General features: G+C 69.9%; 171 protein-coding genes and 10 pseudogenes (1 of these 181 running past the window's edge). 72 read left to right on the top strand and 109 right to left on the bottom strand.

Going from position 1 to position 184,909, the window contains the following annotated elements; genetic code table 11:
• Positions 1-352, bottom strand: the start of a protein-coding gene (locus ACWD4J_RS12750; RefSeq protein WP_451395351.1) for a maleylpyruvate isomerase family mycothiol-dependent enzyme. It extends 440 nt beyond the left edge of the window; the window shows 352 of its 792 coding nt (coding positions 1-352); the start codon lies at positions 350-352; its stop codon lies beyond the left edge, outside the window.
• A gap of 193 nt (positions 353-545) precedes the next feature.
• Here ACWD4J_RS12750 and htpX point away from each other — a divergent pair, with 193 nt between their 5' ends.
• The gene (gene htpX / locus ACWD4J_RS12755; RefSeq protein ID WP_451395519.1) at positions 546-1,445 is read left to right on the top strand and encodes a zinc metalloprotease HtpX; all 900 of its coding nucleotides are present in this window, start codon (positions 546-548) and stop codon (positions 1,443-1,445) included.
• 53 nt (positions 1,446-1,498) lie between these two features.
• Entirely contained in the window at positions 1,499-2,077 is a 579-nt protein-coding gene (gene pspAB / locus ACWD4J_RS12760) for a PspA-associated protein PspAB (RefSeq protein WP_451395352.1), read from the top strand.
• A 7-nt stretch (positions 2,078-2,084) separates the two neighbouring features.
• On the opposite strand, the gene ACWD4J_RS12765 is transcribed toward pspAB, so the two are convergent.
• On the bottom strand, positions 2,085-2,324 hold the full coding sequence (locus ACWD4J_RS12765) for a hypothetical protein (protein ID WP_451395353.1): 240 nt from the start codon (positions 2,322-2,324) through the stop codon (positions 2,085-2,087).
• Positions 2,325-2,650: 326 nt separating this feature from the next.
• Here ACWD4J_RS12765 and ACWD4J_RS12770 point away from each other — a divergent pair, with 326 nt between their 5' ends.
• The 3 genes from ACWD4J_RS12770 to ACWD4J_RS12780 all read left to right on the top strand — a co-directional run bounded on the left by ACWD4J_RS12770 (position 2,651) and on the right by ACWD4J_RS12780 (position 4,103).
• Complete coding sequence (locus ACWD4J_RS12770) at positions 2,651-3,130, top strand: hypothetical protein (protein ID WP_451395354.1); 480 nt, start codon at positions 2,651-2,653, stop codon at positions 3,128-3,130.
• A 65-nt stretch (positions 3,131-3,195) separates the two neighbouring features.
• The gene (locus ACWD4J_RS12775) at positions 3,196-3,468 is read left to right on the top strand and encodes a hypothetical protein (protein WP_451395355.1); all 273 of its coding nucleotides are present in this window, start codon (positions 3,196-3,198) and stop codon (positions 3,466-3,468) included.
• Positions 3,450-4,103, top strand: a complete 654-nt coding sequence (locus ACWD4J_RS12780) for a ricin-type beta-trefoil lectin domain protein (protein ID WP_451395356.1) — start codon at positions 3,450-3,452, stop codon at positions 4,101-4,103. Before ACWD4J_RS12775 ends, ACWD4J_RS12780 begins: the two co-directional genes overlap by 19 nt.
• On the opposite strand, the gene ACWD4J_RS12785 is transcribed toward ACWD4J_RS12780, so the two are convergent.
• Positions 4,100-4,345, bottom strand: coding sequence for a hypothetical protein (locus ACWD4J_RS12785; protein ID WP_451395357.1), 246 nt, complete (start codon positions 4,343-4,345; stop codon positions 4,100-4,102). The two genes, ACWD4J_RS12780 and ACWD4J_RS12785, sit on opposite strands and share 4 nt — an antisense overlap.
• A 249-nt stretch (positions 4,346-4,594) precedes the next feature.
• Here ACWD4J_RS12785 and ACWD4J_RS12790 point away from each other — a divergent pair, with 249 nt between their 5' ends.
• Positions 4,595-5,323, top strand: a complete 729-nt coding sequence (locus ACWD4J_RS12790) for a hypothetical protein (protein ID WP_451395358.1) — start codon at positions 4,595-4,597, stop codon at positions 5,321-5,323.
• Positions 5,324-5,458: 135 nt separating this feature from the next.
• Here ACWD4J_RS12790 and ACWD4J_RS12795 read toward each other — a convergent pair whose 3' ends face one another.
• A complete protein-coding gene (locus ACWD4J_RS12795; RefSeq protein WP_451395359.1) occupies positions 5,459-6,028 on the bottom strand; it encodes an SRPBCC family protein in 570 nt (189 codons plus the stop codon).
• A gap of 146 nt (positions 6,029-6,174) precedes the next feature.
• Between ACWD4J_RS12795 and ACWD4J_RS12800 the strand changes: the two genes are divergently transcribed.
• On the top strand, positions 6,175-6,969 hold the full coding sequence (locus tag ACWD4J_RS12800) for a class I SAM-dependent methyltransferase (protein WP_451395360.1): 795 nt from the start codon (positions 6,175-6,177) through the stop codon (positions 6,967-6,969).
• A gap of 38 nt (positions 6,970-7,007) precedes the next feature.
• On the opposite strand, the gene ACWD4J_RS12805 is transcribed toward ACWD4J_RS12800, so the two are convergent.
• The 5 genes from ACWD4J_RS12805 to ACWD4J_RS12825 form a co-directional block, all read right to left on the bottom strand.
• Positions 7,008-7,784 carry an alpha/beta fold hydrolase gene (locus ACWD4J_RS12805; protein WP_451395361.1) on the bottom strand — a complete coding sequence of 259 codons (777 nt, stop codon included), beginning with the start codon at positions 7,782-7,784 and terminating at the stop codon, positions 7,008-7,010.
• Positions 7,785-8,000: 216 nt separating this feature from the next.
• Positions 8,001-8,915, bottom strand: coding sequence for a YceI family protein (locus tag ACWD4J_RS12810; protein WP_451395362.1), 915 nt, complete (start codon positions 8,913-8,915; stop codon positions 8,001-8,003).
• 535 nt (positions 8,916-9,450) lie between these two features.
• Positions 9,451-10,434, bottom strand: a complete 984-nt coding sequence (locus ACWD4J_RS12815; protein ID WP_451395363.1) for an aldo/keto reductase — start codon at positions 10,432-10,434, stop codon at positions 9,451-9,453.
• Positions 10,435-10,602: 168 nt separating this feature from the next.
• The gene (locus ACWD4J_RS12820; protein WP_451395364.1) at positions 10,603-11,400 is read right to left on the bottom strand and encodes a VOC family protein; all 798 of its coding nucleotides are present in this window, start codon (positions 11,398-11,400) and stop codon (positions 10,603-10,605) included.
• Positions 11,401-11,631: 231 nt separating this feature from the next.
• Entirely contained in the window at positions 11,632-12,618 is a 987-nt protein-coding gene (locus ACWD4J_RS12825) for a chaplin family protein (RefSeq protein ID WP_451395520.1), read from the bottom strand.
• Between the two features lie 100 nt (positions 12,619-12,718).
• On the opposite strand from ACWD4J_RS12825, the gene ACWD4J_RS12830 reads away from it, so the two are divergent.
• Positions 12,719-13,129 carry an ArsR/SmtB family transcription factor gene (locus ACWD4J_RS12830; RefSeq protein WP_451395365.1) on the top strand — a complete coding sequence of 137 codons (411 nt, stop codon included), beginning with the start codon at positions 12,719-12,721 and terminating at the stop codon, positions 13,127-13,129.
• 111 nt (positions 13,130-13,240) lie between these two features.
• Entirely contained in the window at positions 13,241-14,767 is a 1,527-nt protein-coding gene (locus ACWD4J_RS12835; protein WP_451395366.1) for an MFS transporter, read from the top strand.
• Between the two features lie 281 nt (positions 14,768-15,048).
• Here the strand turns inward: ACWD4J_RS12835 and ACWD4J_RS12840 are convergent, their stop codons facing one another.
• On the bottom strand, positions 15,049-15,519 hold the full coding sequence (locus ACWD4J_RS12840; protein ID WP_451395367.1) for a DUF5709 domain-containing protein: 471 nt from the start codon (positions 15,517-15,519) through the stop codon (positions 15,049-15,051).
• 261 nt (positions 15,520-15,780) lie between these two features.
• Between ACWD4J_RS12840 and ACWD4J_RS12845 the strand changes: the two genes are divergently transcribed.
• Complete coding sequence (locus ACWD4J_RS12845) at positions 15,781-17,055, top strand: DUF4032 domain-containing protein (protein WP_451395368.1); 1,275 nt, start codon at positions 15,781-15,783, stop codon at positions 17,053-17,055.
• Between the two features lie 132 nt (positions 17,056-17,187).
• On the opposite strand, the gene rocD is transcribed toward ACWD4J_RS12845, so the two are convergent.
• The 4 genes and pseudogenes from rocD to ACWD4J_RS12865 all read right to left on the bottom strand — a co-directional run bounded on the left by rocD (position 17,188) and on the right by ACWD4J_RS12865 (position 21,021).
• Positions 17,188-18,435, bottom strand: coding sequence for an ornithine--oxo-acid transaminase (gene rocD, locus ACWD4J_RS12850; protein ID WP_451395369.1), 1,248 nt, complete (start codon positions 18,433-18,435; stop codon positions 17,188-17,190).
• The gene (gene ddaH / locus ACWD4J_RS12855; protein ID WP_451395370.1) at positions 18,432-19,277 is read right to left on the bottom strand and encodes a dimethylargininase; all 846 of its coding nucleotides are present in this window, start codon (positions 19,275-19,277) and stop codon (positions 18,432-18,434) included. Before ddaH ends, rocD begins: the two co-directional genes overlap by 4 nt.
• Before the next feature lie 293 nt (positions 19,278-19,570).
• Positions 19,571-20,053: pseudogene (locus tag ACWD4J_RS12860) on the bottom strand (Lrp/AsnC family transcriptional regulator); the annotation flags it as partial.
• A 62-nt stretch (positions 20,054-20,115) separates the two neighbouring features.
• Positions 20,116-21,021, bottom strand: coding sequence for a LysR family transcriptional regulator (locus tag ACWD4J_RS12865; RefSeq protein WP_451395521.1), 906 nt, complete (start codon positions 21,019-21,021; stop codon positions 20,116-20,118).
• Between the two features lie 152 nt (positions 21,022-21,173).
• On the opposite strand from ACWD4J_RS12865, the gene ACWD4J_RS12870 reads away from it, so the two are divergent.
• A complete protein-coding gene (locus ACWD4J_RS12870) occupies positions 21,174-21,413 on the top strand; it encodes a hypothetical protein (protein WP_451395371.1) in 240 nt (79 codons plus the stop codon).
• Between the two features lie 63 nt (positions 21,414-21,476).
• Here the strand turns inward: ACWD4J_RS12870 and ACWD4J_RS12875 are convergent, their stop codons facing one another.
• Positions 21,477-21,896, bottom strand: a complete 420-nt coding sequence (locus tag ACWD4J_RS12875; protein ID WP_451395372.1) for a TOBE domain-containing protein — start codon at positions 21,894-21,896, stop codon at positions 21,477-21,479.
• Between the two features lie 271 nt (positions 21,897-22,167).
• On the opposite strand from ACWD4J_RS12875, the gene ACWD4J_RS12880 reads away from it, so the two are divergent.
• From ACWD4J_RS12880 to ACWD4J_RS12890, 3 genes are all read left to right on the top strand, one after another.
• A complete protein-coding gene (locus tag ACWD4J_RS12880; RefSeq protein ID WP_451395373.1) occupies positions 22,168-22,434 on the top strand; it encodes a nuclear transport factor 2 family protein in 267 nt (88 codons plus the stop codon).
• Positions 22,435-22,443: 9 nt separating this feature from the next.
• Positions 22,444-22,632 (top strand): hypothetical protein, encoded by a 189-nt coding sequence (locus ACWD4J_RS12885; RefSeq protein WP_451395374.1) that lies wholly within the window; start codon positions 22,444-22,446, stop codon positions 22,630-22,632.
• A gap of 193 nt (positions 22,633-22,825) precedes the next feature.
• The gene (locus tag ACWD4J_RS12890; protein ID WP_451395375.1) at positions 22,826-24,250 is read left to right on the top strand and encodes a PP2C family protein-serine/threonine phosphatase; all 1,425 of its coding nucleotides are present in this window, start codon (positions 22,826-22,828) and stop codon (positions 24,248-24,250) included.
• Between the two features lie 156 nt (positions 24,251-24,406).
• Here ACWD4J_RS12890 and ACWD4J_RS12895 read toward each other — a convergent pair whose 3' ends face one another.
• Positions 24,407-25,906, bottom strand: coding sequence for a DNA-binding protein NsdB (locus ACWD4J_RS12895; RefSeq protein WP_451395376.1), 1,500 nt, complete (start codon positions 25,904-25,906; stop codon positions 24,407-24,409).
• A 235-nt stretch (positions 25,907-26,141) separates the two neighbouring features.
• On the opposite strand from ACWD4J_RS12895, the gene ACWD4J_RS12900 reads away from it, so the two are divergent.
• Both ACWD4J_RS12900 and ACWD4J_RS12905 read left to right on the top strand, forming a co-directional pair.
• Positions 26,142-27,314 carry an aminoglycoside phosphotransferase family protein gene (locus ACWD4J_RS12900; RefSeq protein WP_451395377.1) on the top strand — a complete coding sequence of 391 codons (1,173 nt, stop codon included), beginning with the start codon at positions 26,142-26,144 and terminating at the stop codon, positions 27,312-27,314.
• A gap of 287 nt (positions 27,315-27,601) precedes the next feature.
• A complete protein-coding gene (locus ACWD4J_RS12905; protein WP_451395378.1) occupies positions 27,602-29,590 on the top strand; it encodes an N-acetylmuramoyl-L-alanine amidase in 1,989 nt (662 codons plus the stop codon).
• A 69-nt stretch (positions 29,591-29,659) separates the two neighbouring features.
• On the opposite strand, the gene ACWD4J_RS12910 is transcribed toward ACWD4J_RS12905, so the two are convergent.
• Positions 29,660-30,160 (bottom strand): hypothetical protein, encoded by a 501-nt coding sequence (locus ACWD4J_RS12910; RefSeq protein ID WP_451395379.1) that lies wholly within the window; start codon positions 30,158-30,160, stop codon positions 29,660-29,662.
• A 158-nt stretch (positions 30,161-30,318) separates the two neighbouring features.
• Between ACWD4J_RS12910 and ACWD4J_RS12915 the strand changes: the two genes are divergently transcribed.
• Positions 30,319-31,068 carry a leucine-rich repeat domain-containing protein gene (locus ACWD4J_RS12915; protein WP_451395380.1) on the top strand — a complete coding sequence of 250 codons (750 nt, stop codon included), beginning with the start codon at positions 30,319-30,321 and terminating at the stop codon, positions 31,066-31,068.
• A gap of 52 nt (positions 31,069-31,120) precedes the next feature.
• Here ACWD4J_RS12915 and ACWD4J_RS12920 read toward each other — a convergent pair whose 3' ends face one another.
• The 6 genes from ACWD4J_RS12920 to ACWD4J_RS12945 all read right to left on the bottom strand — a co-directional run bounded on the left by ACWD4J_RS12920 (position 31,121) and on the right by ACWD4J_RS12945 (position 36,603).
• The gene (locus ACWD4J_RS12920) at positions 31,121-32,035 is read right to left on the bottom strand and encodes a universal stress protein (RefSeq protein ID WP_451395381.1); all 915 of its coding nucleotides are present in this window, start codon (positions 32,033-32,035) and stop codon (positions 31,121-31,123) included.
• 173 nt (positions 32,036-32,208) lie between these two features.
• Positions 32,209-32,454, bottom strand: a complete 246-nt coding sequence (locus tag ACWD4J_RS12925) for a DUF397 domain-containing protein (RefSeq protein ID WP_451395382.1) — start codon at positions 32,452-32,454, stop codon at positions 32,209-32,211.
• Positions 32,455-32,559: 105 nt separating this feature from the next.
• The gene (locus ACWD4J_RS12930; RefSeq protein ID WP_451395383.1) at positions 32,560-33,759 is read right to left on the bottom strand and encodes a thiolase domain-containing protein; all 1,200 of its coding nucleotides are present in this window, start codon (positions 33,757-33,759) and stop codon (positions 32,560-32,562) included.
• Positions 33,756-34,820: a thiolase domain-containing protein gene (locus ACWD4J_RS12935; RefSeq protein WP_451395384.1), complete on the bottom strand. Its 1,065-nt coding sequence runs from the start codon at positions 34,818-34,820 to the stop codon at positions 33,756-33,758. The genes ACWD4J_RS12930 and ACWD4J_RS12935 overlap by 4 nt, the downstream gene beginning before the upstream one ends.
• Complete coding sequence (locus tag ACWD4J_RS12940) at positions 34,821-35,762, bottom strand: Zn-ribbon domain-containing OB-fold protein (protein ID WP_451395385.1); 942 nt, start codon at positions 35,760-35,762, stop codon at positions 34,821-34,823. It abuts the gene before it with no gap.
• Positions 35,763-35,802: 40 nt separating this feature from the next.
• Complete coding sequence (locus tag ACWD4J_RS12945; protein ID WP_451395386.1) at positions 35,803-36,603, bottom strand: crotonase/enoyl-CoA hydratase family protein; 801 nt, start codon at positions 36,601-36,603, stop codon at positions 35,803-35,805.
• Positions 36,604-36,803: 200 nt separating this feature from the next.
• Between ACWD4J_RS12945 and ACWD4J_RS12950 the strand changes: the two genes are divergently transcribed.
• Entirely contained in the window at positions 36,804-38,438 is a 1,635-nt protein-coding gene (locus ACWD4J_RS12950) for an acyl-CoA synthetase (RefSeq protein WP_451395387.1), read from the top strand.
• Between the two features lie 86 nt (positions 38,439-38,524).
• Here the strand turns inward: ACWD4J_RS12950 and ACWD4J_RS12955 are convergent, their stop codons facing one another.
• From ACWD4J_RS12955 to ACWD4J_RS12990, 8 genes are all read right to left on the bottom strand, one after another.
• On the bottom strand, positions 38,525-39,229 hold the full coding sequence (locus ACWD4J_RS12955; RefSeq protein ID WP_451395388.1) for an alpha/beta fold hydrolase: 705 nt from the start codon (positions 39,227-39,229) through the stop codon (positions 38,525-38,527).
• 147 nt (positions 39,230-39,376) lie between these two features.
• Positions 39,377-40,873 (bottom strand): acyl-CoA synthetase, encoded by a 1,497-nt coding sequence (locus tag ACWD4J_RS12960; RefSeq protein ID WP_451395389.1) that lies wholly within the window; start codon positions 40,871-40,873, stop codon positions 39,377-39,379.
• Between the two features lie 114 nt (positions 40,874-40,987).
• A complete protein-coding gene (locus tag ACWD4J_RS12965; RefSeq protein ID WP_451395390.1) occupies positions 40,988-42,268 on the bottom strand; it encodes a TerD family protein in 1,281 nt (426 codons plus the stop codon).
• A 307-nt stretch (positions 42,269-42,575) separates the two neighbouring features.
• Entirely contained in the window at positions 42,576-44,126 is a 1,551-nt protein-coding gene (locus tag ACWD4J_RS12970) for an acyl-CoA synthetase (protein WP_451395522.1), read from the bottom strand.
• A gap of 17 nt (positions 44,127-44,143) precedes the next feature.
• Complete coding sequence (locus ACWD4J_RS12975; protein ID WP_451395391.1) at positions 44,144-45,268, bottom strand: NAD(P)H-dependent flavin oxidoreductase; 1,125 nt, start codon at positions 45,266-45,268, stop codon at positions 44,144-44,146.
• 123 nt (positions 45,269-45,391) lie between these two features.
• A complete protein-coding gene (locus ACWD4J_RS12980; RefSeq protein WP_451395392.1) occupies positions 45,392-46,966 on the bottom strand; it encodes a phytoene desaturase family protein in 1,575 nt (524 codons plus the stop codon).
• A gap of 153 nt (positions 46,967-47,119) precedes the next feature.
• Positions 47,120-49,417, bottom strand: coding sequence for a tetratricopeptide repeat protein (locus ACWD4J_RS12985; RefSeq protein WP_451395393.1), 2,298 nt, complete (start codon positions 49,415-49,417; stop codon positions 47,120-47,122).
• A 51-nt stretch (positions 49,418-49,468) separates the two neighbouring features.
• The gene (locus ACWD4J_RS12990; protein WP_451395523.1) at positions 49,469-50,368 is read right to left on the bottom strand and encodes an oxygenase MpaB family protein; all 900 of its coding nucleotides are present in this window, start codon (positions 50,366-50,368) and stop codon (positions 49,469-49,471) included.
• 300 nt (positions 50,369-50,668) lie between these two features.
• Here ACWD4J_RS12990 and ACWD4J_RS12995 point away from each other — a divergent pair, with 300 nt between their 5' ends.
• The 4 genes from ACWD4J_RS12995 to ACWD4J_RS13010 all read left to right on the top strand — a co-directional run bounded on the left by ACWD4J_RS12995 (position 50,669) and on the right by ACWD4J_RS13010 (position 54,369).
• Positions 50,669-50,857 (top strand): twin-arginine translocase TatA/TatE family subunit, encoded by a 189-nt coding sequence (locus ACWD4J_RS12995; RefSeq protein ID WP_451395394.1) that lies wholly within the window; start codon positions 50,669-50,671, stop codon positions 50,855-50,857.
• A 247-nt stretch (positions 50,858-51,104) separates the two neighbouring features.
• The gene (locus tag ACWD4J_RS13000) at positions 51,105-51,815 is read left to right on the top strand and encodes a response regulator (protein ID WP_451395524.1); all 711 of its coding nucleotides are present in this window, start codon (positions 51,105-51,107) and stop codon (positions 51,813-51,815) included.
• Positions 51,816-52,031: 216 nt separating this feature from the next.
• Positions 52,032-53,777 (top strand): sensor histidine kinase, encoded by a 1,746-nt coding sequence (locus ACWD4J_RS13005; RefSeq protein WP_451395395.1) that lies wholly within the window; start codon positions 52,032-52,034, stop codon positions 53,775-53,777.
• A gap of 136 nt (positions 53,778-53,913) precedes the next feature.
• A complete protein-coding gene (locus ACWD4J_RS13010; RefSeq protein ID WP_451395396.1) occupies positions 53,914-54,369 on the top strand; it encodes a pyridoxamine 5'-phosphate oxidase family protein in 456 nt (151 codons plus the stop codon).
• Positions 54,370-54,380: 11 nt separating this feature from the next.
• Here the strand turns inward: ACWD4J_RS13010 and ACWD4J_RS13015 are convergent, their stop codons facing one another.
• Positions 54,381-55,262 (bottom strand): potassium channel family protein, encoded by an 882-nt coding sequence (locus tag ACWD4J_RS13015; protein WP_451395397.1) that lies wholly within the window; start codon positions 55,260-55,262, stop codon positions 54,381-54,383.
• 282 nt (positions 55,263-55,544) lie between these two features.
• Positions 55,545-55,808, bottom strand: coding sequence for an SHOCT domain-containing protein (locus ACWD4J_RS13020; protein ID WP_451395525.1), 264 nt, complete (start codon positions 55,806-55,808; stop codon positions 55,545-55,547).
• A gap of 271 nt (positions 55,809-56,079) precedes the next feature.
• Here ACWD4J_RS13020 and ACWD4J_RS13025 point away from each other — a divergent pair, with 271 nt between their 5' ends.
• Positions 56,080-56,697, top strand: a complete 618-nt coding sequence (locus ACWD4J_RS13025) for an Rv1733c family protein (RefSeq protein ID WP_451395398.1) — start codon at positions 56,080-56,082, stop codon at positions 56,695-56,697.
• A 103-nt stretch (positions 56,698-56,800) separates the two neighbouring features.
• Here the strand turns inward: ACWD4J_RS13025 and ACWD4J_RS13030 are convergent, their stop codons facing one another.
• On the bottom strand, positions 56,801-57,670 hold the full coding sequence (locus tag ACWD4J_RS13030; protein ID WP_451395399.1) for a universal stress protein: 870 nt from the start codon (positions 57,668-57,670) through the stop codon (positions 56,801-56,803).
• A gap of 304 nt (positions 57,671-57,974) precedes the next feature.
• Between ACWD4J_RS13030 and ACWD4J_RS13035 the strand changes: the two genes are divergently transcribed.
• Positions 57,975-58,265: a DUF1876 domain-containing protein gene (locus ACWD4J_RS13035; RefSeq protein ID WP_451395400.1), complete on the top strand. Its 291-nt coding sequence runs from the start codon at positions 57,975-57,977 to the stop codon at positions 58,263-58,265.
• 119 nt (positions 58,266-58,384) lie between these two features.
• Positions 58,385-59,332 carry a pyridoxamine 5'-phosphate oxidase family protein gene (locus ACWD4J_RS13040; protein WP_451395401.1) on the top strand — a complete coding sequence of 316 codons (948 nt, stop codon included), beginning with the start codon at positions 58,385-58,387 and terminating at the stop codon, positions 59,330-59,332.
• 61 nt (positions 59,333-59,393) lie between these two features.
• On the opposite strand, the gene ACWD4J_RS13045 is transcribed toward ACWD4J_RS13040, so the two are convergent.
• Complete coding sequence (locus ACWD4J_RS13045; protein ID WP_451395526.1) at positions 59,394-60,272, bottom strand: universal stress protein; 879 nt, start codon at positions 60,270-60,272, stop codon at positions 59,394-59,396.
• A 311-nt stretch (positions 60,273-60,583) separates the two neighbouring features.
• On the opposite strand from ACWD4J_RS13045, the gene ACWD4J_RS13050 reads away from it, so the two are divergent.
• From ACWD4J_RS13050 to ACWD4J_RS13065, 4 genes and pseudogenes are all read left to right on the top strand, one after another.
• A complete protein-coding gene (locus ACWD4J_RS13050) occupies positions 60,584-61,039 on the top strand; it encodes a cyclic nucleotide-binding domain-containing protein (protein WP_451395527.1) in 456 nt (151 codons plus the stop codon).
• Between the two features lie 38 nt (positions 61,040-61,077).
• Positions 61,078-61,755, top strand: a complete 678-nt coding sequence (locus tag ACWD4J_RS13055; protein ID WP_451395402.1) for a CBS domain-containing protein — start codon at positions 61,078-61,080, stop codon at positions 61,753-61,755.
• 327 nt (positions 61,756-62,082) lie between these two features.
• Positions 62,083-63,105 (top strand): annotated as a pseudogene (locus ACWD4J_RS13060) (serine hydrolase domain-containing protein).
• A gap of 57 nt (positions 63,106-63,162) precedes the next feature.
• The gene (locus ACWD4J_RS13065; protein ID WP_451395533.1) at positions 63,163-63,366 is read left to right on the top strand and encodes a hypothetical protein; all 204 of its coding nucleotides are present in this window, start codon (positions 63,163-63,165) and stop codon (positions 63,364-63,366) included.
• A gap of 245 nt (positions 63,367-63,611) precedes the next feature.
• On the opposite strand, the gene ACWD4J_RS13070 is transcribed toward ACWD4J_RS13065, so the two are convergent.
• Positions 63,612-64,397, bottom strand: a complete 786-nt coding sequence (locus ACWD4J_RS13070) for a methyltransferase domain-containing protein (RefSeq protein ID WP_451395403.1) — start codon at positions 64,395-64,397, stop codon at positions 63,612-63,614.
• 28 nt (positions 64,398-64,425) lie between these two features.
• On the opposite strand from ACWD4J_RS13070, the gene ACWD4J_RS13075 reads away from it, so the two are divergent.
• On the top strand, positions 64,426-64,857 hold the full coding sequence (locus ACWD4J_RS13075) for a MerR family transcriptional regulator (RefSeq protein ID WP_451395404.1): 432 nt from the start codon (positions 64,426-64,428) through the stop codon (positions 64,855-64,857).
• 68 nt (positions 64,858-64,925) lie between these two features.
• Positions 64,926-65,261, top strand: a pseudogene (locus tag ACWD4J_RS13080) (methyltransferase domain-containing protein); the annotation flags it as partial.
• A 121-nt stretch (positions 65,262-65,382) separates the two neighbouring features.
• Here ACWD4J_RS13080 and ACWD4J_RS13085 read toward each other — a convergent pair.
• The 5 genes from ACWD4J_RS13085 to ACWD4J_RS13105 all read right to left on the bottom strand — a co-directional run bounded on the left by ACWD4J_RS13085 (position 65,383) and on the right by ACWD4J_RS13105 (position 70,790).
• Complete coding sequence (locus ACWD4J_RS13085; RefSeq protein WP_451395405.1) at positions 65,383-66,993, bottom strand: multicopper oxidase family protein; 1,611 nt, start codon at positions 66,991-66,993, stop codon at positions 65,383-65,385.
• 75 nt (positions 66,994-67,068) lie between these two features.
• Positions 67,069-67,485, bottom strand: coding sequence for a DUF6153 family protein (locus tag ACWD4J_RS13090; protein ID WP_451395406.1), 417 nt, complete (start codon positions 67,483-67,485; stop codon positions 67,069-67,071).
• 474 nt (positions 67,486-67,959) lie between these two features.
• Entirely contained in the window at positions 67,960-68,223 is a 264-nt protein-coding gene (locus ACWD4J_RS13095) for a helix-turn-helix transcriptional regulator (RefSeq protein WP_451395407.1), read from the bottom strand.
• 309 nt (positions 68,224-68,532) lie between these two features.
• Positions 68,533-69,723, bottom strand: coding sequence for an acyl-CoA dehydrogenase family protein (locus ACWD4J_RS13100; RefSeq protein WP_451395408.1), 1,191 nt, complete (start codon positions 69,721-69,723; stop codon positions 68,533-68,535).
• 149 nt (positions 69,724-69,872) lie between these two features.
• Positions 69,873-70,790, bottom strand: a complete 918-nt coding sequence (locus ACWD4J_RS13105; RefSeq protein ID WP_451395409.1) for a four-helix bundle copper-binding protein — start codon at positions 70,788-70,790, stop codon at positions 69,873-69,875.
• Positions 70,791-71,007: 217 nt separating this feature from the next.
• Here ACWD4J_RS13105 and ACWD4J_RS13110 point away from each other — a divergent pair, with 217 nt between their 5' ends.
• Together ACWD4J_RS13110 and ACWD4J_RS13115 are read left to right on the top strand one after the other, a co-directional pair.
• On the top strand, positions 71,008-71,697 hold the full coding sequence (locus ACWD4J_RS13110; RefSeq protein ID WP_451395410.1) for a dienelactone hydrolase family protein: 690 nt from the start codon (positions 71,008-71,010) through the stop codon (positions 71,695-71,697).
• A 21-nt stretch (positions 71,698-71,718) separates the two neighbouring features.
• Positions 71,719-72,360: a phosphoribosyltransferase gene (locus tag ACWD4J_RS13115; RefSeq protein WP_451395411.1), complete on the top strand. Its 642-nt coding sequence runs from the start codon at positions 71,719-71,721 to the stop codon at positions 72,358-72,360.
• 163 nt (positions 72,361-72,523) lie between these two features.
• On the opposite strand, the gene ACWD4J_RS13120 is transcribed toward ACWD4J_RS13115, so the two are convergent.
• The 7 genes and pseudogenes from ACWD4J_RS13120 to ACWD4J_RS13150 all read right to left on the bottom strand — a co-directional run bounded on the left by ACWD4J_RS13120 (position 72,524) and on the right by ACWD4J_RS13150 (position 77,687).
• Positions 72,524-72,976 (bottom strand): YbhB/YbcL family Raf kinase inhibitor-like protein, encoded by a 453-nt coding sequence (locus ACWD4J_RS13120; protein ID WP_451395412.1) that lies wholly within the window; start codon positions 72,974-72,976, stop codon positions 72,524-72,526.
• A gap of 40 nt (positions 72,977-73,016) precedes the next feature.
• The gene (locus ACWD4J_RS13125) at positions 73,017-73,340 is read right to left on the bottom strand and encodes a DUF6479 family protein (RefSeq protein WP_451395413.1); all 324 of its coding nucleotides are present in this window, start codon (positions 73,338-73,340) and stop codon (positions 73,017-73,019) included.
• A gap of 143 nt (positions 73,341-73,483) precedes the next feature.
• Positions 73,484-74,533 (bottom strand): NrfD/PsrC family molybdoenzyme membrane anchor subunit, encoded by a 1,050-nt coding sequence (gene nrfD / locus ACWD4J_RS13130; protein WP_451395414.1) that lies wholly within the window; start codon positions 74,531-74,533, stop codon positions 73,484-73,486.
• Positions 74,533-74,781, bottom strand: a pseudogene (locus tag ACWD4J_RS13135) (4Fe-4S dicluster domain-containing protein); the annotation flags it as partial. The pseudogene ACWD4J_RS13135 and the gene nrfD, both read right to left, overlap by 1 nt.
• Positions 74,782-74,881: 100 nt before the next feature.
• On the bottom strand, positions 74,882-75,649 hold the full coding sequence (locus ACWD4J_RS13140; protein WP_451395415.1) for a cupin: 768 nt from the start codon (positions 75,647-75,649) through the stop codon (positions 74,882-74,884).
• The gene (locus tag ACWD4J_RS13145; RefSeq protein WP_451395416.1) at positions 75,643-76,581 is read right to left on the bottom strand and encodes a DUF6807 domain-containing protein; all 939 of its coding nucleotides are present in this window, start codon (positions 76,579-76,581) and stop codon (positions 75,643-75,645) included. Before ACWD4J_RS13145 ends, ACWD4J_RS13140 begins: the two co-directional genes overlap by 7 nt.
• Positions 76,578-77,687, bottom strand: a complete 1,110-nt coding sequence (locus ACWD4J_RS13150) for a Gfo/Idh/MocA family protein (protein WP_451395417.1) — start codon at positions 77,685-77,687, stop codon at positions 76,578-76,580. Before ACWD4J_RS13150 ends, ACWD4J_RS13145 begins: the two co-directional genes overlap by 4 nt.
• A 474-nt stretch (positions 77,688-78,161) precedes the next feature.
• On the opposite strand from ACWD4J_RS13150, the gene ACWD4J_RS13155 reads away from it, so the two are divergent.
• Positions 78,162-79,505 (top strand): amidase, encoded by a 1,344-nt coding sequence (locus tag ACWD4J_RS13155; RefSeq protein ID WP_451395418.1) that lies wholly within the window; start codon positions 78,162-78,164, stop codon positions 79,503-79,505.
• A 49-nt stretch (positions 79,506-79,554) separates the two neighbouring features.
• Here the strand turns inward: ACWD4J_RS13155 and ACWD4J_RS13160 are convergent, their stop codons facing one another.
• Together ACWD4J_RS13160 and ACWD4J_RS13165 are read right to left on the bottom strand one after the other, a co-directional pair.
• Entirely contained in the window at positions 79,555-80,079 is a 525-nt protein-coding gene (locus tag ACWD4J_RS13160) for an N-acetyltransferase family protein (protein WP_451395419.1), read from the bottom strand.
• A 148-nt stretch (positions 80,080-80,227) separates the two neighbouring features.
• Positions 80,228-80,401, bottom strand: coding sequence for a hypothetical protein (locus ACWD4J_RS13165; protein ID WP_451395420.1), 174 nt, complete (start codon positions 80,399-80,401; stop codon positions 80,228-80,230).
• A gap of 513 nt (positions 80,402-80,914) precedes the next feature.
• Here ACWD4J_RS13165 and ACWD4J_RS13170 point away from each other — a divergent pair.
• Positions 80,915-81,511 (top strand): HD domain-containing protein, encoded by a 597-nt coding sequence (locus ACWD4J_RS13170; RefSeq protein ID WP_451395528.1) that lies wholly within the window; start codon positions 80,915-80,917, stop codon positions 81,509-81,511.
• 57 nt (positions 81,512-81,568) lie between these two features.
• On the opposite strand, the gene ACWD4J_RS13175 is transcribed toward ACWD4J_RS13170, so the two are convergent.
• The 4 genes from ACWD4J_RS13175 to glgA form a co-directional block, all read right to left on the bottom strand.
• The gene (locus ACWD4J_RS13175) at positions 81,569-83,038 is read right to left on the bottom strand and encodes an SDR family NAD(P)-dependent oxidoreductase (protein ID WP_451395421.1); all 1,470 of its coding nucleotides are present in this window, start codon (positions 83,036-83,038) and stop codon (positions 81,569-81,571) included.
• Positions 83,039-83,120: 82 nt separating this feature from the next.
• Complete coding sequence (locus ACWD4J_RS13180; protein ID WP_451395422.1) at positions 83,121-84,503, bottom strand: wax ester/triacylglycerol synthase family O-acyltransferase; 1,383 nt, start codon at positions 84,501-84,503, stop codon at positions 83,121-83,123.
• Positions 84,504-84,718: 215 nt separating this feature from the next.
• A complete protein-coding gene (glgC, locus tag ACWD4J_RS13185) occupies positions 84,719-85,936 on the bottom strand; it encodes a glucose-1-phosphate adenylyltransferase (RefSeq protein WP_451395423.1) in 1,218 nt (405 codons plus the stop codon).
• 35 nt (positions 85,937-85,971) lie between these two features.
• On the bottom strand, positions 85,972-87,126 hold the full coding sequence (glgA, locus tag ACWD4J_RS13190; RefSeq protein WP_451395529.1) for a glycogen synthase: 1,155 nt from the start codon (positions 87,124-87,126) through the stop codon (positions 85,972-85,974).
• 398 nt (positions 87,127-87,524) lie between these two features.
• On the opposite strand from glgA, the gene ACWD4J_RS13195 reads away from it, so the two are divergent.
• The gene (locus ACWD4J_RS13195) at positions 87,525-88,628 is read left to right on the top strand and encodes a DMT family transporter (RefSeq protein ID WP_451395424.1); all 1,104 of its coding nucleotides are present in this window, start codon (positions 87,525-87,527) and stop codon (positions 88,626-88,628) included.
• Here the strand turns inward: ACWD4J_RS13195 and ACWD4J_RS13200 are convergent.
• Entirely contained in the window at positions 88,618-89,823 is a 1,206-nt protein-coding gene (locus tag ACWD4J_RS13200) for a transglycosylase family protein (protein WP_451395425.1), read from the bottom strand. The genes ACWD4J_RS13195 and ACWD4J_RS13200 overlap by 11 nt on opposite strands.
• A 332-nt stretch (positions 89,824-90,155) precedes the next feature.
• On the opposite strand from ACWD4J_RS13200, the gene gndA reads away from it, so the two are divergent.
• Complete coding sequence (gene gndA, locus ACWD4J_RS13205; RefSeq protein ID WP_451395426.1) at positions 90,156-91,595, top strand: NADP-dependent phosphogluconate dehydrogenase; 1,440 nt, start codon at positions 90,156-90,158, stop codon at positions 91,593-91,595.
• A 485-nt stretch (positions 91,596-92,080) separates the two neighbouring features.
• Here gndA and ACWD4J_RS13210 read toward each other — a convergent pair whose 3' ends face one another.
• Together ACWD4J_RS13210 and panD are read right to left on the bottom strand one after the other, a co-directional pair.
• Entirely contained in the window at positions 92,081-92,425 is a 345-nt protein-coding gene (locus ACWD4J_RS13210) for a GNAT family N-acetyltransferase (RefSeq protein WP_451395427.1), read from the bottom strand.
• Positions 92,426-92,470: 45 nt separating this feature from the next.
• A complete protein-coding gene (gene panD, locus ACWD4J_RS13215; RefSeq protein ID WP_451395428.1) occupies positions 92,471-92,896 on the bottom strand; it encodes an aspartate 1-decarboxylase in 426 nt (141 codons plus the stop codon).
• Positions 92,897-93,364: 468 nt separating this feature from the next.
• Here panD and ACWD4J_RS13220 point away from each other — a divergent pair, with 468 nt between their 5' ends.
• From ACWD4J_RS13220 to ACWD4J_RS13230, 3 genes and pseudogenes are all read left to right on the top strand, one after another.
• Positions 93,365-93,487 (top strand): hypothetical protein, encoded by a 123-nt coding sequence (locus ACWD4J_RS13220; RefSeq protein ID WP_451395429.1) that lies wholly within the window; start codon positions 93,365-93,367, stop codon positions 93,485-93,487.
• Positions 93,445-94,237 (top strand): annotated as a pseudogene (locus ACWD4J_RS13225) (IS256 family transposase); the annotation flags it as partial. The gene ACWD4J_RS13220 and the pseudogene ACWD4J_RS13225, both read left to right, overlap by 43 nt.
• Positions 94,238-94,261: 24 nt before the next feature.
• Positions 94,262-95,119 (top strand): annotated as a pseudogene (locus tag ACWD4J_RS13230) (thiamine pyrophosphate-dependent enzyme); the annotation flags it as partial.
• Positions 95,120-95,392: 273 nt separating this feature from the next.
• Here the strand turns inward: ACWD4J_RS13230 and ACWD4J_RS13235 are convergent.
• The gene (locus tag ACWD4J_RS13235) at positions 95,393-96,577 is read right to left on the bottom strand and encodes a cytochrome P450 (protein ID WP_451395430.1); all 1,185 of its coding nucleotides are present in this window, start codon (positions 96,575-96,577) and stop codon (positions 95,393-95,395) included.
• A gap of 206 nt (positions 96,578-96,783) precedes the next feature.
• Between ACWD4J_RS13235 and ACWD4J_RS13240 the strand changes: the two genes are divergently transcribed.
• Positions 96,784-97,434 (top strand): TetR/AcrR family transcriptional regulator, encoded by a 651-nt coding sequence (locus ACWD4J_RS13240; protein WP_451395431.1) that lies wholly within the window; start codon positions 96,784-96,786, stop codon positions 97,432-97,434.
• Positions 97,435-97,444: 10 nt separating this feature from the next.
• Here the strand turns inward: ACWD4J_RS13240 and ACWD4J_RS13245 are convergent, their stop codons facing one another.
• Both ACWD4J_RS13245 and ACWD4J_RS13250 read right to left on the bottom strand, forming a co-directional pair.
• Complete coding sequence (locus tag ACWD4J_RS13245) at positions 97,445-98,017, bottom strand: GMC oxidoreductase (RefSeq protein ID WP_451395432.1); 573 nt, start codon at positions 98,015-98,017, stop codon at positions 97,445-97,447.
• Positions 98,007-98,297, bottom strand: coding sequence for a GMC family oxidoreductase N-terminal domain-containing protein (locus ACWD4J_RS13250; protein WP_451395433.1), 291 nt, complete (start codon positions 98,295-98,297; stop codon positions 98,007-98,009). The genes ACWD4J_RS13245 and ACWD4J_RS13250 overlap by 11 nt, the downstream gene beginning before the upstream one ends.
• Here ACWD4J_RS13250 and ACWD4J_RS13255 point away from each other — a divergent pair.
• Complete coding sequence (locus tag ACWD4J_RS13255) at positions 98,296-98,475, top strand: hypothetical protein (protein ID WP_451395434.1); 180 nt, start codon at positions 98,296-98,298, stop codon at positions 98,473-98,475. The genes ACWD4J_RS13250 and ACWD4J_RS13255 overlap by 2 nt on opposite strands.
• 315 nt (positions 98,476-98,790) lie before the next feature.
• Positions 98,791-99,135, top strand: coding sequence for a cupin domain-containing protein (locus ACWD4J_RS13260; RefSeq protein ID WP_451395435.1), 345 nt, complete (start codon positions 98,791-98,793; stop codon positions 99,133-99,135).
• Between the two features lie 263 nt (positions 99,136-99,398).
• Here ACWD4J_RS13260 and ACWD4J_RS13265 read toward each other — a convergent pair whose 3' ends face one another.
• The 4 genes from ACWD4J_RS13265 to ACWD4J_RS13280 form a co-directional block, all read right to left on the bottom strand.
• Positions 99,399-100,820, bottom strand: coding sequence for an aldehyde dehydrogenase family protein (locus ACWD4J_RS13265; protein ID WP_451395436.1), 1,422 nt, complete (start codon positions 100,818-100,820; stop codon positions 99,399-99,401).
• Positions 100,817-101,695 (bottom strand): SDR family NAD(P)-dependent oxidoreductase, encoded by an 879-nt coding sequence (locus ACWD4J_RS13270; RefSeq protein WP_451395437.1) that lies wholly within the window; start codon positions 101,693-101,695, stop codon positions 100,817-100,819. The genes ACWD4J_RS13265 and ACWD4J_RS13270 overlap by 4 nt, the downstream gene beginning before the upstream one ends.
• Positions 101,692-103,038 carry a flavin-containing monooxygenase gene (locus tag ACWD4J_RS13275; protein ID WP_451395438.1) on the bottom strand — a complete coding sequence of 449 codons (1,347 nt, stop codon included), beginning with the start codon at positions 103,036-103,038 and terminating at the stop codon, positions 101,692-101,694. The genes ACWD4J_RS13270 and ACWD4J_RS13275 overlap by 4 nt, the downstream gene beginning before the upstream one ends.
• A gap of 237 nt (positions 103,039-103,275) precedes the next feature.
• Positions 103,276-104,490, bottom strand: coding sequence for an MFS transporter (locus ACWD4J_RS13280; protein ID WP_451395439.1), 1,215 nt, complete (start codon positions 104,488-104,490; stop codon positions 103,276-103,278).
• A 230-nt stretch (positions 104,491-104,720) separates the two neighbouring features.
• Between ACWD4J_RS13280 and ACWD4J_RS13285 the strand changes: the two genes are divergently transcribed.
• The gene (locus ACWD4J_RS13285; protein ID WP_451395440.1) at positions 104,721-105,809 is read left to right on the top strand and encodes an AraC family transcriptional regulator; all 1,089 of its coding nucleotides are present in this window, start codon (positions 104,721-104,723) and stop codon (positions 105,807-105,809) included.
• Positions 105,810-105,921: 112 nt separating this feature from the next.
• Here ACWD4J_RS13285 and ACWD4J_RS13290 read toward each other — a convergent pair whose 3' ends face one another.
• The 6 genes from ACWD4J_RS13290 to ACWD4J_RS13315 form a co-directional block, all read right to left on the bottom strand.
• The gene (locus ACWD4J_RS13290) at positions 105,922-107,250 is read right to left on the bottom strand and encodes an LLM class flavin-dependent oxidoreductase (RefSeq protein WP_451395441.1); all 1,329 of its coding nucleotides are present in this window, start codon (positions 107,248-107,250) and stop codon (positions 105,922-105,924) included.
• Positions 107,247-108,302: an aliphatic sulfonate ABC transporter substrate-binding protein gene (locus tag ACWD4J_RS13295; RefSeq protein ID WP_451395442.1), complete on the bottom strand. Its 1,056-nt coding sequence runs from the start codon at positions 108,300-108,302 to the stop codon at positions 107,247-107,249. Before ACWD4J_RS13295 ends, ACWD4J_RS13290 begins: the two co-directional genes overlap by 4 nt.
• A gap of 45 nt (positions 108,303-108,347) precedes the next feature.
• The gene (locus ACWD4J_RS13300; protein WP_451395443.1) at positions 108,348-109,079 is read right to left on the bottom strand and encodes an ABC transporter ATP-binding protein; all 732 of its coding nucleotides are present in this window, start codon (positions 109,077-109,079) and stop codon (positions 108,348-108,350) included.
• Positions 109,076-109,969, bottom strand: coding sequence for an ABC transporter permease (locus ACWD4J_RS13305; RefSeq protein ID WP_451395444.1), 894 nt, complete (start codon positions 109,967-109,969; stop codon positions 109,076-109,078). Before ACWD4J_RS13305 ends, ACWD4J_RS13300 begins: the two co-directional genes overlap by 4 nt.
• Positions 109,966-110,862 carry a TauD/TfdA dioxygenase family protein gene (locus ACWD4J_RS13310; protein WP_451395445.1) on the bottom strand — a complete coding sequence of 299 codons (897 nt, stop codon included), beginning with the start codon at positions 110,860-110,862 and terminating at the stop codon, positions 109,966-109,968. Before ACWD4J_RS13310 ends, ACWD4J_RS13305 begins: the two co-directional genes overlap by 4 nt.
• A 769-nt stretch (positions 110,863-111,631) precedes the next feature.
• On the bottom strand, positions 111,632-111,826 hold the full coding sequence (locus ACWD4J_RS13315) for a hypothetical protein (RefSeq protein WP_451395446.1): 195 nt from the start codon (positions 111,824-111,826) through the stop codon (positions 111,632-111,634).
• A gap of 135 nt (positions 111,827-111,961) precedes the next feature.
• Between ACWD4J_RS13315 and ACWD4J_RS13320 the strand changes: the two genes are divergently transcribed.
• Positions 111,962-113,656 (top strand): sensor histidine kinase, encoded by a 1,695-nt coding sequence (locus ACWD4J_RS13320; RefSeq protein WP_451395447.1) that lies wholly within the window; start codon positions 111,962-111,964, stop codon positions 113,654-113,656.
• 28 nt (positions 113,657-113,684) lie between these two features.
• Here the strand turns inward: ACWD4J_RS13320 and ACWD4J_RS13325 are convergent, their stop codons facing one another.
• From ACWD4J_RS13325 to ACWD4J_RS13345, 5 genes and pseudogenes are all read right to left on the bottom strand, one after another.
• Positions 113,685-114,236, bottom strand: a complete 552-nt coding sequence (locus tag ACWD4J_RS13325) for a DUF1003 domain-containing protein (RefSeq protein WP_451395530.1) — start codon at positions 114,234-114,236, stop codon at positions 113,685-113,687.
• Positions 114,237-114,563: pseudogene (locus ACWD4J_RS13330) on the bottom strand (phosphoketolase family protein); the annotation flags it as partial.
• A gap of 173 nt (positions 114,564-114,736) precedes the next feature.
• Entirely contained in the window at positions 114,737-115,759 is a 1,023-nt protein-coding gene (locus tag ACWD4J_RS13335) for a zinc-dependent alcohol dehydrogenase (RefSeq protein ID WP_451395448.1), read from the bottom strand.
• A 39-nt stretch (positions 115,760-115,798) separates the two neighbouring features.
• Complete coding sequence (locus ACWD4J_RS13340; protein WP_451395449.1) at positions 115,799-116,704, bottom strand: universal stress protein; 906 nt, start codon at positions 116,702-116,704, stop codon at positions 115,799-115,801.
• Positions 116,705-116,861: 157 nt separating this feature from the next.
• Positions 116,862-117,485 (bottom strand): hypothetical protein, encoded by a 624-nt coding sequence (locus ACWD4J_RS13345; RefSeq protein ID WP_451395450.1) that lies wholly within the window; start codon positions 117,483-117,485, stop codon positions 116,862-116,864.
• Positions 117,486-117,795: 310 nt separating this feature from the next.
• Here ACWD4J_RS13345 and ACWD4J_RS13350 point away from each other — a divergent pair, with 310 nt between their 5' ends.
• Entirely contained in the window at positions 117,796-118,251 is a 456-nt protein-coding gene (locus tag ACWD4J_RS13350) for a Crp/Fnr family transcriptional regulator (protein WP_451395451.1), read from the top strand.
• 15 nt (positions 118,252-118,266) lie between these two features.
• Here ACWD4J_RS13350 and ACWD4J_RS13355 read toward each other — a convergent pair whose 3' ends face one another.
• Positions 118,267-118,950: a response regulator gene (locus ACWD4J_RS13355; protein ID WP_451395452.1), complete on the bottom strand. Its 684-nt coding sequence runs from the start codon at positions 118,948-118,950 to the stop codon at positions 118,267-118,269.
• A 457-nt stretch (positions 118,951-119,407) separates the two neighbouring features.
• Here ACWD4J_RS13355 and ACWD4J_RS13360 point away from each other — a divergent pair, with 457 nt between their 5' ends.
• Complete coding sequence (locus ACWD4J_RS13360; RefSeq protein ID WP_451395453.1) at positions 119,408-119,875, top strand: pyridoxamine 5'-phosphate oxidase family protein; 468 nt, start codon at positions 119,408-119,410, stop codon at positions 119,873-119,875.
• On the opposite strand, the gene ACWD4J_RS13365 is transcribed toward ACWD4J_RS13360, so the two are convergent.
• From ACWD4J_RS13365 to ACWD4J_RS13450, 18 genes and pseudogenes are all read right to left on the bottom strand, one after another.
• Positions 119,862-120,518 (bottom strand): TOPRIM nucleotidyl transferase/hydrolase domain-containing protein, encoded by a 657-nt coding sequence (locus tag ACWD4J_RS13365; protein ID WP_451395454.1) that lies wholly within the window; start codon positions 120,516-120,518, stop codon positions 119,862-119,864. The genes ACWD4J_RS13360 and ACWD4J_RS13365 overlap by 14 nt on opposite strands.
• Positions 120,519-121,101: 583 nt before the next feature.
• Positions 121,102-122,901, bottom strand: a pseudogene (locus tag ACWD4J_RS13370) (RICIN domain-containing protein); the annotation flags it as partial.
• 78 nt (positions 122,902-122,979) lie between these two features.
• The gene (locus ACWD4J_RS13375) at positions 122,980-125,136 is read right to left on the bottom strand and encodes a beta-galactosidase (protein ID WP_451395455.1); all 2,157 of its coding nucleotides are present in this window, start codon (positions 125,134-125,136) and stop codon (positions 122,980-122,982) included.
• 51 nt (positions 125,137-125,187) lie between these two features.
• A complete protein-coding gene (locus tag ACWD4J_RS13380) occupies positions 125,188-126,138 on the bottom strand; it encodes a carbohydrate ABC transporter permease (RefSeq protein WP_451395456.1) in 951 nt (316 codons plus the stop codon).
• Positions 126,135-127,061 carry a carbohydrate ABC transporter permease gene (locus ACWD4J_RS13385; RefSeq protein ID WP_451395457.1) on the bottom strand — a complete coding sequence of 309 codons (927 nt, stop codon included), beginning with the start codon at positions 127,059-127,061 and terminating at the stop codon, positions 126,135-126,137. The genes ACWD4J_RS13380 and ACWD4J_RS13385 overlap by 4 nt, the downstream gene beginning before the upstream one ends.
• A gap of 2 nt (positions 127,062-127,063) precedes the next feature.
• Positions 127,064-128,452 (bottom strand): ABC transporter substrate-binding protein, encoded by a 1,389-nt coding sequence (locus ACWD4J_RS13390; RefSeq protein ID WP_451395458.1) that lies wholly within the window; start codon positions 128,450-128,452, stop codon positions 127,064-127,066.
• A gap of 342 nt (positions 128,453-128,794) precedes the next feature.
• On the bottom strand, positions 128,795-129,871 hold the full coding sequence (locus ACWD4J_RS13395; protein WP_451395459.1) for a LacI family DNA-binding transcriptional regulator: 1,077 nt from the start codon (positions 129,869-129,871) through the stop codon (positions 128,795-128,797).
• 228 nt (positions 129,872-130,099) lie between these two features.
• Complete coding sequence (locus ACWD4J_RS13400) at positions 130,100-130,387, bottom strand: hypothetical protein (protein ID WP_451395460.1); 288 nt, start codon at positions 130,385-130,387, stop codon at positions 130,100-130,102.
• Between the two features lie 352 nt (positions 130,388-130,739).
• Positions 130,740-133,283, bottom strand: coding sequence for an ATP-binding protein (locus ACWD4J_RS13405; protein ID WP_451395461.1), 2,544 nt, complete (start codon positions 133,281-133,283; stop codon positions 130,740-130,742).
• Between the two features lies 1 nt (position 133,284).
• Positions 133,285-133,968 carry a response regulator gene (locus ACWD4J_RS13410; protein ID WP_451395462.1) on the bottom strand — a complete coding sequence of 228 codons (684 nt, stop codon included), beginning with the start codon at positions 133,966-133,968 and terminating at the stop codon, positions 133,285-133,287.
• 124 nt (positions 133,969-134,092) lie between these two features.
• Positions 134,093-134,761 (bottom strand): potassium-transporting ATPase subunit C, encoded by a 669-nt coding sequence (locus ACWD4J_RS13415; RefSeq protein ID WP_451395463.1) that lies wholly within the window; start codon positions 134,759-134,761, stop codon positions 134,093-134,095.
• A 25-nt stretch (positions 134,762-134,786) separates the two neighbouring features.
• On the bottom strand, positions 134,787-136,916 hold the full coding sequence (kdpB, locus tag ACWD4J_RS13420; RefSeq protein ID WP_451395464.1) for a potassium-transporting ATPase subunit KdpB: 2,130 nt from the start codon (positions 136,914-136,916) through the stop codon (positions 134,787-134,789).
• Positions 136,916-138,577, bottom strand: a complete 1,662-nt coding sequence (gene kdpA, locus ACWD4J_RS13425) for a potassium-transporting ATPase subunit KdpA (RefSeq protein WP_451395465.1) — start codon at positions 138,575-138,577, stop codon at positions 136,916-136,918. The genes kdpB and kdpA overlap by 1 nt, the downstream gene beginning before the upstream one ends.
• Positions 138,578-138,585: 8 nt before the next feature.
• Positions 138,586-138,675 carry a K(+)-transporting ATPase subunit F gene (kdpF, locus tag ACWD4J_RS13430; RefSeq protein WP_037770757.1) on the bottom strand — a complete coding sequence of 30 codons (90 nt, stop codon included), beginning with the start codon at positions 138,673-138,675 and terminating at the stop codon, positions 138,586-138,588.
• Positions 138,672-138,857: a hypothetical protein gene (locus ACWD4J_RS13435; RefSeq protein WP_451395466.1), complete on the bottom strand. Its 186-nt coding sequence runs from the start codon at positions 138,855-138,857 to the stop codon at positions 138,672-138,674. Before ACWD4J_RS13435 ends, kdpF begins: the two co-directional genes overlap by 4 nt.
• Positions 138,858-138,969: 112 nt before the next feature.
• Positions 138,970-139,167, bottom strand: a pseudogene (locus ACWD4J_RS13440) (amino acid permease); the annotation flags it as partial.
• 73 nt (positions 139,168-139,240) lie between these two features.
• Positions 139,241-139,387 (bottom strand): annotated as a pseudogene (locus ACWD4J_RS13445) (SecDF P1 head subdomain-containing protein); the annotation flags it as partial.
• Between the two features lie 220 nt (positions 139,388-139,607).
• Positions 139,608-141,020, bottom strand: coding sequence for a hypothetical protein (locus ACWD4J_RS13450; protein ID WP_451395467.1), 1,413 nt, complete (start codon positions 141,018-141,020; stop codon positions 139,608-139,610).
• 572 nt (positions 141,021-141,592) lie between these two features.
• On the opposite strand from ACWD4J_RS13450, the gene ACWD4J_RS13455 reads away from it, so the two are divergent.
• Positions 141,593-142,111, top strand: coding sequence for a hypothetical protein (locus tag ACWD4J_RS13455; RefSeq protein WP_451395468.1), 519 nt, complete (start codon positions 141,593-141,595; stop codon positions 142,109-142,111).
• A gap of 172 nt (positions 142,112-142,283) precedes the next feature.
• Entirely contained in the window at positions 142,284-142,958 is a 675-nt protein-coding gene (locus ACWD4J_RS13460; protein WP_451395469.1) for a class I SAM-dependent methyltransferase, read from the top strand.
• 21 nt (positions 142,959-142,979) lie between these two features.
• Here ACWD4J_RS13460 and ACWD4J_RS13465 read toward each other — a convergent pair whose 3' ends face one another.
• Complete coding sequence (locus tag ACWD4J_RS13465; protein ID WP_451395470.1) at positions 142,980-143,555, bottom strand: TetR/AcrR family transcriptional regulator; 576 nt, start codon at positions 143,553-143,555, stop codon at positions 142,980-142,982.
• A 137-nt stretch (positions 143,556-143,692) separates the two neighbouring features.
• On the opposite strand from ACWD4J_RS13465, the gene ACWD4J_RS13470 reads away from it, so the two are divergent.
• The 3 genes from ACWD4J_RS13470 (at position 143,693) to argG (ending at position 146,561) form a co-directional block, all read left to right on the top strand.
• Positions 143,693-144,310 carry a class I SAM-dependent methyltransferase gene (locus ACWD4J_RS13470; RefSeq protein ID WP_451395471.1) on the top strand — a complete coding sequence of 206 codons (618 nt, stop codon included), beginning with the start codon at positions 143,693-143,695 and terminating at the stop codon, positions 144,308-144,310.
• 48 nt (positions 144,311-144,358) lie between these two features.
• Positions 144,359-145,000, top strand: coding sequence for a DUF2218 domain-containing protein (locus ACWD4J_RS13475; protein WP_451395472.1), 642 nt, complete (start codon positions 144,359-144,361; stop codon positions 144,998-145,000).
• Between the two features lie 115 nt (positions 145,001-145,115).
• A complete protein-coding gene (argG, locus tag ACWD4J_RS13480; protein WP_451395473.1) occupies positions 145,116-146,561 on the top strand; it encodes an argininosuccinate synthase in 1,446 nt (481 codons plus the stop codon).
• Between the two features lie 183 nt (positions 146,562-146,744).
• On the opposite strand, the gene ACWD4J_RS13485 is transcribed toward argG, so the two are convergent.
• Positions 146,745-147,305 (bottom strand): NAD(P)H-dependent oxidoreductase, encoded by a 561-nt coding sequence (locus tag ACWD4J_RS13485; protein WP_451395474.1) that lies wholly within the window; start codon positions 147,303-147,305, stop codon positions 146,745-146,747.
• 112 nt (positions 147,306-147,417) lie between these two features.
• Here ACWD4J_RS13485 and ACWD4J_RS13490 point away from each other — a divergent pair, with 112 nt between their 5' ends.
• Positions 147,418-148,083 (top strand): TetR/AcrR family transcriptional regulator, encoded by a 666-nt coding sequence (locus tag ACWD4J_RS13490; protein WP_451395475.1) that lies wholly within the window; start codon positions 147,418-147,420, stop codon positions 148,081-148,083.
• Positions 148,084-148,105: 22 nt separating this feature from the next.
• Here ACWD4J_RS13490 and ACWD4J_RS13495 read toward each other — a convergent pair whose 3' ends face one another.
• The 7 genes from ACWD4J_RS13495 to ACWD4J_RS13525 form a co-directional block, all read right to left on the bottom strand.
• Positions 148,106-149,179, bottom strand: coding sequence for a lactonase family protein (locus ACWD4J_RS13495; protein WP_451395476.1), 1,074 nt, complete (start codon positions 149,177-149,179; stop codon positions 148,106-148,108).
• Positions 149,180-149,223: 44 nt separating this feature from the next.
• Positions 149,224-150,183 carry a sugar kinase gene (locus tag ACWD4J_RS13500; RefSeq protein ID WP_451395477.1) on the bottom strand — a complete coding sequence of 320 codons (960 nt, stop codon included), beginning with the start codon at positions 150,181-150,183 and terminating at the stop codon, positions 149,224-149,226.
• Complete coding sequence (locus ACWD4J_RS13505; protein ID WP_451395478.1) at positions 150,180-150,851, bottom strand: bifunctional 4-hydroxy-2-oxoglutarate aldolase/2-dehydro-3-deoxy-phosphogluconate aldolase; 672 nt, start codon at positions 150,849-150,851, stop codon at positions 150,180-150,182. The genes ACWD4J_RS13500 and ACWD4J_RS13505 overlap by 4 nt, the downstream gene beginning before the upstream one ends.
• A 213-nt stretch (positions 150,852-151,064) precedes the next feature.
• A complete protein-coding gene (locus ACWD4J_RS13510) occupies positions 151,065-151,886 on the bottom strand; it encodes a carbohydrate ABC transporter permease (protein ID WP_451395531.1) in 822 nt (273 codons plus the stop codon).
• Complete coding sequence (locus ACWD4J_RS13515; protein WP_451395479.1) at positions 151,886-152,914, bottom strand: carbohydrate ABC transporter permease; 1,029 nt, start codon at positions 152,912-152,914, stop codon at positions 151,886-151,888. The genes ACWD4J_RS13510 and ACWD4J_RS13515 overlap by 1 nt, the downstream gene beginning before the upstream one ends.
• A complete protein-coding gene (locus ACWD4J_RS13520; protein WP_451395480.1) occupies positions 152,911-154,269 on the bottom strand; it encodes an extracellular solute-binding protein in 1,359 nt (452 codons plus the stop codon). The genes ACWD4J_RS13515 and ACWD4J_RS13520 overlap by 4 nt, the downstream gene beginning before the upstream one ends.
• A 148-nt stretch (positions 154,270-154,417) precedes the next feature.
• Positions 154,418-154,606 (bottom strand): hypothetical protein, encoded by a 189-nt coding sequence (locus ACWD4J_RS13525; RefSeq protein ID WP_451395481.1) that lies wholly within the window; start codon positions 154,604-154,606, stop codon positions 154,418-154,420.
• A 502-nt stretch (positions 154,607-155,108) separates the two neighbouring features.
• Here ACWD4J_RS13525 and ACWD4J_RS13530 point away from each other — a divergent pair.
• The 9 genes from ACWD4J_RS13530 (at position 155,109) to yjfF (ending at position 166,332) form a co-directional block, all read left to right on the top strand.
• On the top strand, positions 155,109-156,149 hold the full coding sequence (locus ACWD4J_RS13530; protein WP_451395482.1) for a LacI family DNA-binding transcriptional regulator: 1,041 nt from the start codon (positions 155,109-155,111) through the stop codon (positions 156,147-156,149).
• The gene (locus tag ACWD4J_RS13535; protein ID WP_451395483.1) at positions 156,146-156,910 is read left to right on the top strand and encodes an SDR family NAD(P)-dependent oxidoreductase; all 765 of its coding nucleotides are present in this window, start codon (positions 156,146-156,148) and stop codon (positions 156,908-156,910) included. The genes ACWD4J_RS13530 and ACWD4J_RS13535 overlap by 4 nt, the downstream gene beginning before the upstream one ends.
• A 188-nt stretch (positions 156,911-157,098) precedes the next feature.
• Complete coding sequence (gene dgoD, locus ACWD4J_RS13540; protein ID WP_451395484.1) at positions 157,099-158,244, top strand: galactonate dehydratase; 1,146 nt, start codon at positions 157,099-157,101, stop codon at positions 158,242-158,244.
• 315 nt (positions 158,245-158,559) lie between these two features.
• A complete protein-coding gene (locus ACWD4J_RS13545) occupies positions 158,560-159,603 on the top strand; it encodes a zinc-dependent alcohol dehydrogenase (RefSeq protein WP_451395485.1) in 1,044 nt (347 codons plus the stop codon).
• 681 nt (positions 159,604-160,284) lie between these two features.
• Positions 160,285-161,304: a LacI family DNA-binding transcriptional regulator gene (locus ACWD4J_RS13550; protein ID WP_451395486.1), complete on the top strand. Its 1,020-nt coding sequence runs from the start codon at positions 160,285-160,287 to the stop codon at positions 161,302-161,304.
• A gap of 158 nt (positions 161,305-161,462) precedes the next feature.
• Positions 161,463-162,476, top strand: coding sequence for an ABC transporter substrate-binding protein (locus ACWD4J_RS13555; RefSeq protein WP_451395487.1), 1,014 nt, complete (start codon positions 161,463-161,465; stop codon positions 162,474-162,476).
• Between the two features lie 210 nt (positions 162,477-162,686).
• Positions 162,687-164,225, top strand: a complete 1,539-nt coding sequence (locus ACWD4J_RS13560) for a sugar ABC transporter ATP-binding protein (RefSeq protein WP_451395488.1) — start codon at positions 162,687-162,689, stop codon at positions 164,223-164,225.
• Entirely contained in the window at positions 164,222-165,310 is a 1,089-nt protein-coding gene (locus ACWD4J_RS13565) for an ABC transporter permease (RefSeq protein WP_451395489.1), read from the top strand. Before ACWD4J_RS13560 ends, ACWD4J_RS13565 begins: the two co-directional genes overlap by 4 nt.
• Positions 165,307-166,332, top strand: a complete 1,026-nt coding sequence (gene yjfF / locus ACWD4J_RS13570) for a galactofuranose ABC transporter, permease protein YjfF (protein WP_451395490.1) — start codon at positions 165,307-165,309, stop codon at positions 166,330-166,332. Before ACWD4J_RS13565 ends, yjfF begins: the two co-directional genes overlap by 4 nt.
• Positions 166,333-166,426: 94 nt before the next feature.
• Here the strand turns inward: yjfF and ACWD4J_RS13575 are convergent, their stop codons facing one another.
• A complete protein-coding gene (locus tag ACWD4J_RS13575) occupies positions 166,427-166,969 on the bottom strand; it encodes an MOSC domain-containing protein (protein ID WP_451395491.1) in 543 nt (180 codons plus the stop codon).
• Between the two features lie 230 nt (positions 166,970-167,199).
• On the opposite strand from ACWD4J_RS13575, the gene ACWD4J_RS13580 reads away from it, so the two are divergent.
• The 5 genes from ACWD4J_RS13580 to ACWD4J_RS13600 all read left to right on the top strand — a co-directional run bounded on the left by ACWD4J_RS13580 (position 167,200) and on the right by ACWD4J_RS13600 (position 173,775).
• The gene (locus ACWD4J_RS13580; protein WP_451395492.1) at positions 167,200-168,684 is read left to right on the top strand and encodes a family 43 glycosylhydrolase; all 1,485 of its coding nucleotides are present in this window, start codon (positions 167,200-167,202) and stop codon (positions 168,682-168,684) included.
• Positions 168,685-168,728: 44 nt separating this feature from the next.
• On the top strand, positions 168,729-170,174 hold the full coding sequence (locus ACWD4J_RS13585) for a family 43 glycosylhydrolase (protein WP_451395493.1): 1,446 nt from the start codon (positions 168,729-168,731) through the stop codon (positions 170,172-170,174).
• 49 nt (positions 170,175-170,223) lie between these two features.
• Positions 170,224-171,588, top strand: coding sequence for a glycoside hydrolase family 43 protein (locus ACWD4J_RS13590; RefSeq protein WP_451395494.1), 1,365 nt, complete (start codon positions 170,224-170,226; stop codon positions 171,586-171,588).
• Between the two features lie 295 nt (positions 171,589-171,883).
• Positions 171,884-173,095: a sensor histidine kinase gene (locus ACWD4J_RS13595; RefSeq protein ID WP_451395495.1), complete on the top strand. Its 1,212-nt coding sequence runs from the start codon at positions 171,884-171,886 to the stop codon at positions 173,093-173,095.
• Positions 173,092-173,775, top strand: coding sequence for a response regulator transcription factor (locus ACWD4J_RS13600; protein WP_451395496.1), 684 nt, complete (start codon positions 173,092-173,094; stop codon positions 173,773-173,775). Before ACWD4J_RS13595 ends, ACWD4J_RS13600 begins: the two co-directional genes overlap by 4 nt.
• 25 nt (positions 173,776-173,800) lie before the next feature.
• On the opposite strand, the gene ACWD4J_RS13605 is transcribed toward ACWD4J_RS13600, so the two are convergent.
• From ACWD4J_RS13605 to ACWD4J_RS13615, 3 genes are all read right to left on the bottom strand, one after another.
• A complete protein-coding gene (locus ACWD4J_RS13605) occupies positions 173,801-175,462 on the bottom strand; it encodes an AMP-binding protein (RefSeq protein ID WP_451395497.1) in 1,662 nt (553 codons plus the stop codon).
• 136 nt (positions 175,463-175,598) lie between these two features.
• On the bottom strand, positions 175,599-176,051 hold the full coding sequence (paaI, locus tag ACWD4J_RS13610) for a hydroxyphenylacetyl-CoA thioesterase PaaI (RefSeq protein ID WP_451395498.1): 453 nt from the start codon (positions 176,049-176,051) through the stop codon (positions 175,599-175,601).
• Positions 176,052-176,304: 253 nt separating this feature from the next.
• Positions 176,305-178,269 carry an ABC transporter ATP-binding protein gene (locus ACWD4J_RS13615; protein WP_451395532.1) on the bottom strand — a complete coding sequence of 655 codons (1,965 nt, stop codon included), beginning with the start codon at positions 178,267-178,269 and terminating at the stop codon, positions 176,305-176,307.
• 155 nt (positions 178,270-178,424) lie between these two features.
• Between ACWD4J_RS13615 and ACWD4J_RS13620 the strand changes: the two genes are divergently transcribed.
• From ACWD4J_RS13620 to ACWD4J_RS13635, 4 genes are all read left to right on the top strand, one after another.
• Entirely contained in the window at positions 178,425-179,411 is a 987-nt protein-coding gene (locus tag ACWD4J_RS13620; protein ID WP_451395499.1) for a lysylphosphatidylglycerol synthase transmembrane domain-containing protein, read from the top strand.
• Positions 179,412-179,461: 50 nt separating this feature from the next.
• Positions 179,462-179,905: an RrF2 family transcriptional regulator gene (locus ACWD4J_RS13625; RefSeq protein ID WP_451395500.1), complete on the top strand. Its 444-nt coding sequence runs from the start codon at positions 179,462-179,464 to the stop codon at positions 179,903-179,905.
• Between the two features lie 137 nt (positions 179,906-180,042).
• Positions 180,043-181,239, top strand: a complete 1,197-nt coding sequence (locus ACWD4J_RS13630) for a globin domain-containing protein (RefSeq protein ID WP_451395501.1) — start codon at positions 180,043-180,045, stop codon at positions 181,237-181,239.
• 129 nt (positions 181,240-181,368) lie between these two features.
• Positions 181,369-182,250 carry a universal stress protein gene (locus ACWD4J_RS13635; protein WP_451395502.1) on the top strand — a complete coding sequence of 294 codons (882 nt, stop codon included), beginning with the start codon at positions 181,369-181,371 and terminating at the stop codon, positions 182,248-182,250.
• A gap of 67 nt (positions 182,251-182,317) precedes the next feature.
• Here ACWD4J_RS13635 and ACWD4J_RS13640 read toward each other — a convergent pair whose 3' ends face one another.
• A complete protein-coding gene (locus ACWD4J_RS13640; RefSeq protein WP_451395503.1) occupies positions 182,318-183,004 on the bottom strand; it encodes a helix-turn-helix domain-containing protein in 687 nt (228 codons plus the stop codon).
• A gap of 6 nt (positions 183,005-183,010) precedes the next feature.
• A complete protein-coding gene (locus ACWD4J_RS13645; protein WP_451395504.1) occupies positions 183,011-184,090 on the bottom strand; it encodes a zinc-dependent alcohol dehydrogenase family protein in 1,080 nt (359 codons plus the stop codon).
• Between the two features lie 291 nt (positions 184,091-184,381).
• On the opposite strand from ACWD4J_RS13645, the gene ACWD4J_RS13650 reads away from it, so the two are divergent.
• On the top strand, positions 184,382-184,819 hold the full coding sequence (locus ACWD4J_RS13650; RefSeq protein ID WP_451395505.1) for a DUF7144 family membrane protein: 438 nt from the start codon (positions 184,382-184,384) through the stop codon (positions 184,817-184,819).
• The last annotated feature ends 90 nt before the right edge of the window (positions 184,820-184,909 follow it).

Genomic DNA, 184,909 nt, shown 5'->3' on the forward strand with positions numbered 1-184,909 from the left:
TCCGGATCGCCAGCGGCGTCCACATCTGCGCGTCGGGCCCGGCGGCCCGCAGCGTGTCCACCAGCTGCGCGGCGCCCTTCACCAGCCAGGGGCCGAGCACGGCTGGGTCCTCGTCGGTGTATCCGGAGAGGTCGCGGAAGTGCTCGTCGGAAGGCGGCTCCGTCGCGCGCGTTCGTACGATCTCCTCGGCCCAGCGCTGAGCGCCGCCGAGATGCCGCAGGAGCTGACCGACGTTCCAGCCGGGGCACGAGGGCACGGCGACGGTCAGATCCGCGTCGTCGACACGGGATCTCAACAGCTCCGTCTGCCTGACGATTTCGGCACAGTGACGCTCGTAGCTCAGGGCGCGCATGGGGCCACGATAGCCCCGGCCACCGACAAGCCGACCACCCAAAGCAACAAGTCGCGCACCGAGTGCGACGCGGCCGACAGAAGCACCTCCGCACAGGAACCGCTTCGCGGCGAATGCGCGATGATGGAGTGGACGCCGCGAAGCCGCCGCAACCCGGCGGCCGTTTCACGGGGTGACTGGGGTGATGACGACAATGCGCTCCCGATTCGAGCCCGACCGGCAGCTGACCGCCCGCATGGGGCTGACGCTGTTCCTGCTCGGCCTGCTGTACGTGGCCTTCATGGCCGCCCTGATCGTGCTCCTCAAGTCCTGGGTGCTGGTGGTCGTCATCGCGGCGGCGATGCTCGGCGCCCAGTACTGGTACTCGGACCGCATCGCGATGTACGCGATGCGAGGACGCCTGGTGAGCCGCGAGGAGCAGCCGCAACTGCACGGCATCCTCGACCGGTTGTGCGCGAGCGCGGACATGCCCAAACCGCGGCTCGCCGTCTCGGACATGGACATGCCGAACGCGTTCGCCACCGGCCGCAACGCCGATCACGCAGTGCTCTGCGTGACGACGGGGCTGCAGCGCCGCCTGGAGCCGGAGGAGCTGGAGGGTGTGCTTGCCCATGAGCTCTCGCATGTGGCCCACCGGGACGTCGCGGTGATCACCATCGCCTCGTTCCTGGGTGTCATCGCCGGACTGATCGTGCGCTTCGCGTTCTACTCCCAGATGTTCGGGGGACGCCGCGACCAGAACACCGCCGTCGTGTTCCTGGGCGTCATGGGGGTCTCCGCTCTCGTCTACGCGATCAGCTTCGTCCTCATCCGGGCACTGTCGCGCTACCGCGAGCTTGCCGCGGACCGGGCCGCCGCCCTGCTCACGGGCCGCCCGTCCGCCCTGGCCTCGGCGCTGACCCGGCTCGAGAGCGACATCGCCCGGATTCCGACGAAGGACCTGCGCACCGCACAGGCGTTCAACGCCTTCTACTTCATCCCCGCGCTCGGAGCCGGGGCCGTGGTGGGACGCCTGTTCTCCACGCATCCGACCCTGGAGCAGCGCCTGGACCAGCTGGCGAAGATCTCCGAGCAGCTGAGCCGCCCGGCCTGATACAGCGCGTACGCACTGATCTCACCCGGACGCACCGAGGAGTTGACGACACCGTGGGTCTCCTGGACGTACTGCTGGGCCGCAGCAAACCGGCGCTGCCTGATCTCGACCGGCTCTTCGGGCTGCCATCGGCGGCGATCACCTTGCAGGCCGCCGTCGGCTTCACACCCACCGGACGCGGTTCGGTGTGCTTCGCCACCGCCGAGGGCGCGGCCTTCGAGCAGATCCGGCAGGATGCCCGGGAACTGCTCGACGCGGACAGCGGCCGGGGCGGCATTCCCGTGGAGTTCAGCCGCGACGAGTACGGCTACACATGGCTGCTCTCCCAGCGGGACCCCGAGGACCTGACCGGCCTGGTCGGGGATCTGCACGCGGTCAACAGCACCCTCCAGGACAGCGGTTTCGCCACCGGGCTGCTGTGCTCGCTGGTGGGGTTCCGCAACGCGGAGCGACGGACGCTCGCGCTCGTCTATCTCTACAAGCGGGGTACGTTCTACCCCTTCGCGCCACTGCCCGGCGAGCGCCGCGACCACGCCCTGGAACTGCAGGTCAGGGCGGCGGTCGCGGACGATCTGCGGATCGAACAGGATCTGACGCGCTGGTTCCCGGTCTGGGGCGCTCCCGGACTGTGAGGACTGCTCAGTCGGCGGCGTGTACCGCGGTGCGGTGTAGCTCCAGATGCGGGCTGTGGTGCGGCTCTTCTTCCCTGTCTGCCCCCTCCTCCGCGCGCGCCGCGTCTTCCTCGGCCACATCCACGGCGTACCGGCTGTGGATGTATATCGGCGGCTCAAGCCAGTAGGCGTCGGTGAGTTCGGCGTAGGTCGCGTGATGGTGCGTGTGTCCTGGCAGGCACCCAGGGGTGGCGGATGTACTGTCCATGGCCCTCATCCAACGCGCTGTGGGAGCCGGTGGTGCGACGGCTTCGCACCGCTCCACCGGAAGCAGTGAATCCACTGAATGTTACCCCGATCGTGTTGCGCGCCCCCTTCCGCGCCCCGCGCACGCGAGTGTTGCGCGGTGACGCTGACGCTCCTCTTACAGGCAACTCACAGGTGCATCACAGAAAACGCCACGTTGCGCCACCCCTTCCGGGCCGGAGAAGGATGGATCACCCCGGAAATCCACGTCGGGCCTGACGACACCCGGCGTGCGCTCTCGAAGGGGTGCGTCCGTCATGTTCAGGGGCACGGTCAGACGGGAGAACAATGAAGCGAACAGCCTCGAAGAGAGCGGTGGAGTGGCTCGCAGCCGCCGCGCCCGACCCGAGGAAGTGCAAACGCGACTGGGAACACGGGGAGTCCGGCACCACACTCCTTGCAGCCGGGCGGCTCTGGGACGTGCTGGTCGTCCCGGAAGACCTCGGCCTGTTCACCCTCGACGTGCTGCTTCGCCTGCCCCTTTTCGACCCCGGCCCGGTACTTGCCGACTTCGACGCGCACCGGATCGGCTTCTTCCTTCCGCCGGACACCTCAAGCCTCTGGGCCGGCACAGGCGTTCGCTATGCCCGGAAGGGGGCGTGGATCGTCACTCCCGCCCCCATACGGACCACCGGGGCCATCCGCTGGCTGGAGCCGCCCGATGGCAGCGGCCTGCTCAACTCCCCGGACATCCTGGAGCTCGCACTCCGCAGGGCCTCTGCGCAGCTGGCGACCACGCTGGAGGGATCCGACACGGGCGTGCGCTGACCGCCACTCGGGTGACGAAGGGGCACGGTGAGCCCCGATGCCGTTGCCCGGCCGGCGGGAAGCCGTTGGCCAAAGGTATGGACGGCTTCGACAGAGACGACGACATCCAGGCTCCGGGCATCCGTCCGCCACGCGCACGCACCGAGGTCGCATCGCCGGTACACGGGGCGGACGAATGCATCTGGTGCATCCAGCTCCGCGAGGCGACGTACACGCGCGACTTCCCCCACGAAGCACCGCTTCGCGGCGGATCCGCGGTCTTCTGGGTGCACGCGGGGATGGCGGGCGTCGCGACCGTCGCGATCACCGCGGCCGTCGTGTGGATGATGCTCTGCTGAGAGCCGTACAGCCGGGCCACCGAGCGCGCCGGCGGACCCACGACCGCGCCCACCGCCGCCCTCCGTCCGCAACTCCGAAGCCGGCGCCATGCTCGTCCGCGACCACCCAGCAGTGGTCGTACGAGAGTGACGGACTGCTGCGCAGCATGGCCGAGTCCGATCTGTGCCTGGATTCCCAGGCGGACGACGGGGCGGTCACCCTGGGCGGGTGTGCGGGACCGAAGACACCGGATGCCGCCGATGTGCGCTACGACCTCACCGTGCAGGGCCGGCTGATCCCCCGCTGGCGCGCGGAGCCGGCAGTGGCTCCGGCATCCCCGACCGCGGGCTCCGAGATCGCGGTCAGGGTCCGCGACGAGTCCGCGGAGCAGGTGTGGTCGACCGACTCCGCTACGACCTCACCGGCGTCACGGACGGTCGCAGAGGCCACCTCACCACCGGTCCGGAGCACCGCCGCCCGGCCGCGCGCAGGCAGTGACTACTGCACCCCTCCGGTGTGCATGCCTCGTCCGCCCCGGGCCGGGAGCGGCAGTGCACTGCCGGCACCGCTGTTCCCGGCCGAGGCGGGTACGCAGGGCGCATACACCACCTGGCGGACGGAGGCAGCCGGTGCTCACGGACCGTATGAGGTCTAGCGCACCTTGTGCACCCGCCAGGTGTACTTGTCACCGCCCACCCAGCGCACCGCGTCCGGATCGTCGAGGTCATGGACGGTGATGCCGGCGACCGCTGCGTGGAAGAGCACGTCCGTGATGCCCGTCGCCTGGCCGACCACGTCTCCGTCGATCTCGACGATGCGGAAGGGGGGATCACCGGGCTGTACCGCCAGCACGACGATCCGAGGATGCGAAATGTGGGGGCTCGCACTTTCGGTCATGCATACACCGGTTCCACGCAGGTGGCACCAGTATTCACGGCAGTGGACATCGTCATCGCACGAGTCCGCCCGTCCATGGGTGAGTGGGTGTGTGCGGTGTGTCCCGGGTCCCGAGCGGCGTCGCGGAAGGCCACGGTGACACACTCGGGCGGGTGGGTATCGCCTACACCGTCCCCTTCGCGCGCCGTAGGTGAGTACCATCCCCCACTAACACCACATCATGTCGCCACACCAGGGAAGCAGGCAGTTATGCCAGAAGACACGTTGGACACCACGAACCTCAAGTCCCAGTACGTCACCCAGGTTGCCGGGGACCTCGAGCGCAACGCCAAGGAGCAGGAACGTATCAGCGGCGAACTGACCGCTCTCGAGGGCCAGTTGCAGGCACTGCGACGTGACCATGCGCTGCTCGAGACCGTGCAACAGGCTCTCACGGACGGGAAGTCCGCGCCCCTGTCCGACGCCGAGGCGAGCACTGCGTCACCGGAGCCGGCGGTGGCCCCGAAGCCTGCCGCGGTGCCGACGGCACGCAAACCGAAGGACGGTGGGAAGACCGCCGGCAACAAGACGACCGGGCGCAAGGCGGCCGCGGACAAGGCCACCGCGGACAAGGCGGCCGGAGACAAGGCGGCCACGAAGGGCAGGAAGAAGGCCCAGCCCGCGGCGGTCCCCGCCAAGCAGCCGCAGCCGAAGGCCGCCGGGTCTCCCACACTCCGTGACCTCGTGCTCGGGCACATCGGCGGGCAGAGCGAACCCCGCTCATCCGCCGAAGTCACCACGGGCCTGGCCGAGGCGCACCCGGACCGCACCTTCCAGGGCACCGTGGTGCGCAACACGCTGGAGGCTCTCGTGGCCAAGGGTCACGTCCAGCGGAACAAGCAGCAGAAGTCCGTCTTCTACTTCGCCGCCGGCAACACACCGGCCCCGGCTGCGGAGACGGACGACACGGCTCAGAAGGACGACGGCTCCAGCTCCTGACGTGACACGCCGGATCACCCTCGGCAACGGAACACTCTGAGAGACGGAGCGACCTCGAGGACGCAGCAGGAGGACGGACCAGGCACCGCCCGGCGAGGCCATCGGACCTCGGCACACACCAGGACCGGGCGGCGCTCAGGAATCGTCCTCCGGCATGCCCTCGGGCCAGCCGGTGCTGGGGATGCCGAGCGTCTCCGCGTACGCGTCGTTCAGCTCCAGCCAGCCGTACTCACCGGCTGCCGCGCCCCGGATCGGCTGGATGGGCTGCCCGTCGAGCAGGCGCTCGGCGACGTCGAGGCACAGGTGCCAGCCGGCCGCGACCCTGGGCACCCACGCGCGGTCCTGGAGCGAGTGCCGGAGCGTCAGCCGCGTGCCGATGCCGCTCGTTTCCAGTTCCCACCGCAGCTGGTCGGTGCCCCAGGTGTACTCCAGCAGGGTCGGCGGCTCGGCGCGGAGCACCTCGGCCGCCATGTCCTGCGGCGACACGTCGTCGATCATCGTGAGGGTGAGGGGGCCGGTGCCGGTGAGGTTCCGGTCCGCGGTGTAGGGCGCCCATGCGGCGAGCTGTGCCGGCTCGGTCAGGGCGTCCCACACCGTCCGGGGCGGGTGGCGCAGTCCGCGGGTGAAGACGAGGATCCAGCGGCCCTGGCCGGCCTGGCACTCGACCTCGGCGGGCGGGCTGGGGGTGAACGATGCCGGATCCATAACCACTCCTGGTTGTCTTGGTGGCACCTGTGGGCTGTCGGGACGCCCCTCAGGCCGGAGAGCGCTTCCGTCGTGCGTACAGGGGCATACACAAGGCCCTCTCGCGCGTCTCGTCCGGGATACCACGCATGACTACGCTGAAACAGATGTTCACACCACAGGGCCCCACCTTCCTCGAGCTCGCCGTGCAGGCGTTGTCGTCCACCGAGCGCGGTTACGACCTGCTCGCGCCGAAGTTCGACCAGACGCCGTTCAGGACGCCGGACCGGCTGCTGGACGCGGTGGCAAACGCTCTCCGGCCGCTCGGCCCCTTCCACAAGGGCCTCGACGTCTGCTGCGGTACGGGCGCCGGTGTAGACGTGCTGCGGGAGCTGTGCGAGGAGCGGGTCACCGGGGTCGATTTCAGTGCCGGCATGCTGGCCACCGCACGGTCTGCCGTTTCCCACGGCCAGGACGGTACGGATGATCACGATGGTGGTGGCGGGCCGGGCAGTCCGGGCGCTCAGAGGCGCCCGGGCTTCGGCCCCGTGGTGGACTGGGTCCGTGCCGACGCGCGGGCGCTGCCCTTCCGGCCGGTGTTCGATCTGGCGGTGAGCTTCGGAGCGTTCGGGCACTTCCTGCCTCGCGAGCAGAGTGTGCTGTTCGCGCAGGTGCACGCCGCGCTGCGGCCGGGCGGCCGGTTCGCCTTCCCCATCGTGGCACCGCCCCGGGTGGGCTCACGGTTCTACTGGGCTCTGTGGTCCTTCGACGTCGCCATGCGCGTGCGCAACGCCCTGTGGCGGCCGCGTTTCGTCATGTACTACCGCACGTTCCGGCTGCCCCACGTATGCCAGGAGCTCAAGACCGCCGGGTTCGAGGTGGAGCTGCTGCCCCTGCCGGACTTCGGCCGACAGCCGGACGGAAGCCCGCGCTGCCGGCTGGTCGTGGCGCGCCGCGTGTGAACAGGCGGTCGCGAAGACCGAGAACGATCACTGGCGGTTCACTGGGACTGGACCCAGTCACTGATGAGCCGGGACGTGCGCTTGGGACGCTCCTCGTGCAGATAGTGCCCGGTGGCCGTCCAGTGCTCGACGCGGGACTCGGGTAGGTGCAACGTGGTGCGCTCCCAGGCGGCCATGGCCTCGGACGTCCAGACGGTCAGCGACGGGCAGGAGCGCATGCGCAGATACTGCTCCGAGTACGGGCGGATGCCCACGGCACCGGCGTCCACGTACATGCCGGCGTAGGCCTGCGCGATGACATGGCCGGGCGTGCCGAGAATCGTCCGCACGTGGGCTGCGCGCAGGCCGGGCGGTGCGGTCTTGGCCAACGCTGCCTCGATGAAGTCGGCCGCTTCCTCGGAGCCGCCCTTCTCGTACGCGGCGAGGTTCGGCCGGATGAAGGCGAGGTCGGATTCCGGGGCACCATGGGCAGGGTCAAGGGCGATCACGGAATGCACCACGTCGGGGTGGTGAACGGCCATCAGATTGACCACCTGCCCGCCCATCGAGTGACCGACGGCGACGATGGGCCCGCAGCCCAGGCGTGCCACGAGCACCGCCAGGTCGTGCGCCATGTCGAGGGGCGTGTTGTGTTTTTCGAGCACGGGCGAGCGGCCGTGGCCTCGCAGATCCGGCACGATCACACGGAAGTCGTCCTCGAGTGCTTCCGAGTGCCACGACCACTCCCGGCCGTCGCTGCCCCAGCCGTGCACCAGGAGCACGGCGGGCGCGTCTTCGGGGCCCAGGTCGGTGTGGAAAAGGTCGACGGTCGTCATGGCTGCCCGCTCCGGTATGTGATCAGCGCGAAGTCTGTGTGACGTGATGGCTCACATCACGTACGGCGCATACGAGTTGCACCCGACACCGGCGGCACAGTACCCGAGTGCGGGCCGCCCGGGAGGGTCCGTTGCGAGAGCCGCTGGGCTCGTGGTATGGACCGAGACCCCGCCAACTGCCCGGCGGGGCCTCGTGGTTCGCTGGGAAGCGGATGCCTACTCCGGCGGGGTCGGGGTGTCGTGGCTGCGGTACATGGCCTGAATGTCCAGCTCCAGCTTGATGGTCGGGCCGACGACGGCGATCCCGCGGGCGAGCATGCTCCGCCAGTTGAGGGTGTAGTCCTCGCGGTGCAGTTCGGCCTTGGCCAGGGCGGCACAGCGCAGCTCCTCGCCGTATCCGCCGTTGACCGCCCCCAGATACGTGGTGTCGAGCGCCACCGTGCGGCTCACGCCGTGCATGGTCAGTGAGCCCTGCACCGTCCACTTCGTTCCGCCGCGGTAGATGAAGCGGTTGCTCGCGAAGTGGAGGTACGGGAAGTTCTCCACGTCGAGGAAGTCGGCCGACCGCAGATGGTTGTCACGGGTCTTGTTGCCGGTGTCGATGCTGGAGGCGTCGATCCTCACCTCGACCGAGGAGCGCTCCATCTCGTGCTCGACGCGTATGCCGCCGTCGAAGCGAGTGAAGCGGCCGTGCACGTTCGCCATGCCGACGTGCTTGGCGATGAACCGGATCGCGGTGTGCGGGGGGTCGAAGAGCCAGCTGCCGGGCGGCGGCAGTTCGACCTGAGGGGCTGTCGTCATCTGCACGCTGTCCATCGGCAGCATCGCGCCGGGCACGATGTCCACACTCTCGCGGTGCGGCTGCAGACCCTCCGCCGCGATCCGCACGCTGTACTCGCCCGGCGGCAGCATCGCGCTGAACACCCCGTACGGGTCGGTCGTGCCCTGCGCGGCGACACGCTGCGATTCCGTGGAGGTCACCGTGACGTCGGCGCCGCCCAGCGGATGGCCCAGCGGGTCGACCACCGTCCGGCTGAAGCCACCTGCTCCCGCCGGAAGGGGAAGCACAAGCCCCGCTCCGCCGAGAGATCCGCCCCGAAGGCGCCTTCGTCGGAACAGTGCCAGTGCCATGTCGTTCACCTTTCTTCGTGCTGCATGCGCTGCGTACTACGCGCGCGGAGGGCTGGTCCGGGACGGCCTGCCTCGTGTGCGGCCCGCAGCAGTGCGAACACCGTCCCGTGCCCCTCCCGCGAGTTGGCGTACGGCGACGCCACGGACAGGCCGAGCCGCGGGGGTCGGTCCGCGGTCCGCGCGCGGGGCGCCTGTCCGGCTCCCCACTGCGCTCCTCGGGGCGTCGCCGGTGTCGAGCGCCCAGGCGAGCTCCCGCGAAGGCACGGGGCGCGCCGGGCGCGTGCGCTCGAGTGTGTACGGCGGCGCCACTGATGGACCTCGGCGTGCGACAGACCGAACAACCAGCCGAGTACATGTCACATCTTAGGGTGCCGTCCCGCGGTGGCCGCACCCGGGCGGGTTGGCGCGACCGGACACCGCAGCGCTCCGCCCGAAGCGGCGCGGCCGACCGACCTTACGGGAGGGCCCTGAGGGCCACCGCGGCCGGCCGCCGACCATCAGGGCCGGCCAGCGGCGGCCCGGCGCCTCCTGGCGCCTACCAGCGGTGGTGTACCTGAGGCCGGATCCGCGTGTCGTAGAGCTCCCGCACCGCCGCCAGTGTGGCCTCGGAGAGCGGGGGCAGCTGTGCCGCCTCCGCGTTGGCGCTGGCCTGGGCCACCGAACGGGCACCCGGGATCACGCTGGTCACACCGGGCTGCTGGATGATCCACCGCAGCGCCGTCTGCGCCGGCGTGGCGCCCTCGGGAGCCAGGGCCGAGAACTCGGCGGCCGCCTCCAGACCGCTCTCGTACTCGACTCCGGAGAAGGTCTCGCCCTGGTCGAAGGACTCGCCGTGCCGGTTGTACGTCCGGTGGTCGTCGGGGGCGAACACGGTGTCCTTGGTGTACTTGCCGGACAGCAGTCCGGACGCGAGCGGCACGCGCGCGATGATGCCGACCCCGGCCCCGGCGGCGGCCGGCAGCACCTCCTCGAGCGGCTTGAGCCGGAACGGGTTCAGGATGATCTGGACACTCGCCGTGCCCGGCCGGGCGATCGCGGTGAGCGCCTCGGCGCACGTCTCGACACTCACGCCGTACGCGGCGATGCGCTTTTCGGCGACGAGGGTGTCGAGCGCGTCGAACACGGCGTCCGACGAGTACACCGCCGTGGGCGGGCAGTGCAGCTGTACGAGATCGAGCGTGTCGACGCCGAGGTTCTTGCGCGAACGGTCGTTCCAGGCACGGAAGTTGTCGAGCACGTAGTTCTCGGGGATCTGCTCGACGCGGCGGCCCATCTTCGTCGCGACGAACACCCCGGCGTCCGGCCGCTCCCGCAGGTAACGTCCGATCAGCTGCTCGCTGCGGCCGTCGCCGTACACGTCTGCCGTGTCGAAGAACGTGACGCCGGTGTCGACGGCCGCGTCGAGGACGGCCAGCGCGTCCTCCTCCCGCACGTCGCCCCAGTCGGCGCCGAGCTGCCACGTGCCAAGCCCGACCACGGAAACGTTCCGGCCCGTCCTGCCCAGTACTCGCTGTTCCATGAGGTGATCGTACGTGGCAGGCCTGGGACGTACGTCGTCCGGCCCAGGCGTGGCGAGAGCGCTCTCACGGAACACAGGACCGGCGCGGGCACGCGCTGGCGAATCCGCGCGGGCCGCACTACCGGGTCCGGGGTCAGGAGTGAGGGCTCAGGGTTCCGGAGTCGGGGCTCAGGACGCGTCTGACATCTGGGGCCTGTCGCCCTTGGTGGTGCCGATGTCGATCACGGAGAACGACGCCCCCTGCGGGTCGCTGAGCGCCGCGAACCGGCCGAAGGGGCTGTCCATCGGCCCGAACCTGAGCACTCCGCCACGCTCGGTGGCCTTGGCCACGGCCGTGTCGCAGTCGTCGACGGCGAAGTAGACGTTGATGTAGGGCGGCACTTCGGGAGGGAACTCCTCCGTCATCTTCATGCGCCCCAGGACCGTTTCGTCACCGACGTTGAAGAGCTTGAAGTCCACCGCGTCGTCCTCCAGGCGCTGCACGCTGTACGGGAAGACGGCGGGGAAGAAGGCGTCCGACTTCTCGGGCTCCCGCGTGAAGACCTCAGCCCAGCAGTACGCGCCGGGTTCGCCCTTGGCCTCGAAGCCTTCATGGGTTCCCCCCTGCCACACGCCGAAGGCCACCCCGCTGGGGTCGCGGGCCAGGAGCATCGAACCGAACTCCCCGACCTGCATCGGCTCCATCAGCACCTCGCCGCCGGCCTCACGGATCTTCCCGGCGGTGGTGGCGACATCCGGTGACGCCAGATACAGGCACCAGGCCGACTGGCCTTCCTGGCCCGGCATCGGCGGTACGACAGCGGCCACCGCCTTGCCGCCCGAGTAGGCCTGCGTGTAGTTGCCGTACTCCGACGACGACTCGCCGAACGTCCAGCCCAGCACGTCACCGTAGAAACTCTTCGCTCCCTCGAGATCACTGAACATCGCGTCGGCCCAGCACGGTGTGCCCTCAGGTTCTACGGCCATGGTTCTGCACTCCCCTGGTCGGCGATCAGTCATCGGCTGTCGGTCCTGCGCGACGGCGGCTCCCCTTCGCCCGTTCGGCGGGCTCCCTCTGCCACGCTAGCCAGTCTCCCGGCGCCCCGCGCGTCGAACGCGCAGCCCAGCCAGGACCGGGAGGAACGCGGGCCCCACCACCATGCGGCGACCGGTGGGGCCCGACCCCTACGGCGCTGTGCCGTCGGGTGCTACGGAGTACTACGCCAGGGCAGCGGACCTGAAGCGCCGGTACAGAATGGTTCCGCCGAGCAGAGCCAGACCGGCCGGGAACGCCAGGATCAGCGAGTCAGCGCCGGTGTGCGCCAGCGTCGCGGCCGAGTCCCCCAGGGGGTGGCCCGCCGAGGTCAGCTGCGTGTCGTCGCCGCCGTCGGGCGACCCCCCGACCGTCTCCGGCGTGCCGTCCTCATTCGGCACCGAGACCGGCGACTGCGGCTGCGTCGCCGGCGTGCCGTTCTCATTTGGCACCGACACCGGCGACTGCGGCTGCGGCTGCGACACCGGCGACTGCGGCTGCGACACCGGCTGGTCGTTACCGCAGCCGCACGACACCGGCGGCATGTCGGGCAGCGACACCGACGGCACGTCCGGCAGCGACACCGGCGGCGTGTCCGGCAGCAGCACCGGCGGCATGTCGGGCAGCGACACCGGCTGGTCGTTACCGCAGCCGCACGACACCGGCGGCATGTCGGGCAGCGACACCGGCGGCATGTCGGGCAGCGACACCGGCGGCGTGTCCGGCAGCAGCACCGGCCCGGAGACGGTGCCGGAGCCGGAGCCGTTCGAGGACTCGTTGCCGGTGGCGGCGTTCCCGATGCCGATGACGTTCACCGAGTTACCGGTCGCGTTGACCGGCACATCGATCGGCACCTGCACATCGTTGCCGGACACCACCCCCGGCGAATCCTGCGCCTGACCCACTGCGGAAGCGCCGCCCCCGCTCTGACCCGCCCCGTTCGTGCAGGTGTTGTTTGCAGCAGGGTTCAACGCCCCCACGACATTGACCGTGTTGCCGCACACATTGATCGGCACGTGCACGGGGATCTGGACCGTGTTGCCGGAGAGCACGCCCGGTGAGCCCGCCGTGCCGCCGCTCGCCCCGGCGTCGGCGTATGCCACCCCCACTGAGGCCATGGCGCCTCCGGCGACGGCTACGGCGATCAGTCCATTACGGGCAACCCGTTTCATCGGTTCCCTGCCTTCCAGACATCGTCGCGAGCACTCGCTCGCACCGGAGAAAACGCCCAAGGGCCAACAGAGTTATGGCCAAGGGCCCTCACTCCATCGAGTGGCCCATTTGTCGAACCGGATATGGGCGCAGGGCGAGCAGTCGTCGGGCGCGGAAAGCGCCCTGATCCGCGCGGAGTTCGGCATCTCGCAGCCGGCCGTCTCGCAGCATCTTCGGGCGCTGCGGGAGACCCGCTGCGCGTCCGTACGTGCCGAGGGCACACGGCGCCTGTACGCGGTCGATGCCCAGCCACTGCGCGAGGTCGACGTGTGGCTGGAGCGGTCCCGCGGCTTCTGGGAGCAGCGGCTGGACGCGCTCGGCACGCAGCCGACCCGGGGCAGGCACGAGCGCCGCCGGCTGAACGACGAACAGGCGCGAATGGGCCGGGCTACGAGAGCGACGAACGACAGTGGCGACGGCGGTGCGGGGGACCACCCGCTTCTACGTGCCCGAGAAATGGCCTGGCCCTAGCCTGTGTGGTGAGTGGCCGCAACGCGCCCCGCCCGAGGGGCGCCGGTACCCGGACAGGACAGTGACCCCGATGGAGCACCTGGAGCGCGGCAGGCGCCAGGCAGGCAGGTCATGAGCGCCGCGGAGGAGCTGGGTGGCGCGGGCGGCGTCAGGCTGTCCTCGGCGCGCGGGCGGTGGGTCCTGGGATGCGTGGTACTGGCGTCCGGGATGGCGATGCTGGACGGCACGGTCGTCAATGTCGCCCTCCCGAGGATGGGCCGGGACCTCGACGCGTCGCTGTCGGCACTGCAGTGGGTCGTGAACGCGTACATGCTCACGCTGTCGGCCCTGCTGCTGTGGGGCGGTGCCCTGGGCGACCGTATGGGACGCCGTCGCACGCTGGTGCTCGGCGTCGCGTGGTTCGCCGTGGCATCCGTGCTGTGCGGGCTGGCGCCCGAGGAGGGCACGCTCATCGCGGCACGTGCGTTGCAGGGTGTGGGCGGTGCCCTGCTGACCCCGGGATCGCTCGCGATCGTGCGATCCGTCTTCCATCCCGACGACCAGTCGCGCGCCGTCGGCGCCTGGTCGGGCTTCACAGGCATCGCCGGGGCGCTCGGGCCGTTCCTGGGCGGCTGGCTGATCGACGGCCCCGGCTGGCGGTGGATCTTCCTGATCAACGTTCCGCTGGCCGCGGTGGTACTGGCCGTCGCGCTGCGCCACGTACCCGAGAGCCGGGACACCGAGGCCGCTGCGAAGCCCTTCGACGTCCTGGGCGCCTGTCTCGGCGCACTGTGCCTCGCGGGGATCAGCTTCGCGCTCATCGGTGCCTCGGGACACAGCTCCCTCATCGGCATCGTGCTGTCGGGACTGCTCGGCACCGCAGCAGGCGTCGCCTTCGTCATCGTGGAGCGCCGGCGCCCGGACCCCATGCTGCCGCTGACACTGTTCCGGTCCCGGCTGTTCAGCGCCACCAACGCGATGACGCTGGGGCTCTACGCCGGCATCGGCGGCATGTTCTTCTTCCTGCCCGTGCAGTTGCAGACGGCTTTGGGATACGACGCCCTGCAGGCGGGCGTCGCGACGCTTCCGGTGACGGTGCTGATGCTGCTGCTGTCCGCGCGGGCCGGTGATCTCGCCCGGCGGGTGGGGCCCGCGCTGCCGCTGACGGCGGGGCCGCTGATCGCGGCGGCCGGCGTCCTGCTGATGCTGCGAGTGCGGCCCGGATCCCCGTACGCCACGGACGTGCTCCCTGCCGTCGTCACCCTGGGACTCGGCATGAGCATCTTCGTGGCGCCGCTGACGGCCACCGTGCTGGCATCCGTCGAGGCCGACCGGGCCGGAGTCGCCAGCGGGGTGAACAACACCGCCGCACGCATCGCCCAGCTGCTCGCCGTGGCCGGGCTGCCGCTCGTGGTCGGTCTGTCGGGTGACGCCTACCAGGACGCCGCGGCCGTGAACACGTCGTTCCACCGGGCTGCGATCGGCTGTGCACTGCTGTTCGTGCTCAGCTCGGCCGTGGCGGCGCTCTTCATCCGGCCGCACGGGCGGAAGTGCCTGCATGGTGCGCCGAAACCCATGTGCCGCTCCCCTCTCGGGGTGAACGCCCCGGCACTGGAGCCGGGATCCGCTGCGCCACGGCCGGCTGGCGGGGCGGACTGAGCGGGTGTGCGGATGCGCTTGCCTCCGCGCGCGTGGCACGTATGTGTGCAGCGCCGCGGGCGTGGTGTTCGGGTGTTTCGGCGCCGATACGCGCGTACGTCACGGGGCTCCGCGCCCTCGGCCCGGTCGCGGGATCCCTGCCGCTCGTCGGCGTCGGTAGATATGTCACCGATGTCCCCGGCCGTTCATCCCCACACGCGCGTGCCGCCCCATCCCGTCCCGTCCCTGCTCACAGGTGTCGGCGGTCCGGTGCCCGGCCCACGTATGCCGCACGTGGACGGTCACTCGGTCTCGACGGTCTCCTCCACGACATGCATGGCGGCCTCCTCTGCCGACGCGGCCGCCCCGTCGATGCCCACGTCGAACGCGATGAGGTGGCTCTCGTCGTCCTCGCGAACCCCTTCGTCGGGTGCCACGAGACGGCCGGCTCGTGCTCCCCCGACCTCGTTGTCGAGCACTTCGCCGTCGGTGTCCCAGGTGTCACCGATGTCGTCGCCCTCCGGCGGGGCGACGTCGGGGAGCTCCTTGGCGAGGCGTTCATCGAGCGTTTCGCCGTGCTGCTGCTCCGCGGCGGTGACGCCGGTGCTCTCGACGGCGCGTGGGCGTTCGGGCGGTGAGTAGCCCTCGTCGAAGGGGTCACGCACGCCCTCGTCGATCAGCGTGTCCTCGGCGTCGAGCAGGCCCTCGTCGTCCTGCACCTCGGACCCGTCGGGCTGATAGACGTCGTCTCCCCATCCTGCGTCGGTCTCCATGCGCACCTCCTCCGGAGCGTCGGGCCGGGCCGGAGCAGAACCGTTCGGCAGGGCCTCTGCCCGCTTCACCGTCCACCGCCCGTGGCCGCGGCGACCATGGCGTCGTCTACGACCATTGTGGAGCGTCCGGGGCCGCAATGGCCTGCCGGCGCGGCCAGCGCCCGCGACCTGCGCGTATGGCATACCGGGACCCCCGTCGCAACAGCGGCGGGCCGCCGGGCCACACTGGTGGTCTCTGCCCCCGAGCGACGCGAGGCATGGATGGCTTTGCAGATCAGCGCCACGAATCCCGAACACCCGGCGCTCCTCCTGGAGCTGCCGTGGCATGTGCCGCTGGAGGAGTGGCCGGAGGAGTACCTGGTACCGCTCCCGCGCGGCATCTCCCGGCATGTCGTGCGCTACGCGCGCGCGGGGGCCGAGGTCGTGGCCGTGAAGGAGCTCGCGGAGCGGCCCGCCGTGCGCGAGTACGAGCTGCTGCGCACCCTCGACCGGCTGGGCATCCCCGCCGTGGATCCCCTGGCGGTCGTCACGGGCCGGACCGACCAGGACGGCGAGCCGCTGGAACCCGTGCTGATCACCCGCCATCTGGGCGGCTCGATGCCCTACCGCTCGATGTTCGAGACGACCATGCGTCCGGCCACGGTGCACCGGCTCATGGACGCACTCGCCGTGCTCCTCGTCAGGCTCCATCTGGCGGGCTTCGCCTGGGGTGACTGTTCGCTGTCCAACACGCTCTTCCGGCGTGACGCCGGCGCCTACGCCGCGTATCTGGTCGACGCGGAGACCGGCGATCTGCACCCGAGCCTCAGCCGGGGACAGCGCGAGTACGACATCGACCTCGCGCGCGTGAACATCAGCGGCGAGATGCTGGACCTGGAGGCGGCCGGTGCGCTCCACCCCTCCGTGGACCCGATCTCCTTCGGGCACGAGATATGCGAGCGCTACAACGCTCTCTGGGACGAGCTGACCCGCACATCCGTCTATCCGGCGGGCAAGCACCACTACATGGAACGCCGGATCCGCCGCCTGAACGATCTCGGCTTCGACGTCGCCGAGATGCAGATCGAGCACTCCTCGAACGGCGACACCGTCACCTTCGTCCCCAAGGTCGTCGACGCCGGCCACCACCAGCGCCAACTGCTCCGTCTGACCGGCATGGACGCCGAGGAGAACCAGGCCCGCCGGCTCCTCAACGACCTGGAGAGCTGGATGGCCACCCAGGACGACTACGCCCCCGGCGATCCTCTCGGCGCCCGCCCGGAGGTGCTCGCCCACCGCTGGGTCCGCGACGTCTTCCGGCCCACGGTACGCACAGTCCCGCAGGAGCTGCGGGGCTCCGTGGACCCGGCCGAGCTCTACCACGAACTGCTCGAGCACCGCTGGTACCTGTCGGAGCGCGCCCAGCACGACATCGGGCTCGACGCGGCCGTCGAGGACTACGTCACCAACGTCCTACCGCGGCGGCCGGACATCCTCTCGCGCGCCTCGGACGACGCATCGGACGATGCGCCCGACGGAGCGCCGACGCCGGCGTGACGGCATGGTCGTCGACGCCGGCCTGGCCGGGCGGGGCAGTCCACCAGGTGACCGCCGGGACCGGCGGGTCCAGCGGCTCCGGCGGGGCGGCCCCCGTCAGCGAAGGAGAGCCGCGCCCGTGGGAGTGTCCGCTCAGGCGCCGAGCACCTTCCCCAACGCCGCGAGGGCCGACTCCAGTTCCTCCCGGGTGATGGTCAGCGGCGGTGCGATGCGGATAGTCGAGCCGTGGGTGTCCTTGACCAGGATGCCCTCGGCGAGCAGGCGTTCGCTGATCTCGCGTCCGGTGCCGATCGACGGGTCCACGTCCACGCCCGCCCACAGGCCGCGCGACCGGTAGCGGAACACTCCGCGGCCGACGAGACCCGCCAGACCCTCCGCCAGGACGGCGCCGAGGGTCCGGGCACGCTCCTGGAACTCGCCGGTGCGCAGCAGGTCGATGACCGCTGAGCCGACGGCCGCGGCCAGTGGGTTGCCGCCGAAGGTGGATCCGTGCTCCCCGGGGTGCAGCACGCTCATGACGTCACGGCGGCCCACGACCGCGGACACCGGGACGATGCCGCCGCCCAGGGCCTTGCCGAGAAGCAGCAGGTCGGGCAGTACGTCCTCGTGCGCGACGGCCAGGGTGGTGCCGGTGCGCCCGAGACCGGACTGGATCTCGTCGGCGATGAACAGCGCTCCCTTGCGGTTGGTCACTTCGCGTACGCCGGCGAGATAGCCGTGGGCCGGGATGAGGACGCCGGCCTCGCCCTGGATCGGCTCGATGAGCACGGCCGCCGTGGTGTCGTCGACCGCCGCTTCGAGGGCGGCGAGATCGTCGTACGGCACCGTGCGGAAGCCGGGCGTGAAGGGGCCGAAGCCGGTGCGCGCGACGGGGTCGTCGGAGAAGCTGACGATGGTGGTGGTGCGGCCGTGGAAGTTGCCCGCAGCGACGACGATCGTGGCCTGGTCGGGGGCCACGCCCTTCACCTCGTACGCCCACTTCCGAGCGATCTTGAGAGCGCTCTCCACCGCCTCGGCGCCGGTGTTCATGGGCAGGGTCATGTCGAGCCCTGTGAGGTCGCAGAGCGCTTCCGCGAAGCCCGCGAGGCGGTCGTTGTGGAACGCGCGCGACGTCAGGGTGACCTGCTCCAGCTGGTCGTGTGCCGCCGCGATGAGCGCCGGGTGGCGGTGGCCGAAGTTGAGAGCCGAGTAACCGGCGAGCATGTCGAGGTAGCGGCGCCCTTCGACGTCCTCGACCCAGGTGCCCTCGGCACGCGCGACGACCACGGGCAGCGGGTGGTAGTTGTGCGCGACGGTCGCGGCCTCCGCCCGGATGAGTTCGGCCGACGAACGCGGGGCGGTGGACAGCGGTGCGCCGGTGGTGTGCGTGGTCGCGGTCATGCGGTACGTACCTCCTGGGTGCAGCACTTGACGCCTCCGCCTGCCTTGTGCAGTTCGGACAGGTCGACGGGGACGGGGATGTATCCGCGGTCGGCGAGCTGGGCGATGAGTCCGGTGGCCCGGGGCGCGATGACGACGTGCCTGCCGTCGGACACGGAGTTCAGTCCGAACGCCATGGCGTCGTCGCGGGTGGCGACGACCGCGTCCGGGAACAGCCTGCGGAGCACGTCCAGGCTGCCGGGCGTGAACGCGCCCGGATAGTAGGCGATGTTGTCGTCGTCCAGTGCGAACAGCGCGGTGTCGAGGTGGTAGAAGTACGGGTCGGTCAGCCGCAGTGTCACCGTCGGCGTGCCGAAGTACTCCTGGGCCTGCTGATGTGCCGCGGGTGTCGTACGGAAGCCGGTCCCCGCCAGCAGAAACGGGCCGACCGGGACGAGGTCGCCCTCGCCCTCGCAGACGGCGTCCGGTTCGCGGACGTCGAAACCGGCGGACTGGAACCACTCCTGGTACGCGGCGGCCTCCGGCTGTCGCTGCGCGGCGTGGAACCGCGAGCCGAGGACGCGGCCGCCGACGACGAGCGCGCCGTTGGCGGCGAACACCATGTCGGGCAGGCCCGGCACCGGATCGATGGTCTCGACGATGTGACCGAGGCCCCGATAGGTGTCGACCAGGCACTGCCACTGTGTCAGGGCCTTCGCCGGATCGACTTCGGTGGCGTCCTGCATCCAGGGGTTGATGGCGTACTCGACGGCGAAATACCTGGGCTGGCACAGGAGATAGCGGCGTGTGCGCGCGCGGCGCGTCGGGGTGGGACGCGCGGGCGCGGGACGGGTGAGCGGCACCAGTGCTTCCTTTCCGCGAAGAAGTGCTGACACCGGGTGATCCGGGGGTTGCAACAAACGGTAGAAAACCCGGGAAACACCGCACAACCAGCGGCGATTGCGTGTACGCGCAGGAGTTTTGCGTTCTCGGCGGTTCAGCGGCGGTTCTTTTCGCCGGGTGGTCCGCCCGGGGCTCTGTTGGACGGTTCGGCCGGGGTCGAGTCCGACGGCCGGGGCACGGCGGTGTCGGACGGCTCGGCCGAGAAGCCGTCGGCAGGCCGGGCCGAGGCGCCGCCGGCCAGTGTGGCGGAGACGTCGGCGGACGGTTCGGTCGAGGCGGCCTCCGGGCTGCCCGGCAGCAGATGGCTGAGGACGATGACGCTGTTGGTGCGCTGAACGAAGGATTCGGCCCGGATACGTTCGAGCACCTCCTCGAAGTGCTCGATGTCGGCCGCACGGATGTGCAACAACGCGTCGGCGTCGCCGGTGACGGTCATGGCCGCCACGACCTCGGGATAGGTGCGGGCGACCTCGGCCAGCCGCCGCGGCGGAGCGGCGCTGTCGCAGTACACCTCGACGTATGCCTCCGTGCGCCAGCCCAGCACGCTGGGGCGGACGAGGGTGGTGAACCCCGTGATGATCTCGGCCTCCCGCATCCGGTCGACACGCCGCTTGACGGCTGCCGGGGACAGGCCGATGTCGTGACCGATCTCCACGAAACTCGTCCTGGCGTTGGCCACGAGAGCCGCGAGGATCTTCCGGTCGAGGTCGTCGAGCGAGAGGGGCTGGTGCGCCATGGGGTTCGGGTCCCTTTCTTGCTCTGCGAGGCCGCCTTGTGCTGTCAGGTCACCTTGCTCTGTCAGGCCACGGCGATGGGCGCACTCGCACGCAGTTCCTCCAGGGCGGCCGCGACCGCGGGACGCTGCCGCGCACCGCTGCGCGTGCACGTGAGGAGTTTCCTGTGCGGTGTGCCCGCGCAGGCCACACGGGTGACGGGCAGGTGGGGCGGGATGAGGGCCAGGCGGGGTACGAGGGCCACGCCGAGGCCGTGGGCGACCAGATGAGCGGTGGCGTTCCACTCCTCCGCGCGATGGGCGACGTTCGGTGTGAACCCCGCGGCGCTGCAGGCGGCCACGACGTGCGGCCAGCACGGGCAGGTGGGCAGCGGCACGATCCACTCCTCGGCCACGCATTCGGCGAGCTGGACGCTGTCGCGTGCGGCCAAGGGATGGTCGTCAGGGACGACGAGGTCGAACGGGTCGTCCATCAGCGGCTGCTGGTCGAAGCGGCCGTCGCTGCGCGGTGGATTCTCGGGTGTGGCCTCGATGATCGCGAGATCGACCTCCCCTTCGAACAACAGGTTGAAGCTCTCGGGGACCTCGGCCTCCTGGATACGCACGGTCAGGCGCGGGTGGCGAGCACGCAGGGTGGCCGCGAGCGGAGCCAGCAGGTTGGAGATCGCCACAGGGAACCCGCTCAGCCGCAGCAGTCCGGCAGGTTGGTCGTCACCGGCGCGCAGTTCGTGCTCGGCCTGCTCCCAGCGCGCCTCGATGGCGTCGGCGTGCGCGAGCAGGCTCCGCGCGGCGGGCGTGAGACGGACCCCTCGGCCCTGCGGTTCGAGGAGTACGACGTCCAGTTCGCGGGCCAGCTGGCGTATCTGCTGGGAGGCGGCGGACGGGGTGAAGTGCAGGGCCTGTGCGGCGGCGGTGACCGTGCCGTAGTGGTCGACCGCGCGCAGCACGTGCAGACGGCGCAGATCAATCATGTAGTCCACGCTTCAAGGTCCGCTCCAGAAAGTCAACCTGGACGCACAGAGAGTGAGACGACCAGGCTTGTTGTAGCGGATCCGAAGCGCCAGTCGATCCGAGCACCTGTCGACCCCAACCAGCAATCGCAATGACGAAGGAGAACCAAGCCATGACGAATCACTGCCCGCACTGCGGATGGCCGGAGACTCAGCCGTACGAGGTGGTGTCCCGGCACGCGACCACCCAGGGACTGACGGTGTGGACGCGTTGCGCCTGCGGCTCCCTGCAGGTACGCGTCGTGCGTCACCCGGACCGAGCAGGGCACACCGACGCACGGATCGTGGCACGCGGCCGTCCCGCAATGGACCGCCCCGTCTGCGAACCGCCCCAGTCGCCCTGCGGGCTGTGAACCGTGGGCCGGCACCCCGGCACGTCAGAGGTGACCGGGAACCGGCCGCGCGGGGTCTGGAGGTCAGGCGGCAGCGAGTGCGATCTCCGTCGACTTGATCAGCGCGACGACGGAAGAGCCGCTGGTCAGGCCGAGTTCGTCGACGGCCTCCCGGGTGATCGCGGCGGTGAGCTCACCGCCCTCGACGCTCACCCTGACGGAGGCCATGGCGCCGCCGACGCGAACGGCGGCCACCGTGCCCGGGATCTGGTTGCGGATGCTGATCCCCGTGACAGGTCCCGTGGCCAGCGCGACCTCCGTCGCCTTGAAGAGCGCGCGGACCGCCGAGCCCTCGTCGAGGTCGAGCTCCCGGACGGCGTCCTGAGTGATGGCAGCGGTGATGTGCCCGCCATTGGCGAGACCCACCCGCACGGTGGCCATGGCCTGCCCGGAGGTGATGGAGACGACGATGCCGGGGATCTGGTTGCGAATGCTCAAGCTCACGGCTGCTGGCCTCGTCTGACGCTCGGAAGAGGACGGGCGGGACGATCGTCTCTCGTCCGCTCTTGCGCGGCACTGTACGCATACTCCCCACCGGGGCGCGAGAACGGCGCCGCAAGGGCCCACACGTGTCGCGGATGACTCCGTGACACGTGCAGCGCGCGCCGCCAGGCAGTCGGAGGCAGGGCCGGTACGGGACGGCATCCGGCATACCCGCCGTCCGCCACAAGGTGCGGCTTGACCTCAAGTCCACTTGACGTCACAGGCTCTCATCATGACCACGCACGCGGATCACGCAGAGATCAGCACGCTTGACCACCGGCTCTTCCGTGCCCTGGACGAGCGGAAGTCCACATCGGGCTGGGCCCGTGACCTCCTGACCGACGACGTGCACATGGAGACGCCGTTGGGGACATCCCAGGGGCCCGATGCCGTCCGCGCCACCGAGGAGGCGCTGGGCCGCTACGACCGCACCCAGCACATCGCCTCCGGGGCCATCGTCGACGCGGGCACCGAGGCGGCGACGGCGACGGCCTCATGAAATGCCTTGATGATCCACGTACATCATGACGCCACGCTCCGCGAGAACGGCACCATCACCGACGCCCTGTTCACCGTGGGGGGCCGCTTCGAGGCCGACCTGCGCCGCACACCCGACGGCTGGCGCTTCAGCCGAGTCGCGGTCCGGCCCATCTGGACGGAGGGGCAGCCGCCGGGCGTCGCCACCGAGCGCGCATAGCCCGGATCGCCCCAACTCCTTTTTCACGGCGGCTCGTTCAGAAGGACGCTGTCAACCAGGGACTTTGACATATGCCAGAAGCATCACCGAATCGTGTGTTGCCAAATCCCTTACATGAGGTCCCAGCCTGTGCGACAGTCAGAACCGGTCCTTCTTCCCGCGTTGGTCGTACCGTCCTGCATCGGAGTACGTCATGCCGTCCCATGTCTCTGCGGACCGCTCAGCCGGCCAGTCGCCGCAGCGCGGCTCGGTCGACGCGTTGATCTCGCAGACCCGTAGGCTCCTTGGCGACGTCGACGCCGTTCGGCGCGATGGGCTGACCGACGACCGCGACCCCGAAGGCCGCTGGCAGCGGGCGCTGTGCGATCTGGCGGTGCATCAGCTCAACGATCTGGACGAGCACCTCGGGCAACTGCGGGACGGCCTTCAGCAGGCGGTAGCCGAGACGGCACCGTCCCCCGCCGGCACCGCACCCGGCGATCCCCGGCATGACTCGCTGCTGAGCCGGGTGGGCAGCGCGGAGTGGAATCTGCTGACGGACGAGGCGACTTGGTCCGGAGAGCTGTTCCAGATCCTGGGCCGTGACCCTGCCGCTCCCCCGCTCACGCTCGACGAGCTTCCGGCGCTGGTGCACGAGGACGACCAGGCTCGGCTGACCGCGATGGTGACGGACTGCCTGATCGACGGGAAGCCCATCGATGGGGAGTTCCGCATCGTGCGCCCCGACGGGAGTATCCGGACCGTGCACATGATGGGCGAGCCGGTGCTCGACGCCGACGGCACGACCGCCTCGATGTGGGCGGTCCTGCGTGACGTCAGCGAGCTGCGCCGCAGCCAACGGGCGGTGAGCGAGACCCGTGACTCGCTGCAACGCCAGCGGCACATCGCGCAGACCGAACACCGGCTTGCGGTCGAACTGCAGGAAGCCGTGCTGCCGCCGTGGCGCGGCGCCCTGCGGTTCCCGCACGGCGGTCCCGAGACCCTGGACCTCGCCGCGCACTATCTGCCGTCCTCCGAGAGCGAACTGATCGGCGGAGACTGGTACGACGCACTGGAACTGTCCGACGGCCGGTCGCTGTTAAGCGTCGGCGATCTCACCGGACAGGGCGTCACCGTCACCTCCGGCATGGCCATGCTCCTGGGCGCCCTGCGCGGCATGGCGGTCGCCGGAGCACAGCCGGCCCAGCTGATGGGCTGGCTGAACCAGCTGCTGGACGCCTCCGTCCAGCCCACTCTCGCCAGTGCCGTCTGCTGCCGCTACACGCCCGGGACCCGCACTCTCGTCTGGGCCCAAGCCGGCCACCCCGCCCCGCTGCTGTTCCGCAGCGGAACGGGGTGTGCGTTGACGCCACCGGCCGGCGTCCTGCTGGGGGCCACCTCCGGCGCCTCATACGAGCAGGCCGAAGAGACGCTCGAGCCCGGCGATCTGCTCCTGCTGCACACCGACGGACTTGTCCCGCGGCACACCGGCGCCGCCGCTCAGCACAGACTGCTCGCACTCGCACCTCGCTTCGCCGAGGCCCGTACCGCCCAGGACTGTGTGCGGACGGTGGTCGAGGAGTTCGGCGAGACCGAGCGCGAGGACGACGCCTGCGTACTGATCGCAAGGATCTACTGAGAGTCGTGCGCGCCTGAGAGCCCGAGCGACTCGGACGACCTGAGCCCCATTGACCGGCTGCGCCCAAAGCTGCACTGATGCCGTGGACTTGATCGGTCCCGTTTCGTGAACTTGGTGCTCCGTCCCGCCCCGAGGCTTGCTCCTCGGCCCTCTCCCTCAGGCCTGCGCCCGACGTCCGCCCTTGGGCTTGAGAGAGCCCTTGGGCAGAGCGAGCTGGATCTCCTCGCGAAGGTCCTCGATCTTCGGATAGCCGGCGTAGTGAGCCGTCAGACGGTACATCTCGCGCAGCCGGTCCCAGGTGCGGTGGGAGGAGTTCGCTCCCATCGACACGAGTGCCAGCCGCGCGTACCGGTCCGCCTGCTCCGGGTCGTCCGCGATGAAGCAGGCCGACGCCAGCGAGATGAAGTCGAAGATCTGCGACCGCTGCCGTCCGTTCGCCCGAAGTTCCAGGGCCTCCTTGGCATGGCGCTGGGCCGTGCCGGCCGCGGACGGTTCGTGGTCGGCGAGGGTACGGTAGGCGAGGGCCTGCATACCGTGCAGGTCCGCCTCGTCGAACATCTGCATCCAGCTCGGCGGCGGTACGTCGCCCTTGTCCGAGACGAAGAGTTCCTCCGCCTGACCGAGGGTGCGCCGCATGGCCTGGCCGCGTCCCATCGACGCCTGAGCCCAGGCCTCGATGGTGTACAGCATGGCTCTGGTGCGCGGCAGGGTCTGCTCGCCCGAGCCGGACTTGGCGAGCTTCATCAGGTCGAGGGCATCGTCGGGCCGGCCGAGGTGCACCATCTGACGGGCGGCGCGGGAGAGCGCCTCCCCGGCGCGTGGCCGGTCACCGCCCTCACGAGCCGCGTGGGCGGCGATGACGAAGTACTTCTGGGCGGTGGGTTCGAGGCCGACGTCGTGGGACATCCAGCCCGCGAGGACCGCGAGATTGGCGGCGACGCCCCACAGGCGCCGCTGCAGATGGTCGGGGTGGCGGTAGGCGAGCATGCCGCCCACCTCGTTGAGCTGCCCCACCACGGCCTTGCGCTGCAGCCCGCCGCCGCGGGCAGCGTCCCAGGCCCGGAACACCTCGACCGAGCGCTCCAGCTCCTCGATCTCCTGGGACCCGATGGGGGCGGCCTCGTAGCGGTCCAGACCAGCGGGTTCGGCGTGCAGGGGATCGGTGAAGTCGGGAGAGTCGGCCGCGAGGGCCGGATCGGTGTGCAGCCAGTCGTGCATGGCGCTGCTGAGTGCGGATCCTGCGGCAAGCGCGGCGCCCGCGCCCACCAAGCCGCGTCGGTTGAGCATGAGGTCCATTCCCGTGAATTCGGTGAGGACCAGAGCGGTCCGCTCGGGCGCCCACGGCACTCCGTCGGGATGTTCCGCACTCCCGTCATCACGCCGCTTCCCCGTGCGCCCGTGCCGGACCAGACCGAGGTCCTCGATGGTCACGACACGGCCGAGTCGCTCGGTGAACAGCGCCGCCAGCACCCGCGGCACCGGATCGCGCGGGATCTCTCCCATGTCGATCCAACGCCGCACCCGCGAGGTGTCGGTGGCCAGCTGGGGGTGGCCCATGGCCGCCGCCTGCCGGTTCACCAGTCTCGCGAGCTCGCCCTTCGACCAGCCGGCGAGGCCGAACAGATCCGAAAGACGGGTGTTGGGTTGTCCGCTCACGTCAAGCCCCCAGGTTCTCGGCTGAACTGACAGTAACCCCAGGCAAGTTGCCGGGCGACTATTCGCCACGGTTCGCCAGGGCACGCCAGATGGTCTGCCAGTGGCCATCGGGTGTCAGGTAGATATGCGCCACCCCGACCCGGCGGCCCCAGGGACATTCCCCAGGGTGCACCGAGGCGGCCGGGTAAGGGCGGCGTCGGCTACTCGCAGGCACACGAAGGGATCTGTATCGCCCATGTACACAGCATCGTCCTCCGTGTCCGCGCCCCCTCGACCGCTGCACAACTACCCTCCCGCGCCGAGAACGCGGGAGATGCCTCCCCAGCAGGGCAGCGGCCCGTATCTCGACCCCGCACGCACGGCGGCCGGAACGCTCGGTGCCGGCCTCGCGAGGCGCGCTCCGGGGTTCGGTACGCAACCGCTCAGCGGGAGACTCGACTTGTCCGGCCCTCAGGGCGCGCAGCTGCGCACCGCCATCGCGTCGGTGCACCGGATCTGCCCGGAGTTCAGCCCCGTGCAGGTACTGCGGCGCAGCGGACGCTCCGTGCTGCTCATCGGGACGACGGGGCGCAGCACCGCTGTCGCCAAGTGCTTAATCGACCACGCGCCGGCGTGGGAGGAGCGGATCCGCCATGAGATAGCGACATACCGCTCGTTCGTCCGGCAGCGGCCGCCGGTGCGGGTGCCCCGGCTGATCGCCGCAGATCCGGACAGCTGCACGCTGGTGCTCGAGCGGATGCCTGGCCGGGTTGCGGCACTGCAGCGCCACCCCCTGGAAGCGCCTCCGCGCGCGGACATCCGTGCGGCGCTCGGTGCGATCTGCCGGCTGAACCAGTGGCAGCCGCCCGAGCCGACGTTCGGCAGGCCCCTCGACTACGGACGGCAGATCTCCCGCTATCACGACCTGGGGCTGCTCACCGACCGGGACATGGGCGATCTGCAGAAGTTGCTGCACGCGGTGGCGAAGTCGGCCGGCAAGCAGGGGATGTGGCAGTTCTGTCACGGCGACGCACTGCTGTCGAACATCCTGCTGTCGCCTCCGGGTCCGGTGCTGGTCGACTGGGAGCACGCGGGCTGGTATCTGCCGGGGTACGACCTGGCGACCCTGTGGACGGTGCTCGGTGACGCATCGGTGGCACGGCGGCAGATCAGTCAGCTGGCGCAGTCCGCCGGTCCCGCGTCACGCGACGCGTTCCTGGTCAATCTGATGCTCATCCTGACGCGTGAGATCAGGACGTACGAGACGGCCGTGCATCGTTCGATGCACGATTCGACCCCGGCGGCACCGGGTCCTGCCCACCCGGGTGCCGTGTCGTCCGGTGAGGAACAGCGGCTGCTGCTCAGGCGGTTGCACGACGACTGCCAGTTGGCCCGGCGGGCCGTGCGTGCGGCGGTCGGCACTCGCTGACGGGGATGTAGGTCCGCGGTGCGCCCTGTGGCGGCGCACCGCGGACCTTCGTATATCCGGGGGCGGTCGGCGGCGCCACTCCGCAACAACGGTCGGGCTGCTCATTGGTCCACTCCACTGACGCGCCGCTGGCCGTGGCACCCTCCCGCGCGAAAACCCCACCGACCGGCGCTGACTTGGGAAAACACTTGTCCTGGGCATGATTGACGGATCGTCGGAGAGCCGATACCACTGACGCACGTCCGGCCCCGCACGCACCAGAACGTTCGATTGCCCGGGAGGCTGCATTGCGAGGATCCGCCCCTGTCCGCACCCTGGCCGCACACAGAGGTGCGCGTCGCACGGCGGTAGCCGTCGCGTCAGTCGCCCTGTTACTGCCCCTGCTGGGTGCCGCACCGTCCGGTACCGCCGAACAGGCCGGCAGCGAGCGCCTGCAGGACGCCTTCGCCGCGGCGGCCGCCGAGTACCACGTGCCGCAGAGCGTGCTGCTCGGTGTCTCGTATCTGCAGTCGCGCTGGGACACCCACAGCGGGGCTCCCAGTGTGGCCGGCGGCTACGGTCCCATGCACCTCACCGACGTCCGTACCGCGCTCGCCGATGCCACGCAGCACCACAGTGAGGGCGACGAGGACGCCCGTGGCGACTCCTCGCGCCCCGCCGACGTCCCGGAGGCATCCGCCGCGGCTGTGCCGGAGGACTCCCAACTCCCCGCTCGTCTCAAGACGTTGTCCAAGGCGGCCGAGCTCACCGGGCTCTCCGCCGAGGAGCTGCGCACGGATGAGGCCGCGAACGTACGGGGTGGCGCCGCCCTGCTCGCGGCCGCTCAGGAGCAGTTGGGCCGGCCGCTCAGCGACGACGCGGCCGACTGGTACGGGGCGGTGGCGCGTTTCTCGGGCGCGGACGACAGTGCGACCGCGGCGACGTACGCCAACGATGTGTTCGCTGTGATCCGCGACGGCGAGCAGCGCACCAACGACGAGGGCCAGCGCGTGGAACTCGCGCCCTCCCCCGGGCTGTCGACGGACGCGGCCCAGGTCGAACGGATGGGGCTGCGCAAGGCGGACGAGGGCGACACGGAGTGCCCGGCAACCGTGGCGTGCGAGTGGATCCCGGCCCCGTACGAGGAGTTCGGCGACGGGGACTACGGCAACCACGACCTGTCCGACCGGCCTGCGTCCCAGAGCATCGACTACATCGTCATCCACGACACCGAGGCCAGTTGGGCCACCACCCTGAAGCTGGTGCAGGACCCGACCTATGTGTCCTGGAACTACACGCTGCGGTCGACGGATGGGCACATCGCCCAGCACGTGAAGGCCAAGGACGTCGCGTGGCACGCGGGCAACTGGTACGTCAACGCCAAGTCGATCGGCCTGGAACACGAGGGATTCCTCACGGATCCCGACGCCTGGTACACCGAGGCGATGTACCGCGCGTCGGCGCGGCTCGTGAAGTACCTGGCCAAGAAGTACGACATCCCGCTGGACCGGCAGCACATCCTCGGCCACGACACCGTCCCCGGACCGACCACGTCCACCATCCGGTCGATGCACACCGACCCGGGCCCGTACTGGGACTGGCAGCACTACTTCACGCTGCTGGGGAAGCCGTTCCACGCCACGGCTGGGCCGAACGGCGGGCTCGTGACCGTACTGCCGGAATTCACCGAGAACCAGCCGGAGTTCACGGGCTGCACCGCGAAGGGCGAGCCCTGCGCGACGCACGGGTCCAGTGCCGTGCGGCTCCACACCCAGCCCAGCGAGGACGCTCCGCTGGTCAAGGACATCGGCCTGCGGCCGGGCGGTGAGGACTCCACGATCGATGTGAACGACATGGCGTCGCGTGTCTCCACCGGTCAGCAGTACGCGGTCGCCGGACGTGACGGGGACTGGACGGCGATCTGGTACCTGGGGCAGAAGGCCTGGTTCAGGAACCCGAAGCAGCAGCCGACCGCCGTCGACGCGGCCGGGCTGGTGGTGACGCCGAAGGCCGGTGCCGCGGACATCCCTGTCTACGGGCGGGCGTACCCGGAGAAGGAGGCGTACCCGGCAGGCGTGCCCGCTCAGGCGGTCTCCCCCCTGCCGTACAAGCTGCTCGCCGGGCAGAGGTATGTGGTGGGTGACAAGGTGCCCGGTGAGTACTACTACTCGACGACGTTCGACACGGCGGCGCACAAGGTGGTGCGGGGCGCGGACGAGTACTACGAGATCCAGTTCGGGCACCGGGTGGCGTTCGTGCGGGCGGCCGACGTGGATGTGGTGCCGTCGGGTTCGTAGGGCTGCTGTCCACCGCACGACAGGTGTGGCCGGGTCCGCCTGGCGGACCCGGCCACAGCGCTCCGGGGGTCAGCCCTGCTGGAACAGCTCGGCAGGGAGGGGCTTGAGCAGCGCGTACAGGTCCTCGGTGATCGGCCTGTCCCAGGCGGCGATGGTCACGAGGACGCCGTCGCTGCGGTCGAACTGGACGCAGGAGATGCGGCTCTCGGAGAGCTTGAGGCGACGGACGATCAAGAGGTTGTCGCCCTGCATCACCGGCATGTCCTCGGTGTCGAGGACGGTGACCTCTTCGTCGTTCTCCAGCGCCAGCAGCAGTTGCGCGACCTCGAACGGGATCTGCCCCTCAGCGGTCTCGCGGGCCGGGGAGCCCTCGGGCAGATTGCCGATGATCATCGCGGGGCCGCGGCCGCCGAACAGGTCGTAGCGCAGGAAGACTCCCTGGCAGCTGCCGTCCGGTGCGGGCAGCAGGCCCGCGCCGAGATTGCCCGGCCAGTCGCCCGGGTCCATGGCCAGGACGTCGAAATCCGGGCCCGCGGGTGTGGCGGCGCTGCGGCGGCGGAGGAAGGACATGCGGCCATGGTACGTGGCCGTGGCGGCTTTGCGGCGGCGGGGGCGGGCCGGATCCACGTGGCTCCGCCGCGGTGGGCCGGGCGCGGGCGACGTGCATCTGCCACGGTGAGGGGTGTTCGTGTACATGACCCATGGGCCGGTGGAACGGAGCCATTCGCGTGACCGTGAATGATCATGAGGACAGGGCCGTTGAGAGGGTGCTCAACTACTGGAGGGCGGGGCTCCACGCGGTACCCGAGGAGGTCTGGCGCCATCCGGATCTCACGGTCCTGCTGCTGCCCGACAACGCGCTCACCCAGGTCCCCGCGCAGATCGGCACGCTCAAGGCGCTGCACACCTTGGACCTGGGGCACAACAAGCTCACCCGTGTGCCGGACGAGCTCGGCGAGCTCGAGGGACTCGACCAATTCCTGTATCTGCACGACAACGAACTCGTCTCGCTCCCGGAGTCCTTGGGCCGGCTGAGCCGGCTGGGTTATCTGAACGTCGGCGAGAACGCTCTCACCCGGCTGCCCGAGTCGCTGGGCTCCATGACGGGTCTGGTGGAGCTGCGCGCCCAGGGCAACCGGCTGACCGCGCTCCCGTCCTCCATCGGGGGCCTGGCGGCGCTGCGTGAACTGTGGCTGCGCGGCAATGGACTCACCGGCCTCCCCGGCTCCGTACGGAATCTTGAGCAGTTGCGGGAACTGGAACTGCGCGAGAACGAGTTCACGGCAGTTCCGGAGGAGCTGCGCGGGCTGCCTCGGCTGCGGCGGCTCGATCTGCGCAGCAACCGACTGCGTGTCCTGCCCGGCTGGGTCGCCGAGCTGCCCGCGCTGGAGAAGCTGGATCTTCGGTGGAACGACGTCGAGGTCCCGCGCGATGTGCTGCGGGACCTCGGAAGAAGGGGCTGCGTGGTGCTGCGCTGAGCGTTGACGTCGCTGTCAGCGCTCAGCGCTCATGCCGCGCGTGCCGGGGACTTCAGTCGTCGTCCTCCGGTGCGGGTGGCACCACCGCCACGGGGCTCGCCGCGTGCAGCAGTACCGCATGCGTGACCGAGCCGAGCATCCGGGCGGGCTGGAGCAGCCGCCTGCGGTGGCGGCCGACCACCACGAGGTCGGCGTCCTTGGACGCGGCGACGACATAGCCGGCCGCGTCACCGCCCAGCACGGACACATCCACCCGCACGTCCGGGTATTCCTTCCGGTGGGGGGTCAGGAGGTCGTCCAGCTGTCGCCTGATGTCGGCGACCACCGCGTCCTGATCGACGACGGCCAGCGCGGCGAAGTCGCTGGGCACCGACCACGCGTAGAAGGGCCAGGGGTAGGCGGAGACCACGTGGAGGCGGGCGCCGCGGCGGGCGGCCGTCTCGAACGCGAAAGCCAGGGCGTGGCGGTCGGGCGATTCCGCGGAGACGCCGATCACGATGCGTGGTCCGGGCTCGGCCGGACCGTCTCCTTCCACCTCGCGTCCGGGCCGCGGCACCACCACGACCGGGCAGGTGGCGTCACGTGCCGTGGCGATGCTGTTCGAGCCGAGCAGCAGGCTCTTGAATCCGCCACGGCCTCGCGAGCCGAGCACGATCAGCTGGGCGTCGGAGCCCATGCCCGGCAGGAGCGCGGCGGGCTCGCCGTCGGCCGTCCGGTAATCGATCTCAGGCAGGCCGTCACGGCCGGCCAGTGAGGCGCGGACCTGGTCCAGCACCTCGTCGTGCGCGGGGAACGGGGGCTCAGGGATCACCACCAGCGCCCCTGGACGTGTCCACTCGGTGTACTGCCGGACGTGCACGACCCGTAGCGGCGCGTCCCGCAGCCGTGCTTCCGTCAGGGCCCATTCCAGGGCTCGCAGGCTGTCTTCAGATCCGTCGACTGCCGTGATGACCGGCAGGGTGCTCATGGTTCCTCGTCTCCGGCTTGTGCCACGATCGACCAGTTCCTCGAGCCAGACTCACTCAGACGAACACTCGAGAAAAAGGGGCGAAAGTCACACATTCGGATGATTCGAGGAATCGCAGGCACCCTGCTACGGTCCGCGCCTCCCGCGTGAGCTGCGCAAAGTCACCCCGACGCTCAGGTGAGGTCGAACTCCCCTTCGCGTGCCCCGAGCACGAAAGCCCCCCATTCGGCCGGGGTGAAGATCAGGGACGGGCTCTCCGGGAGGCCGCTGTTGCGCATCGCGATGAACCCCTCCACGAAGGCGATCTCGACGTCCCCCACCCCTCGGCTGCTGGAGCGCCACTCGGCGGCGCTCAGGTCCAGATGCTCCGGCTTCTCCCAGCCCGCACGCGGATGCTGCGTGATGGTGCTCTCGGCCACGTCCCTGCTCCTCCCGGTTCGTCGTCCGCGGCCAGACTAGCGAGCGGTACGTGCGCCGGACAGGTCACCGGCGGGGACGCGGCCGCGTCGCATACGCCGGTCCGCTCAGACGGTCGGCGGCTCCGCTCCGACCAGCCACATCGAGAAGAACTGCGAGCCGCCGCCATAGGCGTGTCCGAGGACCCTGCGGGCGCCGTCGACCTGGTGTTCTCCCGCCTGTCCGCGCACCTGGAGCGCCGCCTCGGCGAACCGGAGCATGCCGGAGGCACCGATGGGGTTGGTGGACAGGACCCCACCCGACATGTTCACCGGAAGGTGGCCGTCCAGTTCCGTGACCCCGGACTCGGTGAGCTTCCAGCCCTCGCCCTCGTCGGCGAAGCCGAGGTTCTCCAGCCACATCGGCTCGTACCAGGAGAACGGCACGTACATCTCGACGGCGTCGATCTCCCGCCGGGGATCGGCGATGCCCGCCTGCCGGTACACGTCCGCCGCGCAGTCCGTGCCGGCCTTGGGCGACACGAACTGCTTGCCGGCGAAGAGCGTCGGTTCGCTGCGCATCGCGCCGCCCAGCACCCAGGCCGGGGACCGCGGTGAACGGGCTGCGCCCGAGCGGTCGGTGAGGATCATGGCGCACGCACCGTCGGACGACGGGCAGGTCTCCGAGTAGCGGATCGGATCCCACAGCATCGGGGACGCCTGGACCTTCTCCAGCGTGATGTCGTGCTCGTGGAGGTGTGCGTAGGGGTTTTTGAGAGCGTTCCGCCGGTCCTTGTACGCGACGAGGGAGCCGACCGTGTCCGGAGCGCCGCTGCGCCGCATGTACGCGCGCACGTGCGGGGCGAAGAAGCCGCCGGCACCGGCGAGCAGCGGCTGCTGGAAGGGGACGGGCAGGGACAGGCCCCACATGGCGTTGGACTCGGACTGTTTTTCGAAGGCGAGCGCCAGGACGGTGCCGTGGACGCGGGCCGCGATCAGGTTGGCGGCCACGAGTGCGGTGGAGCCGCCGACCGACCCCGCCGTGTGCACCCGGAGCATGGGTTTCCCGACGGCTCCCAGCGCGTCGGCGAGGTACAGCTCGGGCATCATGACGCCCTCGAAGAAGTCTGGGGCCTTGCCGATCACCACGGCGTCGACGTCCGCCCAGGTCAGCTCGGCGTCTTCGAGAGCGCGCCCGGCGGCCTCGCGGACCAGGCCCGCGATGGACACGTCGCGGCGCGCGGCGACGTGCTTGGTCTGGCCGATGCCGACGACGGCCACGGGCTCCTTGCCCGCCCTGCCCGCCGGCGCGGGTCGCACTGTGCTCATCGCGGGTCTCCCTCCAGTACGGCGACCAGGTTCTGCTGCAGGCACGGGCCGGATGTGGCGTGACCGAGGGCGCGGTCCGATTCACCGCGGTGGATGCGCCCGGCGGCCTCGCCGATCCGGATGAGGCCCGCGACCATCACGGGGTTGGCCGAGAGCGCGCCGCCGGACGGGTTGACGTTCACCGTGTCGTCGAGCCTGAGCGCCTTGCGCAGCACCACCTCCTGAGAGGAGAAGGGCGCGTGCAACTCCACCGTGTCCACCGGCCGTTCGAAGGCGCCTGCCCGCTCCGCGGCCAGCCGCGTCGACGGCGAATCCGTGAGGTCGCGTACGCCCAGGCTGTGCGCCTCGATGCGATGGTCGATCCCGCGGATCCAGGCCGGCCGCTCGCACAGGTCGCGGGCCCGCTCGCCCGCGGCGAGGATCACGGCCGCCGCCCCGTCGCCCACGGGGGGACAGTCCCCGGTGCGCAGGGGGCATACGACGTACTCGCCCTGGCGACGCGCGCCGGGCACCTGGGCGTGCGGGTTGTCCGCGGCGGCCGCGCGGCTGCGTGCGGCGACGCCCGCAAGGGCGCGCTCATCCGTGTCCCCTGCATCGATCAGTGCCTGGGCCTGCAGGGCCGCGAGCGCCACCGAGTCGGGCCACAGCGGTGCCACGTAGTACGGGTCGAGCTGGCGGGTCAGCACGTCCCGCACGGAGCCCGGCGAGGACTTGCCGTGCGCGTACACGAGTGCCGTGTCGGCCTCGCCGGTCAGCAGTGTGATCCACGCCTCGTACAGCGCCCAGGCGCCGTCCATCTCGACGTGCGACTCGGAGATGGGCGGCCAGGCGCCGACTCCGTCCAGCGCCATGGTGAAGGAGAAGGGGCGGCCGGCGAGGTAGTCGCTGGAGCCTGAGCAGGTGAAGTCGATGTCGCCGGCCCTGAGGCCGGTGCGGCCCAGGACCTCGTGCAGCACCGGCATGAGCATCTCGACCTCGGAGAGCTCGTCGGTGGCGCGCCGGTGGTCGGTCTGCCCGAAGGAGACGACAGCGATCTCGCGCCCCGGTGGTGTGCCTGGCATTTAGACCAGCTCCTTGTACGTCTCGTAGTCCGCGTCGGGTTCGCCGGTGGGCCGGTAGTGGTCCGGGTAGCGGCCGCCCTCGCTCCACACCGGCTCCACGCGCAGGCCCATCCGCACCTGGTCGTAGGGGATGCCGGCGATACGTCCGTGCAGGGCGAGGTCGGCGCCGTCGAGGGCGATGTGCGCGTAGACGTACGGGACCTCGATGTCGAGGTTCTTCGCCTTGATGTTGACGATGCAGTAGGTGGTGACGGTGCCGCGGGGGCCGACCTCGGCCTGTTCCGATGTGGCGACACCGCAGGTCGGGCATGCGCCCCGCGGCGGTACGTACACCTTGCGGCAGGACGGGCAGCGCTCTCCGACCGTCTTCTGCTCCGCGAGGGCACTGATGTAGCCGGACTGGGCGCGGCCCGGCGTATAGGTGTAGTCGAGGCGGGCGGGCGCGACGATGCCGGTCACCATCTCCTCGAAGCGGCCGTCATGCCCGCCGGGCCCGCGTCCCGCACCGTCGTACGGCTCGAAGCAGGCGATGTCCGTGATGGCGCCGGAGCGTTCGCCGGCCCAGCGGATGCGGACGCGCATGCCCGTGTGCACGGCATCGGGTCCCGGTGCGTCGAGGGCGTGCAGGAGGGCGGTGTCGGCGCCGTCGAGTTTCACGAGGACCCAGGCGAACGGCCGATCGAGGGGCTGGCCGCGGCGGGGCTCGTGGTTCCAGGCCCAGGTGGTGACGGTGCCGGTGGGGGCGACCTCGACGAGGTCGCGTATGTCCTCGGCGGTCACGGGGTCGTACTCGACGGGAGGCACCAGGGTCCTGCCGTCGGCGGTCTGCACGCCGAGAACGACGCGTTCGCGCAGACCGGTGAGGAAGGCGCTCTGCACGGGGCCGAGGGAACGCGTGAAGGGGAACTCGACGACGAGGGGGGCTTTGAGGACTTCGGGCACGGGATCTCCTCGTGGGAGGGTCGGGATGCGTCGGTCTGCGTCAGGCGCGCCGGTAGACGGGCGGGCGTTTCTCGGCGAAGGCGCGGGCGCCTTCCTTGGCGTCGGCGGTGTCGAAGATCGGCCAGCCGCGTTCGAGTTCGGACTTCAGCGCGTCCGCCTCGGTCATCTCGGCGGTCTCGTAGACGGACGCCTTGACCGCCTCGACGGCGAGCGGGCCGCAGGCGTTGATCTGCTCGGCGATGGCGAGCGCGCGCTCCAGCGCGGTGCCATCGGGGACGACGTGTCCGACCAGCCCGATGCGCGCGGCCTCGTCGGCGGTGTACGAGCGGCCGGTGAGCAGCATCTCCAGAGCGTGCGTACGAGGGATCTGCCGCTGCAGGCGGACCGTGGATCCGCCGATGGGGAACAGGCCGCGCCTGACCTCGAAGAGCCCGAAGGTGGCGGACTCCCCTGCGACCCGGATGTCGGTGCCCTGGAGGATCTCCGTGCCGCCCGCGACACAGTGGCCCTCGACGGCGGCGATGACCGGCTTGCGCGGGCGGTGGTGGCGCAGCATCGCCTTCCAGTGCAGATCGGGGTCGGCCTTGAGCCGGTCCCGGTACTGCCGGCCCTCCATCCCCTTGCCCGCGAGCGCTTTCAGATCCATGCCGGCGCAGAACGCGCCGCCGGCGCCGGTGAGTACGACGGAGCGGACCGTGTCGTCCTCGTCGGCCTCGATCCATCCGTCGTACAGGCCGACCAGCATCGGCAGTGAGAGTGCGTTCTTGGCCTCCGGCCTGTTGAGCGTGAGCACCAGTGTGGCGCCTTCGCGCTGCACGGTGAGGTGTTCCGTCCCACCCATTGCCGTCCTCCCGTCTTCAGACTGGAACAGGTTGCAGGAGGCGCGTGCCCAGTTCAATAGTTTTCTGACTGACAGTCAGATTTCTTGTGCGGGGGGCCTTCCCAGTTGTGGGCACCTCTGCTCTGATGACCGCCGGGTCACTTGGAGAGGTCAGCTGGACGGTCTGGGTCACGAGCTTTGACGCCCGGTCAGGAGGAGCGGTGGAGTACAACCTTGCCGATCTGTTCGAATCGGTCGTCGATGTGGTGCCCCACCGCGAGGCGCTCGTGTACATCGACCACCCCGGCACGGGGACGGAGCGCAGACTCACCTACGCCGAACTGGACGCGGCCGCCAACCGCATCGCTCACCATCTGATCGACAGCGGCATCCGGCCGGGCGAACACCTGGGCCTCCATCTGTACAACGGCATCGAGTACCTGCAGACGGTCCTCGGGTGTCTCAAAGCGCGCATCGTGCCGGTGAACGTCAACTACCGGTATGTGGAGGACGAGCTGGCCTACCTCTACCGGGACGCAGACCTGGCGGCTCTCGTCTTCGACGCGGAGTTCACCGGGCGGGTGGCGGCGGCCCTGCCCCACACGGACAAACTGCGGCATCTGGTGCGCGTCGGCGCCCCACCGGAGGGCGGCGACGATGTGCCGGCCGTGCCCTTCGCGGAGGCCCAGGCGGCCGGCTCCCCCGAGCGCGGGTTCCCGGCCCGCTCCGCCGACGACCTGTTCATCATCTACACCGGCGGCACGACCGGCATGCCCAAGGGCGTGATGTGGCGCCAGGAAGATCTCTTCTTCTCGGGTCTCGGCGGCGGCGCACCGACCGGCGAGCCCGTCAAAAGGCCGGAGGAGCTGGCCGAACGCGTCGCGGCGGGCGGCGACGGCATCACCTTCTTCCCCACTCCCCCGCTGATGCACGGCACCTCGACGCTCACCGCGTTCATCGGCTTCAACTTCGGCCAACGCGTCGTCGTGCACCGCAGGTTCGTACCCGAGGAAGTGCTGCGCACGATCGAGAAGGAGAGGGTCACCAGCATGGCGCTGGTGGGCGACGCGATGCTGCGCCCGCTGATCGACGCCCTGGGCGGCCCACTGAAGGACACCGACTGCTCCTCTCTGTTCAGCGTGTCGTCCTCGGGCGCCGTTCTGTCGGAGACGGTGCGGGAGCAGTTCCTCGCGCTCGTCCCGAACGTGATGCTGCTGAACAACTTCGGGTCGTCCGAATCCGGTTTCAACGGCACGGCGACGGCCGACTCCGGTCCGGACGCCGGCTTCCGGGTCCGCGTCAACGCCCGTACGCAGGTGGTGGACCCCGCCACGCACGAGCCCGTGGCACCCGGCGAGGTGGGACGCATCGCGCAGCGCGGCCACGTGCCGCTCGGCTACTACAACGACCCGCGCAAGACCGCCGAGACGTTCTTCCGGAAGGGCGACGAGCGGTGGGTGCTGCTCGGCGACATGGCGACGGTCGACGAGGACGGCATCGTCATCGTCCTCGGCCGGGGCTCGCAGTGCATCAACACCGGCGGCGAGAAGGTCTATCCGGAGGAGGTCGAGGAGACTCTCAAGGCCCATCCGGACGTGTACGACGCACTGGTGGCCGGCGTGCCGGACGCGCAGTGGGGCAACCACGTGGCGGCCGTGGTACAGCTGCGCGAGGGCGCGGCGCGGCCCTCCCTGCACGCCATCCAGGCCCACTGCCGTACTCGTCTCGCGGGCTACAAGATCCCGCGCCAGCTCGTCGTCACGGACCGGATCCAGCGCTCGCCGAGCGGCAAGGCGGACTACCGGTGGGCGAGGGCGGTGGCGAGGGCCGCGGACGGAGCGGCAGGGGGCGAGTAGGGCGGTCGGAGGCGGGCACCTGGTCCGTCGGCGCAGCCGTCCGCTCGGGGAGATCCTCCGCGCTCGGGCTCCCGCCCGAGCGCTTGTCACTCGCTGAGGAACGCCTCCACGGCCGCCAGGAACTCCTTCGGCCGGGTCTCGTGCACGAGATGGCCCGCATCGATCGTGACCAGCCGGGCGTCGGTAAGGAGGCCGGCGAGGACGGTGATCTGGTCCTGCGGGATGAGGCTCGACGGGCCGCCGCCGATGAGCAGCGTGGGCATGATGATCTTTCCCATGTGGTCCCACCACACAGGATCGGGCGCGTTGCGCTGCTCATCGGTCTGGAGCACCATCTCCCAGTCAAAGGGCAGATCGCCGTCGGGGCGTTCCGCCGGCGGGCGTGGGGGGTCCAGCGGGAAGGGGGCGGGCACGTCCTCCAGTACGAGACGGCGTACGCGCTCCGGATGCTGCTGCGCAAGGAGATACGCGGCAGCTCCGCCGAGGGAGTGCCCGACGACATCGGCGCGCTCGATCCCGAGGGCGGTGAGGAAGCCGAACGCGTCGTCGCGCATCGACTCATACCTGTAGGTGCCGGGCCAGTCGCTGCGGCCGTGCCCGCGCAGATCCAGGGCGAGGACACGGCGGGCAGCGGACAACGGACCGGCGATCCGGTCCCAGTCCGTGCTGTCGGCGCCGCGACAGTGGAGCAGCACGACGGGCGGGGTGTCCGCCGCCGCGTCATCGGGTCCCCACGTGCGGTAGGCCAGCGTGATCCCGTTCGCCTTGACTGTCCTGAGAGCGTTCTCCATCCGGTCAACGTAGGCCGTTCGGCGGAGGAGTTCGGGCGAGTACGCCGTGAGCGGAGCAGTTCCGCGTCCCGCTGAAAGGACCACGGTACGCCTCACGGCACGGCCGTCACGCGACGCGCCCCTTCACGAGTCCCCTCACGGACCCCTTCACGAGCTGAAGCGGTCCCGCAGCTCCCTCTTGAGGATCTTTCCGCTGGCGTTGCGCGGCAGTTCGTCCACGAACAGGACGCGCTTGGGCGCCTTGAAATGGGCGAGCTTCTCGCGTGCGTGGGCGATGAGTTCGGCCTCGGAGACCTCGCCGCGTGGCACGACCACCGCGGTGACGGCCTCGATCCACCGCTCGTCCGGGAGGCCGATCACGGCCGTCTCGGCGACCGCGGGGTGTTCGTACAACACATCCTCCACCTGACGGGACGCGACCAGGACGCCACCGGAGTTGATGACGTCCTTCACGCGGTCGACGACGGTGAAGTAGCCCTCGGCGTCCCGGACGACGAGGTCGCCGGAGTGGAACCAGCCGTCCCGGAACGCTTCGGCGGTCTCCTCCGGCTTGTCCCAGTAGCCCTCGCACAGCTGCGGGGAGCGGTAACAGACCTCGCCCGGTGTGCCGTCCGGGACCTCCTTGCCCGACTCGTCGACGACCCGTGCCTCGACGAACAGCACCGGGCGGCCGCACGAGTCCATGCGGCCCTCGTGCTCGTGGGGTCCGAGCACGGTGGCCAGCGGCCCGATCTCGCTCTGCCCGAAGCAGTTGTAGAAGGCGAGCCGGGGCAGTCGTCCGCGCAGCCGTTCGAGGACGGGGACAGGCATGATCGATGCCCCGTAGTAGGCCTTTCTGAGAGCGCTCAGATCCCGTGTGGCGAATTCGGGGTGGTTGGACAGCCCGATCCACACGGTGGGCGGCGCGAACAGGCTGTCCGCACGGCCCGCCTCGACCAGATCGAAGATCCGGCCCGCGTCGGGCGCGTCGAGGATGGTGTTCTCGGCGCCCACGGCGAGATACGGCAGCAGGAACACGTGCATCTGCGCCGAGTGGTAGAGCGGCAGCGAGTGGACGGGCCGGTCGCCGGCGTCGAGGTCCAGCGCGTGGATGGCGCTGACGTACTCGTGGACGAGGGCGCGGTGCGTCATCATCGCGCCCTTCGGGAGTGCGGTGGTGCCGGAGGTGTAGAGCAGCTGCACGAGGTCCTCGGCCGCCGGCTCCGGCCCGTCGTACGGTGCCGTGGACGCGAGCCGGGCGAGCAGCGAGTCGTCCGTGTCGCGCAGGGTCAGGGTGCGTACGCCGGTGGGGAGCCGGTCCGCGAGATCGGGATCGGCCAGTACGAGAGCGCTCCCGGACTGGCCCACGATGTACGCCAGGTCGTCGCCGGTGAGGTTCTGGTTGACGGGGACGTGCACGAGTCCGGCCCGGGAACAGGCGAGGAAACCGATCAGATACGCGTCCGAGTTGTGCGCGTAGGCGCCGACCCGGTCTCCGGGCGCGAGGCCCGACTCACGCAGCACGCCCGCAGCGCGGGAGATCGCCTCGTCGAGTTCGGCGTACGTCCAACTCCGGTCGCGGTACCGGACGGCGGTCCGGTCCGGCGTACGCCGTGCGCTGCGCCGGACCACGCCGTCGACCGTGCTGCTGTGTCCACCTGCCATGGCGTGATCCTCTGGGCCACCGTGCGGCAGGTCAAGACGTCTGCACGGACGGCACGGCACATGGCAGTGGACGGACTCAGTGCCTGAGTTGCGGCTCAGTCCTGGATCTGCGGCTCAGTCCTTGAACTCGACGGGGCCGCGGTCCATCTTGAACTGCCCGTCGCTGTAGAGCATGGGCCGGGACTCGGAGTGGCGCTTGCTGTACTTCTCGACCTGGGAGATCTTCACACCCTCGGGAGCCGTGAAGTCGACGAGGGCGATGGCCACCCAGTAGGCGTTGTTGTTCTCGGAGTACAGCGGGACGGTGACGGTGGAGCCGGCTCCGTCGCTGACCACGGCCTTGGCGCCGAAGCTCTTGAAGCTGCCGGTGCCGTTGGAGATCGCGCTGTAGGCACAGATCAGCAGGTAGCCCTGCTGGTCGGGGCGCTTGATGCGCACCGTCTCGCGCCCGGGCTGCTTGGCGTCCTGGTCGAGTGCGATGTACGGGGCCCCCTCCAGGGAGCCGCGGTTGTTCCAGTAGACCCCGCCGGCGGTCGGGTCGTCATTGGCATCGTCCTCCTCGTCCCGCCTGTCGTCGCGCCCCAGCCCGTCCTTGACCCTGGAGGCGGGGACGAAGAGCGCGTACAGATCGAGGTCCGCACCACGGCTGCCGCGCGTGCCGCCGTCCCATTCGAGGGACGCCGTGACGACGATCGCCGGATCCGCCTTGTTGAGGCTGATCGTCGCGGCTCCCGACTTGGTCAGCTCGATCTTGCCCAGGGGCACCTTGGACAGGGCGGGCTGGGACGCCGACACAGGCGGTGCTGCCGCCGGGCCCGGCTGAGAGGAGGGCTGAGGGACCGGCGAAGGAAGCGCCTGCTGCGCGGCCGGTGCGGCGAGGGGCTCCGGGGCGGATTCCTCGGCGACCATGATCCCGAAGTCGGCGGCGACTCCGGCAAGCCCGTTCGCGTACCCCTGCCCGACCGCGCGGACCTTCCACCCGTCGCCGCGCCGGTACAACTCGGCGAGGAGCAGGACGGTCTCACCCGACGTCAGGGGCGGCGGCGCGAAGGAGAGCCGGTCGTGAGCGCTCTCGATCTCCACTCGCGGCGTCGAGGATGCCTCGAAGGTCGTCCCGGGCCTGTCGACATCGATGCTCGCGGTGAGGGCGACGGTCTGTATCTCCCCCGGTATCCGGGCGAGGTCCGCGGTCATCGTCAGGCCGTCGACCGTGATGCCGTCCTGTTCCGGATGGTTGAAGAAGACCAGGTCGTCGTCGCCCCGGACCTTGCCCTCGCCCGTGAGCAGCATCGCGGACACGTCGACCGGCACGGTGGTGTGCACGGTGAGCACCGCCTGAGGGCCCGGCAGAGGCGCATTGCCACCCTTGAGCAGCTCGTTGAGAGCACTGTCCATGAATCCTCCCCCTTTTCTTCACAGCAGGTGAGGGGCAGCGTAACTGAGCGGATGCACCGTCAGCCGCCGAACGCGCAGTTCACGTAGGGGCGTCGAAGGGGCGGGAGCGCAGAGGGCGGATCACGACGGCACATACATCAGCTTGTCCGGGTTGAGTACCCCGTACACGGCGTCGATGCGACCGTTCCTGACCGCGATGGTGAGGAAGCGGGCGAGGACCCTCGCGTGTTCCTCCTCGGAAAGCGGGAACTTGTCGGGAGAACGCCGCGAGTCAGGGCCCCGTGAGAGCTCAGAAGCACGTCCTGCGTCACACTGCGCGAGTGTGGCCCTCCCAGTAGGGATCGCGCAGCCGCCGCTTGTACAGCTTGCCGTTCGGGTCGCGCGGCATCGAGGCGATGAAGTCCACGCTCTTGGGGCGCTTGTACCCGGCGAGCTGCTGCTCGCAGTGGGCGAGGATGTCGGCGGCCAGCGCATCGCCCGGCTCGTGGCCTTCGGCGGCTTGGACGACGGCCTTGACCTCCTCGCCCCAGTCGTCGTGCGGAATGCCGAAGGCGGCGGCGTCGGCGACAGCGGGATGGGTCAGGAGAGCGGCCTCGATCTCGGCCGGGTAGATATTGACGCCACCCGAGATGATCATGTCGATCTTGCGGTCGCGGAGGTAGAGGTACCCGTCCTCGTCGAGGTAACCGAGATCGCCGACGGTGAAGAATTCGCCGATGCGGTTCTTCTTCGTCTTGGACTCGTCCTTGTGGTAGCTGAAGCCGCCGGTGGACATCGTCATGTAGACCGTGCCGAGTTCGCCGGGCGCCAGCTGGTTGCCGTCGTCGTCGAAGATCGCGAGTCGGCTGATCGGCCAGGCCTTGCCGACCGTGCCGGGCTTCTTCAGCCAGTCCTCGGCGGTGGCGAAGGCTCCGCCGCCCTCGCTGGCCGCGTAGTACTCCTCCACACAGTTCCCCCACCAGTCGATCATCGCCCGCTTCACATGGTCGGGGCAGGGCGCGGCACCGTGGATGGCATGCCGCATCGACGACACGTCGTAGCCGGCCCGCACCTCCTCCGGCAGCGCGAGCAGGCGGTGGAACTGGGTGGGGACCATGTGCGTGTGGGTACACCGGTACCGGTCGATGAGGCGGAGCATCTCCTCGGGCGTCCACTTGTCCATCAGCACCAGCTGGTGCCCGATGTGCAGTGACGACCCGGCGAACTGGAGCACCGCCGTGTGATAGAGCGGCGAGCACACGAGGTGCACATTGCCGTCGAACGGTTTGATTCCGAAGAAGCCGAGGAAGCCGCCGAGATGCGCCTCCTCGGGGAGCTTGCCGGGCAGTGGCCTGCGGATGCCGCGCGGGCGGCCGGTGGTGCCCGAGGTGTAGTTCATGACCCAGCCCAGGGTGCGGTCGGCCGGCTCGGACCCGGGCTGTCCGTCGAGGAGTTCGGCGTAGGGACGGAAGCCTTCGACGGCGCCGACGGCGTACCGCCGGCCGACCGGGAGCTTCGCCTCGTCTGCGGCCTGACGTGCGGCGTCGGCGAACCGTTCGTGTGCGATGAGCACCTTGGCGCCGGAGTCGGCGACGATCCAGGCGATCTCGGGCCCGACGAGGTGGTGGTTGACGGGCACAAGGTAGAAACCGGCCTGCTGGGCGGCCAGATACGCCGTGAAGAACTCGACGCCGTTGGGCAGCACGACAGCGAACGCGTCGCCCCGCTCGAGTCCGTCCGCGCGCAGCCCGTGCACCAGGCGGTTGGCAGCGGCGAGCAGGCGCCCCGCCATCCACTCCTCGCCGTCGGGCGCGATCAGGATCGTACGGTCCGGGTTCGCGGCCGCCTGCGCCCAGAAACCGTTCGGACGCGCGCTCATGGCCGCCTCGCGCGCACTCATGGCCGTCCCCTTCCCGCGATGCGGTCGAGGCGGTCGACAGCGCGTTCGAAGCCGCTGGTCAGGTCGTCGAAGACGGCCTGGACGCTGCGTTCGCTGTTCATACGGCCGACGATCTGCCCCACGGGCGTGCCGAGCAGCGGCCCGACCTCGTACTTCTGGATACGCGAGACGGCCTCCGCGACGAGCAGGCCCTGGAGGGGCATGGGAAGCGGGCCGGGTCCTGCCGGATCGTCCCAGGCGTCGGTCCACTCGGTGCGCAGCTGCCGCGCGGGCTTGCCGGTGAGGGCGCGGGAGCGGACCGTGTCGCCCGATCCGGCGGCAAGGAGCTTCCGCGTCAGCGCCCGTGAGTGGAGGTCTGCCTCCGTGGTGGTCAGCCACACAGAGCCGAGCCACACACCTTGGGCGCCGAGAGTGAGCGCGGCCGCCACCTGCTCGCCGCTGCCGATGCCGCCCGCGGCCAGCACGGGCAACGGCGCGACGGCCTCGGCGACTTCGGGGGTGAGCACCATGGAGGCGATCTCGCCGGTGTGCCCGCCCGCTTCGTACCCCTGCGCGACCACGATATCGATGCCGGCTTCGGCATGTTTGCGCGCGTGACGCGCGCTGCCGGCGAGGGCCGCCACGAGCACGCCCTGGCCGTGAGCGCGCGCGACGACGTCGGCGGGCGGCGAGCCGAGCGCGTTGGCGAGGAGTCTGATCGGATAGTCGAATGCGACGTCGAGCTGCGTGCGCGCGACCTGTTCCATCCAGCCGGTGATGCGCCACCCGGAGGCCTCACCCTCGGCGAGCTCGGGCACGCCGTGTTTGGCGAGGGTGTCCTTGACGAACTGCCGGTGCCCTTCCGGGATCATCGCCTCGACATCGGCCTCCGTCAGTGTTTGATGGTTCGGGGCGTCGACCTTCTTGGCGGGCATGACGACGTCGAGACCGTAGGGCTTGCCGTCGACGTGGGCCTCGATCCAGTCGAGGTCGCGTTTCAGCTCGTCAGGGGCCGTGTAGCGGACCGCGCCGAGCACCCCGAATCCGCCCGCCCTGCTGATGGCGGCGGCCACCGCCGGGAACGGCGTGAAGCCGAAGATGGCGTGCTCGATCCCCAGTTTCTTGCTCAGCTCCGTCTCCATGGGCGCAGGATGCCGCAGCCGCCCGGACGACGGAAGAGATTTTCTGATGCAGTGTCAGATTCTTTGCGTCCGGCCGGATCCTTTGCGTCTGGTCGTTGCGTCTTCGGATGTGAGTGGTGTGCGCTACTGCGGCTCCAGTACGGCCATCGCCGCGTTGTGCCCCGGGATTCCGCTGACGCCGCCGCCGCGCACGGCGCCCGCACCGCACAGCAGGACGTTCGCGTGCCGGGTCTCCACGCCCCAGCGTCCCGTGCCCTCCTGGGCGTACGGGAAGGCGAGATCGCGGTGGAAGATGTTGCCGCCGGGCAGCCGCAGGTCCCGTTCCAGGTCGAGTGGCGTCTTGGCCTCGATGCAGGGACGACCGTCCGCGTCGGTGGCCAGGCAGTCCACGAGGGGTTCGGCGAGGTGGGCGTCCAGCTGCGCCAGCGTCGACTTCAGCAGGTCCTCGCGGGCGGCGTCGTTGTCGCGTTCGAAGAGCCTCGCCGGGCTGTGCAGACCGAAGAGGGTGAGGGTCTGGTACCCGCGCTCCACCAGGTCCGGGCCGAGGATGGTCGGGTCCGTGAGCGAGTGGCAGTAGATCTCGGAGGGCGGGGCGGAGGGCAGTCTTCCGTCCGCGGCCTCCGCGTACGCGCTCGCCAGCTGTTCATAGCCCTCGGCGATGTGGAAGGTCCCGGAGAACGCCTCGCGCGGGTCCACAGCGGTGTCCCGCAGCCGTGGCAGCCGCTTCAGAAGCATGTTGACCTTGAGCTGGGCGCCTTCGGCTGGGGCGGGCGGCTCGTCGCCGAGCAGAGTTGCCAGAGCCTGGGGTGAGGCGCCCACCAGGACGTGCCGGGCGGCGACGGTGCCGTGCACGGCTTCCGCCTCCTTCCCGTCCCCGGTCCGGTACGTCACTTCGGCGTGCTGCCGTCCGTCGGTCTCGACGCGGGTCACCTCGTGGCCGGTGAGGATCTCGGCGCCGGCCGTACGCGCGGCCGAGGCGAGGGCGTCGGTCAGGGCTCCCATGCCGCCGACGGGCACGTCCCAGTCGCCTGTGCCGCCGCCGATGACGTGGTAGAGGAAGCAGCGGTTCTGCTTCAGGGACGGGTCGTGGGCGTCGGCAAAGGTGCCGATGAGGGCGTCGGTGAGGACGACGCCGCGGACCAGGTCGTCGGTGAAGCGGGCCTCGATCGCGGCGCCGATGGGCTCTTCGAAGAGCATGCGCCAGGCCGCTTCGTCGTCGATGCGGCGGCGCAGCTCGTCGCGGCCGGGCAGCGGCTCCGTGAGCGTGGGGAAGACCCGTTCGGCGACGCGGCGGGTCATGCCATAGAAGTCGAGCCATGACGCGTACTCGGTGGTGCCCCCGGTCAGGCGCTCGAAGGACTCCCGTGTACGGTCCGGGCCGCCCCCGACGAGCAGTCCCGTCGCACGGCCGCCCCGCTCGACGGGCGTGTACGAGGAGACGGTGCGCTTCCGGGTCGTGAAGGTCAGCTCCAGGTCGCGGACGATCTTCTGCGGGAGCAGGCTCACCAGGTAGGAGTAGCGGGAGAGGCGGGCGTCGACACCGGCGAAGGGCCTGGTCGACACGGCGGCGCCGCCCGTGGTGCCGAGGCGCTCCAACAGCAGCACGGAGCGGCCGGCCCGGGCGAGGTAGGCGGCGGCGACGAGACCGTTGTGGCCACCGCCGACGATGACGACGTCGTAGTGCTGGTGTGCGGGCATGGTTCTTCGTAACACGTGGGTGCGGGGCGTGGGCAGTCGCAGGCGTGCCGCCACCGTTCCGGTCCGCTGTGCCCACCCGTTCCGCCTCTGGCGGAACGACTGCCCACAGCGGGGCTGGGCGGGGCGGCGGCCCGGCACGCCGGGGGCCGCACCCTAGCCGCGCCCGCCCGACCTCTGCCGCAGCGCCGCCACTCGCCGATACAGCTCCACCGCCTCCGTGGAGCGCCCGAGCTGCTCCAGGCAGTGGGCCTCGTCGTTGCGGCTGGCGAGGGCGTCGGGGTGGTCGGCGCCGAGGACACGCTCGCGGGCCGCCGCGACCCGGCGGTACTCGGTGAGCGCGTCGGCCCACCGGCCGAGCCAGCCGAGCCCGACGGCCACCTCGCGGTGGCTGACGAGCGTGTCCGGGTGGTCTGGCCCCAGCACGCGCTCGCGGATCGCGCTCACGTCCCGGGCCTCGGCGAGCGCCTCCTCCCAGCGCCCGAGCCGCCCGAGGTTGACGCCCAGGCCGTGCCGGGCGCGCAGCGTCTCGGGATGGGCGGGTCCGTGCACGCGCGTGCGGTCGTCGACGAGGTCCCGGTAGAGCGTCAGGGCCTCCGCGCTGCGGCCGAGGCGGCCGAGGCTGATACCCACCTCGTAGCGAGCCGCGAGGGTGTCCGGATGGTCGGGCCCGAGCGCCTGCGTTCGGGCGTCGGCGACCTCCCGGTAGGTCTGGAGCGCCTCCGTCCAGCGGCCCAGCTGGCCGAGCGCGTAGGCGACCTCGTAGCGGGTGACGAGCGTGTCGGGGTGGTTGGCGCCGAGCACGCGCGCGCGGCCCGCGGCGACCTGGTGCGCCATGCGGTACGAGTCCTCGAGCCTGCCGAGCCGGCCGAGGTTGAAGGCGAGGTTGTGGCGGCAGCGAAGGGTGTCGGGGTGGTCGGGCCCCATGCTGCGCTCCCGCTGGGCGAGCACCGCGGTGTACACCTGGTGCGCCTCGAAGTGCCGGCCGAGCTGGCCGAGGACGTACGCCGTCTCCTGGCGGGCGGCGAGGGTGTCCGGGTGGTCCTCGCCCAGGGTGCGCGCACGGCCCTGGGCGACGCGCTCGTACTGCTGCAGTGCTTCGGCGGCCCGGCCGGTGCGGCTGAAGGTGAATCCGACCTCGTAGAGGCTGGCGAGGGTGTCGGGGTGTTCGGCCCCGAGCAGGTGTTCGCGATCCGCGGCGACGGCGCGGTGCACCTCGCCGGCCTCGTCCCAGCGGCCGAGCCGCCCGAGGCTCAGGCCCGCGTCGTGCCGGGAGACAAGCGCGGCGAGCGCCTCGGGCGGCGGCGTGGGCCGCTCGGGCCGCACCGGTTCGGCGGGCCGGCTGGCGTCGGCACGCGGGATCCACTCACCGGTGAGGCCCGCCGCCGGGTCTGGCGGTGTCGTACGGAGCGAGGCGGCGGCGCTCGCCTTGTGGCCCGTGGTCATGCCGCGGGTCCACGACGGCAGCCGCGGCTCACGAGACACCGGCTGCGGCGGGCGCTCGGCGGGCGGCCGCAGGGGCACGTCGTCAGCCCCGGCCCGCAGGGGCTCGTCGTCCGCCCCCGTCACCGGTGGCGACACGACAGTCGGGACGTACGTGGAGCCGCTGCGGCCCGCCGCGATGCCGCGCGCCAGTTCGCGGGCGTCGCGGGGCCGTTCGCCGGGTTCCTTGGCGAGCAGGCCGAGGATGAGTTCCTCGACGAATTCGGGCAGGTCCGCGCGGTGTGTCCGGGGCGGCTCGGGCGGGGTGTCCCGGTGTCCGACGAGCACCGCCCAGGCGTCATCGAGGTCGAACGGCGGTGCCCCGGTGGCGAGTTCGTACAGCACGCAGCCGAAGGAGTACAGGTCGCTGCGCTGGTCGACGTCGGCTCCGCCGATCTGCTCCGGCGACATGTAGTGCGGCGTGCCCATCGCGATCCCGGTGCCGGTGAGCCGCGAGGTGAAGCCGATGTCGTGGCCGAGCCGCGCGATACCGAAGTCGCAGATCTTCACCGAGTCGTCGGTGAGCCGCATGATGTTGGCCGGCTTCAGATCGCGGTGGACGATGCCCTGTTCGTGCGTGTACGCGAGGGCGGCCGCGACCTGTTCGGCGATATCCAGGATGTCGGGCACCGGCAACGGGTGGTGCTTGTTGTCCTCGAGGAGCTGGCTTAAGTTGCGGCCTTCCAGCAGCTCCATCACGAGATAGAGCACACCGTCGTGTTCACCGAAGTCGTGCACCACGGTGACGCCGCGGTGCTGCAGCGCGGCCGCGACGCGCGCCTCGCGACGGAACCGCTCCCGCAGCACGCGCGAGAAGGACTGGTCCTGGCCGGGGCTCAGCGGCTTGAGGCACTTGACGGCGACTCTGCGGCCCAGGGACTCGTCTCGCGCACGCCACACCTCGCCCATGCCACCGCGACCGATCAGGTCGAGCAGCCGGTACCGGCCCTGGATCAGCCTGGTGTCCGCCATCTTTGTGCCGTCGCCCCCGTCAACTCGCCGCGCCCTCCCCTGACCCCGTCGTCAGACGGGGCCTGGCCCGTCCAGTATGACGACCCGTCTGCGGAGTTTGTATGGGGCCGGGCGGCTGCCGGGTCCGAGTCGTGCCACGGCTCGGAGGATGTGTTTGGGCGGCAGTTGCCAGCGGACGCCTGCGGGGATGCGGCGCAGCAGGGTGCCGGTGAGACGCAGGCGCCGGGTGACCGCCTCAGGTGGCGGGGCCGCCCGTCCGTACAGCTCGTGGGCGTACGGCGGCAGGGAGGCGTACGCCAGGTTCGACACGCGCCGCCAGATGATCGCGCGCGCCGGGATCATCAGTGCGGGGACCGGGGGCCGCCGCAGGAAGTTGTCCACGTCGCGCGCCTCGGGCCCGGCGGCCAGCTCGGGCCGCGTCTTCTCGAAGTACGCGGCCAGGTCGGCGGCGTTGGCCGGTACGCGGTCAGGGTCGAGGCCGACGAGCCGGGCGCTGACGCGGTGCTCGTCGACGTACCGGTCGGCCTGCGCGTCCGTGAGACGGATCCCGGAGCGGCGCACGACGTGCAGATACGAGTCGATCTCGGCGCAGTGCACCCACAGCAGCAGCTCGGGCTCGTCGACGCCGTAGCGCTCCCCCGTGTCCGGGTCCGTCGCCCCGAGCATGCTGTGGATCTTCCGCACGCGGGCACCGGCCCGTTCGGCGGCCTCGGTCGTGCCGTACGTGGTGGTGCCGACGAAGTTCGCGGTGCGCATGAGCCGGCCCCACGCGTCCTCGCGGCCCCCTTCTCGATCAAATGCAGTGGAGTTCTGCATCACTCCGCGCACCGCGCGCGGATGGAGTGCCTGCAGGTACAGCGCGCGGACGCCCGCGATCCACATCATCGGGTCGCTGTGCAGCTGCCAGGTGACGGAGGAGGGGCCGAAGAGCCCCGGATCGCCGTCCGGCATGGCGCCCACCTCCTGCTCCCTCGTACGCCTGTGCTGCTGTCGCCACGGCCAGTGTGACAAGGATTTCCACTCGGCACTGGACGATGTCGCTGACCCGATGATGCCAACTACCCTCTGGCGCGGAGCGGTGCGGCCTCGACGAGGTCGCGCTCCAGCTCGTCCAGGGCCCGGCGGGCCGGCTGGAAGGCGGGCTTGTTGAGCGATCATGCTTCAGGAGAAACTTCTACAGCACTGTAGTTTGTGGCGTGTCGCCGGTACCCCGTACGGGCCGGCATCCGTCACCGGGAGAGAGCAGATCAGATGTTCGGCTTGAGCGAACTGGCCGTGATCCTCATCGTCGTCATCGTGGTCCTAGGGATCAGGAAACTGCCCGAGCTGACGCGGTCGGCGGGCAAGGCGGCCCGGATCTTCAAGAGCGAGGCCAGGGCACTGAAGGAGCAGGACGCCGGGGCATCCCCGTCGGGCCCGGACCGTCACGTCGAGCGGTGACGCCGTCCGGACGGGCCAGTACCGGGGGTGAGGCCGGCTGCGTCGGACCGGGCGAAGGGTGTCCGCCACGAGTCGGGCTCCCGGCCGCGACGGGTAACTCATCTGAAGCGGGACATCCCGGCCCCCGGCGAGAACAGGGCCGGTCGGCCCTGGTCCTTCGGCCCTGCCGTCACGCAGGATCAGCCATGAAGGCAAGGCTGAACACATGCCGGTACCGGGCGCCGCGGCGCAGGGCAGGAGCATCCTGATGGTGGACAGCGAGCAACGCGGGACCGACAGCCCGATCCAGGTGTTCCTGCTGGACGACCATGAAGTGGTCCGGCGGGGGGTCCACGATCTGCTGGACGACGAGCCTGACATCACCGTGGTCGGCGAGGCCGCCACCGCGGAGCAGGCCTTGGTGCGCATCCCGGCCCTGCGACCGCGGGTCGCCGTGCTCGACGTGCGCCTGCCGGACGGCGACGGCGTGACCGTGTGCCGGGAACTGCGCTCCCGCATGCCCGGCCTGGCCTGTCTGATGCTGACCTCCTTCGACGACGAGGAGGCGCTGCTGGATTCGATCATGGCGGGGGCCTCGGGTTACGTGCTGAAGCAGATTCAGGGCTCGGACCTGGTCTCGGCGGTGCGTACCGTGGCCGCGGGCCAGTCTCTGCTCGATCCCAGTGCCACCGCGCTGCTGATGGCCCGGCTGCGCGCGGACCGGCACGACGATCCGCACGCCGTCGCGTTGCCGGGACTGACACCTCGTGAGCGGGAGATCCTGGCACTGATCGGCGAGGGCCTGACCAACCGGCAGATCGGCCGGCGGCTCTACCTCGCCGAGAAGACGATCAAGAACCATATCTCCCGTCTGCTGGCCAAGCTCGGTGTGGAGCGGCGCATCCAGGCAGCCGTCATCGCCACTCAGGTCCAGGACCGCCTGGAACACGAGGCGCATCACGGTTCCTCACCCGCCTGACCGCGTTCCTGGGTGCAGGCGGCATCGAGCCGTGCCGTTTGAGCACCTCGCCTGTACGTATCTCCGCCCGGCCCACGCATACCGGCCTCTGCGCGAGCCGCCTCCCGCCGAACGGCGCAACCGTGTCGTGTCGCCGCACGGCCCGCGAAGGTAGCGTGGCCGTGACCGGGAGGTCGACCGTCGGCTCGGCGATGGTGGTGGCTGGAAGGAGCGGCGGTGGCAGGCTCCGAGGGCGCCGGCGTACGGCTGCCCCACCTGAGGCAGGACGAGCTGCTCGAAGAGCTGCAGGCTCGTCTGGATGCGGCACGCGGAACCCGGGATCGCGTGCACGGCCTGCTGGAAGCGGTGCTTGCGGTCGGCCGCGAGCTGGACCTGGAGCAGGTGCTGCGGAGCATCGTGGAGGCGGCGGCAGTGCTGGTCGACGCCGGATACGCGGCGCTGGGTGTGATCGGGCCGGACGGCAGGCGGCTCTCGGAGTTCCTGACGGTGGGCGTGACCGAGGAGGAGATCGCGGCGATCGGCCCCTTCCCGGAGGGGCACGGCATCCTGGGCGAGCTGATCCGGAATCCGGAGCCGCTGCGGCTGTCGAAGCTCTCCGAGCACCCCGCGTCGTACGGGTTCCCGCCTCACCATCCGCCGATGAACGCGTTTCTCGGTGTTCCCATCCGCGTCCGCGACCAGGTCTTCGGAAACCTCTATCTGACCGAGAAGCGGGGCGGGGCGCAGTTCGACGAGGAGGACGAGTCGGTGCTGTCGACCCTGGCCGTCGCCGCCGGGGTCGCCATCGACAACGCACGGCTCTACGAGGAGTCCAGACGCCGCGAGCGGTGGCTCACGGCGACCGCCGAGATCACCCACAGTCTGCTCTCCGGCAGTCCCCGCGGCGCGGTACTGGGCCTTGTCGCCGAGCGCGCACGTGAGATCACCCATGCGGCGCTCGCCGTGGTGGCCGTGCCGTTGGAGGGCAGTGACGCGCTGACGGTCGAACTGGCCATCGGCCAGGGGGCGGCGGAGCGCCGCGGGCTGGTGCTGCCCATGGAGGGCAGCTTGATGGGCGCGGCGTTCTCCTCCGGCACCCTGGTGGCCTGCCCGGACATCTCCGGCGACGAACTCGGTACGACGGGAATGTCCCAGGGCAGGGGGAGCGACTCAGCCGAAGCGCCCCGCTTCGCCAGTGGTCCGGCGGTCGCGGTACCGATCGGCACCGGCGAAGGCGTACGCGGTGTCGTCCTGCTGGCCCGCGAGGCGGGCGCGACGATGTTCTCGGCGGACGAGACGGAGCCACTCAAGGGATTCGCCGCACAGGCGGCGGTGGCGATGGAGCTGGCGGAACGGCGCCGTGACGCCGAGCAGATCGCGCTGCTGGAAGATCGCGACCGGATCGCCCGCGACCTGCACGACCTGGCCATTCAGCGCCTCTTCGCGACAGCCATGACGCTGCAGAGCGCCGGCCGGTTCATCGACCACCCGGTGGCGTCCGAGCGGGTACTGAGGGCAGTCGACGACCTCGACGAGACCATCAAGATCATTCGTACGACGATCTTCGGGCTCCGGTCGCGCGAGGAAGCCACGGAACAGGGTCTTCGGGCGCAGATCGTGCGTGCGCTCGGCGAGGCCGCTCCCGTGCTGGGCTTCCCGCCCAGCTTGCGGATGGAGGGCCTGCTGGACACGCAGGTGCCGAGGGCGGTCGCCGACCAGGTGCTGGCCGTGCTGTCCGAGGCGCTGACCAATGTCGCCCGGCACGCCCACGCCGACCGGGTCGAGGTGGTGGTGGAGACCGACGGTAAGGAGGTGCGGTTGGCAGTCACCGACAACGGCGTGGGCGTCCCGGCCGGGGGCCGTCGCAGCGGCCTGCGCAACATCGCGGAACGGGCCGGGAAGCTGGGCGGTTCCCTGGAACTGGCCGCCCCGCCCGGCGGTGGCACCTCTGTGGTCTGGCGTGTGCCCGTACGACCTGAGTAGCCGGGCGCGGCGAGGCCTCGCTCGAGGAGAGGCAGGAGGGCCCGGCTCACTGGGGCTGTTCGGCCCTGGTCCGCATCCCCGGGGCCGGGAAGCATGGATTTGCGCGACGTACCAGATGGTGAGGACGGGCGAATCCATGTATCCCCACGACGGCTTTCGTGAACTGGACCGACAGGAATGTCTGGCCCTGCTGGGCAGGGCCCCTGTAGGGCGCATCGTCCACACCCGTCATGCGCTGCCGGCAGTGCTTCCGGTCAACTTCGGTCTGGACGCCGATTCCGCCGTGGTGCTGCGCACCTCTGCGGAATCAGAACTGGCGCGTGCGGTCGACGGTTCGGTGGTGGCGTTCGAAGCCGACGAGGTCGACGCGGTCGCGCAGTCCGGCTGGAGCGTCGTCGTCACCGGCCTGGCCACTGTCGTGAGCGACCCCGGCGAGCAACGGCGGCTGGGACGGACCGGTCCGCGCTCCTGGGCCGCCTCGCCGAAGGACGTGTTCATCCGCATCGAGGCCGACCTGGTCACCGGCCGGGAACTCGTGGCCGACCGCTCGGTCCGCGGTACGGACCCGCATCCTGAGCAGCACGCCTGGTGACGCCACGTCGGTCATACGACGTCGCCACCGTCGCCACCGTGGTCACGGGCATAGGCCTGGAAGGTCTGATGCATGGAGCCCTCCGTGTGCAGGAACCATCGGTCGAGGATGCCGGCGAGGTCCTCGAGAGCCGCGGTGAGGACGGCGGCGGATGCCCTGACGTCCGGGCGCCTGGCCCTGACCGCCACTTCGGCCAGCTCGGCGGCATAGCCGACACGGAGGGCCAGGGACGTGTCGCCGTGACCGTCGTGGAAGTAGTACGACTCGGCGTACTGGGAGAGGTCCACGCAGATGCGCGCGACATCGCCCGCGAGGCCGTCGAGAGCGATGGCTCCAGCGGGCGAGTCCAGGTGCCGCTCGGCCGAGCCGGTTCGGCGAAGGTGGGAGATCCGCAGCGCGAGTGCCCGCCTGCGCGCCAGTGCCGGGTAGATGCCGAGGATCCAGGACACCGTGGCCGTCAGCAGTGCGAAGCCGACCAGGGCTTCCAGCGGGGCGACGATCCGGAGCCAGCCGGCGACCGGTGCGATGTCGCCGAGACCGAGCGTGGCGAGTGTGACCAGCGAGGTGTACAGGGCGTCCACCGGTCCGGAGTGCCGGCCCGGTTCCAGCGCCGCGGAGTAGGAGAACGCGTTCGGCATGTGCGGCCAGTAGATCAGCGCCCACCCCAGGGCCACACTCATCGCCCACGTGGCCACCACGGTCACCATGCCGAGCGGTCCGGCCAGACCGGCCGCCCGCCGACGGGCGCTGAACCGTGAGGAGAGCCGCCACAGACCCGTCATGATGATCCGGCTCAGGCCTCCATGGCGCGTGGGATGCCACAGGGTGTGGAACACGTCCCGCAAGATCGTCATCACGACGACTGCGCCGATCAGGGTGATCAGCCACTTCATGCGCATCCTCCAGGGACGCCGTCCGCACCGGACTCGGCAACGGGCGACCGCGCCCTGCAAGGGCTTCGCCTCGCGGCCGGCCTGCCCGGTCGCAGCGCCGACCCACCCTCCGTATCGGGGTGCTCGCCCTCCGCGCCCCTGCCATCGACGACCACGCCCCGCTGTCCTCGCCCGCTTCGGCTGTCTCCAGAGTCGCCGAGCCCGTCTCCGGCCGCACACTGCGACCTCCCCTCTGAGGGGTTCGGGTCCCATGGCGGCGGCGAGCGTCGGTGCGTAGGTGAATCAGGGTTTGCCGGGAGTGCCGGGGTACAGCGCGCTGAGACGGCGCCGGTACTCCTCTTCGTCGATCTCCCCGCGGGCGAAGCGTTCACCGAGAATCTGTTCGGGCGTGGGTACGGCGGGGTTGCGGGTGTGCTCGTGGGGGCGGTTGAGGGCCCGGAAGAGCAGCACGGCCACAACGATGATCAACACCCAGAAAAGGATCACGCTGATCGACATCGCGAACCAGCCCCATCCACCGCCACCGTGGTCGTACCAGAACATCATCACCACTCCCCGGCTACTGCGCCGGGTGCCACTCACGGGCGCGGCACCCGTTCGGAACGTGCCTTCACCTGCATCATCCCTCTGCCGTGTGCGACGGGACGGGGACCGATGGTCCCGGCCCCGTGGGCCGGTGCGCCCTCCCGGCCGGAGTACTCGGGCGCAGGCTCTGCGTACGGGGACCTCCAGTCCATGGCGGGCGGAGGGCCGGAGTACGACCGTAGAGGGGTAAGGCATCAACCGCTCCGGCGTTCGGCACCGGAAGGAGCGGACCGTGGAAGCGCACCAGCCGTTCCGACAGCCAGACCCTGCGGGACACCGGGCCCCGGGCCGCGGCACCAACCCCCTGCGACGCACATCCGACCGGCTGCGGTCCTGGTGCGCGCGCATTCTGCTGGTGATCGCCGTGGTGGGAATCCCCATCGCCGGGGTCACCACGGGCCTGATGTCGTACGAGTCCCGGATGCGCGTCGCGCAGACCGAAAACGCGGCACGGCATCCGGTGGACGCGCGGCTCGTGGCAAATGCCCCGGAGGCCGTGCCGACCGGCGACGGCGCCGACCCGGCGAGAGTACCCGCGCAGGTGCGGTGGACCGGATCCGACGGAACGGAGCACAACGGCACCGCGCAGGTGAAGCCGGCTACCGCGGCAGGCACGACCATACGGCTGTGGGTCGACGGCCGTGACCGGATCACTCCGGCACCGACCACTCCCGGTCAGGCCGTCCTCAGCGGTTGTACGAGCGGGGTCACGGTCTCAGCGGCGGCCATCGTGACCGCCGTACTCGCGTGGAAGGGCTTCACGCGCCTGCTCGACCGCAGAACGTACGCCCAGTGGGACGCCGAGTGGGAGCGGGTCGAGCCCGATTGGTCCCGACGGCTCCGAGAGTGAGGAAACCGCCCGGGACGGGTGCCGGTCATCGGCGCGAATGCCTCGCTTCCGGGTGGCGGAGCCTTCCTGCTGACGCGGCCGACCGGCTCAGTCGTCGACCGGGTCAGTCATGCGGGACGACGGCGACGGGGCACGCCGCGTGGTGCACGGCGGCATGAGCCACGGGACCGAGGCGCGGCGCCAGTGCGCCCCGGTGCCTGCGTCTGCCGAGCACCAGGAGGTCGGCCCCGTACGCGCCCGCTACGGTGGCCCTGGCCGGGCTTTCGAGCCGGACCACGTCGACCACCTGCACGCCGGGGAACTTCTCGCGCCAAGGGCGCAGCGCCTCGTTCAGGTCCTTCTCCACTTCCTCCGTGATCTCTGCGGCGACCTCGGCGTCCACACCCCAGGGCGTGTACGCCTGCATGGGAAGCCCGCGCCCGTGAACCGCCCGCAGCGGCACACCGCGGGCGGCCGCGGCGGAGAAGGCGAACTCGAGCACGTCGTCACACGCGTCCTTGAGCCCCAGTCCGACCACCACGCAGCCCTCATGCCCGGGAGGCTGCACCGTCTCGTCGACACCCTCACGTACGAGCACCACCGGCCGCTCGGCCCGTGACACGACATCCATGCTGATGTCACCGAGGAAGTAGCTTTCGACCGCACCCAGCCCCCGCGATCCCAGCACCACCAGTCGGGACTCGGATGCCGCTCTCAGCAGCGCGTCCCGGGCATCCTCGGCGACCAGGTTCTCCACAATGAGCAGAGCAGGGTGACGCTTGTGGAGCTCCGTCTGCGCGTTGTGCACGATGCGCCTCGGCCAGTAGTTCGGGTCCTGCTGCGGGGGGACATCAGACGTCCCGGGCCGCAGCAGAGGCCATGCGTGGAGCAGGCGCAGCGCGAGTCCCTGCCGGTCGGCTTCGTCCGCGCCCCAGCGGGCGGCGGCCAGGCTCTCAGGTGAACCGTCCAGGCCCACGGTGACCACTGGCTCCATGGCGAGCGCCTCCGTCTCGATAGAACGTGGGGCTACGGACGGCATGTCCGGCTCGCCCCTTTTCCCGGCACAGCGCGGCGCCCGACCGGCACGCGTCCGCACCAAGCAACTTCATATTGAGAAGTACCCAGATGTGGCATTTTGCCGCGCTTCTTATGAAGGGTGACGGTACCGCCGTCGTGCCGCGGATCTGATTACAGGGACCTCCGGCCCCGTGACGGCGGGGCGCCGACGTCCGACGATGAGATCGATGGCCGAGTGACCTCTCGGTACCCAGACGAGTACGCAGATGAGGAGGAGAGCGATGCCGCATACCGTTGAGTGGAAGGTTCGCCTCTACCTTTTCGAGGACGAAGGAGCGACGACAGCACGCGTGGTGTTGAACACCGGTACCTCGACGCTCACTGGACACGGGACGGCGCACTGCAACCCCGCGGACACGGATGTGCCGGAGATCGGTGACGAGCTGGCGGCGGGCAGGGCCATGCGGGACCTCGCCCAGCAGCTGGTGGACACTGCGGAACGCGACATCGAGAGCGTCGGTGCAGCAGCTGATGGGCGCCGCGCTCGTCCCGTCGCGGGGTGGTCCATGTGACCGGCGGCGGGTCCGCCAGACACCGCGCACTGGCGCGCGGCAGGCCCGTCTCGGCAAGCAGGGTACGGGCCAGTGCCTTCCTCTCCGTAAAGCGACGTTTTCCAGGAACGGTGATGATCATGCGTGCTCACCTGGGCGACCAACTCGTCATCGAGAGCCCCACCACCGGAGCGACCAAGCGCGAGGGCGAGATCGTCGGCCTCCACCACGAAGACGGAACGCCGCCCTATGACGTTCACTGGTCGGACACGGACGAGACAACGCTCGTATTCCCTGGACCCGACGCGCACGTGCATCACCTGGAGCACGTGGCCGAAACAGTTGAACCAACTGAACCAACCGGCAAGCCCTCCAGGGCTGTTTCCGCCGAGACGGCCTCGGGAGGGTTTGCCGTATCCGACGACAGGACGCCAGCCGAGGCGTCCCTGGTGGGCGACATCGGGCGCCGCGTGGCCGCCGAACGCGAGCGGCAGGGACTCAGCCGGGCGGAAACTGCCCGCCGCGCCGCCATGGCTCCGGACTACCTCGCCTACGTCGAGGAGCAGCCGGCGGATCCGAGCCTGGCGAGTCTCATCAGACTGGCCGCCGCGCTGGGCACCAGCGTCGCGGCTCTGCGCGGCAGCGGCATCGACCTGCCGCCCGGCCAGGGCCAGGCCCTCCTCCGCCCCGAACTGCGGGACCTCGGTCCCGACCAGTGCCGGGCCCTGCTCTCCACCCACGGTGTGGGGCGCGTCGCGGTGTCGACACCTGACGGCCCGGCCGTCGTACCGGTGAACTATGAGGTCGTCGACGACGCGATCGTCTTCCGCACTGCTCCCGGTTCCACTCCCGCGGCCGCGGCGGGAAACGACGTGGCCTTCGAGGTCGATCACGTGGACGACGCCATGAGCCAGGGCTGGAGCGTGCTCGCCGTCGGCCCGGCCCGCCCGGTCACTGAGCCGGATGCCGTTCGCCGACTGACCGATCGCGCCCACAGCAAGCCGTGGGCGGGGGGCGAACGCGAGATGTGGGTCTCGATCCAGCCGAGGCGCCTTACAGGGCGGCGCATAGGTCCGGCCGAGCAGTAACCGGCCGGACGGCCGCAGGCGCGGCTCCGGGTGCGCGGCACGGCGCCCGCCATGCCGGAGTTCATGCCCCCTGTGGGACGACGGCGACCGGGCACCGCGAATGGTGCAGCACGGCGTGAGCGACCCGCCCGAGCTGGAGACCGAAGTGACCAGGGCGCCTCAGCGCCCCGACGACCAGCAGATCCGCGTCGGCCGATTCGCTCACCAGCACCCTGTGTGGGGCGCCCTCGATCGCCCGGCGGACCACTTCGACGCCGGGGTGATCCCGCTCGGCCTCGCGGAGTGCCCCGGCGAGGAGAGTGGAGGCACGCTCCTCGTGAACCTGGGCCGCATCGTCCTCGAAGAGCAGGTGGTCCACCTGTTCATGTGCCGGGCTGCGCCAGACCCGTACGGCGTGGAGCGGGCAGCCCCGCACCTCGGCCTCACGGAAGGCGAACCGCACAGCGGCCAGGTGCTCAGGCGACTCCCCGACACCGACCACCACCCGCCGGAAGGTCCCCTGCCGGTTCTGCACCTCGCCATGGACCACGATGACCGGGGACACGAAGGCGCGGGCCGCCACGGCGAGGCTCACCGATCCCAGCAGCGCCCCGGCGAACGCCCCTCGGCCGTGCGACCCGGTGACCACGGCGTACGCGTCGTGGCCCGCCTGCAGCAGGGCGGACACCGCATCCTCCGGAATGACCTCGGCCGACACCTTCAGCTCCGGGTTGCGACGCTGGGCGCGTTCCGCGCCGGACGCGGCGATGTGCTCCGCCATGATCTCTTCGGAGGGGCGGTCGGTACTGAAGGACGGGCGGCCGCCCTCGTACCGCTCCCACAGGGAGGCGTATACCAGGCGAAGCGGCAGCCCGTGGCGTGCCGCTTCGTCCACTGCCCAGTCGATCGCCTGCAGGCTGGACTCCGAACCGTCGACACCGACGACCAGCGGGAGTTCCATCGTCTCCACCGCCTTCCTTCCCAGCGGCCACTGCGCGGTCCCTGTACACACCGTCGCATCGCGCACGGCCGGCCGCGACAGGCGGACCGGCAGCCGTACGCGGCACCCCGGGACCCGGTGAGGCCACCGTCAGCTCATCAGGGCCGGTCGGCCCAAGTCCTTGGCCCTTTCAGGCCCTGGGAGACACGCGCCCCGGGACGGACGCTGGAGTCACCGAGGAAACGGGACGCACTGCCGGCTCCCGCCTCCGCCGGCCGAACAGACGGCACTTCCCGCACCGGGCCGTGCAGGCAGTAAGGAAGGCAATCATGATGACAAGGACCGGCGCTCTCTCAGCTCTGCCCAGGGGGTACCACGATCGGCTCATGGCCATCGCTCGCGAAGTGTCCTTCGACTCGGGCGAGCGCATTTTCAAGGAGGGCGACAAGGCAGACCGCTTCTGGATCATCCAGACGGGCACCGTCGATCTCGATCTTCATGTGCCAGGCAGGCGCGCGGCGGTCATCGAGTCCCTCCACGCCGGTGAACTTCTCGGCTGGTCCTCGCTCATCCCACCCCACCACCGGCACCTGGGAGCCGAGGCGTCAAGCCCGGTACGCGCATACGAGTTCGACGCCACGGTGGTGCGGGAGCTGTGCGAGCAGGACCCGGTGTTCGGCCGTGCACTGATGACCCACGTCTCCGGCTTGATCGCAAACCGGCTCAGGGCCGCCCGCCTGCGACTGCTCAATCTGTACGCGCCCTACGGCGCTGGGCCTGTTCCCTGAGTTCCATTGCCTGCGACGGCGAAAGGAGGAGGTCCCAAGTGCCTGAGACCCCGCACATCGTGAGCGACGTGATGACCATGACGGTCGTGGCGGTCGGACGTGACGCACCCTTCAAGGAGATCGTCAGGACCATGGAGCAGTGGAAGGTGAGCGCCCTGCCGGTCCTGGAGGGCGAAGGGCGCGTCATCGGGGTGGTCTCCGAAGCCGACCTGCTGCCCAAGGAGGAGTTCCGCGACAGCGACCCGAGCCTGTACGAGCAGCGTCAGCGGCTGTCCGACGTAGCCAAGGCGGGCGCGGTGACCGCCGAGGAGGTCATGAGCACTCCCGCCATCACGGTGCACCCCGACGTCACCCTGGCGCAGGCAGCCCGGATCATGGCCGTGAAACACGTCAAACGGCTTCCCGTGGTCGACGGCGAGGGCATGCTGCAAGGCATCGTCAGCCGCGGCGACCTGCTGAAGGTCTTCCTGCGGTCGGACGAGGACATCGCCGAAGAGGTCCGACGCACGGTGGTGTCCTACCTGTTCCCCGCCCTCGGCCACACCATCCACGTGAACGTGCACGACGGAGTAGTCACTCTCCACGGACAGGTCCGGGACACCTCCCCCATCTCCGTCGCCGTACGCCTCGTCCGCGCCGTGGAGGGCGTCGTGGACGTCGAACCCCGCCTCACCGGTGCGCCCGCAGCCGTGACCGCACCGGAGAGAGCGCGGTGACAGATCCGCACCCCCGGGTTCCGTGTTGTGCGGCCGGCCTCCCTGTGACCAGGATCGATAGTTGGCACCGGGAAACGTTCGTGACCTGCGCCGGTGCCAAGTAGCTCCCGTGGCTTGAAGAGCGGAATCAGAGAGATAGTTGGCAATTTGGTACAGCGCAGGTCACAAAGCGTGTCGCCGCATCTCGGCGTCCACGCACCTAGGAGCGTGGGTCAGTAATTCTGGCTCTCGGCGTCAGTGGGTGGTTCCCGGTGTTGGGTGGCGGTGACTACGAGGATGGTGCGAATTCGGTCGCAGGGTTTGGGGGTTTCGAGCACACTTGTTCCTATGGGACTGGTCACTGCGGACGCCGAGCGGTCGCTCGATGACTTGGCTTTGTGGAACGGGTTCTCCGGGGTTGTGGCGGTGCACCGTGGCGTGAAGGCCGAGTTCACGAAGGCCTACGGCGAGGCGTTCCGGGGATTCGGGGTCCTGAATACCGTGAATACGCGGTTCGCCCTGGCCAGCGGCACGAAGGGCCTGACGGCCGCGTGTGTGATCGGGCTTGTCGCGGACGGCCTGCTGGATCTGGCGACGACCGCCCGGTCGGTGCTGGGCCGCGATCTGCCGCTGATCGGCGGCGACGTCACTGTCGGGCACCTGCTGGCCCACCGGTCTGGCATCGGTGACTACTTGGACTAGGACGAGGGCTTTGACGTCACCGACCACATGCTTTCGGTGCCGGTCCACACGCTCGTCGACACCGAGGACTACCTGGCCGTGCTGGACGGCCACCCGGCGAAGTTCAGGCCGGACGACCGGTTCTGCTACTGCAACGGCGGATACGTGGTGCTCGCGCTCATCGCCTCCCGGGTCGCCGGTGTGCCATTCCATGACCTCGTCCAGGAGCGCGTCTGTGTACCGGCCGGGATGACGGACACTGCGTTCGACCGTACCGATGAACTGCCAGAGCGGACCGCTGTCGGCTATCTCAGGGCGGCTGGCGATCGGAGCAATGCACTGCACCTTCCGGTACGCGGCAGCGGCGATGGCGGGATCTTCTCGACGGCCGCGGACGTGGCGGCGTTCTGGTCGGCGCTGTTCGGCGGCCGCATCGTGCCGCAGCAGTGGGTGGAGCGCATGGTCGCGCCGGTCAGCGACGTGCCGTCGAAGAAGCGCCGCTACGGTCTGGGATTCTGGCTGGCCGGGGCGGGCGATCGCGTGCTGCTGACCGGCTACGATGCGGGCGTCTCGTTCCAGACGACTCACGATCCGGGGACCCAGCTCAGTGCGACGGTGGTGTCGAACACGACGCCGGGTGCGTGGCCCATGGCGCGGCAACTCACATACCTCGTCATGCCTGATGCCTGACAAGGTAATGCCAACCTCGCCGGTCATTCGTGATCTTCTGTATGGAAGAATCTTGGTATGTCTGGTGGGGATGGTCTGTTCGAGGTGGCGGCGACGGGGGTGAAGCCGGAGGGCGGGCCGTCGGCACCGGTGACCAAGTCGTTCCGCGTGTTCGCCCCGGATCAGACGCTGTTGCTGCCGCCGTCGCTGGATGAGTGGCTGCCGCAGGATCATCTGGCGCGGTTCGTCGCCGAGCTTGGGACTCCGCCCCGCACACCGTGACCGCCACGGAGGGCAAGGCTTTCGACACTGACAGTATCGACGACGGTGCCACCGCCACCTTCACCGCGCCGTCTACCCCTGGCAGCTACTCCTTCATCTGCGCCATCCGCCCCATGACGGGCACGCTCACCGTACGTTGATACCCAAGCGGCAAGCCCGCGCGCTGATGCGAAGCCGCGCACGGACACCCCGCCGTGCCCTTGATTCCGGGGTAGGGCGCGCCTCCACGGGGCTCCCGCCAGCGGCTAAGGACGGGTGGCAGCGGCAAGAAACAGCGGCACAGCCACGAACAAGCGGCCCGCATTGGCGCGTTGGGCCTGTTCCTCGACCCAGGCTTCGGCTTCCGCAAAGCTGATCGCACCTACGGACCGGGCCCCTTCCGCGAGACCGTCCAGCATGGGCAGCACGACTGCGTCGGTGAAGATCCCCGTATGAGCCTCGACCGTGACGTCGTCGAAACCCGCGTCGAGGAGGAGGTTGCGGTAGCGGCGGGCGGTGCGCGGCCCGGGGACCGTGTCGGCGCGGGCGTGCACGATGGTGCGGGTGAGCACAGGGTCATCGGCATCGATGACGAAGGTGTCCCAGTCCTGCCCGATGAGGACGATGCGCCCGCCGGGGGCGAGCACGCGCCGCGCCTCGTCGAGCGCGCGGGCGGGATCGTCCACGTCGTGGTACATCTTCTCGGCCCGATATGCGCCCAACACGCTGTCCTCAAAAGGGAGTTCATAAGCGTTCGCCAAGCGGAAGTCTCCGGCCGGCCAGCGTCTGCGGGCGACGGCGACCATCTGCGCGTCGATGTCGACGCCGACTGCCTGTGCACCCCGCTCGCTCATCTCCGCGACCGCGCGACCGGGCCCGCAGCCCGCGTCGACTACCACCGCGCCCGGCCTGATGCCGAGCAATTCGTAGGAGCGGGCCCGTAGTTCGACTGCACCCGGAATGTTGTCCACGTTGTCGAGCAGGGCGATTAACGCGTCCGTGCCCTCGGGGACGCGAACTGTCGTCTCGTCTTTCGTTTGATGCTTGTGCATGCTCGGTAGCCTGCGACTTAATGTCGGCATGAAGTCAAGCGAGCCATACGAGCCGATGGCTATCGGGGCGCTCGCGGAGCGTTTCGGACTTGCCACCCATGTCCTGCGCCATTGGGAGGCCATGGGCCTGCTCCGCCCCGAACGCGATGTAGCAGGCCGGCGCCGCTACGGCCCGGAGGACCTCGTCCGTGTGGCCGTCATCCTGCGCGCCAAGGAGGCCGGATTCGACCTCGACAGCATCCGCGAGATGATCGAGGAGTCCGATCCCTCTGCCCGGCGCGCCACTCTGCAGCACCGTCGCGCCGAGCTGCAGCGGCGTATCGCCGAGGCGCAGGCCTCGCTCGAGCTGATCGAATGCGCCCTCGACTGTGACCACGAGGACTTCGCCACCTGCCCCCACTTCCAGCAGATGGTGCGCGAGCGCATCGGTGTCAGCGCGCCGCCGCATGTGCGGGCTTAGCCACGGCTTCACGGCTACGGTGGAAGTGTGCCAGGCGCCGGTACGCAGCGGATGCGTAAGGAGGCCCGATGCACGGCCACAAGGCGGCACAGCCCGAGGAACCCGGGGTGCTCATCACCCATGTGCGCTTGTACAACGTCTTTCTCGCGGTGCTCTTCGCAGGGCGGCGAGGAGCACTGGACGCCGCCATGGCCGCGGCCAGCGGAGCCGCGCCCAGGGACCGGGTGCTCGACGTCGGGTGCGGCCCCGGGCACTTCGCCCGCCGGCTCGCCATGGTCGTCGGCCCGCGGGGCGAGGTCGTCGGCGTCGACCCCTCTCAGCCCATGATCGACTACGCCCGGCGCCACGCGGGCGCGGCGCCCAACTGCCGCTTCGAGGTGGCGGCGGCCCAGGCTCTGGCCAAGAACCCGGCCACGACCCTCAGGGTCTGGACAGGCAGCGCTGATCCGCACCCAGTCCTCGGCCGACGCGTCCGGGCGCGCCCACCGGTGCCGGTGAGCGCGCCTGGACGACGAAAGGAGAGGATCAGGCAATGTAGGCGACGTTCGCCATCATCCCCGCCTCGCCGTGATACGCGTTGTGGCAGTGCAGCATCCACTGCCCCGGGTTGTCAGCGTCGAAGAAGACGGACAACTTCTTCTTGGGCAGCACGATCGCGGTGTCCTTGCGCGGCCCGGAGTCGCCGAGCCGGTAGGTGTGACCGTGCAGGTGCATCGGGTGCCACATGTCGGAGTCGTTGACGAAGTCGAGCCGCACCCGCTGACCGTCCTCGATGACGATCGGGTTCGCCTCGGGATCGTTCATGTCGAACGGCATGCCGTTGATGGCCCAGTTGTACTTGTGCATGCCGCCGGTCAGCTTGATCTGGTGCGTCACGTCGGTCTTGGCGGACTTCAGTCGTACGCCGTCGGCCGCCCGGAGCTGGGAGGCGCTCATGATCATGCCGTCGAGTTCCTTCGGACGGACGGTCGCCGACGGTGCGCTCCCCGAGCCCGTACGCACGACAGCCAAGCCGTTCGCGTTCTTGCCCTCGGCCAGGGCGACGAGCGGGAAGACTCCGTCGCCGAGGGTGACGAGGACGTCGTACCGCTCACCCATGCCGATCAGCAGGGCGTCCACCTCCTGGTGCTCGACCGGGAAGCCGTCTGTGTGGGTGATGGTCAGCTTGTGTCCGCCGAGCGCGACCCGGTACGCGGTGTCACCGCCTGCGTTGATGATCCGCAGCCGCACCTTCTTGCCGGGCTTGCTCGTGTAGACGTCGGGGTCGGCGGCCACCCGGCCATTGACAAGGTGATGCGGGTACTTCACGTCCCCGGCGTCGCCGCCGAGCAGGTCACTCTGGGCACCCATGAGCATGAACTTCATCGACATGCCGTCCGAGGTGGCGGAGGACGAGGGCGAGGCGGAGTCGCCCATGTCCATCCCACCCATGTCCCCCATGTCGTGGCCCTCCATGCCGCTGGAGCTGGGGCTGCTCTTCCCCATGTCCATATGGCCCATGCCTTGCTTCAGTTCGGCGAAGACCTCATCCGGGGTGCCCGTTACGCCGTCGACCCAGTCGTCGAGGAGGACGACCCACTCGTCGTCGTACGCGAGGGTCTCCTTGGAGTCCTCGACGATCAGCGGGGCGTACAGGCCGCGATCGAGCTGGACGCCGACGTGCGGGTGGAAGAAGTACGTGCCCGGGGCGTCAGCGATGAACTTGTAGGTGAAGGTGGAGCCGGCCCGGACGGCGGTCTGGGTGGCGGACGGCATCCCGTCCATGTCGTTGCGCAGCGCGATGCCGTGCCAGTGGATGGACGTCGTCGTCTTGTTCGGGAGCTGGTTGGTCAGCTCGGCGATCAGGGTGTCCCCGGCGGACAGCCTGATCTCCTTGCCCGGGGTGCGTCCGTCGAAGGCCCAGGTCTTGGGCATGATGCCGCCGCCCAGGTCGATCTTCGCGGGCGCCGCTGTCAGGGTGACTTTCTGCTGCCGCCCAGTGCCGGCGCGCTTCTTCTCGGCGGCGGCCACGGCCGAGCCGGAGGGGTTGACAAGGGTGGGGCTGCTGCCGGAGTTGCTGCTGCAGGCGGCGAGAGCGCCGCCTCCGGCGACTCCCAGTCCGGCGAGCAGCAGGGAGCGGCGGTTGATGCTGTTCATCTCTTGGTGTCCTCTGTGTCGAAACTGCCGATGTGGTCGCGTGGGGACGGCACATCGCGCGCCGTCCGGCGCGGCCTATATGCGCAGTTGAGAGAGGACGGAGAGGTCGGGCGGAGCACGCCCGATCGCGGCGGCGGGTGTGCGTCCTCCCACCGCCTGGTACAGGTCCGCGAGCGGGTCGAACTCGCTTTGGCTGGGCATGGCGAGCTGCACGGCATCGATACTCGCCGTGGCGCAGTGCTGCATGCCCGGGGCGGCACAGCCACCAGCGTCGATGCTGTGCGTGGGGGCTCGGGAGACGAACTGTGAGGCGGTCTTCCAAGCCTCGTCCGGCATCGCGTGCGCGGCATGGGCAGAGCCCGGCATGGACGAGACAGCGGTCGCCGACGTCTCGTGGTGCACGAGCACGGCCAGCGCGACGCACAGGGTGAGGAACACCCCGTACGACCAGCGAACGGCTATGCCGCCGCTGCCTGCTGTCCGCATCCTCATCACTCCACCTGATCGACGCTTGCCCGAGTCTGCACCTTACCCCCGGGGAGTACCTAAAGGCGCAGCGGACTGATGTCGCTCTACTTGTTACTCGGCCGGACGGCTCCGTACGGTCCGCAGGTCCACCGCCTCTTCCGCACCGCCCTGCCCCCGTCGTGGTCCGGGTGCGGCGGAACGCGGTAGGTGACCCAGGTGATCAGGCCCGTTCTCTGGACGATGCTCTCCCCCCGAGGCGATGTGTCTATCGGGAAGGGGCCGGCTGAGCCAAGGGCGCCAGCAAACCCTCCTAACCAGCTTCAGTCCGCCTTCGGACGTCGGGCAGAGCCAGGGGTCCGTCCACGGCGTGTCAAAGAGCCAGAAGTCCTCTTCGGGAAGACGCAGTTCCTCGGCTGTACTCCGGGGCGGCAATCAGCCGCCGTGGCGGCCCTCGAATCGTCTGTTCGGGTGGTTGGTCTTGCTCCGTCCTGGCGGCTGTCACTCACTGGTCCGCCCAGGAGGTTCGTGACCGTGACACAGAGCGCCGAAGAGCTCGTCGAGCGGGGTACTCAAGGCATGAGCAAGGGCGTGCCACGTCTTTGGGGTGCCGATGGTGCGACCCTGCTCGATCTCGATAAGCGTCCTTCTGGCCAGGCCGCTCTGGGCCGCGAGCTCGTCGTAAGTCCACCCCCGCGCGGCCCTCAGCCGGGCGAGTTCCGGGCGCAGAGCCTCGAAATCCGGGTCGGGCGGGAAGATCGTCACCCGACTATCCGACGGTGCAGACACCTACCCTGTCAGTGCAGACCTCTGCCCTGTCTGTGCCCGCAGTCAGCGCACGGAGGGGCAGAGGTCTGTACTACCGTGTGCCGCCGACCCCAGCCCGACGGGGGCCGGCGCGGGAAACGTACCGACAGCCGCATGAACCTCGGTTCTGCCTACACCCGCGAACGATCAGACGCGGCACGACGACCTGCATCGAAGTGACGCGCCGTCACCTCTTAGAACGCATGGCGATCTTGGTGCCAACTATGAATCCTAAGTCCCAACTAAAAGTCCTCGTCACACTCCCGGTTAACGGCGGACGCGTGGCATCCCCAGACCGATCCAGGAGATGATCTCGCGCTGGATCTCGTTGTTGCCGCCGCCGAAGGTGAAGATCACGGCGGAGCGGTAGCCGCGCTCCAGTTCGCCGTGGAGGACGGCGCCCGCGGAGCCCTCCTTCAGGGCTCCGGCCGCGCCTACGACCTCCATCAGCGATGCGTACGCGTCGCGGCGCGCCTCGGAGCCGTAGACCTTGACTGCGGAGGCGTCCTGCGGGGTGAGTTTGCCCTCCTGCACGGCGTTGACCATCTGCCAGTTCATGAGTTTCATCGCGTCCAGCCTGGTGTGCGTCCGGGCGAGGCCCCGGCGCACCCAGCCGAGGTCGATCACGCGGCGGCCGTCGGCGAGCTTGGTGTCCATGGCCCAGCGCTGCACGTCGTGCAGTGCGCGGATCGCCATGGTGCCGTGTGCGGCGAGGGTGACACGCTCGTGGTTGAGCTGGTTGGTGATGAGCCGCCAGCCCTTGTTCTCGTCGCCGACGCGGCGGGAGACGGGCACTTGGATGTTCTCGTAGTAGCTGGCCGTGGTGTCGTGCGAGGCGAGGGTGTTGATGACGGTGCACGAGTAGCCGGGGTCGGTCGTCGGCACCAGGAGAATGGTGATGCCCTTGTGCGGCGGCGCGTCGCGATCGGTGCGGACGGCGAGCCAGACCCAGTCGGCGGTGTCGCCGTTGGTGGTCCAGATCTTCTGGCCGTCGACCGTGTAGTGGCCGGTGGCCTCGTCGCCCTCGCGGACGGCCCGTGTCTTCAGGGCGGCCAGGTCGGTCCCGGCTTCGGGTTCGCTGTAGCCGATCGCGAAATCGATCTCGCCCGAGAGGATCTCCGGCAGGAAGTACGCCTTCTGCTCGTCGGTGCCGAACTGCATGATCGTCGGGCCGACCGTGTTGAGCGCCATCAGGGGCAGCGGTACGCCCGCCTGAGCGGCCTCGTCGAAGAAGATGAACTGCTCCATGGGCGTGAGGCCGCGGCCGCCGTACTCCTTCGGCCAGCCGACGCCGAGCCAGCCGTCCGCGCCGAGGCGGCGGACGGTTTCGCGGTAGAACCGCTTCTGGGCCGCAGGTTCGGCGTACCGGGCATGAGCGGTGTCGGGCACCAGCCCGGTGAAGTATGCGCGCAGTTCGGCACGCAACCGCTGCTGCTCGGGCGTGTATTCGAGGTGCACGGCGCCTCCTGGACCCCTGGCTCGCCGACCCGGACCTGACGGCGCACACAGTAGAACTCGTTCCAGAAATAGGGAATGGGCGCGGCGTTCCGCAACGGAACGACCTGAGCCCGCAGGAGGCTCACGCCCGGGCGCGATGGTGTGACGGTTCAGCCGAGGGTCGTCAGGAACTCCGCGCAGGCGCGCGCACAGCGGCGGCAGGCTTCGGCGCAGTTCTCCGCCCCCGCGTGGCGGTCGAGCAGCTGGGCGCAGTCCAGGGTGACCGACCGGCACATCTCGAGCTGGAAGCGCAGCTCGTACTCGTCCTGGCGCGCGTCCTCGGAGAGCGTGCGGCAGGTCTCGTCGCACACCGTCGCGCACGACATGGCCCTGCGGCGCAGCTCGTCCGCGCCCGGGTCGTCGACGGCATCAGGTTCGGCGCCGGTCTCCGGACCCGCGCTCGTCAGGCTGGCCTGCAGCGCGCACAGGCGTGCGCATTCGGTGCAGGCCTGCGCGCAGGCGAAGCGATCCTCGAGAAAGCGGACGAGGTCCTGCCGGCTGACGGCCTGGTCCCCGCGCGGGCCTGGCCTGCCTGGACCTGCCCCGGCGGCGGCCTGGTCCCGACCCGAACCAGCACCAGCACCAGCACCGGCACCGGCACCGGCACCAGCACCAGCACCAGCACCAGCACCAGCACCAGCACCAGCACGGTCCCGGCTCCCTCCGGCAGCTTCATCCCGGCGGTCGGCCTGCTCCTGCCGAGCTGTGGCCTCGTCATGCCCGTTGGAACCCGGCCGCCGTGCGACGGCCGGGCCCTGCCGGTCAGCCGCTTCGTCGCGCCCCGGCGAGGCCCCGCCCTGCCCCACGGCGGCCGGGTTCCAACGGGCAGCGGCCTGGATCTGCGGACCCAGGTCTTCATCGGGCTCGACGGCAGCGGGATCCTGCCGGGCCGGAGCGTCAACATGGTCGACCTGCACGTGCCCGCCGTCCGTCGCGTTCCGCCCGGCAGCGTTCTCGGCCCGTCGGGCCGGAGCCTCCTCGTCCCCGATGGCGGGCCGGCTCTGCCGCTGCGTCACCTGGTCCGGCACGGCGCCCCTCCTTTCCATAGACATCTCCCCGTGCGCATCTCCATCACCCCGTAGACATCTCCGCAGACATACGCAAACGCTCCGCGGGCCCACGACGGTGCGGGCCCACGGGTCCCTGGCGGGTAGCCGTGCGCCGCGCGGCCAAACCCGCATAGCCGCCGCACTCGGGGTACTCGACTCGTGCCCGGTATCGGACCCGAGAGCACCGGGAGGTCTCATGCTGTCCACACCCGTGGCTGTGACGAGCGGCGAGGTGTCACTCGCGGGGGACCTGACCGTGCCGGACGACGCCACCGGCATCGTGCTCTTCGCCCATGGCAGCGGCAGCTCCCGCCACAGCCCGCGCAACCAGGCCGTCGCCGCCACGCTACGCGAGGCGGGCCTCGGCACGCTGCTGTTCGATCTGCTGACGCCTGACGAGGAGGCCGAGGACACCATCACCGGCATCCACCGGTTCGACATCGGCCTGCTCGGCCGGCGGCTGAGCGGCGCGGTGGACTGGCTGACGGGCCGGGCCGCCGATCTGCCGCTGGGCCTCTTCGGTGCGAGCACCGGCGCCGCGGCCGCGCTGGTCACCGCCGCCGAGCGGCCCGAATACGTCCATGCCGTGGTCTCCCGCGGCGGCCGTCCCGACCTCGCAGGAGACCGGGCGCTGGAACAGGTCCGGGCGCCCGTCCTGCTGCTCGTGGGCGGGCACGACGAGGTCGTCCTGCAGCTGAATCGCGAAGCACAGGCCAAGCTGCGCGCTCCCAGCCGGCTGCAGGTGATCGAGGGAGCGACCCATCTCTTCGAGGAGCCCGGAACGCTGGACGAGGTCGCCGTCGCCGCCGCGCGCTGGTTCAGCGACATGGGACGGGCGACGGACACGCAGGGCCCGGGTCACGACCGGGGACGCACTCAGCAGTAGCACTCGGAAGGAGTGGAGTACATGCAATTCCGTGACCGGAGGGAGGCCGGCCAGATACTGGCCGAACGACTCCGCGTACTGCAGGAGAAGGGTGCTCTGCCGGAGCCGGTCGTCCTGGCCCTGCCACGCGGCGGCGTCATCGTGGCCGACGAGGTCGCGCGGGCGCTCCAGGCCCCGCTCGATGTGCTGGTCGCCCGGAAGATCGGGGCGCCGTTCCAGCCGGAGCTGGGGGTGGGAGCCATCGCGGACGACGACGCGCCGCTCTTCGACAAGCGAACGCTGGACCAGCTCGGCCTGACCGAGGCGGAGCTGGCCCCCGTGGTCGCGCGCGAGCGCGAGGAGCTGCGCCGGCGCGAGGAGCTGTACCGCCAGGGCAGGCCCGCCCCCGAACTGGAGGGCCACACGGCTGTCGTCGTGGACGACGGGGTCGCCACCGGGGTCACGGCCCGGGCCGCGCTGCGTTCCCTGCACCAGCAGCATCCCGAGCGCATCGCGCTGGCGGTCCCGGTGTGCTCACCGGAGGCGTTCAGCCTCCTGCGCCACGAGGCCGACGACGTGGTGTGTCTGGACCGGCCCAGCCCCTTCACGGCGGTCGGGCTCTGGTACGAGGACTTCGAGCAGGTGACGGACGACGACGTACTGGCGGTGTTGCGGCGGCAGTGACCACGGGAACGGCAGGCGCGGGCCGGCGGACCGCGGCAGCGACGGGAGTGACGGGACACAGCCGTCCCGTCACTCCCGTCGCTGCGGCCGCTTGTCGCTCGGCTCGTCGGTCGGGGGCAACCGGGTGCAGCCGACGACCGGCGCGACCGAGTGCAGCCGGCAGTCAGCGCTGATAGAGGCCGACCAGCGTACCGCTGGCCAGCTGCTCCCGGTCGAGCAGGCCGTGGATGTCGTCTGCGGTCGCGTCGTCGGGGAGCGACACGGGCCCCGGAAGGGCGTACAGCCGGAAGAAGTAGCGATGCGCCTTGTCGCCCGCCGGGGGGTTCGGGCCGCCCCAGCCCCGGCCTCCGTAGCCGTTGCGATGGGCGCGGCTGCCGGGCTTCGTCTCGCCGGTGTCCAGTCCGCCGCTGTGGGGATCGATCCCGGTCACCAGCCAGTGGACGAAGGTCCCGGACGGCGCGTCGGGATCTTCGCACAGCACGGCCAGCTCCGCTGCATCGTCCGGCACTCCGGACCAGGTCAGAGGCGGCGAGACGTCGTCGCCCTCCTTCGCGTACAGCCGCGGGATCACCGCGTGATCCGTGAACGCGGCGCTCTTGAGTTCGATACCAGCCATGCGCCCGGAGTACCCCGGCAAGCGGCACACATGCAGCTGCTCATCCCGTACGGCCGATGCCGCCGCTGCCGAACCCGCCGCTGGAACCTAGGCTCCAGCGCCTGCGGTACTGGGCCGTGCTGCGCTTGTTGGGCGTGCGGCCGAGTTCGTAGGGCATGAGGCGCCCGCGGTCCGTGGGGACCTCGTCCGGCTCGCGTACCTCCCAGAGGTCGAGCGGGCCCTCGTTCTCGGCGGTCCCACGCGGGCCCGCGGCACGACGCCGGTACCTCAGGCCCATCCCGACCGCCCCGGCGACCGCCGCGGCAGTGACGACTCTGGTCGCCACGGGCGTGACCTTGCCGGACATCGGTGTACGAAACGGCATACCACGCACCCCTTTGTCTTTCTTTGTCACCTTCATGCCCAGCTAGTACCCGGCAGTTCGGTCACCACTCAGGTCATGTCCCGCGTCCGTTCCGGCACCCGCCGCGGTCACGGACGCGTCGGTCCGGCCGGGCGGGCGCCCTGTCAGCCCGCGGCCTCCTTGCCCTCCTGCCTCGCCGCCTTCGCCTCCCGCTGCGGGACGACCGTGTACGCAGGGTCCTCGGCCGAGGCGACCCCCGCGGCGCAGAACCCGAAGCGCAGGGCGGCGGAGCCGGCCGGCAGGGCGAGCCCGCCGACGGCGGCAGCGGTTCGGCTGCGGCCGCCGCGCAGCCCCGCGACCGCGGCCCCCGACGCGCTCAGCAGCTCGGCGGTCTGCAGGAGGGCGCCGGCCCGCCCGGCCCGGTACATCTCGGCGGTCAGGCCCAGGCGCCGCTCGGCCGCCCTCCGCACCGCGCTCTCGGCGGCGGCGCCCAGTACCGCCGCGCAGCGGGCCGGGGCGTTCTCCCGGGTCGGGCCGGTCACGAGGGCCATGCCGGCTGCTGCGGCGGTCGCGGACGCACCGAAGAGGTAGGGCAGTTCGCGGTGCGCGCCGTGCCAGGCGGGTACCGCCGTGTCCGCCGCCAGCACCCCGGTGTAGGTGGCGACGGCCGGCCCCAGGAGCGCCGCGGCACCGGTCGCCGCCGCGCCCGCCCGGGGCAGCCGACCGGTCGCGGCGCTGACGGCGGCCGCTCCGGCGGCGGGCCCGTACGCCGCGAGCAGCCAGGAGCCGACACTCATCGGCGAGGTCGGTTTGAACACGCGCAGCATGTTCACGAACCGCTCGGGCTTGCCCAGGTCGTGCACGAGGGCGGTCGCCGAGAGCGAGACGGCCGCGAGGGAGGAGATCTTCATGGCTGTCGCGGTGTTCGTATGGCCGGTGAGGTGGGCCCCGGCGGCCAGGACCGAACCGGCTCCGGCGAGCCCACCCCGGAAGAAGTACCCGCCGATGTCGCGCGGCGCCCAGGCGGGCGCCTTGATGACCGGCCTGCCGTAGTACGAGCCGAACTCGGCCCGGGGCACCATGAGTTCCTCTCCACGCCGACGCCGACCATCGCCCCGTCCGTCGCCCTGGCCGCCGTGCATGGCATCCGCTGCGGCCTCACGTCCGGGCCGTTCACCGCGTACGCCGCCCCGTGTGACGTCGGAACCGCTCATCAGCCCCTCCTCCTCCCCACGCGTCCCGCGAGCGCGGGCAGCGCGAAGGACGCGAGGAAACCGCCCGCGATGGACAGCGCGGCCGCGCCCGCGTACTTCCACATGGCCGGCAGATCGCGCGTGGTGACGACCGGGCCGGGTGGCAGCCCATACACCTCCGGCTCGTCGAGCAACAGGAACACAGCCGCGTCGCCGCCGACCCCGTCGTCCGGCTCGTGGCCGTAGAGCCGCGCGTCCGCCACTCCCGCCAGCGGGTACCCGGCCGAGGCAGGCTCATCCTTCGCCGCACGCGGCCGCGGCGGGTTCGTCCCCGTGCGCGTCGCCCGCGCACGGGGACCCGGCTGCCCGTTATTCGCCGCGGTACGGCAGCGTCGTACCAGGCAGTTCGTACTCGTCTCGGCGACCGCACATGCCGTAGCCGCCGTGCCGGGAGGGACCGGCTGCGTGGGCGTCCGCTTCGGCGAGGTAGGCGGGGTCGCCGGATTCCAGGGCGTCGAGCTGGGCGCCGGTGCGCTCTGCGGCGGCGAGGGCACCGGCCTGCCACAGCTCGCGCCAGGCGGGCACCTTGGCGCGTACGAGCCGGGCCGCGGCCCGCTGGAACTCCAGGTACGGGCCGTTGTCGCCCTTCTCGAGGGCCTCGCGCAGCACGAGATAGCCCTCGACGGCCAGGTCCCGGCGGCGCCGGGCGGCCTCCTCCGCCTCGGGCCCGGTCTTCGCGGGGAGCGCCGCGGCGGCCGCGTACCGCTCCGGGTCGGCGAGCACCTCGGGCGGGAACGTGAAGACCGCGTCCCCGGCCTCCGGCAGGCCGCTGTTCTGCATCAGCACGGTGATCCGCAGCCCCCCGCCCTGCACCATGCGGTGCACGGTGCCCGGCGTGAACCACGCGACGGATCCGGGCTCGAGCGGCGTCTCCCGGTACCCGGCAGGGCTGAGGGTCTGGACCGCTCCCCGGCCGCCCGTGACGACATACGCCTCGGTGCACACGAGGTGCAGATGCGGGCTCCCGCCGCACACACCGTCCGCGGCCTCCCAGTCGTACGCGCTCAGGTGCGACAGCCCCACGGCACCGGGCAACGGGTGCGGAAGCACGGGGTCCACCGGGTGCCCGGTCACCATGGCAGGGCCTCCAGATGCGCGGCGACCCGGTCGCGGTCCCACGCGCCGTCCGCGACGACCACCCGGTAGCGGTAGGTGAAGGACTCGCCGGGCGACAGCGCGAACTCCTCGAAGAACGCCCACGAGAACGCGACCGTCGGGATCGGTTCCGAGCGTACGAACCAGTGCGATTCGTGGATCGCGGTCGACGCGTCGAGGTTCTCCGGCGCATGGGCGAAGACCAGGGTCGAGTGGGCGTCGACGTCGTCGCGTTCGGCGGTGAAGACGAGCCAGGGGCCCTGGGTGCCCATCAGTTTGCCCGCGTCCAGGCCTTCCGCGTGGTGGGGGCCTTCGGGGCCGAAGACGGCGCCGCCGGTGAAGTCGCGGGGGCCTCGCCACTGCAGTCCGGTGTAGCCGGCCATCTCCCGGCCCGCGGTGGTCGGGGAGCCGAAGTGCAGCGGTTCGTCACGGATGTTGGTGAGCTCGATGCTCCAGTCGAGGGCCCAGGCGCCCGCCTGCTCGTCGACCGAGTGGACGATGATGCCGCGCTGCTCGCGGGCCCACTCCTGACCGCTGTGCGCGACCCAGGTGAGGTCCTCGGCGAGGGTGAAGCGGTCGTCCTCCAGCGTGAGGACGGAGAACCCGTCGTGGCGCATCGAGCCGACCCGCTCGTGCAGCTCCTGGTAGCCCTCGCCGTGGATGTAGCTGTTGCCGCCCCAGAAGTTCTGCTCCGACAGATGGCTGGCGGTCATCTGCAGGCCCTTGTGCCAGCGGTGGTCGCTCGGCCGGTAGCCGGTGACCTGGTGGCCGGCGAGGGTGCGCAGCGGGTGGACGTACGGCTTGCGGGACTCGAAGGCGACCGGGTCCGGCCGGTACACGTACCGCAGCAGCTCGACGCCGCCCGCCTCGACCGAGAGGTGCTCGCCCTGGGCGTGGACCAGCTTGATCGTCATCGCGCGGGGCTCCAGTCGGGGTGGTTACCGTGCATGGCCGTGTAGTACGGATCTCCGGGGACGATCTCGCCCGCGTGCACCGGCGACCCCGTGAAGGCCGCCTTGTAGAGGGCCGCGGCGAATTCGAGCGTGCCGCGTGCGTCGGTGCCGCTGCCGGGGGGCCGTACGCCCGCTTCGTAGGCGTCGAGGAAGGCGCCGAGCTGTGCGCCGTGCGAGCTCGGGACGTCCGCCGCGGGCGTGCGCCAGGACTCGGTGCGCTGGGCGGGGATGTGCGGCGCCGCGGTGTAGACCCAGTCGTCGTTGCTGTGGCCGTACAGGTGGGTGAGCTCGACCGTCGCGTTGGCGCAGTCGATACGGATACGGCTCACCTCGTCCGGGGACACGACGCTGTTGACGACGGTGGCGAGGGCGCCGTTCGCGAAACGCACCAGGGCCGTCGAGACGTCCTCGCTCTCGGTGTCGTGGACCAGCCGGGCCGCCATGGCGCGTATCTCGGTCCACTCGCCGAGCAGGTGCAGCAGCAGGTCGTACTGGTGGATGCCGTGACCCATGGTGGGGCCGCCGCCCTCGGTGGCCCAGCGGCCACGCCACGGCACCGCGTAGTACTCGCTGTCGCGGTGCCAGGTGGTCTGGCAGTGGGCGACCAGTGGGGCGCCCAGCTCGCCGCTCGTGATCAGTTCACGGGCGTGCACGGCGCCAGAGCCGTAGCGGTGCTGGAACACCACCGAGGCGTACGCCCCCGAGGCCTGCTCGGCCGCGGCGATCTCGTCGTACTCCTCGAGGGAGAGGCACAGCGGCTTCTCGCACAGCACCCAGGCGCCCGACTTCAGCGCCCCCACCGTCTGCTCGCGGTGCAGGGACGGCGGTGTGCCGATCAGGACGATGTCGGGGCGCTCGGCATCGAGCATGCCGCCGAGCTCGGTGTATCCGGCCACGTCAGCACCCGCGAGGCCGCGGAAGGCTGCAAGCCGGTCGGTGTCGATGTCGACGGCGGCGACCAGTTCGGTCCGGTCGGCGTGCGCCCGTAGCGCTGTCAGATGACTACCGCTGACGATGCCTCCGGTACCGACGACGGCAACGCGGAGGCGACGGGGCTGGGCGGACATGGAGGGGGCTCCTCGAACGGCTCGATCGAATTACGAAAGCGCTTGCTACGGAGGACCCTAGGCACTGAGTGATCGATCACACAAGACCTGTACAGCGATCAACAGGGACGGTTCCCCCTGGTTTCTCCCTGGCACTGCCAGCACGGTTGACCACTTCGATCGCGTCAGGTGACGTTCCGGGAGGTGGCAAAGCCGGCGGGGTTTCCCGCTCAGTGTCGCGCGGCCCGTACCCGACCGGGCGGTGAGTTCTGACACACCCGGGCGGGTGCCGGCTTGCCCGGTGACCAGCTCGAGCGCAGGGCGCAGCCCGCACCGCGCCGGCGCGCGCCCGCTTCCCCTCCCGCCGGCCGACGGCCGTACCGGGGTAGGCCTCTCCCACACCCTCGACGCGGCACCAGCGGCCAGGGCAAAGTGATCTCCGCACCTACGCCGGAGGCGACCCGAGGTGCCCGCCCCCACGCCCGAGGAGCCACCGTGACCACCTGGGTCGGCCGTACCGCCGCCGAGATCGCCGCTGCCGTACGCGGGGGGCGGGTCACCCCGCGCGATGTGGTCGCGGAACACCTCGCGAGGATCGAGCAGCTCGACGGGCGGATCGGCGCGTTCCGTCACGTGCGCGCCAAGGAGGCCCTCGCGGAGGCCGACGAGGTGGGGGCGCGCCCGGATCTGGCGGAACTTCCCCTTGCGGGCGTGCCCGTGGCCGTCAAGGACAACCTCGCGGTACGCGGCGAGGCCACCCGCATCGGCTCCGCCGCCACCGACGAGACACCGGCGGCGAGCGATCATCCCACCGTGGCCCGGCTCCGCGCGGCCGGCGCCGTGGTCGTGGGGCTGACCAACGTGCCGGAGCTGTGCGTCTTCGGCACCACCGAGGGGGTGCACGGCACGGCCCGCAACCCATGGGACCCCACGCGCACGGCGGGCGGTTCGTCGGGCGGCTCCGCGGCCGCCGTCGCCGCGGGCATGGTGCCGCTCGGCCTCGGCAACGACGGCATGGGCTCGCTGCGCATCCCGGCCGCCAACTGCGGCCTCATCGGCCTGAAGCCGGGCCCGGGGACGGTTCCGGCGGGTATCGGCAACGGTGACTGGTTCGGCATGTCCGAGAACGGCCCGTTGGCGACCACGGTGGAGGACGCACGGCTGCTGCTCTCCGTACTCGCGGGAGCCGACCTCACACCCGGCTCCGGGCCGTTCCCGCGCAAGATCGCCGTGTCCGTGCGCAGCCCTCTGTTCGGCGTGCCCGTCACCCGCCCGTACGCTGCCGCCGCTCGGGAGGCCGCCGAGGTGCTGTCCGGCGCGGGCCACCAGGTGCGGCGCACCGACCCGCCCTACCCCTGGTGGCTGGCCACGACCTCGCTGGCGCACTGGACGGCGGGCACCGCCGTGGACGCCCAGGATCTCGACCCTCGGAGGCTGACCCGGCGTACGCGCGTCCATGCGGCGATCGGACGCCGCTGCCTGCCCGCGGTGCTGCACGGCGATCGCCGGGAGCAGCTGCGCAGGCTGCTGGAGCCCTTCTTCGAGGAGCACGACGTGCTGCTCACCCCGGCGCTGGCCCGGCGCGGCCCGGCGGCCGCGGCCTGGCACGAGCGCGGCTGGCTGCGGAACGTGCTGGCCAACACGCGGTACTCACCGCTCACCCCGCCGTGGAACCTGACCGGGTGGCCCGCGATGTCCGTCCCGTTCGGCACGCTTCCGTCCGGCGCACCCTGCGCGGTTCAGCTGGTGGGCCCGCCCGGGTGCGAGCACGATCTGCTGGATCTGGCCGGGCAGCTGGAGGAACTGCGCCCGTGGGCGCGCACGGCACCGTCGGCGTGATCGCCTCAGCCCTGTACGCAGCGTAAGCGCCGTGCGCGCCGGGCCGGCCTCAGAGTGCCCGGTACATGATGTGCAGGCCTACCCGGCCGTACCGTGCGTGCTCGAACGCGTCGGGGACGGTGCCCAGGATGGTGAAGCCGAGGGAGGTCCACAGCCGGACTGCCGGGTTGGTCTCCACGACGGCGTTGAAGACCATGCCGGTGTACCCGTCGGCCCTGGCCTGCTCGAGGACGTGCTCGGCGAGTCGCCGTCCGATGCCCCGGCCCGCATGGTCGGGGTCGACCATGAAGCCCGCGTTGGCGATATGGGCGGCCGGGCCACCGGCGCCGTAGTTGGGTCCGACCGACGCCGACGCGACGATGACGCCGTCCGCGTCCTCGACGACGTGGACGCGCTTGCCCGCACCCATCCACAGAGCGCGGGCCTTCTCCTCGGGGGTGTCGGGGGCCCAGGAGTACGTCTCCCGGGCCTCGACGATCTTCCGCCAGAACGGCCATATCTGCGACCAGTCGCCGTCCTCGCCGCACCCGTCAGCCTCGGCGTGCTTTCCGGATCCCACGTCTCTGATCAGCATGGACACGAGTCTTGCATGGTCGCGTCCATGCTGGTCAACGGGTTTCCGGGACCGTTCCGGCGGCTTGCCGGGCAAGCGCCGAACGCCGGTCGGCGGGCTGCCCGCCGACCGGCGAGGATCGCGTGCGATCAGTGAGTGCGGATGACGCTCAGTCGACGCTCGGCAGGATGTGCGGCTCCGCGAGGTCGTCCTCGTAGCCCGCAAGCCGGATGGGGGCCGACCTGGCCCACACGTCGAGGCTGCCGAGTTCATCGGGTCGGCGGCCCGCGCGCTCCGTACGTTCGTTGGGGCGCTTGTCGCTCTTCGCCTTCTCTGGTGTCACCGCGCACTCCTTCTGTGTCGGGTAACCCCCGGACGCACCGCCGTGGCCCGCCGCTGCCGGGCGCCGACGCCGCCCGATGGGGCCGCAAATTCTGGGCAGTTCGGTCGCGGTGGCGCCGGTTCTGATGGGAATGGGCCGTGGTGGCCGGCTTGTCCCGGGACGGACCATGGGTGTTGGTGGAACCCACTGGAAAAGGCCCGTCACCTCTAGGGTAACCAAATGAGCGGGTGGCCGCTCGATGGGGCCAAAAACAGGCACGACCGTGTCTGATATGCCTGGAATTCATTCAACCACGATCTGATTCTCACCCAACTGCGCCCGATCCGCTTGCTCATCGCCGAGTCGGTGAAAACCGCCCGGATCGCTCGTGCGGCATGCTCATGCGGACATCGAGGGCGCACCGTTAAGGCGCCGTTGGCTGCCTCGACAGACGGCCGTGCTGTGCTGACCGTACCGGCAGTCCGGAACCCGTGGGAGGAATCGCGCATGGAGCGGATGAAGAGCACGGAGGACATCGAACTGCGCAGCGTCGAGGAGCTGATGGACGTCCTGTACGCCTGCCGCGGCACATGGGACGCCCCCGACCGCACCGGTGATCCGGTCGATCTCCACGACCATGCGCTGCAGACCGCCGCGCTGCTGCGCCGCTCCCACCCCAGCGACAAGGAACTCCAGGTGGCAGGCCTGGTGCACGACATCGGGTACCTGCTGCGTCCGGGCGATGAGGCCGGACACGCGGATCACGCGGCGGATGCGGTACGGCCGCTGCTCGGTCACCGAGTGTCCCGCCTCGTACGCCTCCATGTGCCGGCCAAGCGCTATCTGGCGGCCACAGACCCGTGGCACGGCCTGTCGCCGCAGAGCGCTCACACGCTGCAGCTGCAGGGCGGCGCGATGACGCCCGCCGAGGCGGAGGCGTTCGAGCGCGACCCGATGGCCGAGGACGCGGTCACGCTGCGGCAGGCGGACGACGCCGCGAAGGTCGTCGGGCTCGACGCAGGGATCATGGAGGACTGGCGGGCGGTGCTGGAACTGGTGGCGGCGGCCCAGGGCTTCCGGCCCGGAGAAGCGGCCCTTCCGGCCAACTCCGCCGCCGCTCCCTGGTGCTGACGGCCAGTCAGACTCCCTGAGCGGCCGCCGCCGCCCTGGGCGCCTCCGCGGACGTGGTCACCACTTCCCGGGCGCGTAGTCCTTCAGGAAGACGCCGTACAGGTCCTCGCCCGTCTCGCCGCGCACGATCGGGTCGTACACGCGCGCCGCACCGTCGATGAGGTCGAGCGGGGCGTGGAAGCCCGCCTCGGCGAGGCGGACCTTGTCGGGGTGCGGGCGCTCGTCGGTGATCCAGCCGGTGTCCACCGCGGTCATCAGGATGCGGTCGGTGTCGAACATCTCCTTGGCGCTGGTGCGCGTCAGCATGTTCAGCGCGGCCTTGGCCATGTTGGTGTGCGGGTGGCCCGCGCCCTTGTAGCCGCGGGCGAAGACGCCCTCCATGGCGGAGACGTTCACGATGTACGCACGGCCGCCGTTGGTGCGGGCCGCCGCTGCCATCGCCGGGCGGAGCCGGCTGATCAGGATGAACGGCGCCGTGGAGTTGCAGAGCTGGACCTCGAGCAGCTCGACCGGGGTGACCTCCTCGACGGTCTGGACCCAGCTGTTGGTGTCGTGCAGGTCGGGCACCAGGCCGCCCGCGTCGATCGCCGTGCCGGCCGCGATGCGCTCCAGGGACGCGGAGCCGGAGACGAGCGCGAGGCCGGTGACGTCCTCCGCGGTGAGCGCTCCTGCCCCGGCCGCAGGCAGCGCGGCCACGGCGCCGGAGCCGAAGGTGCCGATCACCTCGGCGGCGGGCAGGGCGCCTGCGGGCATCGGCGCGGACTCGGCGGCCACGAGTTCGCTGTAGGCCTGGGGAGAGCGGCGTACGGTTTGCGCGGCGTTGTTGATCAGGATGTCGAGCGGGCCCTCGGCGGCGACGGAGTCGGCCAGCGCGACCACCTGCGCCGGGTCTCGCAGGTCGATGCCGACGATCTTCAGCCGCTGGATCCACTCGTCGCTGTCCGGCATCGCCTTGAAGCGGCGGATCGCGTCGTTCGGGAAGCGCGTGGTGATCGTGGTGTGCGCGCCGTCGCGCAGCAGCCGCAGCGCGATGTACATGCCGATCTTGGCGCGGCCGCCGGTGAGCAGGGCCCGCTTGCCTGTGAGGTCGGCGCGGGCGTCGCGGCGGGCCCGGTTCTCGGCGGCGCACGTCTGGCAGAGCTGGTGGTAGAAGACGTCGACCTCGACGTACCGGGTCTTGCAGATGTAGCAGGACCGCGGGCGCTGGAGTATGCCCGCGATCTCGCCCTTCGCGGTGGAGGAGGGCAGGATGCCCTGCGTCTCGTCGTCGATCCGCTCCGCCGAGCCGGTCGCCGTGGCTTCCGTCACGGCCTTGTCATGTGCGGTCTTGGCAGCCCGCCGCTCCTGGCGGCGGCGCTGCTTCACCATGCGGAAGATGCCGGAGGTGGCACGCCGCACCGCGATCGCGTCGGGGTGGTCTACCTCCAGCTTGTCGAGCTCCTCGAGCACGGACAGACAGACAGCGAGACGTTCTGGGTCGATGCCGGGACCGAACTCCTGGTCCTGGCTGTCCTGTGTCACCGTCATCGCTGTCTGTCCTCGTTTTGCTCGCACCCTGACGTTCCAAGAGGCGAACTTTACGTAGGCACGCGTGTTCCCACCAAACCGGTCAGTCCACGGCGACCCTCCTGCGCGCCTCGGCCTCGGCGAGTTCGGCCAGTTCCGCCACCTCGTCCCGCAGGGCCTGGGCGAGCCGGTCCAGGTCGGGCACGGCGACCGCGTCGGCCACCAGCCCGTAGTGCACCTGGCTGCGGTACGTCGACACGGCGACCGCGAGGGACTGGCCGCGGGCCAGCGGCGCCAGCGGATAGACCTCGGCGAGCGGGCAGCCGCCGAGCTTCAGGCCGAGGCTGGGCAGCGGCACGCTGGTGACGAGGATGTCGAACCACAATCGGGCCGCCTGTCCGACGACCGGTCCGCCCAGCTTGTGGCCGAGCGCCGGCACGTGGTCGGCGAGCAGAGCGACGGCGCCCGCGCCCCGGTTCGGGCCGGCGTCCTTGTTGCGGTCCATGGCCGTACGCACGGTCCGCAGCCGCTCGAGCGGGTCCGGATCGGCGACCGGAAGCCGTATCAGGTACCCGGAGAGCCGGTTGCCCTGCGGGTACGCGGTGCGCGGCCTGCGCCGGGAGACGGGGATGAGCGCACGAGGTTCCACGCCCTCGCTGCCGTCGCCGCGCTCGTCCAGCCAGCGGCGCAGCGCTCCGGCGACGACGGCGATCAGCACGTCGTTGACGGTGCCGCCGGCCGCCTTGCGCACACGGTGCACGTCGTCGATCTCGAGGGCGACCCCGGCGGTGCGCCGGGTGCCGCTGGCACGCGAGGTGAGCGCGGGAGAGGAGCGCACGGCCAAGCCGGCGCGGGCCACCGAGGCGCCGATGTCGAGCGCCTGGGTGACATCGGCGACTGCCTCCCTCAGCAGCCCGGGCAGTCTGCGCGGGGTCAGGTCGCCGAGGGTGATCGGGCGCACGCCAGGCAGCGGCAGCCGGAGGCCGCGCGGGGGCTCCTCCGCCGGGCGCGGTCTGGCGGGTGGCAGGTCGACGGGGTCCATCACGGCCGCCGCGAGTGTCAGGGCGCGCAGCCCGTCGGCGAGGGCGTGGTGGAACTTGAACAGCACGGCGAACGACCCGCCGTCGGCGGCGGGCAGGACGTGCGCCTCCCACGGGGGCCGGGACCGGTCCAGCGGGCGCTCCATCAGGGCACCGGCGGCCGCGTGGAAGTCCCGTACGGGCCCGGTGAGGCGGACGTGGTCGAGCGGGTCGAAGCCGGGGTCGGGGACACGGGCCGCCCCGCCGACCGGCAGCAGGACGTCGCGGATTCGCATCCGCAGGCCGGGGACGGCGGCGGCACGGGTGGCCAGGAGTTCGGCCGCGTGCTGGGCGGCGGTGGGCGAGTCGGCCGTGAACACGCCGACGGCACCGAGGTGCATCGGGTGCTGCGCGGACTCGATGTTCCAGAACGCCAGGTCGAGTGGTGCAAGCAGATCAGGAGTCAAGGGCTTGCCTCGCGTGGACGACGGGGAAGCTGCAGTCAATCGCCGACAAGCGATTACAGTCAAGTACGATCAAGCTACGCTCAGTTAACGGCAGATTAAGACCCGCCGCAGCGGGAGTGGTGTGACGTATGGGACCCATGACATGCATATCGGCCGCGAGCCGTGGGATCTCCACGATTCGCGGCCGACCGGCCTACGAAGTCCCGCTCCCGGGGTTACAACACCTGCTGTCCCTTCCCCAGAGCGATGACACCTCCCTTGGAGACGGTGTACAGCTCCTGGTCGCGCTGAGCGTTGACCCCGATGGCCGCGCCTGCCGGAACGTCGACGTTCTTGTCGAGCACGGCCCCGCGTACGACAGCACCGCGCCCCACGTGGACGTTGTCGTGCAGCACCGAGCCCTGGACGACGGCGCCCTCCTCCACGACCACGCCCGGCGACAGCACGGACCGGGTCACCTGGCCGCGGATGACGCAGCCGGAGCTGACGATCGACTCGCTCGCGATGCCGCCCGCGACGAACTTGGCGGGCGCCAGCTGGCCCGAGTGCGTGTAGATGGGCCACTGCCGGTTGTCGAGGTTGAACACCGGCCGGTCGGCGATCAGGTCCATGTGCGCTTCGTAGTACGCGTCGAGGGTCCCGACGTCGCGCCAGTAACCGTGGTCGCGCGGCGTCTCGCCCGGCACGTGGTTGCCGTCGAAGTCGTAGACGTGGGCGACGCCCTGTTCGGTGAGCATCGGAATGATGGAGCCGCCCATGTCGTGCACGGAGTTCTCGTCCTCCGCGTCCTGCTGGAGCGCGTCGATGAGGGTCTTCGTGGTGAAGATGTAGTTGCCCATGGAGGCGAACACCTTGTCCGGGGCGTCCGGCAGGCCGGGCGGGTCGGCGGGCTTCTCCAGGAAGTTCTCCACGCGCAGGCCGTCCTGGGCCGGCTGGATGACCCCGAAGGCCGAGGCCTCGGAGCGCGGCACCCGGATGCCCGCGACGGTGACTCCGGCACCGCTCTCGATGTGCTGGGTCAGCATCTGCCGCGGGTCCATGCGGTACACGTGGTCGGCGCCGAAGACCACGATGTAGTCCGGCTGCTCGTCGTAGACCAGGTTCAGGGACTGCAGGATGGCGTCCGCGCTGCCCAGGTACCAGCGGGGGCCGAGCCGCTGCTGGGCGGGTACCGGGGTGACGTAGTTGCCGAGGAGGCTCGACATCCGCCAGGTCGTCGTGATGTGCCGGTCCAGCGAGTGCGACTTGTACTGCGTCAGGACGCAGATGCGCATCATTCCGCCGTTGACCAGGTTGGAGAGCACGAAGTCGACGAGTCTGTACGTACCTCCGAACGTGACCGCCGGCTTGGCACGGTCTGCGGTCAACGGCATAAGCCGTTTTCCCTCGCCGCCTGCCAGGACGATTCCCAGCACATTGGGTCCACCGCGCATCGCGCCCCCTCTGCCGCCCACGCCGTCGCCGGCGCTTATACCGTTTTCTCGTACACCTCGACCGTGCGCCGGGCCACCGTGTCCCAGCCGAACTCGCGCACGGCCCGCTCTCGCCCGGCCTCGCCCATGCGGGCCGCTTCTCCGGCATCCCCGACGAGCCGGTTCAGGGCCTCTGCTAGACCCTGTTCAAAACGTTCCTGCTCGGTCGCCGCGTACGACACAAGGAGACCGCTCGTACCGTCCGCGACGACCTCGGGTATACCCCCGACCGCCGACGCCACGACGGCCGTGCCGCACGCCATCGCCTCCAGGTTCACGATGCCCAGCGGCTCGTACACCGAGGGGCATACGAAGGCACGGGCGTGCGTGAGGAGTTGGACGACCTCGTCGCGCGGCAGCATCTCGGGGATCCAGAACACCCCGTCCCGCAGCGGCTTCAGCTCGTCCACCAGGGCGCGGAACTCCTGGCCGATCGCCGGGGTGTCGGGGGCGCCCGCGCACAGCACGAGCTGGGCGGCGGGATCGAGCCGGCGCGCGGCGCGCAGCAGATGGGGCACGCCCTTCTGGCGCGTGATGCGGCCGACGAAGAGCACGAACGGCCGGTCCGGGTCGATGCCGATCCGCTCCAGGACGTCCGTGCCGTGGTCCGGGCGGTACAGCTCGGAGTCGATGCCGTTGTGGACCACGTGGACCTTTGCCGGGTCCAGGGCCGGGTAGCAGGTGAGGATGTCCTCGCGCATGGCGCCGGAGACGGCGATCACGGCGTCCGCGGCCTCGATCGCGGTGCGTTCGGCCCAGCTCGACAGCGCGTATCCGCCGCCGAGCTGCTCGGCCTTCCAGGGGCGCAGGGGCTCCAGCGAGTGCGAGGTCACCACATGCGGAACGCCGTACAGCAGCTTGGCGAAATGTCCGGCCAGGTTGGCGTACCACGTGTGCGAGTGCACGAGGTCGCGGCCCTCGAGCGCGGCCGCCATCGACAGGTCCACCGAGAAGGTGCGCAGAGCGTCGTTGGCCGTGTCCAGGACAGGCCACGGACGGTGGCGGTGGACTCCGTCGGCGGCGCCCTCACCCCAGCAGTGCACCTGCAGGTCGGTGAGAGCCCTCAGCTCGCGGGCGAGGAACTCCACATGGACCCCGGCGCCGCCGTAGACGTCAGGCGGATACTCCCGGGTGATCAGCCCCACTTTCACGCTGAACCCCCAGTCCTCGGCCGGCTCCTCCTTCATGGTCACCCACTTGGGGCTGTTGCGGAAGAGCGCAACGGAGCCTGTTCGCCGCTGGAGCCGCCCGCAGCGGCGCCCCGGATCCGGCAGTGCCGGGCGAGGACACGAGCGTGCTGCGTCGACGCCGGGACGGACGGGGTGGTGAGGCACCACAGCAGTAGAGCAAGCGGCGACAGGCACGTCGCCTGTCACGAGCGGGCCCGCCGTCCGTGTCACCCACCCAGGGGAGGACCCGTGACCATTCGTACTCCATCGGCAGTACGACGCAATGCCTGCCCAGGGACGACGACGTGAACGATCTCGGACGGCATCGTGGATGGCATGACCGACGACCGTGTGCCGCACCCCGAGCCGAGGAGCGCCCCATGAGTGCCCTCGCGCTGTCCGTGCTCCTCTCCCTCGTCTCCGCCGTCGCCTATGCCGGCGGAGCGATCGTGCAGGAGCGGGTCGCAGCGGGCACGCCGGACCAGCCGTACGCGCCGATGCGCAGCCCGGGCTGGTGGGCGGCGGTCGCTCTCAGCGGCATCGGCGGCCTGCTGCACGTGGTCGCGCTCGCCTACGGCCCGCTGAGCCTCGTACAGCCCCTGGGGGCGCTGACGATCGTCTTCGCGCTGCCCATGGCCGCCCTGTTCGTGCGGCGCCGCGCCGGGGCCACGGCCTGGCGCGGCGCCATCATGGCGACCGTGGGCCTCGCGGGCCTGCTGTCGCTGACCGGTACGGCCGGGTCGCACTCGCTGGACGGCGCACAGCGGCTCGTCGTGGCGCTGGCCACCGCGGGCGGGATCGCGGCGCTGATGGCCGCGGCACGCGCAGCGCACCGGCACCCTGCGGTACGCAGCGCGCTGCTCGCCGGCGCTGCGGGTGTCGCGTTCGGCGTCTCCTCGGTGTTCACGAAGACGGTCGCGGTGGACTGGACGAACGCCTCACCGACCGCGGAACTGCCGAGCCTGCTGGTGATAGCCGTGCTGGCGGCGGCGGGGATGCTGCTGTCGCAGGCCTCCTACCGAGGTGCGGGGCTCGCCGCGCCGCTGGCCACCCTCACCGTCGTCAACCCGGTCGTCGCGGCCGCGGTCGGCATAACGATGTTCGGCGAGTCCTTCCGCTACGGCACGACGGGCACGGTGGTGGCCCTGGGCTGCGGCGTCGTCGCGGCGGGCGGACTGATCCTGCTCACGACGGAGCGGATCACCAGCGACGCCGAGCGCCAGAGCGACGCGACGAGGCCGGTGGCGGCCGGAGGGCCGGTGGTCTCCGCCGACCCGGCGGTGCCTGCCGAGCCGGTGGTGCCCGCCGAGCCGGTGGTCTCCGTCCAGCCGCCGGTCAGCTCCCAGTCGGTGGTCGGCGCCGAGCCCCTGGCAGAGTCGCTGCCCGCCGTTCCGGTGCTGCCGGGACTTCCGAAGGTGCCGATCGTGCCGTCGCCCGCCACCATCCCCGTCTCGGCGGCGATCCCGATGTCGCTCAGATCCTGACGCCACCGGCCCGCAGATAGGCGAGCGGGTCTATGTCGGAGCCGAAACCGGGCCCGGTCCGCACCTCGAAGTGCAGATGCGGGCCCGTGCTGTTGCCCGTGGAGCCGGAGCGCGCTATCCGCTGGCCGCTCACCACGTTCTGCCCGGCCTTCACGTTGAGCGCCGACAGATGCGCGTACTGGCTGTACTTGCCGTCGGCGTGCCGGATCACCACCTGGTAGCCGTAGGCGCCGCCCCAGCCGGCGGACACGACACGGCCGGCCGCGACGGCCTCCACGGACGTCCCCGTGGGCACGGGGAAGTCGACCCCCGTGTGGTAGCCCTTCGACCAGGAACCGCCGGCAGCGCGGTACGGGGTGCTGGGCGAGGCGGACACGGGCGCGGCGAGCCGGTGCGTCTCGTGCGTCGTGCCGGTCCCGGCGCTCGTGCCGCCGCCACGCGACGACCGTGAGGCCGTCGCGGACTCACGGTCGTCGGAGTCCTTGCTCTTGTCCTGCTTGATCTCGTCCTGCTTGTCGGAGACGTGCGCGTCCTCCGCACCTGATGTGGCCGAAACCCGTAGGGCGAGCCGCTGTCCGGGGATGATCAGATCCGGGTCGGATCCGACGGTCCTGCGGTTCGTCGCGAACAGCCGCTGCCAGCCGCCCCGCACATGCCGCGCCTCGGCGATCCCGGAGAGGGTGTCGCCGCGGACCACGGTGTACATCTCGGCCGTTCCGGCCCTCGACTGCGGTGTGGTCTCCGGTCTGACGTCCTTGACGTCGCGTTTCCTGTCGCTCTCCGCGCTGCTCGCCGTGCCGGTGCCGGAGGTGTCCCCGGCCCGGCTGAGGCCCGCGCGCACCGAGCAGACCGGCCAGGCGTCCGGCCCCTGCCCCTTGAGCACCTTCTCCGCGACGGCGATCTGCTGCTGCTCGGTGGCCTGGTCGGCGCGCGGCGCGTACGCCCTGCCGCCGTAGGCCTCCCACGTGGACTGGCTGAACTGGAGTCCGCCGTAGTAGCCGTTGCCGGTGTTGACGGCCCAGTCGCTGCTCGACTCGCAGGCCGCGACCTTGTTCCAGGTGTCCACGTCGGCGGCGTGCGCCGCGCCGGTGCCGATCAGCGGGATCGCCATTCCGGCGCCACCCGCGGTGACGGTGAGCGAAGCGCGGTTGATCCGGTTCGGCTGGTGACGGCGGTGGCGACCGCGTACGGCCATGGGAAGCCCCCCTCGCTTCTCACTGCGACGTACGAGGGCCGTCCCGCACCCCCGCGGCATCAGGAGCCGCAAAAATAGACGCCGGGAACACGCCATGACAAGGTGGCAACCAGCCGCTCAAATCACCTTGCGCCACAGCCAGTTATCCGGAACATCCAGCTCCACCGAACGGCCCGGCAGCACCCGGCGTATGGCCGGACGGCGGGCCGAACGAAATTGGTCTGCGCAGCCTTTCCGCCCTTGGCGGCACGGTGTCGTCCCGGGAAGAAAGCAAGCCACGGAGCCATACTGGCCGTCACGACCGGAATTCCCGATTCCAGGAGCTACAGGCAATGAGCACTTCAGCCCAGATCGGCGTCACCGGGCTCGCAGTCATGGGGCGCAATCTCGCCCGCAATTTCGCGCGGAACGGCTACACGGTCGCCGTGCACAACCGCACCTTTTCCAGGACGCAGGCCTTCATGAACGAGTTCGGGGGCGAGGGGGACTTCGTCGCCGCCGAATCGGCCAAGGAGTTCGTCGCCGCCCTCGAGCGTCCACGCCGTCTGATGATCATGGTGAAGGCGGGCGGCCCCACCGACGCGGTGATCCATGAGTTCGCCCCGCTCCTGGAGTCCGGCGACGTGATCATCGACGGCGGCAACGCACACTTCGAGGACACCAGGCGCCGCGAGAAGGACCTGCGCGACCGCGGCATCCACTTCGTCGGCACCGGTGTCTCCGGCGGCGAGGAGGGCGCGCTGCACGGGCCGAGCATCATGCCGGGCGGCTCCGTGGAGTCGTACGCCTCGCTCGGTCCGATGCTGGAGAAGATCGCCGCGAAGGCCCCGGACGGTGCGCCCTGCGTGACGCACGTCGGCCCGGACGGTGCCGGACACTTCGTGAAAATGGTGCACAACGGCATCGAGTACGCGGACATGCAGCTGATCGCGGAGGCGTACCAGCTGCTGCGGGACGTGGCGGGCTACTCCCCCGCGCAGATCGCCGACATCTTCCGCACCTGGAACCAGGGCCGCCTCGACTCGTATCTGATCGAGATCACGGCAGAGGTCCTGTCGCACAAGGACGTCATGACGGACAAGCCGTTCGTGGACGTGGTGCAGGACCAGGCCGAACAGAAGGGCACCGGCCGCTGGACCGTGCAGATCGCGCTCGACCTGGGTGTGCCGGTGTCGGGCATCGCCGAGGCGGTGTTCGCGCGGTCGCTGTCCGGCCACACCGACCTGCGGAAGGCGGCACGCGGAATGCCGGGCCCGAAGCCGCAGCCGCTGGACAGGACCGAGGCGGGGCGGTTCGCCGACCAGGTCGAGCAGGCGCTGTACGCGTCGAAGATCGTGTCGTACACGCAGGGCTTCCACGAGATGGCGGCGGGCAGCCAGGAGTACGGCTGGGACATCGACCTCGGCGCGATCGCCTCGATCTGGCGCGGCGGCTGCATCATCCGCGCGGCGTTCCTGGACCGCATCCGGACCGCGTACGACGCCCGTCCCGACCTGCCGAGCCTCCTCGCCGACCACGGCTTCGCGCGGGAGATCGGCAAGGCGCAGGACGACTGGCGCGCGGTGCTGGTCGCGGCGACGCAGCAGGGCGTTCCGGCGCCCGGCTTCTCGGCGGCGCTCGCGTACTACGACGCCCTGCGCGCCGAACGTCTGCCGGCCGCGCTCACGCAGGCCCAGCGTGACTTCTTCGGCGCGCACACCTACCGGCGTACCGACCGTGAGGGTTCCTTCCACACGCGATGGGGCGGGGACAGGTCCGAGGTCCCGGCGTAGGCCTCAGCCGGGCCAGGAGACGGGCCCGGGCTCCGGGTTCGGTACCGGGTCGGGTCCTGGCGGTTTGGGGATCGGCGACGGGGGCGGCCCTGGCACGGGGTCGGGTTGCGGGCCGGGTCCAGGACCCGGACCTGGGCCGGGCCCTGGACCCGGTCCGGGCCCGGGCGCCGGGTCCGGGCCCGGATGGGGCTCAGGACTCGGCGCCGGGTCCGGGTCGGGGACGGGGCCGGGCGGCGGATCGGGGTGCCCGGGGCCTGGTGTCGGGCCAGGCCGGACCGGGTCTGGGAACGGATGGGTCATGGCGGGCCTCCAGCCGGTCGACACGGCGCCTTACTGGACTTGTCCCCCGCGTACCCTGCGGTTTGCCGCCCACTCACTCCCTCGAAGGACGTGCTGCGTCCGCTGGGCCCACCGCTGGACCCCCGCAGGCGCACCCCGATCCGACGAACGTCGACACCGGGGGCGACGGCGACACCCCGAGGGCGTCACCACCGCTCCGGATGCGCCGTGGCATACCGCTTCGCGGCCTGGATCAGCTCCGGCGCGGCCGCGGGCGCCTCGTCGCGATGGCGTTCGGCCCACTTGGTGACGTACGGGCACAGCGGTGCGACCGGGACGCCCTGGCGCCGCGCGATGGCGTACAGCTCCCGGGCGAGCGACCCGGCGATGCCCTGCCCCTCGTGGGCGGGGTCCACGATCGTGTGCACCGGTACGAGGGCGCGCCGGGGCGACTCCAGTTCCAGATAAAGGATGTGGCCCACGACGTCACCACCCTCATACGCCTCGAGCCGACCCTGCGAACGATCGTCACGGATCTCGATGTCACTCATCGGCTCTCCGTAAGTTGTCAGGCGGCCCGGGAGGGCCGGATATGGCTAGGCCTGGGCGGCCACGGCCTGCGGGCTGCGCTGCGTCCCGCTGCCGGGCACCGGCGCCGAAGGGTCCGCGCCGAGCGCCACCATCCGGTTGCCCTCGTCCACGTGCACGACACGCGGCCGCAGCGCACGGGCTTCGGCGTCGTCGACCTGGGCGTAGCTGATGATGATCACCAGATCGCCGGGGTGCACCAGATGGGCCGCCGCACCGTTGATCCCGATGACGCCTGAGCCGCGCTCCCCTTCTATGACGTACGTCTCGAGCCGGGCGCCGTTGGTGATGTCGACGATGTGCACGAGTTCGCCGGGGAGGAGGTCGGCGGCGTCCAGGAGGTCGGCGTCGATGGTGACGGACCCGACGTAGTGCAGGTCGGCCTGGGTCACCGTGGCGCGATGGATCTTGGACTTGAACATAGTACGCAACATCTGGGCACTCCGGAAGCTAGGCTCCCTGCCTGCGTTATTGCAGGTCAAGGGCTGTTTCTTCACCCTACAACTAGTCGCACGTACAGGCAGCGTTCGCAGGGTTTTTCAGGACTCATGCTGACCTGATGCCGACTTTCCTGACGCGCCGCCAGGCCAGTTATCGGCCGCCGACGCACTCACTGCACCCGCTGCCACGACGAGCACGGCAAGCCTACGCGAGGGCCTTCCGAGAGCTCTGTGACAACCGCCACTCCAGTACGCCGGGCTGATGGGACCACGCGAAGGTGTTGCCGAACATCCGCGGCAAGAGCGCCGCCTACCGACGAGACGAGGGCAGACCCACCCGCCCGGACAGCCCACCCATTGGTGCAGGAGGAGGCGAAGTGGCTGCGGATCATTGCTGCTCGCTTGATCGCGGGGCGGGGAGTGTCTAATCAACGGATCTGACGATCATGGAAGCGATGTGAGATGACCGAATCCGCCGTTGAGCCCGAGGACTGTGACCAGCTCGCCGTCGTATCGAGCGCGGTGAGTGACGAGCAGTTGATCGCGATGCTGGTCGACCGCGCCCTTCGGACGGGCTGCAGCTGACCGGGGAGGGCGGGCTGCTGCAGCAGCTGACCAAGCGGGTGCTGGAGTCCGCTCTGGAGGGCGAGATCACCGATCACGTCGGTTATGAGAAGCACGACGCGACGGGCAGGAACAGCGGCAACAGCCGGAACGGCACCCGTTCGAAGACCGTGCTGACCGACGTCGGCCCGGTGGAAGTGAAGGTGCCCCGCGATACCGCCGGCACCTTTGAGCCGCCGATCGTCAAGAAGCGACAGCCCCGCCTGACCGGTGTCGATGGGATGGTGCTCTCGCTGTCCGCGAAGGGACTCACCCACGGGGAAATATCCGCGCACCTGGCCGAGGTGTACGGGGCGGAAGTCTCCAGGCAGACCATCACCACGATCACGGACAAGGTGATGGAGGGCATGGCTGAATGGCAGTCACGTCCGCTCGACCGCGTCTACCCCGTGGTCTTCGTGGACGCCGTCAACGTGAAGATCCGCGACGGCCACGTCGCCAACCGCCCCATCTGCATAGCCATGGCCGTCGCCGTCGAAGGCACCCGCGACATCCTCGGCATCTGGGCCGGCGACGGCGGCGAAGGTGCCAAGCACTGGCTCCACGTCTTCCGAGCTCAAGAACCGCGGCGTCGAGGACGTCCTCATGATCGTCTGCGATGGGCTGAAGGGCCTGCCCGACACGGTCGAGACCGTCTGGCCCCGCACGATCGTGCAGACCTGCATTGTCCACTTGATCCGCAACAGCATCCGCTACGTCGCGCGACAGGAGGCGGGCACCGCCGCCGAGTCCCGCTACGCGGCCTGGTGGCAGGACCTGGACCGCTGGCGCGCGTCCTACCCACTCGCCTACGACCGACGTGCCGACAGCAGCCTCTCACCGCAGCAGGTCATCCAGCGCATCGGTCAGCTCGCCCCCCAGAACACGATCTTCGCTTCGGGCGTCGGCCAGCACCAGATGTGGGCCGCCCACTTTCTCCCGCACGAAGAGCCCGGTACCTGGCTGAACTCCCGGGGTGCCGGGACCATGGGCTACGCCGTCCCCGCCGCCATGGGCGCCAAGGTCGCACGCCCCGGCAGCACCGTCTGGGCCATCGACGGGGACGGCTGCTTCCAGATGACCAATCAGGAACTCACCACCTGCGCCCTCAACAACATTCCGATCAAGGTCGCCGTCATCAACAACGGTGCTCTTGGCATGGTCCGTCAGCTCCAGAGCATGTTCTACAACCAGCGCTACTCCGCCTCCACGCTCCACTCGGCCCCCGACAGTGAACGCCCCCACGCGGCCCCTGCCGGCACACGCACCCCTGACTTCGTCAGACTTGCCGAAGCCCTGGGCTGCGCCGCACTGCGCTGCGAGTCCACCGACGACCTCGACGACGTCATCCAGACAGCCAACGCAATCAGTGACCGGCCCGTCGTCATCGACTTCATCGTCGAGGAAGACGCCATGGTCTGGCGCGACGGACGGGTGGGGATGTTCGGTGACTCCTACTGCGGCTTCACACAATGGGCAGCACTCAGCTCCGGGCACCCCGCGCTCCGCGCGATCGTTCCGCCGCACAACGCCCGTCCCGTTCCGACACTGCACTGCACTGCACTGCACTGCACTGCGTCGGATGGTTCGACAATGTCGCCCCCCTCTCGATGAGGTGTAGTGCCGGACCTCGCGCATCCGACACGCTTCGGCCGGCACCGCCACGACCGCATGACCTACGTCCGGGGCAGGGCGACGGTCGTTACTGACGATGCAGTCACGGAGTGCGGCGGGGCGGGGATGCCCTGCACGGCAGTGGCGACGGTGGCAGCCGTTGCTGAGAGACGGCGCCACCGTCTCGACGGCGTCCGTTGCGCAGGGACTCGGACGGCTTGTGTTCCGTACGGAGACGGTCCGTCCGGCGCGCCGGGGAAACCCGGTACCGGATCACCAAGTCACGGGAAGCGAGGCTACGCCCCCTGTCAGGGTCGGACGGATCTCGAGATCCTCGAGGTCTGCGGCGAGGCGCAGGTCGGGGAGTCGGCCGGCCAAGGTGGAAAACGCGATCCGCATCTCGATACGTGCCAGGCTGGCTCCGATGCAGAAGTGGGGGCCGTGCCCGAAGCCGAGGTGGCCCTGATCGCTTCGGTCCGGGTCGAAGCGCTCGGCCTCGGAGTAGATCGCCGGATCGCGGTTCGCTGCGTTGATCGACAGAACCACCGCGTCCCCGCGCCGGATCGTCACCCCGGCGACGTCGAGATCGGTGTGGGCGTATCGGACCAGTCCGAGGTCCCCAGGGGCTCCCATGCGCATGATCTCCTCGACACAGGCGTCGGTGCGCCCAGCCGGGTCAGCGACGAGGTCAAGCCAGTTGTCGCGGCGAGTCAGCAGGAACAGCGTGCCCAGCCCGATGCGGTTGACGGTGGTCTCGTGACCGGCGAACAGCAGCCCGACGCACAGGCGAACCATCTCGTCGTAGCTGAATCCCTCGTCGTCCCTCTGCGCGGCGACAAGATCGGAGATGACGTCCTCGCCCGGGTGAGCACGCTTCACCTCGGCCAGCCCGGACATGTAGCGCGAGAATTCCTCCCTTGCCAGGTGTGCGTCGTCCTGGTCGTTGACACCGGCCATCCGCTCGGACAGCGCACGGAAGCGGTCTCCGTCGCCTACCGGCACCCCGAGCAACTGGCAGATCACCGACACCGGCAGCGGGAGAGCGAGGCCGGCGTGCAGGTCGACCACGCCGTCAGGCGCCGCGTCATGCGCGGCGAGGAGGTCGTCGACGAAGCCGTCCACCAAACCCTGGATGTGTCCGGAGAGCGTCATCATCCGCTTCGCCGAGAACGACGGCGTCAGCAGTCGTCGCATACGGGTGTGGTCGGCTTCCTCGGTCTCGTAGAAGCCGGTGGGGCCGTCCTGGATCGCCGCGGTACTGACGCGCGCGGCTTTGTCAGGTTCAGGGTGCGAGCGGCCTAGACGCTTGTCTGCCAGCAGCTCGCGGCACTCGCGATAGCCGGTCGCCAGCCAGGCCCGGTCCCCCGCAGGAGTGATCACTGCGCTGACGGGGGCCTCGGAACGCAGCACCGCGTACGCCGGTGCGAGCTCGAGGATGTTCGGACGGGCGAAGGGCATCTGCGGTCGTGGGGGGACAGCTTTCATGGGGTCCTCCAAGAGCTGGACCGAGTAGAGCCATTTCCACCGTAGATTTTTTTGGCAGTGGCTGCCAATAACCTCGGGTATACCCTTGAGAAAGCGCACGCGAGATTTTTGGCAGCGGCCGCCAATAACCTCGGGTATATACCCTTGGGAACTCGCACGCGAGCCGAAGGGAGTGGCAGGTGTCCCTTGCCCAGGGCGGCGTGGCCCGCCTTGGCGGGCGGCCGCCAGTCAGCGACGCAGCCCGCCGAGAGCAGCGCGAGAAGATCTCCCGAGTGGCGGTGCGGCTCTTTCGTGACCAGGGAGTGGCCGGCACCTCCGGAGTGCAGATTGCGAAGTCCGCCGGTGTCTCCGAGCGGACCCTGTGGCGATTGTTCCGCAGCAAGGAAAGCTGCGTGGAACCTCTGCTGTCCAAGTCGCTGGATGCCTTCCGTGACGTCCTGCGCACCTGGCCAGCGGAGTGCGATCTCGGCGAACACTTGCGCGCGAGCTACGCGTTCGTTCCCGATGACTCGCGCGCGGACATCGACGCGGTGCTCTCGGTGGTTCGAATGAGCCGAGACGAAGCAGCGCTGCGCGCGGTATGGCTCGTACTCCAAGAACGCGCCGAGCCGACCTTCGCCGAAGTGCTCGCTGCGCGCCTCGGACTGCCCCCGGACTCACCGAAGGTACGGCTCGCCGCCGCAAGCATGAACGCCGCGCTTCGCGTCGTCACCGATGATTTCGCCTGGGCGGCCGCCTCGGCCATGACCACTGATGAACTCGACCGCCACCGCAAAAGCTTCGCCGATGCGCTACGGCTACCCGCACACATCCTCGCCGCCGACGGCTGACAGGACTCCGTCAGATCTTCGCATCGGGCCTGTTCGACGGCGTGTTGGGTGCATGGACACACATCAGTGAACCGCGTCCGGTGGTTGACATGTTCGCGTCGGTGTCGCGCAAGGACCACCGGGCTGCCGCTGATCGGGCCATCTCCGGTTGGGCCAACACTTCGCGGATGGTTCGTACTTGGAGCAGCGCCATTTCCTTGTCGCGCGGGGCGCTGAGGTACTGGGGGTCCATCAACGGCTCGACCGTGGGGTCGCTGCTGGCGAGTTTGACCGAGCCGACACTTTCGGGGCGCGGGAACGTCGAGTTGATGGTGAATCCGTTCCCGTCGAGGCGGGTCTGGTCGCCGCGGACCACCGTCGCGGGTGCGATGTGGATCTGCATGTCGGGGCGGTCCGCGCCGGGGCTCTTGAAGAAGCCGCCGCCTTCGACGATGACGGACGAGGCCGGCCCGGTGCGCCTGATCCACCCCATGCCGGGAGCCAGGAGCTTGGGGAAGCGGTCGAGTCCGTCGTAGCTGATGGGTTCCTTCAGACGGGAGTGGACATTGGTGTTGAGGTAGTCCACCAGGTTCCTATCCCACACCCGGGAGATCATGAACGGGCCTGATGCCGAGCGGGCTGAGTTCATCAGCCGCGCCGATGCCGGACAGCATCAGCAGGCGGGGGGTGTTGATGGCACCGCTGGAGAGGATGACTTCGCGGTCCGCCCGGACGATCTTCGAGGTGCGGCCGTGGCCGATCTCCACGCCGACCGCACGCCCCTTCTCGACGACGACACGCAGCACGCGAGCGCCCGTCCTGAGGGTGAGGTTCTTGCGGCGCAGGATCGGCCACAGGAACGAGGTCGACTGGGAACGACGCATGCCGGCGCGGGTTCTCGAGACGGCCACCCTCCTCACCGGCAGCAACGACAAGGACGGCATCGCGCACGCCGTGACCGCCCTGCTCGGCTGTGATGACGGTCGCAGTGATGACGCCGGCAGGACTGGCTCAGGAAGCCACAGTGTTGCCCTTGCCGATAATCTCATCCGCTCCTGGTGAGAGCCCGTGAGCAATGATTCGCGGGATGTCGGCGTACAGCCGAGCCGACGCTCCGGTAGAGCCATGTGACCTGTCGGGTTGTCAGGGGGTAATGGACAGGGGGCCTTGGCCGTTGCGGCTGTGACGGTACTGCTCGAGGGAGTGTTGCCAGCGGGCCTCGGGGCCGGCCAGGAGTCGGGCGTCGACTGTCAACGATCACCCGAGCCCGATGCACCCGCCACTCAGCCTGACCACGACGAAGTGTCCGGCCGCCTGGGCCGATCCCCCACACTCTGTCCACATCCGAGCGGCGTCCGCGTTGGCTAGGGTCACCCCATGACCCACAGCTTCGCTCTCCACATCCCCAACGCCGAGCTCGAACCCGAGCCCCTCGCCCCGGAGCAGATCGTCTCCGGGACCCCGGAGGTGACCGGGAAGGTGGTGTGGAAGTCGGCGGACGGCCGCCAGGCGCGGGGCATCTGGCAGATCACACCCGGCGTGGTCACCGACACCGAGGCGGACGAGCTGTTCGTGGTGATCAGCGGGTCGGCGACCATCGAGGTGGAGGGCGGGCCCACGCTGAAGGTCGGGCCCGGGGACATGGCCGTGCTGCGCGCGGGCGACCGGACGACCTGGACGGTGCACGAGACGCTGCGCAAGGCGTACTCGATCAATCTCTGACGCCGGGTCACAGCGCTGGAAGCACGGGCCGCCAGCCCTGACCGGGCGGCGGCGCCGTCGTCCCGCGGATCTCCGGTGTCGGTACGGTCAGGTGGAGGCGGTGCCCTCCGCACCGGGGCACGGTCGAGGAGACAGCGGGCGACGCGGCGGCCGACCTCGTGGCCGACCCGGCCAGCAGCACGGAGCCACTGCGAACCGCGCCAGGGGTCTCGGCCCAGGCGACGTTGGCCACGATGGGCCGATGGGCCGATGGGCCGATGTGATCAGCGAGTGCGGATCCAGACGGTCTTCTCCCGGGTCCACTGGTCGAAGGCGTTGGTCGACTTCTCCACACCGCCGAACCCGGACTGTTTCCAGCCGCCGAAGGGTGTGGTGATGTCGCCCTCGCTGTAGGCGTTGACAGAGACCACGCCGGCCTCGACGCCGCGCGCCAACCGGAGGGCGGTGTCCAGGTCGCGGGTCCATACCGAGGCGGCAAGCCCGTACTCGGTGGCGTTCGCCAGGTACAGCGCCTCGTCCTCGGAGGTGAAGGTCTGGACGGTGACGACCGGGCCGAACAGTTCCTTGGCGAGCACGTCACTGCCTTCGGGCGCGTGGGTGATCACGGTGGGCGGGTAGTAGGCCCCACGCTGCGGCAGGCCGTGCGGCAGCCCTCCGGTGTGAACGCGGGCTCCACCGGCCCGGGCGGCTTCCACCGCCGCCGCGACCCGGTCGAAGGCCGCCCGGTCGATCAGTGGCCCCACCTGCGTGCGAGGGTCCGCGGGATCGCCCATGACCAGGCGCTTCGCGGCGGTAGTGAACCGCTCCAGCACCTCGTGGGCGATGGTGTCGTGGACCAGGACGCGGGAACCGGCCGTGCAGTTCTGCCCCATCGTCAGGAAGGCGGCCTCGATCATGTGGTCGATGAGCTCGTCCCCGTATCCGAGCGCGTCGGCCATCAGCACCTGGGGGCTCTTGCCACCCATCTCCAGCGAGACCCGTTTGAAGTTGCTGTCGGCCGCGTCCTTGAGGATGCGGCGCCCGGTCCCGGTGGAGCCGGTGAACGAGAGGGCACCCACGATCGGGCTGCGGGCCAGGGCGGCGCCGGTGACGGAGCCGTGGCCGGTCAGGACCGTGAGGACCCCCTCGGGAAGGCCCGCCTCGGCGGCGAGTCCGGCCAGGTGCAGGGCCGAGCGCGGGGTCGCCTCCGCGGGTTTGACCAGCAGGCAGTTGCCCGCGGCGAGGGCGGGACCGACCTTCCACGCGGTCATGGCCAGCGGGTAGTTCCAGGGCAGGATCGCCGCGACCACGCCGACCGGTTCCCGTGTCATCAGGCCCAGGCCGTCCGGTCCACCGGGTGCGATCCGGCCGAACACCTTGTCGGCCGCTTCGGCGAACCAGCGGATCGACTCGACGGCGCCGGGTACGTCACCGGTGAGGCACTCGGTGATCGGCTTTCCCGCGTCCTCGCTGTCCAGCCGGGCCAGGATCCCGGTGTCGCGTTCCATCAGGTCGGCGAGTCGCAGCAGCACCCCGCTGCGCTCCCGGACCGGCAGTCGCGACCAGACACCGGATGCGAAGACCTGCTCGGCCTGCTCGGCGGCCTTGGTGACGTCTTCCGAGCTGGTCGCGGGCACGGTGGTGATCAGCTCCCCGGTGGCCGGGTTCACGACCTTCAGCGTGGCGGGGCTCTCGACTGCGGTCATTTCTCCTCCACCAGTTCCCAGCGTCCGTCGGTCTGCCGGGCCAGTCCCCGGCGACGCAGGTCGTCCAGATAGCGGGCCATGCCGCGCTCCCCTCTCCGCTGGAACAGCGGGAACACCTTCGGCAGCAGGTTCGGCGCCAGCATCGCGAACCGGACGAGGCGGGACTCGCCGGTCCGGGGGTAGGCCTCGAGGCGGGGCCTGTCGAGCAGGCTCACCACGGCCGTGACGACGTCGGCGGGCTGTTGCGGCGGATCCTGGAACTGCATGGAGTTCCCGCCGTCCACGGCCTCCTGGCGCAGCATCCGGGTGTCCGTCGCCGACGGCAGCACCGATCCGGCCAGGATGCCCTTGCTCCTCAGATCGAGCCCGACGGCGAGCATCGCCCCGCGCAGCCCGAACTTCGAGGCCGTGTAGATCGGGGTCTCCCCCAGCGGGAAGATCCCACCGAGGGAGACGGTGGTGACCACGCGGGCGTCCCGGGAGGCCTGCAGCAGCGGGATCGCGATCCGGGTGGCGACCAGTGGCGAGGTCAGGTTGAGGGTGATCTCCTGCTCGATGCTCTCGACGCTGCGCACGTCGAAGCGTTCGGCGCTGGTCATGCCCACGTTGTTGACGAGGACGTCGAGACGGCCGTACGCATCGGCTACCTGGTCGAAGAGGTGCTCCACCTGGGCGCGGTCGACGAGGTCGCAGCCGAGAGCGGTGTGGCCGGCGCCGGGAAGCTCGGCGACGACGCGCTTGGCGCGGGCCTCGTCGATGTCCACGACCACGCAGCGGGCGCCCCCGGTGGCGAAGCGGCGGCACATCGCGCTGCCGATCCCGCCGGCGCCGCCGGTCACCAGCATGACCTTGTCACGGAAGTCGAAGCCGCTCACGAGACTGCCTCCACGCCGCGCAGGGACCGCACGCGCGGCGGCCGGCCCTCGGTGCGCCAGCCCATCTCGGCCGCGATCTTGGCGAGGTGCTTCACGAGGGCCCCGCTGTCGACGTAGCCGGTGTGCCGGGGCGAGTCGACGAACTTGATGCCGCCGGACAGGTCCGGGCGGTCGATACGGATCATGCTGGCGAACCGCTCCGCGTTCGGCAGCCGGTGCGTCGCGTCGTGGATGTGCCCGGCGATCAGCTGGGCCTGGGTGTCGAAGAGCCGGTACGCGCCGGAGTTGGTCTCGACGAAGCCGACTCCGCACAGGCCCTGGTGCTCGCGGGAGAACGACGACAGATACAGGTCGGGGTGCTGCTCGTCGCCGAAGTACCTCTGCGCGACCGGCACCTTGTGGACGTAACCGGTCGCCAGCAGGATCAGGTCGAAGTCGTCCCGGGTGCCGTCCGTGAAGTGGACCGTCCTGCCCTCGGTGCGGGCGATCGCCGGTTTGGCGGTGATGTCGCCGTGCTGGAGGTGGTGGATCAGCATCGAGTTGATCGCGGGGTGGGTCTCGAACAGCTTGTGGTCCGGCTTCGGCAGGCCCAGGCGCGTCGGGTCGCCGTTGAGGATCCGCAGGAGGGTGCCGAAGACCCGCTGCGCCAGCCACATCGGCAGGTGCGGCCCGCCGCTCGCGATGGTGTCCACCGGCCGGCCGAAGAGGTGCTTGGGGATGAACCAGTAGCCGCGGCGCATGCTGATCACCGCGTGGTCCGCGCTGCGGGCCGCGTCGCAGGCGATGTCGCAGCCGGAGTTGCCGGCTCCCACGACCAGGACCCGCTTGCCGCGCAGTTCCTCCGCGCTGCGGTAGCCGACCGTGTGGCGGACCTCGCCGGTGAAGTTCCCGGGCAGTTCCGGGACGTTGGGGTGCCACTGCGAACCCGTGCACACCACGACCTGGCTGTGCACGGTTCGCTGTCCGCCGGCGCGGGTGACCACCCAGGTTCCGTCCGCACTCTTCTCGACACTTTCGACCTCGACGCCGAACTGGATGCGCTCCGTCAGCTCGTAGGCGTCGGCGAACGACCTCAGGTACGAGAGGATCTGCCGGTGCGGGGGATAGTCGGCGAATTCATCGGGCATCGGAAAACCTCCGAAACCCGAGAGGGTCTTGCTGGAAATGAAATGGGCCGACTCGTACATCGGGCTGCCGGGGTTGTCGATGTCCCAGATGCCGCCGGGGCCGGTGTGCCGCTCGAGATGCGTGTACGGCAGATCCCGCTCCGCCAGGGCTCTGGCGACCGCCAGCCCGGCAGGTCCCGCACCGATCACACATGTGTCGTACTGAATTTTTCCCATGAACCAGATCCTTTTTCCAGCCGTTCGCGGCCCCATTCCTGAAGGGCTGAAGGGAACTTATTCATCTGCAGTTCAGCGGGAAATGGTCCGTGCGGTCAGAGAGGGGGCTTGGGCGGCCAGGCGCTGCCCAAGGCAGTCCTGGACAAGCCGCTGTTCCCGGACGTGCTTCGGCTCTCCCACCCGCCCCTCACCACCTTGCCCTGCGCTCGGGAAAGCCCGGCATTGGCTGTACGCGGCCTACGACTTGACCCGGTGGTTGAAAGATCGTGCGGTCGCCAGGACCGCGAGGACGAGTGCGGCCGGTATCCCGTAGGCGAGTCGGAAGTGGCCGGTGGACCCGAGGATTCCGCTGGCGGCCCCACCGGCGAGCACACCTGTGTAGTTGAAGACGTTCATACGGGCCAGGACCGCTTCGGTCGCCCCCGGTCGCAGGCGTCCGGCGGAGGCAAGGCACAGGGGGACGAGTGCGGAGACCCCGAGCCCGGTGCACGCGGCGGCCAGGACCGCGTACGGCCAGGCGGGGGCGGCTGCCAATCCGGCCAGGGCCGTGGCTGTGAGCAGGGTGGCGGCACGGATCACGGCCGCCGGGCCGATCGTGCGGACGAGGTGGTCGGCGCAGGCCCGCCCGGTGACGGTGCCGATCTGATAGGCCGCATAGGCCAGAGGTGCGAGGGACAAGGCGGTGTCCAGGGTCTGGTGGAGATAGAGCGTCGACCACGACGAGACCGTGGAGTCGATGACATAGGCGATCAGGAGCACAAGGCCGAACGGGGCGAGTTCGACCCACAGTCCGCGACCGGGCACGACGGACTCCTCATGGGACTCCCCATGATCGGACACGACGAATGGTGAGTCGGTGGGAAGCTCGTGCGCGCGGACGGTCAGCGCGAGGGCCAGGACGAGGCCGACCTGTGCGGTCAGGGTGTACTCGGCGGGCCAGCCGAGGTGGGCCGTGCCCGCGGTCAGCAGAGCGGCCGCGACGCCTGCTGCGCTCCAGGCGGCGTAGAAGGAGGCGAAGATGCTCCGGCCGTAGTGGCGTTCGACGGCCGCGGCCCGGGTGTTCGCCGTCACGTCGATGCACCCCAGCGCTATGCCGAACAACCCGTAGGACCCCGTGGCCGCGGCCTGGTCGGGAGCCCATCCGATCAGCAGCAGAGCCGCGGCGGTCGCCACGACGGCGGCCCGCATGGCGGCGACCAGCCCCAGGCGCCGGATCACGGCCAGTCCGGTGAAGCTGCCCACGCCCGCACTCAACGCGACGGCCACGACGAGCACGGTCATCGTCAGCGGAGAGAGCGAGAGACGCTCCTTGACGGCGGGCACCGTGGTGGACACCGCGGCCACCGCTGCTCCCTGGGCGGCGAACACCGTCGCCACGGCCCTTCGGGCCGCCGCGAGCGGGCTCCGGCGCGCAGATCGTCGCCGAGCCGAGGTCTGAAGCGGTGCAGTCATGGTGAGCCTTCGTTTCTTGCGCTCTCGCGCCGGTGTCCCATGCGTCACGGACGACAAGGCGGGCGGGTTTGCGCAAAAGGTGGCGGGTTTCCGCAAAAGGTAGGGAGGGCGAAAAGGCCGTGTGCAGCGCGCCAGAGGCCGAAATGGGGGCTCCGGCGGCCACGCCCGCGACAGGCGGGGGCCTGGCTGCTTACAGTGAGGCGAGAAACGCCCTGGTGAGAGGGAACGCGATGCCCGATGCTCCCGCTCCGGTCAGTTGTCCGGGAACGAGCCGCAGCACCTCGGCCACCATCCAGCCGAACATCCTCCGCTACCTCGCCCGGGTCGCCGGCGAGTACGGCGTCGACCTGCAGCCGCTGCTGACCCGGGTCGGGCTGGACCCGACGGTGATGGGCTCCGCCGCGCTGCGGGTCTCCTACCGGCAGGGCAGCGACGTCATCCGCCAGGCGGTGGAGCTGACCGGGGACGAGCATCTGGGGCTGCGCGTGGGCGCGGCGCAGCACCTGACCGCGTGGGGGCTGCTCGGCTTGGCCATGATGGCCGCCGACACTCTTCAGGACGCCATCGAGACCGGCGTGCGCTATCAGAACCTTTCCGGGGCGATGACGGTGTGGTCGGCCCGCTGGGAGGACGTCGGCTATGTGTTGCGCGCCGATCTGCCGGACCCCGCACTGGATCCGACGGTCGCCGTCTTCCTGATCGAGGAGGCGTACTCCAGCGTCGTCACCCTCACCCGGCTGAGCGTCGGCGCCGCATTCGCCCCGCAGGCGGTCGAGTTCGCCTTCCCCGCCCCGCACGACACGCGCCCGTTCGACGCACTGTTCCGCTGCCCACTGCGCTTCGACGCCGCCGGCAACCGCATGCTGATCCCCACTCGGTGGGCCCGTGCGACCATGCCGGGGCGGGACCCCATCACCTACGCCTCGGTGCTTGACGTGCTGGACAAGGAGATGGCGTCACGGCGCGACCAGCAGGACCTGCTCGAGGTGCTGGAGATCTCCATCGCGCAGAGCCTTCCGGCCGTCCCCTCGTTCCCCGAGCAGGCCCGCAGGCACGCGTCCAGCGAACGCACCCTGCGCCGTCGCCTGGCCGAGTGCGGCACGACGTACGAGGCGATCGTCGACGGGGTGCGCCGCGAGCAGGTCGAACAACTGCTACGACGAGTGGAACTGACGCTCCGTGACATCACACGCCAGGCGGGCTTCGCCGACGTGAGCGCACTCCGGCGGGCGGTGCGCCGGTGGCACGGAGCGACCCCGCTCGAGTTGCGCACCGAACTGCTGGAGCGGGAGGCGGCCACCGGCCGGCCACACGTTTGACGCGAGCCCGGACACCGCGGTGAAGCCGTCCTCGTACGTCTTGCTCAGCCCCTCGACGCGCAGCGCGGGCGGACTCCCGCCGCTCCGGGAAGCGGCGGGAGTCTCGAGCAGGTCAGGCATGGAACTGGTTCGCCGGGACCGGGAGCCCGTAGTGCTCGCGCAGGGTCGTGCCCTCGTACTCCTCGCGGAACAGCCCCTTGCCGCGCAGGATCGGCAGCACGTGCTCGGCGAAGGCCGCGAGGCCCGACGGCAGGGCGGGCGCCATGATGTTGAACCCGTCCGCGGCACCGCCCTCGAACCAGGCGATGATCGTGTCCGCGACCTGCTCGGGCGTGCCGGTGAACTCGAAGTGTCCGCGCCCGCCCCCGAGCCGGGAGATGATCTGCCGGACCGTCAGCCGCTCGCGCACCGCGAGATCGGTGATCAGATCGGAACGGCTCTGCGAGCCCTCCAGCTTCGGCCTGGCGAGGATGAAGTCCGGCAGGGGCTCGTCGAGTTCGAAGGCCGACGGCTCGGTCTCGAACACGGCGGCCAGCTGGCGCAGCCCGTACTCAGGGACGCGCAGCTCGTCGAACTGCTGCGCAAGCGCCCGGGCCTCCTCCTCGGTCGACCCGATGTACGGGACGATGCCCGGCAGGACGATCACACCGTCCGGGTCGCGCCCCGCGGCCCTGGTCCGTGCCTTGATATCGGCGTAGAAGACGGCCGCGCGCTCGTACGTCGTGTGAGCGGTGAAGATCGCCTCGGCGTGCCGGGCTGCGAAGCCCTTGCCGTCCTCGGAGGATCCGGCCTGGACGAGCAGCGGGTAACCCTGCGGCGGACGCTCGACGTTGAGCGGGCCGGCCACCTTGAAGTGCCTGCCCTGGTGGCCGAGCCGGTGCAGCCGCGCGGGGTCGGCGTAGCGTCCCGTGGTCTTGTCCGCCACGACGGACTCGGACTCCCAGCTGTCCCACAGCGCCTTCGCGACCTTCAGGAACTCGTCGGCCCGAGCGTAGCGCTCGGCGTGGCCGGGGCGGTCGTCGAGGCCGAAGTTGGCGGCCTCGTCCGCCCCTGCCGAGGTGACGATGTTCCAGCCGGCGCGGCCCCCGCTGACGTGGTCGACGGACGCGAGCCGACGGGCGAGGTTGTACGGCTCGTTGTACGTCGACGACACGGTCGCGATGAGGCCGATCCTGCTGGTCGCCTGGGACAGCGCGGTCAGCAGCGTCAGTGGCTCGAGCTGGCCCGGCGGCCGGAACTCGCCGGTGCCGATGAGGGCCGGGCCGTCCGCGAGGAACAGCGAGTCGAACTTGGCGCTCTCGGCCAGCTGCGCCAGCTCGATCCAGTGCCGCAGGTCGAAGTCCGCCCGGGGATTGCTGTGCGGGAGCCGCCACGCCGCCTCGTGGTGGCCCGCCTCCATGAGGAAGGCATTGAGATGGAGCCGGCGCCGTCTCGTGCTCATGAGGTGCCCTTCAGCTTGGAGCTGTCGTAACCGGCCGGGAGGAGGTTGTCGGTGATCGACTTGACGTCGACCTTATTGGTGATCTGCCCCGCGTCCAGGAAGGCGTCGGCGAGCTTCTGCTCCAGCTCGATGTCCGACTGCTCCACCGGAGTCACCCGGTTCGAGTAGGCAGCCACGGACGCCTTGGCATCCGCCAACGGGATGCCCTGCTCCTGCGAGAGCGCCTGCGCGTACTTGTCGGGGTTCCTGACCGCCCAGGCGAACTCCCTCGAGAGCCTCTTCAGGACGTCCGTGAGAGCCGCACGCTTGGTCTTGTCCTTCAGCGACTTGTCCGTTGCGACGTAGTAGCTGCTCGTCTGGTCGATCGGCGGGAGACCCTTCACCAGGATCCGCGCGCCGTTCTTGACCGCGATCGCCGACTGCGGGTTCCAGATCGACCAGGCGTCCACCTTGCCGGTGTTGAACGCCGTCGCACCGGCAGCCGGGTCGAGGAAGACCAGCTTCACGTCCCTGGGGGTGAGGCCGACGCTCTTCAGCGCGTTGAGGGCCAGGCCGTGGGCCGAACTGCCCTGCGGAACAGCGATCCTCTTGCCCTTGAGGTCCGCGGCCGTGTTCAGCTTCGAGCCCTTCGGCACGATGATGTTCTCCACCGCCTGGTCGGGCGTGAGCGAGCGGTTGACGGCGACGACCTTGAAGCCGTACTCCTTCGCGGCACCGGTGATCGGCGGTACGTCACCGACGCTGCCCAGGTCTATGTCGCCCGAGGCGGCAGCCTGCACGAGCGGTGGGCCGTAGGTGAAGCGGGCGAACTTCACCTTGTAGGGCGCGTTGTCGAACACGCCGGTCAGCTTCGCCAGGGCCTGGCTGCCGTCACCGCCGTTGTCGCCGATGGTGAAGGTGTACTTGCTCCACTCGGGGTGCTTGGCGTCGCTCGCTTCGGCGGCGTTGCTCAGCGGCGCGGCGGTGTCCGACGACGATCCGCAGGCGACGAGGGTGCTCCCGAGGGCGAGCAGGCCGACGGCGCCGATGATTCTGCTGGTTCTGTTGGGCATGGGATGTCATGTGCTTTCTGTGCTGGGTGAGGGTGTTCGGGGAGGTCAGTGCTGGCCCGCGAGGCCCAGGTCTTCCAGGAGCCGGGCGCGGAGTTCCTCGCGTGCGACGCTCGCTTCGCGGTCGGCGGCGGAGAGGTGCACCTCGTGCGAGGTACCGATGCGGCCGTTGTTCATGACGACGATGCGGTCCGCCAGGGCGATCGCCTCGTCGACGTCGTGGGTGACCAGCAGCATGGCGGCGTGGTGCCTGGTCCGCAGCGCGCGTACGAGGTCGTGCATGCGCAGCCGGGTGATGGCGTCGAGGGCCGCGAAGGGCTCGTCGAGGAGCACGAGTTCGGGTTCCGAGACCAGTGCCCGCGCGAGCGACACCCGCTGGGCCTCGCCACCGGAGAGCTCCTTGGGCCACGCCTTCTCACGGCCCGCGAGTCCGACCTCGGCGAGCACGTCGAGGGCCCGCTGTTCCGCGTCGGGTCCGTGCAGGCCGAGCGTGACGTTGCGCAGGACCCGCTGCCACGGCAGCAGCCGGTCGGCCTGGAAGACGATCGCTCGCTTCGCCGGGACCTCCACCCGTCCCCCGTCGGGCCGGTCCAGTCCGGCGAGCAGACGCAGAAGGGTGCTCTTGCCGCACCCCGAGGGGCCGAGCAGGATCACCAACTCCTCGTCGGCGATGGTGAGGTCGAGGTGGTCGAGCACCACCCGGTCACCGAACTGACGGACCACCTGCTCGACGACGACCCCGGTCTCCCGACGGGGCTCCGTCGCAACTGCGCTGCTCATGACGCCTCATAACTGGGTCGCCACCGCAGCAGCACCCGCTCGAGAACCCGGACGAACTGGTCGGCGAGCAGACCGAGGAGCGAGTAGATCACCAGCCCCACGAAGACCTGGTTGGTCTGGAGATAGGTCTGCCCCTGAGTGATGAGGAAGCCAAGTCCCTTGTCGGCATTGACCGTTTCGGCTGCGACGAGGCCCAGGACGCTGTACGCGAGAGAGAACCGGAGGCCGACGAGGAACCCCGGCAGGGCACCGGGCACCAGCACACGCGTCACCAGGCGCCAGGTGCCGGCGCCCGTCGTGCGCGCCATCTCGATCAGCCGCTGGTCGACGCCCCGGATCGCGGAGAACAGGTTGAGATACATCGGGACGCCGGCTCCGAAGGAGATCAGCAGCACCTTCGTCAGCTCGTCGATGCCGAACCACACGATCATCAGCGGCAGCACCGCAAGGAGGGGGATCGTGTTGAGCACCTGTACGACGCCGTTGAAGAGGTATTCACCGCTGCGCAGCAGCCCGCCGAGCACGCCGGTGACGATGCCCACCGTCAGACCGATCGCGAGACCGATGCCGGCCCGCTGCAGCGAGATGGCCAGGTCCGGCCCGAGGACGCCCTGTTGCCACAGGTCGGCGGCGGACTTCACGATCGAGGTCGGCGCCGGAGCGTAGGTCTTCGACACCGCTCCGGCCCGGGCGAGTACCTCCCAGGCGACGAGGATCACGACCGGAGTCGTGTAGATGCCCAGCGGCCAGCTCAGACGCTCGCGGAGCGTAGTGAGCGCCGTCCGGGGGCGCGCGTCGCGCGGCAGGAACACCTCGCGTTCCCGCGCGCTCGTCGTCTCGGCGACCGGGACCTTGGCGACGGCCCGCGCCTGAATGCGGACCTCGGTCATGCGGCCACCGCCAGGACACTGGTGTAGTGCGAGGCGTCGCCGACGAGTTGCTCGCTGCGCCTGCCGTCGACACCGACCGGCACGTCTCCCGCGACCGTCACCCGGTTGAGGCGGCGCGGGTGGTCGTCGTAGTTGTCCACCGCGTAGTGCTGGGTGATCCTGTTGTCGAAGATCAGCAGCTGTTTGGGCGCCCAGGTCCAGCGCAGGATGTTCTCCGGACGCGTCACGTACGACTGGAGGATGCGCAGCAGATCCGCCGATTCGCTGCTCGACAGGCCGACGATCCGCTTGGCGAACCCGCCGATGAACAGCCCGCGTTCGCCCGTCAGCGGATGCACCCGCACGACCGGGTGCTCGGCCTCGTAGGGTGTCGAGACGAAGATCCGGTCGTACTCCTGCCGCTGCGCCGTCGCGGCAGAAGGGCGGGCGTAGTCGTACTGGTTGGTGTGCACGACGCGCAGCGAGTCCGCGAGGGCGCGCAGCGGCTCGGGCAGGTCGCGGTAGGCCGCGGCCGCGTTGGCGATGAGCGTCTCGCCGCCGTACGGGGTGGTCACGACGGACCTCAGTGTGGTGACCTGCGGCGGGTTGACCACGAAGGTGACGTCCGTGTGCCACTCGTTGGCCTTGGACGTATCGCTGTCGACGGCGAGCACGTTCGTCGTGCCGGCGGCGGCCGGCACGTTCGGGTGGGCGGTGGTGAGTTCGCCGAACCACCCGGCCACACGCTCCTGACCGGCGTTGTCGAGATGCACGTCATCGAAAACGAGCGCCTTGTGCTCGTTGAGGGCGTCACGGAGCGTCGTGACCGTCGTGGGAGTGGGCGGTGCCGTGAGGTCGACGCCCTCGACGACCGCGCCGATGCGGCCGGTGAGCTTACGGATGGACACAGGCATGGGGAGGTCCTTCTCGGGGGAAGTGGGCGCACCACCGGGTGCTGAGGGGTGGAGAGTGGGAGTGAACGATCGACTCGCGGGCCGAGAGACCGGGGATTCGGTACTCGGTGCGGTCCTGACGCAGGGGCAGCCGACGACTGCGCGGACAGCACCCGAGGCAGATCAAGCCACCGGACGGCTGGTGCTGACTCGCCGAACCCGACGGCACGCTGCTTCATCGGCCTGAAACCGGCCGACGGCCCGCCCGTTCTTCAACGACCGCGTCGGCCTGCTCGAACAGCCTCCTCGCCCGTACGATCCCCGGCGCCGCAGGCACTTCTCCCCGCAGCCGGGAAGGAAAGATGCGAGGAAGAGGCCGGAGAGGGAGGAGTTCAGGAGGCGGATACGACGATCCCGCAGGGCAGCACCGCATTACGGGCGGTGTCGCACCGCCTCTGCCCGGCGCGCACCGTCGGTGCACACCGGCTGCTGCCGGGGACCACTTGCCGGATCAGCTACAACAAAACGCGCTGGAGACGTGCGCCAGATCGATGTGGCGCCGCCGGGTCAGGTCCACGCGCGGGTTCATGGAACGGGAGTTCAGCAGACGTCCACCACGTTGGTCAAGAACTTCCCGGACAGGTCTTGCATTGCGGACACGGAGAACTTCTCCGCCTCTTCGGGACGCGTCCCCGCGTTGCGGGACAACGTCGAGGAGTCGCTGACCGTTTGGAGCGTGTCATGGATCTTCCCGGGATCGGGCCCCTGCTTGTCCGAAGCGGGCCCGGTCTCAGGCAAGCGCGCGGAACTCGGGGTCCGGTCTGCGCTGCGCGGTGGTGCGCTCAGGCCCGGGCTCGACGGTCGCGGCGGGCCGGCGCACGCGCGTGAGCCACGCGTACAGAGCCGGGTCTCGGGACCGCGGGGCCGACCCGCCGACCCGCAGATCGGCGCAGGGCGAGGCGGTCGCGGTGGATACGACGCTCACCCAGGCGCCCGAAACGCCAAGTGCCGTCGAACGGGTTCGGCTCGTCGGGCATCCTTGGGGTGAGCCGGCGACAGGGCGAGGGGAGCTGTGGTGGACGAGCACGCGCAGGATTCGCGTGGGCTGGAGACATCCGGGATGTCTCCACAACTGCGGCTGGACGCACTGCTGGACGACCTGCAGCAGCAGGTGGCGCAGGTTCGGTCGGCCCGGGACCGGGTCCATACGTTGCTGGACGCCGTCTTGGCGGTCGGCTCCGACCTGGATCTGGAAGTGGTGCTGCACCGCATCGTGGAGTCGGCGGTCACCTTGGTCGACGCCCAGTACGGGGCGCTCGGCGTGCTGAGCGAGCAAGGCACGATCAAGCAGTTCGTCACCGTCGGCATGGACGAGGAGGCCATCGCTCGCATCGGACACTACCCGCGCGGCGAAGGCATCCTGGGCCTGCTCATCCGTCACCCGGAGCCGCTCCGCCTGGCGAACCTCGCAGAGCATTCGGCGTCCGTGGGCTTCCCGGCAGGGCACCCGCCGATGACCAGCTTCCTCGGCGCACCCATCCGGGTGCGCGACCAGGTGTTCGGGAACCTGTACCTGACCAACAAGAAGAGCGCGGCGGAGTTCGACACAGACGACGAGGCGGTGCTGCGGACCCTGGCCGCGGCGGCCGGTGTGGCGATCGACAATGCCCGGCTCTACGACGACGCACACCGCCGGCAGCGGTGGCTGGCCGCCAGCAACGAGCTGACGCGCAGCCTCCTGTCCGGTGCGGAGCCCGCCGCGGTTGTGGAGTCCTTCACCCCCACCGTGCGGGAGATGGCCGGCGCGGACCTGGTCACCCTGGCGGTACCGGTCGGTGACCGTGGAGAGCTGGTCATCGAGGCCGCCTCGGGCGCGCTGGCCGAGGAGGTCCGCGGGCTGGTGCTGCCCGCCACGGCACTGGCCGCGAAGGTCTACACGTCCGGGGAGACCATCACCAGCGAGGCTGTGAGCGCCGACCCGCGCGCCGAGGGCGGCAGCGCCTCTGTGGTGGAGCTCGGGCCGGCCTTCTTCGTACCGCTCGGCACTCGGGAGCACGTCCGCGGAGTGCTGCAGGTGGCGAACGTGCCGGGCGGCTCTCTCTTCACCGGCGCCGTGGTCGACATGGTCACCGGGTTCGGCAACCAGGCCGCGTTGGCGTTGGACGTCGCCGAGCACCGGCGGGACACCGAGCGCATGGTCGTGCTCGACGACCGCGACAGGATCGCGCGGGACCTGCACGACCTGGTCATCCAGCGGCTGTTCGCCGGCGCGCTGTCTCTCCAGTCCACGCTGGGCCGGGTATCCGACCGGCCGCAGGTGAGCGAGCGGGTCCAGCGGGTTGTGGACGATCTGGACGACACCATCAAGATCATCCGTTCCACCGTCTACGCGCTGCGCGAGCACGATCAGTCCCGTCGCGGCAGCGGGCTGCGCGCCCAGCTGGTGGCTGCCACCGAACGGGCCACCGAGTCGCTCGGCTTCGCCCCGGCGCTGCGCATGACCGGGCTGCTGGACACGGCCGTGTCCGCCGAACAGGCCGAGCAACTGCTGGCCGTGCTCGGCGAGGCCGTGTCCAACGCCGCCCGGCACGCGGCCGCCACCACCGTCGACGTCAGCGCCGAGGTCACCGACACCGCCCTGAAGCTGCGCGTGGCCGACAACGGCCGCGGGATCGACCCGGCAGTCACCCGGCGCAGTGGTCTGGCCAACCTTCGCCGACGGGCGGAGGAGATGGGCGGCGCGTTCAGCCTGTCCTCCCATCACCCGCGCGGCACCGTCGTCGAGTGGGTCGTCCCGCTCTCCTCATCCACCTGACGCTCCCGCTCAGGACCGGCCACCGGCCTCATGAAGGCTGACGCTCAGCTGGTCCGCTCACCTCACGTGCGCGTCCGTCGTCGATCAGACGCCTGTGGAGTTCCATGGTCATCGCGTGGATGGCCCGGGTCAGCTCGGTATTGGTCTTGAGCTCCAACTCCTGCTCGATGAAGTCATGATCGGCCTTGATCTGTTGAAAGGCCGCCTGCCGGTTCTGGCCGATCATGACGAACGTCGACAGGAAGATCGCTTCGAGTGACACCACCAGGGTCAACGTGGGCCAGGGGCTGGACTCGAAGAACAGCATCCAGGCCGCGAAGACGATCGCATGGATGTAGACGAACGTCATCGAACCGGCGAATTTGGTGATGGCGTCGGCGACCCGGAGCTGGATGTCTTCGGCACGCCTGCTGTGATGTGCGACCACAGCCGGGTGGTGCCGGACTTCCGTCACGGACTGGCTCATCTCGGCGTACCTCTCCATGGCAATCGTCCAGCGATCGGGCCAACGGCGCCCGAAGGGCGCTCTGGTGGTGGTCGATTCGTTCTGTGGTCCGCACGCCCCGGTGACCCTGCCCATGCCGTGCTCCCGGATCCAGACGTGGTGCCGCTGCCGGGCGTCCTCCATGTGCTGGCGTACAGCCGCTGCGCGGACCGAGAGGCCTGGGACGCGGTCGATGACGTCCATCACGAGGCGGTAGCGATCGAGGTCGTTGCGGACCACCATGTCGAACGGCGTGGTCGTGGTCCCGATTTCCTGGTAGCGGCGCACGTGCAGGTTGCGGTGCCCAGTGCGGCGGTAGGCCGGCCGGTGGATCAGCCACGGGTAGCCGTGATAAGCGAAGATGGCAGGTTTGTCAGTGGTGAAGAGACCGTCGTACTCGAAGTCGCCCGTGCCGTGCGGGTGTCAGACCTACATCGGAGCCGGGTTCGTTTCACCGTGTGGACGACGCGTCCGGGCTAAGGACCGAGGTGTGCCCCTCGCGGCACTTGGCTCCGACGACGAGCAGGTCAGCGCCGACCGAGGCGTGGGGCAGTACCCGGCGGGCGTGGCCCCTCGACGGTGCCCCGGTGCACCTCTCACCGTCCCGCGCCCAGGTCGAAGACGATCCGGGCCTTGATCTCACCGCGCAGGACTGCGTCGATGGACTCGTTCACGGAGGCGAGCGGGCGGGTCTCGTAGATCACCTTGGTACGGCCGGCGGCGTGGAGCTCGAAGACCTCGGCGAGGTCCTGCCGCGTGCCCACAATGGAGCCGATCACCGAGGTGCCGTTGAGGACGGTGTCGAAGATCGGGACCTGGATGGTGCCGTGCGCGGGCAGCGCCACCATGACGAGCTTTCCGCCGCGCCGCAGGCCGGAGTTGACCGCCTCGAATGCAGCAGGGTTCACGGCGAGCGCGATCGCCGCGTGGGCGCCGCCGTGCTTCTTCAGCTCCTTGCCGACGTCCTGCTTGCGGGCGTCGATGATGAGGTCGGCGCCGAGTTCCGCGGCGAGTTCGAGCTTGTCGTCGGTTACGTCGATGGCCGCGACAGTTGCCCCGGCGATCTTGGCGTACTGCAGGGCGAGGTGACCGAGGCCGCCGATCCCGGAGATCGCCACGAGTTGGGCGGGCCGGACGTCGGCGACCTTGAGGGCCTTGTACGTGGTGACGCCGGCGCAGGTCAGCGGCGCGGCCTCGAAGGCGCTGACGCCCTCGGGCACCGGCTGGGCGAAGTCGGCCCAGGCCAGCATCTTCTCGGCGTGCCCGCCGTCGCAGCCGTACCCGGTGTTGATCTGCTGCTCGCACAGCGTCTCCCAGCCGGACAGGCAGTGTTCGCACCGCCCGCACGCCCTGCCCAACCACGGCACCGCGACGCGCTGACCGACGCCGAGATGGGTGACGCCCGCGCCGAGCTTCTCGACGAGGCCGACGCCCTCGTGACCGGGGACGAACGGCGGATTCGGCTTGACCGGCCAGTCGCCGTGCGCGGCGTGGATGTCGGTGTGGCACAGCCCGGATGCCTCCACGCGGACGCGCACCTGGCCGGGGCCGGGCTCGGGGTCGGAGCGGTCCTCGATGACCAGGGGCTCGCCGAAAGCTTGTACGACCGCTGCCTTCATGGTCTCTTCTCTCCTCTGCGGTGATGCGCCGGTGGTGCGTCAGTCGTGTGCGACGACGGCGACGGGGGCGGTGGCGTGGTGCAGGACGGCATGGGTGACCGAGCCGATGTGGGTGCCGACGGAGGAGCGGCGGATGCGCCGGCCGACGACGACCAGGGACGCCTCGCGGGAGGCGTCGATCAGGAAGAGCGAGGGGCTGTCGCAGCGCGACTCCGTGACGACCTCGACGTCAGGGTACTTCTGCCGCCAGGGGCTCAGCACCTCGGCCAGGGCGGCGGCGTCGCTCTGCGCCACCATCTTGGTGACCTCGGGATCGATGGCCATGCCGTAGGCGTAGTACGACGGCGGGTTCCAGCCGTGCACCACCCGCAGCGGCACGTCGCGGCGCGCGGCGGCCTCGAAGGCGAACTCGATCGGCGCCGCGTCCGGGCCGTCGACGTCCAGTCCGAGCAGGACGGGGCGGAACGGTGTGGCCGCGGAGGGAATGCCTGCCGGGTCCATCTCGTGCTCGTCCGCGGCCTGCTCGCCGGCGCGGACCAGAACGACGGGCCGCTCGGTGTGCGCCACGACCGCGAGCCCGACCGAGCCGACCAGGAAGCCGCCGATTCCGCCCAGGCCGCGCGAGCCGAGGACGAGCAGTTCGGCGTCCTTCGCCGCGCTGACCAGGGCTTCGGCGGGCCTTCCTGTGAGCTGTTCGGTGGTCACCTCGACGCCGGGGTGGCGCAGCCGCAGGCCCTCGGCGGCCTCACGGGGGATCCTCTCGGTCCAGTGCTGCTGGGTCTCGGTGCCCAGGAGCGGGGCCTGGGCCATGGGCTCCGGTACCGGTTCCCAGACCTGGACGAGCTTGACCGGCAGTCCGCGCAGCTGCGCCTCGCGGGCCGCCCACTCCGCCGCGGCGCGGCTCTCTGGCGAGCCGTCGAGACCCACGGTGATGGTGCGGGGCATGTTCTCCACCTCCTGAATCGGGACCCGAGGAGGACCCGATTCCAGCGTCGTGTTCAGGGGTTCTTTCGGGCATGGGCCGCTGGTCCCCCAGCGGGGACCATGGGCCCATGCACCAATCGGCGGGACAGCCGGGACAAGGTCAGTCCCGCCGTAGAGGTCAGCTCAGCCAGGTGTGGTCGCGGACGATCGGCAGGCGCGCCCACAGCCGCCCCAGGCCCCACGTGGTGCCCGCACCCGCGGCTGCTACGGCGATCAGCGCCACCGCGTAGATCACGTGGTAGTCGGCGAACGGATTCGTCGACATGCTCAGCGATCCGTCCGACAGGTGCTTGGCCGGCGGCCACTCTGCGATCCACATCAGCGCCATCATCGCCGTGCCCGCCACCGCTGCCGGCCGCAGCGCCACACCGGCCATGACGGCAACGCCTACGCCGAGCAGCCCCAGCATGAACAGCCAGTCCGCCCACGCGTCACCGGCCCAGGAGTGGAACGTCGAATCCATCGGCCCGGCGGCGACGGAGCTGAGGAAACCCTTCGTCGGCGACCCGCCGTCGATCCAGCCCTTGCCGGACGCGGTCGCGTAACCGAAGCCGAAGGTCTTGTCCAGGAACGCCCACAGGAAGACGAACCCGGTCAGGATGCGCAGGGACGCGAGGGCGTACGCCTGCGCGGTGTGAGTGTCGAGACGTGCCGACACGGCGGACTCGGAGGCGGTCTGGCGCCGACGGAGGGCCGGCAGGTGGAAGCCCGGGCTCCGGTGAGGGTGCTCGTGCACGGCCATGGTGGTGATCCCTTCGGGAATGTCTGGGGCATCGTTGTCTTGACGTCCCTCACTCTCGTCGGATGCGCGGAGTCGCGCCGGAGGCCGAAGGTCTCCAACCGTGGGGCTGAACGTCCCTGTCTGCTGGTCCGGTTGGCGCTGGGGCCGGAGAACTCGCCGTACGGAACCACCGAGCCGCTCTCTCCACGCACGGAGCGACCGGTCTCAGGGCCGTGTGGCCCTACTCCGGACCGGATGGCCCCTCGCCTCGTCCCGGGCGCCGCCACACGCTGAAGGTGCCAGCTCGTACACCCCGACCGGGAGGCAGGCCATGAACACCACGAGCATGCTGCGCGCGCTGCCCACCGAGCACCGGCAACGGCTCATGCGACTAGCCCGGGAGGTGTCCTTCCCACAGGGAACGCGCCTCTTCAGCGAGGGGACCCGCGCGGACCGGTTCTGGATCATCCGCACCGGCTCGATCGAGCTCGACACGCACGTGCCCGGTCAGCGCTACGCCATCATCGAATCCCTCGGCCACAACGAACTCGTCGGTGTGTCCTGGCTGTTCGCGCCGCACGTGTGGCATCTGGGCGCCACGGCGGCCACACCGGTGCGAGCCTACGAATTCGGCGCCACGGCCGTCCGCGCCATGTTCCAGGACGACCCGGCTCTCGGCCAGGCCGTCACCCAGTGGGTCGGCGAGGTGCTCGCCCACCGCCTGCGCTCCACCAGGACCCGGTTGCTGGACCTCTACGCCCCCTACGGCGCCGGAAGCGCCGTGTGAGCGGGCGGGCAGCGTTCAAGGCCTCTGCCGGTCCTGCACCTGGGTGGCGATGACAGCGGCTTGGATACGGCGCTCCACACCGAGCTTGGCCAGCAGGCGGGAGATGTGGTTCTTCACCGTCTTCTCGGCCAGGTAGAGGCGCTCGCCGATCTGACGGTTGGTCAGTCCTTCACCGATCAGAGCCAGGATCTCCCGCTCCCGGTCGGTCAGGCCGTGCAGTCCGTCCGGCTGCTGCTCCTCCTGCCGGCCACCGCGAAGCCGGGCCATCAGCTTGGTGGTGGCACTGGCATCGAGCAGGGACTGGCCGCCGGCCACGGTCCGCACAGCGGACACCAGGTCCGAGCCCTGGATCTGCTTCAGGACGTACCCGGAGGCGCCAGCCATGATCGAGTCGAGCAGGGCTTCCTCGTCGTCGAAGGAGGTCAGCATGAGGCAGGCCAGCTCGGGCATGCGCGATCGGAGCTCGCGGCACACGGTCACACCGTCGCCGTCGGGCAGACGGACATCGAGCACCGCCACGTGCGGACGCAGCGCGGGGACGCGAACCAACGCCTGCTCCACCGTGCCGGCTTCGCCGATCACATCGATGTCCGGCTCGTCGTCCAACAGGTCGCGTACGCCGCGCCGTACCACCTCGTGGTCGTCCAGCAGGAAGACCCGGATCGGGCCGCCGGCGCCGGGCTGCTCGCTGTCCGCCATCAAAATGCTCCCTGGTTCCGCGTTCCGCACCGATGTCCGCCCGTGGAGGGAATCGGCCCTACGTGCCGAGATCTTTCTCGTATCCGGGCCGAAGGGCCAGGGCCGGTCGGCCCTGATTTTCCCCGCAGCGTCCCGCGACCAAGAGCTGCCGCTGCCGCCGGGTTACGAGGACTACCTCGGCTGGCGGAACACCTACGAAGCAGGTCGGCCGGACAGGGACAAGGGCCGAACGGCCCTGGCGTGAAGAGCTCCGGTGCCGTTCCAATGACTTGATCGAGCCTGTCCGTGGCTCCCAACCGGGTGCGCCACGGACAGGCGGCCGCCCACGTCTCGAAAGGACGACGCACACGCCGCACCGGCACACCGGCCGCCACCACGGCGACAGGCCGCGTAACAGCCCCGCCGCGTTGGCCGAAAACACAGAACATCGAGTAACGAAACCGCACGGAAGCCCGCCATGACCATCAACACTCCCCAGAGCCTCCCTTCCGGGCCGCGCCGGAGCATCGAGCTGGACAGCGACGAAGCCCTGCGGCTGCTGGGCAGCGTGTCCTTCGGAAGGATTGTCTTCACCCGCCACGCGCTGCCGACCATCCGCCCGGTCAACCACGTCCTGGAGAACGGCGACATCGTCATCCGCACCCACGAGGGCGCGGCCCTGACCGCGCACGCCGGACAGACCGACGGCCAGGGCGTCGTGGTGGCGTACGAGGCCGACGCCATCGACCCGGACACGCACCTTGGCTGGAGCGTGGTGGTCACCGGCTACGCCCACCTGGTGACCGACTCGGAAGAACTTGCCCGCTATCAGGAACTGCTCAATCCCTGGGTGAACCAGACCATGGACTACGCGGTACGTATCCGGCCCGACCTGATCACCGGCGTCCGGCTCACCGCCGACAACGGCCGTGTCAGACCTGCGTGAGGAGGCGCTCCAGCGGCCCGGGGACGCGCTCGAGGTCCAGGTGTGCGACCAGCGCCTGCGCGTAGAGCGCCTTGCGGCCGCTGTGCGTGCCCATGAAGCGCCGCAGCTGGTGCTCCACGGGCCGCTCCCGCTGTGCCGGCTGGCTCTGGAAGGTGCGGAAGGGGCGCATCTCGCCCTGGGCCTCGATCACCTGCTGCACGGCCTCCGCCCCGAGAGCGCGGATCAGCTCGTCCTCCAGGTCGGCGACGCACACGTGGAACCCGAGTGTCTCCAGTCTGGCGTGCGTGAGGCCGGACCCGAGCCCGACCCGCTCCAGATGACGCCGGAAGTGCCGCTCCTCGCCGATGTCGCAGAGACCGGCCAGCGGGAGGCCGAGCCCGGGAGGACCGCACACGTCCAGGAAGCGCCCGATGTTCGTCGCACCTCCCAGCGGTACCACCGCGACGCCCTCCGCACCGAGGTCGCGGCCGTAGCGCGTGGCCAGCGCTTCGAGCGCGACCTGATCGCTGCTGCCCTCGACGAGCAGGATGGTCCGCACACCGCCGCCGGCCAGCTCCCGCGCCACCGCGGCGGCCGCACCCGCCCCCGCTCCGCCGACCGCCCACGCGACCAGCGCCAGGCGGAATCGCCCCAACTCGTCCACGAGACCTCACTTCCCGACGCCATCCTGGCACGGCCGAGATCCCGTACGCATGCACGTTTTCCGGGGCACAGCCTGGCCAAGCCCCACCAAGAACACCGCGTGTGCAACGTGAGATCCCGTAGCACGAGGCGGCGCTCGCCGACTACCGCTGTCTGCTGTGGTGATCGCTCGTTGGGCTGTTCATGAGGCGGGGCACGTGGAGTGGGATCTGTCAGCGTGCGCCAGGTGTTTTCCAGGACTCATGCTGATCGATTGCCGTAGCCTCAACGGCAGCCGTGTCCCACATCAGCGGCGTGTCGTCGAAGACCACGGCGAGCTTGAACCTCGTCCCGGCCTCGAGCGTTCTCGGAAGCGTCACGCTGCCCTTCTGGGCCTGGTCGAAGGTGACCGGGCCGAGATCCGTGGCCTTTCCGTCCGCTGCGAACACGTACACATGGCCCGTCGTGTTCGCGTGCAACGCCGTGCCCGCAGGATCCGACGCCGCAGCGTCCAGCGACACGGTTGCCTGCGCGCCCACACGGTTCGCCGCGATCAATTTCACCGACCGCCTGTCCTTCGCCAGATCCGCGGAGGTCGGCGCCTGCTGGACGAGCTGCCACTCCTGCGAGCCGTCCTGCACGGCGTTCTGCAAGGTGAGGGCCGCCCCACGAAACGCACCGGTCAGGTACACGTTCGTGTTCTTGGCCGCCTGGAACTTGTAGTATCCGTCGTCGGTCTTGATGACGTTCCAGCTGCCCGTGGCGCTGTTGTCGACCCACTGGCCGATCTTCTGGCCGACCGTCGCGTTCCCCGTCCAGATGGCTGCCGCGCGGCCGCCCGACTTGTTGAGAAGCGTCACGCCGCCCTGCGGCTCGGTCACCACGTGCCAGTACTGGGTGTCCTTGTTCGCTGCTGAGCCGGTGTCCTCCGATACGACGTCAGGGACGTCTCCGTTGCCGATGTTCGCGTCGTTGGTCTTGCTCCCGGTGCCGATCACCTGGCCGGTCTTGCGATTCACCAGCTGGTAGTAGGCGCCGTCCGTATGGCCGAGATCGACCTCGGCGTACGCGAGCGTCGAGGTGCCCTGGTTCCGCAGTATCGCGATGCGGCCGGTGCCCTCGACGTACTGCAGGTTGCGGCTGTAGCCGGACCCCAGGGGCGTCTGGTATTCCTTCCACACGCCGTCGCTGCGTCCGCTCTCGTTGACCCAGACGTCGCCACTGCCGCTGGCGTTGTAGACGAGGCGCCCGTCGGGAAGCCTGATGACGACCGGGCTGCCGTTCACCGCGAGAGGACGGGAACCGGCGCCGACCGGCAATGAGGTGACGGGAATGCCCGAGGCGGCGCTGTAGAACTTCAACGGGTCATCGGCGATCGCGTAGCGGGTGTTGGTTCCGCCGCCCCAGTACTCGTAGGTGAGGAGCCACTTGCCGTCCGTCGTCGGAACGACGTTCGTCATGCCCGGCCGGCCGCCTCCGATCTCCGTCTTGCCGTCTGCCACGGTCTGGGTCAGTCCCGCGACGTCGACGACGGGGCCGCTCCACTTGGCGCTGCGGCCGTTCCAGGTCTTGTGGACGAGGATCTGGCCGTGCGAATCCGTGGCGGTGTCGTTCGCAGGGTCCACGGTCGGTTCACCGGTGACCGGATCGAAGCCGACGTAGTCGTTCTCGTCCGAGTAGTAGCAGACGAGTTGGCCCTTGTAGACCATCAGATACGGTTCCCAGAGGGGATCCACCTGCTGGTACGTGTTCGCGTCGGCAATGTTCCGGCCGATCGCACCGGCGCTGCCGCCCTGCCAGCCACCCGTCGCGATGACGTTGACGACGTTCCAGGTCGCACCTTCGTCGGTGCTGGAGTACAGGGCGATCGCCATGTCGCTGCGGTCTCCGTCGTTGGACGGCGTCCAGTTCGGGTCGGCGGCCTTGTGCTCCCGGTAGTAGTGGTCGTCGCCCGACACGACGCTCGCGAGGAGCAGGGTGCCCGCTTTCAGGGTCCCTACGTCCTGCGGGAGTACGTAGAGATACGGGTTCGTCCAGTTGCTCGTGTACTTCGCGTAGCGGGGATCGCGGGAGAGGTACGCCGGAGCCTTGACCTCCGACAGCGGCTGCCACGTCGTTCCGTAGTCGTCGCTCTTGTAGAGCGGGAGTGTCTCTCCGTCGGCGCTTCCCGTCTCCGGCACGACGGTGGCCTTCTCGAACGACGCGACCAGACGTCCGCTCGGCAGCTGCGCCGACTTCGGGTAGATCGCGCAGTTGCCCCGCCCTTTGAGGCACGGCTCGTTTCCGAGCTGGTACAGGATGCCGCCTGCCGGGTTGTATGCCTGCGCGCTTGTCATGGGCAGCGCCAGCATCGCCGATGTCGCGACAAGGCTTCCCAGCGCCTTCCCTACTGTTCTTCTCTGCATAGCCCCTCCTCTTTTGGGGACCGACTTGATGAAGTTCGGGGTCTTCGGCTCTCGTGGGCTGTGCCGACTGCTTTCGTCCTAGGCCGTCGGCCCGTCCGTGCTCAGGAACACCCGTACGTCCCAGGGGCCGAGCTCCCACTCGGTACCTGCCTGGACGCGACCGCCGTCCAGGACGTCGGACAGCTCCGCCGGAGCGACGACGCGGACCGGCTCCCAACTCCAGTTGTGGATCACATGGATGCGCCCGCCCTCGGGCGTACTCCCGGTCGTCGCGGTCACCGTCTCCGGCAGCTCCTGCCAGCCGCTGACCGCGGCGGGCGCGAGCCACTTGGCCAGCGCCCGGGCGAGGGAGCGGCCGGGCACGGTGCCGACGTACGTGATGCGGCCCTCGCCGTGGCTGCGGGTGGTGACCGCCGGCCAGCGGCCGAAGTGCGGGTGGTCGTACGTGGTGAGCACCTCGGCGTCGACGACGGTGAGGCCGTCGGCCCAGCGGGTCGCCGTCGCGTCGTCGGTGAGTTCGAGCGGGCCGTTCGGCGTGGCGCGGACCGGAACGTCGTTCGGCAGGTTGCTGAACTCGTCGTAGCGGATCCCCGCGGCCTCGGACAGGCGTCCGGGGGCCGGTTCGAGCCGGGCCCGGGCCTCGTGGTCTGCGTACGCGGTGCGCGGACCGAGGACGAGGTGGCCGCCGGCGTGGGCGTAGGCGGCGAGCCAGTCGAGCGTCGCGTCGTCGACGACGTACAGCGCCGGGGCCACCAGGACCGGATGGCGCCGCACGGCCTCCTCCGGTGTCATCCCCTCCTGCTCGCCGCTCGGGTCGTGCAGCTGCCGGGCGTGCACGATCCGCACCTGACGGCCGGCGTCGAAGGCGCCCCGGTAGAACGGGTCGAAGATCCGGTGGTAGGAGGCAGGGTCCGGGCTGCCGTCGGCGGTCGCGAGCGGCGGATACTTCTGCATCAGCCACTTGCTCGGCGTCGAGTACACCATCGCGATGTCGGCGTCCGGTTCCAGTCCGGCGACCAGAGGGCCCGCTGCTTCGAACTCCGCGCCGAGCCGGGCCAGTTCGGCGTATGTGCGGCCGGGCTGTCCGCTGTGCGGCAGGACTCCGCCCCAGTAGGTCTCGGCTCCGAAGCGGAGGGTCTGCCATTGCCAGTACTCGATCATCCGGGCGCCGCGCGCCACGTGCGCCCAGGCGGCCTGCCGCCACTGGCCGTCGTAGCCGGGGCGGTTGTCCCACGGGAAGCCGATGGATGCGGCGTTGGTCTCGGTGACCAGGAAGGGCTCCTGGCGCGAGGAGAACATCCAGTCCGCGGTCTGGTACATCGACCAGACGCCGGTGGTCTTCCAGATCTGCTCGTGCTCGTCGGGGGTGGGGTCCGGCAGGAGCAGGCCGTCCTGCATGTCGTAGTACGGGTTGCCGGAGGCGATGTCGAGCCGGGCGGACAGTTCGTCGTCCGCCACCCCTTTGCGGGTGTAGGAGATGCACGTGGTGACGAACTGATCGGGCCGCGCGTACTCGCGGACGATGTCGGCCTGCCAGCCGATGAACTCGGTGACCTGCCGGGCCTGGAACTCCCGCCAAGCCACGTCGTACTGTGGCTGGGCGTTGCCGTCCGGCGTCCACAGGTCGGCCCACGTCGACAGCCGGTGCGACCAGTAGACAAGCCCCCATTCTCGGTTGAGGGTCTCGACGTCCCCGTACTTCTCCCGCAGGTGGTCCACGAAGCGCTGGAAGACGCCTTGGTTGTGGAAGAGGTGCAGGCCCGGTTCGTTGTCGACCTGCCATCCGATGACCGCCGGGTGGTCGGCGTACCGGGCGGCGATCTTCCGGATCACGCGCTCGGCGTGGAAACGGAAGGCGGGGTGCGTGAAGTCGGCTTCCTGGCGGGCCCCCCAGCCGAGGCGCTGTCCGGTGGCGTGCTCGCCGGTGATCTCCGGGTACTGACGGGCCAGCCATGGCGGTACGGCGTACGTCGGCGTGCCGACGATGACGGAGATGCCGCGCTCGTGGGCGCCGTCGAGCACCGGCTGCAACCAGTCGAGATCGAACGTCCCGTTCTCCGGCTCCCAGGTCGACCAGACCGACTCGCCGACCCGGATCACGGTGAACTTGGCATCGGCCATCAGGTCGAGGTCGGTCTTGAGCCGTTCCTCCGGGCTCAGCCCGGGGTCGTAGGCGGGCGTGTACTCGTGGTAGTACGCAGCGCCGAAAAGGACATGGGCGGGCAGAACCGCCATGAGGGAAACCTCCAGAAGAGAGAGTGGGTACGACGAGCAGCACGCGTTCGACTACTGCTTGACGCTTCCGTTGGCCAGGCCGCTCTGCCAGTAGCGCTGCAGCAGGAGGAAGGCCACGACGAGCGGGACGATCGAGATGAGCGAGCCGGTCACGACGAGTGCGAGCATGTCGCTGCTGGCGCCGGCCCCGCCGTTCTGTGCCTGGGCGGCCCAGGAGGAAAGCCCGACCGTGATCGGGTACAGCTTCGGGTCGTTGAGCATGATCAGCGGCAGGAAATAGTTGTTCCAGGTCGCGACCAGGGTGAAGAGCAGGACGGTCACAAGGCCCGGGGCGAGCAGCCGCAAGCCGATCCGGAAGAAGATCCGCGCCTCTCCGGCTCCGTCGATGCGAGCGGCTTCCAAGAGGCTGTCCGGGATGGCGTCCTGCGCGTAGATACGCATGAGGTAGAGGCCGAAGGGGTTGACGAGGGACGGCAGGATGACCGCCCAGGGGGTGTTGACCAGGCCCGCCTTCGCGAACAGCAGGTAGGTCGGGATCGCCAGGGCGGTGGCCGGGACCATGACGGCGCCGAGCACGAGGCTGAAGGCGAACCGGTCGCCGCGGAAGCGGAACTTGGCGAAGCCGTACCCGCCGGCGGCGGCGAGCAGCGCGGCGCCGAGAGCACTGGCGACGGCGTACATGACCGTGTTGAGCAGCCAGTGCACGAAGACCCCGTCGTCCTGGGTGAAGGTCTCCTTGATGTTCGTCAGCAGTTGCGGGGTGTGCGAGAACCACAGGCCGAAGCTGTTGAACAGGTCCTGGGTGCTCTTCGTCGACGCGATCGCCAGCCAGCACAGCGGGAGGAGGAAGTAGGCCAGGGCGGCCAGCATGGCGATCGTCAGCGGGGTGCTGCGGCGCCGGGACGAAGGCCGCCGCCGGCCACGGACCGCGGGCGCCCGGTTCCTGGTCCTGCTGGTGCTCGCGGTGGTCGGGGGCGCTGTCGGCGAGACTGTCGTGCTCACGGGGTCCTCCTGCGGTTCGCGGTGAGCAGCACGGCGTAGGAGGCGACCACGATGACGAGGCCGAGGAGGAAGGACACCGTGGCCGCGTAGTTGACCTGCTGGCCGGTGAAGGCGAGGGAGTAGGCGTAGAGGTTGGCGGTGTAGGAGCTGGTGATGACGTCCGGGGCGATCTTCATCAGCAGGTTCGGTTCGTTGAACAGCTGGAAACTGCCGATCACGGAGAACAGCAGGGTGAGCACGAGGGCGGGCCTGAGCGCGGGGAGCTTGATGGACCAGGCGATCCGCCAGGCGCCTGCTCCGTCCATCGCGGCGGCCTCGTACAGCTCTTGGGGAATGGTGCGCAGTGCGGCGTACAGGATGATCATGTTGTAGCCGACGAACTCCCAGGTGACGATGTTCGCGAGGCTGCCGAGCATCCAGCCGTCGCTGAGGAAGTGCGGGGCCGGCAGATCCAGCTTCCGGCTCGCTTGCGCGAACGGGCCGAAGTCCGGCCCGTAGAGGTAGCCCCACATGAGCGCGGCGACCACGCTCGGGACGGCGTACGGGACGAAGATGCCCAGCCGGATCACCCGTGCCAGCCGCAGCAGGCCACTGTCGAGGGCGAGGGCGAACAGCAGCGCCAGCAGCAGCATCAGCGGGACCTGGATCACGAAGAACAGCGCGACGCGACCGACGCCGTGGCTGAGTTGCGGGTCCTGAAGTGCTGTGACGTAGTTGTCCAGCCCCACGAACACCGTCCCGCCGACCAGGCGTTCCTGGAACAGGCTGAGGTAGGCCGCGTAACCGAGAGGGGCGAGGAAGAGCAGGAGGAAGAGGGTCAGGAACGGTGCGACGAACAGGGGACCTGCCGCACCGGCACCGGAAGCCCGGTGGACTGTGCCTGCCTTGGGTTCCTTGTGGGAGACGGCGGTCGTGGCGCTCATCGTCAGCCTCCCTTGACCGTGAAGCCCTGGTTCTTGGCGTAGGTGGTGAGCCGCGTCTGCCAGGTGCCGAGGGCGGCCACGGTGTCCTTCTTGTCGGCGAGGGACTTGCCGACGGTCTCGGTCCAGTCCGTCGCCGCCTGGTCCAGGAACGGCGGCCACTGGAAGGAGGAGTTGACCGTCGTGCCGATGTCGGCGAAGACCTGGTTGACCTTCTGGCCGCCGTAGAACGAGGGGGCCTCACCGGTGAAACTCGGGTCCGCCAGCAGTGCCTTCGTCGCCGGGAAGAAGAACTGCTTGGTGGCGAACATCCTCGCGCTCGCCGGGTCGCTGTTGAGGAACTGCGCGAACATGGCCGCCGCTATCGGATTCTTGGTCGACTTGATGACCGCGGTGGTGGAGCCGCCCCAGTTGCCGGAGCTCGGCTTGGCGGCGTCCCACTGCGGCAGCGGTGCCGCCCTCCATCGGCCGGCGGTGGACTTGGCCGAGCCGGACAGGAAGACCGGCCCCCAGGCGGCGGTGAGCCAGGTGGCGTACTTGCCCTTGTTGAGCCCGGCGTACCAGGAGTCGGTGAAGTCCGGCTCGACGCCGATGACCCCTTCCTTCGCGAGCCCGCCCCAGTACTCCCCCAGCTTCTTGGAGACCGCGTCGTCGACGCTGATGGTGATCTCGCTCTTGCCGGACGTCACGTACGGCTTGGCGCCCGCCTGCCACAGCAGGCCGTGCCAGGCGGCGACCTGGTTGGCGGCGAGGTTGGTGAGGTAGACGTCGGGGTCGGCCTTGTGGAGTTTGCGAGCCGCGGCGGCGAACTCGTCCCAGGTCCCCGGGACCTGGATGCCGTGCTTGTCGAAGATGTCCTTCCGATACAGCATGCCCATGGGGCCGGTGTCCTGCGGAATCGCCCAGATCTCACCGTTGCTGCCGCTGACCTGTCCCCACGTCCAGTCGACGAACTTGTCCTTCAGTGCCGCGGCGCCGTACGGCCGGAGGTCCAGCAGACTGTTGGTGATCGTGAACGTCGGGATGGCCTGGTACTCGACCTGCACCATGTCCGGAGCACCGCTGCCGGCCTTGAGCGCGGTGCGCAGCTTCGTGTACTGCGGGGTGCCTTGGCCGGCGTTGACGACCTTGACCTTGATCGCCGGGTACTTCTGCTCGAAGAGCGCGACCTCCTGCGCGATGTTCGGGACCCACGTCCAGAACGTCAGCTCGGTCGGCGTCTTCATCGCCTTGTCGATGTCAGCCTGGCTGACCGATTTGGAGGAGGAGGAGGAGCCGCTGGAACCGCCGCTGCCGCCACATGCGGACAGGGCGACGCCGAGCGACACGGCTCCGGTCGCGGCGAGGAAGGACCGGCGGCTTACCGGGGAAGGGCTGGCTGAGAATCTGGACATGGTGAACTCCCGCCGATGGGCGAAGGCACCGCACGTTCCATGACGGCGCGCGGAACACGAGGAAGAGGGGAGAGAGAAGAGGAAGAAGCGTGGACGTGACGACTGCCTCGGTGAGGCCGGATCCATGCGGTCACGTACCAACCGGCTGTCACCGGCATGCGCCAGGCATGCTGCAGTGAGAGAGGCCCGCGGTCGCAGAAGCGTGGGGCGGAGCAGAATTCTGTGCGGCTACCTGTAGCGATTCGGCCCGGACACAAAGGGTGTGTCGGAGCTGATCCGAGAGGGACGGGTTCTGGTGGGCGGCTCTCCGTACGGGATCGGGGACGGGGGTCGCAGACCGCGTTATGCGACCGGCGAGTACGTATGCCCGTGGCCCGGGGTCGTCCGGGGCGGCGGGGCGGTGGTGGAAGATCGGACGACGAGATCGACCGGTGGGTCGCTCGGCGGCAGAGGATCCGCGCTCGGGTTCTCGATGGCGTGCACCAGACGTTTGAGTCCTCCCTGCGCCACGGCGTCGAACGGCTGACGCACCGTGGTCAGAGGCGGAGTGACGTAGGCGGCTACCGGAATGTCGTCGAAACCGACGACGCTGACGTCGTCGGGCACGCGCCGGCCGGCTTCCGTCAGTGCTCGGATCAGCCCAATGGCCATGTCGTCGTTCGCGGCGAACACGGCGGTCACGTCACTGCGGGAGGCCAGCTCGCGACCCGCCGAGCAGCCGGACGCGGCCGACCAGTCGCCCTCGACGACGGGCGGCTCGGTCCTGCCATGCGCCGCCAGCGCCGCACGCCATCCGTTGAGACGGTCGCGGGCTGAGAACCAACGCTGCGGCCCGGCGAGATGATGAACAGTCGGGTGACCCAGGTCCAGCAGATGCTCGGTGGCCACGCGCGCCAGCAGTTCGGCGTCGACGCCGGCGGTCACCACCTGCGGGCCGGCGAACGCCGCAGGCGCGCCGAGCACCAGGAGCGGCACGTCGGCGCTGAGCGAGACGGTTCCCTCGTCGATCGGCTCGGAGACGACGATGCCGTCCACGCCCTGCTCGAGCAGGGAGTCCACGGCTCCGGCCACACCCGCGGGATCGCCTTCCATGGTGTTGACGACACGGAGCGCGTAGCCCATGTCCCGGACAGCTCGCTCGACACCCATGAGCAGCGAGGCAGGACCGTACAAGGCAGTCCCCAGCGTCACGACACCGATCGAGCGGGTCCGTCCGGAGGCCAGCGCCCTTGCCGCGCTGTTGAGCCGATAGCCGAGTTGTTCCGCGGCTTCGAGAACTCGTCGGCGCACCTCGGCGGACACGTACGGCTCGTCGTTGAAGACCCTCGACACCGTCTTCTGCGAGACCCCGGCCAGACGGGCGACATCCACACTGCGCGGCGCGGCGGGGTGCCCGCCCCGCCCTTCCTGTCGCGTCATCGCGTCTCCCGGTGGCCATGAGCCCGAATCCAGCGCATTCGCGTGTATGTCTGCGCTGTCATGTCTACGCAGTCATGACAGCGCAGACATGCGCGGGCGTCAAGGGTTCGCGCAACATCTCCGTGAGGCGTGCCCGGAAGTTCAGCAGCAATTCGGCGATGCGCGAGCCGAGGGCGACAGAGCGCAGATCCTCGATCTCATCGCGGAGGCGTCAGCGAGCGGATGCTGTCACCAGCATTCCGGCAGGAGCCAGCCGCGCCAGCCGGAGCAGTCGACCAGATCCACCGGCATCTCGACGGGCTCCGCCTGCTCCCGCCGCTTCTCCGTCCAGAACGCGCGGATCTCCTCGGGGGAGGACTCCTCACGGGACACGGACGCGGCGTCGCCCGTGTCTGCGAGCGCGGCAGCGGCAGCACCTACCGCCCCGGTGGAACCCAGCACGGCGAGAGCCACCAGCACCATGCGGCGTCGGCCGGACCCGGCACCCGCGCGTCGCCTACGTCGTCCGCCGCCCATCTCCTGCCTTCCTCCCCCGCCCTCACGCCCTCACGGCCGCTCGGCTGCCTGCGACGGCTTCGCTCTTCCGGTCCCGCCCAGCCCACCGAGCCGTACGGGCGGTGCCGAAACCGTACAAGGTTGCTACGTAAGGGAGTTGAGAGCATGGGTAGAATGCCGCCGACGAATAGATCACCCGGTCTGAGCTCGACGAGCCGGCCGGCCGTGGCCGCATGGTCGGCCCCTGCGCCGCCGCAGCACCTGACGGCCGCGCATCGCCCCAGCACCTGGCGACTGCGGCTCGACACAGTCCACCTGGCGAAGGAGTCGAGACCGTGCCGCCCCGTGTCTGAGGCTCCTCGTGCGTCGGCCTTCAGGACGTGGCCGCGGCCGGGAGGTCCTGCTGCTCCGTCTGGCGCTGCGGTGCCGTCCGTACGCTGAGCACCATCGTGAGGCCGCCGCCGGGCGTGTCCTCGGCGCTCAGGTTGCCTCCCATGGCCTCCGTGAACCCGCGTGCCACCGCGAGGCCGAGCCCGACTCCCGCGCCGCGCGGGGAGTCGCCGTGGCGCTGGAAAGGCTCGAAGATGCGCTCCTTGGCGTCGTCCGGGACGCCGGGCCCGCGGTCCACCACCCGCACCTCGACCCGGTCGCCGAGGGCGCTCGCCGACACCAGGACCTTCTCGTCCGCCGGGCTGTACTTGACCGCGTTCTCGACGAGGTTGGCGACGGCCCGCTCCAGCAGTCCCCTGTCCACGTGGACCATGGGCAGTGTCTCCGGGATGTCCAGTTCCACGCTGTCCTCCGGCACCCCGCCGAGGGCCATCGGGACCACCTCGTCGAGGTCGGTCTCGCGGATGATCGGGGTGACGGTTCCGGTCTGCAGGCGGGACATGTCCAGCAGGTTGCCCACGAGGTGGTCGAGGCGGTCCGCCCCCTCCTCGATGGCCTCCAGGAGCTCCGCCTGGTCGTTCTCGGACCACTCGACGTCGTCTGAACGGAGCGAGGAGACGGCCGCCTTGATACCCGCCAGGGGGGTACGCAGGTCGTGGCTGACGGCGGCGAGCAACGCGGTGCGGATGCGGTTGCCGTCGGCCAGCTCCTTGGCCTGGTCGGCCTCGCGTTGCAGGCGCTGGCGGTCCAGGACGACAGCGGCCTGCACGGCGAACGCGGCCAGCACCCGGCGGTCGGCGGCGGGCAGCACCCGCCCGGACAGTGCCAGCGCCATGTGGTCGCCCACGGATACGTCGACGTCCGCGTTCTCGGGGGTCTTTGCGGGCTGAGGTCCCACGCTGCCCGCGCAGCTCCAAGGTTGCAGTTCGCCCGCCCGCTCCAGCAGCGCCACCGACTCCATTCCGAAGGTCTCCCGGACCCGCTCCAGCAGGGCCTCCAGACTCGTCTCGCCGCGCAGCACGTTCCCGGCGAGGAAGGAGAGTATTTCGGACTCGGCACGCAACCGCGCCGCCTGGTGGGTACGGCGTGCGGCGAGATCGACGACGGATGCGACCGACACGGCGACGCCGACAAAGATCGCGATGGCGACGATGTTCTTGGGGTCGGCGATCGTGAGGGTGTGGACGGGCGGAGTGAAGTACCAGTTGAGCAGCAGAGAGCCCACGACCGCCGAGGCCAGCGCCGAAAAGAGCCCGCCGAGGAGGGCCGCCGCCACGGTCAGCGTGAGGAACAGCAGCATGTCGTTGGCGAGGCCGACATCCGGGGCGGCGCTGGTCAGGAGGAGGGTGAGCAGTACGGGCCCGAGCACGCCGACGAGCCACCCCCAGATGAGCCGGGCCCGTCCGAGCCGCGCACCCTGGGCCACGGGCAGCCCTCGTCCCTTGCCCGCCTCGTCGTGGGTGATGAGGTGGACGTCGAGGTCGGGGCCGGACTCACGGGCGACCGTCGCGCCGACGCCGGGCCCGAAAACGTACTGCCACCCCTTGCGGCGGGAGACGCCCAACACGATCTGAGTGGCGTTGACGCCGCGCGCGAAGTCCAGCAGCGCGGCCGGGATGTCGTCGCCGACGACGTGGTGGAAGGTGCCGCCGAGGTCCTCGACGAGGGTGCGCTGGACGGCCAGTTCCTTCGGGGATGCCGAAGTCAGCCCGTCGCTGCGGGAGATGTAGACGGCCAGCACCTCGCCGCCGGCGCCCTTCTCCGCCAGCCGGGCCGCGCGGCGGATCAGCGTCCGCCCCTCGGGGCCCCCGGTGAGTCCGACGACGATCCGCTCGCGCGAACCCCAGATCGTCGACACCCGGTGCTCGCTGCGGTACTCGGTCAGGTACTCGTCGACCCGGTCGGCCACCCACAGCAGGGCCAGCTCCCGCAGCGCCGTCAGGTTTCCCGGCCGGAAGTAGTTGGACAGCGCGGCATCCACCTTGTCGGACTTGTAGATGTTGCCGTGCGCCATACGGCGGCGCAGCGCCTCCGGGGACATGTCGACCAGCTCGATCTGGTCCGCACGCCGCACGACCTCGTCGGGGACCGTCTCGCGCTGGCGGACCCCGGTGATCGACTCGACGACGTCGCCCAGGGACTCCAGATGCTGGATGTTGACCGTCGAGACGACGTCGATCCCGGCGGCCAGCAACTCCTCCACGTCCTGCCACCGCTTGGCGTTGCGGGAGCCCGGGACGTTCGTGTGCGCCAGCTCGTCCACCAGCGCCACCTGGGGGCGGCGGGCGAGCACCGCGTCGACGTCCATCTCGGTGAACACCGTGTCGCGGTAGTCGAGTTCCTGGCGCGGGATCTGCTCCAGGCCGTGCAGCATCACCTCCGTGCGCGGCCGGTTGTGGTGTTCCACGAACGCCACCACGCAGTCGGTGCCCCGCTCGATCCGGCGGTGCGCCTCGGACAGCATGGCGTAGGTCTTGCCGACGCCGGGTGCCGCGCCGAGGTAGATCCGGAGCTTTCCGCGTGCCATGTCATCCCTCGAAGCGGTAGCCCATACCGGGCTCGGTGATCAGATAGCGGGGGTGGGAGGGGTCCGCCTCCAGCTTCCGGCGGAGTTGGGCCATGTAGACGCGCAGGTAGTTGGTCTTGTTGCTCTGGGAGACGCCCCAGACCTCCTGGAGGAGGTGCTTCTGCGTGACGAGTCGGCCGGGGTTGGTGACCAGGATCTCCAGCAGGTGCCACTCCGTCGGGGTCAGCCGCACGTCCCGCCCGTCCCGTACGAGCTTCTTGGCGAGCAGGTCGATGGTGAACTCATCGGTCTTCACCAGGGTGATGTCGGGGGCGAGCGGTGCGTCCTCGATACGGCGGACGGAGGCCCGCAGCCGGGCCATCAGCTCGTCCATGCTGAACGGCTTGGTGATGTAGTCGTCGGCGCCCGCGTCGAGCGCGGCGACCTTCTCATCGGACGCCTGACGGGCCGACAGCACCAGGATCGGCACACGGGTCCAGCCGCGCAGGGCCTTGATGACGTCGACCCCGTCCATGTCGGGCAGTCCGAGATCGAGCATCACCACATCGGGCTGACGCGCGGCCGCCAGGCGGAGTGCCGTGGCGCCGTCGGGTGCCGCGTCCACTCCGTACCGGCGTGCCTGCATGTTGATCACGAGGGCACGTACGAGCTGCGGGTCGTCCTCCACCACCAGCACCCGGGTCATGTCTGTGCGCCTTTCCTGTCGTACGCGCCGGCTGCGGCGCAACCGGCTTCGTGGCGGCAGGAGCCGGCGGTGTCGGAAGGTGTCTCCGGCCGCCGGCTCCCGCTCCTCGGGTCGCGTAACGCCATCAGCCCTCGGCCACGAGGTCCTTGAGCGCGATGTTGAGTTCGAGGACGTTCACGCGGGGCTCGCCGATGAAGCCGAGGGAGCGGCCCTCGGTGTGCTCGTCGACCAGCTTCTGCACCTGGGCGGCGGACAGGCCGTTCTTCTCGGCGACCCGATGGACCTGGATCTCCGCGTACGCCGGGGAGATGTTCGGGTCCAGGCCGGAGCCGGAGGAGGTGACCGCGTCGGCGGGGACCTCGGATGCCTTGACCGTGTAGCCGGGCACCGAGTTGTCCTTGACGGCCGCGGCCTGGGCGTCCTCGACCTGCTTGACGAGGTCCTTGTTGTCGGCGGAGAGGTTGGTGGCGCCGGACAGGATCAGCTTGTACCGGGTGTTGACGCTGTTGCTGCCGAGGCCGCCCGCCGGGCGGCCCTGGAACCACTTCAGGTCGGGCGCCGGGGTCTCCTCGCCCTTCTTGAGCGGCAGGTTGTACGACTGCCCGATCAGGGACGAGCCGACGACCTTGCCGTCCGCCTTGATCTCGGAGCCGTTCGCCTTGTCGTTGAACAGCCCCTGGGCGATGCCGGTGACGACCAGCGGGTAGATGACGCCCGTCACCAGGGTCAGCACGAGGAGGGCGCGCAGGCCCGCCCAGAGCAGCCGGGCGGTGTTCGTAACCGAGTTGTTCATAGCCGATCAGCACGCCTTTGAATAGTTACAGCCCGGGGATGAGGGAGATGAGCAGGTCAATGATCTTGATGCCGATGAACGGGGCGATGAGCCCGCCCAGGCCGTAGATCCCGAGGTTGCGGCGGAGCATCTTGTCCGCACTGACCGGCCGGTACTGCACGCCCTTCAAGGAGAGCGGCACCAGCGCGATGATGATCAGCGCGTTGAAGACGACCGCGGACAGGATGGCGGAGTCCGGCGAGGACAGGCCCATGATGTTCAGCTTGTCGAGGCCCGGGTAGACCGCCGCGAAGAGCGCCGGGATGATCGCGAAGTATTTCGCGACGTCGTTGGCGATGGAGAACGTCGTCAACGCGCCCCGGGTGATGAGGAGTTGCTTGCCGATCTCGACGATCTCGATGAGCTTGGTCGGGTTGGAGTCGAGGTCGACCATGTTGCCGGCCTCCTTGGCGGCCGACGTACCGGTGTTCATCGCCACGCCCACGTCAGCCTGGGCCAGCGCCGGGGCGTCGTTCGTACCGTCGCCGGTCATCGCGACGAGCTTGCCCCCGGCCTGCTCGCGCTTGATGAGGGCCATCTTGTCCTCGGGCGTGGCCTCCGCGAGGAAGTCGTCGACACCGGCCTCCTCGGCGATCGCCTTGGCAGTGAGGGGGTTGTCGCCCGTGATCATGACGGTCTTGATACCCATACGGCGCAGCTCGTCGAACCGCTCGCGCATGCCGTCCTTGACGACGTCCTTGAGGTGGATGACACCCAGCACGCGGGCACCCTGGCCGTCCTCGAGCGCGACCAGCAGCGGGGTGCCGCCCGCCTCGGAGATGCGGCCCGCGATCCCGTCCGCGTCGCCGGCGACCTCGCCACCTCGCTCCTGCACCCAGGCGATGACGGAACCGGCCGCGCCCTTTCGGATCTTCCTGCCGTCGACGTCCACACCCGACATGCGGGTCTGCGCGGTGAAGGCGATCCACTCGGCGCCGGCCAGCTCGCCCTGGTGGCGCTCGCGCAGTCCGTACTTCTCCTTCGCCAGTACGACGATGGAGCGGCCCTCGGGCGTCTCATCGGCCAGGGAAGACAGCTGGGCGGCGTCCGCGACCTCGGCCTCCGTGGTTCCGCTGACCGGCACGAACTCGGCGGCCTGCCGGTTGCCGAGCGTGATGGTGCCTGTCTTGTCGAGCAGGAGGGTGGAGACATCGCCTGCGGCCTCGACCGCCCTGCCGGACATGGCGAGTACGTTGCGCTGCACCAGGCGGTCCATGCCCGCGATGCCGATCGCGGACAGCAGCGCGCCGATCGTGGTCGGGATGAGGCAGACCAGCAGGGCCACCAGCACGACCATGGTCAGGTGCGTGCCCGCGTAGTCTGCGAGCGGCGGCAGCGTGGCGCAGGCCAGCAGGAAGACGATCGTGAGGGACGCGAGGAGGATGTTGAGCGCGATCTCGTTGGGTGTCTTCTGCCGGGCCGCTCCCTCGACGAGGCTGATCATCCGGTCGATGAAGGTCTCGCCCGGCTTCGTCGTGATCTTGATGACGATGCGGTCGGACAGCACCTTCGTACCACCGGTGACGGCCGACCGGTCGCCGCCGGACTCCCGGATGACGGGCGCCGACTCGCCGGTGATCGCCGACTCGTCGACGCTCGCGACGCCCTCGATGACGTCGCCGTCGCCGGGGATGATGTCGCCGGCCTCGCAGACCACCAGGTCACCGATGCGCAGCTCGGTGCCGGGGACACGCTCCTCGCTGTCGCCGACGAGCCGCCGGGCCACCGTGTCGGTCTTGGCCTTGCGCAGGGTGTCGGCCTGCGCCTTGCCGCGGCCCTCGGCGACGGCCTCAGCGAGGTTGGCGAAGACGACCGTCAGCCACAGCCAGGCGCTGATCGCCCAGCCGAACCAGTCGCCCGGGTCCTTGAAGGAGAAGACCGTGGTGAGCACCGAGCCGATCCACACCACGAACATCACCGGCGACTTGACCTGCACCCGCGGGTCGAGCTTGCGGAAGGCGTCCGGCAGGGACTTGACCAGTTGCTTTGGGTCGAAGAGGCCCGCGCCGACACGGCTCTCGGGGGTCTTGTGTCCGGTGGGTACGTCGCTGTGCGGCGCCCGGGTCGGAGTGGCTGTGGACATCGAGTCCTCGTGGTTTTCTGTACGGGTGGTCATCACGCCAGCCCCTCGGCCAGCGGACCCAGAGCAAGGGCCGGGAAGTACGTCAGACCGGTGATGATCAGGATCGCGCCCACCAGCAGGCCGGTGAACAGCGGCGTCTCGGTGCGCAGGGTGCCCGCCGTGACGGGGACCGGCTTCTGCTCGGCGAGCGAGCCGGCCAGCGCCAGGACGAACACCATCGGCAGGAAGCGGCCGAGCAGCATGGCGAGCCCGGTCATCGTGTTGAACCAGTCGGTGTTCGCGTTCAGGCCCGCGAAGGCCGAGCCGTTGTTGTTCGAGGCGGACGTGAAGGCGTAGAGCACCTCGGAGAATCCGTGCGCACCGGAGTTCAGCATCGAGTGGGGCGGCGTCGGCAGGGCCATCGAGAGCGCGGTGAACACCAGCACCACTGCGGGCGTGATCAGGATGTAGACGGCCGCGAGCTTGATCTCGCGGGAGCCGATCTTCTTGCCCAGGTACTCGGGCGTACGGCCGACCATGAGACCGGCGATGAACACCGCGATGACCGCCATGATCAGCATGCCGTAGAGGCCGGAACCGGTGCCACCGGGCGCGATCTCGCCCAGCATCATGCCGAGCATGGTGATGCCGCCGCCGAGGCCGGTGAAGGAGGAGTGGAAGGAGTCCACCGCGCCGGTGGAGGTGAGCGTGGTCGAGACCGCGAAGATCGACGACGCTCCGACGCCGAAGCGGACCTCCTTGCCCTCCATCGCCCCGCCGGCCGCCTGGAGGGCCGGGCCGTGGTGGGCGAACTCGGTCCACATCATCAGGGCGACGAAGCCGACCCAGATGGTGGCCATCGTCGCGAGGATCGCGTAGCCCTGCCTGACCGAGCCGACCATGATGCCGAAGGTGCGGGTCAGAGCGAACGGGATGACCAGGAGCAGGAAGATCTCGAAGAGGTTGGTGAACGGGGTGGGGTTCTCGAACGGGTGGGCGCTGTTGGCGTTGAAGTAACCGCCGCCGTTGGTGCCCAGTTCCTTGATGGCCTCCTGCGAGGCGACCGCACCGCCGTTCCACTGCTGCGAGCCGCCGAAGAACTGGCCGACCTCGTGGATGCCGGAGAAATTCTGGATGGCGCCGCAGGCGACCAGGACGACGGCGGCGATCGCCGCGCCCGGCACCAGGATGCGGATCGTGCCGCGCACCAGGTCGGACCAGAAGTTGCCGAGTTCACCGGTGCGGGAGCGCGCGAAGCCCCGCACAAGAGCCACGGCGACGGCGATACCGACGGCCGCGGAGACGAAGTTCTGCACGGCCAGACCGGCGGTCTGTACGACGTGGCCCATGGCCTGCTCGCCGTAGTACGACTGCCAGTTGGTGTTCGTCACGAAGGACGCGGCGGTGTTGAAGGCCTGCGCGGGCTCGATCGAGGAGAAGCCGAGCGATCCGGGCAGGACGCCCTGCAGTCGCTGCAGCAGGTAGAGGAAGAGGACACTGACCGCCGAGAAGGCCAGTACACCGCGCAGGTACGCCGGCCAGCGCATCTCGGTGTCCGGGTTGGCGCCGATTCCCTTGTAGATCCACTTCTCCACGCGCCAGTGCCTGTCGGAGGAGTAGACCTTGGCCATGTAGGTGCCAAGGGGGACGTAGGCGAGCGCCAGCGCCGCTATGAGGGCCAGCAGCTGAAGCACGCCGGCGAGTACGGGACCCATGTCAGTTCTCAGAACCTCTCCGGGAAGATCAAGGCGAGGACGAGATAGCCCAGCAGGGCGACGGCCACGACCAGGCCGACGACGTTCTCGACGGTCACAGCTTCGCCACCCCCTTGGCGACGAAAGCCACGAGCGCGAACACCGCGATCGTGATGACGACGAAGGCCACGTCGGCCATCGCAAGCTCCTGGATGAGATTCGGAAAGCATCCGCAATCGGATCTGACGGTTAGAGGAAACCCCGTGCACTGCCGGATTCGACTGTCGTTGACGGGTCCCATACGACGGCCCGCACGCCTTTGACGGAACTCTTACGGGCCCTGCTGCGACCAGCGACAGGACGCGGCCCTCGGGGTGGCAGTGCGACCCACCGGGTGGCGGACCGCTCGTCAGGATCTGCGTCGCCGGTTCCGCCGCGGCCACCTCACGAACGTATGCGGCAATGGGACGGCCGAGCGTGCGGCGCCCGCAGGACAGCCGGACCAGCGGCACTCCGGTGTCCCACTCGGCCCAGGCGTGCTCCGGGGCGTGCAGCGCGGCCCGGTCCTCAGGGTCCGGATGGCAGACGGTGACCGCGCGGACCTCGTCACCGCTCTTCTACCGGAGCCAGACCGGCTGCCAGTGGAGCCGGCCGCCGCACCGGTCGCGATGGGAGAAACAGGACTTACAGGGCCCCGAGTTCCTTGGCCAGCTCCTTCGCGGAGTCCTCGGTGAAGCTGCCGCTGATCTGCACCGCGCCCCCGGTGATGGACCCGGTGACGGCGGGGGCGCTGAGGAGCCGGTCGCCGAAGACGATGGCGATTTGGTTCTTTGGGGACTGGCGTTGTGCCGCCCGCCCAGTGAGGGCCGCGAACCGTTTGGCGCACTCCGACCGAGTCCGCCGACCTGGTCTACCGCCAGCTGCGCCGCGACCTCATCGCCGTCGAGACGGGCGAACTGCAGCGCCTCTACGACGTGCGCGCCATCAGCGACACCACGCGCCGCCGGCTCCAGCGCTCCTTGGACCTGGAGGAGGCCCGGCTGGCGGACGCCTAACGGAACTCGGCCAGCCTGGTCCGCAGTCCGAGCACGGCGAGCGCGACGGCCGTCGCCAGCAACCCGCCCGCCCACGGGAGCAAGCCGCTCACCGCGGAGCGGCCGGCGTGGACGGAGGCCGCGAAGTGCGCACGGTTGATGCCGGTCACCTTGTCCAGCGCGGTCATCCACGCCCCGAAGTGCGCGTTGGACGTACCCGGCTCCCAGCCCATGCAGAACTCGACCGCGTCACGTTCCTTGCCGGCTGCGACCAGCGCGCGGATCTTCCGATCGTCACGCTGGTAGACGGCGTACGCCTGCACGGTCCTCTCGGCCGCGGCACGCTCGCCGGGGAAGGTGACGTTGTCGAGCTCGCGCCGGAACTCGCCGGTGAAGCGCAGGTCGTGCTGATCGGAGCGGTACGCCCGCCACGTGGCGGCGAGTTCGGAGTCGTACGTCGACAGCGTCGCGCCCTTCAGACCGTACAACTGCTGCGACTTGGCGAGGAACGAGGCGGCGTACTGGTCGCGCCGCCCGGGGTCGAGGAGGTAGCGGCTCTCGTCGGCGTTGGCGTCGTAGGCGATGGACCGGGCCCGGGAGAGGGCGACGACGGAGTCGAAGGCGTCGCGCCGGGCGCCGCGCAGGTGCTCGGACGACACGGACAGCGCCTCGCCGCCGAGGATCACGGCGAGCAGGGTGCAGACGGTGGCGGCCAGCACGCCGGGGTTGAGGATGCGCCGGAAGCGACGGGCCAGGTACCACTGCAGGACACCGAGCAGGGCGAGCAGCAGTACGCCGAGTGCGACGACGGCGATGAGCTGGGCGGAGAGGGTGGATCGGGCGGAGGTGTACTCCGAGTCGAAGGCGGTGTCGTTGGAGGACACCAGTTCCCGTGCTGCGGGAAGGAGTTGCTGCCGCAGCAGGTCCGTGGCGCGGCGATAGTCGACGAGCGCCGCAGCCTTGCCGCCGCGATGCCTGTCGTTCTCCAGGGCCCGGCCGATCAGCTCCTGGTACTCGGCGAAGCTGTCGGTGAGTAACTCCACGGTCTTCTCGTCGGCCCGGTTGCCCTGCGCCGCGACCGCGAGCGTGCGCAGGTCGTGCCCGATCTCGCGCCGGGCATGGTCGTAGAAGCCGACGGCCTTCTCATACGGTGTCTTCAGGCGCCCCTCTCCGGCGTTTCCACTGGAGAGCAGGATGTTGGCGGCCTGCGCGTCCATGTCGTTCAGGGCGAGGTCGAGGTCGGCAGCACTGGTGGTGCGGGGCGCGTCGCGGTCGGCCACGTTGCTCCAGGTGCCCGAGGCCGTGATTCCCGCGAGGAGCAGCAGCGTCGCCAGTGCGGCGGCTAGGAGGACTGTGGCCGCGCGCAGGAGACGCAGCCGCGCGGGCACAGTGGCCCAGTAGCGGCGGCGCAGGGTGCCCTGCGCGGCCACGGTCTGTTGCCGGAGGCGGTGCCGGGAACCGCCCGGCAGCGGCCCGCCTTGTGGCCGCGGGCCGGGGCTGCTCCCAGGCGGGACGAGGCCCGGGCTGCCCCCGGGCGGGACAACTCCCGAGCTGCCTCCGGGCGGGACGACGCCCTCTTGCCGTGGCTGCGCGGCAGCCTCCGTCCGAGGTCTTCCGGCCGTGATGGCCACAGTCCCTCCCACATCACGCCACGGACGGTCGCCCGCCCCCGTTGTCGTTGAGTCTGCGACCGGATCCGGCCATGCGAGGTCGGCATTGACACTCTTCTGACGGCCGGGTGGGTGTGTTTGACGGGTCCTTGACGGCGCTCGCGCCAGAGCCGTTGGGCGACCCGTAAATTCCTTGCTGAGCAGGGCCGTTCGACCGTCGATCGCGGACGAATTCCTGTCGTCCGCCACTCCCGCCGCCCCGCCGACCCGACGTCCACGTCGGCTGACGTCGGCCAGAAGGCGTCAGGATCCCGTCAAGATTCTCCGGTAAGGCGTCAGAGGACCGTCAGCGCCGCTCGCCGGGGTGCGCACAGCCGCCTAGCGTCGGCGTCATGCGACCGAGCGGACCACTGAGCGCGGCCGGCGACCGCCACTGGCGCGGCAGCGCCCGGCTCGCGGCCGGCTGCGCCCTCGTCTTCTGCGCACTGACCTTCCTGGTCGACTGGGACGCCGGCAGCCTGACCACATCCCGCGCCGCGCTCTGGCTCGCCCTGTCCGCAGCCGTGTTCACCGTCCTGCTCCCGCAGCACGTCACTGTGGGCCACAGCCGGCTGACGGTGCGCGGTCCGCTGCACCGACGGGCCGTACGGACGGACGCCCTCGTGTCCGTACGGCAGTACGACGGCGCCACCGCCCACCTCGTCCTACGGGACGCCTACGGCCACCGCCTCGAACTCGATCCCCGTGTCCTGACCGACAACCCCCTGCTGTGGCACGCACTCGACACAGGCGTCCGACGCTCCCGGCAGCAGGGCACACTGCTGCAGGGAGAAGACGTACTCCGACGACTTGGTGAGCAGATCGACGGCGAGACGGTGCGGGCGGTCCTCCGCGCTTCCGGGCTGTCGTAGCCCGAATACGACGACATCATCATCGCGCAGACGCCGAGACCTCCGAGACCTGCGAGACCTGCGAGATCAGCGAGATCAGCGAGGTGACTAAGCTGCTCGTCAAGACCTGACAGCACCGGCGGGGAGGCCGGCGCCACCACCATCCTCCCCCTGCTCAACCATCGAGGCGCTCATGCAAGGCCACCCCAACCCGGACGACGACTCCCTGGGCTCGGCCCAGCACGCCCACTGGCAGTCGACGTACGCCGAGCACCCTCGGATGTACGGCATGGAGCCCTCGGAACCGGGGCGTCATGCCGCCGGCGTCTTCCGTGCCGCCGGCGCCCGCACCGTCCTGGAACTCGGCGCGGGACACGGCCGCGACGCGCTGTTCTTCGCGCACGAGGGATTCACCGTGCAGGCCGCCGACTTCAGCCCTACCGGCCTCGAACAGCTCCTGGCTGCCGCCCGGGAGTCCGGCGTGACCGACCGGGTCACGACGACGGTGCACGACGTACGCGATCCGCTGCCGCTGCCCGACGCCTCCGTCGACGCCGTCTTCGCTCACATGCTGCTGTGCATGGCGCTGTCCACAGAGGAGATCCGGGCCGTCATGAAGGAGATCCGGCGGGTCCTGCGACCCGGCGGCCTCCTCGTCTACACCGTCCGCCACACCGGCGACGCCCACTACGGAACCGGCACCCCGCACGGCGACAGCATCTACGAACACGGCGGCTTCGCCGTCCACTTCTTCGACGACGATCTCGTGGACAGTCTCGCCGAGGGCTGGGACCTGCACGAGGTCCACGCCTTCGAGGAGGGCGAACTGCCGCGCCGTCTCTGGCGCGTCACGCAGGCCAAGAAGTGACAGGCCGAGGGCCTGGGCCAGTCAGTTCGAGGGGCGCAGGCCGTCCACCGTCACCGTGACGAGCCTGCGGACCGCGGCCTCGGATCGCAGGCCGCCGGCCGCCGCGAGGGCGTGCAGGCAGTACGCCGCCAGTTCGTCCGGTACGACATCGTCACGGACCTCGCCCGCCTCCGCGCCCTCGGCCAGCAGATCCCTCAGGAAGCCATGGAGATGCCGCTCGGCGTGGCCGACGTGCTCGGGGCGGTGGAGCAGTGCGCCGAGTTCCGGACCGTGCCCTTGGCGCCGCCGCTGGATGAGGGCGTACGCCTCGAGGACCGCCGTCAACCGCTCCCCCGCGCCGCCGGGCCGGTCCCGGATCGCGGCAAGTTCCTGCAGGTGGGCGGTGATCTGCTGCTCGTGCCAGGCCACCATGATCGACTCGACGTCCGGGAAGTACTTGTAGAGCGTGGCACGGCCGATGCCGGTCTCCTCAGCGATCCGCGACATCGTCACGCCCCGCAGCCCTTGCTCGAACACCAGCGCTGCCGTGGTCTCCAGCACCGCGTCGCGCACGGCGCGACGGTGCTCGTCGATCGTCTCGTTCCACAACTTCGGCACATACGCAGTATACGGAGTGACCTCGACGAAAACACCATGACTTGACCGAGACACAGTGTCTCGATAAAGCTGGGAATGTCACCTGAGTCCTGGCCTGCGCCAGGATCCCGCCACCCGACCGTGCCGAGAGGGGCCCCATGCCCGCCTCACCGCACCACCCCGGCATCACGACTCCCCGAACACCTGACGACCTGTACGCCACCCCGCCGCCGTGGGACATCGGCCGCCCCCAGCCCGCGTTCCTCACCCTCGCCGAAGCCGGTGCGGTACGGGGCCGCGTACTGGACGCCGGCTGCGGCACCGGCGAGCACGCACTCATGGCCGCCGACCTCGGCCTCGACGTCATCGGTATCGACCTCGCCTCCCGGGCACTGCGCGCCGCCGAGGGCAAGGCGCGCGCCCGAGGAGTCACAGCCCGGTTCCTGCGCCACGACGCCCGCCGACTGGCCGGACTCGACGAGCACTTCGACACCGTGCTCGACTGCGGGCTCTTCCACGTCTTCGGCGGCGCGGACCGCGCCGCGTACGTCGACGGCCTGCGCTCCGTGCTGCGGCCGGGCGGGCGCTTCTTCATGCTCTGCATCAGCGACCGGGAGGAAGGCGCCTGGGGGCCGGTGCACAAGGTGACACGGGACGAGATCGAGACGGCGTTCGCCGACGGCTGGCGGATCGACTCCGTCGAGCCGGCCACGATCGGCCTCACCGTCGACCCGGGCGGCCTCCGGGCCTGGCTCGCCGCCCTCACCAGGACCTGACCCGCATCCCGCAACCGGGATGTCCCACCCACTCGATCGAGGACAGTCATGCCGACCGCCGAAGCCCATGTCGAGACCGAGCGCCCCAGCCGTTACCTCGTCCAGCTCTGCAAGCACTTCAGCAACAAGGGCCGCCACCTGGGCAACCGGCCGGGCGGCCGCCACGGCGGTGCTTCGCCGGCTCTCACGCCCGCCGAGATCCGGCCGGACCAGATCCATGTCGAGTGGTCCGACACCCACGGCACCCTCGAACTCCCGTGGGGCCGCTGCACCCTGGAAGCCCTGCCCGGGTCGCTGGTGCTGCGCGCCGAAGCCGAGGACGCACAGAACCTGCGGAAACTGCAGGACCTGCTGGCCACGCACATCGGCCGGTTCGGCCGACGCGAGCAGCTGACGGTCGACTGGCAGCAGGACCAGCCCGCCGTCCGGCAGGCCGAGCACGCCGACGACCCGCTACGCATGTCCGCACAAGGAGAGACGGCGCGCCGTAAACACCTCGCCTGGGCCGGCGTCGCCCTGATCGCCGCGGTGGCCGTCGCCGTGCATCTGGGCCTGGCCGGGGCGGTACTGTCCGGCTCACGGTGGGCGGGATGGGTCGTCGGGGCGGTCCTGGCCGTCGTAGCCGTGAAGGTCACAGCCGTGGCGGTCCTCGGCCGTCGGCTGCACCGACGCCGCCGACAGATCGGGTGAGCCACGTCGAGGGCTATCGGTATGCCCCGTCGCGCGTCCCCTGCTCCCAGGCCAGACAATGTGACTTTACCGACCCATCTTTGCATGACCATGCGAGATAGTGCATACTCTTCCTATGTCTAAGGTCCTCACCTCCCTCCCCGTCGGCGAGCGCGTCGGCATCGCCTTCTCGGGCGGCCTCGACACCTCGGTCGCCGTCGCGTGGATGCGCGACAAGGGTGCCGTCCCGTGCACCTACACCGCCGACATCGGCCAGTACGACGAGCCCGACATCGCCTCGGTGCCCGGCCGTGCGAAGACCTATGGCGCCGAGATCGCACGCCTGGTCGACTGCCGGGCGGCGCTGGTCGAGGAGGGCCTGGCCGCGCTGACCTGCGGGGCGTTCCACATCCGCTCGGGCGGGCGTGCCTATTTCAACACCACGCCCCTCGGCCGTGCCGTCACGGGCACCCTCCTGGTCCGGGCGATGCTCGAGGACAACGTACAGATCTGGGGCGACGGCTCGACCTTCAAGGGCAACGACATCGAGCGGTTCTACCGCTACGGCCTGCTCGCCAACCCGCACCTGCGGATCTACAAGCCCTGGCTGGACGCGGACTTCGTGACCGAGCTCGGCGGCCGCAAGGAAATGTCGGAATGGCTTGTCGCCCACGGCCTGCCCTACCGCGACAGCACGGAGAAGGCGTACTCCACGGACGCCAACATCTGGGGCGCGACCCACGAGGCGAAGACCCTGGAGCACCTGGAGAACGGCGTCGAGACCGTCGAGCCGATCATGGGCGTGCGGTTCTGGGACCCCGAGGTCGAGATCGCCGCCGAGGACGTGACGATCGGCTTCGACCAGGGCCGCCCGGTGACGATCAACGGCAAGGAGTTCGCCTCCGCCGTCGACCTGGTGATGGAGGCCAACGCCATCGGCGGCCGCCACGGCATGGGCATGTCGGACCAGATCGAGAACCGGATCATCGAGGCCAAGAGCCGCGGCATCTACGAGGCGCCCGGCATGGCCCTGCTGCACGCGGCGTACGAGCGCCTGGTCAACGCGATCCACAACGAGGACACCCTCGCCCAGTACCACAACGAGGGACGGCGCCTCGGCCGGCTCATGTACGAGGGCCGCTGGCTGGACCCGCAGGCGCTGATGGTGCGCGAGTCGCTGCAGCGCTGGGTCGGCGCGGCCGTCACCGGCGAGGTGACGCTGCGGCTGCGGCGCGGTGAGGACTACTCGATCCTCGACACCACGGGCCCGGCGTTCAGCTACCACCCGGACAAGCTGTCCATGGAGCGCACCGAGGACTCGGCGTTCGGCCCGGTGGACCGGATCGGCCAGCTCACCATGCGCAACCTCGACATCGCCGACTCGCGCGCCAAGTTGGAGCAGTACGCCGGGCTCGGCCTGATCGGCACCGGCACGCCCGCCGTCGGCGCCGCCCAGGCGGCTGCGACCGGGCTGATCGGCACCATGCCGGAGGGCGGCGCCCAGGCCATCGCCTCCCGGGGCGACGTCTCCGACGACGACGAGCTGCTGGACCGCGCGGCGATGGAGTCCGGCACGGACTGACCAGGTCCACTTGAGAGGGCCGTCCCGGCTCGGCGACGAAAGCGCCGAGCCGGGACGGTTCTCAGCGGTTCGACCACACAACGACCTCGAACGCACAGGCCCTGAGCACACAGGGTCTGAACACACGGCGACGCCGCGGCGCATGAGCGCGCCGCGGCGTCAGTGTTCCGGCGGTTCCGGCGGTCAGGCAGCGGCGGGGGCGGCCTGCGCGGACAGCTGCTGGATGACCTCGGTCAGCCCGGTGACGACCTCTTCGTCGTCAGCGGGGTGGGTCTCGGCGAAGCGGGTCACGGAGCCGGGGATGGACAGCTTGACGTCCTGCAGGACGGCGCCGCCGGCGATGCCCGCGGACTTGCGGGCGTCGTCCTGCGCCCAGACACCGCCGTACTGACCGAACGCGGTGCCGATCGCGGCGACCGGCTTGCCGGACAGCGCACCGGCGCCGTACGGACGGGACAGCCAGTCGATCGCGTTCTTCAGAACGGCCGGCATCGTGCCGTTGTACTCCGGCGAGAAGAGCAGGAAGGCGTCGGCCTGGCCCGCCGCGGCGCGCAGCCGCGCGGCGGCGTCCGGCACGGTCGCCTCGGCGTCGATGTCCTCGTTGTAGAAGGGCACGTCGGCGAGGCCCTCGAACAGCTCGATCTCGACGCCCTCGGGGGCGTGCTTGACGGCGGCCTCGGCCAGCTGACGGTTGTGGGAGCCGGCGCGGAGGCTGCCGACGAGAGCGAGGATGCGTACAGACATGAGGATGAGCTCCTGAGGCAGGGGGAGTCTTATCGGACCGCGGTCCAGTTCAATGTTGTACCACCTATCCGGACCCTGGTCCACTTCCCCTTTTCGACGCTACGCTTGGGTAATGACCGCCACGCCCTCGTCTCCCCTCGACTCACGCGACCGCGACCTCCCTGCCGGATGCACGGAGCTCGGACTCGCCTCACCGGACGAGCAGCCTCAGCTACGTTCCGACGCCGCGCGCAACCGTGCGCTCCTGCTGGAGGCCGCATCGCGGCTGGTGGCCGAGGACGGTGTGGCGAACCTGACCATGGAAGCCGTCGCCGCGGCCGCCAAGGTCGGCAAGGGCACCGTCTTCAGGCGCTTCGGCGACCGCTTCGGTCTGCTGCTGGCCCTCCTGAACCAACGCGAGGAGCAGCTCCAGGCCGCCTTCATGGCGGGCCCGCCCCCACTGGGACCCGAGGCCCCCGCCTTGGAGCGCCTGCATGCGTTCGGGCCCGCCGTCATCCGCCACGAACACGCGCACAGCGACCTGTACGTGGCCGCACGGACCGACGCCGCACGGAACTACACCGTGCCCGCCCACCGACTCCGTCTCACCCACATCGCGCTGCTGCTGCGCCAGATCGGGGCGGGGGGCGACACCGAGCTGCTCGCGCAGAGCCTGCTCAGCTATCTCGACCCGACCCTCGTCCACCACCTGCTCACCCGGCGCGGCATGTCCTTCGAGCGCCTGGATGCCGGCTGGCACGACCTCGTCGCTCGCCTGACGGCGGGAGCGGGAGGGTAGGTGCGCCCTGCGTGAGCGGTCGTCAGAGGACGAGTGCGCAGACGACCGAGGGAAGCGCCGCTGCCGGAAGGGGCTGCTCGAGGGCCCCGGTGTCGAGGATGCGCAGCGCGGCGACTGTGCCGCTGTGCTGGTTGGCGACCAGCAGATGGCCGGCCGCCAGGGTCAGGCCACGGGGCCAGGCGCCGCCACTGGGGATCTCGCCGACCGGCTCGAGGTCGGTGCCGGTGACCCGGAAGGCGGCCACGGTCTCGGCGCCGCGGTTGGTGACCCAGACGAAGCGGCCGCAGGGCGAGGCGACGATTCCGCCGGGCTGGTTGGTGATGTCCTTGGCCGCTGTGGCCGGAACGCTGGAGACCGCCGTCAGGGTGCCGGTCTCGGCGTCGTAGCGGTGGCAGGTGACGGTCGAGGACAGCTCGTCGGCGCTCCACACCAGCTCACCACCGGGCGAGAAGGTGAGGTGGCGGGGTCCCGCTCCGGCCCGGAGCCGGTTCACGGCGGTCTGTTCCAGCGTTCCGGTACGGGTGTCGAGGCGGTACGTGAACACGGCGTCCGCCCCCAGGTCGGTGGCCAGGACGAAACGCCCCGCCGGGTCGACGAGGACCTGATGGGCGTGGCTGCCTTCCTGCCGTCCGACGACCGGGCCGGAGCCCTCGTGGATGACCACGTCCGTCGGACCGCTCACGCGCCCCTCCGCGTCGAGCCGGTGCACGGCCACGCTGCCGGGCGCCGTGTCACTGCCGTAGTTCGCCGTCAGCAGCCACTGTCCCCCGGGGTGGACGGTGAGATGGCACGGGTTCGCGCCGCCGCTTCCGACCGGCTCGCCGAGCGGGACCAGTGCGCCGTCGCTCTGCCGGGCGACAGCGCTGACCGCTCCGGAATCGGCCTCGTTCGTGCTGTAGACGACGTCCAGAGAAGGGTGCGCCGCCAGGAAGGAAGCGCCGCTGACGGGCACCGGCGGCACGCTGCTGTCCGGGGTCAGAGAACCGGTCTCCGGATCGAGCCGCACGGCGGCGAGCCCGGCACCCTCACCGCCCGTGTCCGGCGTGTACGAGCCGGTGAGGACGAGTATTCCGTCGGCGGAGGAAGGCGTTGACATGGAAGTCCCTTGCACGGTGGGTGAGGCGGCGGATGTGGTGGCGTTCAGCGGACGACGTCGTCGTGGTGGTCGAGCAGAGCCAGCTCGGAACGGTTCGGCAGGCCTTCCCAGTCGCCGGTGGTGCTGACCGCGAAGGCGCCGAGGAGGGCAGCCGTCCGCAGCCGCCGCTCCGGCGGCTCCCCGGCGAGCAGTTCAGCCAGGTAGCCCGCGGCGAACGCGTCTCCCGCGCCCACCGAGTCGTGTACGCGGACGGGCACGGCAGGCTGGAGGTACTGCCTGCCGTCGAGGAGGGCGTACGCTCCCTCGACGCCCAGTTTGATCACGGCCCCGGCGGGCCCGAGGTCGCAGATTCCCTTGGCGAGCGCTTCGGGGTCGTCGGCATCGGGGACCGCCAGCCGGGCCTCGTACGGTCCCGCGAACACCAGATCGCTCATGCGCAGCAGTGGCAGGAGGGTGGTGCGGGCCTCCGCCTCGTTCCACAGCAGGGAGCGGAAGTTGATGTCCAGGGAGACCGGCACTCCGGCACCGACGGCGATGTCCACCGCCCTGCGGACGGCTCTCGCCGGGCCGGGGCCGAGGGCGGGCGTGATCCCGGTGATGTGCAGGACGGCCGCGCCGGCGACGATGTGCTCGGGGATGTCGTCCGCGGTCAGCCGGGAACCGGCTGTGTGGGTGCGGTAGTAGCGGGCACGACTGTGCGTGGAGGTGCGCCGTTCCTTCAGCAGCAGCGAGGTGGGGGCGGGGTCGCGTGTCGCGAGGGTGGTGACGCCTTCCGCCCGCAGTTCCCGGACGATGAGCTCGCCGAGCTGGTCGTCGCTGACGCGGCCGATCCAGGTGGCGGATCCGCCGAGCCTGCTGACGCCGACGGCGACGTTCGACTCCGCTCCGGCGATGCCGAGGCGCAGGCCGGTGCCCAGGGCGAGTGGGCCCGGTTCCGACGCGGACAGGACCCCGAGGACCTCGCCGACGGTGACGAGGTAGGGCTCCTCGGACTGGCTGTTCACGAGCGGGCCTCCTCTGCCCGCGGGGTGGCCCTGACTGCTTCCAGCAAGGTGCGCGCCCTTCCGGTGAGGGAGTCCAGGGACTCAGGGGTCGGGTTCTGGTCCGCGCCGCACAGCAGCGGGGAGCCGACGCCCACGGCGTACGCTCCGGCGTCGGTGTAGTCCCGTGCCTGGGCGATGTCCACTCCCCCGACGGCGATCAGCGGGACCTCCGGCAAGGGGGCCCGCAACTGCCGCAGGTGCCCGGGGCCGCCGGTGGAGGCGGGGAACAGTTTGACCGCGGCGGCACCGGCCTGCCAGGCCGTGAACACCTCGGTCGGTGTCCACGCGCCCGGATAGAAGGGAGTGCCGCCTTCCGCTGCACCGCGGATGACCGCGGTGTCCACGTTCGGGGCGACCAGGAACTCGGCGCCGGCCGCCAGCGCGTCCTTCGCCTGCGCGGTGGTGAGCACGGTGCCGGCGCCGACCGCCACCTCGGGTCCCAGTTCGTCCCGGATGCGGGCCAGGGCGTCGAGAGCGCCGGCGGTGGTCAGGGTGACCTCCAGGCACGTGACGCCACCGGCCACCAGCGCCCGGGCGGCGACGGGCAGCCCCGACGCGTCCGCCGACCGGAGGATGGCCATGACCCGGGTCCGGCTCAGCTGCGGCGTGATGCCGGGACGCTGCGTCATGGCGCCACCGCCGCGGCGGAATCGCCGGCGACCGGGCGACGACCGGGCCACCCCGGCTCGCCGGTGGGCATCGGGCGGTTGAGCGGTAGCACGTGTGACTCCTCGTCAGGGTTCTGCACTGTGTGTTCGAGGTAAGGGGCGGTCACGGGAGTCCGGACCGGCGGGTCACGTGAGTCTTCCATGCGGATGGTCACGTGAGCCCGGACCGGTCCGTTACTTGAGTCCCGAGGTGGAGATGCCCGAGATGAAACCGCGCTGCATGATCAGGAAGAGCGCGAGGACGGGTACGACGTACATCACGGCGCCCGCGGCGACGAGGTTGCCCATCGGCTCACCGTGTGAGTTGACGTAGCCGGTGGCGAGCTTGACCGCGAGGGTGGTGTGGGCATCGTCCAGCAGCAGGGCAGGGCCGATGTAGTCGCCCCACGTCCAGGCGAAGGACATGATCAGGCTGGTGGCGATGACCGGCCAGGACTGCGGCAGGAAGATCCGGAAGAAGATGCGGATGGTCCCGCAGCCGTCGACGATCGCCGCCTCCTCCAGTTCCTTGGGCATGTTGCTGAAGAACTGCCGGAACAGGAAGATCAGGTACGGAGCTCCGCACAACCCCCAGATCACCCACGGCATATAGGTGTTCACCAGGTGGAACTTGGCGAACATCAGATACGTCGGGATCAGGGTGATGACTGTCGGCAGCATCATCGTCGACATCAGGACGCCGAAGATCAACCGCTTTCCCGGGGCGTCCAGCCGGGCGAAGCCGAACCCGGCCCAGGCCGAGGCGAGAGTCACCAGGACCGCGTAGATCGCCGCGATCGTCAGGGAGTTGCGGGCGTAACCGAGGTAGTCGAACGTGGTCAGGGCATCGACGAAGTTGCCCAGGCTGGGGTTGTGCGGCCACCAGTGGATGGGCAGGACACGCAGCTCCGCCGGGCCCTTGAGCGCGGTGACCGCGAGCCAGCCGAAGGGGCTGAGGAAGAGCACGAGGAGTGCCACCAGGAGCATGTAGACGCCGCTGCGCCGGGGGAACACCATCACGCGCCTCCGATCGTCCGGACCTTGGTCTTCGCCTGCTCCGGTTCCACGGAGTAGAAGACGGCACCCTTGCTCAGCTTGAAGAGCAGGAAGGTGACGGCGACGATGATCAGGAAGAGCACCCACAGCATGGCGGAGGCATAGCCGTAGCGTCCGTTGGCGAAGAACTGGGCGAAGACGTCGATCATGTAGAAGTAGTTGCTCTGTGGAACGGACGTGACGCCCGCCGGGGTGGGGTTGAGTGCGATCAGCAGCGGCGCGAAGCTCTGCAGCGATCCGATGATTCCGGTGACGACCTGGAAGAAGATCACCGGGGAGAGCAGCGGCAGGGTGATCCGGATGAAGGACTGCCAGGGGCTCGCCCCGTCCACCCGGGCCGCCTCATGCAGTTCCTTGGGGATGTCCTGCAGGCCCGCGAGGGAGACGATCATGACGTTGCCCACGCCCCACATCGTCAGGACGATCAGCACCCAACGGGCGTACGGATCCACCAGCCAGGGGACCCCGTCGATGTGGAAGACGTCCAGCAGGCCGTTGGCGGACCCGGAGTCCCGGTCGAAGATCAGCTTGAAGGTGAGCGCCGCACCGACCGGCGGCACCACGGCGGGCAGATAGAGCAGGGTGCGGAACAACCCACGGGCCCGTATCGGCTGGTTGACCAGCACCGCGAGGAGCAGCCCCGCCAGGATCGACAGCGGCACCGTGATCCCGGTGAACAGCGCGGTACGCCCCAGGGAGGCCATCGTGTCAGGGTCGGAGAAGACCTCACGGTAGTTGTCCAGGCCGACGAACTTGGAGTGGCTGGAGAGCCCGTCGGAGTTGGTGAAGCTCAGCCACAGCGCGTACCCGAGCGGGTAGCCCGTCAGTGCCAGAAAGCCCAGCACCCAGGGGCCGACGAACACATAGAAGGCACCGGCCCTGCGCCGCCTGAGCGAGAGGGGCCTGCGCCCCGGCCGGGCGGCCGCCCCCGAGGACGGGGACGGCACGCGTGGCGCGGCGGTCTGTCCGGTGAGCTGACCAGTACTCACCCGACGAGCTCCTTGCCCTTGGAGATCTGCTCGTTCATCTGCGAGTTCAGCTGGTCGGCGACCTTCCCCGCGGAGGTCCCGGACTTGATGGCGCCCGGCAGCACCTTGTTGATCACCGCGTCCAGGGCGGTCCCCTGCACGTACGGGGTGAAGGTCATCACCGAGAGGTACGGGAGCTCCTGCTCCTGCACCTTGTAGGACTGCTTCTGGAACGCCGTCGTCTGCGGCATCTTCGGGCGCAGCGACTTCAGGGTCGGAATGCCCCAGCCGCTGCTGGCCCGGTCCTGGGCGGGCTTGCCGCCGAAGTACCACTCGAAGAACTTCCAGGCCGCGTCCTTGTTCTTGGCTTCCTTGGGGATCCAGTAGCCGGTGGCGCCGAAGCACGGGCTGATGCGGTTGCTGCCCAGCTGGGGCGCGGGCGCGAACCGCGACACCTTGGCGATCTTGGGGTCGCCGCCGATCTGCCCGCCGAACCAGTAGCCGTCCTGGGCCATCGCCATCCGGTTGGCCATGTAGGTGGGTCCGTCCCAGCCGTCCGGGTTCGGGTTGGCGACGCTCGGGCCGATGTCGGCCTTCGCGTACTCCAGGTACCACTTCAGCGCCTTGATCGCCTCGGGCGAGGAGAAGTCGACGGAGGCGAGGTCGTCGGCGAGCAGCTTGCCGCCGGCCGAGGCGGTCATGTTCATGAACATCGTGAACGGGCCGAGACCCGCGCCGTTCATTCCGTACACCTTGACCTTGCCGAGCCTGCGCTTGACCAGCTGCTTGCCGAGGTCCAGCCACTCGTCGTAGGAGAGCGGCTTGGTCTCGCTGGGGTAGTCCAGCTTCGCGGCGTCGAACATGTCGGTGCGGTACCAGAACGTCGCGTCCTGGGAGTAGTCCTTCGCCATGCCGTACCGGGGGCCCGCACCCTGCTTCTTGCCGTCGAAGCGCCAGACGTCGTTGACCGGGTCGAGGTCGGATGCCTTGAGCACCGAGCTCTTGGCGAAGTACGGGTCCAGGTCGGTCATCACCCCGCGCGCGGCGAAGTACGGCGTGTCCAGGGCGCCACTGCCGCGCACCAGGTCCGGCGGGTTCTTGCTGGCCAGCATGGCGTTGAGCTTGGTGGCGTCGAAGGTGATGAGGCTGACCTTCACGCCCAGCGCCTGCTCGGCGGCCTTGATGGTCGGCTTGTCTATCTCGCCGTTGGACATGATGGTGAGGGTCGTCTGGCCGCTCTTCCCGCTCTTCGTCCCGCCGCCGGAGCCGTCGTCGACGGAGGCGGCACAGCCGGGCAGGGCCGTCGCGGCGAGCGCCGCACCGGCGGAGGCGGCGAGGAATTGGCGGCGCCCAAGGGACGTACCAGAAGTGGACATGTTTGTCGGCCTTTCGTGCGGTATGTACTGCTGCTGGGGACTAAAGGGGAGGCATGCGGCGCGAGAAGTCGGGAAGGTCTAGCACGGATGAGGCGTCTGCGGTCGGGAGCGGACGCTGCCAGCGCGTTCGGCGCCGCGACCGGGCAGCTCACCGGGGATACGTGAGCGTGCGCAGGCACGGTCGTCCGAGGCCGCGGCCGGCGGGCGCCCGGTCACTGCGACCGGGGATCGCGATGCACTGCCGGTACGAGCAAGGGGTGTTGCTGCCCTTGACGTACTCGGTGAACGGCACGTCGTGGCCAGGGTTGTATGTGGCCACGCACCACACCGTCTTCATGAAGCTGTTGTCGCCGTAGTCGTCACGGCGCCCTCGCCCGGTTCACGCCGTCTCGTCGGCGTGCCCGGCTGTCGGATCACGTCAGGGAGCGGCTCGGGTCACGGCCGACTCCGGGGAGCGAGCGAGGTCATGTCGAGGTGAACGCACAGGCGCCGGTCGGCCCTGTCCGCGGCGGCCGGGACCTGCGGTGGATCCGAGTCCGCGAACAGCGGCACGGCCATCGCGGGACGGCGGTGTCGACCGCCGGGAGTAGCCGGGAGCGCTTCATTGCACACCTCACCCATCGTCGGCTTCCGCCGACACGTCATGCCTGTTGGAGACCAACCGGCCTCGGGGGTTCTGCGTAGATATATCCGCAGATGCCCATCCAGGGAAACCGGTTGACTGAAGCTGCGGTGGAAGTTAGGTTGCGGCGCCAGAAGGTGTCAAGGGTTCTGTACGCGGCAAGTCGGACTTCGAAAGTTTCGACACGCGAAATCCCACTCGACAGGGAAGGTGCGAGATGCCGGAACAGCCCGTCAGGGCAAGGCTGGTCGACGTCGCGCGGGTGGCCGGGGTCTCCAAGGCCACGGTCTCCAAGGTGCTCAACGGCCGGCAGGATCTGTCCGTCCGGCCGGAGACCCGGCAGCGCGTCCACGAGGCCGCCGAATCGCTGGGCTACCGCCCCCATTCCGGCGCACGGGCACTGGCGGGCGCAAGCACGCACGCCCTTGCGCTGCTGGTCCCCGCCCTGGCGAACCCCACGTATGTCACGATCGCCCGCGGTGCCTACCAGCGGGCCCGCGAACTGGGCTATCTTTCCCTGCTGGCCGAGGACTTCGACGGGCAGGAAGCCGACGAGTCCTTCAACGACCTGGTGCAGGAGGGCCGGGTCGACGGACTGCTCATCGCCTCCGCCCGGCCGGGCCACCCCCTGCTGGACGCCCTGAGCCGCAGCCCCGTCCCGCACGTCTTCCTGAACCGGTCGGTCGAGGGATCCGGCCGGAACGTCACCATGGACGTGGCCCGTTCCAGCGTCACCGCCCTGGACCACCTCCACAGCCTCGGTCACCAGGCGATCGGCCATATCGCGGGCCCGTCCGGCATAACCCCCAGTGACGACCGGAAGCAGGCGTTCCTGCAGCATGCCGAGAAACTGGGGCTGTCCGCCGCCCCGGTCGCGTCCGGGGACTTCACCGAGGAGGGCGGCGGGGCCGCGACGCTGGAGCTGCTGCGCACCGACGCGGACGGTTCCCGCCCGCCGGTCACCGCCATCTACACCAGCTCGCTCGCCCAGGCGATCGGCGCGATGTCGGCGATCCGCGACCTGGGCCTGCGGATCCCCGAGGACATCTCCGTGGTGGGCAACGACGACCTGCCCATCGCCGGCCATCTCGTCCCGGCGCTGACGACCGTGGCGATGCCGCTGTACGAGCTGGGGACCGCGGCCGTCGACGCCCTCGTCGCCGCCATCCAGGGGGCGCCCCTGGGAGACGTCGTCGTACCCACCGAGCCGCATCTGGTCCTGCGCGGCTCCACGGCAAGACCGGAGGGAACAGCATGACCGCCGCCGGACTGGCGCGCTTCGGTGGCCGCACGGCCCTGCTCTCCGCCGCCGCCTCGGGGATCGGAGAGGCCACCGCCCACCGCCTTGCCGCGGAGGGCGCTTCCGTCCTCGTCACCGACATCGACGGCAAGGGTGCCCAGCGCGTGGCCGAGGAGATCCGAGCCGAGGGAGGGCAGGCCCGCGACCTGCAGCTCGACGCCACCTCGCCGGCGGACTGGGCCGCGGCCGTCGCGGAGGCCGAGTCCTGGACCGGGCGTCTCGACGTCGTGCATCTCAACGCCGGCCGGAACTTCCCGGGAGCGGCGCACGAGTTGGACGACGCCTCGTGGCACGACCAGCTGCGGCTCTCCCTCGACTCGGTCTTCTTCGGTGTCCGGGCCACGGTGCCCCTGCTCAGAGCCGCCCGGGGCGCGGTGGTGATCACATCGTCCGTGCACGCCGCCATCGGCTACAAGGGGTATCCCGCGTACGCGGCGGCCAAGGGCGGGATCGACGCCCTGGTGCGTCAGCTCGCCGTCGAGTACGGCGGTGAGGTCAGGTTCAACGCCGTCCTGCCGGGAGCCGTGGTCACGGCCCTCTGGGCGAGAACGACACCGGAGGCCAAGGCCCGGATCAGCGCGCGCACGCCGGCCGGCAGGCTCGGGATGCCGGAGGACGTCGCGGCGGCCGTGGCCTTCCTCGCCTCCGACGACGCCTCGTTCATCACCGGCCAGAACCTTCTCGTGGACGGCGGCCGCAGCATCACATCCCACGAGTAGCCGCAGGCACTCCCCCGCACGGCTTCCGGCGCTCCGCCGCACAGCTTCCGGCACACCCGCGCACCCCGAGCCGCCTCGCTCCGGCCGAACAAGTCCGCGCTCGCCCAGAGCGCGCTCAGCCATCCGACAACAGCAGTCATCGGCCCCGAGCCGTGTACGTCGTGTATCAGGACCCGGAGGTCCGCACCATGAAGATCACTGGATACGAACTCTTCCTCGTCGAACCGCGCTGGGTCTTCCTGCGCATCGACACCGACGAGGGCATCTCCGGCTGGGGCGAACCCATCGTCGAGGGCAAGGCGGCCACCGTCGCCCGCTGCGTCGAGGAGATGTTCGACTACCTCGTCGGGCAGGACCCCGCCCGTATCGAGGAGCACTGGCAGGCGCTCGCCAAGAGCGGCTTCTACCGGGGCGGCCCCGTGCTCAGCAGCGCCCTGGCCGGCATCGACCAGGCCCTGTGGGACATCGCCGGCAAGACCCACGGCGTACCCGTGCACCAGCTCCTCGGCGGCCATGTGCGCGACCGCGTACGCATCTACGGCTGGATCGGCGGGGCGACCCCGCAGGAGATGGCCGATTCGGCGGCCGAGCAGGTCGCCAAGGGCCTGACCGCCGTCAAGCTGAACCCGTGCGGACAGCTGGAACCGCTCGACACGCCCGCCGCGATCCACGCCATCGTGGAGCGGGTGACCGCGGTGCGCGAGGCCATCGGCCCGGACCGCGACCTGGCACTGGACTTCCATGGCCGCTTCACCGGCGCGATGTCCCGTCGCGTGCTACCGCTCCTGGAGCCCCTGCTGCCGATGTTCGTGGAGGAACCGGTGCTGCCGGAGTTCACCCAGGACCTCGGCGCCGTCGTACGGTCCACGTCCATCCCCATCGCCACCGGCGAACGGCTCTACTCCCGCTGGGACTACCGTTCCGTGCTCGCGGACGGCATCGCCGTGGCCCAGCCGGACATCAGCCACGCCGGAGGCATCTCCGAGACCCGGCGCATCGCGGCGATGGCGGAGACGTACGACGTCCTGGTGGCGCCGCACTGCCCGCTCGGCCCGATCGCGCTGGCCGCCAGCCTGCAGCTCGACTTCGCCGTGCCCAACTTCCTCATCCAGGAGCAGGCGCTGGGCATCGGCTACGGCGACAGCAGCGGACTGCTCGACTATCTCGTCGACGCCGAGCCCTTCACGTTCCGGGACGGCTACATCGACCGCCTGACCGCACCCGGCCTCGGCATCACGATCGACGAGGACGCCGTACGCGCGGCCGCCGAACGCGGGCACCGCTGGCGCAACCCCGTGTGGCGAAACGCGGACGGTTCACTGGCCGCCTGGTAGCAGCCCGCCGGCTCCCCTGTGGCCGGCGTCGGCAGCCGGCTTCGCGGCGACGCCGCCTGTCCGTGTAACTCTCTCCGAGCTCCTTGCCGTCTCGCTCCAGCACCAGGGCCGTACTCGTCGGCCCTGGTCAGCGGGTCCGCCACTCAGCGGCATTATGTCATGCCCATGGCAGACGACGGCGTGTACTGCGTTCTCAGTAGCCGGGATTGTCGGCACAGGAATGACGACGGGCCGGGGCCCGCCCGGAGAGCCTGGGCCGGTACCCGAAACCGGGTGTGGCGACCCCGTGCCGCCCGCGAGAAGGAGAGTCATCCCATGGCAACGATGAAGTCCGTACAGACCGGCGCGGTGGGCTCGGTCGACATCATCGACATCGAACGCCCGGTCCCCGGACCCAAGGACGCGCTGCTGCGGATCCGCGCCTGCGGCATCTGCGGCACCGATGTGGCCTTCCTGCACATGGGAGGCGTGCCGTTCGGGCCCGGTGGGGAGATGATCTCGCTGCCTCTGGGGCACGAGCCGGCCGGCGAGATCGTGGAGGTCGGCGCCGAGGTCACCGGCCTGAAGGCGGGCGACCGCGTGGTCGTCAATCCGCAGGGTGCCCCCTCGGGCATCATCGGCTGCGGCGGTGCGCTGGGCGGCATGCGCGAGTACCTGCTCATCGAGGACGCCGCCGTCGGGAAGAGTGTCGCGGTCATACCCGACGCGGTGCCCTTCGACGTCGCCGCGCTCAATGAGCCCATGGCGGTCGCGCGACACTGTGTCAATCGCTCCGAGGCGCGGGCGACGGACAAGGTCGTGGTGTTCGGGGCCGGGCCCATCGGGCTCGGGGCGACGATCTGGCTGAAGCTTCGCGGTGTCGAGCACGTGACCGTGGCCGACGTCATTCCCGAGCGCCTGGAGACGGCCCTGGCGGTCGGGGCCGACGCCGTCATCGACTCCTCACGCGAGGACGTGACGGCGCGCCTGACGGAGCTGCACGGCCAGGGCGCCAACGCGCTCGGCCAGCCCCGCCCCGACACCGACATCTACATCGACGCCGCAGGCGTTGCCGTCGTCGCCAACACCGCGCTGCGGTCGGCGAAGTGGGGCGCCAAGCTGGTCGTCGTGGCCGCCCACAAGCAGCCGGAACCCATCGATCTCGGCGCGATGCTCAGGAGCGAGATGACCATCATCGCGTCCCAGGGTTACCCCACGGAGATCTTCGAGGTGACCGAGGAGATCGCGGAGCACCAGGAGCTCTTCGCGCGACTGATCAGTCACCGCGTTCCGTTCTCCGACGTCGAGAGGGCGTTCGAGCTGACGCTGACACCGGGGGCGGCGGAGAAGGTCGTCGTCACCTTCGACGAACAGCCCTAGGCCAGACCATCGCGGCGGCGCCCTCCAGGTGGAGGGCGCCGTCGGCTGTCGCCAGCCCCTCGGCGCGGATCGGCACGTCTGTGCACCGACGCACCGCGAGGGCCGTACGGGTTGAGGGACATGCGGCTCCTTCCCCAGGCGGGAATACCGGTCCCGCATCACGATTGGTCGAGATATCGCACATCGACCGGATTGCCGAACCGATCGGCGCTGAAAGTAGAGGTCCCGCCACACAGAAGTCAACTCACAGTCGGCACCCAGTTTTTCGGGTGCCGACTTCGGCGCGCAACGGGACCCCGACGCACCCGACACCCCCAACTCCGCGTTACTCAAACGTGACGTCGCACTGATGCATCGCTTCTTGACTGCCGCCGATTGTTAGCGCTCACAATGACCCTTGCATCCGCCCGGTCCGGCACCCAAGGAGGAACTGCGTTGGCGCGACAGGGAGTTGTGCCACTTTGATGACCAGTACTGTTGAGCTTCCCGACCCGATGCCGGTCCTTCCTGGCCGGCGAACTCGGAGCCCCGTATCCGACGACGCCTCGGATGCAGAACCCACAGCACCTTTCCAGAAGACCACTTGACGGACAGTCACCATCCGATGGGGGCTCAGGCCCTCAGTGCAGCTGTCCGCCGACGCCGCTCAGCTGCCCCACGACCGCCCAAGGAGGTGCGGCCATGGCACAACCATCGCTTCGGCCGCCCACCATGGCGGACGTCGCCCGACGTGCGGGGGTGTCCCACCAGACCGTCTCACGGGTACTGGGAGACCACCCCAACGTGCGGGACGACACACGCACCAAGGTGCTGAACGCCATCGGAGAACTGGGCTACCGCCGCAACTCCTCCGCACGGGCCCTGGTCACCCGGCGCACGCGAAACCTGGGGGTCGTCGCCTCCAACAGCACGCTCTACGGCCCGGCCAGCACACTCTTCGCACTCGAGGAGGCAGCACGCGCCAAGGGCTACCTCGTCTCCACGGTCAGCCTGCGCAAGCTGACGGTGAAGACCCTGTCCGAGGCTCTGGACCGCCTCATCGAGGGCGGTGTGGACGGGTTGCTCACGGTCGCCCCGCAGCAGTCCGCGGCCGCCGCCCTCGCCGAACTGACCACCCCCTTACCGGTGGTGACCGTGGGGAGCTGGGCGGGAATCCCCGGCGTCACCGTCGATCAGCACTTGGGCGCACGACTGGCCACCGGCCATCTGCTGGACGCCGGCCACCGCAGCGTCTGGCACATCGCCGGACCGGAGGACTGGCAGGAGGCACAGGACCGTGCCGACGGCTGGCGCGCGGCGCTCGACGCGGCGGGAATCGAGCCGCCCGAACCACTCAGCGGCGACTGGAGTCCACTGTCCGGCTATCGGGCCGGCCAGGAGCTCGTCGGACGGGCGGGACCCGAGCTGACCGCGGTGTTCGTCGCCAACGACCAGATGGCGCTGGGCGTGTTGCGCGCATTGCGCGAAGCGGGCCTGCACACTCCCCGTGACGTGGCGGTGGTCGGCTTCGACGACATCCCGGAGGCGGAGTTCTTCGCTCCACCGCTCACCACCGTCCGCCAGGACTTCACAGCGGTCGGCCGGCGGAGCATCACCCTGCTCCTGGACCGGATCGAGGGCGGGGAAGCCTCCACAACACCCCGGATCGTCATCGAGCCCCAGCTCATCGTCCGCACCAGCACCTCCCCGCTCCCGCCCTGACACGGCGTCACCATCACCCCGCTCTCCACCGATGTGTACGCCTTCGACCGCACATGATCGGTATGCCGAACACCGACCGACCAATTGAACAAAGCCAAGCCTTTCCCCAACAATCACCAGCGGGTCCTTCCCGGACCGGCTCCTCAAAGGAGAAGCACATGCTCAACAGGCGCAACTTCATCGCGGCGGCAGTCGGCGTGGCGGCCGCGGGCGGTCTGGCCGCCTGCGCCAAGAAGGACGACTCCTCGTCCGGGTCCTCCGGCTCCTCCGGCGGCGGGGGCAAGGCGATCACCCTGGGCTTCTCCCAGGTCGGTTCGGAGAGCGGCTGGCGTACCGCCAACACCGACTCGGTGAAGCAGTCCGCGAAGGACGCGGGCATCACCCTGAAGTTCTCCGACGCGCAGCAGAAGCAGGAGAACCAGATCTCCGCCATCCGCAGCTACATCGCCCAGAAGGTGGACGTCATCGCCTTCTCGCCGGTCGTCGTCACCGGCTGGGACGCGGTCCTCAAGGAGGCCAAGGCCGCGAAGATCCCGGTCGTCCTCACCGACCGCTCCGTGGACACCTCCGACGACTCCCTGTACGTGACCCTGGTCGGCTCCGACTTCACGGAGGAGGGCAGGCGCGCCGGCCACATCCTGGAGAAGGTCCTCGAGAAGGCCGGGCACAAGGGCGCCGTGAAGATCGCGCAGCTGGAGGGCACCACCGGTGCCGCCCCGGCGATCGAGCGCGCCAAGGGCTTCAAGGAGGTCATGGACGCCGACCACAAGGACGACTGGAAGATCGTCGTCAGCCAGACCGGCGACTTCACCCGAGCCGGCGGCAAGCAGGTCATGGCGGCCTTCCTGCAGTCCCACCCGGAGATCAACGTGCTGTTCGCGCACAACGACGACATGGCCATCGGCGCGATCCAGTCCATCGAGGCGGCGGGCAAGAAGCCCGGCAAGGACATCCTGATCGTCTCGATCGACGGCGTCCACGACGGCTTCGTCGCCATGTCCGAGGGCAAGATCAACGCCATCGTCGAGTGCAACCCGCTGCTCGGCCCCCAGCTCATGGAGGTCGTGAAGAAGGTCCACGCCGGCGAATCGGTCGAGCGGTGGATCAAGACCAAGGAGGGCGACTTCATGCAGGACCAGGCCAAGGCCGCGCTCCCGAGCCGCAAGTACTGACCGAACGGCGCGTACCGACCCAACGGCGCGTACCGACCAAACGCACAGTGCCGACCGGACCGCGCGTACCGACCAAACGCAAAGTACCGACCGGACCGCAGTACTGACCGGCCCACCGGCAGGAGCCCCCGAGCCGAACCCTTCGGCCGAGGGGGCTCCCTGCGGACCGGTTCCCTGCGGACCTGAACGAAATCCAAGAGGAGCGCTGCCATGGCAGAGCCGCGGCCCGTCCTGGAGATGACGGGCATAGTCAAAGAGTTTCCGGGGGTACGGGCTCTGTCCGGTGTCGACTTCCGGCTCTTCCCCGGCGAGATCCACGCCCTGCTCGGTGAGAACGGCGCCGGGAAGTCCACCCTCATCAAGGTGCTGACCGGGGTCCACTCCCTGGACGGCGGCACCATCACCCTCGACGGGCAGTCCGTGCGGTTCGCCAGCCCGCTGCAGGCGCAGCAGGCCGGTATCAGCACGGTCTACCAGGAGGTCAACCTCTGCCCCAACCTGTCGGTGGCGGAGAACATCTTCATCGGCCGCGAACCGACCCGTGCGGGCCGCATCCAGTGGAAGCAGCTGCGCCGGGAGGCGGCGAAGCTGGTCGACCGGCTCGGCCTCGACATCGACGTCACGGCACCCCTGTCCTCGTACCCGCTCGCCGTGCAGCAACTGGTCGCGATCGTACGGTCGGTGGGCTCCGGCGACAGCGACGGCGAGGGGTCCGGCACCAAGGTGCTGATCCTGGACGAGCCGACGTCCAGCCTCGACCGCGACGAGGTCCTCGAACTCTTCGGCCTGATGCGGAGGTTGAAGGAGGAAGGCGTCGCGATCCTGTTCGTCTCGCACTTCCTCGACCAGATCTACGAGGTCTGCGACCGGATGACCGTACTGCGCAACGGCACCCTGGTCGGCGAACACATGGTCCGCGACCTCGACCAGGTCGGACTGGTCCAGTTGATGATCGGCAAGGCCCTGGACCAGCTGGAGGAGCTCCACGACCACCAGCTGCACTCCGACGTCGGTGAGCCGCTGCTGCAGGCGGACGGCCTCGGCAGGACCGGCGGCATCGCCCCCTTCGACCTGGAGATCAAGAAGGGCGAGGTGATCGGGCTCGCCGGTCTGCTGGGGTCGGGCCGTACCGAACTCGCCCGGCTGCTCTTCGGCGCCGACCAGCCGGACAGCGGCAAGGTGACCGTGGGCGGGAAGCAGGTCTCGATGAGCGCCCCGAACGACGCGATCGGCGCGGGCATCGCGTTCTGCTCGGAGAACCGCAAGACCGAGGGCCTCGTACCCGACCTGACGGTGCGTGAGAACATCATCCTCGCCCTGCAGGCGGCGCGCGGCTGGACCCGGCCCATCCCGGCCTCCCAGCGCGACGAACTCGTCTCCAAGTACATCAAGGCGCTGGACATCCGCCCCGCCAACCCGGAGGCCCGCGTCGGCCAGCTCAGCGGCGGCAACCAGCAGAAGGTGCTGCTGGCCCGCTGGCTGATCACCCAGCCGAAGCTGCTGATCCTGGACGAGCCGACGCGCGGCATCGATGTCGGCGCGAAGGCGGAGATCCAGAAACTCGTGGTGTCGCTCTCGGAGGACGGCATGTCCGTGCTGTACATCGCGGCCGAGCTGGAGGAGGTACTCCGGCTCAGTCACACCATCGGAGTGCTGCGCGACCGCCGGCTGGTGGCGCAGCTGACCAACGGGCCCGAGATCACCAGCAGCCGGATCCTCGAGACCATCGCGAGCGGAGAGCACCAGTGACCACTACGTCCCGATGGCGAGCGCTGACGCACCACCAGCTGTTCTGGCCGGTCGCGGTCCTGGTGGTGTTGCTGCTCGTCAACCTCCCTTTTACGCCTGACTTCTTCTCGATCCGGATGTCGGACGGCCACCTCTACGGCAGCCTCGTCTCGATCGTGCTGTTCGGCTCGCCCCTCATCCTGGTGGCGGTCGGCATGACGCTGGTGATCGCCACCGGCGGTATCGACCTGTCCGTCGGCGCGGTGGTCGCGATCGCCGGGGCGCTGGCCTGTTCCTACATCAGCGACCAGGCCGACCAGAACGCCGTCTCCGGGGTGCTGCTCGCGATGGGCCTCGCGCTGCTCGCCTCGCTCGTCTGCGGTCTCTGGAACGGCTTCCTCGTCGCCAGGATGGGCATCCAGCCGATCATCGCCACGCTGATCATCATGGTCGCCGGGCGCGGTGTGGCCCAGCTGATCACCGGCGGGCAGATCATCACCGTCAACAGCGACCCGTACAAGCTGATCGGCGGAGGCTACTGGCTGACGCTGCCCTTCTCCATCTTCGTGGTGGCCGTCGTCGTGGCCGTCACCGTGGTGCTGACCCGCCGCACGGCCCTCGGGCTGCTCGTCGAGTCGGTCGGTGGCAACGCCGAGGCCAGCCGTCTGGTCGGCATCAGGTCCCGGCGTATCAAGATCATGGTGTATGTGTTCTGCGCGCTGTGCGCGGGCATCGCGGGCCTGATGATCAGCTCCAACACCTCCGCCGCGGACGGCAACAACGCCGGTCTGTGGATCGAGCTCGACGCGATCCTCGCCGTGGTCATCGGCGGCACCTCGCTCCTGGGCGGCCGGTTCTCCATCGGCGGCACGGTGGTCGGCGCCCTCGTCATCCAGACCCTGACCACCACGATCTACACCATCGGCGTACCGACCCAGACCAACCTGGTCTTCAAGGCCGCCGTCGTCATCGTCGTCTGCCTGCTGCAGTCCCCGAAGTTCCGCGCCAAGCTCTTCGGCGCGAAGGCAGGCGGTAAGCGGGCGGTGGCCCCGGCAGAGACCGCCGGGGCGACCGACAGCACTCCCAAGATGGAGGTGTCGTCTTGAGCGCGACCACCCAGAGCACCACGGCCGCGGACAGGCGCCCGCCGAGCAAAACCGCGCGGCTGCTCGGCGACCGGCGTCTGCCCGTCCTGGTGACGGCCGCTCTGTTCCTGGTGATGTACGCCGCCGGGCTGAGCCGGTACCAGAACTATGGGTTCGCCGAACCGCAGGTCTTCCTGAACCTGTTCATCGACAACAGCTATCTGCTGGTCGCCGCCGTCGGTGCCACCTTCGTCATCCTGTCCGGCGGGATCGACCTGTCCGTCGGCTCAGTCATCGGCTTCACGACCATGCTCACCGCATGGCTGGTGGAGCGCCAGGGGCTGCCGATCGTGCTGGTGATCCCCATAGCACTGGCCGTGGGCGCCTTCGGCGGCTTCCTGATGGGCTATGTGATCCACAACTTCGAGATCCAGCCGTTCATCGTGACCCTCGCGGGCCTCTTCCTCTTCCGGGGCCTGTGCCTGGTCATCAGCAAGGAGTCGATCTCCATCAGCGACTCGTCGGTGAGCAGCATGGCCCAGGCGCAGGTGTCGCTGGGTGCGGGGTTCCTGTCGATCGGCGCGATCGTCGCGCTGGTCGTCCTCGCCGTGGCGTTCTACGTGCTGCACTACACGCGCTTCGGACGTCGCGTGTACGCGATCGGCGGCAACGAGCAGTCCGCCCTGCTGATGGGTCTTCCGCAGGGCGGCACGAAGATCGCCGTGTACACGGTGAGCGGTTTCTGCTCGGCGCTCGCGGGACTGCTGTTCACCCTGTACATCCAGTCCGGTGACCCGCTGCACGCCACCGGCATGGAGCTCGACGCGATCGCCGCGGTGGTCATCGGCGGCACGCTGCTCACGGGCGGGTCCGGCTATGTGCTGGGCACCCTGTTCGGTGTGCTCGTCCTCGGCCTGATCAAGAGCATCATCCAGTTCGAGGGCACGCTCAGCTCCTGGTGGACGAAGATCGCCACGGGTGTGCTGCTGTGCGCGTTCATTCTGATCCAGCGCGCTATGACGGCTCGTAAGCAGGTGCAGTGAACCGGGGCCCGGTCCGCGCAGGACCGGGCCCCTCTCATCTCACCGCGTGACGCCCGGCCGGAAGCGGCTCAGACCCGTTCGGCCGGGACGCGGCTCAGACCCGTTCGAGGGGCCGATGCGGCTCGGCCGGGAGCTCGGCGCGGATCGTGTCGCCGGGCCGCACCTCGCCGCCGTGCAGGACGATGCCCATGATCCCTGCCTTGCGTACGACGTTGCCGGCCTCGTCGCGGCCGACCACCTGCTTCAGCAGGCCGCTTTGGAAGGCGTCGATCTGCAGGCAGGGGTTGCGCAGGCCGGTCACCTCCACGGTCGCTTCCCCGCCGATGTGCAGCACCGTGCCGACGGGCAGGCCGAGCAGGTCGATGCCACTGGTGGTGATGTTCTCGCCGAGCTGGCCCGCGGACACCTTGAACCCCTCCTGTGCCACTTCGGCGAAGAGCTCTTCGTGGATGAGGTGCACTTGGCGCAGGTTGGGCTGAGTGGGGTCCTGCGCGACCCGTGAACGGTGCTTGACCGTCACCCCGGCGTGCACGTCCCCCTCCACGCCGAGCCCGGCGAGCAACGTGATGCCGTCCCGGTTCGGTTTCGTGAACGAGTACTCGCTGTTACTGCTGACCGCCGTTACCGTGCCCTGCACCGCAGAGGCCTCCCATTCCGTAGTGCGTCCCCCGCCAGAAGCCTAACCCGCCCTTCCGGGACAGACTTTGTGGCCTGAACAGGCGATTCTTTACACAACGGAAAGCACACGAAAACCAAACGTGTCAGAAGTGTTGACGCGTACATCACCCGTCCCTATCTTCTGCTCGAAGTTACGCACAATGTTCGATATGTCGGACATTCGTGTTCGTTCAGAAGGGACCCGCCGCCGTGTTCCGCACCCGTCACTGGCTCACCCTCGTGGCCGCACTTCTGGCACTACTCGCCCCGGTCGCCTTCCAGCCCGCGACCGCCGCCGATGGGCTCCCGTATACGAACCCGATCAAGTCGGTGAAGGGCGCCGACCCCTGGCTGGAGTACTACAACGGCAACTACTACCTGGTCACCACGTCCTTCACCGGCGTGCTGACGATGCGTAAGTCGCCCACGCTGTCCGGGCTTTCGACGGCGCCCAGCGTCCAGATCTGGAGCGACACCACGTCCACCCGCAACACCAACTTCTGGGCGCCGGAGATCCACTTCTTCAACGGCCACTGGTACCTGTACTACTCCGCCGGGCAGAGCGGCGTCTCCTGCTGCGACTCCCAGCGCACATACGTCCTGGAGAGCGCGGGCACCGACCCGATGGGCCCGTACACCTTCAAGAACCAGCTCACCGGCTCCAATCTGACCCCCGGCGGCTGGCTCATCGACGCCACCGTCCTGGAGCACAACAACAGCCTGTACCTGGTGGGCAGCGGCTTCATCAACGGCAGTTCGCAGAGCCTGGTCATCGCGCCGATGAGCAACCCGTACACGCTGAGCAGTTCCACCTTCACGATCATCTCCAGCCCGACCCTGAGCTGGGAGACGTCCGGCAGCCCGGTCAACGAGGGTCCTGAGCCTCTGTACCACGACGGCAGGACGTTTCTCACCTTCTCGGCCAGCTCCTGCCAGACCGCGGACTACAAGCTGGGCCAGCTGGAGCTCACCGGCAGCGACCCGCTCAACCCCGCCTCCTGGACGAAGAAGCAGACACCGGTCTTCCAGCGCAACGACGCGGCCGGCGTGTACGGGCCGGGCCACAACGGGTTCTTCACCTCGCCGGACGGCACCGAGAACTGGATCGTCTACCACGCCAACAACTCCGCGAGCGGCGGCTGCGGCAACGGCCGTACGACGCGGGCGCAGAAGTTCACGTGGAACGCGGACGGCACGCCGAACTTCGGCACACCGGTCGCGACCGGCACCACCCTCGCGGGTCCCGCCGGGGAGACGGCGGCGACGCCGAAGGCGTACACGCTGGTGAACCGCAACAGCGGAAAGTGCCTGGACGTGGAGGGCGGCAACACCGCGGACGGCACCAACATCTTCCAGTGGACCTGCAACGGCGGAGCCAACCAGAAGTGGCGGATCGAGGACCTCGGCAACGACACCAGCCGGCTGGTGAACGTGGCCACCGGCAAGGTCTTGGACACCGCCGACTGCTCGACCGCCGACGGCGCCGACATCCGGCAGTGGTCCTGGCTCAACAACAACTGCCAGAAGTTCCGCCTCGTGTACACGGCCACCAGTGACTACGTCCGGATCGTGAACGAGAACAGCGGCAAGGTCGCCGACGTCGCCAACTGCGGTACCGCCGACGGCACCGACGTACGCCAGTGGACCTGGCTGAACAACAACTGCCAGCAGTGGCAGCTTCGCCCGACCACCTGAGTCACCCGCACCACCACACCGAATCAGAGGAGACGCCACCCCCCATGAGACGCCTCATCGCCCGTGTGGTGACGGCTGTGCTGTGCGCACTCGCCGTACTGACCACCGGAACCTCCGCGCACGCGGCCGCCCCCGCCTCACCCGCCGTGACGTTCACCAATCCGATCGCCGAACAGCGCGCCGACCCGCATATCTACAAGCACACCGACGGCTACTACTACTTCACCGCGACCGTCCCCGCGTACGACAAGATCGTCCTGCGGCGGGCCACCACCCTGCAGGGGCTCGCCACCGCCCCCGAGACGACCATCTGGACGAAGCACGCCAGCGGTGTGATGGGCGCTCACATCTGGGCGCCGGAGATCCACTTCATCGACGGCAAGTGGTACGTGTACTTCGCCGCCGGGTCCACCAGCGACGTCTGGGCCATCCGGATGTACGTCCTCGAGTCCAGCGCCGCGAACCCGCTGACCGGCACGTGGACCGAGAAGGGCCAGATCACGACGGCATGGGAGAGCTTCTCGCTCGACGCCACGACGTTCGTCGTGAACGGCGTGCGCTACCTCGCCTGGGCCCAGCGCAACCCCTCGGAGAACAACAACACCAGCTTGTTCATCGCCAAGATGGCCAACCCTTGGACCATCAGCGGCACTCCGACGGAGATCTCCCAGCCCACGCTGTCCTGGGAGACGGTCGGCTACAAGGTCAACGAGGGGCCTGCGATCATCCAGCATGACGGCAAGGTCTTCATGACCTACTCGGCCAGCGCCACCGACGCCAACTACTGCCTGGGCATGCTGACCGCGTCCGCCTCCGCCGATCTGCTGAACGCCGCTTCCTGGACCAAGAGCCAGACGCCGGTGTTCAAGAGCAATGACGCGACCAGCCAGTACGGGCCCGGCCACAACTCGTTCACGGTCTCCGAGGACGGCAAGAGCGACATCCTCGTCTACCACGACCGCGGCTACAAGGACATCACGGGCGACCCGCTGAACGACCCCAACCGCCGCACCCGCCTGCAGAAGGTCTACTGGAACGCCGACGGCACCCCGGGCTTCGGCATCCCCGTCGCCGACGGCGTGAGCCCGGTCCGCCTCTCCTCGTACAACTTTCCCGACCGGTACATCCGCCACTGGGAGTTCCGCGCCAAGATCGAACCGAACGTCACCAACCTCGCCGACTCCCAGTTCCGCGTGGTGACCGGTCTCGCCGGCAGCGGCACGGTCTCGCTCGAATCGGCCAACTACCCGGGCTACTACCTCCGCCACAAGAACTTCGAGGTCTGGGTGGAGAAGGACGACGGCACGGCCGCCTTCAAGAGCGACGCCAGCTTCTACCAGCGGGCAGGCCTCTCCGACACGGCCTCCGGGATCTCCTTCGAGTCGTACAACTACCCGGGCCGCTGCATCCGGCACTACAACTACCTGCTCTACGTCCAGGCCGCCGACACGACGACCGCCAAGGCGGACGCGACCTTCTACGCGGAGTGACGCGTACCGAGTGACGCGTATTCAAGGCCCTTCCCCCACGGAGGTTTCAATGAAGAGACCCATGCGAGGCCTGCTCGCGCTCATCGCAACCCTGGCGGCTGTGCTGCTCGGCATCACCGCCCCTGCCGCCCAGGCAGCGCATCCGGCGCCGGGTACGGCGACGCGGTACACGATGACCGCGTTCACCAACAGCAGCGAGTCGAACATGTACGTCTACGACTCGCCGGACGGCACCGGATTCACGCTCCGGAAGGGCCCGGCGTACACCCCGCCGTCCGGCCTGATCCGTGACCCCAGCATCTTCAAGCACACCGACGGCTACTACTACCTGACGTACACCACGCGCACCTGGTCCGCGCTGTCCACCACGATCGGCTTCGCCCGCTCCACCGACCGCGTCAACTGGACCTTCCTGTATGACTACACGGTCCCGATCAGCGGGCTGCAGCGTGCCTGGGCGCCCGAGTGGTTCGTCGACACGGACGGCAGCGTCAACATCATCGTGTCGGCGTCGGTCGCGGCCGACGGCGAGTGGATCTTCAAGCCGTACAAGCTGACCGCGACCAACGCATCGCTGACGGCCTGGTCGGCGCCCACGCTGCTGTCCGGCATCGGCCCGAACTACATCGACACCTTCATCGTCAAGGTCGGCTCCACGTATCACGCGTTCACGAAGAACGAGACGACGAAGTACATCGAGTACGCCACCGCCTCCAGCCTCACCGGTCCGTACACGATCCAGAAGACCGGCGACTGGGCGGGCTTCGGCTCCGGTGTCGAGGGCCCTGCGCTCGTCCAGCTCGACAACGGCGGCTGGCGCATCTACTTCGACGGCTACTCCGCCGGGAAGTACTGGTACAGCGACAGCTACGACAACTTCGCCACCTGGTCGACGCCCACCGAACTGCCCGGCCTGACGGGCTTCGTACGCCACCTCACGGTGCTCAAGGAGACCGTCTCCGGCGGAGTCACCCTCCCGACGAACACCACCCGGTCGCTGCAGTCGGTGAACTATCCGGGCCGTTACGCCGTCGTCCGCTCGGACAGCCTGGGGTATGTCGATCCTGTGACGTCCTCCAGCACCGCGGACATCAAGCAGAGCGCCACGTGGACGATCGTGCCCGGCCTTGCCGACGCCAACTGCTACTCCTTCCGCGACTCCGCAGGCCGCTATCTGCGGCACTGGGATTTCCGGGTCCGCTTCGACAGCAGCAACGGCACGGACATCTTCAAGAAGGACGCCACGTACTGCGCCCGCCCCGGCACGGCGAGTGGCTCCGTCCGGCTGGAGTCGTACAACTATCCCGGCCACTATCTGCGCCACTACAACTTCGAGCTGCGTGTGGATCTCTACCAGGACACGGACACCTTCCGCGCCGACAGCTCCTTCACGGCGGTCACGCCCTGGGCCTGACCGGCCCCGCCCACACCCCCGAGAGACCCGGCGGGCTGGATCTTCCAGCCCGTCCGGGTCTCTCAGGGTCTCCCCCTGGTCACGGGAAGAGGCGGGCGGTCGTGCCGGCGGATGACTTACGGACCGCGCACGTACTGCAATCTCAGTAGCCGGGATTGTCGGCAGGCGCACGACGACGCGGCGGGCCCTGGCCGGAGATCCTTTGGTCGCCCGTGATGTGAAGCACACGCCCTAGTCGACCGTTCGCCGACCGAATCGTCCACCATTGTCCCAGCCCATCTACCGGAGAGCCCGCATGACCCCCGACCTGGAGCAGTACGCAGCCCGGTATCCCCGTGCCGGGGAGCTGGCCGTGTCCATGGTGATGTTCGGCCTCGCGGTCTTCGGCAGCTCCCTCACCACGCCGGAAACCGACCAGCCGACCAGCATGTGGCCCGCCGTACTGCTCGCGGGGATCGCCTGCCTCGCCCTGCTGAGGCATCGCACCCACCCCCGTACAGCGGTCGTCGTGTCCGCGGTCTGCACCATGACCACGAGCACACTGGGCTACCTGCTCACCCCCATGCTGCTCGCACCGGTCATGGCTGCGCTCTACTGGCTGGCGGCTCTCACCGATCGGAAGACCACACGTGTCTACGCCGTCGCCACGACCGCACTGCTGGTGGTCACGGCGTTCTTCGCCGACCCCGTCAACCATCCGCTGGTGCTCAGGACGATCGGCCCCGCCTTCTGGCTGCTGGTGCCGGTCGCCGGCGGCACCGCGTCACGGCTGCGGCACGCCTATGTCGGGGCCATTCAGGCCCGCGCCGAGTACGCCGAGCGCACCCGCGAGGAGGAGGCACGCCACCGGGTCTCCGAAGAGCGCATGCGCATCGCCCGCGAGCTGCACGACGTCGTCGCCCACCATCTGGCCCTGGCCAATGCGCAGGCCGGCACCGCCAAACACCTGGCGCGCACCAATCCGGATCAGATGCAGAAGATCCTCAACGATCTGGCCGCCACGACCTCCTCGGCGCTGCGCGAGATGAAGGCCACGGTCGGTGTGCTGCGCCAGGCGGACGACCCCGACACGTCACTGGAGCCGTCGCCGGGACTCGACCGGCTTCCCGAGCTGACCTCCGCGTGCGAGTCCGCCGGACTCAAGGTCACCGTCACCACCGAGGGCGAGCAGCGGCCGCTGTCACCCGGGGTGGACCTGACCGCGTTCCGGATCGTGCAGGAGGCGCTCACCAACGTCAGCAAACACGCTGCCGCGGCGGCGGCACACGTTCGTCTGACGTTTTCGTACGACCGGCTGACCATCACGGTCACCGACGACGGGACCTCCACCGTTCACGCCACACCCGCGCCGGGCCGGGGCTTCGGCCTCATCGGCATGCGCGAACGCGCCCATTCGGTGGGCGGAGACCTGCAGGCCGGTCACCGGCCGGAGGGCGGCTTCCAGGTCACCACCGCGCTGCCGCTGCACCCCCTCGAGACCGAACCGGAAGAGGCCAGAACAGCATGACCATCCGCGTAGTGCTCGCCGACGATCAAGCCCTCCTGCGAGCCACCTTCCGGATCCTGATCGACTCCTGCGCCGACATGGAGGTGATCGACGAGGCCGCCGACGGCAGGGAGGCAACCGAGCTCGCCCGCGCCCACCGCCCGGACATCGTCCTCATGGACATCCGCATGCCCGGCACGGACGGCCTGGCCGCGACCGCCGCCATCTGCGCGGACCCGGAGCTGTCCGGCACCCGCGTCCTCATCCTCACGACCTTCGAGACCGACGAGTACGTGGCCCAGGCACTGCGCGCCGGGGCGAGCGGCTTCCTGGGCAAGGACGTGGGGGCCGACGAGCTCCTCACCGGCATCCGTACGGTGGCCGCCGGTGAGTCGCTCCTCTCCCCCGTGGCGACCCGCAGTCTCATCACCCGGTTCCTCGCCACCCCCGAGCCCGGGAACCAGCTGGCGTCGCCCGAGCGCCTCGCCGCTCTCACCGACCGCGAGCGCGAGGTGATGGCGCTGGCCGCCGAGGGCAAGCCCAATGACAAGATCGCCGAGGAGCTCTTCGTCAGCCCGCTCACCGTACGCACTCACGTCCATCGCGCCATGACGAAGCTCGACGCCCGCGACCGGGCCCAATTGGTGGTCATCGCCTACCAGTCGGGCCTGGTGCAGCCCGCGCCACCGCCTCCGCAGTGACCGCGGTGTCAGTGGGGGGGCGGTGTCAGCCGGCGGCGGCGTGGCGCAGTGCGCGCCGGAGGATCTTGCCGCTTGTGGTCTTCGGCAGTTCCGTGAGCAGCTCGATGCGCCGGGGTGCCTTGTACGCGGCCAGGCGGGCGCGGCAGTGTGCGACCAGCTCCTCGGCGGTCGCCGTGTGCCCCGGCCGCAGGCTGACGTAGGCCGCGACGGTCTCCCCGCGGTAGGCGTCGGGCTCTCCCACCACGGCGGCCTCCTGGACACCGGGGTGCGTGTAGAGGACGTCCTCGACCTCGCGCGGCCACACCTTGAAGCCCGAGGCGTTGATCATGTCCTTCTTGCGGTCCACGACATAGAACCAGCCGTCGCCGTCCATGAAGCCGACGTCACCGGTCAGCAGCCGCCCGCCGGGGAGCGCCTCAGCGGTCGCGTCCGGGCGGTTCCAGTAACCGGGTACGACCATGGGGCCATCGACGGCGATCTCGCCGATGCTGCCAGGCCGCAGGTCCTCGCCGTTCTCGCCGACGATGCGAGCGCCCACGCTCGGCATGGGCAGGCCGATCGAGACGGTGCCGGAGTCCGGGTCGACGGGCGCCTCACGGCCCGGGGGGACGTTGATGCAGGGGGCCGTGCACTCCGTGAGCCCGTAACCGTTGAGGATGGAGTGGCCGGTGAGGTCGCGGAAGCGGCTCACCACGGCTTCCGGCAGCGGCGCTCCCCCGGAGTGGATGACGCGCAGCGAGGAGAAGGCGTCGGCGGCGAAGTCGGGGTGGGACATCAGCGCGATGAACGCCGTGGACGGGCCGACCATGTATGCCGGGCGTTCGCGACGGAGCGTCTCCAGCATGACGCCCGGCTGGAACCGGCCGGACAGGGCCAGGGTGCCGGCCAGGTCCATGGCGGCGAGCAGCTGGCAGACCATGCCGGTGATGTGGAACAGGGGCGCCATGGCGAGCACCGTGGAGCCCGTCGGGACGCCGAGGTACAGCCGGTGCATGGCGGCGTTGACCGTCAGGTTGCGGTGGGTGTTGGTGGCGCCCTTGGGGGTGCCGCTCGTGCCGGAGGTGTAGGAGATCAGGGCGATGTCGTCGGGGACGGTGCCCGGATCGGCGACGTTCGCGCCGGCGCGGGACCGGGCTGTCTCGAGCAGGTCCTCGACACCCTCGCCGGCAGGCTCACCGGCAGCGATCGCGCCACCGTCGCGGCCGTTCGCGGCCCGCGTGCCGGATTCGCGGACCGTGAGGGCGATGCGGACGCCCGCGGCGGCGGCCGTGGCGCCGACGTGCTCGGCCCATGCGCCCTCGCCGCTGACCAGGGCGGTCACGCCGGCGTCCCGCAGCATGTGGTCGAGCTCCTGCCGGTACATCGGGTTCAGCGGGACGACCACGCCTCCCGCCTTCCATGCGCCGAGCAGGGCGAGGACGAAGTGCGGCGTGTTCTGCAGGTAGAGCCCGAGCCGGTCGCCCTTGCGGAATCCGCGCTCCAGCAGATGTGCGGCGACACCGGTGCTCACCTCGTCGACCTGGCGGTACGTCATAGGCGCCCCGAACGAGGTCAGCGCCGGCCGGTCGGGGGCGGCAGCCACCGCGTCGGCGAACATCTCGAGCGCCGTACGGGGTGACGCCGTCCCGGCCCGGCGGGCCGTCTCGGAGTGCAGCGCCATCCAGGGCTTGTCGTCGTACCAGCTCATCGCGGCTCGGGTTACCTTTCGCTGGGGCCTCCCCCGGGCGGCGACACGGGGGCGGATTCGGTGGGGCAGGGGGTTCCGGACGGTCAGGACGGGTCCTGCGTCGGGGCGAGTCCTACGTCGGGACGGGGGTCCTGCGTCAGGACGGATCCTGGGGCAGGACCGGTCCGCCGACACGGCGGGAGTGCCCCCGGTACAGGGCGACGAGGGTGCCGTCCTGTGTGCGCACGTCGACGTCGTAGACCCCCGAGCGGTGGCCCTGGTGGGCCGCGCGGGCCTCGGCGGTCAGCACGTCCCCCGGCTTGGCGGGTGCGGGGTAGGAGATGGTCGCGGACGTCGACACGGTGACGTGGTTGCCGGCATTGGCCGCGTACGCGAGCGCCGTGTCGGCGAGCAGATACGTCATCCCGCCGTGGCAGATCCCGTGGCTGTTGAGCATGTCCGGGCGGACGGTCATCACCATGCGGGCGTATCCGTCGGCCACCTCGTCGACGCGGATGCCGTGCGCCCGGGCACAGTGGTCGCCGTCCATGAGGTGGGCCGCCACGTGGGCCGCGAGCGAGTCGTTCACCGGTTCCTGAGAGACGGTCACAGCCGCGCCTTTCCCGTGTCCGCGAACGACCCGGGAGTGGCCGGTCCATCTCGAGGAACCGACCCCGGAATTCAATAATCGCTCGCCATCGTGCGTTAACTGCTACAACTTCACGCCGACGGGCGCCCCACTGTCAAGGGGTCGAGGATCATGTCGCGGATCACAAATGAGCTTTGAGCTGCTGCTTCTGCGGCTTCCCGGAGGGCGGCAGGCCGGCTGCCCGATGCGCCGCCTGCCGCCCCCCGTGCCGTCCTCATCCCACCTCCACGACCTCCCCGACCTCCCCGGCATCCGCGGCATCCGCGGCATCCGGTGACGCTTCAGGCACAGCTGCCGCCGCCGCGGCGGAGGTGACCCCCGCGGCCGCCTTCTGGAACTGCGTCCGGTGCAGTTCGGCGTAGCGCCCGTCCGCCGCCAGCAGCTCCTCGTGGGTGCCGCGCTCCACGACCCGCCCCTCCTCGACGACGAGGATCAGGTCGGCGGCGCGCACCGTCGACAGCCGGTGGGCGATCACGACGGCGGTGCGGCCGTCCAGGGCCTCGGTGAGGGCCTCCTGCACGGCGGCCTCCGAGGTGTTGTCGAGGTGGGCCGTGGCCTCGTCCAGGATGACGACGCGCTGGCGGGCGAGCAGCAGGCGGGCGATGGTCAGACGCTGGCGTTCGCCGCCGGAGAGCCGGTAGCCGCGTTCGCCGACGACCGTGTCCAGGCCGTCGGGCAGCGAGCGGACGAGCTCCTCGAGGCGGGCGCGCCGCAGCACGTCCCACAGTTCGTCGTCAGCGGCGTCGGGGCGGGCGAGCAGCAGGTTGGCGCGGACGGTGTCGTGGAAGAGGTGGCCGTCCTGGGTGACCATGCCGAGGGTCTCGCGCAGGGAGACGGCGGACAGGTCGCGTACGTCTTCGCCGCCGATGCGTACGGCGCCTTCGTCGGCGTCGTACAGGCGCGGCAACAGCTGCGCGATGGTGGACTTGCCCGCTCCCGACGAGCCGACGAGGGCCACGGTCTGACCGGGCTCGGCGCGGAAGGAGATGCCGTGCAGCACCTCCGCTCCGCCGCGGGTGTCCAGCGAGGCGACCTCCTCCAGGGATGCGAGCGAGACCTTGTCCGCGGACGGGTAGCCGAAGCGCACGTTGTCGAACTCGACCGACACCGGCCCCTCGGGGACGCTCCGGGCGTCCGGCTTCTCCTCGATCAGCGGCTTGAGGTCGAGGACTTCGAAGACCCGCTCGAAGCTGACGAGTGCGCTCATGACCTCGACGCGGGCGCCGGCGAGCGAGGTCAGCGGTGCGTAGAGGCGGGTGAGCAGCAGGGCGAGCGAGACGACAGCGCCCGGTTCGAGGCTGCCATGCAGCGCGTAGTACCCGCCCAGGCCGTAGACCAGCGCGAGGGCGAGCGCGGAGACCAGGGTGAGAGCGGTCATGAAGGCCGACTGCGCCATGGCCGTGCGCACGCCGATGTCCCGTACCCGGCTGGCCCGCGCGGCGAACTCGGCGGACTCCTCGTCGGGCCGCCCGAACAGCTTCACGAGGGTGGCGCCGGGCGCGGAGAACCGCTCGGTCATCCGGGTGCCCATCGCGGCGTTGAGGTTGGCGGCCTCCCGCTGCATCTTCGCCATCCGGCTGCCCATACGGCGCGCGGGCACGACGAAGATCGGGAGCAGAACGAGCGCGAGGAGGGTGATCTGCCAGGACAGGGTGAGCATGACGGCGAGGGTGAGCAGCAGCGTGACGATGTTGCCGACCACACCGGAGAGGGTGTTGCTGAACGCCCGCTGCGCGCCGATCACGTCGTTGTTGAGCCGGCTGACGAGCGCTCCCGTGCGCGTGCGCGTGAAGAACGCGACCGGCATCCGCTGCACGTGGTCGAAGACCGCCGACCGCAGGTCGAGGATGAGCCCTTCGCCGAGGGTCGCCGACAGCCACCGGCCGAGCAGACCGAGCCCCGCCTCGGCGAGCGCTATGAAGGCGATGTACACGGCCAGCCGGGCGACCGTGCCGGAGTCCTTTCCGGACACGATCGCGTCGACGACGTGTCCCGCCAGGACCGGCGTGGCGACGGCGAGCAGCGCGGTCGCGATGCTGAGCAGCACGAACAGTGCGATGCGGCGCCGGTGCGGGCGGGCGAAGGCGGCGATGCGGCGCAGTGTGGCGCGGGCGAAGGGGCGGCGGTCCTGCTGCGCGTTCATGACGCTGTGCAGCTGGTGCCAGGCGGTGGTTTCCATGCTCATGAGTAGGAAGGTAGAACCTCGAGCGACGTTGAGGTCAAGGGATCGGCGACCCCTGGGTCTACCTGGAGGTCTTCGACGGCGGCCGTGGGAAGCTCGTGGCCCGGACGTCAGCCTGCGTCTGCGCGCCCGCAACCAGGAGTTGGGACGGTATGGGAACCTCTGGCGATGTGACCGCCGTACGAGTGCGACGCCCTGAGGGGCTCACCCGCCGCCTGCCTGTGCGTGAGGTGCTCTGCCTGCTTCCGCTGGCCTTGGTGCTGGTCGTGGCGGTGCGCCACTGGCCGGTGCTCGATGAGGGTTTCCACCGGCTGGCCGGCGCCGAGTGGCCGTGGCTGCTCGCGGCGGTGGGGGCCACCTGCCTCACGTGGGTCGCCGCGGCGATCACCCGGCAGGGCGCGCTGGTCGAGAGGCTGCCCTCGCTGCGGCTGCTCGCCACGCAGTTCGCGGCGGGCGCGGCCAACCATCTGCTGCCGTCCGGCCTCGGCGCGGGCGCGGTGAACCTGCGGTTCATGGCGGTGTGCGGGGTGCCGCTCGCCCGTTCGTCGGCTGCTCTGGCGCTGTATCTGCTGGCCGAGTCGGTCGGCCGCGTGGGCCTGCTCCTTGTACTGCTGTTCGCCTTCCCCGACGCGCTGCGGCTCGGAACCCTCCTTCCCCATGGGGCCGTGGGACCGCTGCTGGTCGCCGCCGGTGCGGTGCTCTGTGTCGCGGTGGCGGTGCTTCTTGCCGTACGCCGCCTGCGCACGGCCGTGTTCTCCTTCCTGCGCACCGCCCTCGGCGAGGCCCGCGGTGTACACACCCGTCCGGCCCGCGCCCTGGCGTTGTGGGGCGGATCGCTGGCCTTTCCCGCGTTGCAGGCGGCCGTTCTGGTGGCGGTGGGACAGGCGCTGGGCCTGGGGATTCCGGTGGCTCACATGGCGGTCGCGTATCTGGCGGCGACGGTCGCGGTGGCCCTGGTGCCCACGCCGGGCGGCCTCGGCTCAGTGGAGGCCGCGCTCGTGGTGGCGCTGGTCGCGGCGGGCGCACCGGTGGCCGTAGCGACCGCGGTGGTCCTGGCGTTCCGGATCATCACGGTCTGGCTGCCACTACTGCCGGGGGCGCTGGTGCTCGGTGCGCTGGTTCGGCTGAAGGTGATCTGATCCGACCCCTCGAATAGGTATCTCAGATGCGCATTTGATAGCGTCAGTGCGTGAGGTTGACGAAGTTCAGTGACCTGGCACTGCGCGCAGTGATGCGCCTCGCGGTGGTGCGGGACGGCGAGTCCCTGACGACACGCGAGGTCGCCGAGGCGATGGACGTGCCGTATACCCACATGGCCAAGGCCGTGACGCGGTTGCAGCAGCTCGGCGTGCTGGAGGCCCGGCGCGGCCGCGGCGGCGGCCTGGACCTGACCAGCCTCGGCCACACGGCCTCGATCGGCTGGCTGCTGCGCGAACTGGAGGGCGAGGAGGAGGTCGTGGCCTGCGAGGGCGACCCACCCTGCCCACTGCGCGGAGCATGTCGGCTCCGCGGCGCCCTGCGTACGGCCCAACAGGCCTTCTACGCCTCGCTCGACCCCTTGACGGTGGCCGACGTGGTGGCATCCCCCACCGAACCCGTCCTGCTACGGCTCACCGGGACGAGCTCCGCCTGACCTCCCGGCCGCGCGCCGCTCACCCACCGTTTGCCGACGGCGCGACAGCGCCACCGGGCCGCGTCCCGCCCCCGCACACCCCCTGGCCACCTCACACCCAAAAACACGAAGATCATTTACCAATTTGGAGGTCGTAGATGCTCTCCGAGCAGTCCACCCCGGTCATTCGCGCCACCCTGCCCGCCGTCGGGGCAGCCCTGGGCGAGATCACCGACCGTTTCTACCGGGGGTTGTTCGCCGCCCACCCCGAGCTCCTGCGCGATCTGTTCAACCGCGCCAACCAGGCGGGCGGACAGCAGCGGCAGGCGCTCGCCGGCTCCATCGCCGGGTTCGCGACCGCGCTGGTCGCGAACCCCGGCACCCGACCCGACGTGATGCTCTCCCGGATCGCCCACAAGCACGCCGCGCTCGGCATCACCTCCGACCAGTACAAGATCGTCCACAAGCATCTGTTCGAGGCGATCGCCGACGTGCTCGGCGACGCGGTCACCCTCGAGGTGGCCGCAGCCTGGGACGAGGTCTACTGGCTGATGGCGAACACCCTGATCGCGCAGGAGGCGCAGCTCTATCAGGAGGCCGGAGTGGCCGAGGGCGAGGTCTGGCGGAAGATGCGGGTGACCGGGCGACAGCAGGAGTCGGCCGACGTGGTCTCCTTCACCTTCGTTCCGGCCGACGGCCGCTCCATCAGCCCCTTTCTTCCGGGCCAGTACGTCAGCGTCCAAGCCCAGCTGGCGGACGGTGCACGGCAGATCCGCCAGTACAGCCTCTCGTCGCGCCCGGACCGCCCGGAGTGGCGCATCACCGTCAAGCGTGTCCGCGACGGCGCCGGTCCGGAGGGCGAGGTCTCGTCCTGGCTGCACGAGCACGTACGGCCGGGCGACCTGCTCACCGTGTCGGCCCCTTTCGGCGGTCTGACCCTGCCGGACGGCGACCGCCCGTTGCTGCTCGCGTCCGCCGGAATCGGCAGCACACCGATGCTGTCCATGCTGGACCATCTGGTGGCGACCGAATCCACCCGCCCGGTGACCGTGCTGCACGCCGACCGCTCCCCCTCCCACCACGCTCACCGCGACGAACTGGCCCGGCTCGTCAGGGCGTTGCCGCACGCGGAGTCGCACCTTTGGTACGAGACTCCGGACGCGACGGTGCCCACTGCACGGGCCGGGCTGACGGACCTGAGCGTGGTGGATCTGCCCGCCGGCCTCACGGCGTACCTCTGCGGCCCGCTGCCGTACATGCGCTCGGTTCGCGGAGAACTGCTGCGCCGGGGCGTGCCCGCGGCCGACATCCACTACGAGGTCTTCGGCCCCGACCTCTGGCTCGGCCAGGACTGACCGGCCGCTTGTGCCGGACCTGCGGACGCCCGGCGGAGAGCGGTGCGGCGGTGACGCGCGGATACTGGACCGCGAGTGGACGAGGACGACGCCGGGGCCCGGCCGTCCCGGACGCGGAGGTGTCCTTCGATGCGTGATCACCTGCCCATCGCCGTCGGCGTGGACGGTTCCCCCGAGAGTCTGGCCGCCGCCGACTGGGCCGCGCGCGAGGCACACCGCCGCTCGCTCGCGCTCCGGCTGGTGCACGGCTGGATCTGGCAGGCGCACGACATGCCGGCTCCACGGGACCTCGAAGCCCAGAAGCAGTGGGCCCGCTCCATGCTGAGGGAGGCCGAGCAGAACCTGCGGGCCCGCCACCCCGGTCTGACGATCACTTCCGAGGAGCTGTCGGGACCGGCGTCCGAGGCGCTGGCGGAGCACGCCGAGCACGCCGAGATGCTGGTACTGGGCTCCAGCGGGCACGGAACCATCGCGGGCTTCGTGCTCGGCTCCGTCGGCCTGCGCGTGCTCGCCCGGGCGAAGGGCCCGGTGGTGATGGTGCGGGCGCACGAGCAGTCCACCGCCGAGCACGACGGCGGCGAAGTGGTCGTGGGCGTCCAGGACCTCGCCGAGCCCGCCGGTCCGCTGCTGGACTTCGCGTTCGCCGCGGCGGCCGCTCGTGGGGCGACGCTGCGCGCCGTCCACGCCTGGCGTCTGCGACCCGTGTACGGATACGGCGAATCCGCCGAGGAGACGTCCGCCGGCGGGAGGGAAGGCGTGCCCGCGCGGAAGGAGCGGGCTCTCGCCCAGGCCCTGGAACCGTGGCGGACGAAGTATCCCGAGGTCGGCGTGGAACAGACCGTCGACCTCGCCTACCCGTCCGGGGTCATGCTGGACGCCGCCGCCCAGGCCGGGCTCCTCGTCGTCGGCCGCCGGATACGCCGCCTCCATCTCGGCATGCGCCTCGGCGCCGTCGCCCACGCGGTTCTCCACCATGCGGCCGCGCCGGTGGCTGTCGTCCCGCACACGTGAGGGTGACCACCGCCGCGGCCGGGTGCTCCGAGAGGACCCGGCCGTCCGGTGGTCACCCTTGTCACGATCAGCGCACCGCGATCTCCCGGCCGGAGATGCTCACGGTCTCGATGCGCACCCACATGTCGCGCTCGCCGCCCGCCCAGGGCGCGGTATACGCCCGCTCCTCCAGCCGGCGTACCGCATCGGGCTCCGTCACGGCCCGGGCGTGGCCCCGGACGAGCACGCTCCAGCCCTGACTGAGCGCATCGTCGATCCGGTCGATCTCGAAGCCGACCTCGGAACCGGCGGCGGCCGCCGGCTCCGTGCCGGGCGCGGTGCAGTAGACGACCGCCCCGTCGATGACGCTGTAGTTGACCGGCATGATGACCGGCCCCAAGGGGGTGGGTATCGCGAGCCGCCCCACGCCGTGCGTGGCCAGCCGCGCCCAGCACTCGTCGGGACTCAGCTCGACCAGCTCGGGATGGTAGGCCGCCCGGCCCGTTCCCGGTGGGAGATCTGCGCCCCCTCCGCACAGGGCGGCCACTGTGGTTTCCAGAACGTCGGCCAGCCTGATGAGGATGCCGATGCCTGGGGTCGCTGCAGGGTTCTCCTCCACGTACTGCAGATAGCCGGGGGCCGTGCCCGCCCGGACGGCCGTTTCCTTCCGGGTGAGCCCGAGTTCCTCGCGTCGTCGCTGGATGCGGCGCCCGATGTCTCCCCGGGCCGTCCCTGTCCTCGCGGCCCCGGCGTTCGAACGCGTCTGCTCGGACACGGCGGGTCACTTCCCTTCGTCGGCCCCCCGGACCAGCAGGGCATCGTGCTGCTCCGCGAGGACGACCTTGAGCGCGCCGGTGTCGGCGGCCCGGGCGAAGACGTCGTACGCCTCCTCCATCTCGTCCGGCGGGAAGGTGTGCGTGACCAGGGACGACACGGGCAGGCGTCCGGCGGCCATCATGCGCAGCAGGGTCGGCGTGGAGTGGGTGTCGACCACCCCGGTGGTGATCGTCACGTCCTTGTTCCACAGGTCTTCGAGGTGCAGGGTCGCGGGCTTGCCGTGCACGCCTACGTTGGCCACGTGCCCGCCGGGCCGCACCATGCGCGTGCACAGCTCGAAGCTCTCCGGCACGCCCACCGCTTCGATGACCACGTCGGCCCCCAGGCCGTCGGTGAGGTCGGCGACCAGCTCGTCGGGGCCCTCTCCGGGGGCGGCCACCGCGTCGGCACCGAGGTGTTTGGCCGCGTCCAGGCGGATGGGCGCGAGGTCCACGGCGATGATCCTCTCGGGCGAGTACAGCCCGGCCGCGGCGATCGCTGCGAGTCCGACGGGTCCGGCGCCGACGACGGCGACGGTGTCTCCGGGACGTACGCCGCCCTTCAGCACGCCGACCTCGTAGGCCGTGGGGTAGATGTCGGCCAGCAGCACGGCGTCTCTGCTGTCCAGCACGCCGGGCAGGACGTGCAGGGACATGTCGGCGTGGGGCACGCGGACGTACTCCGCCTGCGTGCCGTCGATCAGGTGGCCCAGCATCCATCCCCCGCCGCCGCGGCACTGCCCGTACATCCCCTCGCGGCAGAAGCGGCAGCGGCCGCAGGCCGTGATGCACGAGACCAGCACCCGGTCGCCAGGGCGGACCGAGCGTACGTCGCTGCCCACCTCGACGACCTCGCCGACCGCTTCGTGCCCGAGGACCGTGCCGGGCTGCACCTCCGGCACATCGCCCTTGAGGATGTGCAGATCGGTGCCGCAGATCGTGTTGACGTCGACGCGGACGACCGCGTCGGTGGCGTCCTCGACGTCGGGGTCCGGAACATCCTCCCAGGCGGACTGCCCGGGGCCATGGAAAACGAGTGCCTTCATGACGCCCTCCTCCTCCCCCTCCGTCCCCTGCCCCTCCGTCCCTCCGTCGAAGCGGCCCGCACAGCACCGTCTCCGGGTGCGCGGCGCAGCACCTCCCTCGCATCCGAGAGGCACACAAACAGACTCCCACGGGCTACGAAAAGGGACCATTCGGACCTCTCACCTGGCGTGATCCTCGCCGAGATGCCGTGCAGGTGGAGGGGTGCCAGCCTGGATACGGAACGTCATGTTCGGACCATCCGTCCGGGAGGCGGGCGCTTCTCAGGGCGTTTGCGTGGAAGGAGCCCCGGCATGGCCACTCATGTCAGCGGCGCAGGAAGGGGACAGGGCCGCGCGGCGGCCGAAGTGGGTCCCTGGGTAATGGGATGGACCGCTGCCGCCGCGGTTCTGATGATTTTCGGCGGCATCATGGCGATCTTCGCGGGCATAGCGGCGATCGCCAACGACAACGTGTTCGTCGTGCATAACACCTTCGTGTACGCGTTCAACCTCACCGGCTGGGGCTGGGTCCACATGATTCTCGGTGTGCTCATCGCCGTCGCCGGTGTCGCGCTGTTCACCGGCGCCACCTGGGCCCGGGTCACCGGTGTGGTACTCGCAGGGCTCAGCATGATCGCCAACTTCGTCTGGCTGCCCTATGCCCCTGTCTGGTCGATCGTGCTGATCGTCATGGACGGTTTCATCATCTGGGCGCTGTGCTCACCGCGCCGCGAGTCGACGGTCGCCTAGGGCGCGTATCGAGTCGTGATCAATGGGTGGTCCGGGTGAGGTCTTTGAGCCAGATCATCGAGGCGCGCAGGTGGAGTCCGGCGAGATAGC

It is taken from the genome of Streptomyces sp. NPDC002577 (genome assembly GCF_053594815.1).

Excerpts from the sequence above, each read along its gene's own strand:
- htpX (WP_451395519.1), top strand. The coding sequence starts at position 546 with ATGCGCTCCCGATTCGAGCCCGACCGGCAGCTGACCGCCCGCATGGGG.
- ACWD4J_RS12765 (WP_451395353.1), bottom strand. The coding sequence starts at position 2,324 with ATGGACAGTACATCCGCCACCCCTGGGTGCCTGCCAGGACACACGCAC.
- ACWD4J_RS12770 (WP_451395354.1), top strand. The coding sequence starts at position 2,651 with ATGAAGCGAACAGCCTCGAAGAGAGCGGTGGAGTGGCTCGCAGCCGCC.
- ACWD4J_RS12785 (WP_451395357.1), bottom strand. The coding sequence starts at position 4,345 with ATGACCGAAAGTGCGAGCCCCCACATTTCGCATCCTCGGATCGTCGTG.
- ACWD4J_RS12790 (WP_451395358.1), top strand. The coding sequence starts at position 4,595 with ATGCCAGAAGACACGTTGGACACCACGAACCTCAAGTCCCAGTACGTC.
- ACWD4J_RS12795 (WP_451395359.1), bottom strand. The coding sequence starts at position 6,028 with ATGGATCCGGCATCGTTCACCCCCAGCCCGCCCGCCGAGGTCGAGTGC.
- ACWD4J_RS12800 (WP_451395360.1), top strand. The coding sequence starts at position 6,175 with ATGTTCACACCACAGGGCCCCACCTTCCTCGAGCTCGCCGTGCAGGCG.
- ACWD4J_RS12805 (WP_451395361.1), bottom strand. The coding sequence starts at position 7,784 with ATGACGACCGTCGACCTTTTCCACACCGACCTGGGCCCCGAAGACGCG.
- ACWD4J_RS12810 (WP_451395362.1), bottom strand. The coding sequence starts at position 8,915 with ATGGCACTGGCACTGTTCCGACGAAGGCGCCTTCGGGGCGGATCTCTC.
- ACWD4J_RS12815 (WP_451395363.1), bottom strand. The coding sequence starts at position 10,434 with ATGGAACAGCGAGTACTGGGCAGGACGGGCCGGAACGTTTCCGTGGTC.
- ACWD4J_RS12820 (WP_451395364.1), bottom strand. The coding sequence starts at position 11,400 with ATGGCCGTAGAACCTGAGGGCACACCGTGCTGGGCCGACGCGATGTTC.
- ACWD4J_RS12825 (WP_451395520.1), bottom strand. The coding sequence starts at position 12,618 with ATGAAACGGGTTGCCCGTAATGGACTGATCGCCGTAGCCGTCGCCGGA.
- ACWD4J_RS12835 (WP_451395366.1), top strand. The coding sequence starts at position 13,241 with ATGAGCGCCGCGGAGGAGCTGGGTGGCGCGGGCGGCGTCAGGCTGTCC.
- ACWD4J_RS12840 (WP_451395367.1), bottom strand. The coding sequence starts at position 15,519 with ATGGAGACCGACGCAGGATGGGGAGACGACGTCTATCAGCCCGACGGG.
- ACWD4J_RS12845 (WP_451395368.1), top strand. The coding sequence starts at position 15,781 with ATGGCTTTGCAGATCAGCGCCACGAATCCCGAACACCCGGCGCTCCTC.
- rocD (WP_451395369.1), bottom strand. The coding sequence starts at position 18,435 with ATGACCGCGACCACGCACACCACCGGCGCACCGCTGTCCACCGCCCCG.
- ACWD4J_RS12865 (WP_451395521.1), bottom strand. The coding sequence starts at position 21,021 with ATGATTGATCTGCGCCGTCTGCACGTGCTGCGCGCGGTCGACCACTAC.
- ACWD4J_RS12870 (WP_451395371.1), top strand. The coding sequence starts at position 21,174 with ATGACGAATCACTGCCCGCACTGCGGATGGCCGGAGACTCAGCCGTAC.
- ACWD4J_RS12880 (WP_451395373.1), top strand. The coding sequence starts at position 22,168 with ATGACCACGCACGCGGATCACGCAGAGATCAGCACGCTTGACCACCGG.
- ACWD4J_RS12885 (WP_451395374.1), top strand. The coding sequence starts at position 22,444 with ATGATCCACGTACATCATGACGCCACGCTCCGCGAGAACGGCACCATC.
- ACWD4J_RS12890 (WP_451395375.1), top strand. The coding sequence starts at position 22,826 with ATGCCGTCCCATGTCTCTGCGGACCGCTCAGCCGGCCAGTCGCCGCAG.
- ACWD4J_RS12900 (WP_451395377.1), top strand. The coding sequence starts at position 26,142 with ATGTACACAGCATCGTCCTCCGTGTCCGCGCCCCCTCGACCGCTGCAC.
- ACWD4J_RS12910 (WP_451395379.1), bottom strand. The coding sequence starts at position 30,160 with ATGTCCTTCCTCCGCCGCCGCAGCGCCGCCACACCCGCGGGCCCGGAT.
- ACWD4J_RS12920 (WP_451395381.1), bottom strand. The coding sequence starts at position 32,035 with ATGAGCACCCTGCCGGTCATCACGGCAGTCGACGGATCTGAAGACAGC.
- ACWD4J_RS12930 (WP_451395383.1), bottom strand. The coding sequence starts at position 33,759 with ATGAGCACAGTGCGACCCGCGCCGGCGGGCAGGGCGGGCAAGGAGCCC.
- ACWD4J_RS12935 (WP_451395384.1), bottom strand. The coding sequence starts at position 34,820 with ATGCCAGGCACACCACCGGGGCGCGAGATCGCTGTCGTCTCCTTCGGG.
- ACWD4J_RS12945 (WP_451395386.1), bottom strand. The coding sequence starts at position 36,603 with ATGGGTGGGACGGAACACCTCACCGTGCAGCGCGAAGGCGCCACACTG.
- ACWD4J_RS12955 (WP_451395388.1), bottom strand. The coding sequence starts at position 39,229 with ATGGAGAACGCTCTCAGGACAGTCAAGGCGAACGGGATCACGCTGGCC.
- ACWD4J_RS12960 (WP_451395389.1), bottom strand. The coding sequence starts at position 40,873 with ATGGCAGGTGGACACAGCAGCACGGTCGACGGCGTGGTCCGGCGCAGC.
- ACWD4J_RS12965 (WP_451395390.1), bottom strand. The coding sequence starts at position 42,268 with ATGGACAGTGCTCTCAACGAGCTGCTCAAGGGTGGCAATGCGCCTCTG.
- ACWD4J_RS12970 (WP_451395522.1), bottom strand. The coding sequence starts at position 44,126 with ATGAGCGCGCGTCCGAACGGTTTCTGGGCGCAGGCGGCCGCGAACCCG.
- ACWD4J_RS12975 (WP_451395391.1), bottom strand. The coding sequence starts at position 45,268 with ATGGAGACGGAGCTGAGCAAGAAACTGGGGATCGAGCACGCCATCTTC.
- ACWD4J_RS12980 (WP_451395392.1), bottom strand. The coding sequence starts at position 46,966 with ATGCCCGCACACCAGCACTACGACGTCGTCATCGTCGGCGGTGGCCAC.
- ACWD4J_RS12985 (WP_451395393.1), bottom strand. The coding sequence starts at position 49,417 with ATGGCGGACACCAGGCTGATCCAGGGCCGGTACCGGCTGCTCGACCTG.
- ACWD4J_RS12990 (WP_451395523.1), bottom strand. The coding sequence starts at position 50,368 with ATGCCGGACGGCGATCCGGGGCTCTTCGGCCCCTCCTCCGTCACCTGG.
- ACWD4J_RS12995 (WP_451395394.1), top strand. The coding sequence starts at position 50,669 with ATGTTCGGCTTGAGCGAACTGGCCGTGATCCTCATCGTCGTCATCGTG.
- ACWD4J_RS13000 (WP_451395524.1), top strand. The coding sequence starts at position 51,105 with ATGGTGGACAGCGAGCAACGCGGGACCGACAGCCCGATCCAGGTGTTC.
- ACWD4J_RS13010 (WP_451395396.1), top strand. The coding sequence starts at position 53,914 with ATGTATCCCCACGACGGCTTTCGTGAACTGGACCGACAGGAATGTCTG.
- ACWD4J_RS13015 (WP_451395397.1), bottom strand. The coding sequence starts at position 55,262 with ATGAAGTGGCTGATCACCCTGATCGGCGCAGTCGTCGTGATGACGATC.
- ACWD4J_RS13020 (WP_451395525.1), bottom strand. The coding sequence starts at position 55,808 with ATGATGTTCTGGTACGACCACGGTGGCGGTGGATGGGGCTGGTTCGCG.
- ACWD4J_RS13030 (WP_451395399.1), bottom strand. The coding sequence starts at position 57,670 with ATGGAGCCAGTGGTCACCGTGGGCCTGGACGGTTCACCTGAGAGCCTG.
- ACWD4J_RS13035 (WP_451395400.1), top strand. The coding sequence starts at position 57,975 with ATGCCGCATACCGTTGAGTGGAAGGTTCGCCTCTACCTTTTCGAGGAC.
- ACWD4J_RS13040 (WP_451395401.1), top strand. The coding sequence starts at position 58,385 with ATGCGTGCTCACCTGGGCGACCAACTCGTCATCGAGAGCCCCACCACC.
- ACWD4J_RS13045 (WP_451395526.1), bottom strand. The coding sequence starts at position 60,272 with ATGGAACTCCCGCTGGTCGTCGGTGTCGACGGTTCGGAGTCCAGCCTG.
- ACWD4J_RS13050 (WP_451395527.1), top strand. The coding sequence starts at position 60,584 with ATGACAAGGACCGGCGCTCTCTCAGCTCTGCCCAGGGGGTACCACGAT.
- ACWD4J_RS13065 (WP_451395533.1), top strand. The coding sequence starts at position 63,163 with ATGTCTGGTGGGGATGGTCTGTTCGAGGTGGCGGCGACGGGGGTGAAG.
- ACWD4J_RS13070 (WP_451395403.1), bottom strand. The coding sequence starts at position 64,397 with ATGCACAAGCATCAAACGAAAGACGAGACGACAGTTCGCGTCCCCGAG.
- ACWD4J_RS13075 (WP_451395404.1), top strand. The coding sequence starts at position 64,426 with ATGAAGTCAAGCGAGCCATACGAGCCGATGGCTATCGGGGCGCTCGCG.
- ACWD4J_RS13085 (WP_451395405.1), bottom strand. The coding sequence starts at position 66,993 with ATGAACAGCATCAACCGCCGCTCCCTGCTGCTCGCCGGACTGGGAGTC.
- ACWD4J_RS13090 (WP_451395406.1), bottom strand. The coding sequence starts at position 67,485 with ATGAGGATGCGGACAGCAGGCAGCGGCGGCATAGCCGTTCGCTGGTCG.
- ACWD4J_RS13110 (WP_451395410.1), top strand. The coding sequence starts at position 71,008 with ATGCTGTCCACACCCGTGGCTGTGACGAGCGGCGAGGTGTCACTCGCG.
- ACWD4J_RS13115 (WP_451395411.1), top strand. The coding sequence starts at position 71,719 with ATGCAATTCCGTGACCGGAGGGAGGCCGGCCAGATACTGGCCGAACGA.
- ACWD4J_RS13120 (WP_451395412.1), bottom strand. The coding sequence starts at position 72,976 with ATGGCTGGTATCGAACTCAAGAGCGCCGCGTTCACGGATCACGCGGTG.
- ACWD4J_RS13125 (WP_451395413.1), bottom strand. The coding sequence starts at position 73,340 with ATGCCGTTTCGTACACCGATGTCCGGCAAGGTCACGCCCGTGGCGACC.
- nrfD (WP_451395414.1), bottom strand. The coding sequence starts at position 74,533 with ATGAGCGGTTCCGACGTCACACGGGGCGGCGTACGCGGTGAACGGCCC.
- ACWD4J_RS13140 (WP_451395415.1), bottom strand. The coding sequence starts at position 75,649 with ATGGTGACCGGGCACCCGGTGGACCCCGTGCTTCCGCACCCGTTGCCC.
- ACWD4J_RS13145 (WP_451395416.1), bottom strand. The coding sequence starts at position 76,581 with ATGACGATCAAGCTGGTCCACGCCCAGGGCGAGCACCTCTCGGTCGAG.
- ACWD4J_RS13150 (WP_451395417.1), bottom strand. The coding sequence starts at position 77,687 with ATGTCCGCCCAGCCCCGTCGCCTCCGCGTTGCCGTCGTCGGTACCGGA.
- ACWD4J_RS13160 (WP_451395419.1), bottom strand. The coding sequence starts at position 80,079 with ATGCTGATCAGAGACGTGGGATCCGGAAAGCACGCCGAGGCTGACGGG.
- ACWD4J_RS13175 (WP_451395421.1), bottom strand. The coding sequence starts at position 83,038 with ATGACGGTGACACAGGACAGCCAGGACCAGGAGTTCGGTCCCGGCATC.
- glgC (WP_451395423.1), bottom strand. The coding sequence starts at position 85,936 with ATGCGCGGTGGACCCAATGTGCTGGGAATCGTCCTGGCAGGCGGCGAG.
- ACWD4J_RS13195 (WP_451395424.1), top strand. The coding sequence starts at position 87,525 with ATGAGTGCCCTCGCGCTGTCCGTGCTCCTCTCCCTCGTCTCCGCCGTC.
- ACWD4J_RS13200 (WP_451395425.1), bottom strand. The coding sequence starts at position 89,823 with ATGGCCGTACGCGGTCGCCACCGCCGTCACCAGCCGAACCGGATCAAC.
- gndA (WP_451395426.1), top strand. The coding sequence starts at position 90,156 with ATGAGCACTTCAGCCCAGATCGGCGTCACCGGGCTCGCAGTCATGGGG.
- ACWD4J_RS13210 (WP_451395427.1), bottom strand. The coding sequence starts at position 92,425 with ATGAGTGACATCGAGATCCGTGACGATCGTTCGCAGGGTCGGCTCGAG.
- panD (WP_451395428.1), bottom strand. The coding sequence starts at position 92,896 with ATGTTGCGTACTATGTTCAAGTCCAAGATCCATCGCGCCACGGTGACC.
- ACWD4J_RS13220 (WP_451395429.1), top strand. The coding sequence starts at position 93,365 with ATGACCGAATCCGCCGTTGAGCCCGAGGACTGTGACCAGCTCGCCGTC.
- ACWD4J_RS13235 (WP_451395430.1), bottom strand. The coding sequence starts at position 96,577 with ATGCCCTTCGCCCGTCCGAACATCCTCGAGCTCGCACCGGCGTACGCG.
- ACWD4J_RS13255 (WP_451395434.1), top strand. The coding sequence starts at position 98,296 with ATGCCGGCGCGGGTTCTCGAGACGGCCACCCTCCTCACCGGCAGCAAC.
- ACWD4J_RS13250 (WP_451395433.1), bottom strand. The coding sequence starts at position 98,297 with ATGCGTCGTTCCCAGTCGACCTCGTTCCTGTGGCCGATCCTGCGCCGC.
- ACWD4J_RS13260 (WP_451395435.1), top strand. The coding sequence starts at position 98,791 with ATGACCCACAGCTTCGCTCTCCACATCCCCAACGCCGAGCTCGAACCC.
- ACWD4J_RS13265 (WP_451395436.1), bottom strand. The coding sequence starts at position 100,820 with ATGACCGCAGTCGAGAGCCCCGCCACGCTGAAGGTCGTGAACCCGGCC.
- ACWD4J_RS13275 (WP_451395438.1), bottom strand. The coding sequence starts at position 103,038 with ATGGGAAAAATTCAGTACGACACATGTGTGATCGGTGCGGGACCTGCC.
- ACWD4J_RS13280 (WP_451395439.1), bottom strand. The coding sequence starts at position 104,490 with ATGACTGCACCGCTTCAGACCTCGGCTCGGCGACGATCTGCGCGCCGG.
- ACWD4J_RS13285 (WP_451395440.1), top strand. The coding sequence starts at position 104,721 with ATGCCCGATGCTCCCGCTCCGGTCAGTTGTCCGGGAACGAGCCGCAGC.
- ACWD4J_RS13290 (WP_451395441.1), bottom strand. The coding sequence starts at position 107,250 with ATGAGCACGAGACGGCGCCGGCTCCATCTCAATGCCTTCCTCATGGAG.
- ACWD4J_RS13295 (WP_451395442.1), bottom strand. The coding sequence starts at position 108,302 with ATGCCCAACAGAACCAGCAGAATCATCGGCGCCGTCGGCCTGCTCGCC.
- ACWD4J_RS13300 (WP_451395443.1), bottom strand. The coding sequence starts at position 109,079 with ATGAGCAGCGCAGTTGCGACGGAGCCCCGTCGGGAGACCGGGGTCGTC.
- ACWD4J_RS13305 (WP_451395444.1), bottom strand. The coding sequence starts at position 109,969 with ATGACCGAGGTCCGCATTCAGGCGCGGGCCGTCGCCAAGGTCCCGGTC.
- ACWD4J_RS13310 (WP_451395445.1), bottom strand. The coding sequence starts at position 110,862 with ATGCCTGTGTCCATCCGTAAGCTCACCGGCCGCATCGGCGCGGTCGTC.
- ACWD4J_RS13320 (WP_451395447.1), top strand. The coding sequence starts at position 111,962 with ATGTCTCCACAACTGCGGCTGGACGCACTGCTGGACGACCTGCAGCAG.
- ACWD4J_RS13325 (WP_451395530.1), bottom strand. The coding sequence starts at position 114,236 with ATGGGCAGGGTCACCGGGGCGTGCGGACCACAGAACGAATCGACCACC.
- ACWD4J_RS13335 (WP_451395448.1), bottom strand. The coding sequence starts at position 115,759 with ATGAAGGCAGCGGTCGTACAAGCTTTCGGCGAGCCCCTGGTCATCGAG.
- ACWD4J_RS13340 (WP_451395449.1), bottom strand. The coding sequence starts at position 116,704 with ATGCCCCGCACCATCACCGTGGGTCTCGACGGCTCGCCAGAGAGCCGC.
- ACWD4J_RS13345 (WP_451395450.1), bottom strand. The coding sequence starts at position 117,485 with ATGGCCGTGCACGAGCACCCTCACCGGAGCCCGGGCTTCCACCTGCCG.
- ACWD4J_RS13350 (WP_451395451.1), top strand. The coding sequence starts at position 117,796 with ATGAACACCACGAGCATGCTGCGCGCGCTGCCCACCGAGCACCGGCAA.
- ACWD4J_RS13355 (WP_451395452.1), bottom strand. The coding sequence starts at position 118,950 with ATGGCGGACAGCGAGCAGCCCGGCGCCGGCGGCCCGATCCGGGTCTTC.
- ACWD4J_RS13360 (WP_451395453.1), top strand. The coding sequence starts at position 119,408 with ATGACCATCAACACTCCCCAGAGCCTCCCTTCCGGGCCGCGCCGGAGC.
- ACWD4J_RS13375 (WP_451395455.1), bottom strand. The coding sequence starts at position 125,136 with ATGGCGGTTCTGCCCGCCCATGTCCTTTTCGGCGCTGCGTACTACCAC.
- ACWD4J_RS13385 (WP_451395457.1), bottom strand. The coding sequence starts at position 127,061 with ATGAGCGCCACGACCGCCGTCTCCCACAAGGAACCCAAGGCAGGCACA.
- ACWD4J_RS13390 (WP_451395458.1), bottom strand. The coding sequence starts at position 128,452 with ATGTCCAGATTCTCAGCCAGCCCTTCCCCGGTAAGCCGCCGGTCCTTC.
- ACWD4J_RS13395 (WP_451395459.1), bottom strand. The coding sequence starts at position 129,871 with ATGACGCGACAGGAAGGGCGGGGCGGGCACCCCGCCGCGCCGCGCAGT.
- ACWD4J_RS13400 (WP_451395460.1), bottom strand. The coding sequence starts at position 130,387 with ATGGGCGGCGGACGACGTAGGCGACGCGCGGGTGCCGGGTCCGGCCGA.
- ACWD4J_RS13405 (WP_451395461.1), bottom strand. The coding sequence starts at position 133,283 with ATGGCACGCGGAAAGCTCCGGATCTACCTCGGCGCGGCACCCGGCGTC.
- ACWD4J_RS13410 (WP_451395462.1), bottom strand. The coding sequence starts at position 133,968 with ATGACCCGGGTGCTGGTGGTGGAGGACGACCCGCAGCTCGTACGTGCC.
- ACWD4J_RS13415 (WP_451395463.1), bottom strand. The coding sequence starts at position 134,761 with ATGAACAACTCGGTTACGAACACCGCCCGGCTGCTCTGGGCGGGCCTG.
- kdpB (WP_451395464.1), bottom strand. The coding sequence starts at position 136,916 with ATGACCACCCGTACAGAAAACCACGAGGACTCGATGTCCACAGCCACT.
- kdpA (WP_451395465.1), bottom strand. The coding sequence starts at position 138,577 with ATGGGTCCCGTACTCGCCGGCGTGCTTCAGCTGCTGGCCCTCATAGCG.
- ACWD4J_RS13435 (WP_451395466.1), bottom strand. The coding sequence starts at position 138,857 with ATGGGACCCGTCAACGACAGTCGAATCCGGCAGTGCACGGGGTTTCCT.
- ACWD4J_RS13455 (WP_451395468.1), top strand. The coding sequence starts at position 141,593 with ATGCGACCGAGCGGACCACTGAGCGCGGCCGGCGACCGCCACTGGCGC.
- ACWD4J_RS13460 (WP_451395469.1), top strand. The coding sequence starts at position 142,284 with ATGCAAGGCCACCCCAACCCGGACGACGACTCCCTGGGCTCGGCCCAG.
- ACWD4J_RS13470 (WP_451395471.1), top strand. The coding sequence starts at position 143,693 with ATGCCCGCCTCACCGCACCACCCCGGCATCACGACTCCCCGAACACCT.
- ACWD4J_RS13475 (WP_451395472.1), top strand. The coding sequence starts at position 144,359 with ATGCCGACCGCCGAAGCCCATGTCGAGACCGAGCGCCCCAGCCGTTAC.
- argG (WP_451395473.1), top strand. The coding sequence starts at position 145,116 with ATGTCTAAGGTCCTCACCTCCCTCCCCGTCGGCGAGCGCGTCGGCATC.
- ACWD4J_RS13485 (WP_451395474.1), bottom strand. The coding sequence starts at position 147,305 with ATGTCTGTACGCATCCTCGCTCTCGTCGGCAGCCTCCGCGCCGGCTCC.
- ACWD4J_RS13490 (WP_451395475.1), top strand. The coding sequence starts at position 147,418 with ATGACCGCCACGCCCTCGTCTCCCCTCGACTCACGCGACCGCGACCTC.
- ACWD4J_RS13495 (WP_451395476.1), bottom strand. The coding sequence starts at position 149,179 with ATGTCAACGCCTTCCTCCGCCGACGGAATACTCGTCCTCACCGGCTCG.
- ACWD4J_RS13505 (WP_451395478.1), bottom strand. The coding sequence starts at position 150,851 with ATGACGCAGCGTCCCGGCATCACGCCGCAGCTGAGCCGGACCCGGGTC.
- ACWD4J_RS13510 (WP_451395531.1), bottom strand. The coding sequence starts at position 151,886 with ATGGTGTTCCCCCGGCGCAGCGGCGTCTACATGCTCCTGGTGGCACTC.
- ACWD4J_RS13520 (WP_451395480.1), bottom strand. The coding sequence starts at position 154,269 with ATGTCCACTTCTGGTACGTCCCTTGGGCGCCGCCAATTCCTCGCCGCC.
- ACWD4J_RS13525 (WP_451395481.1), bottom strand. The coding sequence starts at position 154,606 with ATGAAGACGGTGTGGTGCGTGGCCACATACAACCCTGGCCACGACGTG.
- ACWD4J_RS13530 (WP_451395482.1), top strand. The coding sequence starts at position 155,109 with ATGCCGGAACAGCCCGTCAGGGCAAGGCTGGTCGACGTCGCGCGGGTG.
- ACWD4J_RS13535 (WP_451395483.1), top strand. The coding sequence starts at position 156,146 with ATGACCGCCGCCGGACTGGCGCGCTTCGGTGGCCGCACGGCCCTGCTC.
- dgoD (WP_451395484.1), top strand. The coding sequence starts at position 157,099 with ATGAAGATCACTGGATACGAACTCTTCCTCGTCGAACCGCGCTGGGTC.
- ACWD4J_RS13545 (WP_451395485.1), top strand. The coding sequence starts at position 158,560 with ATGGCAACGATGAAGTCCGTACAGACCGGCGCGGTGGGCTCGGTCGAC.
- ACWD4J_RS13550 (WP_451395486.1), top strand. The coding sequence starts at position 160,285 with ATGGCACAACCATCGCTTCGGCCGCCCACCATGGCGGACGTCGCCCGA.
- ACWD4J_RS13555 (WP_451395487.1), top strand. The coding sequence starts at position 161,463 with ATGCTCAACAGGCGCAACTTCATCGCGGCGGCAGTCGGCGTGGCGGCC.
- ACWD4J_RS13560 (WP_451395488.1), top strand. The coding sequence starts at position 162,687 with ATGGCAGAGCCGCGGCCCGTCCTGGAGATGACGGGCATAGTCAAAGAG.
- ACWD4J_RS13585 (WP_451395493.1), top strand. The coding sequence starts at position 168,729 with ATGAGACGCCTCATCGCCCGTGTGGTGACGGCTGTGCTGTGCGCACTC.
- ACWD4J_RS13590 (WP_451395494.1), top strand. The coding sequence starts at position 170,224 with ATGAAGAGACCCATGCGAGGCCTGCTCGCGCTCATCGCAACCCTGGCG.
- ACWD4J_RS13595 (WP_451395495.1), top strand. The coding sequence starts at position 171,884 with ATGACCCCCGACCTGGAGCAGTACGCAGCCCGGTATCCCCGTGCCGGG.
- ACWD4J_RS13600 (WP_451395496.1), top strand. The coding sequence starts at position 173,092 with ATGACCATCCGCGTAGTGCTCGCCGACGATCAAGCCCTCCTGCGAGCC.
- ACWD4J_RS13605 (WP_451395497.1), bottom strand. The coding sequence starts at position 175,462 with ATGAGCTGGTACGACGACAAGCCCTGGATGGCGCTGCACTCCGAGACG.
- ACWD4J_RS13615 (WP_451395532.1), bottom strand. The coding sequence starts at position 178,269 with ATGGAAACCACCGCCTGGCACCAGCTGCACAGCGTCATGAACGCGCAG.
- ACWD4J_RS13620 (WP_451395499.1), top strand. The coding sequence starts at position 178,425 with ATGGGAACCTCTGGCGATGTGACCGCCGTACGAGTGCGACGCCCTGAG.
- ACWD4J_RS13630 (WP_451395501.1), top strand. The coding sequence starts at position 180,043 with ATGCTCTCCGAGCAGTCCACCCCGGTCATTCGCGCCACCCTGCCCGCC.
- ACWD4J_RS13635 (WP_451395502.1), top strand. The coding sequence starts at position 181,369 with ATGCGTGATCACCTGCCCATCGCCGTCGGCGTGGACGGTTCCCCCGAG.
- ACWD4J_RS13645 (WP_451395504.1), bottom strand. The coding sequence starts at position 184,090 with ATGAAGGCACTCGTTTTCCATGGCCCCGGGCAGTCCGCCTGGGAGGAT.
- ACWD4J_RS13650 (WP_451395505.1), top strand. The coding sequence starts at position 184,382 with ATGGCCACTCATGTCAGCGGCGCAGGAAGGGGACAGGGCCGCGCGGCG.